The 230,686-nt window shown below is 42.1% G+C and carries 209 protein-coding genes, 1 tRNA gene, 3 pseudogenes, 5 riboswitches and 3 other annotated features (1 of these 221 only partly in view); of the genes and pseudogenes, 27 read left to right on the top strand and 186 right to left on the bottom strand.

Annotated features, from left to right (window positions below):
* From leuS to BRLA_RS06565, 19 genes are all read right to left on the bottom strand, one after another.
* Positions 1 to 267, bottom strand: the start of a protein-coding gene (gene leuS, locus BRLA_RS06655; RefSeq protein ID WP_187349317.1) for a leucine--tRNA ligase. The gene continues 2,199 nt to the left of window position 1, outside the view; the window shows 267 of its 2,466 coding nt (coding positions 1–267); its start codon is at positions 265 to 267; its stop codon lies off the left edge, out of view.
* A gap of 157 nt (positions 268 to 424) precedes the next feature.
* Positions 425 to 683: a binding site (T-box leader), on the bottom strand.
* Positions 684 to 722: 39 nt separating this feature from the next.
* The gene (locus BRLA_RS06650) at positions 723 to 1,466 is read right to left on the bottom strand and encodes a class I SAM-dependent DNA methyltransferase (RefSeq protein WP_003338263.1); all 744 of its coding nucleotides are present in this window, start codon (positions 1,464 to 1,466) and stop codon (positions 723 to 725) included.
* A 9-nt stretch (positions 1,467 to 1,475) separates the two neighbouring features.
* Positions 1,476 to 1,826: a ribosome silencing factor gene (gene rsfS / locus BRLA_RS06645; RefSeq protein WP_003338264.1), complete on the bottom strand. Its 351-nt coding sequence runs from the start codon at positions 1,824 to 1,826 to the stop codon at positions 1,476 to 1,478.
* Between the two features lie 11 nt (positions 1,827 to 1,837).
* The gene (gene yqeK, locus BRLA_RS06640; protein ID WP_003338265.1) at positions 1,838 to 2,407 is read right to left on the bottom strand and encodes a bis(5'-nucleosyl)-tetraphosphatase (symmetrical) YqeK; all 570 of its coding nucleotides are present in this window, start codon (positions 2,405 to 2,407) and stop codon (positions 1,838 to 1,840) included.
* Entirely contained in the window at positions 2,388 to 2,978 is a 591-nt protein-coding gene (locus BRLA_RS06635; RefSeq protein WP_003338266.1) for a nicotinate-nucleotide adenylyltransferase, read from the bottom strand. Before BRLA_RS06635 ends, yqeK begins: the two co-directional genes overlap by 20 nt.
* 16 nt (positions 2,979 to 2,994) lie before the next feature.
* A complete protein-coding gene (gene yhbY / locus BRLA_RS06630; RefSeq protein WP_003338267.1) occupies positions 2,995 to 3,285 on the bottom strand; it encodes a ribosome assembly RNA-binding protein YhbY in 291 nt (96 codons plus the stop codon).
* The gene (locus BRLA_RS06625; protein WP_041751987.1) at positions 3,286 to 4,140 is read right to left on the bottom strand and encodes a shikimate dehydrogenase; all 855 of its coding nucleotides are present in this window, start codon (positions 4,138 to 4,140) and stop codon (positions 3,286 to 3,288) included. It abuts the gene before it with no gap.
* An 86-nt stretch (positions 4,141 to 4,226) separates the two neighbouring features.
* Positions 4,227 to 5,366, bottom strand: a complete 1,140-nt coding sequence (gene yqeH, locus BRLA_RS06620) for a ribosome biogenesis GTPase YqeH (RefSeq protein ID WP_003338269.1) — start codon at positions 5,364 to 5,366, stop codon at positions 4,227 to 4,229.
* On the bottom strand, positions 5,345 to 5,872 hold the full coding sequence (locus BRLA_RS06615; protein WP_003338270.1) for a YqeG family HAD IIIA-type phosphatase: 528 nt from the start codon (positions 5,870 to 5,872) through the stop codon (positions 5,345 to 5,347). The genes yqeH and BRLA_RS06615 overlap by 22 nt, the downstream gene beginning before the upstream one ends.
* 311 nt (positions 5,873 to 6,183) lie before the next feature.
* Positions 6,184 to 6,537: a thiol-disulfide oxidoreductase DCC family protein gene (locus tag BRLA_RS06610; RefSeq protein WP_003338272.1), complete on the bottom strand. Its 354-nt coding sequence runs from the start codon at positions 6,535 to 6,537 to the stop codon at positions 6,184 to 6,186.
* A 1-nt stretch (position 6,538) separates the two neighbouring features.
* Complete coding sequence (gene dinB, locus BRLA_RS06605; RefSeq protein ID WP_031309531.1) at positions 6,539 to 7,606, bottom strand: DNA polymerase IV; 1,068 nt, start codon at positions 7,604 to 7,606, stop codon at positions 6,539 to 6,541.
* Between the two features lie 73 nt (positions 7,607 to 7,679).
* Complete coding sequence (locus BRLA_RS06600) at positions 7,680 to 9,038, bottom strand: MATE family efflux transporter (RefSeq protein ID WP_041752506.1); 1,359 nt, start codon at positions 9,036 to 9,038, stop codon at positions 7,680 to 7,682.
* Between the two features lie 218 nt (positions 9,039 to 9,256).
* The gene (locus BRLA_RS06595; RefSeq protein ID WP_003338276.1) at positions 9,257 to 9,856 is read right to left on the bottom strand and encodes a nitroreductase family protein; all 600 of its coding nucleotides are present in this window, start codon (positions 9,854 to 9,856) and stop codon (positions 9,257 to 9,259) included.
* A gap of 65 nt (positions 9,857 to 9,921) precedes the next feature.
* A complete protein-coding gene (locus tag BRLA_RS06590; protein WP_003338277.1) occupies positions 9,922 to 10,557 on the bottom strand; it encodes an NAD(P)-dependent oxidoreductase in 636 nt (211 codons plus the stop codon).
* A 271-nt stretch (positions 10,558 to 10,828) separates the two neighbouring features.
* Positions 10,829 to 11,557 (bottom strand): gamma-glutamyl-gamma-aminobutyrate hydrolase family protein, encoded by a 729-nt coding sequence (locus tag BRLA_RS06585; protein ID WP_003338278.1) that lies wholly within the window; start codon positions 11,555 to 11,557, stop codon positions 10,829 to 10,831.
* Between the two features lie 16 nt (positions 11,558 to 11,573).
* Positions 11,574 to 13,199, bottom strand: coding sequence for a peptide ABC transporter substrate-binding protein (locus tag BRLA_RS06580; RefSeq protein ID WP_003338279.1), 1,626 nt, complete (start codon positions 13,197 to 13,199; stop codon positions 11,574 to 11,576).
* Between the two features lie 613 nt (positions 13,200 to 13,812).
* On the bottom strand, positions 13,813 to 14,238 hold the full coding sequence (locus tag BRLA_RS06575; RefSeq protein ID WP_119912780.1) for a peroxiredoxin family protein: 426 nt from the start codon (positions 14,236 to 14,238) through the stop codon (positions 13,813 to 13,815).
* Between the two features lie 14 nt (positions 14,239 to 14,252).
* On the bottom strand, positions 14,253 to 15,386 hold the full coding sequence (locus tag BRLA_RS06570; RefSeq protein WP_003338281.1) for a conserved virulence factor C family protein: 1,134 nt from the start codon (positions 15,384 to 15,386) through the stop codon (positions 14,253 to 14,255).
* A 213-nt stretch (positions 15,387 to 15,599) separates the two neighbouring features.
* On the bottom strand, positions 15,600 to 16,250 hold the full coding sequence (locus BRLA_RS06565; protein WP_003338283.1) for a hypothetical protein: 651 nt from the start codon (positions 16,248 to 16,250) through the stop codon (positions 15,600 to 15,602).
* 356 nt (positions 16,251 to 16,606) lie between these two features.
* Here BRLA_RS06565 and BRLA_RS24200 point away from each other — a divergent pair, with 356 nt between their 5' ends.
* Positions 16,607 to 16,777 carry a hypothetical protein gene (locus BRLA_RS24200; protein ID WP_003343153.1) on the top strand — a complete coding sequence of 57 codons (171 nt, stop codon included), beginning with the start codon at positions 16,607 to 16,609 and terminating at the stop codon, positions 16,775 to 16,777.
* Positions 16,778 to 17,302: 525 nt separating this feature from the next.
* On the opposite strand, the gene BRLA_RS06560 is transcribed toward BRLA_RS24200, so the two are convergent.
* Positions 17,303 to 18,727, bottom strand: a complete 1,425-nt coding sequence (locus BRLA_RS06560; RefSeq protein WP_003336034.1) for an IS1182 family transposase — start codon at positions 18,725 to 18,727, stop codon at positions 17,303 to 17,305.
* Between the two features lie 124 nt (positions 18,728 to 18,851).
* Positions 18,852 to 18,940: transfer RNA gene (locus BRLA_RS06555), tRNA-Ser, on the bottom strand.
* A gap of 276 nt (positions 18,941 to 19,216) precedes the next feature.
* Here BRLA_RS06555 and BRLA_RS06550 point away from each other — a divergent pair.
* Positions 19,217 to 20,464 carry a CynX/NimT family MFS transporter gene (locus tag BRLA_RS06550; protein WP_003338285.1) on the top strand — a complete coding sequence of 416 codons (1,248 nt, stop codon included), beginning with the start codon at positions 19,217 to 19,219 and terminating at the stop codon, positions 20,462 to 20,464.
* Between the two features lie 197 nt (positions 20,465 to 20,661).
* Positions 20,662 to 21,021: a L,D-transpeptidase gene (locus BRLA_RS06545; protein ID WP_003338287.1), complete on the top strand. Its 360-nt coding sequence runs from the start codon at positions 20,662 to 20,664 to the stop codon at positions 21,019 to 21,021.
* Positions 21,022 to 21,578: 557 nt separating this feature from the next.
* On the opposite strand, the gene BRLA_RS06535 is transcribed toward BRLA_RS06545, so the two are convergent.
* The 3 genes and pseudogenes from BRLA_RS06535 to BRLA_RS06525 form a co-directional block, all read right to left on the bottom strand.
* Positions 21,579 to 22,022, bottom strand: coding sequence for an OsmC family protein (locus tag BRLA_RS06535; protein WP_003338288.1), 444 nt, complete (start codon positions 22,020 to 22,022; stop codon positions 21,579 to 21,581).
* 216 nt (positions 22,023 to 22,238) lie between these two features.
* Positions 22,239 to 22,685, bottom strand: a complete 447-nt coding sequence (locus BRLA_RS06530) for a GNAT family N-acetyltransferase (protein ID WP_003338289.1) — start codon at positions 22,683 to 22,685, stop codon at positions 22,239 to 22,241.
* A 182-nt stretch (positions 22,686 to 22,867) separates the two neighbouring features.
* A pseudogene (locus BRLA_RS06525) lies at positions 22,868 to 23,161 on the bottom strand (sigma-70 family RNA polymerase sigma factor); the annotation flags it as partial.
* A 230-nt stretch (positions 23,162 to 23,391) separates the two neighbouring features.
* Here BRLA_RS06525 and BRLA_RS06520 point away from each other — a divergent pair.
* Complete coding sequence (locus BRLA_RS06520; protein ID WP_003338291.1) at positions 23,392 to 24,489, top strand: NTTRR-F1 domain; 1,098 nt, start codon at positions 23,392 to 23,394, stop codon at positions 24,487 to 24,489.
* A gap of 770 nt (positions 24,490 to 25,259) precedes the next feature.
* Complete coding sequence (locus tag BRLA_RS06515; RefSeq protein ID WP_003338292.1) at positions 25,260 to 25,664, top strand: DUF3221 domain-containing protein; 405 nt, start codon at positions 25,260 to 25,262, stop codon at positions 25,662 to 25,664.
* 270 nt (positions 25,665 to 25,934) lie between these two features.
* On the opposite strand, the gene BRLA_RS24535 is transcribed toward BRLA_RS06515, so the two are convergent.
* Both BRLA_RS24535 and BRLA_RS24195 read right to left on the bottom strand, forming a co-directional pair.
* On the bottom strand, positions 25,935 to 26,705 hold the full coding sequence (locus BRLA_RS24535) for a LolA family protein (RefSeq protein ID WP_003338293.1): 771 nt from the start codon (positions 26,703 to 26,705) through the stop codon (positions 25,935 to 25,937).
* A 500-nt stretch (positions 26,706 to 27,205) separates the two neighbouring features.
* A complete protein-coding gene (locus BRLA_RS24195) occupies positions 27,206 to 27,364 on the bottom strand; it encodes a hypothetical protein (RefSeq protein ID WP_003338294.1) in 159 nt (52 codons plus the stop codon).
* A 177-nt stretch (positions 27,365 to 27,541) separates the two neighbouring features.
* On the opposite strand from BRLA_RS24195, the gene BRLA_RS06505 reads away from it, so the two are divergent.
* Positions 27,542 to 29,089: a recombinase family protein gene (locus tag BRLA_RS06505; RefSeq protein ID WP_003338296.1), complete on the top strand. Its 1,548-nt coding sequence runs from the start codon at positions 27,542 to 27,544 to the stop codon at positions 29,087 to 29,089.
* A 154-nt stretch (positions 29,090 to 29,243) separates the two neighbouring features.
* Here BRLA_RS06505 and BRLA_RS06500 read toward each other — a convergent pair whose 3' ends face one another.
* Positions 29,244 to 30,752: a recombinase family protein gene (locus BRLA_RS06500; RefSeq protein WP_003338298.1), complete on the bottom strand. Its 1,509-nt coding sequence runs from the start codon at positions 30,750 to 30,752 to the stop codon at positions 29,244 to 29,246.
* Between the two features lie 929 nt (positions 30,753 to 31,681).
* Here BRLA_RS06500 and BRLA_RS06495 point away from each other — a divergent pair.
* A complete protein-coding gene (locus BRLA_RS06495) occupies positions 31,682 to 32,023 on the top strand; it encodes a zinc ribbon domain-containing protein YjdM (RefSeq protein ID WP_003338300.1) in 342 nt (113 codons plus the stop codon).
* Between the two features lie 229 nt (positions 32,024 to 32,252).
* Here the strand turns inward: BRLA_RS06495 and BRLA_RS06490 are convergent.
* From BRLA_RS06490 to BRLA_RS06480, 3 genes and pseudogenes are all read right to left on the bottom strand, one after another.
* A pseudogene (locus BRLA_RS06490) lies at positions 32,253 to 32,606 on the bottom strand (sigma-70 family RNA polymerase sigma factor); the annotation flags it as partial.
* A gap of 209 nt (positions 32,607 to 32,815) precedes the next feature.
* Entirely contained in the window at positions 32,816 to 34,168 is a 1,353-nt protein-coding gene (locus BRLA_RS06485; RefSeq protein WP_003338302.1) for a sodium-dependent transporter, read from the bottom strand.
* Between the two features lie 316 nt (positions 34,169 to 34,484).
* The gene (locus BRLA_RS06480) at positions 34,485 to 36,239 is read right to left on the bottom strand and encodes a methyl-accepting chemotaxis protein (protein WP_003338303.1); all 1,755 of its coding nucleotides are present in this window, start codon (positions 36,237 to 36,239) and stop codon (positions 34,485 to 34,487) included.
* Positions 36,240 to 36,513: 274 nt separating this feature from the next.
* On the opposite strand from BRLA_RS06480, the gene BRLA_RS06475 reads away from it, so the two are divergent.
* The gene (locus tag BRLA_RS06475; protein ID WP_003338305.1) at positions 36,514 to 36,987 is read left to right on the top strand and encodes a Mov34/MPN/PAD-1 family protein; all 474 of its coding nucleotides are present in this window, start codon (positions 36,514 to 36,516) and stop codon (positions 36,985 to 36,987) included.
* Here BRLA_RS06475 and BRLA_RS06470 read toward each other — a convergent pair.
* From BRLA_RS06470 to cymR, 18 genes are all read right to left on the bottom strand, one after another.
* The gene (locus tag BRLA_RS06470; protein WP_003338306.1) at positions 36,950 to 38,749 is read right to left on the bottom strand and encodes a peptidoglycan D,D-transpeptidase FtsI family protein; all 1,800 of its coding nucleotides are present in this window, start codon (positions 38,747 to 38,749) and stop codon (positions 36,950 to 36,952) included. The two genes, BRLA_RS06475 and BRLA_RS06470, sit on opposite strands and share 38 nt — an antisense overlap.
* A gap of 122 nt (positions 38,750 to 38,871) precedes the next feature.
* Positions 38,872 to 39,513, bottom strand: a complete 642-nt coding sequence (udk, locus tag BRLA_RS06465) for a uridine kinase (protein WP_003338307.1) — start codon at positions 39,511 to 39,513, stop codon at positions 38,872 to 38,874.
* Between the two features lies 1 nt (position 39,514).
* Entirely contained in the window at positions 39,515 to 40,795 is a 1,281-nt protein-coding gene (locus BRLA_RS06460) for a peptidase U32 family protein (protein ID WP_003338308.1), read from the bottom strand.
* Between the two features lie 46 nt (positions 40,796 to 40,841).
* Positions 40,842 to 41,783, bottom strand: a complete 942-nt coding sequence (locus tag BRLA_RS06455) for a peptidase U32 family protein (RefSeq protein ID WP_003338309.1) — start codon at positions 41,781 to 41,783, stop codon at positions 40,842 to 40,844.
* Complete coding sequence (locus tag BRLA_RS06450) at positions 41,780 to 42,433, bottom strand: O-methyltransferase (RefSeq protein ID WP_003338310.1); 654 nt, start codon at positions 42,431 to 42,433, stop codon at positions 41,780 to 41,782. The genes BRLA_RS06455 and BRLA_RS06450 overlap by 4 nt, the downstream gene beginning before the upstream one ends.
* 121 nt (positions 42,434 to 42,554) lie before the next feature.
* Positions 42,555 to 43,661, bottom strand: a complete 1,107-nt coding sequence (gene mltG, locus BRLA_RS06445) for an endolytic transglycosylase MltG (RefSeq protein WP_003338312.1) — start codon at positions 43,659 to 43,661, stop codon at positions 42,555 to 42,557.
* An 86-nt stretch (positions 43,662 to 43,747) separates the two neighbouring features.
* Positions 43,748 to 44,161, bottom strand: a complete 414-nt coding sequence (locus BRLA_RS06440; RefSeq protein ID WP_003338313.1) for an NUDIX hydrolase — start codon at positions 44,159 to 44,161, stop codon at positions 43,748 to 43,750.
* A 117-nt stretch (positions 44,162 to 44,278) separates the two neighbouring features.
* Complete coding sequence (locus BRLA_RS06435) at positions 44,279 to 44,575, bottom strand: DUF1292 domain-containing protein (protein WP_003338314.1); 297 nt, start codon at positions 44,573 to 44,575, stop codon at positions 44,279 to 44,281.
* 5 nt (positions 44,576 to 44,580) lie between these two features.
* Positions 44,581 to 44,994, bottom strand: a complete 414-nt coding sequence (gene ruvX / locus BRLA_RS06430) for a Holliday junction resolvase RuvX (protein WP_003338315.1) — start codon at positions 44,992 to 44,994, stop codon at positions 44,581 to 44,583.
* A gap of 17 nt (positions 44,995 to 45,011) precedes the next feature.
* Positions 45,012 to 45,272 (bottom strand): IreB family regulatory phosphoprotein, encoded by a 261-nt coding sequence (locus tag BRLA_RS06425; RefSeq protein ID WP_003338316.1) that lies wholly within the window; start codon positions 45,270 to 45,272, stop codon positions 45,012 to 45,014.
* 149 nt (positions 45,273 to 45,421) lie between these two features.
* Positions 45,422 to 48,073, bottom strand: a complete 2,652-nt coding sequence (alaS, locus tag BRLA_RS06420) for an alanine--tRNA ligase (RefSeq protein ID WP_003338318.1) — start codon at positions 48,071 to 48,073, stop codon at positions 45,422 to 45,424.
* Between the two features lie 432 nt (positions 48,074 to 48,505).
* Complete coding sequence (locus BRLA_RS06415; protein WP_003338319.1) at positions 48,506 to 49,594, bottom strand: AI-2E family transporter; 1,089 nt, start codon at positions 49,592 to 49,594, stop codon at positions 48,506 to 48,508.
* Positions 49,595 to 49,795: 201 nt separating this feature from the next.
* Positions 49,796 to 49,969, bottom strand: coding sequence for a hypothetical protein (locus tag BRLA_RS24190; RefSeq protein WP_162988319.1), 174 nt, complete (start codon positions 49,967 to 49,969; stop codon positions 49,796 to 49,798).
* 42 nt (positions 49,970 to 50,011) lie between these two features.
* Positions 50,012 to 50,209: a hypothetical protein gene (locus tag BRLA_RS06410; protein ID WP_003345362.1), complete on the bottom strand. Its 198-nt coding sequence runs from the start codon at positions 50,207 to 50,209 to the stop codon at positions 50,012 to 50,014.
* A gap of 20 nt (positions 50,210 to 50,229) precedes the next feature.
* A complete protein-coding gene (locus BRLA_RS06405; RefSeq protein WP_003338323.1) occupies positions 50,230 to 50,730 on the bottom strand; it encodes a PRC-barrel domain-containing protein in 501 nt (166 codons plus the stop codon).
* Positions 50,731 to 50,815: 85 nt separating this feature from the next.
* Positions 50,816 to 53,080 carry an SF1B family DNA helicase RecD2 gene (gene recD2, locus BRLA_RS06400; protein WP_003338324.1) on the bottom strand — a complete coding sequence of 755 codons (2,265 nt, stop codon included), beginning with the start codon at positions 53,078 to 53,080 and terminating at the stop codon, positions 50,816 to 50,818.
* Between the two features lie 257 nt (positions 53,081 to 53,337).
* The gene (locus BRLA_RS06395) at positions 53,338 to 54,480 is read right to left on the bottom strand and encodes a cysteine desulfurase family protein (protein WP_003338325.1); all 1,143 of its coding nucleotides are present in this window, start codon (positions 54,478 to 54,480) and stop codon (positions 53,338 to 53,340) included.
* 31 nt (positions 54,481 to 54,511) lie between these two features.
* Positions 54,512 to 54,931: a cysteine metabolism transcriptional regulator CymR gene (gene cymR / locus BRLA_RS06390; protein ID WP_003338326.1), complete on the bottom strand. Its 420-nt coding sequence runs from the start codon at positions 54,929 to 54,931 to the stop codon at positions 54,512 to 54,514.
* A gap of 112 nt (positions 54,932 to 55,043) precedes the next feature.
* Here cymR and BRLA_RS24185 point away from each other — a divergent pair, with 112 nt between their 5' ends.
* Positions 55,044 to 55,217, top strand: a complete 174-nt coding sequence (locus tag BRLA_RS24185; RefSeq protein WP_003338327.1) for a hypothetical protein — start codon at positions 55,044 to 55,046, stop codon at positions 55,215 to 55,217.
* 306 nt (positions 55,218 to 55,523) lie between these two features.
* Here BRLA_RS24185 and BRLA_RS06385 read toward each other — a convergent pair whose 3' ends face one another.
* From BRLA_RS06385 to BRLA_RS24180, 6 genes are all read right to left on the bottom strand, one after another.
* Positions 55,524 to 56,840 (bottom strand): AAA family ATPase, encoded by a 1,317-nt coding sequence (locus BRLA_RS06385; RefSeq protein WP_003338328.1) that lies wholly within the window; start codon positions 56,838 to 56,840, stop codon positions 55,524 to 55,526.
* A gap of 348 nt (positions 56,841 to 57,188) precedes the next feature.
* The gene (locus BRLA_RS06380) at positions 57,189 to 57,944 is read right to left on the bottom strand and encodes a tRNA threonylcarbamoyladenosine dehydratase (protein WP_003338330.1); all 756 of its coding nucleotides are present in this window, start codon (positions 57,942 to 57,944) and stop codon (positions 57,189 to 57,191) included.
* A 330-nt stretch (positions 57,945 to 58,274) separates the two neighbouring features.
* Positions 58,275 to 60,071 carry an aspartate--tRNA ligase gene (aspS, locus tag BRLA_RS06375; protein ID WP_003338331.1) on the bottom strand — a complete coding sequence of 599 codons (1,797 nt, stop codon included), beginning with the start codon at positions 60,069 to 60,071 and terminating at the stop codon, positions 58,275 to 58,277.
* Between the two features lie 47 nt (positions 60,072 to 60,118).
* Complete coding sequence (gene hisS / locus BRLA_RS06370; protein WP_003338332.1) at positions 60,119 to 61,384, bottom strand: histidine--tRNA ligase; 1,266 nt, start codon at positions 61,382 to 61,384, stop codon at positions 60,119 to 60,121.
* Between the two features lie 430 nt (positions 61,385 to 61,814).
* Positions 61,815 to 63,317 carry a coproporphyrinogen III oxidase gene (locus tag BRLA_RS06365; RefSeq protein ID WP_003338333.1) on the bottom strand — a complete coding sequence of 501 codons (1,503 nt, stop codon included), beginning with the start codon at positions 63,315 to 63,317 and terminating at the stop codon, positions 61,815 to 61,817.
* A 268-nt stretch (positions 63,318 to 63,585) separates the two neighbouring features.
* Positions 63,586 to 63,759, bottom strand: coding sequence for a hypothetical protein (locus BRLA_RS24180; RefSeq protein ID WP_003338334.1), 174 nt, complete (start codon positions 63,757 to 63,759; stop codon positions 63,586 to 63,588).
* A gap of 171 nt (positions 63,760 to 63,930) precedes the next feature.
* Between BRLA_RS24180 and BRLA_RS06360 the strand changes: the two genes are divergently transcribed.
* On the top strand, positions 63,931 to 65,814 hold the full coding sequence (locus BRLA_RS06360) for an N-acetylmuramoyl-L-alanine amidase family protein (RefSeq protein ID WP_003338335.1): 1,884 nt from the start codon (positions 63,931 to 63,933) through the stop codon (positions 65,812 to 65,814).
* Between the two features lie 100 nt (positions 65,815 to 65,914).
* Here the strand turns inward: BRLA_RS06360 and dtd are convergent, their stop codons facing one another.
* The 8 genes from dtd to BRLA_RS06320 form a co-directional block, all read right to left on the bottom strand.
* On the bottom strand, positions 65,915 to 66,352 hold the full coding sequence (gene dtd, locus BRLA_RS06355; protein ID WP_003338336.1) for a D-aminoacyl-tRNA deacylase: 438 nt from the start codon (positions 66,350 to 66,352) through the stop codon (positions 65,915 to 65,917).
* Positions 66,353 to 66,463: 111 nt separating this feature from the next.
* Positions 66,464 to 68,647, bottom strand: a complete 2,184-nt coding sequence (locus BRLA_RS06350; protein ID WP_003338337.1) for a RelA/SpoT family protein — start codon at positions 68,645 to 68,647, stop codon at positions 66,464 to 66,466.
* 222 nt (positions 68,648 to 68,869) lie between these two features.
* Entirely contained in the window at positions 68,870 to 69,382 is a 513-nt protein-coding gene (locus BRLA_RS06345; protein WP_003338338.1) for an adenine phosphoribosyltransferase, read from the bottom strand.
* A 54-nt stretch (positions 69,383 to 69,436) separates the two neighbouring features.
* Complete coding sequence (gene recJ / locus BRLA_RS06340; protein WP_003338340.1) at positions 69,437 to 71,794, bottom strand: single-stranded-DNA-specific exonuclease RecJ; 2,358 nt, start codon at positions 71,792 to 71,794, stop codon at positions 69,437 to 69,439.
* A 142-nt stretch (positions 71,795 to 71,936) separates the two neighbouring features.
* Positions 71,937 to 72,866: a cation diffusion facilitator family transporter gene (locus BRLA_RS06335; RefSeq protein WP_003338341.1), complete on the bottom strand. Its 930-nt coding sequence runs from the start codon at positions 72,864 to 72,866 to the stop codon at positions 71,937 to 71,939.
* A gap of 126 nt (positions 72,867 to 72,992) precedes the next feature.
* Complete coding sequence (gene secF / locus BRLA_RS06330) at positions 72,993 to 73,928, bottom strand: protein translocase subunit SecF (RefSeq protein WP_003338342.1); 936 nt, start codon at positions 73,926 to 73,928, stop codon at positions 72,993 to 72,995.
* Positions 73,918 to 75,153: a protein translocase subunit SecD gene (secD, locus tag BRLA_RS06325; protein WP_003338343.1), complete on the bottom strand. Its 1,236-nt coding sequence runs from the start codon at positions 75,151 to 75,153 to the stop codon at positions 73,918 to 73,920. Before secD ends, secF begins: the two co-directional genes overlap by 11 nt.
* 102 nt (positions 75,154 to 75,255) lie before the next feature.
* Positions 75,256 to 75,525, bottom strand: coding sequence for a post-transcriptional regulator (locus BRLA_RS06320; protein ID WP_003338344.1), 270 nt, complete (start codon positions 75,523 to 75,525; stop codon positions 75,256 to 75,258).
* A 146-nt stretch (positions 75,526 to 75,671) separates the two neighbouring features.
* Between BRLA_RS06320 and spoVB the strand changes: the two genes are divergently transcribed.
* On the top strand, positions 75,672 to 77,255 hold the full coding sequence (gene spoVB / locus BRLA_RS06315; RefSeq protein ID WP_003338345.1) for a stage V sporulation protein B: 1,584 nt from the start codon (positions 75,672 to 75,674) through the stop codon (positions 77,253 to 77,255).
* Here the strand turns inward: spoVB and BRLA_RS06310 are convergent, their stop codons facing one another.
* Both BRLA_RS06310 and corA read right to left on the bottom strand, forming a co-directional pair.
* On the bottom strand, positions 77,256 to 77,972 hold the full coding sequence (locus BRLA_RS06310; RefSeq protein ID WP_003338346.1) for a DUF421 domain-containing protein: 717 nt from the start codon (positions 77,970 to 77,972) through the stop codon (positions 77,256 to 77,258).
* Between the two features lie 89 nt (positions 77,973 to 78,061).
* Complete coding sequence (gene corA, locus BRLA_RS06305; RefSeq protein WP_003338347.1) at positions 78,062 to 79,039, bottom strand: magnesium/cobalt transporter CorA; 978 nt, start codon at positions 79,037 to 79,039, stop codon at positions 78,062 to 78,064.
* Positions 79,040 to 79,183: 144 nt separating this feature from the next.
* Here corA and BRLA_RS06300 point away from each other — a divergent pair, with 144 nt between their 5' ends.
* Positions 79,184 to 79,561: a TIGR04086 family membrane protein gene (locus tag BRLA_RS06300; protein WP_003338348.1), complete on the top strand. Its 378-nt coding sequence runs from the start codon at positions 79,184 to 79,186 to the stop codon at positions 79,559 to 79,561.
* An 81-nt stretch (positions 79,562 to 79,642) separates the two neighbouring features.
* On the opposite strand, the gene yajC is transcribed toward BRLA_RS06300, so the two are convergent.
* The 7 genes from yajC to BRLA_RS06265 form a co-directional block, all read right to left on the bottom strand.
* On the bottom strand, positions 79,643 to 79,969 hold the full coding sequence (gene yajC / locus BRLA_RS06295; RefSeq protein WP_003338350.1) for a preprotein translocase subunit YajC: 327 nt from the start codon (positions 79,967 to 79,969) through the stop codon (positions 79,643 to 79,645).
* Between the two features lie 19 nt (positions 79,970 to 79,988).
* Positions 79,989 to 81,119: a tRNA guanosine(34) transglycosylase Tgt gene (gene tgt / locus BRLA_RS06290; protein WP_003338351.1), complete on the bottom strand. Its 1,131-nt coding sequence runs from the start codon at positions 81,117 to 81,119 to the stop codon at positions 79,989 to 79,991.
* A 122-nt stretch (positions 81,120 to 81,241) separates the two neighbouring features.
* Positions 81,242 to 82,270: a tRNA preQ1(34) S-adenosylmethionine ribosyltransferase-isomerase QueA gene (queA, locus tag BRLA_RS06285; RefSeq protein ID WP_003338352.1), complete on the bottom strand. Its 1,029-nt coding sequence runs from the start codon at positions 82,268 to 82,270 to the stop codon at positions 81,242 to 81,244.
* 49 nt (positions 82,271 to 82,319) lie between these two features.
* On the bottom strand, positions 82,320 to 83,327 hold the full coding sequence (gene ruvB / locus BRLA_RS06280) for a Holliday junction branch migration DNA helicase RuvB (RefSeq protein WP_003338353.1): 1,008 nt from the start codon (positions 83,325 to 83,327) through the stop codon (positions 82,320 to 82,322).
* Positions 83,328 to 83,333: 6 nt separating this feature from the next.
* Positions 83,334 to 83,954, bottom strand: coding sequence for a Holliday junction branch migration protein RuvA (gene ruvA / locus BRLA_RS06275; protein ID WP_003338354.1), 621 nt, complete (start codon positions 83,952 to 83,954; stop codon positions 83,334 to 83,336).
* Positions 83,951 to 84,451, bottom strand: a complete 501-nt coding sequence (ruvC, locus tag BRLA_RS06270; RefSeq protein WP_003338355.1) for a crossover junction endodeoxyribonuclease RuvC — start codon at positions 84,449 to 84,451, stop codon at positions 83,951 to 83,953. The genes ruvA and ruvC overlap by 4 nt, the downstream gene beginning before the upstream one ends.
* A gap of 237 nt (positions 84,452 to 84,688) precedes the next feature.
* Positions 84,689 to 84,880, bottom strand: a complete 192-nt coding sequence (locus BRLA_RS06265; protein ID WP_003345319.1) for a hypothetical protein — start codon at positions 84,878 to 84,880, stop codon at positions 84,689 to 84,691.
* Between the two features lie 185 nt (positions 84,881 to 85,065).
* Here BRLA_RS06265 and BRLA_RS06260 point away from each other — a divergent pair, with 185 nt between their 5' ends.
* Positions 85,066 to 86,229: a hypothetical protein gene (locus BRLA_RS06260; protein ID WP_003338357.1), complete on the top strand. Its 1,164-nt coding sequence runs from the start codon at positions 85,066 to 85,068 to the stop codon at positions 86,227 to 86,229.
* A gap of 86 nt (positions 86,230 to 86,315) precedes the next feature.
* Here BRLA_RS06260 and BRLA_RS06255 read toward each other — a convergent pair whose 3' ends face one another.
* From BRLA_RS06255 to BRLA_RS06245, 3 genes are all read right to left on the bottom strand, one after another.
* Positions 86,316 to 87,629 (bottom strand): nucleobase:cation symporter-2 family protein, encoded by a 1,314-nt coding sequence (locus BRLA_RS06255; RefSeq protein WP_003338358.1) that lies wholly within the window; start codon positions 87,627 to 87,629, stop codon positions 86,316 to 86,318.
* Between the two features lie 25 nt (positions 87,630 to 87,654).
* On the bottom strand, positions 87,655 to 88,251 hold the full coding sequence (locus BRLA_RS06250; RefSeq protein WP_003345316.1) for a xanthine phosphoribosyltransferase: 597 nt from the start codon (positions 88,249 to 88,251) through the stop codon (positions 87,655 to 87,657).
* 204 nt (positions 88,252 to 88,455) lie between these two features.
* Positions 88,456 to 88,560, bottom strand: a riboswitch (purine riboswitch).
* 238 nt (positions 88,561 to 88,798) lie between these two features.
* Positions 88,799 to 89,404 carry a BofC C-terminal domain-containing protein gene (locus BRLA_RS06245; RefSeq protein WP_003338360.1) on the bottom strand — a complete coding sequence of 202 codons (606 nt, stop codon included), beginning with the start codon at positions 89,402 to 89,404 and terminating at the stop codon, positions 88,799 to 88,801.
* 297 nt (positions 89,405 to 89,701) lie between these two features.
* Here BRLA_RS06245 and BRLA_RS06240 point away from each other — a divergent pair, with 297 nt between their 5' ends.
* Positions 89,702 to 92,197 carry a bifunctional 2',3'-cyclic-nucleotide 2'-phosphodiesterase/3'-nucleotidase gene (locus tag BRLA_RS06240; protein WP_003338362.1) on the top strand — a complete coding sequence of 832 codons (2,496 nt, stop codon included), beginning with the start codon at positions 89,702 to 89,704 and terminating at the stop codon, positions 92,195 to 92,197.
* Positions 92,198 to 92,263: 66 nt separating this feature from the next.
* Here the strand turns inward: BRLA_RS06240 and BRLA_RS06235 are convergent, their stop codons facing one another.
* The 3 genes from BRLA_RS06235 to BRLA_RS24530 all read right to left on the bottom strand — a co-directional run bounded on the left by BRLA_RS06235 (position 92,264) and on the right by BRLA_RS24530 (position 95,737).
* The gene (locus tag BRLA_RS06235) at positions 92,264 to 94,078 is read right to left on the bottom strand and encodes a glycerophosphodiester phosphodiesterase (protein ID WP_003338363.1); all 1,815 of its coding nucleotides are present in this window, start codon (positions 94,076 to 94,078) and stop codon (positions 92,264 to 92,266) included.
* 261 nt (positions 94,079 to 94,339) lie between these two features.
* Positions 94,340 to 95,332, bottom strand: a complete 993-nt coding sequence (locus BRLA_RS06230) for a phosphotransferase (protein WP_003338364.1) — start codon at positions 95,330 to 95,332, stop codon at positions 94,340 to 94,342.
* A 15-nt stretch (positions 95,333 to 95,347) separates the two neighbouring features.
* On the bottom strand, positions 95,348 to 95,737 hold the full coding sequence (locus tag BRLA_RS24530; protein ID WP_236867764.1) for a hypothetical protein: 390 nt from the start codon (positions 95,735 to 95,737) through the stop codon (positions 95,348 to 95,350).
* A 136-nt stretch (positions 95,738 to 95,873) separates the two neighbouring features.
* On the opposite strand from BRLA_RS24530, the gene BRLA_RS24525 reads away from it, so the two are divergent.
* Entirely contained in the window at positions 95,874 to 96,467 is a 594-nt protein-coding gene (locus BRLA_RS24525) for a hypothetical protein (protein ID WP_051876107.1), read from the top strand.
* An 83-nt stretch (positions 96,468 to 96,550) separates the two neighbouring features.
* On the opposite strand, the pseudogene safA reads toward BRLA_RS24525, so the two are convergent.
* The 7 genes and pseudogenes from safA to BRLA_RS06195 form a co-directional block, all read right to left on the bottom strand.
* Positions 96,551 to 96,706 (bottom strand): annotated as a pseudogene (gene safA, locus BRLA_RS24945) (SafA/ExsA family spore coat assembly protein); the annotation flags it as partial.
* 123 nt (positions 96,707 to 96,829) lie between these two features.
* The gene (gene ilvE, locus BRLA_RS06220) at positions 96,830 to 97,711 is read right to left on the bottom strand and encodes a branched-chain-amino-acid transaminase (protein ID WP_003338366.1); all 882 of its coding nucleotides are present in this window, start codon (positions 97,709 to 97,711) and stop codon (positions 96,830 to 96,832) included.
* Between the two features lie 59 nt (positions 97,712 to 97,770).
* Positions 97,771 to 98,643, bottom strand: a complete 873-nt coding sequence (gene pheA / locus BRLA_RS06215; protein ID WP_003338367.1) for a prephenate dehydratase — start codon at positions 98,641 to 98,643, stop codon at positions 97,771 to 97,773.
* A 36-nt stretch (positions 98,644 to 98,679) separates the two neighbouring features.
* Positions 98,680 to 99,618 (bottom strand): homoserine kinase, encoded by a 939-nt coding sequence (gene thrB / locus BRLA_RS06210; protein WP_003338368.1) that lies wholly within the window; start codon positions 99,616 to 99,618, stop codon positions 98,680 to 98,682.
* Positions 99,619 to 99,631: 13 nt separating this feature from the next.
* A complete protein-coding gene (thrC, locus tag BRLA_RS06205) occupies positions 99,632 to 100,690 on the bottom strand; it encodes a threonine synthase (RefSeq protein WP_003338369.1) in 1,059 nt (352 codons plus the stop codon).
* A complete protein-coding gene (locus BRLA_RS06200; RefSeq protein ID WP_003346145.1) occupies positions 100,683 to 102,008 on the bottom strand; it encodes a homoserine dehydrogenase in 1,326 nt (441 codons plus the stop codon). The genes thrC and BRLA_RS06200 overlap by 8 nt, the downstream gene beginning before the upstream one ends.
* A gap of 28 nt (positions 102,009 to 102,036) precedes the next feature.
* Positions 102,037 to 102,483 (bottom strand): ACT domain-containing protein, encoded by a 447-nt coding sequence (locus tag BRLA_RS06195; RefSeq protein ID WP_003338373.1) that lies wholly within the window; start codon positions 102,481 to 102,483, stop codon positions 102,037 to 102,039.
* Positions 102,484 to 102,692: 209 nt separating this feature from the next.
* Between BRLA_RS06195 and BRLA_RS24175 the strand changes: the two genes are divergently transcribed.
* The gene (locus BRLA_RS24175; RefSeq protein ID WP_003338374.1) at positions 102,693 to 102,845 is read left to right on the top strand and encodes a hypothetical protein; all 153 of its coding nucleotides are present in this window, start codon (positions 102,693 to 102,695) and stop codon (positions 102,843 to 102,845) included.
* Between the two features lie 65 nt (positions 102,846 to 102,910).
* Here the strand turns inward: BRLA_RS24175 and BRLA_RS06190 are convergent, their stop codons facing one another.
* The 26 genes from BRLA_RS06190 to BRLA_RS06065 form a co-directional block, all read right to left on the bottom strand.
* The gene (locus BRLA_RS06190; protein WP_003346149.1) at positions 102,911 to 103,675 is read right to left on the bottom strand and encodes a PilZ domain-containing protein; all 765 of its coding nucleotides are present in this window, start codon (positions 103,673 to 103,675) and stop codon (positions 102,911 to 102,913) included.
* 27 nt (positions 103,676 to 103,702) lie between these two features.
* On the bottom strand, positions 103,703 to 104,980 hold the full coding sequence (obgE, locus tag BRLA_RS06185) for a GTPase ObgE (protein ID WP_003338376.1): 1,278 nt from the start codon (positions 104,978 to 104,980) through the stop codon (positions 103,703 to 103,705).
* A 15-nt stretch (positions 104,981 to 104,995) separates the two neighbouring features.
* The gene (locus BRLA_RS06180) at positions 104,996 to 105,580 is read right to left on the bottom strand and encodes a Spo0B domain-containing protein (protein WP_003338377.1); all 585 of its coding nucleotides are present in this window, start codon (positions 105,578 to 105,580) and stop codon (positions 104,996 to 104,998) included.
* A gap of 122 nt (positions 105,581 to 105,702) precedes the next feature.
* Positions 105,703 to 105,996, bottom strand: coding sequence for a 50S ribosomal protein L27 (gene rpmA, locus BRLA_RS06175; protein WP_026315215.1), 294 nt, complete (start codon positions 105,994 to 105,996; stop codon positions 105,703 to 105,705).
* 5 nt (positions 105,997 to 106,001) lie between these two features.
* A complete protein-coding gene (locus BRLA_RS06170; RefSeq protein ID WP_003338380.1) occupies positions 106,002 to 106,358 on the bottom strand; it encodes a ribosomal-processing cysteine protease Prp in 357 nt (118 codons plus the stop codon).
* Positions 106,358 to 106,669: a 50S ribosomal protein L21 gene (rplU, locus tag BRLA_RS06165; RefSeq protein ID WP_003338381.1), complete on the bottom strand. Its 312-nt coding sequence runs from the start codon at positions 106,667 to 106,669 to the stop codon at positions 106,358 to 106,360. The genes BRLA_RS06170 and rplU overlap by 1 nt, the downstream gene beginning before the upstream one ends.
* Positions 106,670 to 106,680: 11 nt before the next feature.
* Positions 106,681 to 106,762, bottom strand: a sequence feature (ribosomal protein L21 leader region).
* 56 nt (positions 106,763 to 106,818) lie between these two features.
* On the bottom strand, positions 106,819 to 108,330 hold the full coding sequence (locus tag BRLA_RS06160; protein WP_003338382.1) for an Rne/Rng family ribonuclease: 1,512 nt from the start codon (positions 108,328 to 108,330) through the stop codon (positions 106,819 to 106,821).
* A gap of 111 nt (positions 108,331 to 108,441) precedes the next feature.
* Complete coding sequence (locus BRLA_RS06155) at positions 108,442 to 109,284, bottom strand: M50 family metallopeptidase (protein WP_041751982.1); 843 nt, start codon at positions 109,282 to 109,284, stop codon at positions 108,442 to 108,444.
* Positions 109,277 to 110,080 (bottom strand): M23 family metallopeptidase, encoded by an 804-nt coding sequence (locus BRLA_RS06150; protein ID WP_003338385.1) that lies wholly within the window; start codon positions 110,078 to 110,080, stop codon positions 109,277 to 109,279. Before BRLA_RS06150 ends, BRLA_RS06155 begins: the two co-directional genes overlap by 8 nt.
* A 153-nt stretch (positions 110,081 to 110,233) precedes the next feature.
* Entirely contained in the window at positions 110,234 to 110,434 is a 201-nt protein-coding gene (locus BRLA_RS06145) for a cold-shock protein (protein WP_003338386.1), read from the bottom strand.
* A 232-nt stretch (positions 110,435 to 110,666) separates the two neighbouring features.
* On the bottom strand, positions 110,667 to 111,800 hold the full coding sequence (rodA, locus tag BRLA_RS06140; protein ID WP_003338387.1) for a rod shape-determining protein RodA: 1,134 nt from the start codon (positions 111,798 to 111,800) through the stop codon (positions 110,667 to 110,669).
* A gap of 197 nt (positions 111,801 to 111,997) precedes the next feature.
* A complete protein-coding gene (gene minD / locus BRLA_RS06135; RefSeq protein ID WP_003338388.1) occupies positions 111,998 to 112,792 on the bottom strand; it encodes a septum site-determining protein MinD in 795 nt (264 codons plus the stop codon).
* A gap of 29 nt (positions 112,793 to 112,821) precedes the next feature.
* Positions 112,822 to 113,493 (bottom strand): septum site-determining protein MinC, encoded by a 672-nt coding sequence (gene minC / locus BRLA_RS06130; RefSeq protein ID WP_003338390.1) that lies wholly within the window; start codon positions 113,491 to 113,493, stop codon positions 112,822 to 112,824.
* Between the two features lie 93 nt (positions 113,494 to 113,586).
* Positions 113,587 to 115,989 carry a penicillin-binding transpeptidase domain-containing protein gene (locus BRLA_RS06125; RefSeq protein ID WP_003338391.1) on the bottom strand — a complete coding sequence of 801 codons (2,403 nt, stop codon included), beginning with the start codon at positions 115,987 to 115,989 and terminating at the stop codon, positions 113,587 to 113,589.
* 27 nt (positions 115,990 to 116,016) lie between these two features.
* Entirely contained in the window at positions 116,017 to 116,544 is a 528-nt protein-coding gene (mreD, locus tag BRLA_RS06120) for a rod shape-determining protein MreD (protein WP_003338392.1), read from the bottom strand.
* Position 116,545: 1 nt separating this feature from the next.
* On the bottom strand, positions 116,546 to 117,604 hold the full coding sequence (mreC, locus tag BRLA_RS06115) for a rod shape-determining protein MreC (RefSeq protein ID WP_003338393.1): 1,059 nt from the start codon (positions 117,602 to 117,604) through the stop codon (positions 116,546 to 116,548).
* Between the two features lie 15 nt (positions 117,605 to 117,619).
* Positions 117,620 to 118,660: a rod shape-determining protein gene (locus BRLA_RS06110; RefSeq protein ID WP_003338394.1), complete on the bottom strand. Its 1,041-nt coding sequence runs from the start codon at positions 118,658 to 118,660 to the stop codon at positions 117,620 to 117,622.
* 94 nt (positions 118,661 to 118,754) lie between these two features.
* Positions 118,755 to 119,444 (bottom strand): RadC family protein, encoded by a 690-nt coding sequence (gene radC / locus BRLA_RS06105; RefSeq protein ID WP_003338395.1) that lies wholly within the window; start codon positions 119,442 to 119,444, stop codon positions 118,755 to 118,757.
* 71 nt (positions 119,445 to 119,515) lie between these two features.
* The gene (locus BRLA_RS06100; protein WP_003338396.1) at positions 119,516 to 120,106 is read right to left on the bottom strand and encodes a Maf family protein; all 591 of its coding nucleotides are present in this window, start codon (positions 120,104 to 120,106) and stop codon (positions 119,516 to 119,518) included.
* Positions 120,107 to 120,117: 11 nt separating this feature from the next.
* On the bottom strand, positions 120,118 to 120,360 hold the full coding sequence (locus BRLA_RS06095; protein ID WP_003338397.1) for a DUF4321 domain-containing protein: 243 nt from the start codon (positions 120,358 to 120,360) through the stop codon (positions 120,118 to 120,120).
* Between the two features lie 185 nt (positions 120,361 to 120,545).
* Positions 120,546 to 122,066 (bottom strand): hypothetical protein, encoded by a 1,521-nt coding sequence (locus BRLA_RS06090; RefSeq protein WP_003338399.1) that lies wholly within the window; start codon positions 122,064 to 122,066, stop codon positions 120,546 to 120,548.
* Between the two features lie 70 nt (positions 122,067 to 122,136).
* Entirely contained in the window at positions 122,137 to 122,655 is a 519-nt protein-coding gene (locus tag BRLA_RS06085; protein WP_041751980.1) for a prepilin peptidase, read from the bottom strand.
* Positions 122,656 to 122,793: 138 nt separating this feature from the next.
* On the bottom strand, positions 122,794 to 124,200 hold the full coding sequence (murC, locus tag BRLA_RS06080; RefSeq protein WP_003338401.1) for a UDP-N-acetylmuramate--L-alanine ligase: 1,407 nt from the start codon (positions 124,198 to 124,200) through the stop codon (positions 122,794 to 122,796).
* A gap of 1 nt (position 124,201) precedes the next feature.
* Positions 124,202 to 125,572 carry a bifunctional folylpolyglutamate synthase/dihydrofolate synthase gene (locus BRLA_RS06075; RefSeq protein WP_003338402.1) on the bottom strand — a complete coding sequence of 457 codons (1,371 nt, stop codon included), beginning with the start codon at positions 125,570 to 125,572 and terminating at the stop codon, positions 124,202 to 124,204.
* A gap of 51 nt (positions 125,573 to 125,623) precedes the next feature.
* A complete protein-coding gene (locus BRLA_RS06070; protein WP_003338403.1) occupies positions 125,624 to 128,290 on the bottom strand; it encodes a valine--tRNA ligase in 2,667 nt (888 codons plus the stop codon).
* A 61-nt stretch (positions 128,291 to 128,351) separates the two neighbouring features.
* Positions 128,352 to 128,631 (bottom strand) — a binding site (T-box leader).
* Positions 128,632 to 128,765: 134 nt separating this feature from the next.
* Positions 128,766 to 129,629 carry a YitT family protein gene (locus tag BRLA_RS06065; protein WP_003338405.1) on the bottom strand — a complete coding sequence of 288 codons (864 nt, stop codon included), beginning with the start codon at positions 129,627 to 129,629 and terminating at the stop codon, positions 128,766 to 128,768.
* A 137-nt stretch (positions 129,630 to 129,766) separates the two neighbouring features.
* Here BRLA_RS06065 and BRLA_RS06060 point away from each other — a divergent pair, with 137 nt between their 5' ends.
* Entirely contained in the window at positions 129,767 to 129,952 is a 186-nt protein-coding gene (locus BRLA_RS06060) for a hypothetical protein (RefSeq protein ID WP_003346010.1), read from the top strand.
* Positions 129,953 to 130,019: 67 nt separating this feature from the next.
* On the opposite strand, the gene BRLA_RS06055 is transcribed toward BRLA_RS06060, so the two are convergent.
* From BRLA_RS06055 to hemA, 13 genes are all read right to left on the bottom strand, one after another.
* The gene (locus BRLA_RS06055) at positions 130,020 to 131,015 is read right to left on the bottom strand and encodes a protein kinase family protein (protein ID WP_003338407.1); all 996 of its coding nucleotides are present in this window, start codon (positions 131,013 to 131,015) and stop codon (positions 130,020 to 130,022) included.
* A complete protein-coding gene (locus tag BRLA_RS06050; protein WP_003338408.1) occupies positions 131,012 to 131,995 on the bottom strand; it encodes an aminoglycoside phosphotransferase/kinase family protein in 984 nt (327 codons plus the stop codon). The genes BRLA_RS06055 and BRLA_RS06050 overlap by 4 nt, the downstream gene beginning before the upstream one ends.
* Before the next feature lie 14 nt (positions 131,996 to 132,009).
* On the bottom strand, positions 132,010 to 135,759 hold the full coding sequence (locus tag BRLA_RS06045; RefSeq protein ID WP_041751976.1) for a LysM peptidoglycan-binding domain-containing protein: 3,750 nt from the start codon (positions 135,757 to 135,759) through the stop codon (positions 132,010 to 132,012).
* A gap of 200 nt (positions 135,760 to 135,959) precedes the next feature.
* Positions 135,960 to 136,874 (bottom strand): NAD-dependent epimerase/dehydratase family protein, encoded by a 915-nt coding sequence (locus BRLA_RS06040; RefSeq protein WP_003338852.1) that lies wholly within the window; start codon positions 136,872 to 136,874, stop codon positions 135,960 to 135,962.
* A 1-nt stretch (position 136,875) separates the two neighbouring features.
* Positions 136,876 to 137,331, bottom strand: coding sequence for an NUDIX hydrolase (locus BRLA_RS06035; RefSeq protein WP_003334878.1), 456 nt, complete (start codon positions 137,329 to 137,331; stop codon positions 136,876 to 136,878).
* Between the two features lie 180 nt (positions 137,332 to 137,511).
* Positions 137,512 to 138,804, bottom strand: a complete 1,293-nt coding sequence (hemL, locus tag BRLA_RS06030) for a glutamate-1-semialdehyde 2,1-aminomutase (protein ID WP_003334879.1) — start codon at positions 138,802 to 138,804, stop codon at positions 137,512 to 137,514.
* 149 nt (positions 138,805 to 138,953) lie between these two features.
* Complete coding sequence (locus tag BRLA_RS06025) at positions 138,954 to 140,015, bottom strand: siroheme decarboxylase subunit alpha (protein ID WP_003334880.1); 1,062 nt, start codon at positions 140,013 to 140,015, stop codon at positions 138,954 to 138,956.
* A 1-nt stretch (position 140,016) separates the two neighbouring features.
* Complete coding sequence (gene hemB / locus BRLA_RS06020) at positions 140,017 to 140,997, bottom strand: porphobilinogen synthase (protein ID WP_003334881.1); 981 nt, start codon at positions 140,995 to 140,997, stop codon at positions 140,017 to 140,019.
* A gap of 15 nt (positions 140,998 to 141,012) precedes the next feature.
* Positions 141,013 to 142,521, bottom strand: coding sequence for a uroporphyrinogen-III C-methyltransferase (cobA, locus tag BRLA_RS06015; RefSeq protein ID WP_003334882.1), 1,509 nt, complete (start codon positions 142,519 to 142,521; stop codon positions 141,013 to 141,015).
* Complete coding sequence (gene hemC, locus BRLA_RS06010) at positions 142,518 to 143,459, bottom strand: hydroxymethylbilane synthase (RefSeq protein WP_003334883.1); 942 nt, start codon at positions 143,457 to 143,459, stop codon at positions 142,518 to 142,520. The genes cobA and hemC overlap by 4 nt, the downstream gene beginning before the upstream one ends.
* Positions 143,460 to 143,469: 10 nt before the next feature.
* Positions 143,470 to 144,111: a precorrin-2 dehydrogenase/sirohydrochlorin ferrochelatase family protein gene (locus BRLA_RS06005; RefSeq protein WP_003334884.1), complete on the bottom strand. Its 642-nt coding sequence runs from the start codon at positions 144,109 to 144,111 to the stop codon at positions 143,470 to 143,472.
* A 13-nt stretch (positions 144,112 to 144,124) separates the two neighbouring features.
* Positions 144,125 to 144,943 (bottom strand): cytochrome C assembly family protein, encoded by an 819-nt coding sequence (locus BRLA_RS06000; protein ID WP_003334885.1) that lies wholly within the window; start codon positions 144,941 to 144,943, stop codon positions 144,125 to 144,127.
* Between the two features lie 100 nt (positions 144,944 to 145,043).
* A complete protein-coding gene (gene hemA, locus BRLA_RS05995; RefSeq protein WP_003334886.1) occupies positions 145,044 to 146,411 on the bottom strand; it encodes a glutamyl-tRNA reductase in 1,368 nt (455 codons plus the stop codon).
* 360 nt (positions 146,412 to 146,771) lie between these two features.
* On the opposite strand from hemA, the gene BRLA_RS05990 reads away from it, so the two are divergent.
* Positions 146,772 to 147,689 (top strand): DMT family transporter, encoded by a 918-nt coding sequence (locus BRLA_RS05990; protein ID WP_336603405.1) that lies wholly within the window; start codon positions 146,772 to 146,774, stop codon positions 147,687 to 147,689.
* 107 nt (positions 147,690 to 147,796) lie between these two features.
* Here the strand turns inward: BRLA_RS05990 and BRLA_RS05985 are convergent, their stop codons facing one another.
* The 14 genes from BRLA_RS05985 to racE all read right to left on the bottom strand — a co-directional run bounded on the left by BRLA_RS05985 (position 147,797) and on the right by racE (position 164,193).
* Positions 147,797 to 149,167, bottom strand: coding sequence for a protein O-GlcNAcase (locus BRLA_RS05985; RefSeq protein WP_003334888.1), 1,371 nt, complete (start codon positions 149,165 to 149,167; stop codon positions 147,797 to 147,799).
* Positions 149,168 to 149,237: 70 nt separating this feature from the next.
* A complete protein-coding gene (yihA, locus tag BRLA_RS05980; RefSeq protein WP_003334889.1) occupies positions 149,238 to 149,873 on the bottom strand; it encodes a ribosome biogenesis GTP-binding protein YihA/YsxC in 636 nt (211 codons plus the stop codon).
* Positions 149,870 to 152,209, bottom strand: coding sequence for an endopeptidase La (gene lon, locus BRLA_RS05975; protein WP_003334890.1), 2,340 nt, complete (start codon positions 152,207 to 152,209; stop codon positions 149,870 to 149,872). Before lon ends, yihA begins: the two co-directional genes overlap by 4 nt.
* 322 nt (positions 152,210 to 152,531) lie before the next feature.
* Positions 152,532 to 154,259 (bottom strand): ATP-dependent protease LonB, encoded by a 1,728-nt coding sequence (gene lonB / locus BRLA_RS05970; RefSeq protein ID WP_003334891.1) that lies wholly within the window; start codon positions 154,257 to 154,259, stop codon positions 152,532 to 152,534.
* Positions 154,260 to 154,572: 313 nt separating this feature from the next.
* Positions 154,573 to 155,832: an ATP-dependent protease ATP-binding subunit ClpX gene (gene clpX, locus BRLA_RS05965; protein WP_003334892.1), complete on the bottom strand. Its 1,260-nt coding sequence runs from the start codon at positions 155,830 to 155,832 to the stop codon at positions 154,573 to 154,575.
* A gap of 50 nt (positions 155,833 to 155,882) precedes the next feature.
* Positions 155,883 to 156,461: an ATP-dependent Clp endopeptidase proteolytic subunit ClpP gene (gene clpP, locus BRLA_RS05960; RefSeq protein WP_003334893.1), complete on the bottom strand. Its 579-nt coding sequence runs from the start codon at positions 156,459 to 156,461 to the stop codon at positions 155,883 to 155,885.
* Between the two features lie 99 nt (positions 156,462 to 156,560).
* Positions 156,561 to 157,844 carry a trigger factor gene (gene tig / locus BRLA_RS05955; protein ID WP_003334895.1) on the bottom strand — a complete coding sequence of 428 codons (1,284 nt, stop codon included), beginning with the start codon at positions 157,842 to 157,844 and terminating at the stop codon, positions 156,561 to 156,563.
* A gap of 134 nt (positions 157,845 to 157,978) precedes the next feature.
* The gene (locus BRLA_RS05950; protein ID WP_003334896.1) at positions 157,979 to 158,500 is read right to left on the bottom strand and encodes a metallophosphoesterase family protein; all 522 of its coding nucleotides are present in this window, start codon (positions 158,498 to 158,500) and stop codon (positions 157,979 to 157,981) included.
* A gap of 2 nt (positions 158,501 to 158,502) precedes the next feature.
* Entirely contained in the window at positions 158,503 to 159,111 is a 609-nt protein-coding gene (locus tag BRLA_RS05945; protein ID WP_003334897.1) for an XTP/dITP diphosphatase, read from the bottom strand.
* Between the two features lie 265 nt (positions 159,112 to 159,376).
* Positions 159,377 to 160,114 (bottom strand): ribonuclease PH, encoded by a 738-nt coding sequence (rph, locus tag BRLA_RS05940; RefSeq protein ID WP_003334898.1) that lies wholly within the window; start codon positions 160,112 to 160,114, stop codon positions 159,377 to 159,379.
* Positions 160,115 to 160,384: 270 nt separating this feature from the next.
* Positions 160,385 to 161,443, bottom strand: coding sequence for a GerMN domain-containing protein (locus tag BRLA_RS05935; RefSeq protein ID WP_003334899.1), 1,059 nt, complete (start codon positions 161,441 to 161,443; stop codon positions 160,385 to 160,387).
* A 95-nt stretch (positions 161,444 to 161,538) separates the two neighbouring features.
* Positions 161,539 to 162,696, bottom strand: a complete 1,158-nt coding sequence (locus BRLA_RS05930) for an MFS transporter (protein WP_003334900.1) — start codon at positions 162,694 to 162,696, stop codon at positions 161,539 to 161,541.
* Between the two features lie 78 nt (positions 162,697 to 162,774).
* On the bottom strand, positions 162,775 to 163,182 hold the full coding sequence (locus BRLA_RS05925; RefSeq protein WP_003334901.1) for a MerR family transcriptional regulator: 408 nt from the start codon (positions 163,180 to 163,182) through the stop codon (positions 162,775 to 162,777).
* A gap of 186 nt (positions 163,183 to 163,368) precedes the next feature.
* The gene (gene racE, locus BRLA_RS05920) at positions 163,369 to 164,193 is read right to left on the bottom strand and encodes a glutamate racemase (protein WP_003334902.1); all 825 of its coding nucleotides are present in this window, start codon (positions 164,191 to 164,193) and stop codon (positions 163,369 to 163,371) included.
* 157 nt (positions 164,194 to 164,350) lie between these two features.
* Between racE and BRLA_RS05915 the strand changes: the two genes are divergently transcribed.
* The gene (locus BRLA_RS05915; RefSeq protein ID WP_003334903.1) at positions 164,351 to 165,376 is read left to right on the top strand and encodes a superoxide dismutase; all 1,026 of its coding nucleotides are present in this window, start codon (positions 164,351 to 164,353) and stop codon (positions 165,374 to 165,376) included.
* A 485-nt stretch (positions 165,377 to 165,861) separates the two neighbouring features.
* A complete protein-coding gene (locus tag BRLA_RS05910) occupies positions 165,862 to 166,134 on the top strand; it encodes an HU family DNA-binding protein (RefSeq protein ID WP_003338869.1) in 273 nt (90 codons plus the stop codon).
* Positions 166,135 to 166,279: 145 nt separating this feature from the next.
* On the opposite strand, the gene BRLA_RS05905 is transcribed toward BRLA_RS05910, so the two are convergent.
* From BRLA_RS05905 to cobJ, 16 genes are all read right to left on the bottom strand, one after another.
* Positions 166,280 to 167,164: an energy-coupling factor ABC transporter ATP-binding protein gene (locus tag BRLA_RS05905; RefSeq protein ID WP_003334906.1), complete on the bottom strand. Its 885-nt coding sequence runs from the start codon at positions 167,162 to 167,164 to the stop codon at positions 166,280 to 166,282.
* Between the two features lie 75 nt (positions 167,165 to 167,239).
* A complete protein-coding gene (cbiQ, locus tag BRLA_RS05900; RefSeq protein ID WP_003334907.1) occupies positions 167,240 to 168,040 on the bottom strand; it encodes a cobalt ECF transporter T component CbiQ in 801 nt (266 codons plus the stop codon).
* A complete protein-coding gene (locus BRLA_RS05895) occupies positions 168,037 to 168,345 on the bottom strand; it encodes an energy-coupling factor ABC transporter substrate-binding protein (RefSeq protein ID WP_003334908.1) in 309 nt (102 codons plus the stop codon). Before BRLA_RS05895 ends, cbiQ begins: the two co-directional genes overlap by 4 nt.
* Positions 168,345 to 169,112, bottom strand: coding sequence for an energy-coupling factor ABC transporter permease (locus tag BRLA_RS05890; RefSeq protein ID WP_003334909.1), 768 nt, complete (start codon positions 169,110 to 169,112; stop codon positions 168,345 to 168,347). The genes BRLA_RS05895 and BRLA_RS05890 overlap by 1 nt, the downstream gene beginning before the upstream one ends.
* A gap of 19 nt (positions 169,113 to 169,131) precedes the next feature.
* On the bottom strand, positions 169,132 to 170,730 hold the full coding sequence (locus BRLA_RS05885; RefSeq protein ID WP_003334910.1) for a cobyric acid synthase: 1,599 nt from the start codon (positions 170,728 to 170,730) through the stop codon (positions 169,132 to 169,134).
* Positions 170,731 to 170,745: 15 nt separating this feature from the next.
* Positions 170,746 to 171,411: a cob(I)yrinic acid a,c-diamide adenosyltransferase gene (locus tag BRLA_RS05880; protein WP_003334911.1), complete on the bottom strand. Its 666-nt coding sequence runs from the start codon at positions 171,409 to 171,411 to the stop codon at positions 170,746 to 170,748.
* A 76-nt stretch (positions 171,412 to 171,487) separates the two neighbouring features.
* On the bottom strand, positions 171,488 to 172,924 hold the full coding sequence (locus tag BRLA_RS05875) for a cobyrinic acid a,c-diamide synthase CobB (protein ID WP_003334912.1): 1,437 nt from the start codon (positions 172,922 to 172,924) through the stop codon (positions 171,488 to 171,490).
* Positions 172,914 to 174,119: a cobalt-precorrin 5A hydrolase gene (locus BRLA_RS05870; RefSeq protein ID WP_003334913.1), complete on the bottom strand. Its 1,206-nt coding sequence runs from the start codon at positions 174,117 to 174,119 to the stop codon at positions 172,914 to 172,916. The genes BRLA_RS05875 and BRLA_RS05870 overlap by 11 nt, the downstream gene beginning before the upstream one ends.
* Positions 174,116 to 174,937, bottom strand: coding sequence for a precorrin-4 C(11)-methyltransferase (gene cobM, locus BRLA_RS05865; protein WP_003334914.1), 822 nt, complete (start codon positions 174,935 to 174,937; stop codon positions 174,116 to 174,118). The genes BRLA_RS05870 and cobM overlap by 4 nt, the downstream gene beginning before the upstream one ends.
* Before the next feature lie 5 nt (positions 174,938 to 174,942).
* Positions 174,943 to 175,659 (bottom strand): precorrin-2 C(20)-methyltransferase, encoded by a 717-nt coding sequence (gene cobI, locus BRLA_RS05860; RefSeq protein ID WP_003338876.1) that lies wholly within the window; start codon positions 175,657 to 175,659, stop codon positions 174,943 to 174,945.
* A gap of 43 nt (positions 175,660 to 175,702) precedes the next feature.
* Positions 175,703 to 176,956 carry a bifunctional cobalt-precorrin-7 (C(5))-methyltransferase/cobalt-precorrin-6B (C(15))-methyltransferase gene (locus BRLA_RS05855; protein WP_003334917.1) on the bottom strand — a complete coding sequence of 418 codons (1,254 nt, stop codon included), beginning with the start codon at positions 176,954 to 176,956 and terminating at the stop codon, positions 175,703 to 175,705.
* Positions 176,922 to 178,064: a cobalt-precorrin-5B (C(1))-methyltransferase gene (locus tag BRLA_RS05850; protein ID WP_003334918.1), complete on the bottom strand. Its 1,143-nt coding sequence runs from the start codon at positions 178,062 to 178,064 to the stop codon at positions 176,922 to 176,924. Before BRLA_RS05850 ends, BRLA_RS05855 begins: the two co-directional genes overlap by 35 nt.
* Positions 178,061 to 178,726: a precorrin-8X methylmutase gene (locus BRLA_RS05845; RefSeq protein ID WP_003334919.1), complete on the bottom strand. Its 666-nt coding sequence runs from the start codon at positions 178,724 to 178,726 to the stop codon at positions 178,061 to 178,063. Before BRLA_RS05845 ends, BRLA_RS05850 begins: the two co-directional genes overlap by 4 nt.
* A 32-nt stretch (positions 178,727 to 178,758) precedes the next feature.
* A complete protein-coding gene (gene cobK, locus BRLA_RS05840) occupies positions 178,759 to 179,529 on the bottom strand; it encodes a precorrin-6A reductase (protein WP_003334920.1) in 771 nt (256 codons plus the stop codon).
* Complete coding sequence (locus BRLA_RS05835; RefSeq protein WP_003334921.1) at positions 179,526 to 180,578, bottom strand: sirohydrochlorin chelatase; 1,053 nt, start codon at positions 180,576 to 180,578, stop codon at positions 179,526 to 179,528. The genes cobK and BRLA_RS05835 overlap by 4 nt, the downstream gene beginning before the upstream one ends.
* A 13-nt stretch (positions 180,579 to 180,591) precedes the next feature.
* On the bottom strand, positions 180,592 to 182,394 hold the full coding sequence (gene cobJ, locus BRLA_RS05830) for a precorrin-3B C(17)-methyltransferase (protein ID WP_003334922.1): 1,803 nt from the start codon (positions 182,392 to 182,394) through the stop codon (positions 180,592 to 180,594).
* Positions 182,395 to 182,581: 187 nt separating this feature from the next.
* Positions 182,582 to 182,773: riboswitch (cobalamin riboswitch) on the bottom strand.
* Positions 182,774 to 182,967: 194 nt separating this feature from the next.
* On the opposite strand from cobJ, the gene BRLA_RS05825 reads away from it, so the two are divergent.
* Together BRLA_RS05825 and BRLA_RS05820 are read left to right on the top strand one after the other, a co-directional pair.
* Positions 182,968 to 183,531, top strand: coding sequence for a nitroreductase family protein (locus BRLA_RS05825; protein ID WP_003334923.1), 564 nt, complete (start codon positions 182,968 to 182,970; stop codon positions 183,529 to 183,531).
* A 107-nt stretch (positions 183,532 to 183,638) separates the two neighbouring features.
* Positions 183,639 to 184,157: a hypothetical protein gene (locus tag BRLA_RS05820; protein ID WP_022584152.1), complete on the top strand. Its 519-nt coding sequence runs from the start codon at positions 183,639 to 183,641 to the stop codon at positions 184,155 to 184,157.
* Positions 184,158 to 184,334: 177 nt separating this feature from the next.
* Here the strand turns inward: BRLA_RS05820 and BRLA_RS05815 are convergent, their stop codons facing one another.
* Both BRLA_RS05815 and thiT read right to left on the bottom strand, forming a co-directional pair.
* Positions 184,335 to 184,907, bottom strand: a complete 573-nt coding sequence (locus BRLA_RS05815) for a bifunctional transcriptional activator/DNA repair enzyme AdaA (RefSeq protein ID WP_003334925.1) — start codon at positions 184,905 to 184,907, stop codon at positions 184,335 to 184,337.
* Positions 184,908 to 185,167: 260 nt separating this feature from the next.
* Complete coding sequence (gene thiT / locus BRLA_RS05810) at positions 185,168 to 185,734, bottom strand: energy-coupled thiamine transporter ThiT (RefSeq protein ID WP_003334927.1); 567 nt, start codon at positions 185,732 to 185,734, stop codon at positions 185,168 to 185,170.
* A 226-nt stretch (positions 185,735 to 185,960) separates the two neighbouring features.
* Positions 185,961 to 186,072: riboswitch (TPP riboswitch) on the bottom strand.
* A 373-nt stretch (positions 186,073 to 186,445) separates the two neighbouring features.
* Between thiT and BRLA_RS05805 the strand changes: the two genes are divergently transcribed.
* Positions 186,446 to 186,667: a helix-turn-helix domain-containing protein gene (locus BRLA_RS05805; protein ID WP_003334928.1), complete on the top strand. Its 222-nt coding sequence runs from the start codon at positions 186,446 to 186,448 to the stop codon at positions 186,665 to 186,667.
* Positions 186,668 to 186,978: 311 nt separating this feature from the next.
* On the opposite strand, the gene BRLA_RS05800 is transcribed toward BRLA_RS05805, so the two are convergent.
* The 11 genes from BRLA_RS05800 to BRLA_RS05750 all read right to left on the bottom strand — a co-directional run bounded on the left by BRLA_RS05800 (position 186,979) and on the right by BRLA_RS05750 (position 203,477).
* Positions 186,979 to 188,394 carry an aryl-phospho-beta-d-glucosidase gene (locus BRLA_RS05800; protein ID WP_003334929.1) on the bottom strand — a complete coding sequence of 472 codons (1,416 nt, stop codon included), beginning with the start codon at positions 188,392 to 188,394 and terminating at the stop codon, positions 186,979 to 186,981.
* A gap of 83 nt (positions 188,395 to 188,477) precedes the next feature.
* Positions 188,478 to 190,364: a beta-glucoside-specific PTS transporter subunit IIABC gene (locus BRLA_RS05795; RefSeq protein ID WP_041751974.1), complete on the bottom strand. Its 1,887-nt coding sequence runs from the start codon at positions 190,362 to 190,364 to the stop codon at positions 188,478 to 188,480.
* 345 nt (positions 190,365 to 190,709) lie between these two features.
* The gene (gene licT, locus BRLA_RS05790) at positions 190,710 to 191,543 is read right to left on the bottom strand and encodes a BglG family transcription antiterminator LicT (protein WP_003334931.1); all 834 of its coding nucleotides are present in this window, start codon (positions 191,541 to 191,543) and stop codon (positions 190,710 to 190,712) included.
* A gap of 160 nt (positions 191,544 to 191,703) precedes the next feature.
* Positions 191,704 to 193,467: an FTR1 family iron permease gene (locus BRLA_RS05785; protein ID WP_003334932.1), complete on the bottom strand. Its 1,764-nt coding sequence runs from the start codon at positions 193,465 to 193,467 to the stop codon at positions 191,704 to 191,706.
* Between the two features lie 37 nt (positions 193,468 to 193,504).
* Positions 193,505 to 194,821, bottom strand: coding sequence for an iron uptake transporter deferrochelatase/peroxidase subunit (gene efeB, locus BRLA_RS05780; RefSeq protein WP_003334933.1), 1,317 nt, complete (start codon positions 194,819 to 194,821; stop codon positions 193,505 to 193,507).
* 6 nt (positions 194,822 to 194,827) lie between these two features.
* The gene (gene efeO / locus BRLA_RS05775) at positions 194,828 to 195,703 is read right to left on the bottom strand and encodes an iron uptake system protein EfeO (protein WP_003334935.1); all 876 of its coding nucleotides are present in this window, start codon (positions 195,701 to 195,703) and stop codon (positions 194,828 to 194,830) included.
* 149 nt (positions 195,704 to 195,852) lie between these two features.
* Positions 195,853 to 196,227, bottom strand: coding sequence for a hypothetical protein (locus tag BRLA_RS05770; protein WP_003334936.1), 375 nt, complete (start codon positions 196,225 to 196,227; stop codon positions 195,853 to 195,855).
* 81 nt (positions 196,228 to 196,308) lie between these two features.
* Entirely contained in the window at positions 196,309 to 200,133 is a 3,825-nt protein-coding gene (locus BRLA_RS05765; RefSeq protein ID WP_003334937.1) for a S8 family serine peptidase, read from the bottom strand.
* Positions 200,134 to 200,331: 198 nt separating this feature from the next.
* Positions 200,332 to 201,081: a succinate dehydrogenase iron-sulfur subunit gene (gene sdhB / locus BRLA_RS05760; protein WP_003334938.1), complete on the bottom strand. Its 750-nt coding sequence runs from the start codon at positions 201,079 to 201,081 to the stop codon at positions 200,332 to 200,334.
* Positions 201,082 to 201,083: 2 nt separating this feature from the next.
* The gene (sdhA, locus tag BRLA_RS05755; RefSeq protein ID WP_003334940.1) at positions 201,084 to 202,847 is read right to left on the bottom strand and encodes a succinate dehydrogenase flavoprotein subunit; all 1,764 of its coding nucleotides are present in this window, start codon (positions 202,845 to 202,847) and stop codon (positions 201,084 to 201,086) included.
* 18 nt (positions 202,848 to 202,865) lie between these two features.
* Entirely contained in the window at positions 202,866 to 203,477 is a 612-nt protein-coding gene (locus BRLA_RS05750; RefSeq protein ID WP_003334941.1) for a succinate dehydrogenase cytochrome b558 subunit, read from the bottom strand.
* 517 nt (positions 203,478 to 203,994) lie between these two features.
* Between BRLA_RS05750 and BRLA_RS05745 the strand changes: the two genes are divergently transcribed.
* On the top strand, positions 203,995 to 204,474 hold the full coding sequence (locus BRLA_RS05745; protein WP_022584144.1) for a DUF2507 domain-containing protein: 480 nt from the start codon (positions 203,995 to 203,997) through the stop codon (positions 204,472 to 204,474).
* A gap of 106 nt (positions 204,475 to 204,580) precedes the next feature.
* Here BRLA_RS05745 and metX read toward each other — a convergent pair whose 3' ends face one another.
* From metX to BRLA_RS05730, 3 genes are all read right to left on the bottom strand, one after another.
* The gene (gene metX / locus BRLA_RS05740) at positions 204,581 to 205,681 is read right to left on the bottom strand and encodes a homoserine O-acetyltransferase MetX (protein ID WP_051876106.1); all 1,101 of its coding nucleotides are present in this window, start codon (positions 205,679 to 205,681) and stop codon (positions 204,581 to 204,583) included.
* Positions 205,682 to 205,785: 104 nt separating this feature from the next.
* Positions 205,786 to 205,896: riboswitch (SAM riboswitch) on the bottom strand.
* A gap of 51 nt (positions 205,897 to 205,947) precedes the next feature.
* Positions 205,948 to 206,769, bottom strand: a complete 822-nt coding sequence (locus BRLA_RS05735; protein WP_003334945.1) for a GNAT family N-acetyltransferase — start codon at positions 206,767 to 206,769, stop codon at positions 205,948 to 205,950.
* A gap of 180 nt (positions 206,770 to 206,949) precedes the next feature.
* Positions 206,950 to 208,188 (bottom strand): aspartate kinase, encoded by a 1,239-nt coding sequence (locus BRLA_RS05730; protein WP_003334946.1) that lies wholly within the window; start codon positions 208,186 to 208,188, stop codon positions 206,950 to 206,952.
* Between the two features lie 205 nt (positions 208,189 to 208,393).
* Positions 208,394 to 208,584, bottom strand: a riboswitch (Lysine riboswitch).
* Between the two features lie 160 nt (positions 208,585 to 208,744).
* Between BRLA_RS05730 and BRLA_RS05725 the strand changes: the two genes are divergently transcribed.
* Positions 208,745 to 209,680 carry an SDR family oxidoreductase gene (locus BRLA_RS05725; RefSeq protein WP_003334948.1) on the top strand — a complete coding sequence of 312 codons (936 nt, stop codon included), beginning with the start codon at positions 208,745 to 208,747 and terminating at the stop codon, positions 209,678 to 209,680.
* 2 nt (positions 209,681 to 209,682) lie between these two features.
* Here BRLA_RS05725 and uvrC read toward each other — a convergent pair whose 3' ends face one another.
* From uvrC to BRLA_RS05670, 11 genes are all read right to left on the bottom strand, one after another.
* Complete coding sequence (gene uvrC, locus BRLA_RS05720) at positions 209,683 to 211,410, bottom strand: excinuclease ABC subunit UvrC (protein WP_051876144.1); 1,728 nt, start codon at positions 211,408 to 211,410, stop codon at positions 209,683 to 209,685.
* A 276-nt stretch (positions 211,411 to 211,686) separates the two neighbouring features.
* On the bottom strand, positions 211,687 to 212,001 hold the full coding sequence (trxA, locus tag BRLA_RS05715) for a thioredoxin (protein ID WP_003334951.1): 315 nt from the start codon (positions 211,999 to 212,001) through the stop codon (positions 211,687 to 211,689).
* Positions 212,002 to 212,341: 340 nt separating this feature from the next.
* Complete coding sequence (locus tag BRLA_RS25215) at positions 212,342 to 212,632, bottom strand: MBL fold metallo-hydrolase (RefSeq protein ID WP_236867760.1); 291 nt, start codon at positions 212,630 to 212,632, stop codon at positions 212,342 to 212,344.
* 171 nt (positions 212,633 to 212,803) lie between these two features.
* Positions 212,804 to 213,766, bottom strand: a complete 963-nt coding sequence (locus BRLA_RS05705; protein WP_003334954.1) for an electron transfer flavoprotein subunit alpha/FixB family protein — start codon at positions 213,764 to 213,766, stop codon at positions 212,804 to 212,806.
* A gap of 14 nt (positions 213,767 to 213,780) precedes the next feature.
* On the bottom strand, positions 213,781 to 214,548 hold the full coding sequence (locus BRLA_RS05700; protein ID WP_003334955.1) for an electron transfer flavoprotein subunit beta/FixA family protein: 768 nt from the start codon (positions 214,546 to 214,548) through the stop codon (positions 213,781 to 213,783).
* Positions 214,549 to 214,560: 12 nt separating this feature from the next.
* Positions 214,561 to 215,337, bottom strand: a complete 777-nt coding sequence (locus BRLA_RS05695; protein ID WP_003334956.1) for an enoyl-CoA hydratase — start codon at positions 215,335 to 215,337, stop codon at positions 214,561 to 214,563.
* A 186-nt stretch (positions 215,338 to 215,523) separates the two neighbouring features.
* Positions 215,524 to 216,111 (bottom strand): fatty acid metabolism transcriptional regulator FadR, encoded by a 588-nt coding sequence (locus tag BRLA_RS05690; protein WP_003334957.1) that lies wholly within the window; start codon positions 216,109 to 216,111, stop codon positions 215,524 to 215,526.
* 258 nt (positions 216,112 to 216,369) lie between these two features.
* A complete protein-coding gene (locus BRLA_RS05685; RefSeq protein WP_003334958.1) occupies positions 216,370 to 218,079 on the bottom strand; it encodes a long-chain-fatty-acid--CoA ligase in 1,710 nt (569 codons plus the stop codon).
* Positions 218,080 to 218,309: 230 nt separating this feature from the next.
* Positions 218,310 to 219,356, bottom strand: coding sequence for an LCP family protein (locus BRLA_RS05680; protein WP_003334959.1), 1,047 nt, complete (start codon positions 219,354 to 219,356; stop codon positions 218,310 to 218,312).
* Between the two features lie 149 nt (positions 219,357 to 219,505).
* Positions 219,506 to 220,681, bottom strand: coding sequence for a thiolase family protein (locus BRLA_RS05675; RefSeq protein WP_003334960.1), 1,176 nt, complete (start codon positions 220,679 to 220,681; stop codon positions 219,506 to 219,508).
* Between the two features lie 23 nt (positions 220,682 to 220,704).
* On the bottom strand, positions 220,705 to 221,640 hold the full coding sequence (locus tag BRLA_RS05670) for a 50S ribosomal protein L11 methyltransferase (RefSeq protein ID WP_003334961.1): 936 nt from the start codon (positions 221,638 to 221,640) through the stop codon (positions 220,705 to 220,707).
* Between the two features lie 353 nt (positions 221,641 to 221,993).
* Here BRLA_RS05670 and csaB point away from each other — a divergent pair, with 353 nt between their 5' ends.
* Positions 221,994 to 223,097, top strand: coding sequence for a polysaccharide pyruvyl transferase CsaB (csaB, locus tag BRLA_RS05660; protein ID WP_003334963.1), 1,104 nt, complete (start codon positions 221,994 to 221,996; stop codon positions 223,095 to 223,097).
* A gap of 31 nt (positions 223,098 to 223,128) precedes the next feature.
* A complete protein-coding gene (locus BRLA_RS05655) occupies positions 223,129 to 223,977 on the top strand; it encodes a class I SAM-dependent methyltransferase (RefSeq protein ID WP_003334965.1) in 849 nt (282 codons plus the stop codon).
* A gap of 55 nt (positions 223,978 to 224,032) precedes the next feature.
* On the opposite strand, the gene BRLA_RS05650 is transcribed toward BRLA_RS05655, so the two are convergent.
* The 6 genes from BRLA_RS05650 to BRLA_RS05625 form a co-directional block, all read right to left on the bottom strand.
* Positions 224,033 to 224,944, bottom strand: a complete 912-nt coding sequence (locus tag BRLA_RS05650; protein WP_003334966.1) for an ABC transporter ATP-binding protein — start codon at positions 224,942 to 224,944, stop codon at positions 224,033 to 224,035.
* Positions 224,945 to 224,950: 6 nt separating this feature from the next.
* Positions 224,951 to 226,021 carry a FecCD family ABC transporter permease gene (locus BRLA_RS05645; protein WP_003334967.1) on the bottom strand — a complete coding sequence of 357 codons (1,071 nt, stop codon included), beginning with the start codon at positions 226,019 to 226,021 and terminating at the stop codon, positions 224,951 to 224,953.
* Between the two features lie 18 nt (positions 226,022 to 226,039).
* Positions 226,040 to 227,044, bottom strand: coding sequence for an ABC transporter substrate-binding protein (locus BRLA_RS05640; RefSeq protein WP_003334968.1), 1,005 nt, complete (start codon positions 227,042 to 227,044; stop codon positions 226,040 to 226,042).
* Between the two features lie 225 nt (positions 227,045 to 227,269).
* A complete protein-coding gene (locus BRLA_RS05635; RefSeq protein ID WP_003334970.1) occupies positions 227,270 to 228,847 on the bottom strand; it encodes a PepSY domain-containing protein in 1,578 nt (525 codons plus the stop codon).
* The gene (locus BRLA_RS05630; protein WP_003334971.1) at positions 228,828 to 229,373 is read right to left on the bottom strand and encodes an RNA polymerase sigma factor; all 546 of its coding nucleotides are present in this window, start codon (positions 229,371 to 229,373) and stop codon (positions 228,828 to 228,830) included. Before BRLA_RS05630 ends, BRLA_RS05635 begins: the two co-directional genes overlap by 20 nt.
* Before the next feature lie 59 nt (positions 229,374 to 229,432).
* On the bottom strand, positions 229,433 to 230,620 hold the full coding sequence (locus tag BRLA_RS05625; protein WP_003334972.1) for a hypothetical protein: 1,188 nt from the start codon (positions 230,618 to 230,620) through the stop codon (positions 229,433 to 229,435).
* Positions 230,621 to 230,686 lie beyond the last annotated feature (66 nt).

Genomic DNA, 230,686 nt, shown 5'->3' with positions numbered 1-230,686 from the left:
AACTGCAGCATTCTCAGCCGGCAAACCAAATGCATCCCAGCCCATTGGGTGCAATACTTGAAAACCGCTCATACGCTTCAAACGAGCAATAACATCCCCGATTGAATATACACGCATATGGCCCATGTGCAAACGCCCAGATGGATACGGAAATTGCTCAAGGCAGTAAAATTTTGGCTTAGAGGAATCCTCCACCGTTTTGTTTGTTTTTTGTTCGTTCCATTTTTTCTGCCATTTGACTTCCAGCTCTTGTGGATTATACGGCATAGACATTTGCTACATCCTCCTTCTACTCTTTCACAAATCCTTCTTACATTGGTAACATGTTTAAAAGGTTACCCGCGTCTCATGATTAGCAGACAAAAAACCGTCTAGCCCCTAAGACACACAAAAAAACCTCACATCTCTAACAGCCGAAAAAGCTGCTAGGGACGAGAGGTTGTTTTTCTTCTCGCGGTACCACCCTAGTTAGCAAAGCAACTGTTTAACATGATGAAATGTTACCCAGTGCCCTACTCCCTTCCTTTTCCGTAACGTGGACAGACGCTTTTGCCTACACAACGAAAGTCTTCAGCAAAAAAGCAATGAGGGGAGTTCCAAAAAGAATCGGGTTGACTCGCACCTACCGTCAACTCTCTTATGCCGGATCTAGCTTTTGTACTAGGCCTCATTTTCGCTTTGTTCATATATGAATCGATTATAGTCGTTTTTACCGGAACATGTCAATCATGAGGACGTTTGGCTGAAAAAAATAGCCGTTCGCTTTCAGCAACAGGAGGAAGATTCACAAAATCAGCAGTTAGCTTAATTTCTTCAAAGCCAGCCTCTCGTAGCCACAAAATAATCTCTGTTGGCTGATAAGCTCTTTGGTATTGTGTTTCTTCTCGTTTTTGATAGCATCCATTTTCTACCCGAATAAAGAAAGTAAGATCATGCTCTACTTCCATTCGCTCTTCATCCGTATAGCATTGCCAGATGTAATTGATCTCTTCATCTACATGCGTAAATGTGTTATTTCCAAAAAAGGTGAGAATTTTATAAGGACTATGTACATCAAAAAGGAAAGTTCCACCTGGTTTTAGATGCTGGTACACACGCTGAAACGTAGCTTGCACAGCTTCCTTTTCCGTAATATAGCTAAGGCAATCACAGAAGGAAATAACCGAATCAACCGGGCTGACAGAGAGCTCTGTCATATCTTGTTCAACCCAATTAATATCAACATGTGCTGTTTTCATTTTTTCGTAGGCAATTGCAAGCATCTCTGGCGATAAGTCAACACCGGTTACCTGATAGCCTTTTTGGGCCAGAGGAATGGCAATACTGCCTGTACCACATCCCAAGTCAAGAATTGTCTGTGGCTTACCGTGTAGCTGCCAATAATCCTCTGCCCAAACCAGCCAATCCTGATAAGGAGTATCCGCCATCAACGCATCGTAGACTGTAGCTAAATGCGTATATGACATAGCCTTTTCCTACACTTCTACAGTGACGCGAGGTGCATCAGACCATAGTTTTTCAAGATTATAGAAGTCGCGTTCTTCTTTATGGAAAACGTGAACAACTACATCTCCACAGTCAACCAATACCCAACGACCTTGTTCTTCCCCTTCAATACCACGAATATTATACCCATTTTTATGCACCTGATCACGAATTTCACGAACAATCGCCTGTACTTGACGCTCATTGTTACCGTGACAAATGATAAAACGGTCTGCCATAACTGAGATGGTGTGGATGTCAAGCACCACAATATTTTCTGCTTTTTTATCTTCACACGCTTTATATGCTAGTTGAAGTAATTGATTGTCTAATTGTACCATGAAAGGCCTCCTCATTCTATTACAAGATCATTATAAGCAAGCAAAGTGAGCGGATATACCCGCTGTTTTTTTTCAATTAAAAAACGTATTGTTCCTCCGAGCGCAAGTGCTAACGCCTGATTCAAGTCTTGCTCTGCTAGGCACCTAATGTCCTCTACACCAGGATAATTGCGATTGGGTTCAATGTAATCAGCCAGACAAACAACCTTCTCCAGCAAGGACATATTCTCACGGCCTGTCGTATGATAACGAATCGCTTGCAGTATCTCAGCATCCTGTATCTGTAGCTCCTGTTGTACCACAATCGCTCCTACAAAAGAATGCCATAATTCTTTATCCCCTGAAAGCAGATCCTGAGGTAAATCATAACGAAGAAGATAATCTCGTAGCCGCGAAATCTCCCAGCATTTGCAGTAATCATGTAGCAGTCCCGCTAACTCAGCTTTGATCGGATCTGCTCCGTAGCGAATGGCCAGCTTTTTGGCTGATTCTGCGACACCTAAGGTATGCTGGTAACGCTTTTCATGCATTTGAGCTCTAACCTGCTTAAGCAAGGCTTCTCTATGTTGGATCTGCTCCATATAACCCGCTCTCCTTTATATAGCATTCCACCGCTGAAGGAACAAGATAGCGAATACTTTTTCCAATCTGGATCTGTTCGCGGACATACGTAGAAGAAAGGTCCCAAAGCGGAATCTCGATAAAATCCACATAGGGTGTCCATCTTGAAGGTTGTGGTGCGAAGTGAGGACGATGAAATCCAATAAAACGTACCAGCTTTACCAACTCTTCTATGGCATGCCACTGTGGTAGCATCTCTACCATGTCCCCTCCAATAATAAATGAGAACTCGTAAGTAGGATGTAATGTAACTACTTGTTGCATCGTGTCAACAGTGTAAGAAGGACCTTCTCGATCCAGCTCTACCGTCGTAATTCGAAACTGCGGATGATTACGTATTGCTAATCGTACCATTTCTGCTCGGTGAATAGCGTTTGCTACACTTTTTTTCTGTTGTTTATGGGGCGGAACATGAGCAGGCATAAACCAAACCTCATCAAGTTTTGCCTGCTCTCTCGCCTGCTCGGCAATTAATAAATGTGCATTATGAATTGGATCAAATGTGCCACCCATTATCCCAATACGTTTCATATGCTTTCTTTAATCCCTATGGTAGCACGATCGTTTTATTTTCTTTTGACTCTTTGTACAAAACAACGGTATGACCGATTAATTGTACCATTTCCGCACCTGCTCCAGTTGCCAAATCTTCTGCCACTGCATGCTTGTCATCCATATTATTTTGCAAAATGGAGACTTTAATAAGCTCGCGTACCTCTAGAGCCTCTTGAATCTGCTTTACCATATTTTCATTTACTCCGCCCTTCCCTACTTGAAAAATAGGCGTAAGGTGGTGAGCCATAGAGCGCAAATAACGTTTTTGTTTACCAGTTAGCATTTAATTTCCTCCTTGTTGCAAATGCTGCAACACAATTTCTCTCATTTTGTCAGTAGGCGCCGCTTCACCTGTCCACAGTTCGTAAGCCAGCGCCCCTTGATTTATAAACATGCCAAGACCTGAGTGATGGGTTGCTCCGATTTCTTTGGCACACTGTAACAATTGTGTTTCTAATGGGTTATAGATTAAATCGCTTACGATTAAATCAGGCCGTAAGCATTTTCTATCTACAGGCATTTCATGAATATGAGGGTACATTCCAATAGAAGTCGTATTGATTAAAAGGGTGCTGTCTTGAATCGCTAGCTCCGCTTGAGCAAATGAATATACACGTATAGGGATTTGAGACCCTAGAGCCATTGCCAATAATTCTGCACGCTCAAGTGAGCGATTCACAATCCGAATTTCTTTTACTCCACGTTCTACCAATGTACACGCAACTGCGCGAGCGGCACCACCAGCACCTAATAGCGTAACAGTCTGCTCTGTTAAATCAATCCCTGTTTCTTCTAATAACGAGCGAACATACCCTGTTCCATCAGTATTATATCCAATCAGGGTGCCATCTTCATTTACAATAGTATTAACGGCTCCAATCCGTTCTGCCAAGGGATCAATTTTATCCAAATACGGAATAACGGCTACCTTATGCGGTATGGTGACGTTAGCGCCTCGCATGCCTAAAGCACGAATAGCCTCGACCGCTTCTTTAATCTGATCATCATTAACTTCGAAAGCTGCATAAGCAAATGGTAATTGTTTTTGTTCAAAAGCCGTATTATGCATCACTGGAGATAAGGAATGTCCTACAGGACGTCCAAACAGCCCAACCATTGTCGTTTTACTATGTAACAGGAAGACCCCTCCCCCAAGTAAAGTTAGAAAAGCCCCTCCGCAAAGAAGGGGCTTGCTTGTTGTTCAAGTGATCGACACAGACTTGATTAAATTAAGCCTTTTCGTAATCCGACACTTACACCCTTTGGCACATGTACTTCTACGACCCCTTTTACTTTTCCCTGAAGCGCAATCCAGCCAAGCCCAGCAATAACAATATCAGTTGGTCCATTTGTATCAATTTTTAGCGTATAGCGGGTAAATGGCAATAACGCTTTAGCCGCTTCTCCTGAAGGTGGGGCAAGCATCTCCCCATGATGCTTCTCCAGCACTTCTTCCGCATTATCTAATTTTGTACGGTGAATGTACAAGTCATTAGCCAAATAGCAAGCAAATGGCTGACGTTCTCCTCTTACATAGTCAACGCGAGCCAATCCACCGAAGAACAACGTCTGTTTATCGTTTAATTGGAAGACGCGCGGATTAATCCGTGATTTCGGAGTAAGTTTGCGTAAATCCTCAGGTGACACAAGATGACCAATCTGATCACGATTAATAATACCAGGTGTATCAAAAATAGAACGTCCATCCTCTAGAGGAATCTCGATCTTATCTAAGGTAGTTCCTGGGAAGGGCGATGTGGTGATTTCCATGTCCGCTGCACCGTAATCGTGTAAAATCCGATTAATCAGCGTGGATTTACCAACATTAGTTACCCCTACAATATAAACATCGCGTCCTTTGCGGAATTCACCAATCCGAGCAAGTAGCTCATCAATCCCTATTCCTTTTTCCGCACTCACGAGAACCACTTCATTCGGCTTTAAACCACGTTCTTTCGCTTCATGCTGAATCCAGTTTTTCACACGATTAAGATTAATATTGCGCGGTAATAAATCTACTTTATTTCCGACCAACAAGATTGGATTTTGTCCAACAAATCGCGGCAATCCCCGTAGCCAGGAACCTTGGAAATCAAATAAATCAACTACCATAACCACTAAACATTTTGTGGAACCAATTCCATTTAAAATACGGAGAAAATCATCATCATGCATTTCTACAGGCGCTACTTCATTATAGTGTTTAATGCGAAAACAACGCTGACAAATCACTACTTCACGCTTCAATGCAGAAGCTGGTGCATAGCCTGGCTTCGCTTTATTTTCTGTCTGTATTTCAACTCCACAGCCCGCACAGCTAACTGGGCCCTCGAAGTCCTGATTTACTTCTTGTTGTTGTACCACGAAATCATTCCTTTCTTGCTCATCCAGTGCAGGGCAAGTCGTTCCATTTTCCGGTTAAATCGCGTAAAAAAACCATCCGAATTTTTAACTGGAACAACCAAAATGGTATGAAACCCTAAAAGGTTGCCGCCCAGCACATCTGTAAACAATTGATCTCCAATAACGACTGTCTCCTCAATGCGAACATTCATAATTTCAATCGCACGTTTAAACGCCTGATTGGTAGGCTTTCGCGCAGCTGGAATATAGTGGCATTGTAAGGGTTCACAAAAGTGTAAAACCCTTGCCTTATTATTATTGGATACAACCGTCACTTGAATTCCTGCTTCATCCAAACGCTTAAACCAATTCATTACTTCTGGAGTAGCATCAGGTGTATCCCATCCAACTAACGTGTTATCCAAATCAGTGATTACCGCTTTGATGTTACGTTTTCGGAGTTCATCTATATTAATGGAAAAGATGGATTCCACATACTCATTTGGGGTTAACTTCTGTAAAAGCAAATGCCCGTACCTCCCGCTCACCGTTCACTGGTCTTGTACGCACCACGAACGAGATATCGGGACTAACTATACCATATTTGGAAGGCTTGTTGCAAAACAAAATCAAATCTGCTATAAAGAAAGGTTCTCTTTTTCAATTAATTTGCAAACCCGCTCTGTTGGCCGCCAACAATCAAAACGATAAGAAGGCTTCGTCTCATACCCGAGCCTCCCACAGGAGTACGTGGTTTTATCACCCTGACCGCCCTTGTGCACACAAAAATGCTGACATGTCGCACAGCAATGAAACCGATTCGTATCAGCCATCTCGTTTATTCCTCTGTTCTTCCAAACCAATGATATCGATTTCGGGCAACCCAAGCATATGCTTTTTCACCAAAATAAGCAGCACCGGGCAAATAAAAGAACGGGGATAACCAGCAAAAATAAGTAAGGGCAAGCAATTTTCTCACTGCATAAAATGCTCTTAGACGTTCTCCTGAGGGAAGAAGGACCTCCATTGCTTCTCCGCATGCTTTATCCTGTAAATCACAAGCAGGCGCTTCCTCGTAATGACGCCACTCTATCTGATGCTTTTTCCCGGGTAACAATAAACTAGTTAACCGTTCACGAATAAAGCAGCACATCTTGCAATGCTCATCATAATAAACGATAGTCTTACTCATGTTACATTCCTTCTTTCCAAGCGGGGAGTGAAAAAATACTAAGCTGTTCAAATCTTTCCTTCTGTTCCTCTTCCCGCAGAAAATTAGAAAAGCCGACACCAATCAATCTAACACCGCTTGAGAAATCAAATTCGTCCAATAAAAATTCTAACCATTCCTCCCAGGATGTTCCTGACATTACTTTACGCTGTTTGCTTTTTGTTGTGAAGTCAGTAAATCTTACTTTCAGCGTGAGGGTTTGAGGATGTACCCCCTCCTGCTCCGCTTCTTCTTTTATATGAGCAAGTAATTCACGGGCAATTTCAGCGATTCGGTCACGCTCCTGTAAATCGTACACTAGGGTGGTTTCGCGGCTAATGGATTTAACAGGGCGATCCATTTCAATTTCTCGTTGATCAATTCCGCGTGAACGCCCGTATAGCGCATGTCCCCACTTGCCAAATAGTTGAACCATTTCCTCTACAGACAGCTCCCACAAATCTCGAACTGTCTCAATCCCCTTTTTAGATAAAACCTCCTGCGATTTTTTACCTACACCATGTAAAACACTAATTGGTAACGGAGCCAGAACATCCAAAGCATTTTCCGCACGGATAATGACAAAAGCATCTGGTTTTTTCAAATCACTGGCGATTTTGGCTAGAGACATATTGTAGGATAAACCGATACTACAGGTAAGGCCCGTTTCTTGTTTAATACGTCTTTTCAACTCTTTGGCAATGGGAACTGCGTTTTCGTAATGGGACACATCTAAGTAAGCTTCATCTAGTCCGATGGGCTGATACAATTCCGCATACTCGGTATAAATCCGTCTAATTTCCTCGGATTTTTCATGATAACGAGCGAAGCGACATGGAACAAAAATACCCTGTGGACATTTTTTTCGTGCAAGAGCAACTGGCATAGCAGAACGCACACCAAACGAACGGGCCTCGTAGCTGCAGGTAGCTACTACGCCCCGATTGCCGGTGCCTCCCACAATGACAGGCTGATTCCGCCATTCTGGATGATCCAGTTGTTCTACGCTAGCATAAAATGCATCGATGTCCACATGAATAAATTTTTTCATAGCCGCTTCACCCAAACATATATTCTCATCCGATTCTATTGTTATTATAGAACACTGGGTGTAACGATTCAATTCACTTCGTTGGCCTATTTGCATTTTGAGTAGTATCCCAGGGTTTGTTTACCCATCTACGCATGGCAAAGCACCCGCGGAACCATTCATCCATTCCTTGTGCAATCCATACTCCAAGCAAACCAAGTCCAAAATAGATACCAAGCGTATAACTAAAGACTACCGCAATCCCCCACATCGCAAAAATGCCGATGATTACTGGGAATCGCACATCACCAGCGGACTTTAACGAACCCATTAAAACAATGTTCATTGCTCTACCTGTTTCGGTAAGGACCATAATCCACAAAACAGGGAGGGCTACAGCAATAATAGCTGGGTCAGTCGTAAACATTTGTAAGATCGGCGAGCCTAACAATGCGATAATCAGTGTCGTGACAAACGAGGCACACATTGAAATTTTTAAGGTGCGCATCCCTCGATGTAATGCCTTATCGTATTGTTTCCCGCCAATATAACGGGCCACCAGCAACTGTGTACCTTGTGCAATCGCTAATGTAAATAGATAGCAGATCATAGAAATATTCAATACATAGACACGTGCTGCCAGCGATGCAGTTCCCATCATCGCAATAAATCCTGTAATGATTACTTGTGATAGCTGGTAGGACAAATTTTCACCAGCCGAAGGAATCCCAATCGATAAAAGTCCTTGGATGTCCTTTTTTCTTACAATAAAGATATCTTTAAATCGAATACGTAAAGCAAGCTGACGAAAAACCAAATAGATCAAAGCACCCACTGCAAAGGCACGTGCGACCACCATTGCCCAAGCTACGCCAGTCACTCCCGTAATAGGCAATCCAAAAATACCGGTAATCGCGATAACATTACCACCTACACTAATCATGTCCATCAACAGGGTAACCATCAAGGAGTCCTTCGTATATCCATGACTGCGAAGTACAGCACTTAAAGCTAAGGCAATTGATTCTAGAAACAAGGACGCCCCACAAATTTGTACAAACAAAAGTCCATAGGAAAGAACATCTCCTTCAAGCTCAAAAAGACCAAGGAATTGTTTACCAAATATTACTACAATTGTAGCAACAACCATTCCAAACCAAAAATTTAAGCCAAAAGCAGATCGTGCCAGCTGTCTTGCCTGATCTAATTGATTAGCTCCTAGTCTTTGACCAATCAAAATAGTCGCACCAATTGACGTCACGTTAAAAATTAAAATAAAAATATTTAAGAGCTGATTTGCCACGCCTACACCTGTAGCTGCGTCATCGGAATAATGACTCAGCATCAGAGTTGCAATAATCCCCATCCCCATATGTAGCACTAATTCAAAAAAGATCGGCCACGTAATTTGAAATAGAGTTTGACGCTGATATTTGTTTGTTTCTGTGTTCACATTCACCCTTCTTTACTCCATTGACATCGATTCATGCTCAAAGATTTGTTCATTATAACGCGATGTTAGGTGGATGGGAATAGAGATAAACATGCAGACAAAAAAATGAGCTACCCACAAGGTTAGGTAGCTCCCATTTATCTTTTTTTAGGTTTTCTCCACTACACTGTTCATTACGATCAAGGAAATCTTACATGTCTTATATGTTACTGTGTTGCTTATTTAAATGTTTTAAAACGCTCATCTAGTGGTTTGAATTCTTTTTCGTTAGGAGCCATTGTTGGTTGACCAAATGGCATTTGAGCAATTAGTTTCCAATGAGCTGGAGTATTCCACTCTTTTCTCACGTCTTCATCAATTAATGGATTGTAATGTTGCAAGGTAGCTCCTAAGCCTTCCATTTCAAGAGCAGTCCAGATAACAAATTGATGCATACCAGAAGATTGTTGAGACCAAATAGGGAAGTTATCTTTATAAAGCGCAAAATCCTTTTGCAATTGCTCTACAACTTGTTGGTCTTCAAAGAAAAGCACTGTTCCGTAACCATTACGGAAAGATTTCATTTTTTCTTCAGTTGGAGCAAAGTTATTATCCCCTACTACCTTACGCAATGCTGCTTCTGTCAAATTCCACAATTTATCATGTTGTTCTCCTAATAGAAGAACAATGCGAGCTGTTTGGGAATTAAATGAAGATGGCGTATGCTTTAGGGCAAATTCGATGATTTCTTTGATTTTATCATCTGAGATGCTTACTTCTTTGCTGATACCATAAATAGAACGTCTTCCTTCAACTGCTGTATAGAAATCTTTTGCCATGGTAGATGCCTCCCTGTTGTTAGAAAAAATAATGCTACTCAAAACATTGCCCTAATGGCGTCAAGTTATACAGACGCAACAGTGAAACGTTTGTTTACAAATTGTGGATTTTCAAGCTCGTCTAGTACTGCAATCGCATAATCCTCCATGCTGATAGAGCTTTCACCTTTTGCATTTACCAATAAATTGTCTTCCCCTTTTTGATAACGCCCTGTGCGCTCACCTGGTTCAAACATGGCTGATGGGCTCAAGAAAGTCCATTGAGGTAGATTGGATTGCTTTAGAATCTCTAGATTTTTGCCTTGATTTGTCGCTGTAGCCAAATATTCTTTAGGGAATTCTGGTGTTTCAAATAGACGAACCGTTTTCGCTTCATCTACAAACAAGCTTCCCGCTCCTCCAACTACAAATAACTTTGTTTGTGGAGCATTTTTTAGCGCTTCAATCAAAACATTTCCTGCTTCCACATGTAAATGTTCTTCGCCTGGCTTTGCACCAAAGGAATTAACAACAACATCAAATTTATTTACATCCTGAGTAGTTAGGTCAAATATGTCTTTTTGTAGTACAGCTACCTTTTGGTTTTGATCAAGCTTGGATGCATCGCGTACAATAGCTGTCACTTCATGACCTCTTTGCAATGCCTCTTGCATGATCAATTTTCCTGCTCTTCCTGTTGCTCCAATAATAGCGATTTTCATCGTATAGGCCTCCTTATTTAGGAATCAAACATCAAACACGGTGCTCATTTGAATAAATCAGATCAGATCAAGTCATTGGACAACCGCTCTTCTTGTAACTATTTTAGTTACAACTAAACCTTTTGTCAAATGTTTTTTTTAGATTGCCCAAAATTAGTCGATTTGTGCATAGAACCTAACAAACTTTTCTCTTATGTTACGCTTTATATCTAGCAAAAAAGCGCGTAAACAAAGGAATCCCTCGTTCCTTGTTCACGCGCTTTCGTTTTCCTTATGCTTCTGTTTGCTGGTTCACTAGCTGTACAAACGCCTTACAAATCCCAAGCATTTGTTCGTCATGCATCCACATACGTTCAGGATGCCATTGGACTGCAATTGTGCGACCATCTTCGCTTTCAAAGCCTTCAATGACCCCATCAGGAGCCACAGCCGTCACACGGTAACCTGTAGGCAATGTTTTAACAGCCTGATGGTGAGAGCTATTGACTAAAACGGTTTCAGATCGTAAAGCCCTCTTTAAAAAGCCATCTGACACCTGAATGTAGTGAGAGCCGTACTGCTTTGAACCAATTTGCTGATGTTGCAACGCGTTTGGATATGCACTCTCGATATCCTGAATCAGGCTACCCCCGACTGTTACAGCTATCATTTGTGCCCCTCTGCATATTCCAAGCATTGGCTTACGTGCACGTAATATAGCACGGATTAGTCGGAGCTCGGCTTGATCACGTTCGTAGTCCACTTCACCAAGCCGTTGATGAGGAGCTTCTCCGTAGAGATGAGGGGCAGGATCAACGCCACCAGTCAAAAGCACAGCGTCCACAGCCCCCAGCATCTCAGCAATTGGATAGAATTCCTCGTGTATTAACGGCAAAAGAAGCGGTATTCCTCCGCTTCTGATAATGCCTTCCACGTAACAATGACTCGTGTAGAAAAAATGATCCACACGATTGTCTGAAACATACATTTTGGAACTAGCGATCCCGATAACCGGACGCAAGCCTCTCGCTCCCTTTCTACTCGCGACGGGCGTATTTATAATCGACGAAGCCTAGTGCGTCGATGACTACGCCTTTCACATCATCCTTTTGTAACCATTTATATGTGTAATAGTAGATCGGAGTGACTGGCATTTCATTCATGAGCATCGTATCAGCTTGTTTTAATAGCTCCCTACGTTTCTCCTGATTACCTTCCGCTGAAGACTTGGCTAAAAGCTCGGTATATGTTGGATTAGACCATCCAGATTTGTTGCTACCACCTTCTGCTTTAAATACCTCCAAAAAATTAATTGGATCATTAAAATCACCAATCCAACTAGCACGTGCAATTTGGAAGGAGCCTTCCTTCATCGCTTCACGCACTACTTTTAACTCCATGTTTTTCAGTTTCACTTCTACGTTCAAGGTTTTGCGCCATTGATCCTGTATAGCTTGCGCAAGCTTTGCATGTAACTCATCCGTATTATACAAAAGCTCGATTTCTGGTAATTTTGTCAGCTTCTCTTCTTTTAAGCCTTCTGCTAACAGTTGTTTCGCTTTCGGAATATTATTATCTGTAAAATAACCACTAGGGTTTAATGACATGGATGGAGGTAGGATTCCAAGTGCCGCTGTTCCCCCCGTTTGCACAATGTTATCAATCAGTGCCTGACGATTGATCGCATAGGCAAATGCTTGACGTATTTTTTTATTGTTGAATGGGGCTTTTTTGGTGTTAAATACATACCAGTACGTTCCCGCTGTCGCTTGAGTATGTAATTTATCTTTTAATGCACCAATCGCATCTGACGGAATATCTCCTAGGGGAGAACCAGACCAATCTAGCTCGTTGTTATCATACATGCTCAATTCTGTTGTAGAATCCTCAATCATGTTAAACTCTAACTTTTCCAATTTTACATTCGCTTTATCCCAATACGTAGGATTCTTCTCAAATGTAATCTTAGATTTATGCTGCCATTCTTTCATAATGAATGGGCCGTTTCCAACTAGTGTGGACGCATTATTTGCCCATTTCTCATTAGCCTCTACCACCTTTTGGTTCACTGGATAGTAGGTCACGGAGGACAGTAACTCCAGGAAGAAAGGAGTTGGATTTTCTAGCTGTACCTCCAGTGTTTTATCATCAAGCGCTTTTACACCTACTTGATCTAATGTTACCTCTTTGGCATTGGCCTTTTGACCATTCTTAATATAATAAAGCTGGTAGGCATACTCAGAGCCTGTTTTCGGATCTAAGACACGTTTCCAAGCATATTCAAAATCCTTTGCGGTAACCGCATCACCATTTGACCATGTAGAGTTGCGCAATTTGAATGTATAGGTTTTCAAATCGTCTGAAATCGTATAGCTCTCTGCTACTGATTCATGCAGCTTGCCATCCTCGCCCAAACGGAACAAACCATCAAAGGCGGAGCGGGCAACAGCCATGGAAATAGCGTCCTGTGCTAAACCTGGGTCAGCAGTTGGCGGTTCGGTTTTAATATTGAGGCGTAATTTCTGTTCCTTCGTTCCAGCATTTGCTGTCTTTTCAGGTTTAGAAGTTGAATCGGAACTGTTTGTACTAACTACACCACACCCCGCTAGCACGGAAGACAGAAGCAGGATAGTACAGAGGGAACGGATGGGAAATCGCTTCATCGGTTTACACTCCTCATTTTTCAAATAGCAAAAAATCATTTCGATCTTTCTTCACGAGGTTCTCAAGGAAAAGCACTTTACCATTAGAGTAAGAAATCGAATTTTTGCATAATCATTCATACCATCAACGGTATATTTTCTTGTCCTAATGCGCTTTTCGGCTCATGCCTTCAGTGAAAACTTTTTATTATTATAGTGGATTCGTTTATTCATGTATATACAAATGTAATCAAACGATGGTGATATTTTCATGATAAGACCACTTGGAGCACAGATGCTGGAAATGACGGAAAAGGCTGGTGGCCAATGAGGAATCTATATAGAGTATCTTTCTACGGGTGAATATTTTATGCATAAAGAAAACAATCTTTTCTATTCAGCTAGTCTTGAATCAATCAAAGACCATTTTACCTAGCTTACCAATAGTTTGTTTAGCGATGTACTTCTCTAATCCATGTTGTAAAAGAAATAATCTGATTTCAACACAAAAAGACGCCCGTAACAACACGAACGCCTTTTACTACTACCGTTTTTTCTACTTATGCTTAGGGCTTGCTATGGCTCCGCTATGAGTCTTTGCACTTCCTCTAGCAATTCCTCTACGCCTGGTCTGTCAAACTGAGGAACTGCCGATATAGGCATAGCGGATAACCTGTTCCTTGTCCAATAAATACGCGCTCGGAACAGCAATCCGAAAAGAATCCCATTTGATAGGAGTAAACACCTCATACGCTTTTATTACTTCACGAGTTGAATCTGAGAGCATGGGAAATGGCAGCTTGGTGCTATCGGCATACTGCATGAGATTTTGTAATTTTTGACCCGCAATAATAACAATAGGTACACCTAGCTTGTCAAAACGGGTACAGGCAGTCTGTAAGGCTTCCAACTGTTTACGACAATTCGGACACCAGGTTCCCCGAATAAATAAAAGAAGCAAAGGCTTACCCGCATATTGATCTAGCCTGATCGTTCCTTTGGTGGATTCCAGTGCAAAATCTGGAGCTTTATGCCCGATTGCTAAACCTTTTTTCCCCATATGATCTCCCCCCTCTACTCTCTTGAGCGGTTCGTCATTTGTTGCCACACTGTCCCGCTTGCTTCTTCTCCACCCTCGATTCGCTCAATAGCTAATTTAATTTGCAAGCTAATTTCAAACTCCCTATCCTCTTCAGCTTGGTGTAGAGCTGGCAAGGCTGATTCATCGCCTACTTCATATAGAAAACGAGCAGCACGCCAACGAACCAATTTATTGGAATCACGCAAAGCTTCGATCATCGCTGGGATCGCTTTAGGATTTCCTAAGTCAGATAAGGTGTCACCTGCTGTTCTTCTAACGGAAGGCGAAGCATCCCGTAAGGCTAGATACAACAAAGGAAGAACTTCTTCTGTCCCAATCATCCCCAAATAAACAACAGCCAAGCGACGTATAGACGCTTTCTCATCCTCCAATGCTTTTTTCATCAGTGAAAGGTCTTCTTCCGTTGGCTCCATTCGCTCTAATACAGCATAGCGTTTACGCCAATCAGGATCGGTAAACATTTCTATCGTCACCTTTAGCGGTGGTTGTGGTTTTGGCAGCTCCTGTTGTCCCCCTTGAGCTAATGCTACTTGCAGTAACGCTTGTAAACGCGCCTCGTCATAAGCAGCATCTAATTCCTGCGCTACTTCCTCACCGACTTCCTTTGCATTTCCATAACGTGCGCCTTGCTCAACCCACTGACGCTCTGTAATTAAGTTCGGGGAACTAACTCCAGCCTGCATGGCCATTTTTGCAAACCGTTCTGGAAGTCCCGTACGGGTTTCTTCTCCATTTGCAATAACCTTTACCTGCATAGGAATATCTCTAAACATTTGTACATATACTTGTAATTCGCCAAAGGCAGGTGCTTCTTCCTGATTATGAGCCCAATCATTGCTACTCATTTCTTCAGCACCCAATATCTCTTTCGCTTCCGCTAGTATTGGTTGCCAAGCTGCATTTGACAATCGTTCTAATGCAATAAAGTCTACAACCTGAAAAACCCCTTTCACTCCTTCAATACCTAACAGCTTTTGGATATACTGCGGGGCCTGTCCTTTTGTTTTTTGGGTAAAATTATGTTGAACACCATTCGGAAGCTGTTCATCTAACGTCAGCTTCATGGTATTAGGACTTGGTGTTGGTTCAATGGAGCGAATTTTCATTAGCTCAACTCCCCCTTTTTTTCATGATAAGTGATTGTCTCAAGTAAGCGATATCTCCAGCGTTACGCATGCTTTTCGCTAGTATAGCATAGGATAATCCAGCCAATAAAACTTCACTGACAGTTTGGAGCATCTTTCGTTGCTTTTGATTGTTCATTTATGTAAGACAAAAATGGGTCACTTTCTCACCCATTTTTACTGTTGTTATTCTCCTTATTGAACTAGCAATTCGTATGTTACCTCTGTCACATATGGGTCTGGCATATCAGGAAGCTTCATTTTACCACGTATCTGTAATTGATGAACTCCAATGCTTAATGGTTTTAGCATGAGCCAAAAACCATCGGTAGCTGCATTCGCCTTTTTACATGTACCAACAGGAACCTCTATGTCAAGAAGATTATCATAAGGTAGCTGAATGGGGAAAATTGGAGAAGAAACACGATACACTTCCGTTTTTATTGGATATCCATCCAAAATAACGTTTGCTTCTACAATATGGTCTGCTAGATATTTTGCACCACCGGATAAATCTAGGGGCATTCCTGTTATTTTCGGTAAAAGAAGGTCATTACTGACTGCACTACATACGGGGAAAAAGATCGGCTTTGTATGTGGAATCGTACATGTACGATTCGCTGGGCGTCCACTGTAACTTCCAGCCAAAAACCAAACGGGTCTTTCGTGTTGTTTCATTTGATACACTTCTGAGTAGTCGCCAGTTAGGTCCAATAATGGATGAATAGCCTTTGGAATGGAAAAAGCCCATTGCCACCATTCTATCGCCCAATCACTATAACTTTTATAAGACGGTTGCGAAGTCGGAGGAAAGACCCGCGGGTCAACAATAAGTTCGTGACTCATTGATTTCACCTCCTACCTTATCTTATTTCAATGTACATGAAGCGAAACGGCAGATGGTGAGGTTCGATTGTCTTTTTTGCCTTTTTAAAAAAAACAGGGCGTAAATGGTATCTTTTTTCTTTTTTTGGAATAGAATAGTTCGTGCTGTTTTTAGTATCACACTAGCTATCTCCCTTTTACCAATCATGATATTTTTTCTAAATGTTCAAAAATAATTAACAATTACCTCCTATCTTTTTCCTTATTTTGGATCATAATAGGAAGTAGAAAGCCTCTTGTATTACCAAACTTTTTGAAACTTATTTGTTTCTGCATCGTATAAACAAGTAAGAATATAAATAGGAGTTGAAAGAGTGATGAGGACGTACACATTTTTGTTCGAAACAAAAACGAACAGATGGGAAGAACGTGTAGAAGCGAACAGCATGTTGGACGCCGCTCGCAAAGCAAAGGTATTGGCTATTGAAAAATCAAAAGCCCTAGCGACCAAAATTATGTTCTCCTTTTACCACGTTCGAGCAGTATAAGAAGCTATCTTCTTTGCAATAGATATGGCAGGTGATCCACAACATGTTATCAGCAGCATATGTCCAATGAAACGCTCCCTTTTATTTAGCAAGGGAGCGTTTTGCTATATACAAAGCTGGTATTATCCTCAATTTTTCTATTTCGCCTTCAGATGATAGCAGATCCAATCAGACGCTACATTCTTGATCCGTGTCAGGAAACATATACCAAGGTAAAGGGTACTGATCAAAAACTTTAGCTATGCCTTTTTCTTGTCTTTATGCTCATCATGCTATGTAGATGGGCGAGTATTTGTTTTAGGAGGCATTTCTGATATCGTAAGTAGCTTTTTACCCTCCTTTCTTCAAATCTAAGCGCTCTAGTAATTCTAGTAGGAACGGTCGTCATCATCTATTTGTTATCTTATCTTCCTATCGACAGATCAAGCTTTGATGCCTCCCACTAACATGACAGACGCCTATCTTATAAAACACAAAAAAACCGATGAATTATCTTCATCGGCTCAGACTGTGGACAAACTCTTCTTATGCTACTGATATAAGGAGAGTTTGTTTTATTTTTTGTTGGTAAAAAGTCAGTAATTGAAGAAGCTTACGCTTCTCCTTTTCAGGATTCCAGAGCCAAGTAGCGAGCTTTTTTAAATTCATAGAAGCAAAAACAAGCATCACCTGCATGGTCACTTTTTTAATCCCTCGTAAAGTGGTCCATCTCAAGCCATGCTTTTCCTTTAAATCTGCAAATACTCGTTCAATCGTTTCTTTTCTTCTTGAATAGATTTCTTTATTTTTTGGCGTATGTCTAAGATGATCAGCTTCTTCTATGTATTCCGTCCATATATGACGACTAATTTTTTTCACTGAATCCTTGCTATTTGTACATTGGTTCCGAAAGGAACAATCTTTGCAGATTGATGGATTCGATCTGTACATTCGATACCCCTCACGGGTTGTTGTCTCATAAGATAATATTTCATTTGCAGGACAAATATAGCAATCATAATATTCATCATAAGTATATTCGTATCTCTTAAAGAATCCATCCTTTGTACGTGGTCGCGTATACGGCATTACAGGACGTATACCAGACGTAATGAGGGTTTTAGCAATATAAGGAGTTTTATAGCCTGCATCTACTGCTACTGCATACGGTTTTCCTACTTGATGAATAGCTTGACTTAAAACATCTTGGAACATTTGGCTGTCGTGAACATTAGCAGCTGTTACTTTTGCACTTAAGATGAATCCGTTCTTATCGCTTGCGGCATGGAAAGAATATGCAAATAATCTTTCTTTTTCATCCTTAATAAACCAACCACTATCAGGATCAGTAGTGCTCAACTTCACTTCCTTTTTTATATACTCAGACTTTTTTGGCAAGGGCTTCTTTCCGTGATCGATCCTATCCTGATTTAATTCGTCTGTTAAATAAGATAGATATTTTTTAGGCTCTTGTTCAACTATAGTCTTTATGTATTTCTTCTTATTAGCATTAGCCTTTACATGAGTAGAATCAATAAACATAACAGAAGGATCAACAAATCGATGCTTAAGAGCTTGTCCAAGAATATGTGCGAAAATGGTTTCAAAGAGGTCTGTATCTTGAAAACGACGAGCATAATTTTTACCGAAGGTAGAGAAATGAGGAATTGGTTGAGTGAAGTCATAACCGATAAACCACCGATAAGCTACATTCGTTTCCAGTTCTTTGATTGTCTGACGCATAGATTTTATTCCAAATAAATATTGAATAAATACGATCTTGATTAATACAACAGGGTCGACACTCGGTCTCCCATTATCTTGCGAGTATTTGTCTTTTACAAGGTCGTATATAAAAGTAAAATCAATTGCTTTCTCAATTTTACGAACTAAATGATTAGAAGGGACAAGCTCATCTAATGAAACAACAGACAGTTGGTAACGGGCTTCTGCATCTTGTCTTTTTAACAAGAAACTCACTCCTTTCCACTATATTCATACATTCAACAAAAAAGCGTGCAGACCTTCATACCTTTCGGTATTTTGTCTACACGCTGAACCGATGAATTATCTTCATCGGCTTTTCTATAAAGTATGGCGGAGGGAGAGGGATTCGAACCCCCGTGACGTTGCCGCCTAACGGTTTTCAAGACCGCCCCGTTATGACCACTTCGGTATCCCTCCGTGTAGTAAATGTTGGTAACAACCTCTCAACAAAATCTATTATAACTGATGTAAATTTATTTAGCAAGAGTGAAATAAAATTTTTTTATATTTTTTTGAAGTACTAAAAAAATCACTTACACATGTAAGAACCTTTCTCTTTGAGTCAATATCCATTATATGGTACCATCTACATTATATTATCATCCAAGATGCAGACACCATGGAGGCAATCGCCTGCTCATCTATAACTAGACCACAGCAGATCCTATATGCTTGGGAAGGAGACAGGATTAAATGAATACGCAGCCATATAAGTCGAATCGTATCCATGCACATCAGTCAAAAATCCGGACAATCCTTACCGTTGTCGGAATTATTTTAATTGCCGCCAATCTCCGTGCTGCCATAACAGCAGTTGGACCTCTGATTGGTGATATTCTTCATACAACAGGTCTATCTGGCACTACTGCTGGAATGTTAACTACCCTGCCTTTAATTGCTTTTGCAATCCTATCTCCCATTACCCCAAAACTAGCCCGTCAATTTGGTATGGAAAAAACTTTATTTATTGGGCTACTTGTACTTAGCCTAGGTATTCTCTTACGCTACTTTCCTTCAACTATTTTTCTATTTGTTGGTACCGCTTTGATTGGGTCAGCAATCGCAGTCGGAAACGTCTTGTTACCTAGCCTAATCAAACGTGATTTTGCCCATAACATTGGAATTATGACGGGCGCTTATTCTCTATCAATGGGGATCTTTGCCGCACTAGCATCTGGACTTAGTGTACCGATTGCACACGGATTACAGGTTGGGTGGAGAGGCTCGCTATTCAGTGTGGTCTTTCTGAGCATTGTGGCTACATTGATATGGATTCCTCAGCTTCACTCTCTACATATTCCGCAAAAGTCATCAATAGATAAGGTGTCTGGAAAAAGCATTTGGCGTTGTCCTCTTGCTTGGCAGGTCACACTCTTTATGGGCTTGCAGTCATTAGCTTTTTACGTAAGTATTTCATGGTTACCGGCTATCTTAATCGATCGTGGCTATAGTGCCGAATCAGCAGGATGGATTTTGTCTCTCATGCAATTTGTCAGTTTACCAGTTAGTTTTATTGTTCCAATGATAGCTGGTCGCAGTAGGAATCAGAGTGGACTAGCCGCTCTCGTTTCGCTGCTTGGCATGATTGGCTTTACAGGGCTTCTTTTAGGTAATGACGCTTTGTTGTTTCTATGGATTATGTTTATTGGATTAGGGCAGGGTGGAAGTATCAGTCTGGCTCTCACTATGTTTGCCCTGCGCGCTCCCAACGTTATGGTATCAGCAGAGTTATCTGGTATGGCCCAGTCAATAGGGTATACACTAGCAGCTTGTGGTCCTATTTTGTTTGGATTTTTACACGATGTCACGAATGATTGGAATCCTTCTCTGCTTGGGATTATTGTGGTTATTTTCCTACAGCTACTCGTGGGTCTAGGTGCAGGTAAAGATGCTTATGTAACACAGCTAGATACATCGGAAAAAACTAGTCATTCCTCATAAATAGAGTCTGAAATAGGGTAAGCTCCCATAAGCTTACCCTATTTCTTGTTCATATTACGAATCTAAATCAATCCTGGTAGGGAGTTTTTCGATCTTTTCTTTGTTCAAGCTATCCTTAGAATCATACACAAGGATTTGTTACCCTTTCACTTCTTACGCATAAAATGTATAACGCTAAAGGAAGGGGGTGATGTCTTTTGTCTTATCACATCCATGTTTCCATATCTAAGCGAAAATTATATTTATTCAATGGAAACAAGCTCGTTCGATCATACCCAGTAGCTTTAGGTAAAATCGCTACATCAACACCGTACGGGAATTTTACCATTATTAGCAAAGTCCCTTATCCATATTCTTACCCAGGCGGTCCCTTAAGTGCGTTTGGTACATATTGGATGGGTCTGAGCAAACCTCACTACGGAATCCACGGTACCAACAATCCAGCCTCCATCGGAAAATATGTATCACACGGCTGTATTCGTATGTATAATCGTGACGTAGAGACCCTTGCCAAACTAGTGCCAATCGGAACACCTGTTTATATACGTAGAGAGTGATCATAAAATCATTGAGTCGTTCAGAATCTCTTCTTTCTCAACATACGATTCTGTTATCGAATGTTTTTTTCTTTGCGGATATTTTGCTCTCTTTCCATAAATGTGTACGTTTTCCTTCGATATGAACATGCTCCGTGAACCTTGTCCCACAACTTAGTCAGACAATTCGGACATCTGTATCTTTGGCGTTTTACCTCTATTTTTCTTGGCTCTCCGTCTACAAGATCGTCGAATACCTGAATGCGGCTTTCGGTTTTGTGAAGCTTTTGGTTCTTACAAACTGGGCATCTTTTAGGAGGTTCGGTGTAGACATTCATTAGTAACCACACTCCTCATCGAAGTATTTAATTGAAAGAAGTTATATCTTATTTTATTTTAATCTACTACCAAAAGTAAACCTAATTGTAATTTCTTTTGTTACATGGAAGATCTTCTTACTATCAGGAGACTAGTCGATTCCTGTATAGCTATCATCTTAACGTTATATTTATAAAAATGAAAAAGCACCTGTAAGAGGTGCCTTTACAACCGCTAGTATCATTTACGTATTTTATAGATCAGGCTTCAATAATAATTCCGTTTAATTTTAGGTTCACCGGATTAGCAATTGTGTCTCCAACTGGACAAGTTCGCTCTAAAAATTCTACAAATGATTCTACTCGTTCTTTTGGAGCATCAGTTTTGACATGAAAGGTGTATCTGATCTCAGAATATCCACGACGAACATCAGATTTATTCATGAAACCATCTGTATCGAGATCACCTTCTACCTCTACCCAAAAATCATCAAGATGAATGTCAAATTTTTTGGCATATACTCTAGCAACGATAGATTGGCAGGCACCTAATGCGGAAAGCACCACTTCTACAGGATTCATTCCAGTATCAGTCCCACCTAAGCTTTTTGGTTCATCAATCGTCAACTCAAAATTTCTGGAGCGGGCTTTAACGACCATTCCATCTTGCAAATGTGAAGTTGCTTTGAATGTTTGAACAGGCATTCTGAACACTTCCTTATCATTGAATAAATGACTGAATAATCAAATTATATCACTTTTTCTCTGATCATCCTAATGTAAATTTAATGGCCTTTAACACCTTTATCTACACATCACAATTACAAGATTTCCAGACTGACCAAGACTAGCATACATGTAATATTTTGGATTCCTCTCGAACGAGATTTCATTCGTTCATCATGAACCATACTTATTTGTCTATTTTTCTAATAATGTAATAAAAACATTAGGTGCAACTTCAATGTCTTGCACTGCTATAAATCCAAACATCGAATAGAGCTTTTTCGCCGGAATATTCTTTGCACCAGTACTAACTGTTGTTTTCTTTCCTTTGGCCACATTCTCTATTACATAACCCACCAAGCTTCTGGCTATGCCTTTTCGAAAATGGTTGGGATGAACCACTAATCGACAGATTTCCAAATGATTTTGATCCACTGTATAAGAAATAACCCCTGCTAATTCTTCCTCTAACAGATAGCCTAAAAAATTTTCATTGCATGTACGAATGGTTTCAACTGTGTCTTTTAACTGAGGAATTCCGTAAAAATGAATGATCTCTGCCTCTATTTTATATGCAGGAATTTGTACGTTAAGAATTTTTTTAGCTATTTCTTCGTCGCTTACATGAAGATTCGTAATCATATGCCACATCCCTTATGTTCTTTTCCTTAAACGTTAAGTAAACCATCAATAAAAAAAGTTTCAATACTTGAACTTTTCTATGTATTGGTTCTAAGCATGTAAATAACAAAGGTACGGATCAATGGTGAAATTTTTGGGGGAGTGTTCGATTGACGTTTCTCTTGTACTCCCCCACGATCAAATCATCTCCCGCCCTGCGTCTGTTTCGTTCGATAAAACTCGTGAAACAGCTTCATCAATGCTCTTTTTTCAATACGAGATACATATGAGCGAGAAATCCCCAATTCACGCGCTATTTCCCGCTGTGTTTTTTCCTTGTCTTGATCTAGGCCAAAACGACCGATGATGACCTCTTTCTCACGTTCATCTAAAATATGAATATGCTGATAAATCTTATTGCTTTCCAGCTTTAGCTGGACCGCATCTACTACCTCATCTGTTTCTGTGCCCAGAACATCTATCAAGGTAATTTCATTCACCCCTTGAGGTTATCTATATGATCAGCCCCTCTTTGTAATAAGCAGAGCATCGCGTGACATGTTTACTTTTATCGAATTTCCTTATTCATTCGATTTTTATTTTCGGGTAGCTGTACACATTTTCAAATTTGTATTTTTATCTAGTGGTACTAGCCCTTTCTTAAATAGGAGAGTCAACATATAATGCTTCAGTACCAATAAACCTTATGATGGAAGTGGTGATTTATTTGCCCTTTAGTAACATAGTTGAAAATGGTAATTTTGAATCAGGAACTCTGTTGCCATGGAGTTTTACAAATGCGGCGATTACAGATTTACAGAGTCACAGTGGTTTTTTTAGTGCATTATTATTTGGAGGTACAGCTAATAGCTTATTGTTTCAAACAGTACCTGTAACACCTGGAGATAGTTTTGAATTGTTTTTATCTATTGCAAAATCAGGGAATTTAATAAGCCCGCAGGTAAATATTGTACTTATTTATTTAGATGCAGCAAACATTCCTGTTGGTATTGGACTTAATCTGACAATTCCCGTAGGCCACCTTCCAGATAATACAGCTAATATATGGACTACAATATATGAAACAACCGCTGTTGTACCAGCTACAGCTATTGAAGCATTACTTATTATTAGTAAGGTTCCTGCACTATCTACAGCAGATGTGATTCTTGATGACATCGAATTGTTACAGACTAGTGGGGGGATTACTGGGGCTACCGGACCGACTGGCGATACCGGGCCGACTGGCGATACTGGACCGACTGGCGATACTGGATCAACTGGGGCTACCGGGCCGACTGGGGCTACCGGGCCGACTGGGGCTATCGGGCCGACTGGGGCTATCGGGCCGACCGGCTCTACTGGACCGACTGGGGCTACTGGACCAACTGGGGCTACTGGACCAACTGGCTCTACTGGACCGACTGGGGCTACTGGAAGCTTTTCAAATTTCCAAGTTTCAGAGAATAATCCCAATACTAGTGGTAGCTCATCCATTGCATTAACTAGCACCCCAACCACATTAAAAACAATCACTATCACAGGAAGTTCCGCATTAAATCGCATCTGGCTAAATGGAGCAATAGGTTGGCAAAACGGAGCTAGTAATCCAATCATCCAATTTCGAATAATGCGTGGTACAACAGTCATCTATAGCACTGATGATCAAAGAACAGGAGCAAATTCGTTGGGTACCACAAGTATAAGTCATGTTGATTTAACCCCTGGAACCGGTAATGTTACGTACTCGATTACCGCCCATATTGTTGGTGGCGGTTCGGCAACAGTAATCGGGGGGATCACCTTTACGGGAGCTTTATTATAGTCATAAGCATTTTCAAGCAGCCACTCAATCCTGAGCGGCTGTTTTATTCCTTTTTATTCTCCATAAAAATGTAAGGTCTATATACCACTCAGGTTTAATGAAAATCTGATTTATTCATCCTAGAGTAATTTCACGCTATATTCTATACAAGTATGTAAGCTTTTACTTATATTGAGGATATCTTCACACAGCTTTACTATCAGGCTCATACGAGCAAAAATCGCCGGTTTTACTACATCACATGTAGAACCGGCCTTCCTTATAAAGGATGCTAAAAAGGATAATTTTCAATGAGATAGGCTTATTTTACAGAGATTGATTGACGGATAATAAGGTTTGTGCAGATGGAGCTATTAGTAAAAGAATAAAGAGTTAATAGAATTATCCATAAAGATTAAACCAAATGTACTGAATGTATTTTTATACCACAATAAGGGGTGTCTAAAGGAATAATCCAACAAACAACAAACAGGAGTTTCTTAAATTGAATACTTGAAGAAAACCTCCTGTTGCTTACCTTACAATTGGCACTATCCTAACCCAAAAACGAATAATTTTCTTACCTTATACATCAGCACCCATTTCCGAATGCTCAATAATTTTGAATGATTTTCTATTTATACATGGCAATCTAATTTAGAATTTTCCTGATATCCCTTACCATCCATAAATTTGACTAATTTGTTAAATATTTGAATATATAAAGGTTTTGCGACACAGGAATAGAACCCCTACTATGTACGGATAAAATTTAAGGAGGATATTTGATTATGAAAATTTCAAAAAACAAATTAGTAACGGTAGTAACCACTCTTGCATTAGGCTTTGGATTCACAATGGGGGTAACACCTGCTTTTGCGGATTCAAATCAATCCTCTTTACAGCATTCCTCTATTTCTGCTGTTGAGCAAGAGGAACAACAACCGTTCACTGGCTACGTTATTTCGATTGATGACATATACATGGTTGTAGCCAATACTTCTACAAAAGAAGAAGCACTTTCTTATCAAGATAATTGGTGGGAATTAGCTTCTCAAAACAAAATTTTAAGAGTCCCTGTATCTGCTGGTGACCATTATGTTCTGGGTGAAAAGTTGAATGTATTTGCTAAAGCGTGGACTTTGTCAATTCCTCCAATCGCAATTGCACCTACGATTGAAAGAGTAGCCGATTAATACCATACTGTTGTCTTGTCATTTTTGTATGTTAGAAAAAAATCCGACCTAAAATTTTCTGGTACGATGTACTATTAGCAAGTCAAAATCCCCTAACAGCAACCAGCAAGGGAGTAAGTCATGAGCTCACTCCCTTGCTGATGGGTATATAAATCTATGTAATTTCGAATAGCCTATTTATCATGTATTAGGTATTCGTCTATCTAAGAAGTATGTACCCTTTGATAGAAAAAGTAATAAGCATCCACCTTGGGTGCTTATTTTTCATTCTTATTTCTTTTTCAATCTTTCCTCGTTTACTAACGTTACCCCTACTGGTAATTCAAATATAAAATCTTTTTCACTAAATGTAGGCTTAAAATTAACTTTAGTTACTGTATACTCATGGGTTTGTCTGTTATTATTCCAGTTTCCAGTAGACTTTAATTGAAAGCCCGTTTCTTTATCAATCCACCAGTCTTGATAGGATACATTGGATTTCCCGTTTCTTACTATTTCCGTTTTTAAAGAAATATGATACACCGGTCGATTAAGTAATGACTCTTCTACAACCTGAACGGTCTTTTTCGTATCAGGAGAAGTATACTTTTTATTAATAATTCGGAAGTCCAAATCTTTTTTTACTTTATTGATTACATTATTTTCAGTATTTAGTCCCTTTTGATAAAGGCTCGCTTCCTTATCCCCTGTTATATACTTTGTTGTCTCGCCTGCTTTGCTGACAGAATACTTTATCTGTCTATTCTCTCTTATTTCGATGCGCTCTTCGCCCTTTATTGTATTATCCCAATGTTTTGTGTATCTGGTAAATTTCTCTGTCTTCCCGTTTTGACGCTCATGAGTAATGTCTGTTGCTTCAAAGTAAACAGACATTGGCTTCTTTTGATTTATTTCTGCGATCACCTGATCAATATGTAAGGTTTGTTTTTCCTTACTGGCCTTATTATTCACGGCTTCTGCTAATACTGGACAATATGGGGCTGTGGTTGATAGCATGACAGCCATCATACATACTGCTGCTAATGCTTGCTTCTTTTTCATCGAAAATGCCATCCTCTCTTTTTTCATTTTTCTGTCTATTCATTTGATCCAGCACCAGAGATTTTGTGACAACAATTCTTTTAGAATAGCAACACATATTTGTTCCTGATGAAAGTGGTGACATAATGAAAAAGTTTGTGACTATTGCATTTGCTGCATTTTTAGTGTTCTCTATTTCTACTAGTTCATATGCAGCAGCTAAACCTATGTGTGGATACCCCCAAGGTTGTGAATTAATATTTTAATGATCCTCAGACCTTTCATTAGAGAGGTCTTTTATTTTAGCGAGTGAAACGAAGCTGTACGCTTGGCAATCTCCAAACATACCTCCAGCTTAAGAAACATATTTTAGATTATATAAAAGAGAAAGGACGATATGAAATAACAATAGGAAATATCCACCTTTTACGATCAGTTCTACATCTGACGGATTAATCAATACTGTGTGTGTAAAGGAAGGAAATTTTTATAAGCTTGTACATCACGCCCAGATTGGGCGATCATACCGAAGCATCTTTGGCATAAAGGGATTTGATAATGGCCCAGCCAGCGTTGTGATAATCACGGAGAACCTTTTGCTTTTCCTCCTCTGTCATAGGGGGAGGAGCTACGATATTCACAATGGTTTGACCATCTTGAATGGACATATCGTACTTCATGTAATGATCCCTCCTCACTTTATCTATATGAGGTGATGGCAATGGGACAATCCTGATTTTGTTGCTACATTCGAACACATCAATATAGGATTTTTTACAAATTATTTCTACTCATTTTGCTTAAGTCAATGGATTTCATTTATCATAAGCATGATCTTGCTTTTTGGGAGGTATCGTATGAAACGCATCGCTATTTATTTACGCAAATCCCGAGCAGACCTCGAAGCAGAATCCCGTGGTGAAGGGGAAACCCTTGCAAAACATAAAAAAGCCTTGCTGAAGGTGGCAAAGCAATTACAACTAAATATCGTCAGAATTCGTGAGGAAATCGTCTCTGGAGAAAGTCTCCTCTATCGCCCAGAAATGCAAGAGCTTTTAAAAGAAGTTCAAGCACATGAATATGATGCTGTACTGGTAATGGATATGGATCGCCTAGGACGGGGTAATATGCAGGAGCAAGGCCTGATTCTTGAAACATTCCGCCAATCTAAAACCAAAATCATTACCCCCCGAAAAATCTATGACCTAGAGGATGAGTGGGACGAAGAATACAGCGAATTCGAAGCATTTATGGCTCGTAAAGAGCTAAAAATCATTAATCGTCGGCTACAGGGCGGACGCATTCGTTCCATTGAAGATGGCAATTACATAGGCACTCGCCCACCATATGGATATTTAATTGAAAAGAAGGGAAAAGAACGATACCTCATTCCCCATCCCGAACAAGCACCTGTTGTGAAAATGATCTTCGAATGGTATGCACATGATGACTACCAAAAACGACTTGGAACAAGTCATATCGCTAATCAACTAAACAAGCTTGGGTATAGAACTTATACAGAAAAAACATGGACCGCCCCATCCGTCCTAGTCATATTAAAAAACGCTGTCTACATCGGGCGTGTACAGTGGAAAAAAACAAGCTACAAGAAATCCACAGATGTAACAAAAAAGAGCGAAAAAAAACTTCGACCTCCTGAAAAGTGGATTGATGCAAAGGGAAAGCATGCACCTTTAGTTTCGGAAGCGTTATTTTATAAAGCGCAAGAAATCTTACAGAAGAAATACCATGTTCCTTATCAATTGGTAAATGGCATTACGAACCCATTCGCTGGTGTTATCAAATGTGATCTATGCGGATCATCTATGGTTTACCGCCCATATGGTAATAATGCACCACATTTGAAATGCTATAACCAGCGTTGCAAAAATAAAAGTAGCCGCTTTGATTATGTAGAAAACGCCATCATAAAAAATTTGAAGAAATGGTTAAATCAATATAAAGCCAATTGGGATGCATATAAAGAGCCTGAATCAAGTACCAGCTCTATCAAACTGAAGGAATTTGCTGTAAAAAGTCTCACACGTGAAAGAAAGGAATTAGAAAATCAAAAGTCTAAATTATATGACCTTTTGGAACGCGGAATTTATGACGAAAAAACATATGTAGACAGATCACACCGCATAACATCACGCATGGACGCTACAAAAGCAGCTATTATCCAAACACAAGAAGAATTGCGTCTAGAACTACAAAAAGAAAAAGCGCAGCATGACATGATTCCTAGGGTTGAAACAGTAATAGATTTATATGAAAAAACAGATGACCCTGCTAAAAAGAATCATCTGATAAAATCAGTCCTCGATAAAGTGATCTATCGAAAGGAAAAGCATCAACGAAACGACCAGTTTGAGATAACCCTGTATCCTAAATTACCTCAATAAAAAATTGACACTCAGATGGATAACATCTAAGTGTCAATTCATTTCCTTCTTTATCCATTCCAATCGGATCATGCAAAGATACATCCTTTTTGGTTTTTTTCAAACTACGTAGGTGCATCAGAATTTCCATTTTACAGTCAATAGTGATGCATGGTTAGAATGTGTAAATTTCTACACTGTCCTCAAAAACTCTTACTTCACGGACGATGTGACGAATCATTTTCTGTTTCTCTTCAAAGGTAAGCTCCTCTCGTCCTTTATTTAGGTAATATTCGACAGCCTCCAGAAGCTGGCTCTTACTATACCTGTTCCTTTCCTGATGCAAAACTGAAGCTGTAAGAGCAGTTAATTCCTTTGTTAATTCTGCTTCTCTTTCTTTAAGCTCACGAATAGATTGTTGAATCTCTTCTTGGGTTATATCAAGTCCTTGAGAAAATAACATAAGTAGCCGTTTCCTACCCGACTTCGCCTTTACGATCTCTTTTTCCAATCGAGATATCTCAGCTTCCTCCAAAGAAGAATTTTGATCAAGCTGCGCTATCTCACTTGCTGCCGCAATTTCGTTCGGTTGATTCAGCCAGGTCCTAATTGTTCTCCATACCTCATTCTCCAGCTCCTTCGCTTTTATTTTCCTACCGCAACCAAAATGTTTCGCACCAGAGAAATTTTTTACATCCGTATATTCAAGTATGGGCTTTCCCCAGTTACTTGATTTTCTACCTGTCATCGTATTCTCGCAATTTCCACAGCGTACCAGCCCACTTAAAAGATATCTGTGGTTGCTCTCCTTCGCCCATCTACGCCGTGACTCGTCCATCAACTGTTGTGCGTGTTCATACGTTTCTTTCCTGATAATGGCTGGGCACTGTACTTGTATCCACTCCTCTTTCGGACGTTGTCTCATTGGGATACGTTCCTCTGGAGCCCTATGCTTATTGCCTAGCATCCCCTCCGTGTTCCAACGATTTTGATAAAATTCACCGATGTATGCACGATTTAGAAGGATCTGTCGAACTACTTGACGATGCCAGACATTTGCTCCGCGTTTTGTCGGTATATTTTTTTTTGTAAGATAATGAGCAATTCCATTAATCCCCTTTACGAGATTGTTCGGTTTTGTAAATAAATCGAATATAAGTCTCACAATTTCCGCTTCGTTTTCATTGACAATCATTCGGTCATGCTCTTTATCGAAGTTGTATCCGTAGACTTGAAAATCTCGTAGAACTTTACCCTGCCGTGCTTTTTGTCTGCGCCCTCTGCTCATACGTTCTGTAATTTTTGCTTTCTCGAATTCGGCAATCGCACCGCGCATACTGTAAAACAGATTACCCTCTGGAGTCTTCGCATATTCGCCATTAACAAAGACCAATTCAACACCGCGCTTATCTAGCTCATCTGTAATAATAAGCTGATTCATCAGTTTACGCGAAAGTCGATCCGGGTCTAAACATATGATCTTTTTGATAAGTCCGTCCCGAGCATCCTGACGCATTTTTGTTAATGCAGGCCGATCTAGAAATTCCCCTGAAATTCCTTCATCCACATATTCTAAAACATTATCCGTTTTGGCCTTTCTTCGGCATTCGGCTATCTGGTCTTTCAGGCTGAACCCCTTCCTGGCTTGCTCCTCGGTGCTTACCCTCGCATATACCCCGACCATCTAACCTCTCCCTTCTGTACTTTTCTTCCAGATAAGCATAGCAGGATAGACGTATCTCGCTAGTAGAATCACCTTCGATCACTTTGATATGCATCTAAGCATCCCCCCCATAAAGGTTATGCGGGTTGTGCTTGTCTGCTTTCGAAAAAGCTTCTTTATTTATCAGCCAACAGTTTCGTTTTATAGTAAGTGACGTTTCTGGACCTCTCATGGCTATAAACATTTTGATGAGAGAACCTCCCAGGATAAAGTGTTTTATAGCTTGGAAAAAAATTTGGGCTAGCCATTATTTTCACATGACTGATGCTGAGTTGATCATAGAGAGCGGCAGATGATTTGACATACTGCCTCTTATCTTTTTACCTGCCCGTCCATACTTTCCAGCACCTACTGTTTTTGTAATCCTATACTTGCTCAAATAGCTATCCAAATAAACAAACGCATTTCCCTGAAGGTTCGTCCAATCATTTGTCACTGTTTCTGCTTATTATAAAGTATTAAACGATAAGGAGGTGGCGTACATGTCTTGTTGCTTCCGCAGACGCCGTCGTTGCTGTTTCAGAAGACGTCGTCGTTGCTGCTGTCGTCGTCGCTTCTTCTGTTAAATCTTCCTCCGATACCGTCCCCCTGATAAACGGGCGGTATCCTTTCTTATCTTGCCTCAGGGGTACATGTACATAGGAAAATAGTTATATCCCATTCACATGGAAAACAAGCGATATTGTATCAGGTATTACCTGCTTTTTTATGAGGATCATAAAGGGAAAGGTTGTCAATAAGAGAAGACTATGGCAGTATATAAGGATATAAGAAACTACCTATATTTTTGTGAATTTCGAGTTCGTTGCTTTTTTTCGAAGTTGTAAAACAGAAATTGAAAATTATTCTTATATATTCATTAGCATGAAACGAATGGAGGAAATGAAAGAATGGTAGATTTGCCAAATTGCCCAAAGTGTAATTCAGCATACACGTATCAGGATGGAAGTCTGTTTATTTGCCCTGAATGTGCTCACGAGTGGACTTTAGCAGCAGAAGCTGAACATAGTGAGGATAAAAGAATTATTAAGGATGCAAATGGAAATGTCTTAAACGATGGGGATACTGTAACAGTAATCAAAGACCTTAAAGTAACTGGAAGCTCTTCCGTCATTAAGATCGGTACAAAAGTAAAAAATATCCGCTTAATTGATGGAGATCATGATATTGATTGCAAAATTGATGGTTTTGGGGCTATGAAATTAAAATCTCAATTTGTTAAAAAGGCCTAATTATTGCTTCATGCCACCAAACTGCAATAGCTAACTTTATACACGAAACACCCGTGGGTGCTTTCCAAACTATACATAGTCTCTCCCACACTGGAGAGTCCACCTTTGAAGAAGAAGTAACCGTAGGAGCTGATATCTTGCTCAGCGCGGTTGCTTCTTTTTTTGACAACAATAGTAGCACAATTCACACACAAACACGTTTAGCCTGATCAAAAAGGAAACGCATGACTAATGACATTAGAATATCATTTTCAATACATCTTGCTGCATAGGTAGCAAGCTTCGTTCCTTTATTCACCTGGTAACTCTCAATGGCTTTAATCAGTCCGATGGTACCAATAGAGATTAAATCCTCGCTGTCCTCGCCGGTGTTTTCGAATTTTTTGACGATGTGCGCCACCAATCGCAAATTATGCTCAATTAATTTATTTCGAGCGATGGGGTCTCCCGTTGCCATTAATTTAAGATATTTCTCTTCTTCTACCTCGGGCAGCGGTTGCGGAAACGCATTGTTTTTTACATACGCAACAAACATAACCAATTCCTTAAACAGTAGCGAAAGCGCCACGAAGACACTTGACAAATCTGCCACCTCCCCTTCAGTCTGCTCCTCTCCCTATCCATATGTAGGCAATTGCCTATACGTGCCTGTACAGGAACAAAACGAATAAAATCTCGAAATAAAATAAATAACCTAAAATAGTATTATCTATCAATAAAATGAACATATAAGCTTGCTACTATCAAAAAAAGCCAGCTAATTAGCTGGCGAATACGAATGTAATCTAGATTTTAGGAAAACGTAACAATTCCCAACGTATTTAAGAACACAAGAATAATGAGAACAGGTAACACATATCTGACTAGTAGAAACCAAATCCCAAAGAATCTTGTTGCCAGTTTGGAACCGCGTACGAATTCGGCCTGTAGTAGCTCTCGTTTCATTTTTGTAGAAACAAACAGGGCAATAAGCAAGGCTCCTAATGGTAGCAACAGGTTACTAACTAGATAATCTGCTGCTTCGAAAATACTTTTGCCAAAAATAAGTTTATCTGACCAAATTCCAAAAGACAAACAGGATGGTATTCCTAGTACAAATACCCCCATTCCAGCTATCCAAGAATAACGTCGACGTTTGCTTGGATCTTTTCGCGTCAGGGAAGCTACCGTTATCTCTAAAAGGGAGAAAGCAGATGTAATCGTGGCAAAAAAGAAAAGGGCCAGGAAACAAGCTAAAAAGAGTCCCCCAAATGGTATCTGACTAAATACAGCGGGTAACACGTGAAAGAGTAGTCCCGGTCCTTGTGTAGGTGTAAATCCAAGTGCAAATACGGCTGGAAAAATCGCTAACCCTGCGAGCAAGGATATGAGTAAATTTAGACTTACAATGGAAACGGCTGATCGAGTTAAGCTTACTGATTTATCCAAATAGGATGTATAAGTAGCCATCGCAGATGCCCCAAGACTTAGTGCAAAAAATGATTGTCCCATCGCAGCTAAAATCGTGGAAGATTCGATTTTGCTCACATCAGGCTTTAAGAAGAAAACGATTCCTTCCCATGCGCCAGGTAACGTTAAGGCTCGTCCCATAAGCACAATAAACAAAATAAATAAAGCAGGAAACATATACTTATTGGCCTTTTCTATGCCATTTTGAACGCCGCGCGAAATGATGATAATTGTTAGCACGATAAAAATAAATTGAGCAAATAACGCTAGATAAGGCTCGGAAATGACTTGCCCAAATAATTGCTCGTAATTCATATTGGGATGGCTTAAATTCCCTGTGACTGCCATGCCCAAGTATAGTAAAATCCAGCCTCCTACTACACTATAAAAGGAGAATAGTAAAAAGCACGTGATGACTCCCATGATACCCAAGAAGTACCATTTCGTTCCGGGAGCTAATTCTCGGTAGGCAGACACCGCTTCCTTTCCTGTACTACGGCCAATAACAAATTCACATAGTAACAGTGGCAACCCAATCAGTAGAGTAAAGAATAGAAATAATAGAAAGAAGATTCCTCCCCCACTGGTTCCCGCTACATATGGAAATTTCCAAATGGCGCCTAATCCAATTGCTGATCCGGCTGCTGCCAAAATAAATCCAATTCGTGAAGTCCATTGTTCTGACTGATGACTCATACTATACTCCGCTCCTGACTTTTCTCTGCTACTTTCATTGGCCCCCTCTAAAGGCCCCTAACCTTTATATTATACCTGATTTTTGTCCAATTCCAAAGTGCTTTACGACGAAACCTTCTTTTCTAACAAAGAGAATATATGTATCCGTTCTAAAAAAGACGACAGGATGCTTGCTTCCCTGCCGTCTTTCCACATGATTTCGAACCTACATGTATCTATCTGCCTACAATGATTCGTTCCCTACAATTCTCTAGTCTGTTCCTGTGTAGGTATCTTCCTTATTTAAAAAAGTATCAGGCTGTACTTGTGAATTTTACTATTCTTTTCTCACTGTAAAATGTTCAACCGCAGTCTGTAACGCTTTTGCCGTTCGATTCACTTCACTTGCGGAAGCAGCAACTTCTTCAATGGCGACTAACTGCTGCTGAGAGGAGGAGGCTACGTTTTGTGTATATTGTGTAGCACCTTGAGCAATTTGTGATAATTGCTCTATCGTCGCCGTGACCTCCTCTGAACTAGCTGACATCTGTTCGGAGGAAGCGGACACCTCTTCAATTTGTCCGGTAATATTTTGAATGGACGAAACAATTTTCTCAAAAGCCTGTCCAGCCTGCTCGACAGCTTCTACCGTTTCTACTACCTCTTTTTCTCCTCTTGTCATGGAGTCCATTGCTTGTTGCGTGCCCTCCTGAATGCCTTGTACCAGCAATCGGATTTGATCTGATGATTCTTTCGATTGTTCAGCTAGTTTACGCACTTCATTAGCTACAACAGCAAAGCCTTTTCCTTCATCACCTGCACGTGCCGCTTCAATCGCTGCATTTAATGCAAGTAGATTGGTTTGATTAGAGATTGTAGTAATGGCTCCAGTAATATGTCCGATTTCAGTAGAAACCTCATTTAAGATATTAATAACCATTACAGCTTCATTCACAGTTTGACTTAATGCTTTCATTTGTTCAATCGTATTTTGGACCACTATATTTCCTTGCTCGGCTTCTTTTGTTGCTTCAACAGCTACTTCTGCTACTTGAGAAGCAGACTGGGCAATACGCTGAATTCCTGTAGCCATTTCTTCCATGGAACGTACACTTTCCATAGCCCCTTGCATCTGGGTTTCCGAACCGGCTGCTACCTGTTGAATATCGGCGGAAATTTGTGTCGTGGCTTGTGTTGTCTGTTCAGCGTGAACAAAGAGATTTTCTGAAGAGTCGACCATACTTGCTGTTGTTCGATCAATCCCCTTCACCACCTCTTCAATGCTACATAACATCGCATTAAAGTTCTCTGCTAGTACCCCTATCTCATCCTTAGAAGTAACTGGCACACGAACAGTAAGATCTCCTTGTGCAGTCTGTAAAGATAGGTCAGATATATCTTTGATACGCTTTAACGTATGACGAATGGCAAAGATACTGCCACCAAGTAAAAGACCACCCATGCATAAACTTATTAATACAGGTATTTGTAAGCTTTGCAAAAGATCTTTTTGCATTAAATCATAATCAAAGTGAATAGCGAGTACAGCCGAGACCTGATCAGAACGGTTCTTAATCGTGGTAAATACCGTTAAAATCTCTCTGTCTTCCATAAAAAAGGGTTTTGAAATACTTTCTCCCTTTTCCAATGCTGTTTGATAAGCGGTAAGCTGTGACGGATTAAGCTCGACCACAGTATTAGGCTTAACTCCCGCCTCGACAAGCTTATCACTTGCTAAAATAACCTTAAGCTGGTTCTTTTGATCTGTTTCAATAAGGTCTGGAGCAAATAGATAACCATCTGTTATATATTCCGCTTTTAAAGAATTATCCAACTTATTGGACAGACTTATAAACACGTTGGTGTACCCCGAATAGGTGCTTGAATCGTCAGCGAGTAGACGCTTCACGGCATCTATTTCTGAAGATAAGGTTTCAAGCTGGGTATCGACTGTTTTTGAAATTGCTGAAATTACTTGAATAAACATCTGTTTCTGACGATCGTACGATAAAACAATAGAAACCGAGGCAAATAATAAAATGATGACTGAGATGAAAGCTATCGCACGAAACGAAAGGCTTTTGTGATTCAAATGGTATCGCCCCCCACATTTTTCAGTGATTTGAACAGACCTATGCATTATCTATATCGTCAATATACATCAAAAAATTTAGGCCTAATTACATACTATTTGTAAAAAATTCGAGATTATAGCTTTTTACACAAAAGAACAGGGTATTTTGTCCTGTTATTCTTCTTTTTTTGTTTTTGGTTATTACCACTTGACCAATACACGTCCTCCCAGCCTCTCACATATACTGGCAAGATAGTTAGCAGTTCCGTCATTTTGGAAAGGAGGTCTTGGAATGACAACCTTATACCTTACAGAAACCGCATGGTCACAGATACGAAGGGCGGTTGGACATTATCCAGAATTAGAAACAGGTGGGATTCTTTTAGGCTATAAACAAGATGCCAATAGTTGGATTATTACATTTGCTAGTGAACCTGGTCCTAATGCACTACGCATGCAGCATTCCATTTTATTTGATGATAATTATCTTCACCGTATCATTAAGCGTAAAACACGACCAAATAGTAAAATACAGTACATTGGTGACTGGCACAGTCATACTATGCCGCGTCTTACGCCCAGTCGAACCGACAAAAATACGTTTGTTCAAAAAAGTAATCAAAATGAATATCGATCAAATTCACCTATCATGTTGATTGTCGGATATAACCGACAGAAACAGCTAATGGCTCGTGGATACTTCCTAGAAAAAGGGATTCGTTCTTTTTCTAAGATCGAAGTTCAAACGTCGCAAGCCGCTCAATAGCTAATTTAAATGCTTGAGTCGCTTTATTCGCCCCAGATATCTGCTGGTTTTTCGCTACCACTACAATAGCGTATCGAGGACTATTAGCAGGAGCAAATCCAGCAAACCACTGATGCACCTTAGGCTCTCCTTTATATAAGACCTGTGCGGTTCCGCTTTTACCAGCAACAGATAACGGCAGGTCTTTCAAGGAGCTGCCCGTACCTTGCCGGACAACCTCCTGTAGAAAACGCGAGAGCTTTTGAGAAGTAACCTTATCCACTCCTACTCCAGTTACATCCTTCTGTGAAAACTCATAAAAACGACTTCCATTTCGATATTCAATATCCGAGACAAGGCGAGCTTCTTTTGCTGTACCGCCTCTGGCAATCATCGCCATCATATTTGCTGCTTGCAAAGGAGATATTTGTACATCTCGCTGACCAATTGCTGTCTGAATGAGAACACCCTCATCATTTGGTGAAACCTCTTTAGCAAACACTTGTCCACTTTCTTCACCATCTAGCTGTGTAAAGTTCTCCATTTTATACAACTGGTCAATCTGCCAGCCAATCTGCTTAGTCAGTCCCATTTTTTCTGCTTGCTTCAGGATCCGTTCTCCGCCTAAACGCTTGGCGATTTCTGCAAAAGTAATATTACATGACTCTGCAAAGGCCTCCAGCATCGTTAAGTGTCCGTGACCTTCTTTTTTCCAGCAGGAGAATCCGTATTTTCCATAGCTGCCTTCACAGGTAAAGGTTTCACTAGGGGATACAACCCCATCTTCCAGTGCAGCAGCAGCTACGACTGTTTTGTAAACCGACCCTGGAGAAATCTGAATCATTGCTTGGTTTTTCCAATTTCCTTCTTCCACATTCACCTTTGTTGGATCAAACTTGGGACGAGAAGCCATTGCCAGGATATCACTATTTTTCACATCGAGCACTACGATCGCCCCAGCTTCTATTCCTGCCATATCCATTGCTTGTTCCATAAATGCTTGAATTTGGCGATCCATTGTTGTTTTAACTGTCAACGGATAAAAGGCATTATCCTCTATCGAAAATCTGGTATCCAATCCACTCAATGGATTTCCTTGACCATCTACATAATAAGAGAGGATGGAAGGCTGCATTCCTTGTAAAAATCGATCGAACGTTCTCTCTAGTCCTGAAGAACCAATTGGGGTATCTGGCATCATTTTTCCATTCTGCAAATCATCTGGATATAATTGTGCAATTCGCTCAGGATTTTGACTTACATACCCGATCACCTGTTTAGCGATACCGTTTGGAGCATAGCGTTCCGTCATTGCTACGGATAAAATGCCTGGAATTTTTAAATCATTAATTTGCTTCCTCTGTTTTTCATTTAACTCAATTATATTTCCAGCGAAGTCACGCAAAGGAGCCGGATTTTTTCCTTTCTGAATCATTTTCATGATTTCAGACTCCCTGCTTTGCACAATCTCTGCTACCTTTCTAATCTTCTCATTTACCTCCGCATTTCCACGAGCCAACGGAAAAATAATGAGCGCATTCTTTTCTACGCCTGTAAGCGGTTCTCCATGACGATCTGTGATTTCGCCTCGACCACTGTTTAATGTAATAGCTTGCTGTCTTTGCCTGACCGCCGCTTTAACCAAATCAATTTTATGAGGGGAAAACGAATTAGTTGCTGCTACCTGAATCCACCAAAGCCTAAGCAATAAGCCCCCGAACAACAAACTAATGATTAATAGGATGAGAAAGCTTCTGCGTTTATTTAGCACTTGCAGGTCCATTTTCTATCTAACCTCCTCTCTTTTTTCTCACCAGTATCTCCCTCTAGGCGCTTTTTCAAACCAAAAAGACTCACACCATATAAGATGGCATGAGTCTTTTTCCATTCATGTAATAGCTATGCTTATTCAAAAAAACATTGGTTCTTATCATGCAGGATGTTGTGAATCTTTGTGGAGAGCAGATCAAGTGCTACCTTGTTATAGCCACCCTCTGGAATAATGATATTTGCATAGCGCTTAGTAGGTTCGATAAATTGCAAATGCATAGGACGAACAACATTTAAATATTGTTGGACAACACTGTCTAAACTACGTCCGCGCTCCTCAATATCGCGCTGAATACGCCTCACGATGCGGACATCGGCATCTGTATCAACAAATACCTTAATATCCATCATATCGCGAATACGTTGGTCTTCTAAGATTAACATACCTTCAAGGATAATAACATCGGCTGGCTGGACATGGACTGTCGTTGCCGCTCTGGTATGCTCCTTAAAATCATATTGCGGTTTTTCGATTGCTCGATAGTTGAGTAGCTCATGGAGGTGTGTTAGCAACAGGTCATTATCAAAAGCAAACGGATGGTCGTAATTTGTTTTTACACGCTCATCCATTGTCATATAGCTTTGATCCTTGTAATAAGAATCCTGCTCAATCATCAAGACGCTCTCGTCTTTAAACTGGCGGTATAACTCTCTTGCAACGGTGGTTTTACCGGACCCGCTTCCCCCGGCTACCCCAATCAGTACGGGGCGACCCATTCTATAGCTCCTTCCTCATCATGTCATAAGGCTTCACCGGTTGGTTAACCTTCATTTTGACCAATGACATTGGATGACGTGCTGTATCTAATGCTTCATCGGTGACATGGTGCCAAATTTGTTCTACCTGTTGTGCAAAGAATGTATCTGGTCCAAAGAATTCTACCTTCGAGCCCACTTTAAAGTGGTTGCGCACTTGAACAGTTGCAATGCTTGTAGCCGGATCGTAATCCATAACCAATCCCGCAAAATCGTAAGGGATCGGATGATCTGGTTCACCAAAGATTTGTTCTTGTGTACTTGGGCTTCCGTAAAAGAATCCAGTAGACAGCGTACGCGGCGCAGCCTTATACACTTCGTCGATCCACTCTTGTTTGATCTTGAAGTCTTTCGGATTTTCAAAGTAAGAGTCAATTGCCATGCGATATGCACGAGAAACGGTCGCTACATAATGGATAGACTTCATTCGGCCTTCCACTTTTAAGGAATCAACACCGGCTTCAATCATATCAGCAATATATGGTAGCATGCTTAAATCCTTCGGAGACATCGTATATTGCTCGTCTCCTTCAGCAAACAATGTCTTGGCACCGTTTTTCTCTGCCTCTTCAAAGTTAAATCCGTCTTCGAATAGATCATATTTCCAACGACAGGATTGTGCGCAGCCGCCTCGGTTAGAGTCACGCATCGCCATATGATTAGACAATACGCATCGACCGGAATAAGCAATACACATCGCGCCGTGAATAAACGCTTCGATTTCTACATCAACATGAGATTTTATATCATAAATTTCTTTCATGGATACTTCACGTGCTAGCACGACACGGGAAATTCCTTCATCTTTCCAAAATTGAACAGAGCGCCAGTTCGTTGTGGAGGCCTGAGTGCTCAAATGAACTTCAATTTTAGGTGCCGCCTTCTTACATGCCTGAATCAAAGCAGGGTCAGCTACGATAACCGCATCAATCCCAATATTTTGCAGTTCCTGGTAATACTCGGCCATACCGCCTAAATCTTCGTTGTGGGCAATAATATTGGTCGCTACAAATACTTTAGCTCCGTGAGCATGGGCAAATTTAACCCCTTCACGCATTTCATCATAGGAGAAGTTATCAGCATTCGCACGCAAGCTGTATACTTGACCACCAATATAAACGGCGTCTGCTCCATAGCGAATCGCAAACTGTAATTTTTCTAGGTTACCTGCTGGAGCCAGTAGCTCAGGCTTAGCAATCACCGGTTTCAATCCGGCTTGGTTTGGAGTTATAATCGTGCTCAAGATGATTCACCTCTCAAGTTCAATTTACGCAAGTCTTCTTTCCCATTTAAGCATGGTAAGGAATCGGTGGTTTATAATAAAATCCAGTGTTTAAAGGTCGATTTTTTGGTTGCAGAGCTTCCATTTTTTGCAGAAACTCAGCCGCTTTATCACGATATTCTTCTACATCAGATACGCACAAATCTAATGCTTCACGATATAGCTTCGTCACTGCGATTACATACTCAGATGTATGCAGCAATCCTTCAATTTTCAAACTGTCCAATTCACCATTCACAAAGTCCTCAAGACCATCAACCATACAAATATCTTCTGCACTGATAATATGAGTTCCATGGGCATCTTCATACACAGGATAGCTAATATTGCGGCGTTTTTCTTCCTTCACATACATCCCGCGATCCATGCTGGTACCTTCCTGCTCCATATCGCGTCCTTGATGACCAAAATAAGCCGAAACAAGATCACGTTTGGATTGGAAAATGCAGGTTGGTCCATGTACTTGTGCTTGAATTTCACATTTTGCTTCCTGCTGATTTTCGATCGTCTCATCTATGGTTAATTCACGTGCCAATACAGCACGGCTTGCCCCTTTTTCTGCCCAATAATTAATGGTATCGTAGCTTGTGGATAGCATTTCCATGCTCCAGTGTAGCTTTAGCTTCGGAGCCACTTGTTTAGCAGCAACCAGCACAGCAGGGTCACCGAACACCACCGCATCTGCTCCTACTGTTTCCAAATGAATGAGATAATCGTCTAATCCATCTAATTCTTCATTGTGTAATAACGAATTTATATTGATGTACACCTTAGCACCCTTGCTATGTGCCAAGCGAATCGCTTCGTCTATTTCTTCAACGGTAAAGTCTCCTGCATTGCGTAGTCCGTAGCGTGCTTCTCCAATGCTTAGAGCATCCGCACCGGCCTCAATTAGCGGCAGGACATCAGCTAATTTTTTTACCGTAACCAATAGTTCAGGCTTTTTCACGCATTGCCCTCTCCTCTCGTCTGCTTTACACTAACCGCGATCCCATCCCCTATAGGTACAATTGACGTTTCTAGTTGGGGGTGTCCCATGAGATGCTTATTAAATCTATCAATCTTCTCAACCATTTTCTTTTGCCGTTTTCCCGCCGCTTGCGGATCGGTAACAAGACCACGGTATAAAACATTGTCCGTAATTACTAATCCTCCTTCTTTTAACAGAGGAAGGTATAATTGTAAAAAGGTGAGGTATTGCCCTTTAGCAGCATCAATAAACAGACAATCAAACTCATATGACCCAGACAAACCCTTTGTCGCGTCGCCCTCAATTAGTTCAATTCGATCTTCTAGGCTAGCTTCCTTAAAGGAAGCGCGCGCGCGGGTGATTCTCTCTTCATCAAGTTCCATTGTTACTATTTTTGCCGTAGGAGCAGCCTCAGCAAGCCAGATTGTTGAATAACCAATGGCTGTACCTACTTCCAAGATGCTTTTGGGTCTTTTGATTAACAGTAAGGTACGTAAAAATTGAGCCCCGGTCAATTGAATGATAGGGACATTCTCTTCATGTGCCTCCTGCTCTAGTCGCGTTAATAGCGGGGAGCGCTGTGGAATGAGATTTTGTAAATAATGATCTATAGCAGGGTTCGTAATCATGTGGAAGGTCCCCCGTTCTCTTTCAACCAGATAATATACATTTTGGTATAGAATCTGTCATAAACTAATTCACAACCGTTCTATTATAACACATTTCGCCAAAACAGCCACTATCGTTTTGTTACCAGCTTCCTTGACTTTTCGCATTTTTGGAAGCATGCTCTGCAAATGTTTTAGAGAAATAATGCTCCTGCGTCCCGTCCTTTTTTGTCACAAAGAAGAAGTATTCGTTTTTTTGCGGATTTACGACTGACTCAAGCGACGCTCTACCAGGACTCGCAATGGGCCCAGGTGGCAGGCCCTCATGAAGATACGTGTTATATGGACTTGCTATCTTTAAATCATCAAATGTAATGCGGTCACGTTGCTTGCCTAAAACAAATTGTACAGTGGCGCATGATTGTAATTTCCAGCCATCACGTATGCGATTATAAAAAATTCCTGCTACAACTGGTCTTTCATCGTCTACTACCACTTCACGCTCGACAATCGCCGCCAAATTAACTGCTTCATCCATTGTTAACTTGTGCTTCTGTATTTGTTCGTTCCATTCTGGCTTCCATTCTTTTTCGAACTGCCCCAGCATTTTGGCGATAATCTCATGCTCAGTTGCTCCCTTACGAACCTCATAGGTTTCTGGGAACAAATATCCCTCTAGCCGATATTTTCGCCCTTCTTTCTTCGGAATAGACGAGACAAATGGAAATTCTGGGAAATCACCTTCATTTATTTCCTGTATAAAAATTTCTTTCTCAATTAGTCCTTTTTTAGCAAGCGCATCTGCAATCTGGCCTACATTCCACCCCTCTGGTATGGTAAAGCGCGCCACTTCTGCTTGAGTTCCCTCGCTCAGCATTTTAATCAATTGATCGATGGTTACTTGCTGATCAAACTGATAGGTTCCTGCTTTTAGATCACCAGCTACTCCCTGATAGCGCACATAATACGAGAATAGAGTGGCATTTTTAATAATGCCATTCTGCTCTAGCAAGGCAGCTATCTGCTTAACACTAGAACCTGAAGGGATATCTATTTCGGCTGTAGCTGTGATTGGACTTGGTTGTAGCTGTTGATATACATAATAGGTTCCCACTCCGCCCACAACTAGGACAAGCAATGTAAACCAAAGCAATCCTTTTACGATAAACCCACCGCTTCGTTTTTTCTGCGATCGGGATTGATTCCTCAATAATTCCTGTCTCTCTTCACTACCTTTTGCCAAGCTCACACACTCCTCCTCACATTACATCGCCATTCATTATACAAAAAGATCAAATATCTTGCACGTTTTGATAGAGTCTTACCGTTTATCTATCAATTTTTACCCGTATTTTTTATATCTGCAAAAACTCTTCTCAGCAAATGAGCCTGATAAAGAGAATCATCATCCAACTGCTCAATCTCTGTGAAACGAAACCATTTTGCTTCCCTAATTTTTGTTCTATCTATCTGAATGGTGCCTTCGTTCACCGTCGCTGTAAAAACATTGCACACCACTGAGTCTTTCGTTTCATCAACAAATTGATAAATACCTGAAAGGCTGGTTAACTCTACTTGTAGACCCGTTTTCTCAGCTACTCTTTTCACAGCAGCATCCATAATTTTTTCCCCTGCTTGTACAATTCCTGATGGGATGTTCCATACGCTTCCAAGTTCTTCCCTATCTTCTCGAATCAGTAAACATTGATCTTCGTGTGCAATTACCGTTTTTACCATTTTTGTCGCCATAAGCTCCCTCTTTCATCTTTGATTAAAAAAAGCATGAGCTACTGAAGAAAAGTCATCATCCCTGTGACGTCCTTTTCTCCAGTGGACCCATGCTAGTTTTTACTACGCGATCAAATCCTAGTTCTCTTCGCTTTCCAATTCGTCGATCAATGTTTCAAAGGTAGCTTCTACAGCATCCCATTCAGCATCATCTTCAATCGGCTCAAGAATGTCGCTTCCATCATAGCGCAAGAAATGAACTTCATATTCCTCGTCATCTTCCTGATCAACCGGAACTAAAACTAAATAATTACGGTCTTCCACTTCTAGGATGTACATAATGCGGAAATCACGGGTAGCTGAATCGTCTTCTCCTTCCTCCACCAATGCGATCACGTCGCCTACTTCATAGTCATTTTGCATGTCTTCACTCATTGTTTTCACCTCGAATTAGCATCCAAATACCCCTGAAGGATGAGTACGGCTGCCATTTTATCAATCACTTTCTTGCGCTTTTGACGACTCACATCAGCCGATATTAACATTTTCTCCGCTGCCATCGTCGTCAATCGCTCATCCCAGAGATGAACGGGCAACCCTGTCCGCTCCTTCAGTTGCTCAGCAAAAGCTTGACAGTATTCACCCTTAGGGCCAATCGTGCCATTCATATTCTTCGGCAGACCGACCACAAATGCTTGTACTTGGTACGTCGCAATCCATTCTTCGATACGCCCAAAATCATTTTCTTTGGACGAGCGTCTAATCGTTTCGATTCCTTGAGCGGTCCAACCTAGCTCATCGCTTATTGCGACGCCTATGGTCTTTTCACCCACATCCAATCCAAGTATTCGCATAATTATCTCCTATGATGTTATGAACCTTTTGGTGACAAGTAAGCTTTCACCATTTCTTCAATTAGCTTGTCGCGTTCAATTTTACCAATCAAACTGCGAGCATTGTTATGGCGAGGAATAAATGCAGGATCTCCTGATAATAGGTATCCTACAATCTGTGTAATCGGATTATAGCCTTTTTCTTGTAGAGCGCTATATACTTCTTCCAAAGTGGCACGTACTTCAGCTTCACTTGCTTCCTTTGGAGCGCTAAACTTCATGGTATTGTCCATAGACATAGCCTAACACCTCGCTTTATTTAAAAATGAGCCTATTATAAGTATATAATGAGTAACTCACTTTTCGTGTTTCTCGGAAAGGCAAAGGATTCACCCGCAAAGCGAATGAATCCAGTTCACCTTGTTACTTTATATTGTAGACGTTTTACCTATTGGTTTGCAACCGCCTGTCCTTCGACTACACTTGCAACAATAGAAAGTGCTTCGCCTAACTTAGCAGGTTCCTTACCACCCGCTTGTGCCATATCAGGGCGACCGCCACCGCCACCGCCGCAACGTGTAGCAACTTCCTTGACGATTTTACCAGCATGGAATCCTTGACTCATCAAGTCTTTGGTCACACCAGCTACTATGTTTACCTTATCGCCTTCAACCGAACCAAGGACAATTACAGCAGAGCCTAGTTTATTTTTAAGCTCATCGACCATACCGCGAAGGTTGTCCATATCCGTTGCAGATACTTGAGTAGCCAAAAGCTTTACGCCCTTAATTTCTTGTACCTGCTCTGTGAGAGTTCCTGCTTCAATATTGCCCAATTTTGTACGTAGTGACTCAGCTTCGCGCTGTGATTCCTTCAATTGAGCTAATACGCCTTCTACGCGAGCAGGAGTTTCATGCAACTGTGGTGACTTAACCGCTTGTGCCACTTCTTTTAGTGTGGTTAGCTGTTGATTTAAATATTGATAAGCACCGCGACCTGTCACTGCTTCAATACGGCGTGTGCCAGCCCCAATGCCGCTCTCGCTTAAAATTTTAAAGAGACCGATCTCTGCTGTATTTCCTACATGGCAACCACCGCACAGCTCAATGCTGAAGCCCTCAACATTAACTACACGCACAATGTCTCCATACTTTTCGCCAAAGAGCGCCATCGCACCCAATTCTTTGGCCTCAGCAATCTTCATGTTCGAAATGCTTACAGCTAAGTTACTCCAAATTTGCTCATTCACGATTTGTTCGATACGCTCCAGCTCTTCCGCTGTAATGGAGCTGATATGTGTAAAGTCAAAGCGAAGTCGCTCAGGAGATACCAAAGAACCTGCTTGATTGACATGTGTTCCTAGAACATCTTTTAGAGCTTGGTGCAACAAATGCGTTGCTGTATGGTTTTTAATCGTAGCGTTGCGTCCTTGTTGGTCTACCTCAGCCGCAACCTGATCTCCTACATGTAATGTACCAGCTTCAATTAGTACCTGATGAACGTTTTGACCATGAGGCCCTTTTTGTACGTCAATCACGCGTGCTTTAACCGTATCTGCTGTCAAAGTTCCCTCATCATTAATCTGCCCGCCGCTCTCTGCGTAGAAAGGTGTACGATCGAGTACCACTTGGCAGGTAACACCCTCTTGTGCTTCTTTTACAAGCTGATTGTCAATAATAATTGCCTCAACTTTAGCGTCAGTAGACAATGTTGTATACCCGATAAATTCACTTGCTACTGTTAATTCCGACAATGCCCCGCCCTGCGTCTGCATGCTGTCTACATCCTGACGAGCTGCACGAGCGCGTTCACGTTGCTCTTCCATTGCCTGTTCGAAGCCATCGCGATCTACAGAAAGACCATGCTCCATTGCGAAATCCTCTGTCAAGTCAACCGGGAAGCCGTATGTGTCGTACAATTTAAAGGTATCCTGACCGCTTAGCTGGTTGCCACCAGAAGCCTTTGTAGCTGTTACCATACCCTCTAAAATGGACAAGCCTTCCTCCAATGTTTCATGGAAGCGTTCTTCCTCAGCACGAATTACACGTTCGATAAAGTCACGTTTTTGAACCACTTCTGGGTAAAATTCTCCCATCATATCGCCAACTGTTTTGGTCAATGTGTACAAGAATGGCTTCTGAATTCCAAGCATTTTACCCATGCGAACAGCACGGCGAAGCAAGCGACGAAGCACGTAACCGCGGCCTTCATTCGAAGGCAAAGCCCCATCTCCAATAGCAAACGTAACTGTACGCACGTGATCTGCAATTACTTTTAGTGCTACATCCAGCTCATCATTGGTTTTGTAAGATACACCTGAAATTTGGCTCGTCTGTTCAATTAACGGAAATAACAGGTCTGTTTCATAGTTGTTATCAACATTTTGGATAATAGAAACCATACGCTCCAAGCCCATACCTGTATCAATATTTTTCTTAGGCAATGGAGTATACGTACCATCAGGATTATGGTTAAATTGGGAGAATACTAGATTCCATACTTCTAAATAACGTTCATTCTCCCCACCAGGATATAATTCTGGATCGCTTGGGTCATTCCCAAATGCTTCACCGCGATCATAGAAAATCTCCGTGTTCGGACCGCTCGGACCTTCTCCGATATCCCAGAAGTTACCCTCTAGACGAATAATTCTCTCTTCTGGTATGCCAATTTCCTTATTCCAAATTTCAAATGCTTCATCATCTTCAGGATGTATGGTAACCGACAATTTTTCTGGGTCAAAACCAATCCATTCAGGACTTGTCAAGAACTCCCATGCCCAATGAATGGATTCCACTTTAAAATAGTCCCCGATAGAGAAGTTACCCAGCATCTCAAAGAAGGTATGATGACGCGCTGTACGTCCTACGTTTTCAATGTCATTTGTACGAATGGATTTTTGGGCATTCGTAATGCGTGGATTCTCAGGGATAATTCGTCCATCAAAATATTTCTTTAACGTAGCTACCCCACTATTAATCCACAACAAAGATGGGTCATCCACCGGTACTAAAGATGCGCTTGGTTCAATTCGATGTCCTTTGCTCACAAAGAAATCTAAATACATTTGACGAACCTGATTACCTGTCAACTTCTTCATGCTGTTTTCCTCCTTTATTTTTCAACACGAGGGAATGACCAACTTCTTTTTCATTCGGTCCACCATCGTCTTTGTATACATTTGCTTACCTTTAGAAGACAAATAAAAAAAGCCCTCATCCCCTCAGGGACGAGAGCTATTGTCTCGCGGTACCACCCTGCTTACAGAACTCTCATTCTCCAACACTGAAACAGCGCTTTTCTTATGAGAGAATCTGTCGCTTTCATGACCATAACGGGGTCCTGCCGCCGGTTTTTTCCGGTCTTCGGAGTAGCCTTCGGTTGTCCTTCTTTTGGATGCTCTTTCAGCCAGGGAGCGTCCTCTCTTGGAAAAGGGTGCAACCTACTCGTTCCATCAACGATCTAGTCGCTATATAATTGGTTTTAGTGAATAACGTTTCAACGTCATTATAGTGTTTTTTTCTAAGTCATGTCAACTTTGAGTTCGAATCAAAATAACGCGTTGAATGATCACTTTTAGTACAGCGAGTACGGGTACAGCCAAGATCATCCCGACCACTCCTGCGATCGCTTCCCCTGCAAGCAAAGCAAAAATAATCGTAAGCGGATGAAGATGAAGTGTTTTTCCCACAATATTGGGCGAAATGATATTCCCCTCAATGATTTGTATGACTAAGTTTATGCCTATAACAAATAAGGCTTGTTTAGTAGAAATCGTAAGGGCAATCAGCAACGCAGGCACAGCACCAATCAAGGGCCCAATAAAGGGAATAATGTTGGTTAAAGCCACAAAGCAAGCTAAGACAAATGGATAGGGCATCTTAATTGCCCAGTATCCAATAAAAACCAGCACTCCTACTATGAGAGACACAACCATTTGTCCATGAATATATTTTCCCAGTGAATCGTTAATATCTCGTAAGGCTACTTGGGTTTGTTGACGGAACCTCCGCGGGACCCATAAGATCAGACTCCGATGAATTTCTTTCATATCTTTTAATAGATAAAATGCAATAAAGGGAACAACTGCATACCCCAGCACCTTTCCCAGCGTTTTTTTAGCGCCATCCACAAACGAAGAGATATCCCGCGACATTTTTTCCTGCGATTGAATGATAGCCCGATCGACACCATGCTGGATACTATCCGGCAAGAAATATTTATGTGCCTCCCACTCCTGTATCCATGTCTCATACCAGCTCGTTAAACGGGGCAGATCGTCTGATAGTTCTATCATTTGTTTCGTAAAAACCGGAATTGCATTCATCACAGTAATGACTACTAGCAGTACGAACCCCAAATAAATCAAAAGAAGAGCCGCTAAGCGCGGTACCTTCCTTTTTTCTAAACTCGCAACGACAGGATGCAGCAAATAAGCTATAATAAGCCCCACAAAAAATGGAAGAGTTACCTCTTCAATCAAAAAATACAGAGGCTTCAATGCAGGGCGCAGCAACACAAAAAGATTAGCTATAATGAGCAATAAGATAATTGACACAGCGATATGATAAAAACGATAGCGTTTTTGTTGCGGTGTTGGTTGTTTTGTCAGTTGTTCCATGGCATATCCCCCATATCCTCGCTAAAAACTCCTTTTGGTAGGATGTGCGAAATAGAGAGGAAAAATGCGGGAGTGCTGTTATTTGAATCCAAAAATAAAGCAACCTGCTCCATCTAAGGAAACAGGTTGCTTTTCATCCCTTTTTTCTATGGGTAAAAATCTACTGCCACACATTGCATGCATTCCAGTTTGAATAGAGGATTAACGTGCAAACGAACGCTTCACAAAACGACCTAGTCTCTGAATATCTCGCTGGGAAAACTTCATTTTTCCCCATCCGCTAAAGAATTTTTGACTCCGCTTAGACCTCATCAAATATCCAATAGCAGCTACGATCCCACTCATGATCAAAGTTCGAAAAATTCCGCGTCTCATTTAGCAGCCTCCTTCAGATTCTCATGGGGTAAGATTGAGGTGTTACGCTTGCGCTCTTAGCTCTTGGTCATCTAAGAACAAGTCATTTAACGATTCTAATGAACCGTCTTCTTCTACCTGATAAATAGAAGAAATCTGGTCTCCAGACATACTCATCTCAACATAACAATTCCAGCAGTAGTACTGATTCGTTCCAATTTTACCAATATCTTTTGATGAACAATTGGGGCACGTCATCATGCAAATTAACCTCCTAAACGCTAATGCGCCTTAAATCCGGTGTGCATAGGGATAATAAGGTGTTCGTTTCCGATTGATACAGGCGATGCCGCATTAATTCGCTTGCGTCCTTCGGTAATATCGGCAATCCAACCGTCCGATAACTCGTACCCTACCATCCTTTCCCAGTCAACAGAAAAATAAACATCTTCCACTTTTCCTAGCCAAGCACCGGTCTCTGTTACAGCTTGTTTTCCTTTTAGTGCATGCTCACCTGTAAATAGGCAGAACATTTGATTCGTATCTAGATGGCGCATTGAGGTCACAACGTTCTTGTCCTCTACAGTGATGAAATCGTCCCCGATTGTACCGATATGGTTGGAATGAATATAGCGTCCCTGCTGGAACCAGCCTGCTTCTTGTAAAACCAGACCAATGACTTGCAAGTGAAGATCACAGAGGATATCTCGGACAATCCCAATTTCTTCGCCGGTGTTCATGGCCAAAACTGGCAAGCCTACTACGTCCAATGCTCTCTTCATGGGCATCTCCTCCCGTTATGTTAGTATTGCGGTTGAGATGCCCTTATATCCTGCCAAAACTGTTCCACCTAAACCAAACCTTCCTTTATCCGTACAAACGTAGCCGATCTTGCAAGTAGCTATAACGAATTCCTTCCTCATCATTTTGCACCGCAATGCGAAAAGCATCTGGATCGCCACACATTAGCAAAAATGACTTGCTACGTGTTACACCCGTGTAAATTAATTTTCTGCGTAACATACGATAATAGTTACGCACTAAAGGTAAAATAACAATTGGAAATTCACTGCCTTGTGATTTGTGCACCGAGCAACAGTAAGCCAGAGTAAGCTGGTGATACTGTGATCGACGATATACAACCTCTCGTCCTTCAAAGGACACCACTAGCTGCTCTTCATTTTCCTCATTTTCTGTAGGACGAAATATAGCAACAACTTCACCCATGTCTCCGTTGAATACCTGCTCGTCCGCATTATTTACCAATTGAAGTACCTTGTCTTTTACCCGAAAAACCGTTTCACCAAAGGTTACCTCCCGCTTCTGATCCGAAGGCGGGTTGAATAGAAGCTGTAGCTCTTCATTGATGTGATTTACACCAGCTACCCCTTTGTAGACGGGGGCAAGAACCTGTATATCTTTTGCTGTATATCCTTTATTTACGGAACTGGAGCAGATTTGTTTCACAACTTCAACAACATTTTGTGGCGAAGTTGTGAAAAATCTCCGATCCTGGGTTGGAGCAAGTAAATCTTGTGGTACTTTTCCCGCCCGAATGTCATGAGCTAATCGAATAATGGAGGATTCCTCTGCCTGCCGATAAATCTCCGTCAATTGGACAACCGGAATCACATTGGACTCCAGCATATCAAACAAAACATTTCCTGGACCCACAGAAGGCAATTGATCAGGGTCTCCTACCATCACAACATTTATATCCTTCGGGAGACAGCGGAATAACTGATTGGCTAGCCAAACGTCTACCATCGACATTTCATCAATAATAATCATTTTGCCGCGAACCGGGTTATCTTGATCGTGCTCAAAGCTCTCACCTTTCCATCCAAGAAGACGATGAATCGTCATCGCTGGCAATCCTGTTGTCTCAGACATACGCTTTGCTGCCCTACCAGTAGGAGCTACCAGTAAAATAGGAAAAGGATTATCTTGTGTGTCATATTTCTTCATGTCTAAACTAATTCCCTGCAAATTTGCAAAAACATGGCAAATTCCCCTAATGACTGTTGTTTTACCCGTACCAGGTCCTCCAGTCAGTAGCATTAGTCCCGAATCCATTGCTTTTTCTACTGCTTCTCTCTGTTTAGATGCATAGCTAATCCCCAATTCTTCCTCTACTTTTCCGATCGCTTGGTAAAACTCAGAGGCCGGATAGCTATCAGGATTTTCTCTTGAGGCAAAATAATGAAGTCGTTTGGCCAGACCAATCTCTGCAAAAAACAAGGACGGAAGATAAACACGCTCTTCCTCCCAGTGTACTTTGTTATCCATTACTAATTGTTCAATCGCGCCCTTTACATCCTCTGCCTCGAAAACGTGTCCGCCGCATTCCGTTAATAGCGAAATCGCCCGCGCGATTAATTCTTCATGGGGGAAATATACATGCCCCTCACTATAACCGGCTTCTTGTAAAACATACAGGCATGCTGCCATCACTCGTTCCTGGGACGAGGCCGCAATTCCTGTGGATAGGGCAATCTCGTCTGCACGTTTAAACCCGATGCCTTGCACATCCTCAATCAGCTTATATGGAGTTTCTGTCAATACAGTCATGGTATTATGTTTATAGGCTTGATAAATACGTAAAGCTAAATGAACGCCAATTCCAAATTCGTATAAGAAAACCATGGTACGTTCTAAAGATTGATGCTCTAGGACGGATTCATAGATTTGCTTAGCGCGTTTAGGAGAGATTCCTGGAATAGCGGCTAAATCGTCAGGATTTTCAGCAATGATGGTAAGTGCATCGACTCCTAAATGTTCCACGATCCGCTTTGCTAGCTTTTTACCAATCCCACTAAAAAGTCCACTTGCTAAATACTTTTCAACACCCGATTTGGTTTTTGGTGTTTCACGCTCGTAGCGTTCAGCCACATACTGCTTTCCGTATTTAGGATGATCTTTCCACTCACCATAAAAGGTATACGTCTCATCCTCGTGAGGACGCGGAAAATGCCCTACAACAATGACTTCTTTATCTTTAATCGGTTCCGTTGTCTCTTCCACTTTAAAACGAATGATGGCATACCAGTTCTCTTCGTTATAAAAAATTTCGTGTTTTACTTGTCCTCGGATATAGGTCTCACGAAACAACGGGAGCGCCTGTTGTTGCACGGTAGTACGCCTCCTTTTTTCTATAAAGCCTTGCTTTGGAAGACTTCTGGAGCCCAGCAAAGCCTTGAGCTGAACTGCTTTATTAAGCTTTTTATTAGTAAAGATCCATCGTAAAAAAAATTCCACTATCCGATGTGATAGTGGATGTGTGCTACTTTATTGTACTTTGCTGAAAAGGGTTTTGACAACTTGATTCGAACAAGCGTTCCAAACCTTTCACAACTAATTAAGCTGATAACAAACCGTATATTTATTCTTTATTTTACTAAGCGCTTTACGATCTGTACAATTTTTTGAGCTGCTGTTATTACTTCTTCTGTTGTGTTGGTCATGCCAAAACTAAAGCGAATTGCTGTATTTGAGCGCTCCTTGGGCAAATTCATAGCTGTAAGCACATGAGATATCTCCAACGAGCCTGATGTACACGCAGAACCACTGGCTGCTGCAATACCAACCAAATCTAGATTAAACAGCATTGTCTCCGTATTTACCCCTAAAAAACTAACATTTAAAATGTGGGGCAAAAATTGTTCCTCATGACCATTTACCTCAAAAGCAATACCTGCTTCCCTAAAAACCTGTAGCATAGCTTCACGCATATCTAAATATTTTTGTCGACGCTCTTCCCGATCGGAACGCATTAGCTCGATTGCTTGAGCAAACCCTACAATACCAGCGAGATTTTCAGTCCCCGCCCGTCGCTTACGTTCCTGTGCTCCCCCGTGTAAATACGGAGTAATTGTCGTTTTACGTCCCATGCACAACGCACCAACACCTTTTGGTCCATTGATTTTATGGGCAGATAACGAAATTAAATCGACAGGTAGCTCATTTGCTTTAATGCGCAATAAACCAAAGGCTTGTACACAATCTGAATGAAATAGAATACCTTGCTCCTGTAAAAAGCTCCCGATTTCTTGAATGGGTTGAATTGTCCCAACCTCATTGTTTCCATACATAATAGAAGCCAAAATGGTATCGGGACGAATCGCTGTTTTAACATCGTCTAGGCTAACCATTCCCGTTTTATCCACTGGTAAATACGTTACTTCAAATCCCATTCGCTCTAAATGCTCACAAGCATGCAATACCGCGTGATGCTCGATCTGAGTTGTAATAATATGCTTACCTTTTTGTTCATTAGCAAGCGCTCCACCGATCAATGCCATATTATCAGCTTCTGTTCCGCCACTAGTAAAAATGATTTGACTGGGATCAGCCCCGAGAAAGTCTGCGATTGTTTCCCGTGCTTTTTCCAATGCCTTACGTGCTTCACGGCCAAACCCATGAATACTGGATGGATTTCCATATACCTCAGAGAAATATGGCTGCATGGCCGTTATCACTTGCGGATGAACAGGAGTCGTTGCTGCATTATCCAAATAAATGTGTGAGTTCATGTTCTAATCCCCTACTTTGTAATCTAACAACCTAAATGTAGAACATATAATTATCAGTGCGTCCATCATCTTGATAATTGATGAGGTCCCGCAATGTAGTGGAGTCAATTACAGACGTTATACTATCTCGAATGCGCAACCATAGATAACGTTTTGCCGGGTCCTCTTCCTCCGCAAACTCCACAGGACTAATTGGACCTTCTAGCACTCGTAAAATATCTCCCGATGTAATATCATCAGGCGATTTGGAGAGCACGTAGCCACCATAAGCCCCTCGGATGCTTTTTACTAACCCTGCATTTCGCAGGGGAGCGATTAATTGCTCTAAATAATGCTCAGATAATTCATGCCTCTGAGCAATGCTTTTCAATGAAATAGGGCCGTCCCCATGGCGGGTGGCTAGCTCCATCATAATCGTTAAGCCGTAGCGTCCCTTAGTCGAAATTTTCAACGTTAACAACTCTCCTCTATGTTTCACTGTACGTCTCTGACAAACTTCCCTGAATTTGTAGCACATGAGTTGCTTGCTTTCGGTCAAAATATGGTCAGGGAGGTGAGCTTATATGGCAACCAATAAGCGTTCCGAACGTGGACGAAACCATCCATCTGACGTTCTTTATGAAGTACCAGCCGGAACCATTGCTCACAAAGCAAGATTTGGTGCAAGCAAAATCAGCAAGCAACCAAATGAGAACGGAGATTTACCGAATAAACCGGGCGGAAATGTACGGACGTAAAAACAATAAGAATGAATTGGCCTTCTTTTGCCTTACTAAAGCTTTGTACTTTCCCGACAGATTCCTTTATCATTATTTTTTTGGAAAAATATTCGTTCCTACATGTAATGTAGTATTTTAACGCCCATAGTCATGTACTATGTAAGAAACCCTTCTCGCATGCTATTACTTCGATTTCTCTTGCTCAGAGGGTCGAAGTTCTTCTTTTTCTTCAAAACAAAGAATGATCAGTACGCTCTAGTTGTTTTTATTACGATAAATATAAACTTTTCCCAAAAGAATGTAAAGGCATCGGAATAATAGGGGTTAGTTCCGAGATGCTTGACGCTTTTGAATTTCTGCCTCATATCCTATCGGCTTAGGCTCATAAAATTTCTCTTCTACACCCTCAGGCAAATAGCGCTGTTTCACATAGCCTTCGGGATAATTATGCGGATATAGATACCCTTCCCCGTGCCCTAACCTAGCAGCCCCTTTATAATGACGATCCCGTAAGTGAACAGGTACGGGCTTATGCCCCTCTTTTTGGACATGCATAAGCGCTTGGTTAATGCCCATGTAAGCTGCATTACTTTTCGGAGCAGTTGCAAGATAGGTAGTGGCTTGTCCCAAGGCAATGCGCCCCTCTGGCATACCAATTAATTCAAGAGCTTGAAAGCAAGATACGGCAACGGATAATGCTTGAGGATCAGCATTACCGATATCCTCTGATGCAGAGATTATTAAGCGGCGCGCTATAAAGCGCGGATCTTCCCCTGCATCAATCATCCTCGCTAACCAGTACAAAGCGCCATCTGGATCGGACCCTCTAATAGACTTAATAAAGGCAGAAACGGTATCGTAATGATTATCTCCGCTTTTATCGTAGCGGACAGCTCTACGCTGGATTGATTCTACGGCCACATCCAACGTAATGACAATCTCTCCTGCTTCATTTAATGGTGTAGTCGTTGCTGCTAATTCCAATGCATTTAATAAGCGACGAGCGTCTCCTTCTGCATAGTGCATAAGATGTTCCTTGGCTTCTGGTGTCATTTTAACCCGTAATTCTCCAAGCCCTTCAAGCTCATCCGTTAAAGCTCTATCAATAACTTGCCCCAAATCCTCGTCTGTTAGGGATTGTAAGGAAAAAATTTGTGAACGAGAGAGCAACGCTGCATTGACTTCGAAAAAAGGATTTTCTGTTGTTGCTCCAATCAAAATGACTGTTCCCTCCTCTACATAAGGCAACAGCGCATCCTGTTGAGATTTATTAAAACGGTGAATCTCATCAATAAATAACGTAGTACGCTGGTTATTCATTACTAAGCGATCCTTCGCTTCCTCTACGATACGGCGAATGTCTGCTACTCCTGCAGTAACCGCATTTAATTCACTGAAGTGCGATTTAGTTGTACGCGCTATGACTTTTGCTAAAGTTGTTTTTCCTGTGCCTGGGGGCCCGTAGAAAATTAAAGAAGAGATTTGATCTGCTTCAATAGCTCTTCGAAGCAGTGATCCTTTAGCTAAAATATGTTGTTGGCCAACTACTTCATCTAGGTTTTTTGGTCTCATTCGTGCCGCAAGCGGCTTGGTGCGCCCTTTGGAATCTTCCTGTTCATGGGCGAAAGAAAATAAATCCATCCTTCTCAACCCCAATCTGGTTTCTTCAAACGATTTGCAACTATAATCTGTCTTTTGTTACCATAACCTTAAACTATCATCCTGTTCATTTTACTTAGAAAACCAAGCTACGCCAAGTTTTGAAAAGGGAAGTAACAAGGCAAGCTGATTGCTTACTACCTTCAATCAAATCATTATCTTACCCTTTAAATAGCATGTATAGATCACAATTGCTTCAAAACTTAAACGAGAGCTTTCCTTCGGGTAAAGAAAGTAGCGCAGAAATCCCGAAGGCCTCTGCGCTATCCATTTCAACATTGTGAATCACTTATTTGTAAAAGGCGTACTACATCTGGGCACTCTTTTTTGCTACCCTTTTTTCGGTACCCAGCCAACTATATCTTGAACAACCACACTAGCTAAAATCAAGCCTGCCACAGATGGCACAAATGCATTACTTGCCGGCGGTTGTTTTACTTTACGAATAGGGGAATCCGGATTTTGAACAATCTGTTCCCGTACATCCGTACGAATTGTTACAGGGATTTCCTTAGAATATACCACTTTAACACCCTTATAAATGCGTGCCTTTTTAAGCTCACGACGAATTACCTTGGCAATAGGGTCATAGCTGGTTTTAGAGATGTCCTCCACTTCAAAACGCGTTGGGTCCATCTTATTAGCTGCCCCCATACTGGAGATGATTGGGATATTACGTTTTTTTGCTTCCAGGATAACATGAATTTTTGCAGACACGGTATCCATAGCATCAACAATATAATCTAGCTTATGCTCGAATAGACGAGGAGCTGTTTCATCGTCATAGAACATCTGAAGCGTCACTACCTCGCACTCTGGATTAATGGAGTGGATACGCTCTTTCATTAGCTCTGTTTTTTGTTGACCAATCGTGTGTAAAGTAGCATGAATTTGTCTATTAATGTTTGTGATGTCAACGTCATCTTTATCAATTAGGATCAGTTTTCCTACGCCAGTACGTGCTAAAGCTTCTACTGTGAAGGACCCTACTCCACCGACACCAAGCACGGCAACGGTACTGTTCCTCATTTTCTCCAAGCCCTCTGGACCAAATGCCAGTTCACAACGCGAGAATTGATGTAACATGTTCACTAACAACCTTTCCTACATTCATCTATTTTGCAAGTAGCATTCCATCTATAATTACAGTTTCATGTCATCCATATATGACCTAGTAATCTTCTCAGATTTATACTTTTTATACAATCATAAAAATAGTGACATTCCGATTATACCTAGCAATAGGCTGATATTCAATTCCTATTATTTCACTAGGACTCTAAGTGGTTGTCGAATCAGACATATGCTAGCACATTGAATTCTACAAAGCAAACAAAAAACAGGTCCAACCAAAAGACTCCTTGCCTTGGTTGGTCCCATTTGCCCAAGTAAATTTACTTGTTTGTTACTTGTTTGTTATTTGTTTGTTACTTCTTCTTTTTTCTCTTCTTCAATAGTCGCAATAAACAACTGTTTCAATTGACTTTCGTCTACTTGACTTGGAGCGTTAACCATTAGGTCACTAGCGCTTGCTGTTTTCGGGAAAGCAATTACTTCGCGTAAGTTCGTACGTCCAGCAAGCAACATTACCAAACGGTCTAAGCCTAGTGCGATACCACCATGTGGAGGTGTACCATATTCAAACGCATCCATTAAGAAGCCAAATTGCTCTCTTGCTTCTTCTGGACTGAATCCAAGCGCAGTAAACATTTTCTCTTGTACGTCACGTTTGTAGATACGCATGGAGCCGCCGCCCAATTCATAACCATTTAGAACTAAGTCGTAGGCTTGTGCGCGAATCGCACCTGGGTCTGTTTCAAACAGATGTAAATCTTCGTCTTTTGGACGAGTGAATGGATGGTGCAGAGCTACATAACGTTTAGCCTCCTCATCCCACTCTACCAATGGGAAATCTACTACCCATAGGAAAGCAAACTTACTGTGGTCAATTAAGCCTAGTTCAGCACCTAGCTTGCTGCGTAGAGCACCTAGAGAATCTGCTACTACTTTCGGTTTATCAGCTACGAACAACAATAGATCGCCTTCTTCTACTAGCAAGCGCTCTTTAATTGCTGTAACTTCTTCTTCAGAGAAGAATTTAGCGATTGGCCCTTTTACTTCGCCATCTTTAAATGCAATCCATGCTAAACCTTTTGCTCCGTAACGTGAAGCGAATTTGCCTAGATCATCAACATCTTTACGTGAATAATGCCCGCAACCTTTTGCATTAATCGCTTTTACTTGTCCGCCGGCCTCTACTGTGCTTGCAAATACTTTAAAACCGCTATCCTTCACAAGATCGGATACGTTGGTCAACTCCATGCCAAAACGAATATCTGGCTTGTCAGAGCCAAAGCGATCCATCGCTTCTGCATACGTTAAGCGAGGGAATGATGTCCCTACATCTGTACCAACAGTTTCTTTAAATACATGTTGAACCATTTCCTCCATCATTGGCAATAGCTGTTCCATTGGCAAGAAGGATGTTTCAATATCGATTTGAGTAAATTCTGGCTGACGGTCAGCGCGCAAGTCCTCGTCACGGAAACAACGGACAATTTGATAGTAGCGCTCGAATCCGGAAACCATCAATAATTGTTTAAAAATCTGAGGAGACTGTGGCAATGCATAGAATTCACCTGGGTGTACACGAGATGGAACTAGGTAATCACGAGCTCCCTCTGGAGTGCTCTTCGTAAGCATTGGCGTTTCAATATCTAAGAAGCCCTTTTGATCCAAGAAATCACGGAACGCTTTTGTAGCTTTTGAACGTAAGTAGAATGCTTTTTGCATTTCAGGACGACGAAGGTCCAAATAGCGATATTTTAGGCGAACCTGTTCATCTACATCAATCTCATCTTCAATTAAGAACGGAGGGGTTTTTGCATCGTTTAAAATGGTAATCTCCGTTGCTAGCAATTCGAATTCGCCAGTTTTAATTTTCGGGTTCACTGCTTCCGGTTCACGATTGATCAGCTTACCTTTTACAGATAAGACATACTCGCTACGCACACGATCTGCTTTTTCCCATGCTTCTTTATTTACTTCTGGGTTAAACACCACTTGACAAATTCCTGAGCGATCGCGCAGATCAATAAAGATAACACCACCAAGGTCACGGCGCTTTTGAACCCAACCATTTAAAATTATCTCTTGTCCTACATGTTCTTTGGTTACTTCGCCACAATAGATAGTACGTACATCAAATTTCATCGTTGGTCCCTCCAATAGGTCAATATTTCGTTCTTTTTTCTATATCCTTAACGTTTAGCCAATAGCCAATCGCTTACTTCTGCAAAACTTACTTCCTGCTGTTCGCCGGTCGCTAGTTCTTTTAGCATGACTACGCCTTTTTGCAGTTCTGATTCGCCAATGATAGCAGCATACTTTGCTTCTACACGATCTGCTGCTTTTAACTGTGCCTTCATTTTACGGCCTAAATAGTCCATCTCTGCCTTAACACCCTTAGCACGCAAAGAATCTAACAACTGGAATGCCTTCGTTTTTGCTGTTTCAGATTGTAAAACGATGTAAGCATCTAGCCCTGTTTCAATTGGTAATTGAATATTTTGCGATTCTAAGGCCATTAACAAGCGTTCAATACTCATCGCAAAACCAATACCCGGCATATCTTCGCCGCCAATTTGTTCAACCAACCCATTATAACGACCGCCACCGCATAACGTTTCAACTGCACCGATCTCTGCCATTTTAATTTCAAAAGCAGTCAGTGTGTAGTAATCAAGACCACGCACCAGACGCGGGTTAATGTGGAACGGAATGTTGATTGCAGTAAGATATGCCTGTACCTCTTCAAAATGCTTTTTAGATTCATCACTTAGATAATCTAAAATAGAAGGTGCATCTTTTGTAAGGGTCTGACATTTTTTATTTTTGCAATCCAAAACTCGCAAAGGATTCCGATCAATACGTGATTGGCAATCTTCACAAAGCTCGTCTCGTACACTATTTAATACTTCAAGCAATGCTCCACGGTGACGGGCGCGATCTTCCAGAGTTCCTACACTGTTTAACTCTACGGACAATCCTGTAAGCCCTAATTCCTGATAGATTCGCATAGCCACAGCAATTACTTCGGCATCAATTGCAGGATCAGCCGAACCGATTGCTTCCACTCCAAATTGAACGAACTGGCGGAATCGACCTGCCTGCGGACGCTCATGTCGGAACATTGGCCCTAAGTAATACAGTTTCGTAGGTTGATTGGGAACACCATACAATTTTTTCTCCACATAAGAGCGCACAACCCCCGCTGTGCCTTCAGGACGTAAGGTGAAATCCCCTTCTCCACGCGATTCAACGCTGTACATCTCTTTTTCCACTACATCCGTAGTCTCACCTACGCCTCGTCTAAACAGTTCTGTCTGCTCAAAAATGGGCGTCCGGATCTCTTGGTAATTGTAGCGTGTGCAAAGATCTCGCATCTTTTTTTCGATGTGCTGCCAAAGCTCCACTGTGCCAGGCATAATGTCTTGTGTACCACGTGGAATTTGGATTTTCGCCATGTGAGTCTCTCCTTTTTTGTTTTTTACGTGCTATATAAAAAGAATCCGTACAGGGCAAGTCAGGAAAAATAATTGTTAGAAAACACAAAAAATCTCCCGTCCTTGACATGCCCAACTTACGTACATGTCAGGGACGAGAGATTGTATTCTTCTCCCGTGGTGCCACCCTGCTTGGATATATATGTAATCATATCCCACTTCATTTTCATCGTAACGCCGATGCCGCGCCTTACAGTTACTCGTAGCAATGCTATCTTTCACTGGGGTCTTCAGGGAGGTCATTCGCCTAAACGTAATAGAGAAGCACTCTCAGCCACGATGCTTCCTCTCTAGCTATCCGTCTAAAGGTTACTTGGTCCCGTCATCAGATCAAAATATATTACAGATCATAGCAAAATCGCGAGTGAGCGTCAACTATACAATCACCCGATTATTTATCAGAGTAAAGCGCATCTAAATCCTGCAACTTTTTCTCAATCAACTGCTTATACGTATCATTATAGGTTTTCGGATCTTTCGGATTCGGCCAACGTGATAATACACCGCTACCAGGCCGCATCAATTTGGAGACAGCCCCACAGCCTAAGCCAAGAACCGTTTGCACTTCCTCCATCATAACGATGTTATAGATAGAGTCTTGATCTTGTAGCGCATAGCCAACATTTTCAAGATTGCCCAAAATGTTTTTTTGTCGATACAGATAGTATGGAACATATCCTTGTTTCTTGGCCCACTCTTCAGTCTCTTGCATCATGCTTAGTATCTCTTCACGGCTAGCCACCTGATATCTCTCTTTATTTTGGGTCATTTCCGAAGCACGTTTAAATGAAAGTGTATGGACTGTGAGAGAAGTAGGCATTAGCTTTTCAACCTCCTGAAGAGAATGCTTCATTTCCTGCATCCCTTCATTTGGCAGCCCTATGATCAAATCCATATTAATGTTCGTTAAACCCATCTCCATGGCCAATTTATATTTATCCACGGTTTCTTCAACCGTATGGTGTCGACCGATCGCTTGAAGGGTTTCTTGTGTAAACGACTGCGGATTGATGCTGATACGGTCAACCTTCCATTTTTTCATGATTTCAATTTTATCAGGAGTAATGGTATCAGGCCTTCCAGCTTCCACTGTTAGTTCACGCACTTTATCCATATGAGGAAAATGCTTATAAAGTGTAACAAAAAGCTCGTCTAACTCGTCAGCAGTAATACTGGTAGGTGTACCTCCGCCAAAGTAAATGGAGGTGATTACCAAGTCTTGGCGGGTCAACCAATCACCTATTGAGCGAATCTCTTCATGTAAACCTGCCAAAAATGGATTTACATTCCGGCGATGCACACCAATCGCATAAGCTGGAAACGTACAATACGCACATTTTGTTGGGCAGAATGGGATTCCAATGTAGACAGAGACTTCCCGATCTATTTGATATAAATCAGGAACAACATGTAGCTGACGATCCACTATCTCTTGTAAGAGCTGTAGTTTGTGGGGGCGAACCATATAGTCTTCGCGTAATTGGCGATGAGCCTCCTCGCGACTCAACCCAGATTGTAGCATCTTGTGAAGCAATTTAGTCGGTCGAATACCGGTCAAAATGCCCCATCCCTGCTCCACTCCAGTATGACGCTCCAGCAATGTTAATAGCGTATAGCTAATGGCTTGCTTAGCTGTTTTGCGCATATCTTTTTCGGAAAGCTCCTTATAGGGACGATCATACTCAAATGTATGCTTTTGATCGGCAAACAATAGATGCCCAGTAGCATGGACGCCATCGGCTTGTGACTCACAGCACAGCTCTATCTTAATATCTTGATGGGAGCAATTCTCCCAATCTTGTACATAATGAATCGCGGGATCTTCGTAGAACAGTGCGGCAATAAAGCCGATTTCACGTTCGAACTGATGACCCACGCATTTTATTTGCAACATGTTCTTCACCTGCTTCTTTCGCAATCCTTCTCATCTTACCTTACCAGCATAAGGTGGTCAATTTCAGAGAAGACACCAACTGTTCCCTTCAAAAATGGACGGATTTAGAAAGCCGTTCGTTTCATCAGAACGATTTGGCACAATCATTGCGAAAAAGAAGTACATGAGATTCCCTACTGGATCATTAATTTTCGCTACATGAAGCTACGCCCCTATCAAACGTAACTAGCTTGATTCCTGCACACGTTAACAGCTTTTCGCTACTTTGCTATTGTTTAGCACGCCGACGTAGTTCTTGTACCTCGCGGATGCTGATATGAAACTCCTGAGACATTTCTACATCGTTTAAAATGGCTTCTTTTTGCAAGAAATCATGAAAATCGACAGAAAAAATACGACGGTTTAATTCTTGAGCGAAACGTTCTTTATTGGATTGGCGCATGCTTAATCCCTCCTTACCCTATTGTTTCCGCATGGGAAGATTTGCATGCATCTCGAAAAAAATGTCGAAAATTGCAGGAAAATCCAAGGTCTATGAAGAAGATTATTGTTTTGTGGAAAATTTGATATTCCGCTCGTAGGAATTATGAAAAACAGAAAGGATGGGACAAACGTGTTTTCTCGCAAGAAGATGATTATCGGACTTGCAACGTGTCTCACTAGCTTGGTCGCCCCCTTCCAAATGGTCTGGGCAGCCAGCCAGGTGCAGGTAACTGCCGATAATTTAAACATTCGCTCTGGTCCAGGAACCAACTATCAACTCGTAAGTTCCGTGCCTAAGTCGACAAAACTAACCGTTATATCAAAAAAAGATAAATGGATACAGGTAAAATTACCGAATGGCAAACAAGGCTGGGGATTGAATACATACCTTCAGGAGATTAAAGCAGCTCCTCAACCACCAAAGGTGATTTATTTACAAAGTACGGTGGATATGTTAAACATTCGGACTGCACCAAAGACTGATGCTCAAATCATTCAGGTAATGGATAAGACAAAAAGCTATAAAATGATTAAAAAGGAAGGCATCTGGGCACAAATTCAAGTGTCTGACAAGGTAACAGGCTGGATTAATGCTAAATTTGTAAAACATGCTACGCCGCCTACTACATCAGCACCTGTATCAGGAGCAACATCACCGGGTCAGAGTAATCAACCTGCTGTTGTATTGCCACCTGTAGAACCAACTGTACAGCCACCATCTACCAGTAGTATTAAAATCTCTGCAGTAACCAACGTGTATGCAGAGCCTAATGTCTCAGCCATGATTATCGGGCAGTTAAGCGCAGGGGATCAGGTAAGCAAATATTCGGAGTCAAATGGATGGGATCAAATCCTGTACAACGGAACAACAGCTTGGATTGCTAATCCAGCAGCTCCTAAAACCGGACAAGCAACACCTCCCCCGACACAGCAAAACCCTGCTACATCAGGCTCTACGGTGAAGGTAACGGCAAATAATGTAAACATCCGAAGTCAGGCTAATACAACAAGCCAAGTTCTCACCCAAGTAAATAACGGAGTAGTTCTACCGGTACTGTCTCAAAGCAACAATTGGTTTCAGGTAAAAACTCCGGATGGGAAAACAGGTTGGATTGCCAGTTGGTTAGTTACGAAATCAACAGAAGCTCCTCCTACACTCGGAGTAGTTGATCCAAATGAACATAAGAACCAAAACTCTCTTCAGCCCTCGGTGCCAAGCAATAATCAATCAGAAATGAAAATCAAGGTGATAAACGAAGGCACAAATATTCGTTCTGGCCCTGGCACCCAATATGAACCGGTAGGTACTGTACAGGCAGGAGAAAGCTATTCGGTAATCAAAACAGAGGGCGATTGGTATCAAATTCGCCTAACAGATAACTCAACAGCCTACATCGCTAGCTGGGTCGTTCAAAAGGAATCAACGGATATAGCCAATCTGCCTCCTTTAACCGGTAATGAAGCAGGAGGCAAATTGATTGTAATTGATCCTGGACACGGCGGAACAGATAGTGGCGCTGTAGGGACGACGTACAAGACGTTTGAAAAAGAGATTAACCTACAGGTTGCTCTGAAGCTAAAACAACGCCTAGAAGCTTCTGGAGCACGTGTAATTATGACTCGTGCCGATGATACGACTCTTACGTTAAATCAGCGTGTTCAGGTTGCTGTACAAAACAATGCGGATATGTTTGTAAGTGTCCATCACAATACACATCCTAACGCAGCTACCAATGGTACCATCATTTTTTACTATCACAAAGGAAAATCGATGGAATTAGCTCAAATGACTCAAAAAGAGATCATCGCGACAACTCAATATAAGGATTTAACATCCAGATTTGGGGATTTTCATGTTATTCGCGAGAATCCAAAACCAGCTATTCTTGCTGAAATCGGTTTTATAACCAATCCACAGGAAGAAGCTAACTTACGTGATGACCAGCATCAGCAAAATGCGGCGGAAGGGTTATTCCGAGGCATACTACGTTACTTCCAGGTCTATCCAAGCTAGTTTTTACACCAAAAAGCAGCTAGTCAAAAAAATAGACTAGCTGCTTTCTTTCTAGGTATCGAGCTTACGCAAATTAACTAGCCCTTTTTTTCACCTGACATTAACTTTCAACGATTAATGTCACCGGTCCATGATTATGTATCTGCACATCCATCATTGCGCCAAACCGCCCTGTTTCTACATGAAGCCCTTTACTCCGCAGCATCTCATTAAACTGCTCATATAATGGTTCAGCGGCTTCTGGACGAGCGGCTGCCATGAAATTAGGGCGACGACCTTTTCGACAATCTCCATATAACGTAAATTGGGAAATAGATAAAATTTGCCCCTTTGTGTCTTGAACAGAGTAATTCATCTTTCCCTCCTCGTCTTCAAAAATCCGTAAATTGGCTACCTTATCTGCTACAAACTCTACATCTTTTATCGTATCCTCATGGGTAATACCGACTAATAAAACCAGCCCTCGCTCAATTTTACCGACTACCTCACCATTTACGGATACACTGGATGCTTTTGCTTTTTGGACAACGACTCGCACTACTTATCACTCCAGTTCTGTTGTTTTGAATTTATGCCAGCATTTATGGTTATGTAAAGAAAAGACAGTGTCCCCAAGGAACCACTGTCTGCCACATACAATAAAGATATGCTAGGTATTTAGAATTCGACGAACGGAATAAATATCTTTGATACGCTTGATCCGTTCTACCACACGATGCAAATGATCTATATTGTTAATACAGATTGTCATGTTGATCGTAGCTACCCGATTGCGATCCGCTTTTCCACTCACAGCCGCTATATTGGTTTTCGTTTCCCCAACTACATGTAGCACATCGTTTAATAAGCCTGTGCGATCATGGCCAGTGATTTCTATATCTACATTGTAGTTTTGTTTCTGGTCCCCTTCCCATTGTACAGGTATGAGTCGATCACTCTCTTCTACCGTCACATTCGGGCAATCCTTGCGATGAATGGAGACCCCTCGTCCCCTTGTAATAAAACCAATAATGTCATCCCCTGGGACCGGCGAACAACATCGAGAAATACGAGTCAACAAATTGTCTACGCCTTCTACGCGGATGCCTGTGTCGCTTCGCGTCTGCTTCTGGGTAGGTGCATGAGATTTAAATTCCTGAATGGTTTGCTGTTGTTGCTGTTGCTGTTCTTCTCGATCTCTACGTATTTTTTCCGTCAATCGATTGGCTACTTGTGCTGAAGTAAGCCCGCCATATCCGACAGCAGAAAACATATCTTCGTCAGATTGGAAATTAAACTTAGCTGCTGCTTCTTTTAAATTCTCGGCAGTCATGGTCTCTTTTAAATCAAAGCCGCGCGCTTTTACCTCAGCTTCAATCATCGATAGCCCTTTAGCAACATTTTCTTCGCGCTTTTCTTTCTTAAACCATTGCTTGATCTTATTGCGGGCATGGGCAGACTTTGCTATTTTGAGCCAATCTTGACTTGGACCATATGAATGCTTGGAAGTCAAGATTTCCATAATGTCACCCGTACGCAACGCAAAATCTAGCGGAACGATCTTGCCGTTCACTTTAGCACCAATGGTTCGATTGCCGACAGCCGAATGTATGCGATATGCAAAGTCTAAAGGAACCGAGCCTTTTGGAAGCTCCACCACATCGCCTTTTGGCGTAAAGACAAATACCGTATCAGAAAACAAATCCTGCTTGAGGGATTCCATGAATTCCTGGGCATTTGGTGTCTCTTCTTGTCCACCTTGAATAATCTCACGGAGATTACCAATTTTCTCTTCAAAGGAGCCCTGCACTTCTCCTTTTCCTTCTTTATAGGCCCAGTGAGCAGCGATACCAATCTCTGCTGTTCGATGCATATCCCATGTACGAATTTGTACTTCTAACGGTTCACCCTTTGGCCCTATTACAGTGGTATGCAGGGATTGATACATGTTAGCCTTTGGCATAGCAATATAATCTTTAAATCGTCCTGGCATAGGCTTCCATAACGTGTGCACAATTCCAAGGACAGCATAGCAATCACGAATATCATTCACAATGATACGTAAAGCCAGCAGGTCGTAGATTTCGTTAAACTGCTTATTTTGTGACACCATCTTTTTATAGATGCTATAGATATGCTTAGGTCTGCCAGCAATTTCCGCTTCAATATGCAACTCATGTAATTTATCAGTAATCATTGCTTTTGCTTCTGAAATGTACTCCTCGCGCTCCGTCCGTTTCTTCTGCATGAGGTTTACAATCCGATAATATTGCTGCGGATTCAAATAGCGTAGAGCTGTATCCTCTAGCTCCCACTTTACAAACGCAATCCCCAAACGATGAGCCAGTGGCGCAAAGATTTCTAGCGTTTCATCCGAAATTTCACGTTGTTTTTCCTCGGACATATGGCGTAACGTACGCATATTATGCAATCGGTCCGCCAATTTAATTAAAATGACTCGAATATCTTGTGCCATGGCTACAAGCATTTTACGATGATTTTCCGCTAACTGCTCTTCTTTGGATTTGTATTTAATTTTTTCTAGCTTTGTGACCCCGTCTACCAGATGTGCTACCTCTGATCCGAATTCCTTACGTAAATCATCCAACGTAATATCGGTATCTTCCACAACATCATGGAGAAAACCGGCAGCAACAGTTACTGCATCCATGTGCATATCCGTCAAAATGCCTGCAACCGCAATCGGATGCATAATGTAAGGCACCCCAGATTTACGCACTTGGCCCTCGTGAGCTTTGCGTGCTAAATCATAGGCACGCTCCAGCATAGTAACGTCCTCGCTTGACATATAGCTATTCGCTTTGCTTAAAATTTCCTCGATGCCCGTAGTCATATTTCCCTTCCTTAATCTTCACTCTGAAGATGAAAACCGTCTATCTTTCCCTTAAACGTATTACCTTTTATTATCTGGTATGAAGGGGAGAATGTAAAGGTAATAATCTTCCATTCTCTACTTAAAACACACAAAATAGACACTTTCAGCTTACGTTTCTCAGGTAAATCCACAAAAAAACCTCCGCAAGCGAAGGGCTCACAGAGGTTTTTATCCAACAGATTAGTATGTGATTAAAGAAGAAACCGGGATGTCACCTAGTTTTTCACGACCATCGAGATAGCTTAATTCAATCAGGAATACAGCCCCTACTACAATTCCACCCAATTGTTCAACAAGGTTGATAGATGTCTCGATCGTACCGCCTGTTGCAAGTAGGTCATCTGCAATCAATACACGATCACCAGGCTTGATTGCATCTTCATGCATTGCTAATGCATCGCTGCCATACTCTAAGCTATAATCAGCTTGAATAGCTTTGTAAGGTAGTTTGTTTGCCTTGCGAATCGGAATAAATCCAACGTTCATCGCATATGACAATGGTGCCCCTACAACAAAACCACGCGCTTCCGGTCCTGCGATTACATCCACGTTTAGGGTATCAGCAAATGTTTTCAGTTCATTGATTGCCGCTTTATATACAGGGCCATCTTTTAATAGGGTAGTAATATCTTTGAAACGAATCCCCGGTTGTGGGTAATCTGGAATCACGCGAATATAATCTTTAAAGTTCATTAAGGAATGCCTCCTACAAAAGAATAAAAACAAAGTAAGTTGGATGCCCTTCTTCTAAGACTGATGAAGTATATCCAAATATTTTCCTAGTCCATCATGATTAGAAAGGAGCAGTTCGGCGTGTAGCTCGGCTTCCTCGCGCCAGTCTACGTATCGTGAAGATGTATCCAAGGGCGCTTTAGCCGGTTCTGGATGCAATAGGTATGCTTGCTCGCTATCTTCAATAAAACGAAGCTCTATAAAAATAGTAAGCATTCGCTCCACAATGGAACGTTTTAGCTTCAATTTTTTAGCCAATGCATCGAGATGAGCCTTGTTGATTTTACCATATTGTCGAAAAATTTGATACAGCGCTTTAAAATCTTCTCGGCTCGGTACATGTAGCAATTCAAAGGCCTCGTCCGCTTCGCCAAATAAGCAGTAAATGGAGTCCATTTCATGTAACGCAGTCATCGCTTGTCCCAATGCTTTTTTGGAGGAAGGAAGGTCATATAAGATGATCGAGCGACATTCTTCCTTCCAATCTCCTTGCATTTCTCCCGCATTCGTTACATACAGGAGCGACCTTTGGGTAAGCTGCTGACTTGCAAGTAAAGAGTGCAACCGATGATGGTTAGCTGCTTGGAATGTGATGGTAATCAACTCTTCCGCAACGATTTTATCCAACCATTTTTTCTCTTTATCGCGCGTGCCTCGCCAGTCGAAAATCTGCTTATGCTTGACCGCTACATCACGAAGCAAGAATTGAGGCTTTCGCAACCCATTCCATTCATTAATCTGCAATTCACCAAGCACGGAAAGCTTTGATGTTGGAGCTACCTGTTCCATAATGGGGGCAAAACCAAATCCGATAGCATCAAGTTGCGATTTCTCATGTGACAATACACATTTTAGATGTGTCTCATCCTTCCCAATTTTACGCATACCCTGATGACCGACTTTTTCACAGACAAGCATTGGAGTAGGGTTACCCATGCCGAATGGAGCTAAAGCTTCCAACTCTATAGCAAGATCTAGATTCATTTCATCAAACGCCACTTCAAGATCTACTCTTGTTTTGGGGATGAAGTCTTCTGGTTGCAACCATTCCTGTGAAATACGATGCAACGCCTTGCGTAGCGGATCTACATTCTCTATGGGCAATGTCATACCCGCTGCCATTGTGTGACCACCATAGTGTGGTAGAAGCTCCTTGCACGCCGTCAATGCCTCATACATGTCGAAGCCAGCAATGCTTCGAGCCGAGCCTTTTGCTGCGCCTTTTTCAGGATCGATTCCAAGCACAATAGCAGGTCGATAGAATTTTTCCACTAAACGTGAAGCAACAATACCAACAACGCCAACGTTCCATCCCTCTTTGGCTACAACAATTACTCCACTCTGATCAGCCGGATATAGCTGTTCAACCATTTCAATGGCTTCTTCCGCCATCGCTTGAACTAACTCTTGGCGCTCCCGGTTCAACTCATCAAGTACTTCCGCTTGTTCCTTCGCTTCCTGTACATCCTCTGACACGAGCAATTTAACCGCTGCTTCCGCTGTTTCTAAACGACCGCCCGCATTAATCCGTGGTCCAATGGCAAAGCCCACATGTCCCGCAGTAATTTCTTTCTCCTGAAGCCCGCACACATCAAGTAAAGCTTGGATGCCTACATTGTGTGTTCGATTCAATCGTTGCAATCCTAAACTAGCTAATACCCTGTTTTCATCCACTAAAGGAACAAGGTCAGCAATCGTTCCTATTGCGGCCAAATCGATGAAATCCATCGGAGGCTCCTTTAACAGAGCTTGGGCCAGCTTAAAAGCAACGCCTACACCGGCCAGCATGTCAAACGGATAGGAACAGCCAGGTTTTTTAGGATTCATTACCGCAAACGCATCAGGTAGAAGCTCAGGTGGTTCATGGTGATCCGTCACGATGATATCAAGCCCCAACTGATTTCCATGCGCTACCTGCTCTACCGCGCTTATGCCAGTATCCACAGTCACGACAAGCCGAAAACCGCTGTCATAAATGTATGACAACGCTGTTTGGTTTAACCCGTATCCTTCTTTAAAACGATTCGGTATATAATAATCAAATGTGGCTCCCAATTTTCGTAACAAATGCACCATTAAAGCAGTGGAGCTAACTCCATCCGCATCATAGTCTCCATATATGCAAATCGGTTCATGGCGCTCAATCGCCTGTTGGATTCGATGCACGCTTTTGTCCATTCCATCCAATAAAAATGGATCATGTAGCTGTTCTGGACTCACATGCAAAAAGTCACGTGCCTTTTGTGACGTATCCATCCCTCTTTGAACGAGCAAACGTGCAAGCAAAGGCGATATCCCACACGCTTGGACAATCTCTGCACTTATTGCTTCGTCATATGGAGTGAGTTGCCATCGCGATTTCGCTTGTAGCATGAGGCAGCCCTCCAATCCTCATCCATTATATAAAGAAATAGAGGGCATGCCAAGCTTTCTTATTAAACGCAAAAAGCGTATGTTTTACGAACATCATGTCATAAATTAGCTTGAATTGTGAAAAAGTCCAATCATAACTGCATTATTCATGCGTCTTAGCAGGTTCCTCATCCCATGACTTTCCTTTTTCATCATATGGATTAATGTGAACAAACACATTTCGAATATCCTGATGCTTCTCCATTAAATTGCGTTTAACCTGTTTTCCGATTCGATGTCCATCCTCTACCGTTATATTCGGATCAACAGAAACCTTAATATCCACGATTTGATAGTGACCAGTTTCCCTGGCCCACAGCTCATCAATTCGCAAGACTCCCTCTACCTCCATAACTGTTTTACGCAAAGACAAGGTATCTTCCTCGTGCAATACATGATCCATCGTGGAATGAATGGATTCCTTTAAAATATGGTAGGCTGTTTTTAATACAAGGAAGGATACAAAAATCCCTGCAATGGGATCAAGATATACGGTCCACCTTACCCCTAGCTTCTCCCCAAGAATTGCCCCGCCAACACCAATTAACGCGGCGAAGGAAGAATATACATCAGAACGATGCTCCCAGGCATTCGCAATTAATGATTGGCTATTTAATTTTTTCCCAAGATGATACTTATATCGAAACATCCATTCTTTTATAATCATGGAGCCTAACGCCGCCCATACAGCTAACATGCCAGGAGGCTCAAGGGGCTCATAGAGTGATTTATACGAGGAATACGCAATTTCAAAGCCCACAATAGCAAGTAGGATAGATACGATAATAGCTGAAATTGACTCTGCTTTTCCGTGCCCATACGGATGGTCTTGATCTGGGGGTGCCTCCGCTGCGCGAAGCCCTATCAAAACAGCTACTGACCCGATTACATCAGATGCAGAATGAACAGCATCAGCTACCATCGCTCGCGAATCAGCTACCCAGCCCACAAGTAATTTGACAAGCGCAAGCAACAGATTACCAACAATACCGACCCATGCAGCAAACTGAGCCTTTGCCAAACGATTTTCCACCTAGTTTCCTCCTCCTTGTATCAGTTGGATGAACCTATTGTATCATTTGCCCATCCACTACTTATTGTATTTTCTTGAGCATAAAAAAACCGTAGGGGATATCCCCCACGGTTTATTCTATCCAATTTAGTTCTCATTAGGAGTAGCTTTTAATCCTTTTTTCTTCATTTCACGTTCTTTCATAGATACCCAAATCTGTGCAGCGATAAAGATGGAAGAATACGTACCACTGATCAGACCAAAGATAAGAGCCAAGGAGAAGTTACGAATGCCTTCGCTACCAAAAATAGCAATCGCAGCAGCTGTAATGAACACGGTCAAAACTGTAAAGATAGAGCGGCGCATACTTTGCCATAAGCTCACGTTGACCATATGCTCTAAATCTTCAATGGTTTTTGTTTTCATTGTCCGCATATTCTCACGGATACGGTCAAAGATAACAATCGTATCATTGATAGAATAACCAACGATCGTTAAAATCGCTGCAATAAACGTTAAGTCAACTTCCAAACGGAACAAGGAGAACAAAGCAATCGGGATAAAAGCATCATGTAAGATGGAGATTACGCAAGCAATCCCGAATAAGAATTGGAATCGAATCGCAATATAGACAACAATCCCTGCAGAAGCAACTAAAACAGCGATAATGGCTTTATTCACTAGCTCATTAGCAATCACGGGGTCAACCGTAGATTCCTGTTTCGTTACCTGATCTCCATATTTTGCTTTAACAGCAGCCTCAATCTCTTTCAGCTTTTCTGGAGTGATCGTTTCTGTAAACGTTGTTGTTGCGAATTCCTTATTATTACCATATTTAGTTACATCTTTAAAGTGAACATCAGGCATTACTTTTGCAATAATTTGTTGAACATCTGCTTCATTAAACTGTTTGTTAATAAATAAATCCAAACGAGTACCTGCTGTAAAGTCAACGCCTTTATTTAGTCCAAACATTAGCATCGAGGCTAAACCTAGAACTAGTAGGATACCTGAAAGCCAATAGAATTTGTGTCGGTTTTTAACAATATCAAATTTAACAATATCTTTTTCTTTAGAGTTCACCGATTTCACTCTCCTTTACACCAAACCAGCGCGGCTTCTTAAACGCATTGGAACGAAGAAGCAACCATAGCAAAAAGCGAGAGCCAAACACGTTGGTAATCAAGCTGACAATAAGAGTCATTGCTAGGATAATCGCGAAACCTTGAATGGAGCTCGTCCCAAAGTAGAAGAGCACGACGCACGCAATCAAAGTAGTAACATGTGAATCAATGATTGTAATCAACGAGCGACGTTCACCCGCACGGAAAGAAGACAGAATGGTCTTACCTGTCATGATTTCTTCTCGAATACGTTCATAGGTAATAATGTTAGCATCTACCGCCATACCTACAGCCAAAATAAAGCCGGCAATACCCGGTAGCGTAAGCGTAGCATGCATCCATTGCAACACTACTAAACATACATAAATAAACGCTGTTAACGTGATATTTGCAATTATACCAGGAACACGGTATACAAAAAGCATAAAGAGGAAAATTAGTGCTCCGCCGATATACCCTGCATAAATAGTCTTTTTCAAAGCAAGATCACCAAGGCTTGCTCCTACTGCCGTTACTTGCTTTTCAATTAATTTAGCTGGCAATGAACCTGCATTTAACGTTTCTGCTAATTCACGTGCCTCATCTTTTGTGTATTTACCTGTTATTTGTGCGCTACCACCTGTAATAACACTTTGAATCGTAGGATTTGTTAACAAGTTTTCATCTAAAAAGATAGCAACTGGTTTTCCTAAATTTTTACGTGTTACTTCTGCAAACTTTTCTGCATCGGCAAACTTCAGAGTAACAAGTGGCTCATTTAGCTCACCATAACCAATAGCAGCTCCACCAGGCGCTAGGTCTGTTCCACGCATAACGACTTCACCTGTCATGTCACGGAACGTCAATACGGCTGGTTTCCCGATCAACGTACGCAGCTTCTCAGGATCAGTAACCCCTGCCAATTTAACGCGTACGCGGTTAGGATTTTCAATGGTTACCTCTGGCTCAGAAACTCCCCCGATATTAACACGTTTCTCAATCATCTGAGCTGTTGCTGCAAGTAGTTCAGTGTTTGTTTTGTGCTTTGCATCAAGTGGTTCTACTTCATACAAAATCTCAAATCCGCCTCTTAAGTCAAGACCAAGTACGATATTGCCCGCTACTTTTGTGGTAGTAGTGGCCATGAGCGTACCTAAGAGTCCGATCACCAGTAGGAAGAGAACAAATCTACTCCACTTTATCATCTAACATAATGCCCCTTTCCCAATGGATACCAAGCGTTCATACGCAAATATCCCAATTCAAAGAATCAATATGCCCATTATAGACTTGTAGAAAAATGCATGTCAAATTACGCCGTTATTTTTATACATATTAATCATCACATAGTTCATATATTTGCTAATTTTTAAGGAGAGGATATCGTTAACAAGACGATGTAGAGTGGGGCGTTCTTCTCCTTTATAGGCTGATATCACACACTCCCATATCTCTTCAGGAGTAATGTTATCGTAACCTAAAATCAAAAATTCCTCTGCCTTACTTTTGCATAAAACTAACATTTCCTGATATTTGTCAACCTCGATAAAGCTCATCATATTCTCTTTATTCTCCATTTTCTACACCTCTTTACGTGACCTTTGTTGTTATAAAATGTTTCTCCCACACATAAAATCTAGTCATGCCCTAGGTGGCACGTCCATATGGTAATAGTGTAGTAAATAAAGCTTAAGGTAAATGTTAAAGAGAAGGGGCTATCCCTATGAAAAAATCCTTTTTTTACGGTACCATGGTACTCATTGTAGCAGGCGCCATTACTAAGGTTTTTGGTTTCGCCCATCGTATTATTCTTTCCCGCTTAATTGGTTCAGAAGGTATGGGACTGTACCAAATGATCGTCCCACTTCTCTACTTTCTGATTACCATTACTACATTTGGTTTGCCTGTTGCCATCGCTAAACAGGTTGCAGAAGCGGAAGCAGCCAAAGATCGCCAGCAAACAAGAAGATTCCTCTATTTGGCCCTAGCTATTACAACTGGACTGAGTACCCTAGTCTCCTTATTGTTAGCTGTTGGTGCTCGTTTTTTTACGGAATTGTTCTTTACGGACTCCCGCACCCATCTGTTATTGCTGACAGCTTTACCTATTCTACCAATCGCTAGTGTCTCGGCTGTCTTGCGCGGTTATTTTCAGGGAAAACAAAATATGGTGCCTACAGCCCTCTCTCAATTGATTGAGCAAATAGTCCGTATTTTGATAGTAATAGGTATGACCTTGACACTCGCCCCCTACGGAATTTTCATTGCTACCATTGGTGCAGTCTGTAGCATTTTATTAGGTGAGCTAGCCGGCCTATTATACATGATATGGAATTATAAAAAGAACAAACGCGAACTAGGCGATCTGTTTAAACGACCCGGCTCACGTCGGGAATTGTTTCAAAAAAGCTCCCCGGCTATCATGCAGCTCTTACATGTATCGCTGCCTGTCACGATGAGCCGCGTAGTAGGTTCTATTGCTTATGTAATGGAACCAATGCTTGTCCCCTATGCGCTTATATTAGCAGGATATAAAACCATTCAGGCGACCTCCTTATATGGTCAATTTTCTGGAATGGCTGTCCCTCTGTTACTTTTCCCTACTTTTCTTACCTATTCGTTATCCATTTCAATGGTTCCTGCTGTTGCAGAAGCCGCTTTTGAGAAGAACAGCAGGATGGTTCATCGCCGCATTTATCAAGCCATGCGTATTACGCTGGTCATCGGGGCTCCCTGTGCTGTTTTATTATATGTATTTGCAGAGCCTCTCTGTCAACTATTATACAAGCAGGCTGAGGTCGGCCTATTATTAAAGCAATTGGCACCATTCTCTGTATTTTTGTTTTTCCAGGCTCCATTAGCCGCTGCTCTACAGGGTTTGGATCAAGCACATGTTGTATTCCGTAACACCCTGATTGGCACAATCGTCAAGATCGCATCCATGTTTATACTGACATCTCGCCCTGAATTTGGAATTAACGGGGCGATCATTGCGCTGAATTTAAACATTACGTTGGTAACAATGCTCCATTTTGCTAGCCTCGTCAAAGGGATTGGGTTTACTATTCAGGTTGGCGAATTTGTAAAAATTGGTTTTGCTATGCTGGCTATCGGCTATTGTAGCACGTATATGTCTGAACACTGGTTCAAAGATACTAGCTTACTCCATATGCTAACAATATGCTCTTCTGCTTCTATGCTTCTCTACTTAGTATTACTTGTTAGTATGAAGGTACTGGGAAAACAGGATGTAGCCCGCATTCCTTGGATTGGTCAGCAATTGAGCATGTTTTTCCCCCGCAGATGATTATTTGCGGGGGTATTGTGTTTTATTTACAAACAGCTTCCCTTGCTCATCAATGCTACAAAACATAATCTCGTTCGTATGACGATAACCTTGTTTTTTTAATTCCTGCTTAAGCCAAAATATATTTTTACCGATTTTTTCTACAGCATCCGTCTGTACTTCCCCATCCATAATTAAGGGAATGGGAAAACTCACAGTAACACCTGTTAAGGATTTTTTAGGCTTCTTTTCTTGTAAACCTAAATCTTGCAGGGTAACAGGTGATTTTTCCGGTTTCGTAAATACGCTGACTTTGCCTGTCGTTTCCAATATAGCAAATTCAACATCAGCTAGGTTTTTTACATTTTCTTGTCGTAGGTGAATCAATAGGTCATCTAGGTTAAGTCGATTTTTTTTCAACGCTTCTTCCCTTATCTCACCATTTGCAATCAAAACATCTGCTTCTCCGTTAACGAAGTTCCTGATCTTTTTACTTTTCATAAACAAATAGGCCATTCCTATTTCCAACAGCATGATAAGGATCATGGGCGAAAACATGTGCAGAAGTGGTTTCTCCACCTGATCAATGGCAAGCACCGCCATTTCTGCAAGCATGATCGAAATGACTACATCAAACAAAGACATTTGACCCAGTTCTCTTTTGCCCATCAGCCTCATGATGAGTAGGAGGAAAAAATAACTAAAGAGGGTACGCATAAGTATGGTTAGTAGCTCCACGGTATAAGACCTCCCACATGTTCATCTACCTTATTTAGTAGTGTCCACGGGTCAATCCTACCTTATGCGTCCCTCTCTTTTCCTTTCTGTTATAGCCATTTTTTCTTTTTAAAGACATAGAGCATCCACGATGTCAATAAAATCATTGAACCGAATGCGATGACAAACATGACAGGCTCTGCTTTATCCCCCATCCATTCAAAGGTGTTCATTCCAAAGATCCCTGTGATAAAGGTTAGTGGCAGAATAACAGTAGAGATAATAGTCAGGATACGTACTGTTTCATTACTTCTGCCCGTAATAATCGTGTAATAAGTATCTAGTGCACCGTTTACTAAATCCCGAAATGTTTCTGTTGAGTCTACGATTCGCTCCAAGTGATCCGTTAAGTCCACATAGAAAGGAACATTTTCCTCTGAGATATCAAACGAATAGCGACCGTTCACATTGGCAAAAATCCGCTTTTGTGGCAAAATCACGCGGCGTATTAAAATCAAAGTACGCTTTAACGCTAAGAATTCCTCTGTAATTTCTTCAGTTTGATGCTCGTAGATCTCATCCTCTAAATCATCAATACGGACACTTAAGCGATCCATAATTGGAAAGTACTCATCGGTAATCCCGTCAACAATGGCATACAACAAATAATCCGGACCACGATTTAAGAAGGAATTACTGCGATGACATTGAGCTGCAATGCGCCCAATCGTATTCATTGGTGATTTATGAATAGTAACAATGTAGTTCGGACCAAGGAAAACATTAAGCTCTACTGTAGTAATCTCGTTATCGCTTTCCTCATTATAACGCAGCGCGTGAAAAACGAAGAAATAGTAGTCATCATATTTATCCACTTTTGCACGCGGGCTGACGTGCAAACAGTCCTCAATGGCCAATGGGTGAAACTCAAAAATTTTCGCAATGTAATGCAGTTCCTGATTACCTACATCATACAGATCAATCCATAATAAATCCTCAGGAGATTTCAGCCATTGATCCTTGGTGGTTAAATCTACATCGTGGATCATCTTCTGTTCGGAATGATTATAAAAATAGGTTTTTATCATCGGTATCCTCACCCCCGTTTTTTTCCCTTATCCATCATACGAAAATTCGCGGCGATGTTCAATCAAGAGATGAATAAGCCTGTCAAGCCTCTCATATAGATGGTAATAAGAAAATGAATCATAAAGAGAGGATGGGATCGTGTTATGCGCAGTCATTCCGCCTCGGTGATGACGGGATTATTTCTAACGCTTGGACTTGTCTTGCTAGGTTCTATTTTTGCTGCATTACTTCTTTCCTTTACCAGTGTCAAGGAAAGCTCTCTACCTTACTTTAGCTATGTCATTAACATTTGCAGCTTGTTGATTGGCGGCTTTGTAACGGGGCGCAAATGCGGCGCACGCGGCTGGTATTATGGAGGTTTAACCGGTTTAGGCTATTTCTTTCTCGTCTTACTGATCGGTTTCCTAGGCTTTAATGCTCCGCTTAATTTTTCAACCCTATTGTACACTCTCTTTGCCTTTCTTATCGCAGGGATTGGCGGTGTTTTCGGTGTAAATACAACCAATCGGCGAAAATATTAGGCTTATAGATCAAAGGGCATGATCTGTTGACAAGGAAAAAAGCTGTTAGCATATCGCTAACAGCTTTCTTGTGTTTATGATTTATTTCGTATCTTCAGCAGGTGCTTCCAGTTCCTCTTTTTTCGTTTCCGCTACTTCTTTAGTAGGGCTAGAAACTGAAACAGCATTTACTGCACCGCGGTCGAACGTCATGTGTACATTGTGAGAAACCTTTAAAATAAGTGTATCGTCAGTAATGTCTTGGATAGTGCCATGCAGTCCTCCAATTGTTACAACGCGATCCCCTTTTTTCATAGCTGCCAACATTGAATTGCGTTCTTTATTACGTTTTTGTTGAGGGCGAATCAACAAAAAGTAAAAGATCACAAACATAATAATAATCGGCAACAATCCACCTAAACCTTGCATGGTTCATCCTCCTTAGTTCTTAGAAAGATCTATTTTCACCCAATCCATATTGGGCAAAAAACTGGTCTCTGAAATCTTTCAAACGATCTTCTCGGATCGCTTGGCGCACTTTCTCCATCAATTTAATGAGGAAGTGCAGATTGTGATGCGTAGTTAAACGAATGCCAAAGGTCTCTTCAGCTTTGATCAAATGACGAATGTAAGCACGCGTATAATTCTTGCACGTGTAGCAGTCGCAATTAGGGTCAAGTGGAGTAAAATCGCGCGCAAACTTTGCATTGCGTACGACTAACCTTCCTTGGCTCGTCATGCATGTCCCATTTCGAGCTATACGAGTTGGCAACACACAGTCAAACATATCAATTCCACGAAGCGCCCCTTCTATGAGGGCATCTGGAGAACCTACACCCATTAAATAACGAGGTTTGTTATCCGGAAGCAATGGAACTGTGTAATCTAGCACTTCATACATTAACGGGAATGGCTCACCTACGCTAAGTCCGCCGATGGCATACCCCGGGAAGTCCATCTGTACAAGGTCACGCGCACTTTGTTCCCGTAAATCCTGATACATACCGCCTTGTACAATCCCGAATAAAGCTTGATCTTCCTTGCGCTCGTGCGCGCGTAAGCAACGCTCTGCCCAACGGGTTGTCCGCTCCATCGATTTTTTTACATAATCGTACTCGGCTGGATACGGGGCACATTCATCAAAAGCCATCATAATATCGGCACCAAGTGCATTTTGAATCTGCATCGCTTCCTCAGGTCCAATAAACAGCTTTTCCCCATTTAAGTGAGAGCGAAAAGATACACCCTCTTCTGTAATCTTACGTAAATTGCTTAAACTAAATACCTGAAATCCACCACTATCTGTTAAAATAGCTCCGTTCCAGTTCATAAATTTATGCAAGCCACCTGCTTCTTTAACGATCTGGTGACCCGGACGCAAGAATAGATGGTACGTATTACTTAAAATAATGTTAGCGCCCATCCCGCTGATTTCTTCAGGGGACATGGTTTTAACTGTGGCTTGAGTCCCAACCGGCATGAATGCTGGGGTTTCAAAAGTACCATGCGGGGTATGAACTCGTCCCAGTCGTGCGCCAGTTTGTTTGCACGTTTTAATTAATTCGTAGCGTACTGCCAAAGTCTCTGCACTCCTCAATAACCAGATGTGAACACCATCTGTTTTATTAGCATGTTTTTCCTACGTCTTATCTATTATAAAAGGTATGATCACGAATCACAAGAAAACGCATAAAAATTCTTTTATTTAATTAACATCGCATCTCCAAAACTAAAGAAACGATATTTGCGGGCAATCGCATCCTGATAAGCACGAAGAACATTTTCACGTCCAGCCAAAGCACTAATTAGCATGACCAGCGTTGATTTAGGTAAATGGAAGTTTGTTAAAAGCCCGTCAATAATCGCAAATTCATAGCCAGGATACATAAAAATATCCGTCCAGCCAGATTGAGCAACTAGCTTGCCCCCATGTTCTTTTGCAATAGTCTCCAGCGTTCTACAAGATGTAGTGCCGACAGCAATGACACGCTTACCTGCCTCTTTTGCACCATTGATCAGATCAGCCATTTCCTGTGTCAATTGATAATGCTCAGCATGCATAACATGCTCTTCAATTACATCTGCTTCCACCGGACGGAAGGTTCCCAATCCCACATGCAAAGTAACATAGGCTAGTTTAATCCCTTTTTGCTGGAGCTTATCCAAATATTCTTGTGTAAAATGCAAACCTGCTGTCGGGGCCGCTGCAGAGCCTACTTCCTTAGAGTAAACAGTCTGATAGCGTTCGCGATCATCTAGTTGTTCATGAATATAAGGCGGTAGGGGCATTGAGCCTAATCGATCTAAAATCTCATAGAAAATTCCCTCGTAGGAGAATCGAACAATTCGCCCTCCTGTTGGTGTAATCTCTTCGCAAACACAGCGAAGCATACCATCACCAAACTCTATCTCAGTTCCTACTTTAAATCGTTTCCCTGGACGTGCTAAGGTTTCCCAACGGTCATCCCCAAGCGACTTAAGTAACAGAATCTCAATTTTAGCCCCTGTCTCGCTTTTTAAGCCAATCAAACGGGCGGGCAACACGCGACTGTCATTAACAACCAGCACGTCCCCCGCTTCTAAATACGTAAGTAAGTCCGTAAACTGCTGATGAGTTACTTCACCTGTTTGTTTATCAAGAACAAGCAAGCGAGACCCTGTGCGATCCTCAAGTGGATGCTGGGCAATCAACTCTTCAGGCAGGTCAAAATCAAATAAAGTTACATCCACGTCTCTCTAATCTCCTTTTTTGCAATTCATTGCTGTTGGACAAATCCTTCTAAGACTCAGAAGGCATTGGGAGTTGAAAATGCGTGTAGCATGCTGGTGTCGCAATACGTCCACGCGGTGTTCGTTGAATGAACCCAATTTGTAGCAAATAAGGCTCACAAACATCTTCAATCGTTTGTGATTCTTCCCCAATGGTAGCTGCAATCGTATCTAGTCCTACTGGTCCGCCTGCAAATTTTTCAATGATGGCAAGAAGTAATTTATGATCAATATGATCAAGTCCGCAAGCATCCACCTGAAGTCTGACTAAAGCTTCATGGGCAATTTCTTGGGTAATAATTCCTTCGCCCTGAACCTGAGCGAAATCTCGGACACGTTTTAATAAGCGATTGGCAATACGCGGTGTCCCTCGGGAGCGCCTGGCAATTTCTAGAGCCCCACCTTCTTGCATCCCAATTTGCAGGATGTCTGCTGCACGCGACACAATGAAAGCTAATTCTTCAATTGTATAAAATTCCAAACGATTAACGACCCCAAATCGATCACGCAACGGAGACGAAAGTAAGCCCGCACGCGTCGTAGCCCCTATTAAGGTAAAGGGCGGCAGGTCAAGTCGGACATTGCGAGCACTCGGCCCTTTTCCGATGATGATGTCTAAAGCAAAATCCTCCATTGCTGGATACAAGACTTCTTCTACACTGCGATTTAGTCTATGTATCTCGTCAATAAACAGCACATCCCCCTCTTGAAGATTCGTAAGGATGGCAGCTAAATCACCTGGTCGTTCAATCGCGGGTCCAGAGGTTGTTTTTAGGTTCACACCTAGTTCATTAGCTATAATCTGGGATAAAGTTGTCTTTCCTAAACCTGGAGGTCCATATAATAATACATGGTCCAACGCCTCTTTTCGCATTTTAGCAGCTTCGATAAAGACCTTTAAATTCTCTTTTACCTGCTTTTGCCCGATGTATTCGGATAAGAAGCGAGGACGCAAACTAAATTCATTAGCATCTTCTTCCCACTGCATATGGGTGGTAATAATCCGATTATCGTCCATCTTCTTTTATCCCCTCATAAAGAGCGCAAGCCCCTGTTTAATCAATTGTTCTACACTAGCCCCCGATTTAGCTGATTCCAGCAATGTAGGACGAATCCCTTGTGTTTCGTTGTCTGAATAGCCTAAAGCCATCAACGCCTGCATAGCTTCCTCTAAAGCAGCCATATCGGAATTTCCCTTCACCAATAAAGATTCTGGTGCAGTTGTAACCAGCATTGACGGTGTAAAGCCCTTCAACTTATCTTTCAAGTCTAAGATCATGCGCTGGGCCGTCTTCTTCCCAATCCCAGGAAACTTTGTTAAATAAGTCACATTCTCTTGTTGAACAGCAGAAACAATTTGGTCAGGTGTAGCCCCAGCCAAGATAGCTAATGCGCCTTTTGGTCCGATGCCATTCACATCAAGCAGTCGGCGATATAAATCACGTTCATCTCTGGTTGCAAATCCATATAAATGAATCGCATCTTCACGTACATGGTGATGCGTAAATAATCGGCAAGACTTCCCTTCATCTTTCACAAAATAATAAGGATTAGGACAAAAAATGCGGTAACCAAGCCCACCTGCTTGTACCACAACGTATTCCGTATCTATATATGAGACAATTCCTTCTACAAAATCAATCATTTCTTTGCACCTTCCGATTTATCATAATACGTGCGGCTTTGAGCATGTGTAATCGCTACACCTAATGCGTCTGCTACGTCGTCTGGTTTTGGCACTTCTTTTAACTTCAATAACATCCGTACCATTTCTTGAATTTGCTTTTTCTCAGCTCCACCGTAACCAGTCACTGCCTGCTTGATTTGCATTGGTGTGTATTCAAAAACCGGGATACCTTTTTGCTCCGCAGCCAAAATAATAACACCCCGAGCCTGTCCTACAGTAAAAGCCGTGGTCACATTTCGGTTAAAAAACAATTTTTCTATGCCCATTTCATCAGGCTTATATGTTTCCAAAAGCTCAATGGTAGCATCATACACTTGACGCAGTCGTAACGGCACAGGTGTATGAGCTTCTGTCTGTATGCTACCATACTGTACAGGCTTTAAGGAACTTCCTTCTTTATCGATAAAACCAAACCCGACAATTGCAATCCCCGGGTCAATTCCGACTATCCGCATTCCATTCTCTCCGCTTCTTCCTGTCTTCCTTTAACTGTAACACAAACCAGACAGATTGCGAACATGCATTTCCGTTGAAAGTTTGATAACCCCATTATAAGCAATCGAGCCCTAGCTTTTTCTATCGTTCCACCCCTAAGCCCATTTCATTGATTCATGACAGAGCACGCAGAAAAAGCCTGCTGAGATATTCTCAACAGACTCCTTCTGCCTCGTATCATAACGTGGGACGGCCAATTAGTGTTTGTTCATACCAAGCTCATCAGCTAAGTCATGCTGCATATGGGCGTAATCGTCTACTTCGTGCTGCATCTGATTCTCGATACTATTTATTTTTCGATAGTCCAATTTGTTATGACCTTGGTTGAGCTGAACATACAAGCGTTGATGGAACTGGTCTTTGTAGCTTCCTCTAGGCATTGAAGACATACAAGAACTCCTCCTTCACATGGCCGTCCCCTACAGTATGCGATGTTGATGATTGCGGTATGTATCCCGATTTTACCTATTGGCTTTCGATCAGTAATGGATAACAAGCTTAGAATGAAATGGATTTCTGGAAGCATCCTATAACTAAAGTCGATTTCATTTGTCATTTTAAAGGGGGACATGTTATGAAAAAGAAATCCTTTTCTAGTCTCTATTTTCTGCTAATCTGCTTTTGTTTACTATTTTCCCCCACCACTGTTTTCGGAAAACATCATGTGTACGTAAACGAAACAAATAAACTCGTGCCATTTTCCCCAGGTTCTCTACCTCAAGGGGGCATTACCATCATTGTAAAAACCTCTGTACATGCTGCTTTTCAATCGAAGCTGACAATATCAGGTCAGGAAAAATGGGGACAGCTAATTGAAGCTAGCCCACGTATTTCAAGCTCTGAACCAGAATTTATTCGGGCTATCATCTATACGGAAAAAAATCGTTATCTATATAGTGATGAGCAGCGGTTATTTGAACAAGACTCCTATCGGGAAGTACTCGTAACAAATTCATTGCGTACACATCTTGAAAAATGGGTTTCTTTAACAGAACAAAAGCATTACGGTTTATTATCGCCGTGGAGCGAGGTACAACAAAACTTTAAACGTATGGCTTACGGAACTGTCACAGATATTGAATCAGGTGAACAATTCCGTGTACAGCGTCGAGCTGGTAGTGATCATGCTGACGTACAACCTTTAACCAAGCAGGATACTCTCATTATGAAAAGGATATATCAGGGGAAATGGAGCTGGAAAAGGCGCGCCATATTACTGACCATAAACGGAAAACATTATGCGGCTTCCATGCACGGTATGCCTCACGGTGGTGATGGAATTCCTGGAAATCAATTTAATGGGCATTTTTGTATTCACTTTTTAGGCAGCTCGACTCATAAGCGTCATGAGCCGGATGCTGGCCACCAATTTATGATTCAAAAAGCGGCTGGAACACTCTATTCAGCTCTGCGGGAGGCTAGCCCGCTTCAAATTATTGATTATTATCTCACCTGTCTGCGGGAAGAAGAGCCTCTTGCTTCCTTTTTGGTTGCGGGATCACCAAGCTCTCTGACATCCATGAATGATCCCGTGTATGTTCGTGAACGGTTGCACCCGCTTTTAGATAAGATGACAGCGGAGGAAGAAACTAGCGATATGTTTTCAGTCACCATCCCTGTCAAACTCTCCTATGCTAAGAAAGGGAAAACCTATCAAAGAATCTGTTATTTTACCTTAGTAAGAGGATCACAATGGGATCGTTGGCGAATCGCCGAAATGGAGCTTGTTGGTGAATAACAAAAAACGGTGATGTAAAAAGGATGTTCCCTAAGCAATCTTGCTGTTCGGAACATCCTTTCTTACCTTTTAACCTGAAATTGTCGTTATACAGAGACCGTTTCTGAGGCCGTCTGAGAAGCGTTTTTAACCGCCTTATCTTTTCGAGCCAAACAAATATTTAATACAATCGCGGTTAACGAGCCTGTAACGATCCCATTTTGCATAATCATCTTCGCCATACCTGGTAGCTGATCAAACATTTGTGGAACCACTGCGGAGCCCAAGCCTACTGCAATACTGCAAGCTGCAATTAAAAGATTTTCATTTTTGGATAAATCGACACTCGATAAAATATTAATACCTGATGCAACTACCATCCCAAACATAGCAATCATAGCCCCGCCTAGTACAGCATCGGGAATAACGGTTGTAAGTGCAGCCAATTTTGGCAGCATTCCCAATGTAACAAGAATTACGCCCGCTCCCATAATGGCTTCTCGACCTTTGATCCCCGTCAATGAAAGAAGCCCTACATTTTGTGAGAAAGCTGTATAGGGGAACGCGTTAAAGACACCACCCATTGTAATAGCAAGGCCTTCTGCACGTAAGCCTTTTACTACTGTTTTGGAATCAATCTTGGTGTCCGTTACTTTTCCAACAGCAAAATAAACACCGGTAGATTCCACCATACTGATTATATTGACGATTATCATCGTTAGAATTGCCATTATATCAAAGCGCGGCGTACCGAAATAGAATGGTTGTACAATGCTGATCCAGGAGGCAGTCCATACATGTGAGAAGTCAACCATGCCTAAGAAAAAGGCGATCATGGTACCCGTCACAAGTCCAATCAATACAGCAACCGATCGAATAAATCCAGTAAAAAAACGATTAAACAACAGGATTAAAAGCAAGGTTAAAAAAGCTAGAAGTAAATTAGTAGGAGAGCCAAAAGATGCACTGCCTTCCCCACCAGCCGCATTCTTCATCGCAACAGGAATTAAGGATAAACCAATGATGGTAACGACTGAGCCTGTAACCACTGTTGGAAAAAAGCGTAGTAATTTACCAAACAAAGGTGCAAATAAAAATACAAAGATACCAGATACGATAATAGCACCATATGCAGTTGTTAAGCTGTTTCCTGCTGAAAGGGACACGGCAATGATGGGCCCTACTGCTGTAAAAGTACATCCGAGCATTACGGGAAGTCCCGATCCAATGTACCTTCCGCCATAGACTTGAAGCAAGGTCGCAAGCCCGCTGGTGAAGAGGTCCGCCGCGATTAGATATGCCATCTGTTGTGGTGTTAATCCCAATTCTTTACCGATAATAAGCGGAACGATAACAGCCCCTGCATACATCGCTAGAACCTGTTGAAAGCCCAAGGTAAATATCTTTTGCTTGCTTAACATTGCGCTCTACCTCTCCCTTTTTGCCTTACGATTTGCAGGCACCGATTTCCTCGATAAACTCAATACCTGTTTCTGGGGACATCGATTTAATTCGAGCTAACGAATGAATAGCAATCCCTCTTTCCTCAAGCAAGCCTCGGCCTTCCTGAAAGCTTTTTTCGATAACAGCACCTACGCCAACCAATTCGGCACCAGCTTCTTTCACAATGTCGCACAATCCTACTAATGCAGCTCCAGTAGCTAGGAAATCATCTACGATTAGTACGCGCTCACCCGGCTTTAAATAGGCTTTAGCCACACTAATCTGGTATGTTTCTTTACGTGTGAAAGAATGCACAGATGCCGTATATACATCATCCGATTGCGTAATTGCTTTTTTCTTTTTTGCATAAACAAAAGGGACTTGTAGCGCAAAGCCTGTTGCCATTGCAAATTGAATTCCACTCGCCTCGATTGTTAAAACCTTCGTAATGTTTTCTTTAGCAAATCGCTTCGCAAATTCTTCCCCGATCAGCATGGCTAGCTTGGAGTCCACCTGATGATTTAAAAAAGCATCTACCTTTAAAACCGTATCGGACAATACGTTTCCGTCCTGACAAATTCTTTCCTGTAATACCTTCATGAGTAGCCAAAAGCCCCTTTCCACATTTGCAACAAAGTATTTTAAAAAAACAAAAAAACCCAAAAGGACAAGGCACTTGAATAACAATGTTCAAGTGAAACCTGTCCTTCTGGGTTTTTATCCCTTAGGTGTACTTTGTATATAACAAAGCTTGCATCGCTTGGACCAGCCCTCTTGTCAACAAACGGATGACAAAAGCGGAACCCTAGATGCACTTTCACTCGTAGTCAGATAAGATGATCGGTCATCTGGTAGAAACTTATGGGCCATATCCCCAAGAATTATACGAGTCATTTGAAATTGAATAGGTACACTGTAACATACCCACTATTTTTCGACAAGAAGGAAACACATCCCGCTCCCAAACAATATTTTCCCATTATAAATAGGAAGCGATTACATAGTAGAGAATATTTGATCTACCCTTTCTTCTCCTAAGATTCAAACAAATCCGTCCAACAAAAAACAACCAGCTTTTCTCATCAATCGAAATGCAATAGAGAAGCTAATTGTTTTTTTATTACTCAATAAATGAGTGGACTTTTGATTACTGAGATTCAATCTGTCGTTGAAATTCGCTAAAAGTAGATAAAATACTGTTATATTCAGCGAGATCATGTACACGGATACCTTTATACAAATGTCCAAGCTCTTCTTTAGAAAGGCTCGCTTTCATACTATCCGTGTTAATTCGATAAAAGGTTTGAATCACTTTCTGATAATCTGGCAACCCTTCAAAGAAGGTTAAAAAACCATCAGGTGATAAACCAAAGTAACCCTTCTCTTTACAAATAGGAGCAAGGTCATTCTCTTCTTTATGTAGCACAATATAATCTGGATGAACCGAAACCAGCTCCCAGCCAGCATACGGTTTCAATATTTGCTCTAAGGTTTGTTCTCTTACTTCTTTTTTCTCCTCATCCGTTACACCGCATACGTATGTACGGGTTAAGACGACCTGTCTTGGCATGGAGAATACAGGGACACTCTCATTCCCTTCCATTTGCGATAACATCCTATTTTTATCTACTTGATTCGTCAGCTTCATTTCAAGACGAGAAACCCAGAATCCCAATACTAAGCCTATTGTTAACACAAGAAACAACATTAGCCATTTCCACTTCAGTTTTGCTGGGCGCAATGATTTGAGCATAGCAGAAAAACCCCTTTAGATGGCGTTTTTCTCCTATTATTCTCCATCTGCAACGAGTTTTATACAATAGTAGATCACCGGATAAATCACGAACGTTTTTAATATGAGTTATATTATATTTCGTTATTATTGTTAGTGTAAGCGTTTTTCATGTCAGTCATTTCCCGTTTTACTCGTAAAATCTTCGTAAATTTTGTGTTGCTCCTCCTGATTTATCTGTCGAAAATGAAAAACTTGTGATATGATCGAACTTGTCCAATTCTCATCATTTTATAATATTTTAAGGGGGCTTTTCACTTGAAGAAGACACATCTACACAGTGTGCTAGCTACCTCCATGGTGCTAAGTATGTTTGCTCTTCCTACAGCTCATGTAGGTGCAGAGGGAGAAAGCATTATTAAATTACGTTTAATGGAAACAACTGATATCCATACAAACGTAGTGAACTATGACTACTATAAGGATGCTCCGACTGACCAATTTGGTCTAGCTAAAACAGCTACCTTGATCAAGAAAGCACGTGCAGAGGTTACAAACAGCGTTTTGTTTGACAATGGTGACTTGATTCAAGGAAATCCGCTTGGTGATTTCATTCATGAAAAAGGATTGAAAGATGGAGATGTTCATCCAATTTACAAAGCGATGAATCTACTTGACTATGAAGTAGGCAACATCGGTAACCATGAATTCAACTTTGGCCTTGATTATCTTCAAGCTTCTCTTAAAGGTGCAAAATTTCCATACGTAAACGCTAACATCTATATCGACGACAAGGATAACAATCCTGACAACGATAAAAACTACTTCACACCTTACCACATCTTTGAAAAGAAAGTAAAAGATGAAACCGGAAAAGAAGTAACAATTAAAATCGGTGCAATCGGATTTGCTCCTCCACAAGTAACTGCTTGGGACAAAGGTCACTTAGAAGGGAAAGTAATCTCTAAGGATATCATTGAAACGGCGAATAAATTCGTTCCTCAAATGAAAAAAGAAGGGGCAGACATCATCGTAGCAATTCCTCATTCTGGATTTGAAAAAGCTCCAGCAAAAGGAAATGACGAAAATGCCGTTTACTATCTAAGTAAAGTAGAAGGCATTGATGCTATCCTGTTTGGTCATGCGCACAAGCTATTCCCAAGCAAAGATTTTGATGGAATTGAAGGCGTTGACACAGCAAAAGGTACGATCAATGGTATTCCATCTGTTATGCCAGGCTTCTGGGGCGATCATCTAGGTGTTATCGACCTAACTCTTAAACAAGTAGATGGAAAATGGCAAGTGGTTGATTCCACAACGGAAGCTCGTCCAGTTTATGATGCTGCTACCAAAAAAGCTCTTGTAGAAGCTGATAAGGATATTCTTAATGCTGTAAAAGAAGACCATGAAAACACTTTAGGCTATGTTCGTGGACCAGTTGGCGAAACAAAAGCCCCAATCAACAGTTTCTTTGCATTAGTTAATGACGATCCATCTGTTCAAATCGTTTCAAACGCACAAAGATGGTGGGCAGAAAAAGCAACACAAGGAACAGAATATGAAGGTACTCCAATCTTGTCTGCAGCCGCACCATTTAAAGCAGGTGGACGTAACGGTGCTGAATACTATACAGACATTAAGGCTGGAACAATTGCTGTTAAAAACGTTTCAGATCTATATATCTACCCAAATACAATTAAAGCTGTATTAATCGACGGTAGCCAAGTAAAAGAATGGTTAGAGCGTTCCGCTGGACAGTTTAACCAAATCGATCCAACCAAAAAAGAAGAGCAAGCATTAGTTAATGATGCCTTCCCAACTTATAACTTTGATACATTGGATGGTGTAGAGTATCAATTCGATCTGACTCAGCCTTCTCGTTATGATATCAAGGGTACTTTGGTTAATGAAAAAGCAAATCGTGTAATTAACCTGCAATATAACGGTAAACCTGTCGATCCTAAGCAAAAATTCATCGTGGTAACAAATAACTATCGTGCTTTCGGTGGCGGTAACTTCCCTGGTATTGATGGTTCTAATGTCATCATCGATTCTCCAGACGAAAACCGCGAAGTGTTAATTAACTACATTAAAGAGCAAAAATCCTTCAATCCAACCGCTGATGGAAACTGGGGTTTTGCACCAATCAAAGGTGACATGAAAGTAACACTAACCTCTTCTCCTAAAGCAAAAGAGGTTGCTGAAAAGCTCGGATACATCAAGTATATTGGTGAGGGAGAAAACGGTTTTGCTAAATATAGCATTGACCTTTCTACTACAACTCAAAAAGTAGCTGAATCTGCTGACGCTTCTAAAGAAGACGTGAAAAAAGAAGAACCTAAGAAAGACGACGCTTCTAAAGAAGACGTGAAAAAAGAAGAACCTAAGAAAGACGACGCTTCTAAAGAAGACGTGAAAAAAGAGGAACCTAAGAAAGACGACGCTTCTAAAGAAGACGTGAAAAAAGAGGAACCTAAGAAAGACGACGCTTCTAAAGAAGACGTGAAAAAAGAGGAACCTAAGAAAGACGACGCTTCTAAAGAAGACGTGAAAAAAGAGGAACCTAAGAAAGACTTGAATAAACTAGTTGCTGTTCGTACAACGGCTGAGGGCTTAGGTATTCAAGTAGCCTACGACAATAAAACAAGAAGCGTTACTTTGACTAAAGGAGATGCAAAACTTGTTTATGTCCTTGGGGCTTCTGAAGTAATCGCTAATGGTAAAACCTTAGAAACAAATTCCGACATTGTGAAAAACCGTCTATTCCTACCGGTTGGTCTTTTGGAGGAAACATTCGGAGTAACAATTAAATAATTCCATGCAATGAAAAAAAGAGAAAGGAAATTCCTTTCTCTTTTTTTACTAAACCAAAACCGTCCCCTACTCTATACGAATAATTTTATCAAACATAGACTCCATCGCCTCAGTTGCCACTCGGAATGGCCCGTATTGTTTATGCTCCTGAGTAATCTGCCAAATTGCTTCATGAACATATTCGGGATAATCTGTAATTACCCCATCTACCCCCATTTTTAAGAAGGTATAAATGGCATCATAGCTATTGGCAGTCCAGACATAAACAGCTTTATTTAACGATTTTGCTTCCTTCAATACAGACTTGTTCAGCATGTATTCCTCCATTACGAAAAAATCACCTGGCAAGTCTTTTAAGCCTGTTCGATTAGCAAATAATACAAACCCTACCTGTAAATTTGGATTTGCTTTCTTGACGTTGTACACTACTGTATCATGCAAGGACTGGATAACGCATTCCGTTTCAAAGCTATTTTCTTTTATGATACGCAGCAGGTCCGTGATAACCTCCTGTTCCTGCTCGTGTCCATGTAGTTTTACCTCAATATTTAATTTGATTTTGTTTTTCGCATATTTGATGACTTCATCTAATGTACTAATCTTTCCAGTATCTCTTCCTTGACGCAGTGTGACCTCTCTTAACTCCGCTAACGTCATGTCATAAACATGTTTATCTACACCTGCAAGCCGAGCTAAATTAATATCATGTATAACGACAAGCTGCTTGTCTTTCGTCTGTAGAATATCAATCTCAGCATAGTCAGCATGTGCATCAATAGCTCCTTGTATGGCTTCCAGAGTATTTTCTACCCCTTTTTCCGTTGCTCCCCGATGTGCCATCGTTATTGGTTTATGTTCGAAAGCTGGAAACACATACAAAAAGTTAACAACAGCTATAATAATCACACTAATGATAGCCATGTAGCTAATAAGTAATTTGTACTTATGTCTTTTTACAAATGTAGGATGTTTATCTGGACAGACATGAGGATCATCCATTACGTGGATCTCTTCCTCACCAGCTTTACGAATATAAAACCAAGTCATAATAGACAGCATTAATGGTGTTAAAAAGATGGCAAAAATATAAATAAGATGCGTATATACTATCGCCCCTAAAGCAGCCAGATAGCCGTTGCCTGTTGATGTAGAAAGTCGGTACAATAGTTCAGAAACCCCATCTACAGATAAAAACAATAAGAACAGCCCTGCAATGGTAAAAAGAGCTACAACCACAATACGCCCTAGATTTTTTTTTACAATTTCCCCACTTTTTTTAGCCGCTCTCCAAAAGCTTTTCTCCTCAAGAACTATAATTGGTAAAGCAAACATCCAACGAATGTTAATACAAAATACTACGAAAAGTACACCGATGTACAAATAAACGCCATATTCCATTTTAAATAATTCGCCTGTAATAAAATTAGGGATAGCTAATGTCGGAAGTAAGGTGCTACTGACCCCCAGCTTCATCAGAGGTCGCAGTAACAATAGATAGAGGGCAAAAACGGGCAACGAAAAAGTAAACAGGGCCTGTAATGGTGATAACGCTTTACGTAGCACAAAGCGTAAATGCACTTTCTGTTCCTTACCTGCGTAATAGATCAATAGGATTAACACGGCAAACTCATAAAATATAATCAGAACAGAAAATATCATCAGCAACACACTGGCTAGAATTCCATACTCCGTGAGAAAAAAGTATAAGAGATCCTTATTTGCTGCATAGGTATAGCCACTCTGTTGGATTAAGTTTTTCAACACTACTGATAAGAATGGAATCACAATTATGATCGTAAATAGACGATACATAATCTCAAATAATAAGATATTCCAGAAAGAATACTTTAACGTTTTCCACACATATTTGAATAAATTCATCCCGTTTTCTCCTTATAACTCACCATCTTTATCTTTTATGATAAACCCTGTTGATTAGTCGATTCGTTATGAAATCATGTTTATAATTATAGGATAACATTTATTTCTAAGTAAAGTTTTACTAGAAATCACAACTGCTTTCATGAAAACTACACGATTTTCTTCCTGTGAAAGCTGTCTGCACACATATAGAGCTTGTTTTCATAAATGTAGCGATGGGTTTTTTTGAACAAAAAAGAGCGACCTGTTGTCGCTCCTTTATTAATAATAGCCTTCTTTAAAGAACCTTCTACGTTCACGTTTTAATTTGCGTTCCAGTTGCAATAAATGTGTGACACTTTTTATTCGGTAGCCTGGTAGCTTATTATAGATACCTGTAATTTCACGTAAGGGATTATCTGGGTAACGGAGTAAATGATAAATCATTTGAATTTCATCATCAGATAAATGCTTAATCTTGTGATAAGATTCGATTGCCTGATGATAAATACGCTTATCGTAATTATGCAAAAATAGCATACGACTTGCTATCTGAACCAGATCTACAATTTGCATATCAGGAGCTACAGTATCTAAATCAATTAAATAACAACTACCCGATTCCTTAATTAAAAAATTGTGACTAGCTACATCTCGATGAGCTAAGGTGCCGTAATAATGAGCCTGCTCCATTTGCTGATTAATTGGCATTTGATTAACAACCTGTAAGACTTCCTGCCCATCTCTTTTAATCTCTTTCGCCATGCCTTGAATCATTAACTCAAATCGATTTTGCGGACCGCGCGTAGCAATTCTTTTGGAGATTCGCTGAAATTGTTCCAGTCTCCTCTCCCATTTTTCTAAAATAGGCGGTTTGCTGAATTCCATTTCTGACAAAAAAGGGTAAGTGGGAAAACCCTCTGCAGCTAGGTGAAATCTAGCCAATGCAGTCACTGATTTTTTAATGTCCCCTACATTTGTATAAGTAGCATCTCTACCATTTATTTCTTTCATGACAGTGTAGAATCGGTCTCCAATCGGTTGCACTTTATGACCATAGGAGTTCGCTACGTATTTCACGGTATGATAAAAACCTTGTTCTCGTAGTACGTCAGCTAAATGCGTAACCCATAAGGCCTTCTCTTCTTCCGCATACCCTTTGACAATCCATGCCCCTCGATCGGTGCGAACAGAAAAAACGCTTCGTTGGGGTTTCATCCCTACTATCTTACAGCTAAACGCTTTTTCTAACGCTTTTATAAAGTTGGCATCCATTTAGACTGTTTACCTTCAGAAAGGTGTAAACGAGGATTCTTCATGACCTTTATCCCATTTTGGCCACATCTCTGGACGAGGTACATTAGGATTGGTAGGCATGTGTTGTACGTGATGTCCATACATATCTGAAGATGAATGTGGGTAGGGTTGGACATGCGGGCAATGTTTGGACTGCGGATACTGCTTCATATGCGGATAGGGCTGTGGCATTGAAGGTGCCGGGCAAACAGGTGGATAAGGATTGATCGGTTGATGGAACCCTGACTCTGAGTAAGGATAAGCGGTTTTATGTTCTGGAGTACAATCATCCTCCACCCATTTATGAGTATTGGAAATACTACTTTCCTGACATGAACTATCTACTTCTCTAGGTCGATGATGTGGCTGTGGACTCTGCTCCATGCAACTGCTTGTGCTAGAAGGACTCATACATGTTGTGTGATCTGGAGTACATGAACTAGAAGTAGTAGATGAATACTCCGAACATTCTGGTTTACAATCAGGCGGGCGAGGTGCTACGGCTGGCGGATACATTGGAATGACTATTGGCGGTGGACATATCGGCGGTGGACATGGTGGACATGGTGGCGGCGGACACATAAGTGGATATGGCATGGGTACTGGAAACGGTCTTATCATTGGTGGCTGTGGCCGCATTGGTGGACATGGTGGACATGGCGGACATGGCGAACATGTTGGACATGGCGGACATGGCGGACATGTTCGACTTGGTGGACATGGTGGACATGTTGGGCATGGTGGACATGGCACCGGTTTGGGCATTTCTTTCTTGGGTGGCAGTGGTTTAGGTTGTGGTACTGGTCTTGGTGCTGGTATAGGCATTTCTTTCTTGGGCGGCAATGGTTTAGGTTGCGGTTGCGGTACCGGTCTTGGTGCTGGTCTTGGTACAGGTACTGGTATAGGTATTGGGATTGGAACACGTCGTTTGGGCATTTCTTTCAAAGGTGGAATCTCCCTTTTTGGCATTTCCTTAGGCGGTGCTGGCATGACTGGTGGTGGAGATGGTACAGGCGGTACAGGCGCAACAGGTGGCGGCATCATTTCCGGTGACTCCATCATCTCCGGTGATTCATATGCTGGAGGTATTGGCATCTCCTTGCTCGGCATCTGAGGCACAGGTCTTTCTTTCATCGGTCTTTCCATGTGCGGTCGGTGTTCCATTCCCGGTCTTCTAGGTTTACCTGTTGGTATTTTTACTCTCATTCCAGGCATAATTTTATCCGGATTTTTTATTGTTGATTTGTTTAGATTCAATAGTTCTTGAAAGTCGACACCATATTTCTTAGCAATCTTCCACATGGTGTCCCCTTTTTGTACGATATGGATTTTCACTACTGCCTCTCCTCTCATACTTGAGTCCCTACCATGTTATGCGCCTCTAGGCGTTTTGCTCCTGTTCAATTTATCGCATAAAAAAACAGAGCCATAAATATTTACCGGCTCTGTTCTCCGTTACTTTTAGATTTATTTCCTTTATTTGTATACTTTTACACCATCTACTTGGACATAACGGCGGAATTCTTCAAGCAATTGTTTTGTCACAGGACCTGGTTTTCCGTCACGAATTACTCGTGCATCTACTTCTGATACTGAGATTACCTCTGCTGCTGTCCCGGTCAGGAATACTTCATCAGCAATATAGACATCATGACGAGTGAAAGGTTCCTCTTTAACCACATAACCTAGTTCTCTAGCGATATCCATAATTGCTTGACGTGTAATGCCATCCAGCGCACCTAAGTATGTAGGAGGCGTATAAATGACACCTTTTTTTACAAGGAAAATATTATCGCCTGATCCTTCAGTTACATAGCCCTCGCTATTTAGCATTAACGCTTCACTAACACCAGCCATGCTAGCTTCCATACGCACCATAACGTTGTTTAAATAATTTAGAGATTTGATCTTTGGATTCAATGCATCTGGTTTGTTGCGACGTGTTGGAACTGTCACAATTTTTAATCCTGTCTCATATAGTTCTTGCGGAAATAGTCGAAGCTGTTCAACAATAATAACAATATTCGCCCGTTTACAGCTACGAGGATCAAGACCTAAATCCCCATCGCCACGCGAGATTACAAGTCGTATATAGGCATCACGCAGTTCATTTTTTCTAACGGTTTCGACTACTGCATCCATCATTTCTTCTATTTTCATTGGAATAACGAGCATGATGGATAGTGCGGATTCATATAAACGTTCGATATGCTCTTGCAGGCGGAATATATTACCATTATAAACACGAATTCCTTCAAAAATTCCATCGCCATACAAGAAGCCATGATCATAGACAGAAATTTTTGCATTTTCTTTTTCTACAAATTCACCGTTTAAGTAGATCAACTGCTGCGTCATGCTACTTCACCCTTTTTTCTAACGTTTTTGAATAGTATAAATCTATATACAACATAGCGTCAATTCTTTTCACCTATACCCCTATAGGCGAACACTGGATAGCTACCCAGTAAACGAACCTGACAGCCCAATGCCTCTATCTCCGCAAAAGCGCCTGGCATTAACACTGTGTCCATGCCCTGTACGATATCCAATACAAAATAATAGCTACCCAGACCTTTTTTCGTAGGTCGTGATTCGATGCGGGACAAATTCAATTTGCGCCAAGCGAATGCTGCCAATACCTGATACAGTGCCCCTGAATAATCTTCGGGTAATGTGACCAATATGGTTGTTTTATACTTATCAGATACCGGTAAATCTAACTGACTTTTTCCCACCAGCACAAATCTCGTAAAATTGTTAGCATAGTCCTGGATGCTTTCCTGAGCGAGAAAAAGCGGGTATATTTCTGTATTTAATCTCGTTCCAATAGCCGCCCATGGTTGATCTGGTTCTTCACTTACAAGTTTAGCTGCTGACGCCGTACTGTTGGTATATTCAATCTCTACATGTGGCAAGTATTTTTGTAGGAACAAGCGACATTGGGCAATCGCATGCGAATGAGAGAAGACCTTTGTAATCTGCTGGAATAAAAGAGGCTTTGGCCTAACTGCCATTAATAGGTGCTGTGTGATTGGTAGAGCCAATTCTGCTAAAATAGGCAGTTTCTCCCCATGTATTAAGCCATCCATCGTTAAATTAACTGTTCCTTCAATTGAATTCTCAATGGGTACCACACCAAAATCGGCCTGATTCGTATTAACTGCTTCCAGCACATCAAGGATGCTTACATATGGCTGAGTTGTAAGCTCCTCTTGAATAGGCAAATGACGTACTGCCTCCTCTGTAAATGTGCCAGAAGGTCCTAAAAAAGCTAGTGTTCTCCCCATTATACTTCATGCTCCCATCTGATGTTTTTCTATGCATTATGCTGTATATACAGGGCTTGTGTCAATAATTGCCCCATTATCATCAGGAAAGAGAACCATAGTAGAATAGCTTAATTGATTTTTCTGCATTACTTGTTCAATAAATTGTAACAGTCTTTGCTCTGCTTGATCATGTTCGAAAAAGCAAAGAATGGTTGGCCCTGCTCCTGACAAGGCTGCTCCTAAGGCGCCGTAATCCTGTGCTTTTTCCACAATTTCAGATAGGCCTGGAACTAATGCTGTACGATAAGGCTGGTGTAGACGATCCTGCATAGCAGTAGCCAATAAATCTAAACGGTCTTGAGCAAACGCAGCAACCAATAGGCTTGCACGTGAAATATTATAAACCGCATCTTCACGGGAATATTGATCAGGCAATGCTTTCCTCGCTTGATGAGTAGACAATTCAAAATCAGGAATGACTACCAGTGTCTTCAATCGCTCAGGAACCGAAAATTTAGCATAAGGAACTTGCTCAGCTTCATTATCTGGTAACGCTGAAATAATTAGACCCCCAAATTGTGAAGCTCCTACATTATCTGGATGTCCCTCCCAACGGCTGGCAAACGTAAAGAGCTGTCCGTCTGTAAACGGCTTACCTGCAAGGACATTCGCTGCAATTAAAGCACCTACAACTGCCGCTGCACTACTGCCAAGCCCTCGAGTCAAGGGAACCTCAGTCTCTACCTCAATAAATAATTCAGGTATAGGAAGCGAGGCCTTCTCAAATAAGAAGGCCGCCACTTCGTAAAGTAGATTGGTTTTATCTTGAGGCAAGCTAGCAAGCTCTGGTCCCACTAATCGAATCGTAGTTTGCCGGGCAATGCTCATGGTTATGGTTGTATAAAGCTGGAAAGCAAGACCGATTGTATCAAAACCAGCACCCAGATTGGCTGTGCTAGCTGGTACTCTCACTGTTACTTTCTGTATAGACATGCTGACACCTACTTTACTTTTTGATCAGTCCCATGACATCTTCTCTTGTTGCAGGCACTTTCACGGGTTCATTGGCAATGGTCTTAATTGCGATGCTCGGATCTTTTAAGCCGTGCCCAGTCAAGACGCATACGATGCGAGCTCCTTGTGTCAACTGTCCCATCCGGTGTAATTTAATGATACCCGCAAAGGAAGCTGCAGAGGCAGGCTCACAGAAGATGCCCTCTTTTTTAGCCAAAAGCTGGTACGCTTCTAAAATCTCCTCGTCTGTGACACTTTCTATGCGACCATTTGACTGCTTCAATGCCTGTAAAGCTCCAGCTTTGCTAGCAGGATTCCCGATACGAATCGCTGTTGCAATTGTTTCAGGCTGTTCTACAGGATGCCCTAAGACAAGTGGGGCTGCTCCTGCTGCTTGAAATCCATACATTTTTGGTAGGGCGGTAATCTTACCTGCTCGATGATATTCTGTAAAGCCCTTCCAATAAGCTGTGATATTACCTGCATTTCCAACTGGAATTGCTAAAATATCAGGAGCTTCTCCTAAACGATCACATATCTCAAAGGATGCTGTTTTTTGCCCTTCAATTCTATATGGATTTACCGAATTAACTAAAGTAATGGGCTCTTCTTGTGTAATTTGTTGGACAATGCGCAAGGCTTCATCAAAATTGCCATTGATTGAAATGACTTCTGCTCCATAAGCAATTGCTTGGGCCAATTTACCCAGGGCAATGTTTCCATCTGGAATTAATACGATACAACGCAGTCCTGCACGAGCTGCATAAGCGGCAGCGGCAGCAGATGTATTACCTGTTGAAGCACACATAATGGTATTGCTTCCCTCTTCCACTGCCTTGGCAACTGCCATCACCATGCCTCGGTCCTTAAAGGAGCCTGTCGGATTTAACCCCTCATATTTAAAGTGAAGCTCTACTCCCCACTCTTCAGATAAGCGAGCTGCATGGACCAATGGAGTATTTCCCTCATGCAGGGTCAAAAGAGGCGTATTTTCTGATACGGGCAAAAATTCTTTATACTGTGCGATAATCCCTAGTCTATCCTTACTCATTATGAACAGCACCTGCTTCCTTATCTGTACCCTCCACCTGATAGTAGCTCTTAATTTCGCTAATCACATCCATGCCCTCTAGCGTTTTTAGTACGGATGCCACATTATATTTGGAGGAAGTATGTGTAACCATTACAATCTCGGATTGACCGCTATCCTGATACGGCTGTTGGATAACCTGGTCCAAACTAACATCCTTTTCTGCTAACAGGTTTGTAATTTGAGCAAGTACGCCACGCTTATCTGCAACGATCAGTCGTATGAAGTATTTCGAGAATTTTTTATCATCAGTTTTTAGCTTTTTCTCTTTGTATGGGGCCACTGTTCCACGTCCATTTACACCTAATTTCATATTTTTTACTACGCTAATCAAATCAGAAACCACTGCTGTAGCCGTTGGCATCTCACCAGCTCCAGGTCCATAAAACATCGTTTCTCCCACCGCTTCCCCATGAACATACACCGCGTTAAACACGCCATTCACAGAAGCTAACGGGTGAGACTTATGAACCATTGTAGGCTGTACGCTTACTTCAATCTCATCGTTATCGCGACGTGCAATTCCAAGCAGCTTAACTTCGTAGCCTAATTTTTTCCCGTAAGCAATATCCTCTTTATTAACCTTGCTAATACCTCTTACCTGTACATCTTCCAAATTCATCGGGACACGGAAGCCCAGTGTAGAGAGGATTGCCATCTTTCTAGCGGCATCGAAACCTTCCACATCGGCAGTCGGATCAGACTCTGCATATCCAAGGGCTTGAGCTTCAGCCAGTACTTCCCGATATTCAGCCCCTTCCTTGCTCATTTTCGTCATAATATAGTTAGTCGTACCATTTACAATCCCCATCATTTTAGTGATTCTATCCGAGGAAAAGCCTTCTACCAAAGCGCGAAGTATCGGAATTCCCCCAGCAACACTCGCTTCATAAAAAACATCGCATTTTTTTTCTTGGGCTTTATGCAATAGCTCTGCACCATGCAACGCCATTAAATCCTTATTTGCAGTGACTACATTTTTCCCTTTTGCAAGAGCCTTTAGCAGATAATCTTTTGTAGGGTGTATGCCACCAATTACCTCAACAATAACATCAATATCCGGGTCTTCTATTAAATCATCCGCGTTCGTGGTGATTTTCTCCTGATCAATTACGATACTCCGGGCTTTTTCTTTGTCCTGTACCAGAATCTTATGAATCTCAATGCTCAGGCCCGTTTGGTTAAACAGGTCCTCCTGATGAGCGTCCACAATCCGAACTACACCTGTTCCTACCGTTCCAAGTCCCATCAAGCCTACTTTTACCTGCTTTTTCTCCATGCTTACGCCTCCTTGGTTGTCCTCGTTATTAGCCTCTGCCCACGATTAATGCCTTGCGTACACCTTGTAGCTTTTCAAGCAAATCTAAAAACTCCGTCGTTGGCATATGTAGCTGTGCCATATCTACAGACATTGCTACATTGGCAATCCCTTGCAACGGAATGGTTTGATTGATTGTTAGGACATTCCCGCCTTTTTCTGCTACAAATTGCAATACCCTTGATAAAATACCTGAACGATGCTCCAACGTAAGACTCACGGTCATAATCTTTTCACTCATCATGGCATTGAAAGGGAAAATCGCATCTTTGTATTTATAGAAAGCACTACGACTCAGTCCAACCCGCTCGACCGCTTCATTCACCGTGTCAATTTCGCCTGATTCTAACAGTTTTTTTACTTCAATCGTCTTCGCGATCGATTCTGGGAGGATGTCCGCTCGAATTAAATAGAATTTTTCATCTCGTTTACTCATGTGTCCTCCTGAAAAATACAAGTGTTTTCTTATAAAGGACATTATACGCTGACTCTGATACTATGACAACCCCAAAAAGCGGATTACATGAAAGCGACTATCGACGTACACACTAGGCTGTGACAGTAAAACAGGCAAAAACCCTATACTGTCCATGTTTTCCCAATCAAAAAATGTACCATCTTACTCTAATAAAGGAGGTGTAACAAATGGGTGGACGTGGAAAATCTGATAAATCACAAAGACGTAACCACAATGGTGTTGGAAAACCGGGATCGCTGGATCAATTCGGGAAAAAATTAGATGAGAAGCGCATGGCTGTTTCTCCAAATTATCAGATAGACAATGAGCGCGGAGGCTGATTGACGCTCACAAAGCAAAATAAAAAGGCACCTCGTTATGGTAAACGAGGTGCCTTTATTAAGGTTTATGATAACATCGTCTTGTGGTAGGCGATTAGCTCAGCATGCTGAGCAGGATCAACATCTGTGATCGAGAGCGTAACAATTGTGATATTATTATCAAACCGCTTTTCAATTACTTTCGTCATAGCTACTACTTCCGTTTTCGTACGTGGAATTACAAACGAGAGATTAACAAAATCCCCCTTTGCCAAATAACCATCTGTTCCTACATGAAGCTCCTTTTCCGAAAAGCTAAGGAGTACTCCCTCTCCCAGCTCTTCATTCGGTTTAGCTCCCATTCGCTTGTAAGGAACATTAATAATAAAGTCAGGATTCACCAATTGTTGAGCCTGATTTTCTCGATTACCAGACTGGTTATTCGTGAGAGCGGATGCATCTTGCTTGCTTCCCTTTAATTTTGCTAGGATAGCTTGGCGAGTAGCATCATGAGAGCTTTCAACAGAGGAAGAGGTTTGTCCTTTCTGCTGCTTCGATCCCTCAGCTACTGATTCTGTGCGTACAGGGAGTAGCCCCATAATCACAACCGGCCATGCGATCTTCTCTGTATATACCTCGTAGGCTTGATACTCCTGACCTTCATTGAAACGCACATGAAGAATACAACCCAAAAAAGAAGGATTCGCCTGATCTAAAATACAAGAGAGTAGTAAATAATCTCCCTTCTGATACTCTATCATAGCATCCTTTAGAGCAACGGATTCATTTTCACGTGATACATGTACAATGGTTCCGCGTACAAGCTGTCTGTCTTCCCCCATAGTCCCCATCTCACCACACTCACTTTTAACGAAAGTTTACTCTTGGAACTCAAATTCAAATTTACCAATCTGAACGGTATCCCCGTCTTTCGCACCACGTTCACGAAGAGCCTGATCAATTCCCATAGTGCGCATCAAACGTGCAAAACGTTGTATGGAGTCATAGCTGTTCAAGTTAGTCATCTTCGTTAATTTTTCAAGCTTCTCACCACTCACCACAAATACGTCATTCTCTCTTGTAATGACAAATGGTATTTCTTCTGGCTCTGCTTTAAATACAACTCTTTCTTCTACTTCCACTACTTCCTCTACTTCGAAACGCTCTGGGATCGTCTCAAGTAAATCACTAATAGCATACATGAGTTCTTGTACACCCTGACGAGTGGCGCCAGAAATCGAATATATTTTCGCATCTGGACATTTTTCACGGAAAGCCTGTAAATGCACTTCTGCATCCGGCAAATCCATTTTATTAGCCACAATAATTTGTGGTCTGTCTTCCATGCGGGCATTGTAATGTTTAAGTTCTTCGTTAATTTGAAGATAGTCCTCGTATGGATCACGGCCCTCAGTCGCAGCCATATCAATCACATGTACAATCACCCTTGTGCGCTCAACATGACGTAAAAACTGATGACCAAGCCCAACGCCTTCATGAGCACCTTCAATAAGGCCTGGCAAATCAGCCATTACAAAGCTTTTTTCACCTAGGTCTACTACACCTAGATTTGGAGCGATTGTTGTGAAATGATACGCAGCAATCTTAGGCTTTGCTGCTGTAACGGAAGATAGAAGCGTTGATTTTCCTACACTTGGATAACCAACTAAGCCTACGTCCGCAATCAGCTTTAATTCCATACGAATATAGCGTTCTTGACCTGGTTCACCGTTCTCCGCAATCTCTGGAGCCGGATTAGAAGACGTGGCAAAACGAATATTACCTCGTCCGCCGCGGCCACCTTTAGCAATAATTGCACGCTGACCATGTTCAATAAGATCAGCAATCACTTCTTGCGTATCATCATCGTACACGGTAGTACCTGGAGGAACACGAACGATCATATCCTCTGCTCCAGCACCGTGCATTCCTTTCGTTCTTCCGTGTTCACCACGTTTTGCTTTAAAATGTCGTTGGTAACGGAAATCAATAAGCGTACGCAATCCTTCGTCCACGACGAAAACAACGTTCGCTCCCTTACCACCATCTCCACCCGCAGGACCTCCGAGTGCTACATACTTTTCACGACGGAATGAAACTGCTCCATTACCGCCGTCTCCACCTTTTACATATACTTTTACTTGATCAACAAACACGAAATTGCCACCTCTCTACATTTTGCAAGGAAAGCTCATTTCAGCAATCCAGCCTGTATCGGTATGTATTTGTTCACTTACGAGCTTGGCCATACCCTTGTGATCATGAATAAGCTTTTCCACTTCCCCTGCAACTAATGCAGAGACCTGACCTTCCAAGTCAAAGTTGGCAAATACTTCATTATCCGAGTGAAACAACGTCACCGCTAAGTGAGGATGCTCCACTTGTTCTTTATGCAAGTGATGTTGTAATAGACCGATGCAAGTTGAAATCAAATAAAAAAAGCTATCGCTTTGCATCTCTAGCTTGGTCACATCTACCTGTGTTTTAACCTCTACTTCTACTATTATGTCTCGATTTAACGCATTAAACGTCAAAAAGAAAGCAGACAAACGCGAACAGTTTATGCGAGCAATCATACTTTCACGGTGAGCTTCCTCGGTCACTTTTTGCAGGTAATCCTCTCCATCTTGGTAGCGTCCCAGCTTCAAATAAGCATGGAGAACCTGAAGATGATTGAGCCAATCATGACGATCCTGGTTTACAATTCTCAATAACGTGTCCGCATGATCCGTAATAAACTTTTGTTCGTCCTTCATGTTTTCCCACCTGTCACTATATGGATTCCATCTTTTATTTTAACATAAGTACGAGTAGAGTAAAGGATAGTGAGTAAAAAGAAAAACCCAGCGATTGGCTGGGTTTTAGCTTCTTGTCGTTATTACGCTTCAGCAACAACTGGTTCGATCACAACTTGCTTGCGATCGCGTCCCAGACGTTTGAAACGAACGATTCCGTCAGCTTTCGCGAACAAAGTATCGTCGCCGCCGATGCCTACGTTAGCACCTGGATAAATTTTTGTTCCGCGTTGGCGAACAAGAATGTTACCAGCTTTTACGAATTGGCCGTCGCCACGCTTTGTACCAAGGCGCTTAGCGATGGAGTCACGACCGTTCTTTGTAGAACCTACCCCTTTTTTGGATGCGAAGAATTGCAGGTCCATAGTGAATAGCATGTTCATCATGAGTGAGCACCCCCTTGCCATTTTGAATCTTGTACAGAAATATATGTTCCGTAGTTTTGGGAAATAGCCAGTAGAGCAACCACTGTGCTTTCCGCTAGTAGTTGTTGCTTCTCTTCAAGAGCCGGATCATGCAAAGATGAAAGCCGCCACTTTAAAAATCCGCCCTCTTCTGTGTTCATTTCCACATCCGGCTTCAAACCGAGCAAAAGATGTACCGCATTCAGGTTGCCTAAAATAATAGCCGATACAGCCGAACAAACAATGTCCTCTCCGTATTTGCCAGCATTGGCATGACCTGTCATAGCAATCTCTGCAATGCCCGTCTGAGATCGAATTACCTCGACCTTAACCATTACGCGTTGATCTTTTCGATAACAACTTTAGAGAATGGTTGACGGTGACCTTGCTTACGACGGTAGTTTTTCTTTGCTTTGTACTTATACACGATAACTTTCTCACCTTTACCGTGCTTTTCAACTTTAGCTGTTACAGTTGCACCAGCTACAGTTGGAGTACCCGCAGTTACTTTACCGTCTTTGCTTACGAACAATACTTGATCAAAAGTAACTGTTTCACCTTCGGAAGCAGCTAGTTTTTCGATGAAAAGAGTAGCACCCTCTTCAACTTTGTATTGTTTACCACCTGTTACGATAATTGCGTACATTCTATTGCACCTCCTATACTCAGACTCGCCTTATGCAGGTGTGGCTTTACAAACCATCTTACTAAAACCTGATTCGCGCGGTTACAGTATGCTCAAGGTACAAGCATAGCTGCATAACAATCAGAGAATATCATACCTAGTAGAAAAGGTCAAGAAAAACGTTTAGAGTCAGCCTTTTTCCCAACATGCAAAATCTGATATTCACTTGGGTGCATGGTTTCACGTGAAATAAATTGAACCAAAACGTCCCAATCCTTCGCTAATTGCTCACGTCTTCCCTCAGCTTGAACATACTCATACACATGAGGATGAAAAGCGGCTACAATAGCTTCTGCATCCTGTCCCCGGATCAATGCTTTAGCCTCTCGAATAAAACGCCCTGCTACCTCCTGCTCCGTTAAAATCCTCCCCTTACCACTGCAAGTAATGCATGGCTTGGTTAGAACAGATGCAAGGTTGTTTCTTACCTTTTTCCTTGTCATTTCCAAAAGGCCTAATTGTGTAAAGCCCATGACATAACTATTGGTCACGTCTTTGTCTAATTCCCTCTGCAAGGCTTCCTGTACAATCTGCTGGTTTTTGGCCTGCTTCATATCAATGAAATCAATTATGATAATACCGCCAATATCGCGAAGCCTTAGTTGTCTAGCAATCTCTTGGGCTGCCTCCACATTGGTTGCCGTCACGGTATCCTCTAGCTGCTGACCGCTCTTCCCCGTGAATTTCCCTGTATTAACATCGATCACAGTCATAGCCTCTGTTTGATCAATTACCAAGAAGCCGCCACTTTTGAGCCACACTTGCCTGTACAGAGCTTTTTCAATTTCTTTGTCGACACCATAGGCATCTAACACAGAGGTTTTTCCTTGATAGAATTGAATTTTAGTAAACATGGCTGGATAAATAGCCTTTGCTTGTCCCCTAAGCTCATGATACAGCTCTGCGTCATCCACTACGATTTCCAGCATCTGATCTTCCGAGCGATCTAATAAAATGCGGCTTACTGCATCATCTGCTGACAATAGAAGGGACGGCGTTTTTTTCTTTCCCGTTTCCTGATAGGCCGCCTTCCATTTTGTACGCAGGAAATTAAGCTCTGTCTGCAACTGCTCCACAGAAGCTTCCTCGGCCATCGTTCTTACAATAATCCCTTCTCCCTCAGCTAAGCTATCTGTTGCCCATGTTCTTAGTCGTTCCCGTTTGTCTACGTCTACAATTTTACGTGACAACGAGATTAGCCCTGCAAATGGCAAATAAACCAGCATGCGTCCCGGCAGACTGATTTCAGAGGTAAGTCTTGGAGATTTGCTTCCTATCGCTTCCTTGCTAATTTGGACGATTTTTTCCTCGCCTACTTGTACCAATGTCCGAATATTAGGCTTGGCCGCCCCTCGGTTCTGTACTTTCCAGCCTGGGGGCAATGCCTCGTCAATATATAAAAACGCTTCCTGCTCTTCTCCAATATCTATAAAGGCAGCTTGCATGGCTGGTAAGACTTTTTTTACTCGCCCTCTATAAATATTTCCCACCGCCGCCATTGGTTTGTTCTGTTCCATTGTCAATTCTGCAAGTCGCCCTGCTTCCATGACAGCAATACGTGTTTCTTCTATGTCACGGCTCACGATAATTTGTTGGAGAGCACGTTGTTGTTTTTTGTTCAACTAATCTTCCTCCTGGAGGTCTGTCCTATCCTCTCATTGTAGCGCATTTCTATTCGATTTGAAAAATAACAGAAGTAACTTTTCAATGATCAAGTCAAGAAGCATCACACGCTACAGTAGGCTGCTGATCCAATCTCGCTGACGCCGCTCCACTAGACAAGCATAAAGTACATTCTCCTCAGGCAGTACGCCACCTTGTTTCCCTGTAATATAAAACAAATGATATTTCCCTTTTTGTAGCTTATGGGTGGCTTCCCAAACAGAGAGAGACGAAGGTACGCGTACAGGCTCTATCGGCTCTAGTCTGGGCGCTCTCTGATATCTTTTATGTAAAAAGCGAATAAACTGATAAGGAAAGCGTTTGTATGCTTGCCCATTGGTAAGAGCCAAATAGATGGCAATAGCAGTTAGATTGGCATGAAGCAACCAAATTCCGGCTCCTAGAAGTAAAATAGCTAATCCACAGCTACTGCTAAATGATAAAATCGCCGCTTTCCGATAAGAAATGAACGATGTTAAGACTGCCTGCACAATGCGGCCACCATCTAAGGGCCACATCGGTAATAAATTAAACAAAGCAATCATCATATTGCTTTTCATAAAAAAATGAGCCCAATGCTCCGACCATATACCTACCCACCAAAATAAAAGAGAAAAAAAAATCATAACGATATTCATAAAAGGGCCTGCTAATGCTACGACAATCTCGTCTATGGCATCAGATGTTGGAGATTCCTCCATAACCGCGACTCCACCGAAGGGTAACAATTGAATTTCTTTTACTTCCCAGCCAAGTTCACGGGCGGCCGCTATGTGACCAAGCTCATGGATAAGTACAATGATAAACAACGCAATCGTTTCAATAAAATAACCAGCCATTACAGCTAGGCCTATGACCAGCCAAAATAAAAGGTGGATGCGGATACGAATACCGCCTGGCCAAAAGTCACTCAAATGAGATCACGTCCAATGGATTAGTAAATCTTCCGTTTTGTTTCATCGCCATAAAAAGGTAACGCGTGTTAACCACTTGATCGACAAAAGGCTTAGCAACCCCAACAGTGTCCTTTTTATTCACCCAGTCATTTACAGATACATTGACTTTTTCAAGGTTTCCATACCAAATCTCTCGATCATTGGTATACTGCATGACCACAGTGGTTCCATAACCAGATTTTTCCCCAACAAAAGTTACCCAGCCGGTATCCATGTTGACGACCTCTCCTTTTTCTCCTAAGTCAACAACTATTTTGGCGCTTTTCGTATCATATTCCTTCGCTATTTTCCACTCCTTCGGCAAACTCCACTTACTTAGCTGATACGCGTTGGCTGGCACACTCTCCTTCTCCTTTTTGTTAAAAAGAACCGGTAGCGCGCTTGACGAGTGACCTGTGACTTGTTCGTACCAAACCGCCACGCCTTCAAAATTAAAATCGCGAGTCATCACTTCTCTTGATAAATCTCGCCATGTATTCGGAACACCAAACGGGCTTTTTAATAGGACATAGGCCACACCAATAACCGCTAGAGAAAGATAGATCTGCCTTTTAAGCTGGAATCCCACCGGTTTGCTCGGGGGAGTCTCGTTGCTGAAATCAGTGTTTTTTACATATTGATCAGGAATAAGCACTCTTTTTATCGGATCGTGTAGTTCATCAATGTGTGGCGGCATACTGTCGCGCGATTGTAAGAGAAGCTGTTCTTTTCTTTCCTGTCTTCTCTCCTTTACCCGTTCTCTTTCATGAAACATGCATCCCACCCCTTTTCAGGCCAATCTTTACTTGGATTATATGACTTGTCTAGGTGGGATATGACACTGTAAAACAGAGCTGTAATCATTAGCATAAATGAAAAAAAACAGCCCCTCAAAAGAGAGACTGCTTCTTTTTATACGTATTTGATCTTACAGACGATTAACGTTAGCAGCTTGTGGTCCACGGCTACCTTGAACGATTTCAAACTCAACTTTTTGACCTTCTTCAAGAGTTTTGAAACCTTCAGTTTGGATAGCGCTGTAGTGTACGAATACATCTTCTCCGCCTTCAACTTGAATGAAGCCAAAACCTTTTTCTGCGTTAAACCATTTTACAGTACCTTGTTGCATGGAAAAAACCTCCTAGAAATGTTCGCCTTTTCAGACGATTAAAATATCTGTTAACCATCACTTAAAGCTTGTTTCAAGGAAAAAAGCCGTGCCCAACAGAGACTTGATCACATGGTGACGCTATCTCTGAAAAGCACGGCATATCATCCAATCCATCAAATCACTAGGTAAGTAAAATGGTTAACTTACCTTGAATATATCACACATTTATTGGTTTGTCACGATTTTTAACTTAATCGAAACTAAGTTTCTGCTTCCTCATCCCAATATTCAATACTACACCTATTGTTAAGAAATTGGTTAAAAGCGAGCTTCCACCATAACTAATAAATGGTAAAGGCAAACCAGTAATTGGCATTAGTTGAATGGTCATTCCAATATTTTCAAAAATTTGAAACGTAAGCATTCCAACTACACCTGATACCACATAGGCACCGAATGGATCATTACACTCCATCGCAATCCGAATCATTCGATATACTAACACGAAAAACAGGATCATCATAATTCCTGCTCCAATAAACCCTAAACGCTCTCCAATGACCGTAAAAATGAAATCACTCTCACCAACCGGAACCCATAGCAAGCTAGCCTGTGTGGCTGTGTGCAAGCCTTTACCTGTTAACTGCCCCGATCCAATTGCAATAAGCGATTGTAAAAGCTGAAATCCTTGCCCTACTGGATCAAGATAAGGGTTTAACCAAGATTCAATCCGAGCCCATTGATAAGGTTTGATCAATTTAAAAAAGATATCATCTTTATGGTACATATAAACATAGGAAACTAACCCTACTCCAATAGCAGCAATCCCGCTAAACGTAATCATATGCCGTACTCGAATTCCACCAACAATCAGCATGGTTGCTAATATAGCACAAAAGACTAAAGCTGTACCCAAGTCTGGTTGTTTAAAAATCATGAGAAGCGGTACCCCAACGATCAGAAATACAGGCCACCATTCATAAAGATAATAAGGCTTACCTAATTTTTCTTCACGTTTGGACATATAGTGTGCAGCAGCTATTATCGTAAAAATTTTCATAGGTTCGGATGGTTGAAACAGAACGACACCCAGATTATACCAACTAGTGGCGTTGTTAATGGCCTTCGTAAAAAATACGCCGAAAAGCAAAACTAGTCCTATAGCGTAAACTACATATGATAGCTGCCGGAACACCCGATAATCAATAATCAGTGTACAAAACAATACACCAAAACCAATAGCATACCACATAAGCTGTCGGTTCGCTGTCGCCACTCCTGGGGCAGATCCGCTTATACCGAGATAACTAAACAAGCCAAGACCTAGAAGGATCAACAGAATCAACCAATCCAACTGCTTTATATATCGCTTTTCAAAATCCATTTTTTTCCCCCGTGCATGTTAAGGTCTAGTATCTGTAAGTCTTATATTATTCGGAAATGCAAAGAAAAACTTGAAAACCAAACCTTTGGCACTAAGAACCTTCGTTGCACTTTGTAAGATAAAAATTCCATAAGTTCGGATCAGTAAAAAAGAAACAGGAGTATACCCCTGTTCTCTTGTTTCTCGACTAGCATTCCTTATTTTAAGCCAAAAAACTTACGGAACTTATGAAAAACTCCTGGTTTTTCCTGAAGTGGCAGTAAAGGCACTGATTCCCCTAACAAACGTCTTGCTACATTTCGATATGCTAAGGACGCACGGGATTCATGATTCATCACTGCCGGCTCGCCTGCATTTGCTGATTTGATGATATATTCATCATCAGGAATCACACCCAGTAAATCAATGGCAAGTAAATCCAGAATATCCTCTACATCTAACATGTCACCATTCTTAACCATATGGGACCGCACTCGATTAATTACTAATTTAGGCATTCCTACATTTTCACGTTCAAGCAGGCCAATGATACGATCTGCGTCACGTACTGCCGCCTTTTCCGGAGTCGTCACAACAATAGCCTGATCAGCCCCTGCTACAGCGTTGCGGAATCCTTGTTCAATACCTGCTGGACAATCGATAATGACGTAGTCAAAATCACGCTTCAATTGGGTGACGATATCTTCCATTTGATCTGTTGTAAGCGCTGATTTATCCTTGGTCTGCGCTGCTGGTAATAATGACAACGTCTCAAAACGCTTATCTTTAATTAAAGCCTGTTGCAAACGACAACTGCCTTCTGCTACGTCAACCAGGTCATAAATGATCCGATTTTCTAGTCCCATGACCACATCCAGATTGCGTAAGCCGATATCTGTATCTACCATACACACCTTCTGGCCATTAAGAGCCAATGCGGTTCCTATATTAGCAGATGAGGTGGTTTTCCCCACTCCGCCTTTCCCTGAAGTCACAACTATTGCAATACCCACGTATGCTCCCTCTCCTTCATTCCGTACCGTTATGCTTTCTTCTTACCCAAATCTGAGCGTAAGCGATGCAAAAAGTTCATTTTAGCGACTACCATCCGATCCTCTTCCAAATAAGCAAACTCAGTAGTACCGCTATAGTCCGACCATTCATCTCCCGGACGGCTGATTACTTCAGCAATTCTCAGTTGGGTTGGATGTAAGCAAGCGGAGGCGATTACAGCATCTTTGTCGCCATTCGTTCCCGCTTGCGCTACACCACGAAGATTACCTAACACGAAGATACTCCCCGTACTTCTTATCGTACCACCAGGATTAACATCACCCAGTAGCAAAATATCTCCGTCGTATTCTAATACCTGACCGGAACGAACCGTGTTTGTTTGTACAATCAATCCGGGAGCTTTGTCTTCTTTATATACTTCTTCTTTAAGAATCACATCCGAGTCGATCATATGAATAACCAGATTACCCTTCATGCGAATAATCTGCGTTAACTCTTCCTGTTGCTCTGGAGTGCAGTAACGCTTCCCAAGTTTTAATGTAATCCTGATGAGAGGACCACTAAAAAATTGTGGATGGCTGTGCTCAATTTTTTCACGTAAATCATCTAAAAGCTCCGAAAATGAACAGGTATCGTCCATAAAAAAGACAAGTCCATCTTTGGTTCCTTTAATGACTACTTTACTTTTGGCCGTATTCATGGAGATGTTTCACCTCGACCGTTACCATTCGCCATTTATACAACAAACTCCTGCCTCGCTAACAAAAAACTCAGCGAATTAATCTTAGAAAGCCTACTCTGTCGGCGTTACCGTACTGTTAAGTGGATACAAGGCATGATAAGCCTCCAGCAATTCACGCGCGATCCTATCTGAACCATGTCCTCCAGAATGCGGAACGACTACTACAAAGGAAATTTTAGGATTTTCGTAAGGTGCATATCCAAGGATCAAGGAGTTATCAGAAGAAGTTCCGCCTGTTTGAGCGGTACCTGTTTTAGCAGCTACACTAAACGGCAAGCCTGCCATTGCTGTCGCAGCAGTACCTCCAGGCTGAGTAACACGGCGCATCCCCTCTTGAACTACCTTGAGGTAGCTTGGATTGATATTAATTTTGTTCAAAACTTGCGGCTCTATGGTTGTAATGACATCTCCTGGCTTCTTAGGATCAATAGAGCCTTTTCGAATTTCTTTAACCATATGCGGTCGAATTCGATATCCGCCATTTGCGATTGTAGAAACGTATTGAGCCAATTGGATAGGAGTAAAGCTATCATACTGCCCAATAAGAGCATCGGCAATACGTCCCATTTCAAATGTTGGAGCTGGCCAGCCTGCCTTTTCACTTGGTAAATCAATACCAGTCTTAACTCCTAGACCGAATTGCTGATTGTAAAAATTAATGATCTTAAAGGATTCACGATAACTATTTCCTTTTCCTATCTCGCGCTCCTTTAATCTCCAGCCCATTGTGTACATGTATGTGTTATTGGATACAGCTATTGCTCGTCTTGCATCAACTTGACCATGTCCACCTAGTTTCCAGTTTCGTTTCTTTACATCCCCAAATTGGAAATAACCAGGGTCAAAAATTGACTCATTGGGTGTAGTCAACTTTTCTTGTAAGGCCATCATAACCGAAATAGGTTTCACTGTAGAAGCCGGTGGATAAACACCCCTAGTGACATTATTAAGCTGTGCTGGAGCAACTACCTTCTCATAATTCTCATTGAATAGCTTTCGATTATAGTGGAGGTTTAAATCGTAATCAGGGTAGTTAGCCATAGCCAAAACTTCACCTGTATTAGGATTCATTACGACCGCAGAGGCAGCGTTCACTGTTCCTTTCGCAGAGCGTCTCATCTCATTGACATTTCGTTTAAGAATTTCCTCCAATTTACTTTGGAAGCGATAATCTAAGGAAAGAACTAGATCATTACCAGGTATTGCTTCGCGAGTTCTTCCTTTCACGACCGTCTCTGCATCCTTGTTTACCTGCACGTCCATAATGCCATCTTTTCCACGTAAATCTTTCTCGTAATATCTTTCTAACCCCTCGACTCCAATACGATCTGTCTTGGAATATCCCATCGCAAGATACTCATTAACCTGACTTGCACTGATTGGGCTGATGTAGCCAAGAATATGTGTGGCAAAAGCGCCATCCTCATCTTGTCTAATTTGCCGTACGGGTTCAACAATTACATTAATTCCAGGTAATTCACTTAAATTTTCATTGATTTTGGCTACTTCAATTTCAGTAGCGTTTTCCTTAATTCGACGAGGAATGAATTTAGGCATACTATAATCTCGCATGCTATTTAAAATGCTAATACGATGCCACTGATACTGACGTTGCTCCGGAGTTAATGGCAATGCAACATCCAAATCAAATCTAGCAGCATATTGGAGTAATTCTGCATCTGTTTTACTGCTTAGCTCCCCAGCAGAAGGCATCTTGCTTAAAAGTGATTTTACATCCTTTTGCAAAGATTCCTTTACCTTGTCTTCAAGAGCAATTGGATACGGTACATTAGCTGAGATGACATATTTTAACAATTGACTGTCATAGGCTGTCTTCGTATCCACGTTCTTGCCGTCTACCTGAATCGTTGCTGGCAATTTTTTTTGTAAAGCTTCACGATCATTTTCATCGAAAGGGGATCTTACTGAGAGTCCCAAGGCAAAGGCTGTTTTTACTAAATCATAGTCCTTTATCCCTTTTAATTGAGCCGAATTTGGAAGAGCATTAATTTTGGGAGTTAGCTGCTGGATGAGCTTTTGAGATTGCTCTGGCTTAAAAGTGATCGGTAATGTGGTCTGCAATTCAGTCGCTTTTTTTATAAGCTCTTTATCAGTCCCAATCTTTTCATCCATTTGCAGCAAGCTCGTCAGTTTTTCGGCTACTGCTTCCTCATTAATTTCCTTTTTTTGCTCGGATGTATAAGTAACCGTAAAAACGGGCTTATTCGAAACCAAAACATTGTGGTTCACGTCTAAGATACGTCCACGCGGTGCAGGTATTGGTAATTGTCTAATACTATACTTTTCCAAATCGTGTTGATATTGTTCTCCTTCTACGATTTGCACATAGGCAAGTCGCAAAATAACAGCCGCAAAAAATATAAACACGAAAAAAAATAAAACGTTTAATCTAGTGGCAATATGGGATTTAGGTGGTTGTTGGTTCTCTCCCATGCGAGCTACTCCTCCTTCTGTCAGATCCTACTCATGAGAGCGCTCTTTGTTTTCTTTCACTTGCAAGCAAAGCTTTTTCATCGGCAAATAAACAAAAGCCGCAAACAGCATATTTAGAAGAACTGTCGGAAAAATTTCGTGAGTAAGTGTCCAACGAACATCTACAGGATTGGTCATAAATAAGCGAAACAGCGTATAAGTAAGCCACTCATGCCCAAACAAAACGAGAAGCAGCGTAGTAAACACGACGGCAAAGCTACGATGAAATAGCATCAAGACTAGTCCAGCAAAGTACCCTGCCACCATCATAGATAACGTATACACGCCGATTATATGACCGAAAACAACATCTTGTAACAGTCCAAAGACCAATCCATATAGCAATCCTTCCCGTCTCCCGATAAACAAGGAAATCAGGATAGTTCCCACCAAAGCAAAGCGGGGAATCGTCTCGTAAGACATCCCCCATGCACTCGGCACAAAAACTTGTACTACCGATCCTTCCAATATAAACAGCAATAGCAAAAAGAGGGTCAATTTCGTTCGAGATAACATACTATTTACCCCCTTTTCCCTTCGATTGCTGAGTGGTTCCTTTTTGACTGGAAGAACTCGAATCGCCAGTTGGAGTCTCCACAGACTTACGGTCAATAACCAAGACATCAGAAATTAATGTGAAATCAGCATACGGTTTTATATAGGCTGTTTGGGTTAATCCATAGTCTCCTGGCTCTGTTTTGACCACTATACCAATTGGTAGTTTACTAGGAATCATACCGCCTAACCCAGACGTAATTACCGCATCATTCACACTGATCTTTTGATCTAAAGGAATCTTGCGCATAATCAATAATTTTTCAACCGAGTCGTAATCCTCTAAAATTCCGCTTACATACTTCGTAGTAGTTGCTGGCTTCTGTTGGTTATTCGCCTGCGTGGTAGCTGTATTTGATTTATTCGAATTGGCCGCATTTGCTGTATTGCTTGTGCCATTCGTCTGTTGGCCATTACCAGTAGTTGAAGGCGGAGTTTGGATTGGCTGAGTGGCCAAAATGTATCCAGAAACATGGTTGCGGTTAGAGCTCTCTCTGCTTGTAAGCAATTCAACTGTCGCAGAGAAATTGGAAACATCCTTCACTCTCCCTATCAAACCTTTAGAGGTCATAACAGCCATGTCTTTCTTAACACCTTGTTTACTACCGCTACCGATAACCAACACATCATTCCATTGACTCGAATTCCTTGCAGCTACTTCTGAATAAATGACATTGTAATCATTTAATTTTTGTTTTGTGCCAAGACTCTCTCTCAGTTGTCCATTCTCATACTTTACAGCTTTTAACTCAGCAGACATCTGCGCGTATTGATCCAAGCTTGCTTTTAATACACGATTTTCTTCGTACACATGATAAGCATCTTGAACATTATGAACAAACTGCGAAACAGCCTGGGCAGGGCGATAAAATAGGCCCTGCACCACGCTGGTTGTATCTTTCATGAATTTTTCTGGCCATGTCAGGTTCATTCTGTCCTTGGCGGTATAACCCATCACTACCAACAGAACAACTAAGCCAATTAATACAATTATAAGTTTTCGATTACCGAAGAATGACATAGACACGTCACCCGCTTATCGTCTTTTTGCACGAGAAGATGTTATTCCATGTTTAGATTTAAAGAGATGCAAATTCTCAAGCGCTCGCCCTGTTCCAATGGCTACACAGTCAAGTGCATTCTCCGCCACATGAACAGGCATACCTGTTTCACGTGTTAATAAACGCTCAATGTGACGTAGTAATGCCCCGCCTCCAGTTAGTACAATTCCACGATCCATGATATCTGCAGCTAACTCTGGAGGACTTTTCTCCAATGTAATTTTCACAGCTTCAACAATTGACATAATCGTTTCAGCCAATGCTTCGGCAATTTCTGTACTTGTAACAGAGATCGTTTTTGGCAAACCTGTCACAAGATCTCGACCACGAATTTCTACTGTTTCTTGTTCATCCGGGGCGATAGCGGAACCAATCTCCATTTTCAACGTCTCAGCAGTACGCTCACCAATCATTAGATTGTAACGACGTTTAATATACTGAATGATGGCCTCATCCATTTCATCACCAGCTACACGAATGGAACGACTAGTAACAATTCCACCCAATGAGATGATAGCTACTTCCGTCGTACCGCCCCCAATGTCCACTACCATGCTACCTGTTGGTTCCCAAACAGGCAAATCAGCACCAATTGCAGCCGCAAATGGCTCTTCAATTGTATATGCTTCTTTTGCTCCTGCTTGCTTCGTTGCATCCTCTACCGCACGTTTTTCAACCGCTGTAATCCCAGATGGCACGCAAACCATTACACTAGGACGACGGCTAAAGAAGCCTTGATTTTTCTGAGCTTGACGAATAAAATAACGCATCATGGTTGCAGTGGTTTCAAAATCAGCAATAACTCCGTCTTTCATCGGACGAACAGCCACGATATTTCCTGGTGTACGACCAATCATGTTTTTGGCTGCATTACCTACAGCCTCAATTGTATTTGTATCAGTGCGGATCGCTACAACAGAAGGCTCGCTCACCACAATTCCTTTTCCTTTAACGTATACGAGGGTATTAGCTGTTCCCAAGTCAATCCCCATATCGCGTGTGAAACTACCAAACATATTGAAAATCTCCTTCCATTTTGTCAAAACGGTCATTTTCCTAGGATGCTTCCGCTGACAGACAGGTATTATTTGTTTTGTGAAAGGGTACGTGTTACATATATCCCTGTTCTTTTAAACTAACGTAATGACCATCTCCAATAATAAGATGATCCAAAAGAGGGATTCCTACTAAATCTCCTGCTTGGAGCAGAATTTTAGTCACATTAATATCCTCTTTGCTTGGAGCAGGATCTCCGCTTGGATGATTATGCAAACAGATTATAGAGGCACAAGAACGCTTAATTGCTTCGCGGTAAATATCCCGTGGATGAACAATAGAAGAATCTAAGCTTCCCACAAAAACTGTTTTCTTCCCTATCACCTGATTTTTCGTATTTAAAAAAAGGCATACAAAATGTTCTTGTACGAGACCAGCCATTTCCGGCATCATAAAATCTGCTACATCTTTTGGCAAACGGATACTGATACGAATATCTCGAGCTTTAATGGCAGATCTTCGTCCTAACTCCAGCGCTGCCTGTATTTCCACAGCCTTAACGGGACCAATCCCGTTGATATCTGTCAGCTCTTCATTAGTAGCTGTTGCAAGTTGTTGCAAATCACCAAACACAGCTAATAAGCGCTGCGCTACCCTATGGACTGGATCTTTTTCTGTGCCAGTCCGAAGTAAAATCGCTAAGAGTTCGACATCAGATAAAGCACCAGACCCTTGCCTTAACAAACGTTCGCGCGGACGCTCATATGTAGGGACGTTTTTTAACTTAAAATTGTTACAGTTCATCTCTTATTTTGCCCCTTCCTTCATTCCTGCCAAGCGGCTGTTATCATGGAGAAGCAATCTAAGAGGAACACCTACTTGTTTAACAGGGAAATTCCAAATTGAGTAAACATCTGGGCCAAGCGATTGAGCGGTAGTCCCACTACCGTAAAATAATCGCCCTCAATTCGTTCTACAATCGTCGATCCAAGGCCCTGTATAGCATAGGAACCTGCTTTATCCATTGGTTCTTTACTAGCGATATATCCACGTATCTCCTGATCTGTCATTGTACGCATTTTAACCCTTGTAGATGAATAATCAAGTGCTGTTTTCCCAGTCGAAACATCAATAATAGCTAGGCCGCTGAATACTTCATGCTCGCGCCCTTGTAATGAAGTGAGCATCCGAAATGCATCCTCTTCATCATGCGGTTTTCCCAATACCTGTCCGTCTAGCACAACAATTGTATCAGAGCCAATAACTAGACCAAATGACAAATTTTTGGCAACAGCATCTGCTTTTCTATGAGATAAGATTTTTACGATTTCTTCTGGCGCAATCTCTTCAGATATCGTCTCATCTACATTGCTCACCTGAACGCGAAAAGGCAAGCCCAAGCATGCCAGCAATTCTTGACGTCGCGGGGAAGAAGAAGCTAATACGATTGGCTGTTCTGGATTCATTTTATCTCCCCCTATCGAATTTTCTTATATATCCAAAAAGCGAGAACAAGCCCTCCGATACTGGCTAGGTTTAGTTTTACCTCAAAATGAAGATTGTACTTCAAAATGTCCAAATCTGCCGCAGGACTCCATGTTAACATCTTACTCTCTCGAAGAAAAGGAATCCAAGGACCTAATATTTGCCCTAATAGACTACCAAACAAGAGACCTGATAACAGGACAATCAATAAAATTACAAATTCTTTCCCCGTCATTCTCTCTACCCTCGTTTTTTCATCGTTGTTTTTTGGAAGAAAGTCGTTATAATCACACCTAAGTGTAGCAAAACTTGACATCAAGAGACAACTACCGAAGCAGTTGATTTTCAGATTTATTTTTATGATCATAACGAAAGAAAGACCTTGTTTGCAAGAAACCTTTTGCAAACAAAGCCATTTTCCTAATTCGTCTCCTTCATCCATGTAGCATAATAATGTAAATATTGCATAATTCCTTTTTGTACCTGCCAAGCATATGGCTCAGCATTGCCCGTTTTTAGTTGGGTCATCGTACTCATTGCCTGATTCATCCCCTGGACCATCCCCGCTATATAGACTTGCTCCTTTTGTGACAAGGCCTGCTGTGTTGCTCTACTATTATCTAAAAAGGCGACATGCATCCTTTTGAGCTTAGCTTCTTGCTCTGCTGTAAGCGGCTGTACTTTTTGCTTATCTGTATTAACCACTTGACTGGATAAAGTAGAAAGCTGTTGAATGATATCTATTCCCGATTTGATAAATGCATTAACAACCCCTTTATCAGAGGAAGCACCTACTTCTAAAGGGGAGGTAGGGACAATCTGAACTTGTTTCTCTGTAGCTGGTAGCTTCACTTCTTTTACATAGACTTCCATTTGCTTTTGTCTGAAATTATCTGCCAATCCCAAAATGGCATCACGACTTGGCGATACTCCCGTAAATAAATGAAGTCTTCCTTCGATTGGATAAAGAAAATGAGGTAATCCCTTTTCGTCGAGAGAGGCAATAGCGGGCTCGGCTGCTTTTGGGTCAGTAAACACCCCCATTTGAACCATGTAATAGTTTTGTTCTGGAAATTGGACGGTTGCAAGCACGGCATCTGATTTCTGACTAGTAGAGCCAAGTGGCGATCTCGCCTGCTGTGACGCTCCTTCTTTAGACAAGCCCGCTTCTCGTGCATCATTTGATTCATTAGGTTGACGCTCACCATTTACGGGAATAGCTTTTTCATTGAATGTACTCGTCCCTTCAGAAGTAGCAGCAGAATTCTGTGTGGCTTCGGTTGATTTCGGCAGTGTAGCACCCGCCTGTGAGGGATGCACTAGCTGTTCTTGTACGAAGATATTTAAAACAATAAAGCCAAATAACACTCCAAGGATAACGGCACTTATTGTCGTAAGAAATACTCGTAAAATAGGTCGCTTTGATATATGGCTTTGATTTTTTATTAGTTTTTCCCACCATGCCGGCTTCCTTGATTCTTGCTCCCAATCAGAGGGATAAACCCCCTCGTAATATGGGCTCTGATATCCCTCTTCACCCAGCCGACCTTCTACAAACGATTTATCCTGCTCTTCTTTTTCCAATAAGCGCTCAGCTTTAGACAATTCAGCTAGGAACTGTTCCTTACTCGTATGAGTGGGTAGGTTTTGTTCCTCCAGCTTCCCCAATCTACTCATTGCCTCAGCTAATTCCAGCTCTGCCTCCTTCGCTTGCTGCTCGCCATATTCTTGCCTTGTTTCTTTATTGTCATCGCCTACTAGCTCCCGTATTCCTCCACGTACTCCCTTATTATCTGCGGCCTTTTCTGGCTGTGTTTTTTTATCATTCTTCTGTTCTTTTACCTGCATATTTTGTACAGGTGTATTTGCCCCCATCTTATTTTGGGGCGGGATGACAGGTGATAGTTTTATAGATATTCGATTGGAAGGTTGTCCGCTCATAGTAGGTCCTCCTCGTTCTCTTAACTCTAGTACTACTAGTTTACGAACAGACCTAACAAGTTATGACTGCTCAGGGAAGAAAAAATATAGCATAGACATGCAGCACATCCATCCTGCCTACATACGTAAACAACCAGCCAATTGTCAAACAACAGGCAAATGGTATTCCTTCCTTTCTTATTCGCGGCTGTCGAGCTAATAGAATCGCAAGTGCGATTGTGCTAATCCCGGCTACGAGCAACAGAGAAATTATATAGGTCCTCCCTACAATTAACCCTAATAAGGCTGCTAACTTAATATCTCCTCCTCCCAGTCCTCCTTTCGTAACAATTGCTGTTACATATAAAAGCACAAAAGCCAATAACATAGCTAACATATGCGTTGTAAATGTCTCTTTTTCTAATGGATGAATCACACGTACACATAAAAATGTAAAAGTAGCGGGCAAAACAATAGAATTAGGGATCAGGCGTTTCCTTATATCCAAAAAGCAAATCACTCCTAGTAACCCCCCGCAGATCCAGCAAATTAGTCGTTCGATTCCAGCTTCTTCCCCTAATATAATGGGCCATCCCCACTGTAGCATCATAAACACCTGCCTCAGCTTGTTACTACGTTCAATTTGTATCCTAGCTCATTAGATAGAGACAAAAAAACTGCCAGACAAATCCGGCAGTTTCCTTTGTTACCACTATCTAGTTTAGTATGACAATAAATGCTTTTATGCTCAGTTTTCCTGTGCTTCTTTAACTTTTTGTTGCAATTGCTCAGCGAACCAATATGCAGATTTCCAAATGTCTCCCGCTCCCATTGTTAAGACGAGATCACCTGGCTGCAATTGCTTCACCAGTTGTTGCTGCACTTCTTCCTTAGTAGGGATGTACTGTGCACGCGGATGACTATTCACTTTAATTTTATCAACTAAAATCTCAGAGGATACCCCTTCGATTTTCTTTTCCCCTGCAGGAGAAAAAATATCCGTAATAATCACTTCGTCCGCTTCTGAAAAAGCTCGGCTAAATTCCTCCATCAAGAAAAACGTGCGAGTATAGCGCTGTGGCTGAAATATTGCGATCACCCGACGCCCACAAGCCTTCGCTCCATTTAATGTTGCCATGATTTCTGTTGGATGATGAGCATAATCATCAACCACTAAAATATCTTGTGCATCCCCAATAATTTGGAAACGACGTTTTGCACCACGGAACGTACTCAAGGCCTGTGAGATCTTTTCAAAGGGAACTCCTGCTTCTAACGCTACAATCATGGCTGCTAAGGAGTTAGCTACATTATGCTTGCCTGGGAAGTGAAGAATTACTTCGCCTAAATGAACATCCTTATGCCATGCCTGATAGGTTGTAGTCAGATCACCGCATACAATCTCCGTAGCATAAAAATCCGCTGACCCACTATATACAGGGTCAATAGAATAGGTAATTACCTTTCGATTAACTGAAGGCATTAATTCACGTACATGATGATCATCCAGACACACAATAGCTGTACCATTTGGTTTGATGTTACCTAGAAAATGAACATAAGCCCTTTTTAGGTTGGCAAAATCTCCATCAAAATGCTCTAAATGATCTGGCTCAATATTAGTTACAATCGCATATGCTGGATGGTATTCCTTAAAGGAGCCGTCACTTTCATCTGCCTCTGCCACTACATAGTCGCTTTTACCAGCTTTTGCATTCGTACCAGCGTTGACTAGTTCACCACCGATAATAAAAGTAGGATCCTCGCCACATGCTTCTAAAATGTGAGCTGTCATCGAAGTTGTAGTGGTTTTACCATGAGCACCAGCTACAGCTACACCTGTTCTTTCATTTAGAATCTTGGCAAGCATCTGTGAACGATGCAGCAGCGGAATCCCCTTTTCCAGGGCCGCTGCAACTTCAGGATTTTCTTTCGATATACTAGTGGAATAAACGACGATATCTGCCCCATCAATATGAGAAGCATCATGACCGATAATCACTTGTGCTCCTTTTTCCTGTAGCTTTCGGGCAAGATCGTTCATCGCTACATCCGATCCTGTTACTTTATATCCTAAATCAACTAATACGCGTGCAATTCCACTCATACCATAACCGCCGATTCCGACGAAGTGGACATGTTGCAATGGTTCCACTTTATTCACCTACCTGTTCTACGGGGATTAAAAAGATTGAGCGTACCAAAGAGATGAAGTAAAGTGATCCGCAAATCAGCAACGTCTCATCGCTCTTCGTCTCGTCGCTCAGCCATTCACGCAACGTGATTTCCCAATTATCAACACGTTCCAGTTGTTCTTGATTAAAGCCACCCATCAAAAAAGCATCCTCTAAGGTATCTACAGAGGCGGCTCTTGGAAAATCAAAGCTCGTGAGATACACGTTGGCAAATTCGAGCGGCGCCTCTTTAAGAACCCGAGCCATTTGAGGCAACGGTTTATCCTCAAGAGCAGAGAACATTAAATGAACTCGCTTTGTATCGCTTGCCAGCTCAGTTAAACTGTCGACTAGCATCGTGATACCTTCCGTGTTATGTGCTCCATCTATCATACATAACGGTTTTCGTGAGACAATCTCCAAGCGCCCTGGCCATGTAGCTTGCGCCAAACCCTTCTTCCTATCTTCTTCCTCCACAAAAAAAGCATAGAATTCTCTCATGAGATCTAGAACCATCAAGGCCACGCCCGCGTTTTGTACCTGATGTTTGCCTAGTAACCCCAATTGATATGTGGAAGAGTTGAGACGAAATAAACTACCATATTCGATATGCTGGGCTCCTCTTGAAGCTTCTGTAAAGAGAGGCTTGGAATAAAATTCGTTACCTAGCCTATAAAGCCTGCTGTTTTTTTGTTTGGTAATCCGAGAAATAACCTCAAGTGCCTCTTCGTGCAGATGTCCTACTACAACAGGCACTCCTGATTTGATTATGCCGGCTTTTTCCAAAGCAATCTCACCAATCGTTGAGCCTAGAACATTGGTATGATCAAGACCAACATTGGTAATGACACTTATGATGGGATGGACAACATTCGTTGAATCCAAACGTCCACCAAGCCCCGTTTCCCAAATCACAATCGCAGGTCTGACCACTCTGCCAAAATAACAGATCGCCAGTAAAGTAATAACCTCAAACTCAGTAGGACAGCCATACTCCGTTTCACGTTCACAGCGCCCCACCAACGGCTTTATTTCATCCACAAGACGAACAAGGTCGTCCTGTGGAATGAGTTGGTTATTAAATCGAATACGTTCGCGAAAATCAGTGATATATGGGGAAGTAAAGGTTCCAACACTAATTCCCGCTTCCAGCATTACGTGTGTCAAAAAAGTGCACGTAGAGCCTTTTCCATTGGTACCTGCCACATGAACAAATAACAAATTTCGTTCAGGATGCCCTAACTCCTCTAGCATCCAATTCATGCGCTCTAAACCAGGTTTAAGTCCAAAACGTAACGGGCTGTGAAGCCAATCCAATGCTTCATCATAAGTAAGAATATGATCTGCCTTCATTTACCGTATGACCCCAATCGTTTAATTATGACAAGAATGAAGCAGACAAGCTTAGGATTCTAGATCAGCTAAACGAGCGATGACCTTTTCACGCTTGTTCGCGTAGTCTGCCATTTTAGCTTTTTCTTCCTCAATAACATTTGCGGGAGCTTTTGCCATAAAGCCTGGGTTGTTCAGCTTTTTCTCGATGCGTTCTACTTCTTTATTTAGTGTATCAATTTCCTTCTCCAAACGCTTGCGCTCCTGTTCCAAGTCAAGTAACCCTGCAAGCGGTAAAAATAACTCTGCACCAGTAACAACAGCGGACATTGCTTTTTCTGGCGCTTCCAAATCAGTACCAATTACTAGTTTTTCAGGGTTGCAGAAACGTACCAAGAACTCTTCTCCACGTTGTAGACTTTGAAGAGATTGTTGATCGTTAGCCTTGATTACTAGTTCAATTTTTTTAGACATTGGCACGTTTACTTCTGCACGGATGTTACGCACGCTGCGGATAATATCCATAAGCAAGCTCATTTCAGCTTCAGCATCGTTAAAAGTTAACTCGCCTTTTGCCTGCGGCCAAGCAGCAATTGTGATGCTTTCACCCTGATGCGGTAGGGCTTGCCATATTTCTTCCGTGATGAAAGGCATGAATGGGTGTAGCAAACGCAACGTCTGATCTAGCACATATACAAGCACTGATTGAGTTGCTTTTTTCGCTTGTTCATCTGTACCGTACAATGGCAATTTAGCCATCTCAATGTACCAGTCGCACAAATCATCCCAGATGAAATTGTATAGCAGACGGCCTGCTTCTCCAAAATCAAACGCATCCATCAAACGAGTAACATCTGCGATGGTTCCTTGAAGACGGGTTAAAATCCATTTATCAGGTGCAGATAATTCTTTGGTTAAATCGATATCTTCATACGTAAAGTCTTGTAGATTCATCAAAGCAAAACGTGAAGCATTCCAGATCTTGTTTGCAAAATTGCGGTTCGCTTCTACTTTTTCCCAATAAAAACGTTGGTCATTACCCGGGGAATTACCCGTTGCCAATGTGAAACGCAAAGCATCCGCACCGTACTTCTCGATTACTTCCATCGGGTCAACCCCGTTACCAAGCGACTTAGACATCTTACGCCCTTCAGAATCGCGGATAATTCCGTGGATTAACACGTGCTCAAATGGCTTCTCACCAGTGAATTCCAAACCGCTGAAAATCATACGTGCTACCCAGAAGAAAATGATGTCGTAGCCTGTTACAAGTACGTTAGTTGGATAGAAGTATTTCATGTCTTCTGTTTCATCTGGCCAACCTAATGTGGAGAATGGCCACAACGCAGAGCTGAACCACGTATCTAAGACGTCATTATCCTGAGAAAGGTTGCTGGAGTTACATTTGCAGCATTCTGTGACATCAACTCGGGATACATGCAACTCGCCACAATCCTGGCAATACCAAGCAGGAATACGGTGGCCCCACCATAATTGTCGGGAAATGCACCAATCACGAATATTTTCGATCCAGCGCAGGTACGTGTTTTTAAAACGTTCAGGAACAAATGTAACACTGTCTTCGGAAGCAGCATTTTTTAGCGCTTCGTCTGCAAGAGGCTGCATGTTAACAAACCATTGTGTCGATAGGTATGGCTCTACTACCGCGTCACTTCGTTCACTATGTCCAACCTGATGAATATGCTCCTCGATTTTAAACATAACGCCTTGATCTTGTAAGTCTTTAATAATTTGCTTGCGACAAGCGAAACGATCAAGCCCTTTATAGGAAGCAGCATTTTCATTCATTACCCCTGATTCATCCATGACAATGATTTGTTCCAAATTATGACGTTGACCCAGCTCAAAGTCATTTGGATCGTGTGCAGGCGTGATTTTAACCGCACCAGAACCAAATTCAGGGTCTACATAATCGTCCGCAACAATCGGAATTTCGCGACCTGTAATCGGCAGAACAACCATTTTGCCAACTAAATCTTTATAACGTTCATCCTCTGGGTGAACGGCTACTGCGGTATCGCCTAGCATCGTTTCAGGACGAGTTGTAGCCACTTCAATAAAGCCGCTTCCATCAGCTAATGGATAACGCATGTGGTGCAGCGCGCCTTTTACTTCTTTATAAATAACCTCGATATCAGACAAGGCTGTACGAGCGGCTGGGTCCCAGTTAATGATGCGCTTACCGCGGTAGATCAAACCTTTGTCATAGAGGCGAACAAATACTTCACGAACGGCACGTGATAAGCCCTCGTCCATCGTAAAACGCTCGCGTGAGTAATCTAGAGCAAGTCCAAGTTTTTCCCATTGTTCACGAATATGATTAGCATAGACATGCTTCCATTCCCAAACTTTTTCTATAAATTTTTCACGGCCCAAATCATGACGGCTTAAGCCCTCTTCACGCAGGTTTGCTTCTACCTTCGTTTGAGTTGCGATACCCGCATGATCCATTCCTGGTAGAAACAGCGTACTGTATCCCTGCATACGCTTAGCACGTGTAATAATATCTTGTAGCGTTGTATCCAATGCATGACCCAAATGTAGCTTACCCGTTACATTTGGAGGTGGGATTACAATCGTATAAGGAGCTTTCTTTGGATCGCGCTCCGCTTTAAAAAATTCTTGTTCCATCCAGTAGGGATACCATTTGGCCTCCGCTGCCTTTGGATCATAGTTTTTTGGTAGTTGTGAATCAAGAGATGCTTGTTCGTTTGCCATAAACCTATTCCTCCTTATAATTGCACATCATTACATGGGCAAATAAAAAAACTCCTCATCATCAAAGGACGAAAAGGAGTTTGTTTCGCGGTACCACCTTTGTTAACGCGCGTTATCATCATTCAAATACATTTCCCACTATGTGAAAGTACGGAACTCACGCGTTCACTCTAACAAGATAACGGTTTGACGCCGATTCCAACTACTTTATTACTTCTCATTTCATTGGAATTGCTCATGGATGACTTTCCATATCCCTACTCCTTAGAGAATCTCGCAGCTAATGATTCTCCCTCTCTGATAAGGTGGGTATATGTACTCTTTCCAATCATAGCATTGCATATATAATCATATACAGCATATTATAGCGAACCCCTAATGGTACGTCAAATAGAGAAAAATGTGAATGCTTACAGACAGAAACGAAAGCTGTTTGATTTACCTTCCCTTCTAAATCAGACAGCCTTCGTTCCTTTTAATGAATCGCTTCCTTCTTAAAACGACCGCCTTTTACATCACGAATGTTTCCAATGGCTAAAAATGCAGACTGATCCCATTCTTCTACAATTGATTTTAATTTGGCCTCTTCCAATCGGGTGATAACGGTAAAGATAATTGTCTTATTATCTCTAGAATATCCACCTTCCCCGTTCAAATAAGTAACACCACGTCCTAGCCTTGCTAGCAGAGCTTCACCAATTTCTCGATGCTTGTCACTAATGATCCAGACTGACCTAGATTCGTTAAAGCCCTCAAGTGTTAATTCAATCATTTTGTAGGCGATGTAGTAAGCAAGTAAGGAATACATCGCTTGATTCCAGCCAAATACAAATCCCGCACTGCCTAAAATAAATATGTTGAAAAACATGATTACCTCTCCAACAGAAAAGGCTGTTTTCCTGTTAAACAAAATGGCTACAACCTCTGTCCCATCCAGCGACCCACCATAACGAATGACCAAGCCTACTCCTATCCCCAAAAATACGCCACCATAAACCGCAGCGAGAAACGGTTCCCTCGTAACAGCGCTGACTGGGTGCAATAAACTTGTAGCAATTGACATGGTCGTAACTCCAAACAATGTAGATAGGGCAAACGTTCTACCTATGTGCTTATAACCAATAATGAGGAAGGGAATATTTAATAAAAATAAGAAAAGACCAATTGGCCAGCCTGTCAAATGACTAAAAATAATAGAAACACCCGTAATTCCTCCATCAATGACTTGATTGGGAATCAAAAATTCTTCTAGTCCAAATGAAAAAATCATGGACCCTAGAATGATAAAAAAAGCTCTCTTGAATAGTTGAACGGTGTTAACCCTTCTATGTTCAATCAAAAGAACCACATCCTCTCTTCTTTATTTGTTTTTTTATATTTTACTGCAATTCATGTAAAGAAACGATTCATAAAGTGCTGCTGGGCTTCACCCTCTATCCGCATACTGCATACACTGTGCAGTAAGGGGTGATCATTATGAATTGGCGACGCTTTAAATACAGTTCTTTTCTACACAATGTAAAAGCTTCCTATAAGCAGTTTCTATTGCCTTTTACAGCCTTTCAGTTTATTAGAACCTTACTATTGCCCACCTCTCTCGATGTATTAATCCTCGGCTTCCTCGCCATTTCTTATGCCGCATTCTCGATGGATTGGCTGTAGTCACGTCATTATGTTTACCCACCCATCATGCAAAAAAACGCCTCCTTTTCCCAAGAAGGCGTCTAAATCAAAATGCTTGATTGGTCCATCTATTTAAGCTCACCAGCCGATCCAAATCCTTTTCCAATCGTTTAACTGCATATAGCTCCGTCCATTCGTACCGTCGATTATAGTAGGACTCCAGATTACGCATGATCCTCTCAGGATATTGCAAAAAGTATCGTAGTAGCGAAATCTCTTCTGGTCGAAGGGGAAACACTTCACTGTACTGTTCAAAAAGATCAGTTGCTGTTTTACTTTCGCCCCCAAGCTGAAAATAATTACGTAGCATTACCGCTACATCACGAATGGGGGTATCGAACACCGTTCGGTCAAAATTTAGTAAACGCACTTTGCCGCTCTCATTCATAACCGTATGACTTGGATCTGGATAACCATGAATGAGCGAGAGGCGAAATTGATTGCTTGTTTCGTGTCGTCTTCGCCAAATGCGTAAATTTTCCAAGGCTTGATTAGCATTGTCAGCAATAAAAGTATGATTTGCTAAAAACGCCACATCAAACGGAGATGCATAATCACGTTCATTAGCGAGATCACGGAACATAGCCAATTGACGAATCCAGCTTTGCCATCTATTAATTAGGGCATCAACGAGCGGCTCCACCTGCTTTGGATCTTCAATTCGGTAATTTTGCGTTAGCTGATGAAACTCCGCCAATCGAACAACTGTGCCCGAAGCCCAGCTAGACAGATTCGCTTTGGAAATTGAAACACTATCCTCCCATTGGGTTAAATAATAAACCTCTCCCCCTTGCTTTACATATGGCTCATCAATTTTGGTATATAAAAGAGGGATAGCACCATCCCAGCCTCTTTGCTCCAAATGCCTCAATACGCCACCCACATAAAGTAGGCGAGTGGCCGGTGTGGCTGTTTTTTTGCAGGAATAACACCCATTTGGAGTAATCCCTTTGAATACACGTGGAGCTTTAACCAACTCAATTGATTGTACATACATATCGTACTCGTTAAACAAGGGAAAGAGTTGATCGTACTGACTCATGACGGTTGCCGTCCTCGCTCTGCTCGCTTCGCCAAGCGTTGCAGATGATAATCCAATTCTCGCTGTCGCATGACTGATTGTTTGACATCCTCTGCAGCTTGTTTATCCTCTTTTGTGCTAGCTTGAAGAACCTTTTCCAACGTTTTCCATAATTCATGCGGATAGGCCATAAAGGAGAGTAGTAAACGAAACTCTTCATAATTCAATGGTTTTACCTCTTCATAACCATCTAGAAAGGCGTCAACCAATGCCGGATCTCCACCATCCAACGCAATTTCCTGTAAAAAGCTTGCTGTATCCTTATGCTGAACAGTGAGAGAGGTTTTATAAAAGCCTCGCAAAAACACTTGATCGTCAACCATTACCCAATTCTTCCGTGATAAGTCCTTATGAGAAGCTGCAAGCACTTCATCTGGTAAGGATACGCTCTGAATCAAGGTAGCACTGCGCTCCATCCGTTCTAAGATTGACGGAAACAAGCTTCCCCATTTATTGCGCTTCTTGGCATTACGATCTCGTTCCCACTGCTTTAAAAATTTTTTTGTCCGATCCAGCCCTTGCTGTGCATGTAATTGTTCTCGTTTCAACAATTCTCCACCAATTTGGAGGGATTGCGCTTGTTGGGCTAAATGCATTTGCGCTGTTATACGACCACATTCCAGCATGTTATCAGTGGTGTAGGCGATAGGTTCTTCTACGCGATGGTGATCCATCATGCTATAACCCTTTTTATTTGATACTATATAAGGCTTCGAATCTTTGGTACGAATAAATCGTTCTACGTTTTTAACCCCCTGACGCGCCATTTGCTCACGCCATCCGTAAGACCAACGCATATATTCTATACGAGGCCATACCCTTACCTCTTTGGTTCCCCTGTTTGTTTCTATTAAATAGTAATCCACTTTTGGTGTTATTTTGGTCGTTTTCAGTTTATATCGTTTGCAGATGGGGGAAATATCTAATTGTTCCTTTGCCATGCCCTTCTCTCCCCTTATTGCGGAATGTAAAGAATTTGCCCCTCTTCTACCCGATCTGTTGACATTCGATTTGCTTCTTTAATTTTGCTTACGGACATTTCATACCGCTGTGCAATGGAATCTAAGGTATCATTTTTTTGGATAATGCACATTTTCAATTTACTGAATTTTTCTGTGCGATCTTGAACAAATGAAGTTAGATTCCCTAATGCATCTTTACGTGAACTACTGGTATCACGTTTTGCTTTCGTTTGCTCTGAAAGCTCCTCCTCTTGTTTACTCTCCTCACGCAGATTTTTATTTTTCTCATTTCCATGTAAGTGTGAGAAAATATTGGAGAAGTTCATCATTTCATTTTGCTCTTTATGATTGTTTTTTGAGCCAATTGCAACCTTCATTTCTTTTTCCTGTTCAACTTGGGATGCTGTATTTTCCTCTGCCGATTTTGCTTCTTCCTTCTCCAATTGAGCCATGAGCACAGTTGCCTCTTCTTCTGTGCTTAATTCCGTCCTGATAGTAGGCTCTTGTTGCTCCTGATCATAATCTGCTGTATGAACTTTTACCTTATTTTCATCTAGTTCGACATGTACTTTGGCAGTTTCTGTTGCTGTTTCTGTTATTCTTTCTGTTATTCTTTCTGTTATTGCTTCTTTTTTTGCTGTTGTGGTTATATCTACCTGATCTCCTTCACTCCCCTCAACTAATTGCACTGTTGATTGAGAGTGATGATTCTCTATCCGCTCTTCATGTTGTTTCGTAACAACTTCTTTTGGTTCTGGAGTTACCTCCGGGCGTTTCGTTGCAGCTTCTTTTGGTTTTGGAGCTACTTCTTGGTGTTTGGCAACCGTCTCTTGGGTTTTTGCAACGGCTTCCTTTGGCTCTGGAGCTATTTCTTGCGGTTTTGCAACGGCTTCTTTTGGCTCCGGAACAGTTTCTTGGCGTTTTTCAGCAACTTCTTTTGGTTCGGCAACTGTCTCTTGGGTTTTTGCAACGGCCTTTTTTGGCTCCGGAACGGTTTCTTGGCGTTTTTCAGCAACTTCTTTTGGTTCAGCAACTGTCTCTTGGGTTTTTACAACGGCTTCCTTTGGCTCTGGAGCTATTTCTTGCGGTTTTGCAACGGCTTCTTTTGGCTCCGGAACGGTTTCTTGGCGCTTTTCAGCAACCTCTTTTGGTTCGGCAACTGTCTCTTGAGATTTTGCAACGGCTTCTTTTGGCTCTGGAGCTATTTCTTGCGGTTTTGCAACGGCCTCTTTTGGCTCCGGAACGGTTTCTTGGCGTTTTTTAGCAACCTCTTTTGGTTCGGCAACTGTCTCTTGCGGTTTTGCAACGGCTTCCTTTAGCTCTGGAGCTATTTCTTGCGGTTTTGCAACGGCTTCTTTTGGCTCCGGAACGGTTTCTTGGCGTTTTTCTGCAACTTCTTTTAGTTCGGCAACCGTCTCTTGGGTTTTTGCAACGGCTTCCTTTGGCTCTGGAGCTATTTCTTGCGATTTTGCAATAGCTTCTTTTGGCTCTGGAACGGTTTCTTGACGGTTTTCAGCAACTTCTTTTAGTTCGGCAACCGTCTCTTGGGATTTTGCAACGGCTTCCTTTAGCTCTGGAGCTATTTCTTGCGATTTTGCAATAGCTTCTTTTGGCTCTGGAACGGTTTCTTGGCGTTTTTCAGCAACCTCTTTTGGTTCGGCAACTGTCTCTTGGGATTTTGCAACGGCTTCTTTTAGCTCTGGAACGGTTTCTTGGTGCTTTGCAACAGCTTCCTTTGGCTCTCTCGATGTTTCCTGATGCTCTGCAATTAATTCAAATGATGCAGATTGCTCAAGGTGAGGTGACTCCTCCTTAAAAGTAACTTCTTCGTAAAAAGATTTACTCTCCTTCTCCTCTATATCTACTTCTGTTTCAACCTGCTCATGATAGGAGACTGGTTCTACATACACTCCATCAGTCATTGCCTCCTGATCTTCCACTGACTCCCTCACATATTCATTAGGATTAGGCGGCTGATACGAAGCTTGATATAGAGATTTAGCGATATGCTCAGGTTGGTACTGCATGCCAGCAACAGGTTGAGGGACTGGGCTAGGTGGAAATGGAGGTGGTTGATAAAACATTTGTTGTGGTGGTGCATATGGTGGCATCTGGGCAAACGGATATTGTGGTGGCTGCTGTTGATAAAACGGCCCTGCCATCGGCTGAAATGGATTTGGAGGTGGTGGGGCAAAAGGAATAGGGTTCGAGTCTACACCTAATCCGCGGCCCGGTCCCTGGTGTCCTGATCCCTGCTGGTAAGAATTTGTTTGATAAAACGGCGGTGTACCATACGGCGGTGCATACTGCGGGGGTTCTGGCCTAGAAATTGGGTGAAATCCATGTTCGTAAGGTGATTGCTGTCCTTTGAAATCTGATTGTAGATTTGAATATGTTTGATAAGGTCCATTTCCTGATTGCTGGATTTCATCGATTTCTTCCCGTTCTGCTTCATCAGCTGCTGTTTCATATGCCTCATATTGTGGATGCTGATAACGAAACCGTGTCGCCGAATCTTGATCCCAGTTATTTTGAGCTATATCTTCTGACTGCATCTGAAAACCCGGAAATGGTTGATATGGCTGGTATTGGTTGGTTTTCTCGAATTGATCAAACGGATTATTTTGATTAATTTGCTCATATTGCTCGTATTGTTGATATTGATCATTTTGTGCACTATGCTCGTATTGTTGATATTGATCATTTTGCGCATACTGCTCATTTTGATGATATTGATCATCTTGCGCACTTTGCTCGTATTGATGATATTGATCATTTTGCGCACTATGCTCATTTTGATGATATTGATCATCTTGCGCACTATGCTCGTATTGATGATATTGATCATTTTGCGCACTATGCTCGTATTGATGATATTGATCATTTTGCGCACTATGTTCGTATTGATGATATTGATCATTTTGCGCACTATGCTCGTATTGATGATATTGATCATTTTGCGCACTATGCTCGTATTGATGATATTGATCATTTTGCGCATTTTGCTCGTATTGATAATATTGATTATTTTGCCCATATTGCTCGTACTGTTCATTTTGCTGGTACTCTGCATGCGCAATCTCATCTATCAATTCTTGTCCGTCTTCGTTCTGATGTTCCAATTGGGACTCTACTTCTTTCTCTAGAGCGGTCAGCTTTCGTTCTAGATCATCAATAGTGACATGCTGATATTCCTGTTCTTCACTCTCATCGTCAGCTACTTGTATATATTCCCAGGTATCAGGTGATTTTTGCGATTGCTGCTCAGCACGAATCTCCTGTTCATTCTTTAGCTGGATTCCATCTATTATCAGGTCAGCGGTAATAAGTAATTGTTTAGGGCCTTTTATCTCATAATCAAAACTATCAATAATCCCATGAATATCAGAAACCTCTTTGGTTCTGGAAATAGGAACAGAGATACTTATTGGGATACGATGCATGATCTCCGCCTCTTCATCAGAGAAAAAAACGCTAGCATCTCCTTGTTCCAACTGCAACGGAGTAAATCTCATTGCCGAAACCAAGGTGTCCGTTCCGCCATTTGCATTGGCGTTCTTGGTCGGCACATACTTGCCTCGCAGTTGTAAGGACCCACATATCGTAATCTCATAATCATTTTCCCTTATCTCTAAATCGGGTAATAACTCCAGTTCCCGTAGCTCTTCAATTTCTGGTTTATCTGATGAGAGAAATATAGTCTCTTTCATTTGAAACGATAACAGTCCATCTTGTACAGACACACCTGCTCCTCCTTTCAGCTCCACAAGCATTTCCCTATATCTATATGGACAGAGCAACAAAAATAGAACATAAGAGAATGATTTGGCATAAGGTTACGTCTTAGCTAGTCGGATCAAAAAAATCCCGCTCTACCTTGATAGGTAAAACGGGACTTCTCATTAAAACGTACAACCAGCCTCTTTTAGATGATCGTACATATTTACTCATGATTACTTAAATAACTCTCTTCTTTTTCGAATGTTTTCGTGATTCTCTGAATAAGTGATGGTAGCCATTCTTGTAAAGGAACGAATAAAAAGCCTGTCTCCTTTGCCTTTTCGTTACTCATGCACCATACTGATTGGGTTATCCCGAACGGAGACATATGTTCATCTGCTGTTTCTGACATAATAATAGCTTGTTTGCCTGTACTATCTTCAATCAGACTGATAAGTCCTTTTAATGTAATACCCCCATGGGAGCAAGCGTTAAAGGTCCCTTCCAGCTCCTCTTCAGCAGCCCATAGCAAAAAGCGTGCAGCTTGGTTAGCTGGAATAAACCCAATAGTTGCATCTAGGTTCGGAATCCCGATCGTCCATTGTTTCATCACATGCTCTACGTGAAAATGCAAACGACGCGTATAATCATCATCCCCCAGAACGATCGGAAAACGAATGGCTGCTACAGGAAAAGGAGCTTCTTGAAAGAACACAGCTTCGGCCAAACGTTTGCCTTCCTTATAGGATGTTTCTTGTCGCGTCACATATTCAACAGGGTAGTGATAAGGATCAAAATCCTCTTCCGTTACAAATCTGTCTGCCTCGTCATAAACAGATAACGTAGATGTAAAAATATAACGGGACACTTTATCGGTAAAAACCTTTATAGCGATCCGAGCATCCTCTGATGAATAGCAAATATTATCAAAAATCATATCGAATTCATAATCCTCAAATGCAGACAGCATGGATTCCTCATCATAACGGTCGACAATAATTCTCTCTACCTGTTTACCAAATGGATCTTCGGTAATCCCTCGGTTTGCAAGGGTAACTTTTATGCCTTTATCCAAAAGCTCCTGAACCAACCTTTTTCCAAAAAAACGAGTTCCCCCTAAAACAAGCGCTGTTTGCACATTATCCCTCCTTATTGTCAAATCCATAGCTATTAAACCAAATGTCAGATTGACTGACCGAAAGCTCAATCGCTTTTTTTATGTACGAAATGGTATTCTGGGGAAGATCATGAATAGAAAACCATGCTAGTTCATCACATTTATGCGGCTCTGCATTATAAATCTCTCCGGACCATTCTGTTGCCGTTACAAAAAAATCGATACGCTCATCATTTGACAAGCGATGCATAATGCCCGTTATCGTTACTTGATCAGGCTTTAAGATGATGCCTGCTTCTTCACGCGCTTCACGAATCGCAGCTTCTATCACCTGCTCACCACCATCAAGGTGACCGGCTACAACACTGTAATTACCATCTTCGTATCCGGTCTGATATCGTCTTAATAGCAAAATGTTGTTATCTTTTCGCAAAAAAATATGCACGGTGACTGGTGCGGTAAATCGCTCTCCTCCCATGTCATTCCTCCCTTGGTGTCCCTATCTTTTTGTTATAAACCCCCTCGTTTATTATATCATCTTGCTAGGAAAAGTAGGTGAACTTTACTTTTTTCAGCAAGTTTTATGAATACAAAAAAACAGACAGATAAGTTCATCTGTCTGCTTCACAATCTATATTCTTCTTTGAAAACATCTCATCTAGACTAGGGTAGCCATTGCCTTATAGCTTGCTTGAATGGTCTTTTCAATATCTTCATCTGTATGCATAACGGAGACAAACATTCCTTCGAATTGGGAAGGTGGAATCATGATCCCTTCTTGCAGCAACTGTTGGAAGTAACGCGAAAATTTATCTACATCTGCAGTTTTAGCTGTCTCATAGTTGATTACTGGGGTATCTGTAAAGAATAAACATACCATCGAACCAACACGATTTACGGTATGAGGAATTCCTAATTTAGTCGCATTAGCCGCTAAGCCTTCTGCTAGTCGTGCTGAACGAGCATCAAGCTGTTCGTAGACCCCTGGCTTACCAAGCTCCATTAATGTAGCAATACCCGCTGCCATTGCTAATGGATTCCCTGATAAGGTTCCTGCTTGATACACACTTCCCGCTGGAGCTACATGCTGCATAATTTCACGTTTCCCACCGTATGCACCGACTGGCAAACCGCCACCAATGACCTTACCCATCGTGGTTAAATCAGGTGTGATACGATACAAGTCTTGCGCACCGCCGCGAGCTACACGGAAGCCTGTCATTACTTCATCAAAGATCAACACGGTACCATGTTTTTCCGTAATGCTACGCAGTTCCTCTAGAAAGCCCGGCTGAGGTGGTACTACACCCATGTTTCCGCCAATTGGTTCTACAATAACAGCAGCTAATTCTGAGCCGAATTTTTCAAAGGCAAGGCGTACACTATCGATGTCATTATATGGTACCGTAATCGTATTTACTGCAGTTGTTTCAGGCACACCAGGGCTATCCGGCAGGCCTAAGGTGGCAACACCCGAACCAGCCTTAATCAGTAAACTGTCCGCGTGGCCATGATAACAGCCTTCAAACTTCATAATTTTATCACGCTTTGTGTACCCACGCGCCAAACGAAGCGCACTCATTGTTGCTTCGGTCCCTGAATTTACCATTCTCACAACTTCTACTGAAGGAACAATGTCACACACTAGCTTTGCCATTGTGGTTTCACGTTCTGTAGGTGCCCCAAAGCTAGTACCTAGTAAAGCAGTTTCACTAATCGCCTGCAATACTTTTGGATGAGCATGCCCCAAAATCAAAGGTCCCCAGGAGCCAATATAATCAATATAAGTATGCCCATCAACATCTGTAATACGGGAACCTTCCCCTTTTTCAATATAAATAGGATTGCCCCCTACGCTTTTAAATGCACGCACAGGACTATTAACCCCACCGGGAATGTATTGTACCGCTTCTTTATGTAGTTCAATTGATTTCGTGAATTGTCGAGTCATTCCACTCACCCCATTAGAATCTGTTATCGTGAAACTGGTAGAAAAAACGCTTGTTTGAAGGTGATCAAACAAGCGTTTTCCTGTTATGACAATATGCTCCTTATCAGGAAACAGCGCATGCATTCCATGCTATCGGATATTGTGCGCGATTACTTATCCAATCCCAGTTTTGCCGCCATCTCATTTTCCCATTCATAAATCTCAGGTGTAAAATAGGATACGCGTGTTTTCTTGTATTCCTTCGTAGAGTACAATGTAATACGGTCAGTGATACCTGTTTCATCCTCAATGGCTTGTAGGATTGATTCACACTCTTCCTTATCACGACCATGTACCATCGTAAAGATGCTGTACTTCCAATCTGGATAAGTAGGACGTAAATAGCAATGGCTAACCGCTCGGAAGGAACCCATTTTCATTCCAATTTCCTCTGCTTGTTCTGCTGGTACGTTCCATACACCCATACCATTTGCACGGAATCCAGCTTTGCGGTGGTTTAGTACCGCAGAGAAACGACGCATTTGGCCACGGTCTACCAATACTTTCGCGTGGTTCAATAATTCCTCTGTTGTCATGCCAGCATTTTTTGCCCATTCATCAAATGGACGCGAAACAATTGGCAAATCCTTTTGTAGTTCGATAATCACCTTGATATCTTTATCAGTGATCCCTAGATCAATCGCTGCCTGGCGCATTTCTTCTGTGTAAGTAGGAGCAGATTTTGTATTCGCTTCTGCCTCTTTTTTCACATCTAGTTGTACTCCGATTTTAAATAGTTTTAGAGTAGGTAGAATGCGAATCGATTCCACATTAGACAATTCTCCTAAGATTTCAACCGTTTTTTCCAACCCAAAACGACTGTTCGGAGGTAGAGCAATCGTAAACCACAGGTTAAAGTCATGGTTGCGTTTATAGTTATGTGTAATACCCGGGTGGGAGTTAAAAATCTTTACAGCCATTTCATCTAATTTATCAGGAGCAATCCGAGCCGCTACCAGACTTGATTTATATCCTAATGCTTTTGTATCACAAATAGCAGAGATTTGACGGATAGAATCACCTTTCATTTTTTCCAGGCGAGCCATTAACTCTTCTTCTGTTGTCCCTAAATTTTTTGCCATAACCTTAAATGGTTCAGGAACCAATGGAATCTCTTTTTGAATGGCATCCAAAATCTCTTTATCTAACGCATCTAATAAGTCAACCGACATGTTATGAACCTCCTTGTAGCCACTTGGCAACATCTTTAGCATGGTACGTAATGATTAAATCAGCACCTGCGCGTTTGAATCCCGTCATTGTTTCCATAACAACGCCTTGCTCGTCAATCCAGCCATTTGCACTAGCTGCTTTTACCATGGAATACTCTCCACTGATATTGTAAACAACTAACGGCAAATCAAAGCTTTGACGTAAGCGTAAAACCATGTCCATGTAAGCAAGACCTGGTTTTACCATTAAGAAGTCGGCCCCTTCCATCACATCGGATTCTGCTTCGCGCAAACCTTCACGCGCATTAGCATAATCCATTTGGTAGGACTTACGGTTACCGAACTTCGGAGCGGATTGAGCTGCTTCACGGAACGGGCCGTAGTATGCAGAAGCATATTTAACCGCATAAGACATAATCGGAATATGTGTAAATCCAGCTTCATCTAAAGCTTCACGAATGGCGGTAACAAATCCATCCATCATATTAGATGGCGCAATGATGTCAGCGCCAGCTTTAGCCTGTGATACAGCAGCTTGGCTTAATAAAACAAGAGACTCATCATTTAGTAGCTCTCCACATTCATGCAAAACACCACAGTGGCCATGATCCGTATATTCGCATAGGCATGTATCTGCAATAACAAGCAACTCAGGGAAAGAGGCTTTTATGTGACGAATTGCTTGCTGTACAATCCCATTGTCTGCATAAGCTTCTGTTCCAAGCGCATCCTTATGCTCTGGAACCCCAAACAAAAGAACAGCCTGAATGCCTAGACTAACGATTTCTTCAACTTCTTCATGAAGACGATCCAAGGAAAAATGATAAACGCCAGGCATAGAGGAAATTTCATTTTTGATGTTTTCCCCTTCTACTATGAACAGCGGATAGATCAAATCTTCTACTCGCACATGGTTTTCTCGTACAAGGTTACGCATCGCTTGGCTTCGGCGCAAACGACGATGACGGTCAAATTTAATCATGATCTACTTCCCCTTTTACGTGGTAATTAGTGCATTGACTAGTCCTTCAATTGTATATTCACTTGCCATGATATCCACTTGCAAGCCTGCTTGTCTTGCCGTATCCGCTGTAATCGGTCCAATGCAAGCAATCTGTACACCCTGAAGTAATTGGGTAAGATCGTATTCCTTCAGCGCTTCCACAAAGTTTTTGACCGTAGAGGAGCTGGTAAATGTAATGATCTGTATCGCCTTTTCTTCCAATAGGGAAACCGTTTCCCCAATGTTCTGTGCATCTATAACTGTATCATAGGTATCTACTTCCGTCACTTCCATGCCGAGAGTTCTCAGCTCTCGTGGCAATGTTTCGCGCGCTATATCCGCACGTGGAAGCAAGACTTTAGAGCCTGGCTGTAACTCATCCTTAAGGGATTCAACCAAGCCCTCTGCAAGAAACTCACCAGGTAAGACATTTACCGTCAAGCCTCTTTCTTCTAGCATGGAGGCGGTTTTCGGACCAACGGCCGCAATCTTACCAGTTAGGGTACGAATGTCAATCTTTAACTCACGCAAGCGTTTAAAGAAGAATTGAACCCCATTTGGACTAGTAAACATGACCCAGTCAAAAGCTGATAGCTGTTGCAATGCGGTATCCAATTGCGGTAAAGCTTGTGGCTCAACCATCTTTATCAGCGGGAATTCATATGCCTCCCCGCCTAATTCATTGATTTGATTCGATAGTTCACTGGCTTGACTTCTAGCACGCGTAACGAGTACACGCTTCCCAAACAACGGCTTTTTCTCAAACCATTGTAATTTTTCACGAAGCGTAACCACTTCTCCAACCACAATGATAGAAGGATTTGTTAAACCTGCCTGCTCACGCTTCTCTACAATGTCCTCTAAGGTGCCGACCAAGGTTTCCTGTTCGACTAAAGTCCCCCAACGCACCAAAGCTACCGGTGTTTGTGGAGAGCGACCATTCTTCATTAATTGTTCCGTAATATAGGGGAGATTGCCTACTCCCATGTAAAAGATGATCGTGCCAACAGCCGTGGCTAATTTTTCCCAGTTAATGCTTGATTCTGTTTTCTCTGGACGCTCATGTCCTGTCACTATTGCTAACGAGGAATTAAAATCGCGATGGGTCACGGGGATGCCTGCATACGCCGGAGCAGCAATCCCTGAAGTGATCCCTGGTACAATCTCAAATAAAATATCGTGCTTAGCCAATTCTTCAGCTTCTTCTCCAACACGCCCAAAGATAGAAGGGTCCCCGCCTTTTAGACGAGTAACCACTTTCCCTTCTAATGCTTTATCGACTAATACCTGATTGATCTCTTCCTGGGTTAGGGTATGACGATCAGGTAGTTTTCCACAATAGATTAACTCTACGTCCGGTTTTGCATGAGCTAGCAATCGTGGACTTGCCAAGCGATCATACACGATGCAATCAGCCATTTGAATCGTTTCCAAACCACGCACCGTAATTAGCTTAGGGTCACCAGGCCCAGCACCTACTAAGAAAACTTTTCCTTTATTCATTGACGGTTCTCCTCCAATACTTTAGCAAGCACTTCTCGCGCCCCCTGACGGAGCAGCTCTTCTGCCAAATTTTCACCCAATGCTTGAGGATTGTCTCCAGTCAATGTTGCTTTAAACAATTGGCTTCCGTCAGGAGACCCTACCATCCCTGTAATGCTAATGGAAGGCTTTTGATTTGCATCAAGCTGTACTTCTGCATAAGCGCCAATCGGCACTTGACAGCTTCCCTCCATTTTGTGAAGAAAAGCTCGCTCCGCTTCAACCGCATAACGGGTCTCCAGATGATCAAACCGTTGTAAAAGTGACATCATTTCAGCATCATGTGTACGGCACTCAATAGCAAGCGCCCCCTGCCCCACCGCAGGGAGACTGATTTGTGGATCAAGATACTGCGTGATCGTGCCCTTCCACTCCACACGTTTAAGACCGGCAGCAGCCAGAATAATTGCATCAAAATCTTCTTCCTCTAGCTTGCGGATTCGTGTATCAATATTTCCCCGAATCGGTTTAATAATGAGATCAGGTCGGTAATGTAGCAATTGGGAGGAGCGGCGCAAACTGCTCGTTCCCACCACAGCGCCTTGTTTTAGCTCATCTAGCGTCTTACCGTCCTTGGAAATCAGCACATCCCTCGGGTCTTCCCTTTTTGGAATGGCACCGATCGTCAAACCTTCTGGTAAGACAGCAGGCATATCTTTTAAACTATGGACAGCCATATCAGTTTGTTCTTCCAACAGGGATTGTTCAATTTCTTTAACAAACAGACCTTTACCGCCCACTTTGGAAAGTGTAACATCCAGAATGCGATCTCCCTTTGTAACAATCTCTGTGATGCTAAAACTTGATGCAGGGTCTATTTCACGCAAACGAGCCAGCACCCATTTTGTTTGGGTAAGTGCCAGCATGCTTTTACGCGATCCAACTTTCCACTCTTTCATGTCTGCCTCCCTATAATTGCTCTCTTTGTTTCACCTGTTGTAGTAAAGCATCTGCCATCTGCTCTCTTTGCAGGGAAGGCGCCTCTACATATCTATCATCAAGCAACTCTTGAAAGATTTGTTTGCGCACGTTCGCATCTTTAATCTCCTGTAAAACCTTTAAACGCATCTGGGCTAAAAAGTCAACATAGCCCTCATATTCCTGACCAAACTCTCGTTCTAGCCTTCTACGCAGCTTACTTGCCAAACTAGGGCTTGCACCCGAGGTAGATACAGAAATCACTAGCCTGCCTCGCTTGACCGTAGAAGGAACGATATAATTGCATAGGTCTGGTCGGTCTGCAATATTTATAAAAGCCTTGGTTCTTTTCGCTTGTTCATATACCGAATAGTTGACATGCCGATGATTGGTCGCAGCTACGATAAAAAAATACGGACTTAAATCCTGTCCCTGATACAGCTCACGTTTCCAATTGATCTTCCCCTGCTCGGTCCATTCAGCTAACAATGGCGTTATCTCAGGAGAAATAATGGTGATAATTGCCCCACATTCCAGTAGAGAACCTACCTTACGTTGAGCTACTTCTCCACCACCAATAACTGCACAGAGCATTCCCTCCATTTTAACATGAATTGGATAATGCGGATTCATCTGCCCCACCTCTCTACGACCATTGATGAAATTGTGAGTAGGGATCAATCAGCAAAAAATTAAGCAATAAACATACAAATGCAATGATGTTTATCCATGCTGCCACTTTTCCCAACCATTGATTCCGAACCCTTTGATACAACAGCATACTATATAAAATCAGAACGACGATCGACATACACACTTTCGCGTCCATCCAAAATCCATGTGAAAAAATCAATTGTGCCCAAATACTGCCTAAAATGACTGACAACAAAAGTAGCGGCACACCAAAAATGTTTAGTTTAAAAGAAAACGCATCCAATTTCTCCAAACTTGGGAGCCGTTGCCACAGTGGTGTCCATTTTTTTTGCTTCAGCATATGTAGATTCACTAGATACATACCTGAGAATATCATGGACACGGCCAGTAATGCGTAACTAATGATAGCAATTGTCACATGAATAAAAATAAAATCAGAGATAACTCCGCTGTGTTGCGGAGTTGCTGGCTCTGAAAAGAACATGGATAAGGTGAGAACTCCAAACCCGATTACATTAGTAAAAAATAGTAAGAAATCAATGCGAGCTACAGCATGTATGATCAGAGAAAGGGTCACCAATACCCAAGAATAAAAAACTAAGGTTTCAAAAAAGGTAACAACGGGCAAATATGACTTTACGATCATTTGGTAAACAAAAAAGATGGTTTGTAACAACCAGACAATCGAGAGTAGTCCTAGCGCAATTTGCTTCATTCGCCGGTTACTCTGCAAAAAATCATTGAAGTAACAAAGTACACCCGCTGCATAGAGAAAGATGGTCAAGTCATAGAGCCACCTTGCATTTGCCATACACGCTCACCTTTCCCTACTATCTAGATCACGCCCATTTTCTCAATTGCCTGTGAAAACAGGCGGAGCAGGAAGAAATCCATTTCTTCCTCGTCTCTTGCTAGAAACGCTGTTCACGTGATTGTAATGAAACAGCTTTTTCACGTCTTAAGCTCTCACGCTTTTGTTGCTCCCATAATGCTTCCTGTTTTTTACCTTCCAATCTTTCATCCAAAGCAAAAATTGTAGAAAAGATATCGAGTACCTCTTCTCCTTTCTTTTGGACGGTCAACTCCTTGAGTTGTACGATTGGATCATGCAGCAATTGAGAAATAATTCCACGTGTATGCTTGCGGATAATATGCATTTCCTTCTCATTTAAATGAGGCAACTTGTTTTCAATTTTGCGGATTGCTTCTCCATGAATGGAAAATGCTTTTTCACGCAATGCCGCAATCAAAGGCACAACGCCCAGCGTCTGTTTCCAGTTAATGAACTCCTGCTTTTCTTCCTCAATCATAAGTTCAATACGCTCTGCTTCTTTGGAGCGTTCAGCTAGATTGCTCTGAACAATGCCCTCCAGATCATCTATGTCATACAGGAATACATTTTCTAGCCCATGAATATCAGGATCAAGATCACGCGGCACGGCGATATCAATCATAAACAATGGCTTATGAGGACGCTGCTTCATAATCGGCTTTAATTGTGCTTTTGTTAACACAAAACCGGTTGCTCCCGTCGAACTGATGACGATGTCTGCTTTAGCCAGCTTCTGGGGCAGATCCTCCATGGTACAGGCTTCACCGCGGAACTGTTCCGCTAAGGTCTGTGCACGTTCCAGAGTACGGTTTGCTACTGTCACATGCGCTACTCCGTTTGCGTGCAAATGCTTAGCTGTTAACAAGCTCATTTTACCTGCACCTAAGATCAGTACATGCTTATCAGCAAAGCTTCCAAAAATCTTTTTGCCAAGCTCAATCGCGGCATAGCTGATAGATACAGCATTTTGGCCTACAGAAGTCTCTGTATGAGCCCGTTTTGCAAGGGTTACAGCCTGTTTAAACAGTGTATTAAAAATGGTTCCAGTAGTCTCATGTTGTTGTGCTAGGAGAAAAGCGTTGCGAATTTGACCAATAATCTGTGTCTCGCCCATTACCATGGAATCGAGTCCACAGGTTACACGGTATAAGTGCTCAATCGCTTCGTCATTTTCCTTTACGTACATATAATCGAGAAGCGACTCTTTCTCTACGCCAAACCATTCTGCAAGAAAATTCCGTGTATAAAATCTACCGGTATGCAACTGATCGCAAACCACATAGATTTCAGTACGGTTACAGGTTCCTACAATGATACATTCTAGAATGCTTTTGGTATGAGATAGAATATGAAGTGCTCTCGGCGTGCTGTCGTCATTAAACGTGAATTTTTCACGAATTTCGACAGGCGCTGTCTTATAGTTTAGGCCGAGCAGTAAGATTTCCATAGCCTTCCTCCCGTGTCATTCAAATACGGATTTTAGCTTCTTTATTATAACATTATGTCCGTAAGCAAGTAGTTTAAAATGTGAAATTTTCATTAAAGTTATCCAAAAAACCTTGTCAAATGTGCTATTCACTGGTTCGACAAATTACTTTCAGGATTTCACATCTTTTTCCACAAATTAACATTCGTTCATCTTGTTAATTTTATCCAGATTTTCACTATCTTAGTTTGTCTCGTTTTTACTTATTCATGCTTCTTTCGGAACTATCAAAAAACTCCTTCCTTCCCTGTTTATCTACTCTTATAATGAGTACTATAGCTCGAAATCAGCCAACATATTTTCTAGAAACGAGGTAGTAGGGTGAAAAAAGCATTGATGGTTGACTGTTTATTGTTATGTATCGTTTTTATCTGGGGAGCAACCTTTGTGGTCGTTCAGAATGCGGTTCACATGCTTCCTCCCAATACGTTTAATGCGATCCGTTTTTTTAGCGCTTCGTTATTCTTGTCCCTTATCTACTTTATTCGAAATCCAAGGGCTTGGCAAACCTGTAACTTTTCTTTGGTACGCAGCGGTGTATTTCTAGGCTTTTGGCTGTTTGTCAGTTATGCAACTCAAACAGTAGGACTCTTGTATACCTCACCATCAAAGGCAGGATTTATTACAGGTCTGTCGGTTGTGCTTGTGCCCTTACTCTCGATTGTTGTACTTACGCATAAAGTGAAAGCCTCTACCTTTATCGGCGTCTGCATGGCCGTAATTGGACTTTACTTATTAACAATGAATGGAACTCTTTCTCTTACATTTGGCGATTTTTTAGTGCTTTGCTGTGCGATTTGCTTTGCCATGCAGATTGTGTTGACCGGTCGATATTCTCCTCGGTTTCCTACGATGCCCTTAGTAATCATTCAATTGTTCACTGTCTCTTTTTTCAGTATGTGCTACGCCCTTCTTTTAGAGGATTGGCAAGCGATATATAACCCTTTCATCATAGGACACCCTGAGGTTCTATGGGCGCTATTTATCACGGCAATTCCAGCTACTGCCCTTGCATTCTTAGTGCAAACCTCTTTTCAAAAGGACACCTCTCCAACGCATGTGGCACTGATCTTTGCCTTAGAACCAGTCTTTGCAGCCTTCACCTCCTATCTATGGATTCACGAGCTGTTGACGATGAAACAATTGATCGGCTGTGCTTTTATCCTAAGTGGTATGCTGTTTTCAGAACTGCCTATTCTATTCTGGCTACGCAATCTAAAAGCCAAAATATCTGCTTAGCCTTCTACAGTCTTATCTCTATAGAGTTAGCTTTTGTACGTAAAAAATCAAACAGACATCTTCCTTCTTGCGAATAGAAAGGTGCCTGTTTGATTTTGCTTTCAATCTTATACACGACGTTTCCAAGTTCGATAATTTCGCACTTCCAAGCTAAGCGCCTCTACCATTAACCGCATGACATTGCTACTTACCTTCTCAGGAAGCTTTTCCGCTTGCCGTAATCTTCGCCTCATTCGTAAAAAGTAGAAGATTGCCCGAAGCGTTTGTCCCTTCCGACCAGCATCAATTAAACGTGTTGCCGTTTTGCCTAATTTAGCCCAGTATGCATACTTTTTCAGCCAGCCTTTTATTTCTTTATATAACCTTTCATTTTGCATACCGTTCAATAGGTGCCTTGCAGAGCTCTCCATTTCGGAAAAGGTATGCTCTAGGATTTCCACAGCCTTCTGTTGATCGCCGTGAAAAAAGTGGTAGCGAAATTGATGTAATTTTTCCAGTAGCTGCGGCGCTTCCTCGTCACACAAAAACGATGCGCGCACATGATCGGCAAACAAAAGAAAGGCATCAAAATCTTGAGACCCCGCTATCTCTTTCACTGCACGTTGGAAGGCTTCTTCCGGATCATAGGAATCAGGATGGGTTAAATATTCGCCGATCGTCATGATAGGAATTTTGGAGCTTTCCGGATATTCCATTGCATTAGCTACATACCCCGTAGCAAAACGGAAGAGAGTAGCATCCCTATTTTGCAAAGGACCAATGTGCAGCTCACTCGACATCACCAGATCATTCACCGGATAATTATCCCAATAAAGCGGGAAGTGTCGTGTTTGTTCAAAAAAGTATTGGGAGTCTGCTTCCGTTAGATAAGGAGAACAGACAAACCTCCCCGTCCAAAACAGATCGATTTCTGTTGGTAAATGCTGTCCCAGATAGGTAATATACGCCTCATCACCTCTACCATGATAAACCGTAGGGCATACCACGAGATGGATGTCATCCTTACTAGTCTCTTTTAGCTTGTTCCAGACCAAAAGAGTAACCTGCACATGCGCCTCTGCTAAATGAATGAATGCCTCTTGATCACTTTTGTGCATTAATTCCTGTGGAATATCATCAAACAACAGAGCAAATTTCGTCACACCGCAGGCAAGGAGATTCTCGTACTTTTCTATCAATCTATCTACGTGCTTCGAGTTGGCATACTGCATGCTCATTCCCGGACTGAGACAATAATAAAAGGCACATCCCACCGAATGTGCCTCTGAAATCAGCTCCGAAATGAGACGCATTTGGGCGGGAGAATGATGCATCTGCCAATCATCTCGCAGGATCGCATCATCTTTGGGCGCATAAAAATAGGCATTAAAGCCATGCTGACTGATAAAGTGCAGCATATCAATCCGATCCTCATGCGACCACGGCTTACCGTAAAATCCTTCAATAAGTCCCCGTAATGCAAATCCTTGTGAAGACATCCTTTCTCCTCCTCGGGAAGCTGTTTGTCTATCTAAGCTGCTGGTGTCTTTCTAACGTAGCCTGATTTAGTTACTCGTTACCTTCCAGTATATGAGCAGATTCTTCGGGTGATTCCTGCTTGCCTTTTAACCTGCGTAAAATTTCTCCCCATAATTCATCTCTGCCTTGTCCCATTTCTGTAGAGAAAACAATGAGAGCATCTGTTGACTGGAAATTCAAAGTTTGACGAATAACTTTTAAATGCTGTAGCCATCTTCCGCGAGAAATCTTATCGCCTTTCGTTGCTACCACGATAGTAGGGATTCCAAGCTCCTTGCAATATTCATACATGCTAACGTCCTCTTTGGAGGGAGCATGGCGAATATCTACTAGCTGAACAACAAATCTAAGCTCTTCTCGCTTGCTCAGGTAAGCATCTATCATACCGCCCCAGGTCGACTTAATGGACTTGGAAACCTTCGCATATCCATAGCCTGGAAAATCCACAAAGTACATTTGATTATTCACTTTAAAATAGTTAAGTGTTTGCGTTTTTCCGGGACGCGAGCTTGTCCGAGCAATTGCTTTACGACTTAACATTTTATTGATTAAAGATGATTTCCCCACATTGGAACGACCCACCAGAGCAATCTCTGGCAGGCGATCCTTTGGGTATTGTTGAGGCCCTACGGCACTAATAATAAATTCTGCTGAAGTAATCTTCATTTCTTTTTCACCATTTTCCCTTGCACAAAAGCATATTTAATCACGTCATCCATCTGTTCTACCGGATGGAACGTCATATCATTTTTCACACTTTCTGGAATATCTTCTAAGTCTTTCTCGTTTTCAATTGGCAAGATAATGGTAGTTAGGCCGGCACGATGGGCAGACAGTACCTTTTCCTTCAAACCGCCAATCGGCAATACACGACCACGTAATGTAATCTCACCCGTCATACCCACTTCTTTACGCACAGGAATATTTGTCAAAGCAGATAACAAGGCCGTTGCCATTGTAATTCCTGCGGAAGGACCATCCTTTGGAATTGCTCCTTCTGGCACGTGAATATGAATATCATTTTTCTCTAGGAATTCCTGAGTAATATCCCATTGACCAGCACGAGAACGAATATAGCTGAGAGCAGCTTGAGCTGACTCCTTCATCACGTCACCTAGTTGACCAGTTAATGTGAGAGTACCTTTACCAGGATAAACACTTACTTCAACATTTAAGGTATCTCCCCCCACCTGAGTCCATGCTAATCCAGTAACAGAACCCACCTGGTCTTCTTTCTCTGCTAGACCATAGCGGAATCGCGGTTTACCTAGCAGGTTCTCCAAGGTCTTAGGTGTCACAACTACGCGTTTCTTTTCTCCACTGACAATGATTTTTGCAGCTTTACGGCACAGATTCGCTGCTTCACGGTTCAGGTTACGTACCCCTGCTTCTCGTGTATACTGACGAATCACCTTCATCATGGCTTCATCGGCCACTTGGAGCTTCTCTTTTGTGATACCATGGGACTTTATATTTTTAGGAAGGAGATAATCCTGCATAATATGGAATTTCTCTAGCTCGGTATAGCCGGAAATTTCGATCGTCTCCATCCGATCAAGCAATGGTCTTGGTATGGTATGAAGCGTATTTGCCGTTGTTAAGAAGATAACGTTGGACAAATCATAAACTTCTTCTACATAATGATCACTAAATTTTTCGTTCTGATTTGGATCAAGCACTTCTAATAAGGCTGACGCTGGATCTCCGCGGAAATCACTCGCAAGCTTATCGATCTCATCAAGCAGAATAACAGGATTAACAGTACCTGCTTGGCGCATGGATTGAATGATTCGGCCTGGCATCGCTCCTACATAGGTGCGACGATGTCCACGAATTTCTGCTTCATCACGCACACCACCAAGCGAGATACGGATAAATTTCCGGCCCATCGCTCTTGCAATAGATCTACCCAAGGAGGTTTTACCTACACCTGGAGGGCCTACAAGGCATAGAATCGGTCCTTTTAAATCACTTACTAATTTTTGTACAGCAAGATACTCTAGAATGCGCTCTTTTGGTTTTTCAAGGCCATAGTGGTCTTCATTTAAAATCGATTCTGCATGGGCAATATCTAGATTATCCTCTGTCTTTTTCGTCCATGGCAAGGAGAGTAATGTATCAATATAAGTGCGAACCACACTGCTTTCTGCAGAAGTAGCTGGCATCTTATCTAGGCGATCAAGTTCTTTCTCCAGCTTAACCTTGATACGCTCTGGGGCGTCGGATTGGAGCAATTGCTCACGTAAATCATCCATTTCCCCATTTCGCCCGTCACGATCACCTAGCTCCTTTTGTATGGCCTTCATCTGTTCGCGCAGGTAATATTCTTTTTGCGTTTTTTCCATTTGCTTTTTAACGCGCTGACCAATACGTCGTTCTAGTTCCAGTACTTCTCGTTCGTTATTTAAGATATTAAGTAAGATTTCTAGACGACGATGCACATCTACTGCTTCTAATACGTCTTGCTTATCCTTTATTTTAAGCGGTAGATGGGATGCAATGACATCCGCCATGCGCCCCGCTTCGTCAATATCACTAACTGAGCTTAGCGTCTCAGGGGATACTTTCTTAGAAATTTTGATATATTGCTCGAACTGCTGTAAAACAGTTCGCACCATAGCTTCGATTTCATTTTCATTTTCCACGGTTTCCGGTAAATATGTAATCGAAACGTAGTAATAATCATCTTTTTGCAGATATTCGTTAATAGAGGCACGCTCTAAGCCTTCCACTAGTACACGAATTGTTCCATTAGGTAGCTTTAACATCTGCTTCACTCGTGCAACTGTACCTACCGAATAAATTTGTTCTGCATCCGGTTCCTCCACCTGCACATCCTCTTGCGTTGATAGCAGAATATAATTATCATCTACCATCGCTCTTTCAAGAGCCCTTACGGATTTCTCACGTCCTACATCCAAATGCAACACCATGCTTGGGTAAACCAATAAACCACGAAGCGGAAGCAGTGGTATTTCACGGGATCCTGTATGTTCACTCATGACCAAGCACCTCCCATTCTAAGGCCACGATATCTCTCTTTTATAATGTCTGAAAGACGGTATCGTCTCATTGTATCGCAAAATGATACCCAATGTCTAATGACCACATGCATTTGCTTATATTACATGCCTTCATTTCGACATTTGTAACACACATACGATGATGAAGCCGTTTTTATTATACCCAAAAATTCCTAATCTTTCATAGAAGCTTCTGCTTCTTCGTACACTTTGATTAAAAAAATATGGGATAGAGATAGGCCCCGCCTAGCCATATAGGAACGGAGCCTATGTGTAAAACAAATGAATCTATCCTCTTATGCTATAACGGTAAAGTGCCTGGCTGAATGCCCTCCACTTGTACAGGTACACTAAACGGCGGCAAGTACGTTTCTTCGGTCTGGTCTGTTTCGTCAATTTGAGTTAAAGCACCTTGGTCTACAAATGCCATTTGGATTGCTTCCTCTACATAATGGATTGCGATTACTTCAATACCTTCTATATCCGCAAAGATCGTCTGCCAATTCTCTGCTGGAATGAAAACACGTTTAGCCCCTGCTTGACGAGCTGCTTCTACTTTAGCAACCACTCCGCCAACTGGCTTTACCTTACCATGGATACTAACCTCGCCTGTAACGGCCAATAAATTATCAATAAGTCTTTCTTTGATAGCCGAATAGATTGCGATTGCAATTGTTAAGCCTGCGGAAGGGCCATCCACAGGCACACCACCGGGAAAATTAATGTGTAAATCATAGTCATATGGCTGAATGCCTAGGCGGTGAAGAACAGTTAATACATTATCAATGGAGCCTTTCGCCATAGATTTACGGCGAATGGTTCGGCTCGGACCCCCTAACTCCTCTTCCTCCACTAAACCAGTCAGAGTAAGTTTGCCTGCACCTTTAATAGGGGCTAATGAGGCGGTTACCTCCACTTCCATCACGGTTCCCATGTTAGGACCATAAACAGCCAGCCCGTTGATGACACCAATTTGAGCTTGCTCATGTACTTGTTTTTCTTGACGAGGCGATTTTTGACTGCTATGTACCACCCATTCCACGTCCTGAGTGGTTACGATCTCACGTCCTTCTGTCATACATATTCCTGCAGCTATCTGTAATGTATTAATGGCTTCACGTCCATTGGTTGCATAACGCTCTATCACTGCAATCGCGTCATTCTCCACCTGAATTTGCATTTTTTTCATGGCCTTAGAAACAATACTTCCAATCTCATTAGGCTGTAGAGGCCGGAAAAATATCTCTAAACACCGCGAGCGCAAGGCGGGGGGAATTTCTTCTGGTGTACGTGTTGTAGCTCCGACTAAACGAAAATCAGCCGGGAGTCCATATTGAAAAATCTCATGGATATGGGCAGGTATCTGAGTGTTCTCTTCGCTGTAATAAGCGCTCTCCAGCATTACTTTTCGGTCTTCCAACACTTTTAGCAGTTTATTCATCTGTACTGTATGTAGCTCGCCTATTTCATCTAGAAATAAAATCCCTCCATGTGCCTTGGTAACGGCACCTGGCTTGGGTTGTGGGATACCAGCTTGCCCCATAGAGCCCGCTCCTTGATAAATTGGATCATGCACGGAACCAATTAGCGGATCAGCAATGCCGCGTTCATCAAACCTAGCAATAGTTGCATCAATTTCCACAAATTTAGCGTCCTGTTTAAAGGGGGAAAGCGAGCTTTTTTTGGCAGCTTCCAGCACGACACGGGCAGCAGCTGTCTTCCCTACCCCTGGGGGTCCATAAATAATAACATGCTGCGGGTTAGGCCCACATAACGCTGCTCGTAATGCTTTTAACCCGTCCTGCTGTCCAACGATATCTTCTAGCTTACTAGGTCGTGTTTTCTCAGATAATGGCTCAGTCAATGCGACCATTTTCATTTTACGTAAATGATCTACCTCTTTACGGGATTCTTTTTCCGTTGAAACCTTTGTTGTTCTTTGCATCTTTAACAGATTAAAAAAGTAGATGCCTATAATGATCCCAACGACAAGCTCAATAGCCCCTACTATGACCGTTGTATATTCCAATTCTATACCCTCCCAAGTAATGCTGGTAATACCTCCAAAACGATATAAAAGTAGTATTACCTAGTGCATGGGAGAGTAAACAGGATCATTACACAACCTTTTGGGTATCATGTAAGCTCTTATGGATCGAGCACCTCAATTTTCCATCTACATCCTTACATCCCTACATCCTTCGAAATCTGGATCACTACCAGCCCTTAGCATAGAGTACACTTATTCTTTGACACAAAAAAAGGCGCTTGTTCCAAAGAACGAAGCACCTTTTTCTTATCATTTTCACCAAACAGGTGTTAGCCTGCTTGATCGAGAGTTTTTACGCTGATTGGATGATGTCGCCTTCTTTATTCTTTAGTTGTGGCTTTACCTTTTCGGTAACCACTTCCTCCGTAATTAGGCACTTCTCCACGTCCTCACGCGAAGGAAGCTCATACATCATATCCAGCATGATTTGTTCAATAATTGCACGTAGACCACGAGCACCAGTGTTACGCTTAATTGCTTCTTTTGCAATTTGAGTCAAAGCGCCTTCTGTAAACTCAAGCTCTACTCCATCTAGACTAAGTAGCTTTTGGTATTGTTTGATCAAAGCATTTTTTGGCTCTGTCAAAATTCGTACCAATGTCTCTTCGTCTAATGGCTCAAGTGTTGCATGTACCGGCAATCGACCTACAAATTCCGGTATCAAACCGAATTTGAGCAGGTCCTCAGGCAATACGTATTTTAGGTATTCGCCTTGTTTTAAGTCGGATTTAACACCTTCCACCATTTCAGAACCAAAACCGATTACTTTTTTACCAATACGGCGCTTGATAATTTGCTCGATGCCGTCAAATGCACCACCGCAAATGAACAAGATATTGGAGGTATCGATTTGGATAAATTCCTGATGAGGATGCTTGCGTCCACCTTGAGGTGGCACACTCGCTACTGTACCCTCTAGAATTTTCAACAATGCTTGTTGTACACCCTCACCTGATACATCGCGTGTGATAGAAGGATTCTCAGATTTACGAGCAACTTTATCAATCTCGTCAATATAGATAATCCCCTTCTCCGCTTTTTCTACATCATAATCAGCAGCTTGGATAAGCTTCAGCAAGATATTTTCAACATCTTCCCCAACATATCCAGCTTCCGTTAGCGATGTAGCATCAGCGATCGCAAACGGTACATTTAGGATGCGGGCTAGCGTTTGAGCTAACAACGTTTTACCGCTACCTGTTGGTCCAATTAGTACGATATTGGATTTGGATAATTCAACATCCTCAATCTTCGCACCTGAATTGATTCGTTTGTAATGATTATATACAGCAACAGCCAAGGATTTCTTAGCTTGATTTTGTCCAATAACATAATCATCTAGGATATTACGGATTTCCAATGGTTTTGGAATTTCCTTCATATCGATATCTTCATCGGTCCCTAGTTCTTCTTGTACGATCTCATTGCAAAGCTCAATGCACTCATCACAAATGTAAACACCTGGACCAGCTACAAGCTTGCGAACCTGCTCTTGAGACTTTCCGCAGAAAGAGCACTTTAATTGACCTTTATCGTCATTAAACTTGAACATGTTTTTCACCTCACGTCGATGATTTTTTCAGCCAAGCACAGGATGGCCCCTTAACGGCGTTCGATCACACTGTCAATTAACCCGTAGTTTTTCGCTTCCTCAGCAGACATGAAGTTATCGCGATCTGTATCGCGGTCAATCACTTCATAAGGTTGACCTGTTCTTTCTGCCAAAATCTCATTTAATTGACGCTTTGTTTTGATAATCCAGTCAGCGTGAATACGAATATCCTCCGCTTGACCACGAACACCACCCAGCGGTTGATGAATCATCACTTCACTGTTTGGTAATGCAAAACGCTTACCTTTCGCGCCTGCAGCCAAAAGTACCGCACCCATGCTGGCCGCCATGCCGATGCAAATCGTGGAAACGTCCGATTTGATAAATTGCATGGTGTCATAAATCGCCATGCCTGCGGTTACAGAACCGCCTGGAGAATTTATGTATAGGCTAATGTCTTTTCCTGGTTCTTCAGATTCAAGGAATAACAATTGCGCTACTACTGCATTTGCTATTTCATCATCAATCTCACTGCCCAGAAATATGATACGGTCTTTTAACAGACGAGAATAAATATCGTACGCACGTTCTCCGCGGTTAGTTTGCTCTACGACCATAGGGATCAGCATAAGGGATGGCCTCCTTCACTAATTTCTGCTCTCTTTATCTGAGAAAACAAGGCACGAAAAAACGTTCGTGCCTTGCGCCCATATCTAAGGTTATGCAGTTTATTTGCTTTCTGCAACCAACAAATCTACAACTTTACGAGTCAAGATTTCGCGGAACAAACCAGCAAGCCCGTCTTGTGCAGCAAAGATTTTCTTAAGCTCGTCAGCAGGACGACCATACATCTTCGCATATTGCTCAAGCTCTTGATCCACATCTTCTTCTTTTGTTTCAAGGTTTTCTGTTTTCGCAATCGCTTCAAGAACCAATGCTGTGCGAACACGCAGCACTGCATCTTTACGCATTTGATCGCGAAGAGCAGATTCGTCTGTACCAGAGAATTGGTAGTACAATTCTAGGTTCATACCTTGCATTTGTAGGCGTTGCTCAAATTCTTTTACCATTTGATCAAGCTCTGACTCTACCATAACATCTGGAATATCGATCTCAGCGTTCTCCGTAGCTTTTAGAACCAATTGCTCGCGGATGTAGTTTTTCTTTTCCGCTTCAGCTTTTTCTTCTAATTTAGCTTTTAGATCAGCTTTGTATTCTTCCAAAGTGTCAAATTCGCTTACATCTTTTGCGAACTCATCATCCAACTCAGGTAGGTTTTTACGTTTTAAGCTGTTCAATTTCACTTTGAACATAGCTTCTTTACCTGCAAGGTTTGGAGAGTGGTATTCTTCAGGGAAAGTAACCGTGATTTCTTTTTCTTCCCCGATTTTCATACCTACTACTTGCTCTTCAAAACCAGCGATGAATGTACCAGTTCCAAGTTCCAAAGCGTAGTCTTCTGCTTTACCGCCTTCGAATGCAACTCCATCTTGGAATCCTTCGAAATCGATGTTTGCAGAGTCGCCGTTTTCAGCTGGGCCTTCTTCAACTGTTACCAATTCAGCGTGACGAGTTTGCATACCTTTTAGTTCTTCTGCTACTTGTTCTTCGCCTACAGTAAAATCTTTCTCTTCTACAGAAAGACCTTTGTAATCGCCTAGTTTTACTTCAGGCTTTACAGTAACAGTTGCTTTGAACACCAATTTTTGACCAGCTTCCATTTGTTCTACGTCAACTTCTGGACGATCAACAGGCTCGATACCTGTTTCACGAACAGCTTGTCCGTATGCCTGTGGAAGAATGATGTCCAATGCATCTTGGTACAAAGACTCAACGCCGAAGCGATTTTCGAACATTTTGCGAGGCACTTTACCTTTACGGAATCCAGGTACGTTTACTTTTTTTACTACCTTTTTAAATGCTTCATCCAGAGCAAGGTTTACTTGATCGGCATCAACCTCTACCGTCAAAACCCCCTGGTTATTCTCTAACTTTTCCCATTTTGCTACCACTTAAACTTCCCCTCCTAGATTAAATCCAGAAAACATTGCCTCACCCACACAGAAACAATCTATGTCATTAAGAAGCAATTTACCTGCCATTATAACCATTTCAGTATATCACATAACAAATAAATTTCAAGAAATCACCGTCGTACCAAAAATTGACCACCACGTTCAGAAATTTCTTGTCCTTGTCGATCGTAGAAGCGCACCTGTACCTTAATATGGAAATCATCAGTACCTATTTGTTCCAGAACAGCGTATGTAGGAGTTCTAAAACCGCGCGGCATCATCAAACTGCCCGGGTTAATGAACAAAATATCTCTCTCGACTTCACATACTGGAAAATGAGAATGTCCAAACAACACAACGTTCGCTCCAACTTCTTCGGCACGATAGTGCAACTTCATAAGTGAGCTTTTAACATCGTACAAATGTCCATGTGTTTGGTAAATGATTAAATCTTTCCAGCGTGTAACCCGATCTTTAGCAACTGGCTCAAAATCACAGTTTCCTTGTACGAGTTGCATTTTTGAAAATGGCGCTTGCTTCTGGTCGACACAGAAGTCTCCACAATGCAAAATGAAATCTGCTGGGTGACGATCCACTACTTCTTGTACCTCTTTGATTTGCCCATGTGTATCGCTGATGATGAGAATGCTCACGCCTATCTCCCCTTCAGTTTTTCTAGCAAATCCTTCATCGCCATGGCGCGATGACTAATCGTGTTCTTCTGTTCTGGAGATAACTCAGCCATGGTGCATAATTGACTTGGTACAAAAAAGACTGGATCATAACCAAAGCCGTTGGAACCAGATGGAGCGTGTGCGATAGCACCTTCGCAAGCCCCTGTCGCAATCACGGGCTCTTGTCCCGGTTCAACATAAGCGAGTGTACAACGGAATCGGGCTGTTCGCTCCTTCATCGGAACATCTGCCAGTTTGGTTAATAGTTTTTGATAGTTTTCTTCATCTGTAGCCTGTTCTCCTGCAAACCGTGCAGAATAAACTCCTGGAGCACCATGTAAAGCATCCACCTCTAAACCAGAGTCATCGCCGATTGCCGGTAGTCCTAACACCTCTGAGATTGTTTTTGCTTTTTTGAGTGCATTGGCTTCAAAGGTTTCTCCATCTTCTTCCACTTCGGGTGCATCTGGAAATTCAGAAACACTGACTGCCTCCAGATTCAATACCTCAAACAATTTATTGAATTCGCGAACTTTTCCTTGATTTCTAGTGGCTAATACCACTTTTTTCTTTGCTGTTTGTTCACTCATGCTTGTCCCTCGCTTTCGTGATAAAAGCTACTTTACAATCCAATTTCTGTATTGCTTATGTATTACCCCACATTATAACGCAAGCATTGTAAAAATTCACCTTTCCTATGTAACCCTGGTAAATCTTAGACGCAGTTATCCTGTTTGATGTTTCATCCATGCCGTATTTTTACGTACATATCATGATAAAACCCGAATAACAGACATGTGAAGATGTCCGCTTTCGGGTTTTACCACCTATGTAGGCCTATTGAGAGCTAGAAAGTTACGCTTTACTATGAAGCTTCACTTCTCCTAGCACTTCTTTTTGTAGTTCGATGAGGTCTTGAATCCCTTTTTGTCCCAATGCCAGTAATTGCATTAGCTCCTCCGTGCTGAAAGGAGATTCTTCCCCCGTTCCTTGCAGCTCTACATATTTACCGGCGCCTGTCATAATAACATTCATATCAACAATTGCGGAAGAATCCTCTTTATAATTCAGGTCCAATACTGGTACTCCCTCTACTACACCTACGGAAGTAGCAGCTAAGAAATCCGTGATCGGTAATTCCTTCCAAGTACCAGCCGTTACTAATGTATTCATAGCATCCACCATCGCTACGAATGCTCCCGTAATAGACGCAGTACGCGTACCTCCATCTGCTTGAATAACGTCACAATCCAACCAAATTGTGCGCTCTCCCATCGCCTCTAATTTTACAACCGAGCGTAGGGCGCGGCCAATCAGACGTTGAATCTCCATCGTACGTCCTCCGACCTTGCCTCTGGAGGATTCCCGGGCATTTCGTGTTTCTGTGGCACGCGGTAGCATAGAGTATTCAGCTGTAATCCAGCCTTTTCCACCGTTCCGCATAAACGGAGGTACTTTTTCTTCTAACGTCGCTGTACAAATTACCTTGGTATCGCCTACCTCAATCAAGCAAGAACCCTCTGCATGCTTAATGTAATTGCGGGTAATTTTAACGGGACGCAATTGATCGCTAGAACGTCCATCCAATCTCATAAAAGACCTCCTACATATTTCAAATTCGTTATTATGTCGCTGTGCTTGTTTACTATTGTCTGTGGAATGGTAACGTTTAATCACAAAGCCTTCAACTAGTATACCAAGGCACACCATGAACTGCTAGTTTTTCAACCTGATTCTTGCAAGGACGTGTTCATTTTATCAGAAAACACCGCGAATCATACTAAATAACCACCTCTGAAGGCTGTAGACCATATAGACATGTACTATAAATAAACATCCACGCCCCTAGACGTGGATGTTAGCTTACAATTCAAAGGCATTAATTTGAAGCGGTCTTGACACAGGCTGGTCAAATTTCATTGAACCTGCTTGCGTTAACGGTTTTCCCTCTACCTGAACCTGCACCTTCTTTATACCAGTATTCTCTGTTAAGGACAGCACGAGTGATTCCATCGCTTCAGGGTTTGCTTCCTTTCCCTTATCATACTTTAAAATATCGTTGCTTAAATTAACAACCACCGTATCTTTTTGTTGCTCAACGCCAAGTACCTTTGTAGTTCGCAGTAAGGAGCTAAATAATGGTGAGCCTTCTTTCGGCCCTTTTATCAGCTCTTCCACAACCGCTTTCGACATATCCTGCGTCTCTGGAATCAAGCGTGTCACCGGTACAAAATAGGTTCGTTTATCATCTAGCTGACTTTGAAAATAAATCGTTACCGCAGAAGTTCTGCCAGGATGCGCCCCTTCAACCAGTTCCGTATTAATGCCCTGTTGACGGTTTAACAATGAGATTGGTGTACCGTTTGCCGGCATCTCGCTTAACGGTTGCCCGTTTACCCAAATCGCAATGTCCTTCACCGTATCAAATTCTGTCATAGAACGAGTAATTGCATCGAGAATTTTTTGTTCGTCGACCGCTTTATAATTTTTAAACTCAGATGAGAATTCTATTGTTGCTTTTCCTTCTTTAATAGACATCCCCAGAATTTTCGTGCCTTCGGGTAACAGAGCCTCAAATCCCTGCGGCTTCAGCGTCTCCACAGGACCTCCCTTTACCATATAGCTTAGCACTTGTTTAGCGGGTCCTTCTGCTTTGGGTAAAATCAAGGAGACTGGGACGACAAAACCATTGGTATCTTGCAGATAAACAGTACGCTTTGTCGTTTGGGTAACCGCTCCCTGCGTCTCTTCTCCCGTCTGTTCTTCCGTTATCTGTAATGGATTAGGATCTGCACCTGTAATGGATGGAGTCTGTATAGGGACACTCGTTTCTTTTGATGGACCAAACAGCCCACATCCTGTCATGAGTATCGCACTTAGCCCAACAACCGCTGTCATTTTACCGATAGGTCTTTTTTTCATCCCATATCCTCCTCGTTGACACTTTGTACTACCATGTATACGAGCAGGGCTTGGGTTTATTCCTCTAGAGTAAAAGAAATCTCCAGCAAGCTGTCTTAGACTGTCCTCTCTTTAGAAGCCATGTTTATACTCATGATAATAATAGCAGCAAGTGACAGGATAACAGCCACTGCAAATGGAGCTTGTGGAGCAATCGCGTGACCAATTACTCCTGATAATAAGGGAGCTAGCGCTGCTCCTAGCCAGCGTACAAAGTTATACACGCCAGAAGTAATTGCTCGTTCATATGGAGAAATTTCCATAACATAGCTTGAATATAGAGCATTATTTAACCCAAGTACTAAGCCTGAGACGATAATCAGTATTATTTTAGCCGTACTGCTAGGAATAGCAAATAAACCGAGTAAAATAACCACTAAAGCAAGTAATCCATAGCGTATCAACACTTTATAAGGAAGTCGCGCTTCTAGCTTATGGGAAAGAACCGCCGATCCATACGCCAGCATTAATCCCCATCCAAAGAACACAAAACCTAATTGGATAGCAGTTAAGTGTAAGACGAGTGGCGAGTATGCCAAAATAACAAAGAAACAATAATAATACAACATGCCAGACAAAGCACCTTGCATAAATGGTTTGTAGGTTAAGAGACTGAGAAGTTCTTTTAGACCCGCTGTTTGGCGTTCTTGTTTTTTGGATGGTTCATGAACAAAGAAAATGACAAGAAGCAATGCACAAAAAATAAAGAAAGAAGTAGCGAAAAAAGGATAATTCCATGCAAATCCACCTAAAAGTCCACCTACTAAGGGACCTCCTGCCATACCTAGCCCAATGGCCGCTTCATACATTCCAACTGCGCCACTAACCTCATCAGATAGGGCAATCAATAACGTCATCGCTGTGGCAAAAAACATGGAGTTTCCCAATCCCCATCCTGCGCGAAACCAAGATAATCCTACAATAGATGAGGACATAGCGCATAACAATGAAAAAACAGTAACTATCGCTAGCCCGATCGTCATTAATTTTTTATCCCCTAAACGCACCGCTAAAATACCGGATGGCAGCATCATAATCGCCATGGTAAATATATAAGCAGTAAATAACATCTCTACTTGCCAATGTGTCGCATGGATTTGTTCAGCAATGACTGGAAGTATAGGATCAACTACTCCTATTCCCATAAACGCAAAAAAAGTGGCTAGCACCGTAATGATCCGTGCACGTTTTCGATTAATTGGTTTAAGCTGCATCTTTACCATACACCCCTATTTTTTTAATCCTTGTTCCTGAATTAGTTGCATATACACCTTTCGTGGAATTTATGTTATCTACTTGTCTTTCTGCCGGAGCTTCTCTATTTTGAGAAGCATGTGCTGAAGGTCTTGACGAAAAGACTCCATACGTTTCAACTTTTCCGTTAACATATCCACCTGCGCCTCTAGTAGTGTGTGGAGTCGATCAGCATGGACTGATGCTTGCACATCTTCATTTTCATACGCTCGCTCCATCTCTTCCTTTAAACTGATAAAATGTTGAAGCTCTGTTAAAGAAAAGCCGAGTACCTCACGTGCTTCCAAAATTTTTTTGATATCACGTATATCGTCAGAGGAATACAGCCGAATTTTACCTTCTGTACGAATGGGAGGTTTAATTAAACCTATTTCCTCGTAATAACGTAATGTTCGTTTCGTTACTCCAATCTGCTTGGTTACCTCATCAATTTTAAAGAACGTCATGGTATCTCCTCCCCTCAAATAGTTTGATATACAACTATATGAACAAGTAACAATTTACGTTAACGTAAGCTTTTTGTCAAGAGAGACAGAACTTTTTTAAAAAATACCGATAACATAAAAAGTCAGTTCTCTGTATTTCAAGAACTGACTCGTTACACGCACTTAATTATCGCCTATTCAGAATTTCTAAAATAATGGGGCCACATGCTCAAGCACCTGCTGCTGTACATTCAACGGGCACTCTAGCCACTCTTCGCCAATTTGCTGGAATACCTGTTTACTGCCACTTGTATAAAACAAATGATGCTTGGGCTCGATTTCTTGTTGCTCATTCAATAGCCCCTGCATAGACAGCATTGCACTGAGCTCACGCGCCGTTTCTTCTGCAGAATTAATCAAGGTAATGCTATCTCCCAGTGCCTCCTGAATGAGTGGAGCAAGCAAAGGATAATGGGTACAACCCAAAATCAATGTATCCAGTTCTTCATGACGGAAAGGCTCTAAGGTCTTGGTTACGATTTGTCGGGCTTCTTCTGTATGTAGGCGCTGTTGTTCAACTAATGGAACAAACGCCGGACATGCCATGCCCACTGTGTACAGCTCTGGATTAATACGACGCATCGCTTGTAAGTAAGCCCCTGTACGAATCGTCATTTCTGTACCAATAACTCCAATACGCCCCGTACGAGATGCCGAAATGGCAGCACGTGCTCCTGGTTCAATTACACCGATAACGGGCGAATTCATTCGTTCCTTCGCTTCATGCAACACCACCGATGCAGCCGTATTACAAGCGATTACCAGCGCCTTTAGTTGAAATTGAGAAACAAATTGAATCATTTGATTCGTATATGTGCGAATTTCTTCGGAATCGCGTGAACCATATGGACAACGGGCATTGTCACCAAAATAGACAATCTTTTCACGCGGTAATTGCCGCATTACTTCTTTTACTACGGTCAATCCACCCACTCCTGAATCTATAATCCCGATGGTTTCTTTTCCATTCATTGATGTTAGCTCCTTTGAAGTCAGAGTCCCTTTTCTACCATATGCTGTTCCCTGATCCTATGTAAAGACAAAGAGGATGAACCAGCTAAAAAATTTTGAACCTGTAGGCATTTATCATCATAAAGTATACAGCAGGAAAGTTGAAGGAGGAATTACCTTGAACCACCAAATACAGCATCTCCTAGATTGGAGCGAATGGGGTCGGCAATGGGTCGATTACCTGCGTCAAAATCCTCATTGTGCTGAGATGAAGCGGGATTTGCACAAATTCCATGTGGCCTTTAGTGAAGTAGGGCGCAAAGCCAACTATTACCAGGATAAAGAGGATCGCGAGGAACAAATTTCGAAATTAGCCTCCCAAGCTGAAGACATTCAGCGGCACTTCCATGACCTACTCCGTCTCGTCCAAAATCGAAAAACAGAGGAAGAGAACAAAGAGGAAGAAAAGCAAGCCAACTCGAACAAAAGAGGTCGTTTTCAACGGCATCCTAGAGTAGAGCAACCCTCGCCACCAGCTATCGTTCCGGTGGTGTCAGAAGCAAATTTTTCTAATACAGCCGTTCCGATTGGTGGTCATACCCTTCCACCCCTTCCCTATTCTTATGATGCCTTAGAACCATACATTGATGAAGAAACAATGCGCATTCACCATGATATACTACATCGCAATTATGTGAACAACTTAAACAAAGCTGAAAAAATGATGGCTCAAGCTCGCGAAACAGGAAATTTTGATCTGATTAAGTTCTGGGAAGGAGAGGCAGCCTTTAATGGTGCAGGGCACTACCTGCATACCATTTTTTGGTTTGTTATGCGTCCAGATGGTGGCGGTATGCCAACCGGAGAACTAGCTTCCCATATTAATAGCTATTTCGGTTCCTTTGATAAATTTAAGCAACATTTCTCACAAGCTGCTGAAAAAGTAGAAGGCGGCGGCTGGGCTATTCTTGTTTGGTCTCCGCGCTCTCACCGCTTAGAAATTTTACAAGCGGAAAAACACCAAAATTTATCGCAGTGGGATGTAGTTCCATTACTAGCCTTAGATGTATGGGAGCATGCCTACTTCCTCTCCTACCGCAGCCAAAGAGCCGATTATATCAAAGCATGGTGGAACATTGTCAACTGGGAAGAGGTAGAAAATCGCTTCCGTCAAGCAAGCCGTTTACGCTGGAAACCATTCTAAGCTGTATGGCTGTACTCTACTGTCTATGATAATACTCCCCAGTCCTTGAGAAAAACATATCAAATGCATGAGAAATATATGACATATTCAAAATAACCGGTAATATGGGGATGATTCTGCCAAGTATGCAAAAAGAGCATGCGAGTGAGGATGACCCGCTTGCTCTTTTACCATCTTTCATTTTATTCGCGTAAAATAGAGATAGATATCTGGAATCTAACATGATTCTTTGTAGAGTGGGCAAGCTCTTCCGTATTGTTTTCTATCGTTCTTTTCTCCTGAATTGGTTTTCTTTTCGTTGATTTTTAGGTTTGGAAAAAGTAAAATTTGGCAAATATAGGAGCAAACAAAAAATTTTATCCTTTGTTTTGTCCCTTTTCGAAAAAAAAGGTGATTTTTTAAGGGTTTCTCTGCTTTTTTACTGTTCTAATAAAGGATTTTTTGGTATGATGAGTAGTAGTTTTTTAAAGAAAAGAGGTAAGAAAATGAACAAGACAGAATTGATTGCAAAAGTAGCTGAAACAGCTGAATTAACAAAAAAAGATGCTGGACAAGTGGTTGACGCCGTATTCGAAGCAATCACTGGCGCACTAAAAGGTGGAGAAAAAGTTCAATTGATGGGCTTTGGTACTTTCGAAGTACGCGAACGCGCTGCTCGTAAAGGACGCAATCCTCAATCTGGCGAAGAAATCGAAATCCCAGCAAGCAAGCTACCAGCTTTCAAAGCAGGTAAAGAACTAAAAGAAGCTGTTAAGTAATCATTCTTCCTACATAAGAAGAGACAAATAAGGCTAGCAAATGACCAAAGGTTGTTTGCTAGCCTTTTTCTAATGAAATAACAATTAAATGGCTCCCTGCCGATGAAATGCCCATCTGCACGCTATCCTCTATGTTCTTTGCCCGTTAATTTTTCGTTACGAGCAGTAGTTCCTTTTCCTTGATACCTATTCGTTCTGCATAGCCACACCATTCTTGTACGGTTCTAGGCGCTGTCCACGTTGCACGCTGCTCCTCATTTAAAAGTGGCTGGATACTTTCCCAGACGCTATAGAGCAGAGGAACCCCAAGCTGCACTCGGCTTAAAAGCTCTCTTTGACAAAAAACCTCTTGAGGAGTTCCTTCTAAAAGAAGTGAACCTCTATGCATAATGAAGACCCAATCGGCCCAAGCATAAGCAAGCTCCAAATCATGTGTAGACATAACAACGGTCGTACCCTGCTGATAAATTTGTTCCAACTGCGTCAGAAATAGCTGTGTATGATAGCTATCCAGATAAGCTGTTGGCTCATCAAGCAGGAGTAATTCCGGTTGCAATACAACAACTCCAGCTAAGGTGACTAGCTTTTTTTGTCCTAAGCTTAACTGGTGTAATGGTAGATGTAACCACTCTTTTATTTGAAAAGCTTCTGCTGTGGCCAATACACGCTCACGAACCTGATCAGTAGATAGACCTTGATTACATAAGCCATAGGAGAGATCCTCTGCCACCGTAGCCGCCAATAATTGATGCTCTGGGTCTTGCATCACCAATCCTACTTTACTGCGTAGCTCTTGTAAAAATCGGCGATCATAGCGGTATGGTTCTCCCTTGTAGTACAACTTTCCTTCTGTTGGGCGGTAAATACCATTTGCCTGCAAAAACAACGTAGATTTCCCCGAGCCATTATGGCCGAGAAGTACGATCTTTTTACCTTTTGGGATACGTAAATTGATTTCCTTTAGAGCGAGGCTATTTGTCTTGTGTTCATAGGCGTAACTTACTTTTTCTAGACTGATCAAGGTTTCCACAAGAGCCACGCCCCCTTCCTGGTAGTAAAGAAACTTGGCGATTGCCAAGTCTCTCAGGTTATCGGTTCTTATCTCTTATAAAAGGGAGTGCCAAAAGATCAGTGCTGCACAGCAAGCTCCCCCCATCGCAGCTTCGATGAGATAACGCTTTATATATCTCTCTTTTTCCATGGTAACCACTTGCAGATCTCCATCGAATCCACGCGCTAGTAAACCATGGTTTAATTGCTGATACCTTTGCATACTTTTAGCAAACAACAAGCTGACTAGTCGGCCCATGTCCTTCAATTGGGCTGAAAAACTTCCATGCCCACCGCGTGCTTTTTGCGCAATCCATAAATCATGTGCCGTTTGGAAAAATACAAATAAAAATCGATACATCAACATAATAAGTTCAACAATGATGGGAGGCACTCGTAATGCGCGTAATACGTCAAGCAATTGAACTAAAGGGGTCGTTAGCAGCAAAAAAGCAAAACAAGCACTAGCACCCAATGTGCGGGTAAACAGCTTACCGATCACAAACAAATTACGTTGATCAATATAGACATACCAATCACCTATGGTAAGTAAATGCCAGCTCGATTCTAGCCCGATGCTGACTGAACCTGACAAGCGCTGTACGTCGATTAGCAGGGCAGGTGTACTGCTAATGAAAAACAAGCAGGCTACCCCGATAAAAATAAGATAGCTACGCAAGGGAACACTAGCATACCCTACAATCCAGATACTCATCCAAATAAAAATGCCAATTTGGATTTCCATATCTGCACATAAGGCAAGAACAAGCATTCCTGCCGCAAAACCAGCTTTGAAGCGAGCAGATACATCACGCAGTCGATTTTGATACGCTATTCGGTCTATCCAAAGATTCATTCTTGTACTTCGTGTGTCGTTTCATTTTTTTTGCGACCTTTAAAAAATCCAATTGCGTAACCAATCACACCCGCTCCCAAAGCTGCCTGAACTGCGAACAACAAGCTCTCTGTTTCAGAGCCTGGCACTTCCATTAACGGCTGAAACCATGGTTCATATTCTGGGGCCAGCTCCTGGATTGCTTCTTCCGCTTGGCCATCTGCTCCACCAAATTCAGAGTCCTTGATCAACATCAGTGGAATGACCGCGATCACTACCACAAGGGCAAGTAACAACAAGTTTTTCCATTTGGCTACTCTTTTCATTATTTGGCACCTCCCCGCAAGCTAAGCAACATCTGCAATTCTTGACGGTTATACGCGCTAATCCAGTTCCAAACAACTACAGTAAGTAAACCCTCACAAATAGCTAACGGAATCTGAGTGACTGCAAAAATGGTTCCAAACTTCATGAACGCAGCAGCAAAACCACCGGAGGCCGCTGGAAAAGCTAATGCTAATTGAACAGATGTCGTGATATAAGTAGCTAAATCAGCCAAAGCAGCAGCGAAGAAAATGCTGACTCCTTGCTTTACCTGCATACCGCTTAAAAGGCGATAAATCCCATAGCCTACAAACGGCCCTACAACTGCCATAGAAAAAGCATTGGCTCCGAGTGTGGTTAATCCTCCATGGGCAAGTAAAATCGCTTGAAATAAAAGGACAATACTACCTAACACACTCATAATTTGTGGTCCGAATAGCACTGCTCCAAGTCCTGTACCTGTAGGATGCGAGCTACTACCTGTAACAGACGGAATTTTAAGCGCCGACAATACAAAGCTGAACGCACCAGCTAACGCTAGTAACAGCTTCAATTGTGGTTTATCATTCGTCAAACGTATTAACGAGCGAAGTCCCCAGACAAAGAATGGTACAAACACTACCCACCAAAAGATCGCCCAGCCGAAAGGTAAAAAACCTTCTGCAATATGCATCGCGTAGGCACTTTCGGGCGAGTTCACTAGAAAATACACAGCAAACACAGGAAGTAACCATAACAAACGACTACTTGCAACCCATTTTCGATTCATTTTCATCATCCTTTGGAAATTAATTAGTATCCTTCTTTTGAAACCATGCTTCAAGATGACTAATATTTAAGTGACTTTCCACGTGATGTGCTAATTGATCATAAGCTTTTTCGCGTCTCATCTGCTCGGTGACTACCTCTTCTGTAAAGATCGGTAACCCTTTTTCCTGACGCAACAGATTAATAAGCTGTCTGGTAAGATGTCGATTGTGGAAAATACCATGCAGGTACGTTCCACTAGCTCTTCCATCTTTCGAAATGGCACCATCCTGTTTTCCATCCTGTAAGATAATGAAAGGAGAACCGGAGTGATCAGTCATACAGGTCTCTCCTAGATGGATTTCATATCCTGTTACCTCTGTCAACGAATTCTGATTGTCCTTTGTTGGTTCCATAGTGTACTCTTGCTGCTGGCCTGCTTTCTCACTCGACAATCCCAGCATTTCCTGCGCCTTTGGATGTAGCTCTCCTGTGACCTGCACAGTTCGTTTCTCCTGACAAAATGTCGTTTCAACAGGTAGAAAGCCTAGCCCAGCACGCTCTTGTACTGTTCCGTCTCCTTCTACACCGTCAGGGTCGAGTAACTTCTCGCCCAGCATTTGAAAGCCTCCACAAATGCCAAACAATCTTGTACCTGAGCGATGCAACTGGCGCAGGGCATCTACAAGCCCTTCCTGTTCAAGCCATGCCAGGTCGTCCAAGGTATTTTTTGTACCTGGAATAATAACCAGATCAGGGTTTCCTAGCTCATGTCGGTTACGTACATATCGCACGCCTGTTTCTGGTTCATCAAACAACGGATCAAAATCAGTAAAGTTCGAAATACGTGGCAAACGAAGAATTGCAATATCAATAGGGAATTCAGCTAATTGAGGTTGTTTAAAGCGAAGTGATGACAGTGCTAGCGAATCCTCCGCCTCAATTTCAACAGCCATATAGGGCAAAACAGCCAAAACAGGTATTCCCGTTCTTTTTTCCAGCCATTCCACTCCATCGTCTAACAAATCGCGTCTTCCTCTGAATTTATTAATGATAAATCCCTTAATTCTTGCCCGTTCTTCATCATCGAGTAGCTCCAGTGTCCCTATAATAGAGGCAAATACTCCACCGCGTTCAATATCTGCCACTAAAATTACATCGGCATCCGCTAAATGAGCCATCCGCATGTTAGCAATATCTCGATCTTTCAGATTTATCTCTGCTGGACTTCCCGCGCCCTCTAAAATGAGAACATCGTACTCATTTTGTAGACGTTCTAAGGCTTCCTTTACAATTGGCATGGCTTGTTCTACATAACTTTCTCGATACTCTCTTGCATCCATATCAGCGTAACGCTTTCCATGTACAATGATTTCGGCAACCATATCCTGCTTTGGTTTTAACAGAATAGGATTCATGTCTGTAGTGGCTATTGTTCGTGCTGCTTCTGCCTGTACGCCCTGAGCACGTCCGATTTCCTTCCCATCTTTTGTTACATAGGAATTAAGCGCCATATTCTGTGATTTAAACGGTGCTACCCGATATCCTCGATTGGCAAAGATACGGCACAAAGCTGTACAAATTAAACTTTTCCCTACATCTGAGGCTGTGCCGACTACCATGATGGCTTTTCCTTGCATGTAAGCACTTCCTCTCTAAAATTCCAAACCTTTTACTGCCGGAATTCCTTCATTATAATAGTGCTTAGACGGCTCAATGGTAGAGACCAAATCTGCTAGCTCGATCAGTTCCGTTTTCGCACTGCGACCTGTGATTACCAAATGCATATTGGTTGGGCGATTTTTGATCGCTTCTACTATCTCTGCTAGTGGGAGAACATCTTCAATCGGAAATGTAGAAATTGCTAACGCATTATTTAATTCATCTAATACTAATAAATCAATAGTTGGGTCGCTTAGTTTCTCTTTCGTCAATGACCATGCTTTTTTTAAAGCCTCACGATGCTCTTCTGGGGTTTTGGTCCAAGTAAATCCGATTCCTAGCTGTTGCATCTCCATTCCTAATTTACGCATGGATAATGACTCACCATAGGATCGCTGTGGGGACTTGATAAATTGTAAAAACGTCACTTTCATCCCCCGTCCCAAGGCACGCAGACTAACACCCAAAGCCGCTGTTGTTTTCCCTTTACCATCACCGGTATATATTAACAACAAACCACGTCGCTCGGCTCTTTCTTTTGGACTGTCCTTTTGTTGTAATTCATCAAGAGATTCCACTGGAACCGCTACAGTAGATCCATTTTCATTTTGCTCTTGGCTGTGTGCCTGTCCTTGATTCACGTCATTTCGATGTGACATGCTTTGCTTCCCTCCTGATGATTCACTTTTAACCTTTGTACAGTAGGCAAGTCCTTTACAATGTAATAAGACTGACTTAATGAAAAGCTTTGTTCACTGCTGATCTATGCACTGCATACTCCCTGCATGAATCTAGCCAACGCTTAATCATTCCCGGATGAGAAGCAAAATGCAAGTGTGTATAGCCGGCCAACAAGTTACCTTTGGCGTAGCCTTCCTTTTTCACGCCTCGCATTCCTTTTACCTGATAAGCATGATTCTCAGTAGTCTCCTCCGTTATTTTGGAGTAGTGGAACTCATGCCCGCGAGCAGTTTCACCTGCTAAAAGTAACAGAGAATCCCGTTCGGCTAGCGCTTCTCGATAACCCAGTGCAGCCAACTTCTGTTGCATCTCTACTTGATAAGGGATGGCGCCTACCATCTCATGCTGTTGTCCTGCACGATCTGTGATCGACTGGCATAGATACATGAACCCGCCACATTCTGCAAAAGTAGGTAATCCAGCTTCTATCATGCCATGCAAGGTTTGCCGTTCTTTCGCCCATTGCGACAAGCGTTCAGCAAATTCTTCTGGAAAGCCGCCACCAATATACAGGCCATCAGCATCCATAGGGGGAATCTCCCCATGTAACGGACTAAAATAACAGAGCTCGGCTCCATACGCTTCTAGTAGCTCTAAATTTTCCTGATAATAAAAGTTAAACGCTTCATCCTTTGCCACAGCTAATTTAACTGGGGATAGATCAGATGATGTAGGAGATGGACCAGCTAACAATTTTTCTGTAGGCTCTGCTAGAGCTGGTGCGCCATTTGCCAGTGCCAGTAATAGATCTAAATCAACTGTCGCTTCGATTTTCTCGGCTAACAGATCAAACCAAGGTTCCATCTCCCCGCGCTCAATCGCTGGAATTAGCCCGAGATGTCGTTCAGGCACCTTCAAGGACGGATCGTTAGGTAAATATCCAATAACGGGTACCTTGCACATTTGCTCAACAGCCGCTTTTACTAGCTTAAAATGATTCGCGCTACCACATCGGTTTGCAATGACACCGACGATTTTTACAGATGGTTCCAATTCTTGAAACCCTTTGACAATCGCCGCCGCACTACGAGCCATAGCTTTAACATCAAGAACAAGGATGACCGGAGCCTGTAATAATAGACTTATTTCGGCTGTACTTCCTTGATTGCTAAGTGGATCTTTACCGTCGTAAAAACCCATGACCCCTTCAATCAAGCTGATATCCGCTGACTGGCTGCCACGCAGAAACACCTCATGCATGACCTGCGGCGGCATCATCCATGTATCGAGATTACGAGATATTCTGCCAGTTGCAGCCGTATGGTACGTAGGGTCAATGTAGTCAGGACCAACCTTAAATCCTTGGGCCTGGAGCCCGCGCTTGCGCAAGGCCGCCATTAATCCGATCGATAATGTTGTTTTCCCTGCGCCGCTACTGGTTCCTCCCAATACGATTCGTGGACATTGATAAGTCTGTTCCTTACTCTCCATGTAAAATGCCTCCTCCGTTAACCAAAGCGATGGACAAGGTTACATTTCCGCTTTTTTGTTTCGCTAAGTGGGGAGCCTCTGCCTTAGCGGAGCGTAATGCGGCAGGCTCACTGACACCATAGGCACCCGTAAATTTATACACTGTTTCCGATCGTTCTGTCATTGGCATCTCGTTTAATTGCTCTGGTGTATAGGCGATTAACTCCCAGCCATATTTTTGACAAACAGCTAAAAGTCCTTCTTCGTCCTGCTTTAATGTAATGGTTGCGATATTGCGTACGCTTTTAACCGAAAGACCCTGTTGCTCTAAGGTTTGTAAAATGACTTGTTCGATTTCCTCCGCAGATGTCCCACGATTGCAACCAATGCCAAGTACAATAGTTTTTGGACGATAGACAACTCCATTTTCTAAAAAGCGGGTCTGCTCTTCTGCTGTTAATACACGTGGCGTAATGACCAAAGCTGCCTGAAAGGTATCATTCCAAGCCTCAGCCATGGAATGATACACTTGAAAATGCCCCGGCAGTGGCTTATCTGGGTAAGGCCACCAGCCGCTTTCCCCTGCTTCTTGAATAATAGCTACCTTTTCTTCATTGACCACACTAGCACTTACGGGAGTAACCTTTTCAAAGCTATCTAACTCCCAGCCAAAGCCACGTCCAAACAAATCTACAGGAATCGTTTTTTGCACATCTGATGCCGTAGTAATCACTGGATTGGCATCTAGTAATCTCGCAATCTCACGAGTTAGCTCATTCGCTCCGCCAAGGTGTCCTGATAATACGCTGATGACATTCTCTCCTCGGTCATCTACGACTACAACACCTGGATCTACTTTTTTATCCTGCAATACCGGAGCCATCATTCGGACAACAGCACCGAGCGAGATGAAAAAGATGAGACCGTTATATTTCTTAAAAAAGTCAGCAAACAATAGACGTACAGAGCCTGTAAACGTACGAATATCTCGCTCTTGCTCATCTCCTACCATGAATTTTTCCATGTAGTATAAATGTGAACCAGGTAATACCTGATGCAAGTGACGAGCTTTCTCTACCCCATGCTTGGTAATCGCAACTATGGCGTATGGTAGTTGCTCCGGATTTTGCACGATCTCGCTTGGGGTACGTCCAGCAGGTACGGGGGTATTTACCTCGACTCCTGTCTGCCTTCCTACTCCTGTACCCTCACTCATCCGTTAGTCACTCCTTTACGGAATCGATGCGTAAAGGTCTTATCATATAGCTTGGAGCGATGTTCAGAGGAATCATGAAGCATTGGATCAAGTGCCCAGCCAGCTAAAATCATGGCATGACTACGAATTCCATTAGCCGCCATATCTTTGTCCAAATGCTCAAGCGTTGTACGAACAATTTTTTGATCCGGCCATGATGCTCTTTGCACAACCGCTACAGGGGTTTGTTCGCTCCAGCCAGCTTCAACCAGCTCACGAACAACCTTTTTGGTCAGCGTAGCACTTAAATATAGTGCAATTGTACAGTGGTGACTAGCTAAATCCTTAAGTTGCTCTCGATCTGGTACAGGTGTGCGTCCCTCTGCTCGTGTTAAAATCAGTGTTTGTGTTAATTCAGGAACGGTTAGCTCTGCTTGTAGTGCTGCCGCCGCTGCAAATACAGAACTTACTCCCGGAACGATGGTAAAGGAAACCTCTGCCTTTTTCATGATCACCATTTGCTCCAAAATGGCTCCATACACTGCTGGATCACCTGTATGAACGCGAGCAACGCTTTTTCCTGCCCGAACTCGCTCAATCATGATTTCTACCATTTCATCAAGCGCAAGTCCCGCGCTTTTGATTACTTCTGCTTCGGGTTTAGCACGAGCAATTAATTCATCGTTTACTAAAGAGTCGGTATAAATTACTACATCTGCCTTTTGAAGAATATTTAAGCCTTTTACAGTGATTAGGTCTGGATCGCCTGGTCCAGCTCCTACAATATAAACCATAGGCTCAAGCCCTGTATTTGTCATTTGTTCGCTAGGTTTGTTCATGTCATTCATCCCTTCCGTACTACCATTAGTGTAAGATACTCAAGCTCTTTCCCTTTTAACTGGCGAACGTCCTTCCAGATCGTCTCTTCACCAGATGTCACCTTGGTAATTACAGACGCACAGTCTGCCATACCTAGCTCCTCTAGCAAGCCAATCATCATATCTAACACCTTAGCTACTTTCAAGAAAATGACAGTATCATGATTCTCCAAAACTCTACGCATAGATTCTCGATCTTCCGTTGCCGGTATGATACCAACCTGCTCATCTCCATCAGCCAATGGAATGTTTAATTGGGCAGCCGCTCCCAGCACTGAGGAAATACCTGGAACTGATACCACTGGCACTTCTGGATGCAATTGATTCATTAGACGAGCCATATGAATAAACGTACTATATAAATTTGGATCTCCCTCTGTTACAAATACAACATTTTTACCTTGAGAAAGCTTCTCCCAAACCTGAGCTACTGTCTGAGCCCATTGTTTCTTTAGAACGTTTTCCTCTTTCGTCATCGGGAACACTAATCCTAACAGATCTTTTGCAAGACCATCCGTATACTGCTCCACGATTGTTAGTGCATAGCTTTTGCCGCCTTTACGCTTTTTAGGATACGCGATAACATCCGCTTCCTTCATCAGACGAAACGCTTTGACTGTGATAAGCTCAGGGTCCCCAGGTCCAATTCCAATTCCATATAAAGTCCCAACAGAGGTATTCACCGGATTATTTGTCAGTGTATTTTCATGATTTTCAAGAGTTGTATTAGTCATGTTGCTCATCTTTATTCTCCTCCTTGGCTTTGTGTTTAGCAGTTATGATATAGACAGGATTTAACCCTTCAAGTCGGGTCAAATGCAAAATTGGTTTACTACGCGACACCTGCAGCATTGTGACTGACACGTCAAACCCCGCCGCTTTGCATGCCTGCATTGCATCTGCTAAATTTTCGATGGTAACAGCATTGATTACTACACGCCCACCTGGACGCAGGCGCTTAGCAAATAACTGGACTAGCTCTGTCAGCTCGCCACCGCTTCCCCCAACAAAGATCGCATCTGGATCAGGGAATTCATCCAATCCAACAGGGGCCTTCGCATTGATAAATGTGATATCCGTACGAAACTTGTGCATATTCGCGCGAGCATTTTCTAAATCTGGCTCATTCTTTTCTACAGCGTACACAGCTCCCAAAGGGGCTAGCTTCGCTGCTTCGATCGCTACCGAACCAGTCGCTGTTCCGATATCCCAGACGATGCTGTCAGGTTTTATCTGCAACTCAGCAAGGCTTGCTACTCGCACTTCTTTTTTCGTAATGAGTCCCTTATCTGGTTTACGTTGAGCAAACTCTTCATCAGGAATGCCTAAGGTCCAATTCACAGGTGAGGCATTCTCTTTTCTTTTGAGAATCATGACATTTAAAGGGTCGCACTCTGTCTCTGCCAATTCCACAAGCGTAAACCACCGACAACGTTCTTCTTTATTTCCTAACCGCTCCGCTACAAACGCTTCATATTCATCCATACCAAAACGCAGTAAATACTGAGCTACTTTTGCCGGAGTATTTTCCTTATCCGTTAATAGAGCCACCTTAGACTTGCCATTCACACGTTGTGCTAATCCAAGCATTGGACGACCGTGTACACTGTCAATATGAGCATCTTGCCAAGCTTCCTTCATTTTGCTAAAAGCAAGCTGTAAGCTACTCAAATGCGGTACCACTTGCACGACATCACGACCGAGTTTGCGGGTAAGCAAACCTCCAATCCCATAAAACAATGGGTCTCCAGAAGCAAGCACGACAACCTCTTTACCTGCTGCTACCGCTTGTTTTATTTCGCCAATTGCCGCTAGCACCCCACTTTTCAAAGCAAAGCGTTCACAGTCAAGATCTGGGAAAAAGGCTAAATGTCGCTCTCCCCCTACCAGCAATTGCGCTTGTTTGATCAGTTCAATAGCTTGGGGAAATAAACCTTGAGCACCGTCATCCCCGATCCCGATTATCGTTACCTGTGTCATCTACTACCGCCTTTCCCAACAGTTCGCCTTTCAATGTGGTGAGCACCGTTTCTATAACCATGCCTCCGCCGACGTGCTTATTGATTTGTTCGGAGCATTTGTATGCCAATAAGTTAAAAAAAGCGGAGTTTCCCGCTTGGCTCATGAGTTCGCCCACCTGCATGGCCGTGTTGGCTCTCTGTATTTCTGCAATATGTTCTTCACTTGCACCGACTTCTCTGGCTACCTCCGCCAAAAATTCAAAATCAACAGAAGATCCCTTGGAATGCACCATCATTGCTCCCTGAGCAACCTTAGACAGTTTTCCCATCATTCCAACCATGGAAATGTGGGTAAATCCTTGCTTCTTACCAATAAGGGCACTAAAGCCCACGAAATCTCCCATTTGAATAAACGATTCTTCTGGCCAATCCGGATACTGTTCCATCGCTGTTTTTTCGCTGCGCCCACCTGTTGTAATGGCAATAGACTGGCAGTTGCTTGCCTTCGCTACTTGAATAGCTTGAGCTACCGATGCTTTGTAAGCAGCCGTTGAAAATGGTACGACCGTTCCTCGGGTCCCCAAAATGGAGATACCTCCAACAATTCCTAACCGTCCATTCAGCGTTTTCTTAGCAATCTCTTCTCCATTCGGCACTGAAATGACAACGCTGACTCCACGATCTTCTATTTCATATTCTTCTAAAAGCTCTTGGACAACGCCCTTAATCATTTTTCGTGGAACAGGATTAATAGCTGCTTCACCTACCGGAATCGGCAATCCGGGCTTTGTAACTCTACCGACACCTATTCCGCCATCCAAATGAATACCGCTATCTGCATGCCAAGAAACACGTGACAAAATCAGGGCCTTATGGGTGGCATCTGGATCATCTCCACCATCCTTGATGATACCAGTCTCCACCCAATTTTCTCCTCGTTCCTGAGATACCATTTGAAACGTGACCCGATCCTTATTAGGCAAAAGAATTTCCACCTCCGAAACTTCTTCCCCGCTAAGTAAGGCTAGCAGGGAAGCTTTCGTGGCGGCGGTAGCGTTGGAACCTGTTGTATATCCGTGACGAAGTGGCTTCTCATTTTCTGCCTCCGCTACCTTTGCATTAGTCATGCACGCTCGCTCCGTTCTGTTGCTAGAATGGACAACGCATTAACCGCGGCAACAGCAACTGGGCTACCACCTTTGCGATCCAAGTTCGTGATAAATGGAATATCTAACTTCGCTAATTCCTCTTTGGATTCAGCCGCAGATACAAATCCAACTGGTACGCCAATAACCAATGAAGGGTTGGCCTTACCCTCTTTCACAAGACGAATCAATTCAAGCAGTGCAGTAGGAGCATTCCCAATCGCGTAGATACCACCTTTAATTTGGCTCGTAGCTTTGCGAATAGAGATAATAGCACGAGTTGTATTCTCGGCTTTCGCTTCTTGCATGACATCAGCATCAGAAATATAAACATGCACATCTCCACCAAACGCCTTTAGACGCGGCTTACTGATGCCTACTTGAACCATTTGAACATCTGCAATAATTGGTTCACCGGCTTGAATAGCTCGAATGCCCGCTTCTACTGCATCAGGATGAAACTTCATGCTACGCCCTAAATCAAAGTCGGCTGTTGCGTGGATGACGCGTTGCACCACACGATACTGATCATCCGTAAAAGGATGTGGACCTAGCTCCTCTGTAATCATTTCAAAACTTTTTGATTCAATTTCTTGTGGTTGAATCGTGATTGGTTTAAACTCCGTATGAAATTGCGATGACATATGATTTCTCCCCTCTTTGGTTCCGTTATTTTTTAGACCGTAGCCTGTGTTCGTAACGCTTTCAAAACGCTATCAAATGTGTGATGCGTCTCTCCATACACGAGTTTCGGTCTGTCGATCATAATGGTATAGATGCCAAGCTCTAGGGCTGCCGCCAGCTTCTCGTCTACAGCGCCTACCTTACCGCTTTCTTTTGTAATCATTGTAGTAACACCATATTGTGTATACAAAGCGGCATTCAATTCTTTAGAGAAAGGACCTTGCATGGCAATAATATTTTTTTGCTCTACGCCTAACTCTTCACATTTTTCCATATTGTCTTTACGTGGCAGCATTCGTGCAATCAAACGAATCTCGGGATCACCTAGCAAATGCTTCGTAAACGTCCCAAGCGTTTTGCTTCCTGTAGTTAGCATCACTACGCCTTTTCTTTGTTTTGCTTCCAATGCTGCTTGTTCATAATTTTCCACTATGAGCACATTAGGATGGTCAACATAATTACGGGTCTCCCTCTCATACCGGATGTAAGGAAGCTGTAATTCTTCTGCGCAAGCCATCGCATTTTTAGATGCTTCTTCTGCAAAAGGATGACTTGCATCCACAATGGTTGTAGCCTTCTGTTCCTTGGCTAAGGCAATCATATCCGCTAGTGGTAGTCTTCCTACTCGCGTCGTAATTCCCTCGTCCTCCAAGCTTTTAGCGGCAGAATCGGTAACAACCGTTGCCAGTAGATCAACACCAGTAGACTTCAAAAGGACAGCCAATTCGCGTGCATCACTTGTCCCTGCCAAAAACAGGATCATACACGTACCCCCCGTTTATCGTCAGCTTCTGTAGCCTGAGACTCCTTGCTACAGGCTGTTTGCCCTTCTTGGGTTACAGGGGTATGGCTATGTCCGTTTGCATGGTGATGATCATGGTCATGATGGTGATCATGGTCATGGTCGTGATCATGGTCATGGTGGTGGCCATGATGGTGATCATGGTCATGGTCGTGATCATGGTCGTGATCATGGTCGTGATGGTGATGGTGATCGAATACAGCAAGTTTTCTAAATTGACAAAGGTCGCAGTTGGCTAATGCCCGTCCCTGTAATGCTTCTATAGAACGATCTACTACAATTTGTTCTAGCAGTTCATGGAAGCCTAATGCCTCGCTCATCGAGGCATGTATATCAGGGAAGTCCTGATGAAACTGTTGTAAGTTTTCTTCTAGACGCTTTAACAGGATACCCGTAAATAACAAATAAGGAAGGACATAAATCTGCTTAGCTCCCTGTCTTACACAACGGACTAATCCTTCTTCCACTGTCGGATAGGTAACGCCCATGTACGCCACTTCAACGTTACCTACCCCTGTGCTCTCCCATAACAAGCGGGCTATTTTACAAAGATCGCTGTTTGCATCTGAATCACTGCTACCACGACCTACTAAAAGAATGGCACTATCCTTGTTAGCCGGTTCTAGTGGAGTATAGGCAGTTGTATTTTGTAAGCGATCCCGCAAAATTTGCACCATATCCTCATGCACACCTATGGGGCGCCCATAACGAAAATCTACATGGGGATATTTCGCCTTAGCCTCGTCTATTTCATGCGGGATGTGCAGTTTAGCGTGGGCTGCTTGAAACAGCATTAAAGGTACCATTGCTACAGTGGTAGCACCACGTTCTACTATTTTTTGCACACCCTGCATAATGGTTGGTCTGGTTAACTCCAAGAAACAAGTCTCATACAGTGTCACGTCTGTTTGTTCCTGTAACAATTCAGTAACTCGCTGTGTAAACTGTAGAAGATGCTCATTTCCCTCGGCATCTCTACTACCATGACCGATAAAAAGTATTCCGTTCAAAAAATTCCCCCCCTTAATCTCCACACGGTTCTTCGATCTGCAATGGAGCTACGAATTCCTGATAGCGGTATTCAAGTACCTGCCCTGTACGTTTAAAGAATTTATGGAATCGTTCCTCGATATGACCTTTTGTCTTATACTCATCCACAATCCGTTCTACAAGTCCAATAATCTGTTCTTCTGGAACTCCCTCAGCTATACGTTGTCCAGGATGAGCGTTACGTCCGATACGCTTGCCACCTAAAAACACATCATATGCGCCACGTCGGTATACAAGACCAATGTCCTCCATAACTGCACCATAGCAAGCCATTCCGCAGCCGTTAAAGCCAATTTTTAAATCCTTTGGCACAGCTAGACCATCTAATCGTCTACCTAATTCCTCAGCTACAGGGATCGATTCATCCTTTTCTAAATCACAAAAATCACAAGCTTTCACCTGCGCGCTAGCCCCGATCGGAAACAATTGAAAGCCAACTGCTCTTAATTGTTGCGTGACCTGCTCTGGATCTACCTGCGGTAAGCGAAGAATAATTTGATGCTCAATGCTGTACATCATTTCTCCGCCATCCTTGGTCAAATCGGCCAATAGACGCATTTGTTCCGAGGTAAAATTCTTACGAGCTACACCAGGCGAAACGCCTAGCTCTAAAATATCAACAACTCCGCTAAACGGGCGAGGTGGAGGAGTGATACCCTGATTTAACTCTAAGGCTGTCTTTTCATCAACGCACGCAAGCGCTTCCATCGCTAATTGAAAGGCCTTTATCGCTTGTTTAGGAGCTTGAAAGCTCTCTGTCTCTTCCTGAAAAGAATTCTGTTCTACTTCCCTTGAGAATTGCCTGGGATTTGAAAGGGCTTCCATCGCCGCTGATGGTGCGGAATCAGAAACCTGAGCTTCTTGTATTGTAGCCTGCGGTGAAGTCGCTACAGCCACTTCTTGCACAGAAGATGACTCAGATACCGGATTTCCACCCTGAGGCTGGCTGTGAAGCGCCCAAGGCTCTGCCTTCTCCTGCAAGCGTTCATGAGGTTTTAACGGTTGATCCATGCGATTTAACGTATATTTACGTTGATATCCGCGCGGAGTAATAATTTTTTGGTCGTAAACAAAGGTAGTCGAGTTCCCGATGATTACTGTTGTCAGCATTCCAATGTCATGTTGTAGCATGTCTGCAAGTGTTGTAATTACAACATGTTCTCGATCTCTATAGGCGCTCTTTACGATTCCTACTGGCGTTTCAGGAGAACGATATTTTAATAATATTTGTTGTGTTTCTACAATTTGTCGTGTACGGCGACCACTGCGCGGGTTATACAGCGCAATGACAAAATCAGCAGAAGCAGCTGCTTCTACACGCTTAGCAATCGTTTCCCACGGTGTAAGATGGTCACTCAAGCTGATTGTGCAAGCGTCATGCATAATGGGAGCACCCAATAAAGACGCGCAAGACTGAATGGATGAAATTCCAGGTACAACCTCTACTTTCACCCCAGTAGATTCTGTCCAGCCTTTTTCGACTAGGACTTCATAAACTAGTCCGGCCATGCCGTATACCCCAGCATCCCCACTAGAAATAACGCCAACAACTTGACCTAACTCAGCCAATCTTACCGCTTCTTGAGCACGGCTAACCTCTTCTGTCATCCCAGTACGCACGACACTTTTGTCTGAAATAAGCTCTCGAATTAAATCTACATAAGTGTTGTAGCCAATTATCACTTCGCATTCTAGGATAGCCTCTTTTGCCCGATGCGTAATGTGATCATGATGTCCTGGTCCAAAGCCAATTAGTAGAATTTTTCCTTTCTCCATCTACTCCAAGCCCCCTATCCTTATTTGCAATCAACCTTACATTTTTATACAATAAAAAAAACAGCGCTTCCCCGTCTGACTTACGTGAGAAGTGCTGTTATGATGAGCTTGTTATTTTTTGGAAAGGAATATTCCCTTCTGTAGCAAATCTGCTCTCATAACACCTCCCCATCTGCCGTAGGTCTGACGGTGTTGTTAGAATAAAGAGGGTAGCCTGACTCTTGGAATATTCTGCTCCTTTTCGTCTTCTGAAAATTTATAATATCCAGTGACAAAAACGGGCTCTCCAATTACAGTGGCGGGACCGTGTTGGATTTTCACCAACTTCCCCATGTGAATCGTTTCTCATGTAACAATTCCTTTATTCCCAAGCTTATGTGATTAGTTCTATCATAATCCAATTTGCATTTTATTGTCCATACTTTTCTGTCTAGCCCACACGGGACTGGACAAGAGGTGAAAGAAGATCGTATACTGACATACTATTAGAAATCTTCTATTTTTATGCATAGAGGAAAATATATTTGAATATACAGTATCATAATTAACATATTATAGAAAGGTTGTTAAAACATGTCCCTCTTACAAACCTTACTACAACGTCAAGCTATACGCGCCTACGATGGTCGCCCTATAGAAAAAGAAAAGATTGAGCAGCTTCTAGAAGCAGCTATATTAGCACCCAATGATCGCTTGCGAGAGCCTTGGCACTTCTATGTCATTCAAGGCGCTGCTAAGGAACGGTTTAACCAGCTAGCTCAGGATTTCTTGCTTGAACGCTTTCCTACCAAACCTCATTTAGTAGAAGAATCCATGAAGAATGTTCTGGCCACCCCTCTCATTATAGTCGCTACATCCCAAATCATAGAAGGCGACGAAGCTTCTTCGCTTGATAATGATTATGCTGTAAGCTGCGCTATTCATTCGATGTGGCTGATGGCTTCTGAGCTAGGTCTAGGTTTTGTGTGGCGTACACGTGGTGTAGGTTTAGCTAGAGATGAACGTCTCAAAGCCTTCTTGTCCCTATCTGATCAAGAAAAAGTAATTGGTTCCTTATTTATTGGCTATCCAACTGATGAAGCCACACCTCGAACTGTTCGAAAGCCTATCACTCAAAAAACAACCTGGGTCGAGTAAACTTTGGCATATTTCGAACGGTTACAAAAAGGTTACATTTTTCCCCGCTTTGTTGTAACATTTCCCTCACCTGCTACGTATTATTTTTATAGTAGGTGATGATACATATGACAAACCACATGACTTTTGCCATACTGGTGGGCTTGTGTGCGACAGCGGGACTTTTTTTATTTCGACGCGCTGTGACGAGTGGGGATCGACAGCAAGGCGGATTCTGGATTAATGGTCTAGCTATCGCTATTGCAACTTTGCTGGTTTTATTCTCAAGCGCTATCGTCGTGTTCTTATTGGTTACGATTCTCTGGACAGTCGGCACTCTATTTCCTATGTTTGTCGACAAATCTGATTTCTGGACACTCGTTTCCTTTGCAGTCGTCTCCTTTTTCATGTTAATGCTGTACGAACTAATTCTTGAACCAGTCCTTTTATACATAATGCAAAGACTACATATCTCAAGAAATTGGAAATTGATACCTGAAATTTTAGCAACGACCTTCATTTTTTATCTCGTGAATACCACATGGATTCCTGGTGTCTTGTTAACACCATTAACTCCCTTATTTGTTGGCATATTAGCTGTAACAGTCGATTATTTTTTAGAGCGCATCATGGGTGAGAGAAGGTAAAAATGTAGACACGACAAAAAGCACCTCTTAGTTTGCGAATCTCGCAACATGACAGGAGGTGCTTTTTATCTGTCTTTTCCTCGTACAAAAAGGCGTTTCTGACAGTATACAGAAACGCTTCAACTGTTCTTCCATTCTTTTTTATATGTATGTTCTCCCGTTTTACAGCAGATGCACTTAGCGTGTCGTCCCTGTTTTTCCCTGTTTCTTCTGCTGTAAGCGGTATTGAGTAGGTGTACAACCTGTTTCTTTCTGAAAAACAGCGGCAAAATAGGCACTATTACGAAAACCTACTCTGCTTGCAATCATTGAAACATTTCGATCTGTTTCTAGTAGTTGCTTCTTCGCTTCATCTATTCGGATGCGCGTTAAATATTTCCCAGGCGTTATCTTCATACAACGAGAAAAACAACGCTGCAAATAAAAAGGACTCACATAGAGACGTGACGCCATTTCACGCAGAGTTACGGGTTGGTTATAGCAATCGTGAATCATCTCTAGCAAACGGGTCGCCGCATCTTCTTCCGCTGATTTCCAGGTTGGTTCAGATGGTCTACAACGCTTGCAAGGACGAAAACCTGCAGCAATGGCATCGGACGCCGCATAATAAATCTTCACATGCTCTCTTTTGGGTGTCCTTGATTTGCATGACGGCTTGCAAAAGATACCCGTCGTGCTAAGGCCATAAAAGAATAGTTGATCATAATTTGGATCGCATTCTACTATCGCCTTCCAGAACTCCTCTTTCATCCACGATCCCTCCTAGCCTTCAATCCTCAGTATAACGTAATGTTTTTACTTCTAGTAAGCAACTGGGAATGAAAGAGCAAAATTTCGATAGTTTTTTCTTAATTTCACAATTATGTAACTTTTTCCATAACAAAAAACCGTGCCTTTTCACGTTCTTACGAATATTTTTTGGTAACAAACCGCTTTTATTTTCACTAATATTAAAAAAAGCCAAGAGAGGAAGTAGCTCCCTTCTCTTCGCTTTTTTATAAACTACTTTATTATGCACGTCGATAAGCGCCCGCATTCTGCTGAAACAATTGAGGTGCCCCATTTGCTAGTAATGTAACGACCAAAGCCGTAATCACATACTCAGGTATCAGATAAGTTGCATTATAGCTGAAGGAATAAAGTGTTGCAGGTGTTCCTTCCGGGGCATAGCTCCCAAACCAAACTGCTCCTGAAGTCGTGCGAATAGCCAAGCATAGCGCAATTCCCACTAGCAATCCTCCCCAGATGGAGGCAATTTTTGTTGCTTTGCTTTGTGTCTTACTAGCGTACAGGAACGCACCAAAGCCTAGCACGGCATAGGATAGAGGATAATCTAACACCATTTGAATCGGATGGACCATCTCGCCACCAAAAAAGAATTTAACCATGCCTACTAGCCCGCCTGTGATTACGCCTGCTACCCAACCACGGCGAAACGCCAAGAGAGCTATCGGTACCATTACCAGCGATACGCTTCCCCCTTGAGGCATGGCAAACAGCTTTACCTTACTTAAAATAACAGCTATTGCTGCCATGATAGCTATTTCCATCATGATAACCAGTCGTGTTCGTGACATTTCAATTCCTCCTCATTCTGATGCAGTATGTATGTAAGCAGCAGAAATAGAAAGGGTCCAACTCAAGTTTATATAGACTATAAATACAAATTAGAGCAAATTGTATCAGCCAGTTGATTATGAAGAGCGTTTTTCATGTTTTACACACAAAAAAACCACCCTAGACGGATGGTTCTCAACTCGGCGATACACCCCTATCTCGACGATAGAGCTACAGCTTTCGCACTTGAAGTCAGCTACCTCTCCCTCCGCTGGCATTACCCAGTTCAGGTTCTACGGTCAGTAACGCATTCTGTTACAATCTCAGCCGTATTTGCCCGGCCCCCGTTTAGTACATGCTTATTTCGTTTTCAATGTTACAAATTCAAATAATACCATAACATATTACTACTATTTTGCAAAGTACTTCTTTGAAGCGTCATTAGCGTCATTTGCTTCATTATAATTGTTTTTTCAATGGTACGTTCTATGACTTTGCATCTAACAAAAGCGAAAAATCAGTTGAAACAAGCTAGATCTTTTACAAGATATAGGGAAAAAGCAGAAATTGAGTGGGCCGAGGTACCCCCCACTTATCCTATGAATAGTATGTAAGGCAAAAGCCTAAAAAGCCTGCTACTTCGGCACCAACACACTCCCCCTGACATAGGATAAGGTGACTGTATCCCTCAACCTTGTTCCTGTAGAGCCCACAAGGAGGGGTGGCACGTTTTGAAGAGTAGCGACCAAAGTAAACCGTTATTAACTAATCGCGAAAGAGAAGTGTTTGAACTCCTGGTCCAAGACAAGACCACAAAAGAGATAGCAGGACAGCTCTTCATTAGCGAAAAAACAGTCAGAAATCACATTAGTAACGTCATGCAGAAATTGGGCGTGAAAGGGCGGTCACAAGCCGTAGTAGAATTGGTAAGGCTTGGCGAATTAAAAATTTGACCGCTCAGGTGAACTGCCTCCCTTTTCTTCAAATCCTTGAAGAGAAGGGGGGATTTTTCATTCTTTAGACATAAGGCGTTCGATTATAAGCCTCTTCATATCGCTTCTTCATGGCATTTACAATTAGAGTAAAACCTAGAACCGCAAGCATAAAAGCGGTTAGTGGCGCAAAGAAAATCCACTGCTTTGTTTGTAGAAAAGAGCGTACTGAAACTTCCAGACCACTCTTTATATTTTATTTTTATTTATGACTTTTCTATCAAAATAAGAAAAGGCGCAAAGGTTATAAAAAACCTAGCGCCTCTAGCATTTTAATCTAATACTTCTCCATTACTAGCAATGACATTTTTATACCAGTAGAAGCTTTTCTTTTTCAATCTTCGCAGAGTTCCTTTTCCTTCATTATCCTTATCTACATAAATGAATCCGTAACGCTTCTTCATCTCTGCAGTGGAGGCACTAACTAAATCAATTGGTCCCCATGTTGTGTAACCAATCAGGTCAACACCATCTGCAATTGCTTCTTTCATTTCCGCAATGTGATCCTTTAAGTATGCAATGCGGTAATCATCCACAATGACATCCCCGTCTTCTACAACATCAACTGCCCCTAATCCATTTTCCACAATAAACAGTGGCACCTGATAACGATCGTACAAGATATTAAGGGCAATACGCAAACCTTTCGGATCGATTTCCCATCCCCAATCTGTTGCTTTCAAATACGGGTTTTTTACTCCACCCATGATGAGATTGCCATTTGTCTCTCCAGCTTTTTCAGGGGTTACTGTTGCCGTTCTACTTACATAGTAGCTAAAGCCTAGATAGTCTACTTTATACGTGCGCAATAGCTCTTCGTCGCCTTCCTCTATGACGATTTGAATATCATTTTCAGCAAAATAGCGCTTCGTATAAGATGGATAGTAGCCTCTCACTTGAATATCGGTAAAGAATAAGGTCTCCCGATCCGTAGTAAATGCTTTCCATACATCTTCTGGATGACTTGTTAGTGGGTAGGTTGGCAAATAAGCCAGCATGCAACCAATCTGAGCATCAGGAATGATCTCATGGCATGCTTTTACAGCCAAAGCGCTTGCCACGAACTGATGATGAGCCGCTTGATACATCGCGTTCTTCTCGTTCTCACCTTCTGTCAATACAAGTCCACCACCCGTAAATGGCGCATGTAGCACAACGTTAATCTCATTGAACGTCATCCAGTATTTCACTTTATCCTTGTAGCGTTTAAAGAGTGTTTTGGCAAAACGCTCATAGAATTCAACTAACTTCCGATTTCTCCACCCTCCATACTGCTTCACCAGATAAAGCGGCATCTCATAATGTGAGATCGTTACTACCGGCTCAATACCGTATTTTTTAATTTCATCCAACAATTGATCATAGAAATTCAAGCCTTCTTCGTTTGGCTCAAGCTCGTCACCATTCGGAAAAATTCTTGTCCAAGCTATCGAGGTGCGGAAGCATTTAAAGCCCATTTCTGCAAACAAGGCAATATCTTCTTTATAACGATGATAAAAATCAATCGCTTCATGATAAGGGTAGTAGCCTTCCATTGATTCATTATGCGGATACATAATGCCTCTTGGTGACACATCTGCTGTTGAAAGACCTTTGCCACCCTCTTGATAAGCGCCCTCTAGCTGATTAGCTGCGACCGCTCCTCCCCATAGAAAGCCTTCTGGAAATTTCTTCACGATTTGCGTCATAACTTATTTCCTCCTTATAAGTAGAATTGCATCTATGCAAAATTTCGATATAAACAAGGTGATGGATCAACAATTCAGATTCCTTAGACTCGCAGGTTAAGCAAAAGCTCTTTTTCTTTTACTTCAGCTAGACTCGAAGGTTTGATCTCTGGATATTGGTCTGTATTCGTGATGATCACAGGTGTTATCGTTTCAAAGCCTGCCTGTCTAATCTCCTGTAGATCGAATTCAATGAGCAACTCCCCTACCTTGACCTGCTGACCTGTCTCTACATGGGCGGTAAAGTGTTTGCCCCCCAATTTAACGGTATCTATTCCAATATGAATCAATACCTCTGCTCCAGCATCACTAATTAACCCTATAGCATGCTTCGTATTAAAAATGGAGACGACAGTTCCATTCACTGGCGAAACAACACGTCCCTCTGCGGGTTCAATCGCTAATCCTTTTCCCATAATCTCTCTAGAAAAGGTGGGGTCACTGACTGCCTGTAGAGGATGAACAACACCAGCTATTGGGCTGCAAATCTGTTCATTTTGAACAAGCGTATTTTCTGTTGTTCCTTCTTTTTCTAATCCGATGAATTCTGCTGTTTCTTTCGATTCTTCCTGATCTTCATTGGTTGGTATATCAATAAAGCCTAGAATATATGTCATGACTGCTCCAACAATAAAAGCAATGATAAGACCAATAATCGCATACCAGAACGTCTCCCCAACGAGGATCGGCAACCCAGGCAATCCTGCATTTCCGCCTACAATATAAGCTTTTGTTTTAAATAAGCTGATAAAGGCTCCACTGACTGCTCCACCGATTAACGCCGCGATGAACGGTTTCTTCAATCTCATATTGACCCCATACATCGCTGGCTCCGTAATACCCATCGTTGCTGTGATACTTGTAGACATGGCAATTGATTTAAATTCCTTGTTCCGTGATTTTAAGAATACGCCAAAGGCTGCGCCTGCTTGAGCTAGGTTAGCGACGAACATAATCGGAAGAATGTAATCGTAGCCAAGCTGAGCTACGGAACCAATCATAATTGGTATCAACGCATAGTGCATGCCGGTAATGATAATAAGAGACATTGTTCCGCCAAGCAGCACTCCCGCAAACAATCCTGCATGATCAAACAACGCGATAATGCCTGATGCAAGTCCATTTCCAATAATCGTTCCAATTGGTCCAATGGCAATAAGCATGAGTGGTACTACAATAAGCAAGGTAAGCATGGGTACTAAAATCAGCTTCATTGATTTATGAATTAGGTTATCTACGAATTTTTCCACATAAGATGCCAGCCAGATCGTAATGACGATTGGGATAACCGATGAAGCATAGGTAACGGCTGTTACCGGTATCCCCATAAAGCTCGTACTTTGCCCTGTACCTAACAGGGCTGTCAATTGCGGATGGAGAACGGCGGCTGCTACAGAAACAGCAATAAAAGGATTATTTCCAAATTTATTTGCCGCACTAAAAGCCAAGATAAGCGGTAGGAAGTAGAAAGCACCGTCTCCGATCGCATTTAGTATCTGATAGGTACTGTCATCGGGCGACATCCAGCCAAACGTTGCCGCTAAAGACAAGAGACCTTTAATCATCCCTGCCCCAGCTATCGCTGGAAGAATCGGTGTAAACACCCCTGCAATGACATCAAAAATCGCACTTATCGGATTTTGCTTCTTCTGTATACCCTTCTCTTTTCCTTGTATGCTTGCAGCTATATCGCTACTCTTCATTATCTCTTTATAAACCTGCGCCACATCGTTTCCAATGATGACCTGAAACTGACCTCCACTTTTCATGGTACCCATGACACCCTTTGTCTTCTCCAGACTCTCTTTATCAGCAAGCTGATCGTCATGCAAGTTAAAGCGTAATCTGGTCATACAATGGGTAACGTGTGCAATATTTTCTTTTCCTCCAACAAGCGCTACTATTTCCTTTGCTACTTTTTCTTTATCCATAGAAAAACACATCCTTTTCCTAACATGACTGAGATAAAAGCAATGCACTTGTTCAAATGGGCCCAATTGATCAAAAGTTTCGCATCATCTCATAAAAAAACCCAAACATCTACCCACGTATCGACAAACATGTCTGTACATGAATAAACATTTAGGTTTTGCCTGCTTACCAGTAACAATCCTAGTAGTATGAAATTAAAAAAAACCTAAATCGCTGTCCATATAAATAGACAACCATTTAGGTTTTGCCTGCTTAACCAGTAACAATCCTAATCAATAAGAACTTGTCTTATTAAGTTACTTATAAAATATCATGTCCTCTTGATAATGTCAACGCTTTCATTTTTACTTTTTATTTACTACTCTATGGATGTGAATCGTTAGATAAAGCACTTCTTCATTTGTTAACTCATGATTATATTCCTTTTGAATGTATCGCTTGATTTTCTTCGTACACTCATAAGCTTCCTTATATTTGCTTTTGACCATCTCGTATAAGAAATCGTCGCTGCTCTCCATATGGGTTTCCTTGCACAAACGTTGAGCGAAAAATTTTAGATGGGTAATAAACCGGTAATAATGCAAGGATTCCTCGTCCACTTCAATATTGAAATGATATTTAACGATATTTAAAATCTCTTGCATTACCTTCGTTATTGTAACAATCGTTGGCATTTCTTCGTTTAATTCGGCATTTACAATGTGTAAAGCAATAAAACCAGCCTCATCTTCTGGCAATGTAATTCCTAATTTCTGATTGATCTGTTTGATTGCCTTTTGGCCAACAGAAAATTCATCTTGATACAACCTTTTGATCTCCCAAAGCAAGGCATTTTTAATATCTAATCCGTCCTTGTTACGCTGAATGGCAAAATAAATATGATCCGTAAGGGAGACGTAAATGCTTTCATTTAGCTTTTTGCCCAAGCTCATTTTGGCATAGTTAATGATATTCTCAGAGATTTCCATATACTCCATCGGAATTTCATAAAGCAGTGTTTTAAACTTCTCGGAGATATCCTTATTTTCTAATTTGAAAATTTTCTCGATCTTGTCTTCTTCTACCTTATCGCCTGGTCGCTTCTGAAAGGCAATTCCTCTGCCCATTATCACCAGTTCTTTATTTTGATCGTTGTATACACTGATCACATTGTTATTAATAACCTTGGCTATTTTCATGCTGACGATCCTCCCTTAGGATAAACCAAATGTTTATTACAATCGCTCCTGATCTTTTTTTTGATCGTACCTTTCTTTTCAGGAGAGGTCAAGGAAAATGGAAAGAGAGAAAAAAAGCCCGATCATCAATTTGATCGGACTCTTTTTTCTCCTATTGCTCTTATGCAGGAATTACGGGGTTTTTAGCTCGTTTGTGAGTCCAAGCAAACACCCCTAATACAACTATCAATAAAACAGCCTGTGACAGCATAGTTTCCATGGTTGGGAAAAAACCAATTCCTTCCCACAATGGTAGTTGGCTAATCGGATGAACAGGTAAGGATTTAGTGATTTGCAATGCATGCACACTGACTCCGACAATTTTGAAGGCTAGCGCATAAATAACAACTGTGGCCGTCGTAAAGAATAAGCGAATCGGCAGTTTTACACTGTAACGAATCAGCACAAATCCGACAACCAACAATATAGCTAACGCAAGGGCAATCCCTGCTAGCAATTCCTTCATCGTAATGGATGGAGCTAAACCAATATAGAAAATAACGGTTTCCGCACCTTCACGGAAGATTGCTAGAAAACTAACGGTTGCCATGGCCCATAGCCCGCCCTTAGCAACTGCCGATTCTACCTGACCTTTAAGATAAACATTCCAATTTTGAATGTTGGACTTATTGTGTAACCAATTCCCTACCAGCACCATCATGATAACAGCCGCAATTCCGAATACACCTTCTAAGTATTCACGGCTAGCACCGGCTGTTGCTTGAGAAAAGAATAGCTGGATACCAACAGCCAACAAACCACTACATATAATTCCGACAATCACACCTGCCCAAATCCATTTCTGTTGATGGGCGTGGTTGGTTTTTTTCAGAAAGGAAAGTAAGGCTGCTACGATTATTAAAGCCTCAAATCCTTCGCGTAATAAAATCACCGCTGCATCCCACATATGATAAGAGCCGCTCGATACATAGGGAGCAAGATCAATCTGTAGCTGAGTCAAGCGATCAGTAGCCTGTGAAGTCTTGGGAACCTTAGAGCTAAGTTCACTAATAGCTAATGGAATTTCATTCTCCACTTTTGCATACAAGCTAGGTGCCCTCGTCATAATTTCACCTTCGACCAGTGGCCAAATCGTTAAAAATTGGTTAAGGGTATCAATAGCAGTAGCATTATCATTGGCCCCTATTGCAGAGATTGTGGTCGAAAGCAAATCCAACAAGCTTTGAACAGAGTAAGTCCCTTCTGCCGGAGCGTCTCCACTTGTTTTTCCATCTAAAAATGCCTGGATAGATTGGTGGAGTCCGTCCATTTTTTCAGCTACTTTTTTCATATCCAGCGGTTCGGCATTTAACGCAATACGTACAAAAGCCATTTGTTTCTCAATATCACCGTATGCCATGATGCTTTTATTGCGGACAATTAATTCTGCTCTCGTCCAATTTCTATCCAAGGCTTGATAGGCCTTAAGCATCTCTGGGTGACTTTGCTGCTTGACATCCTTTTGCCATTTTTCCAGTTGGGCAAGGACATCCTTTAGTTTCTGTTGATTCTCCTCTTTTTTGGGAGGAGCTATTGTTTCTTCGTAAGTTCTCAGGGCTTTGGACAGTTGTTGTAGGCCAGCATAAATGGCCTTATCATCCTTTGTTTCTTTCTGTAACTCTGCCTGGACGTGCGCTATTGCACTGTCAACCTCTTTGGCTTGAGGGATATCGGTTCTCTCTTTCGTCCATTCCCCTGCAAACGTAGTGATCGTCGCTTCTACATGAGGCCAATCCTGCTCTTTAGTCTTCAAGAAGGCATCAGACATCGTGACAAAAAGGCGGTCTGTCGCTTCTGTAGCCCAAGCTGGCATACTTACAGCCATCAAAAAAGTAGCCATCATGAACATGGCTAACATACGCTGTTTACTCTTTAAAAACCACATGGGACTCACAACTCCTACTCCTTATAGATCTATGTTACTACTGGAACAAGCCCTCACCTATATAGCTTCCCTTTTTTACCCCTGGGAAGCAAGCAAACAACCCGCTTCCGCGATGAACAATATACTCGTTTAACTTATCATTCTTCGCCAAACGGTGTTGCATCGGAATAAATTGCTTAATCGGGTCTCGCTGGTAGCATATAAACAAGAGGCCGGCGTTAAGAGTTCCCGTTTTCCTATCCATACCATCTGCATAAGAATAGGATCTGCGTAAAATTTTGATGGAACCATCTCCATGCGCAATTCGGGCATGGGAAACATCCGGTAATTTCTTAGGCTGTAGCGGTTCGAACTCGTCTGTTCCTCCTAGGGGAGCACCACTATCTCGATGTCGGCCAAATGTCAGTTCTTGATCACTCAAATTCGTACGATCCCAAACTTCAAGACGCATCTGTATGCGGCGATAAACCATATAGGAACCGCCTGCCATCCAATCTGGCCCATCACTAGACTGTACCCAGACATGTTGATTAAGCTGTGCCGGGTCTTTCACATTAGGATTACCTGTGCCATCCTTAAAACCAAACAGGTTACGCACCGTTTCACCCTTTAGATCAGCCTGCTTGGTACGTTGGAAGCCGGCTTGATTCCAGCGCATAGTCGCGATTCCTCTCGCTCGTCTAATCAGATTGCGCAAGGCATGAAACGCTACCTGCTGGTCATCTGCACATACTTGAACAACAATATCTCCTCCCGTCCACTCGGGCTGAAGAGCATCCTGTGCAAAGTGCGGTAGCTCGATTAAAGCTTGCGGACGTTTCGCTTTAATCCCAAAACGATCAATGCCGTCCTTGACAAAAAACTGAGCGCTAACACCAAATGTAATGGTAAGCTGGGAAGCAGAAAGTCCTTCTGCTTCCCCCGTATCCACCGGCGGGAGATACTGACTTGTTTTCGTATCCTCCACTGGCTGGCCCTGTGTCATATTTTCTGTAGCTTTGGTCCAATCTTTAAAAAGCGCTATTACATCAGAGCGTTTGGTTGTCGTTAAGTCAAAAGCTGCTACATAGACAAAGTTTTGCGTTTCTGTAGTAATACCTGCTTGATATTCTCCGTAAAAAGGGACCGTATCAGCTTTCATACGACCTGATTTATCCTTTGTCTTGTCTGATTTCCCTTGTAAGTGGTTAGCTGCAGCAATGACACCGCCCATTCCACTAGCTCCGACTAAAAGTCCAAGTCCTCCAACCCCAACCATTTTAAGCATATCTCGACGCGAAACCTTTGTCTCATTTTGATCAGAAGTTGTGTTCTGTTGTTGCTCGTGATGTTTTTTTTCACGTTCTTCTTTCATAGATGCCTATCCCTCCAGCACAACACCAATTTTAGACAGTGGCTCGGCAAGTGCATCAATTGCTTGGCTAAGTTTTTTGACCTGATCTGGTTTTAATTCAGTATAAGAAGCATAATCTTCCCCTTTTTTGAAAGGTGCCAATAATCCAAATACATCATCAAAACGTTTTTTGATCTCATCTGATAACTTCTGATCCTTTGCTACCAAGGCTGGTTGCAACAGCTCATATATTTTTTGCGCTCCTTCTACGTTGGCAGCGAAGTCATACAAGTCAGTGTGAGAGTAACGCTCTTCTTCTCCTGTTACCTTAGAGGATGATACCTCATTTAACAAATCAACCGCGCCTGTTACCAGAAGCTCTGGTGTCACTTCTACTGTTTCTACCTTAGCACGCAATAGCTTCGCATCATTTAGCAACTGATCAGCCACTTTTTCAGAGCCTTTTGTTGTTTTGTTTGCCCATAGACCTTGCTCTATCTTATGGAAGCCGCCCCATTCTTCTTTTGGTACATCGCCGTCACGAGCGTCAATTTTAGGATCCAAATCTCCTAGGGATTCTGCAATTGGCTCAATGCGCTCGTAGTACATGCGTGACGGAGCATATAGTTTCTTCGCTGTTTCCATATCCCCTGTTTTTACTGCCGTTACGAATTTTTCAGTAGAAACCACAAATTGATCGATCTGATCAATAGAATAGGTTCGATATGCTTCAGTTACACCTTTTAAAGTATCTTTCGCATCTTTTTTCTCTTCTACCTTTTGTGCAGCATCTGTTTGAGCAACCTTATTATCTGCTTGTGTTGGTTGAGATTGCTGCGTGCATCCAAGAAGTGATGCACTTACTACAAATATTGTTGATAGAGTAAAAATAGACTTTTTCATGAAGTACTCCCCTTAATTGTTAGAAATAGAAATAAGTTCGTACCACATTATAATACGAATGATAATCATTATCAATAGCTTTTTTGCTCTCACTTTCAAAGTCTCTTGACAAACGATAATTCCTAGTAATAACAATCTTTTACTAAGAATTACATGATGATATAAGGGATGGATGGAAATAAATTTTTGATTGACTCGTGCTCCTGTGTAGCATAAATAGCTACTGTTTTTCGCAAATCAAGAATGGGAACCCCTATTTCATGCTTGCTTAATTGCCATGCAGGAGTGGGTAAAGATTGGAAGGAAAAAACCATATTTCCGAAGCGGCAACACTCTCGTAAGCAAATATCTTGTGAATACTCCCTGCTCTCTTCTAATAAATGAATCGGTTCAAGACCAAACTGCTCAATTAAATGCATTCTGTCGGCTAAATCCTTGCCATGCTTATAGGGAGCCGTCCGTCGGGGCGATAGGATTGGGTAATGCTCAATAACATATTTGTCATGAATGCCATGATAAAACACAAGCCTCACCTCTTCATGATGAAAGAAAGAGCGACCATTCCTTTGATGGCCACTCTTTTTTATTGGGATAAAAACGTTCACTTATTCTTGCCGATTCGGCTTTAACCGCTTTGATTGTATTTTACTGCCTGTCACTATAGCCTGGGCCTTTGTTTCTCGCCCTAATAGATCTTGTGCCACTACAGTGATCGTTTCTCTGCCTTCTTTTACCCGTGGAATTTCTAATAGAAAATCTCCCTGATCGCTTACATCACCGTACAAACGCTGATCGCCATAGTAAAAGGACAGCTCTGTATCAGCTTGTTTAATGACCCGTCCTCTCACATGAAGTGTAGAACCTGCTGTATCGTCATAGCTTGGCTTTGCAAAACCCACAGAAAGCGGCTTAGCAGGAAGTGCCTTGTACATAATACGTTTTTGGTCCTGCATAACAACCGCTGATCCTGTCGTTGCATCTGCATAGCATATAACAGATTGTGTTGTCAGGTTCTTCGCTTCGTCCATCGCCTCAACTAAAACCTTATTTTCACCATGCTTAAGAGCAATTTGATGTGAAAAGTATTTATGAACAGGCTTCTCAATCTGATCCTCTTCCCAGCTTGCAATTATTTCACCATTAACCTTCAATCTTCCTTTATAATTCATATCACGATACATCCAGCGCAGAGGGACCACGATCTTTTTGCTGGTCGCGTCAAACACAATATCCTCGTTACCATCGTTTACAAATTGCAAAATAGGTGGCGTTTTATCCACGATAATCCGTTGGGTAAATTCACGGGTGTTTCCAAACGCATCTGTCACTTGATAAGGTACATATTGTATTCCCTCTGGCAAGTCTAGTACCGTCTGGAATCGACCGTCTGGTTCCACTTTTACCGGTTGCTCTTTGATCGTAAGCTTAACCCGATCCATCATGTCTTCGCCTGTCACCTTGCCACGAATAGCAACATGATTTTGATTGCTAACCATGATTTGTTGAAAAATCTGATCAGGAAACTCGATGCCCGGCGGTGTAAAATCACTTTGTCCATTGATATGAGTATAGGAGATGTTACCCGCGTAATCATAGGCAACCAACGTCATTTTTTTGTGTGGCTGACTAACTACTGCTTGTGTAATTGTCGGGGCATAAGGTCCACCTGTTTTTTTCCCATCCACATACAGCAGATACCCTTGAATATCCTTATCTTTTGTCTGCCACTGAAGTTTATTTTTATTTAGTTGCGCTGTGATTTGCGGTGCTTGACGATCCACGCGTACAGGTAGGGTAAGCGTCTGCCACTTGGCGTTGCTCCCATCATTTTTCGCACGGATGACAAATCGATATGACCCATCAGGCGCTGGTACATAGGCCCCTTTATCTGAGGAATAGATCATTCCGTCCCAAGCCCACTCTTCTTTCTCCGTGAAGAAAAAGGAATCACCTTTTCTTGACTGGTCAAATTTATTTACCTTACCATCTTTGACGAGAGATCGAACAACCTGACCTGTTGAATCTGTAACATTAATAGAAAGCTCTCGCGCATTACGTAAGAACGTAATAGATGGCGCTGCCTTATCATAATGACCATCTCCATTTGGTGAAAAAGCAATATGGTCTGGGTTGATTAATACATGACCATTCTCATCTACACCATTCACACCCAGTGCTTCCCGGAAACGCCATTTGTCACTTTCTTTATCGTGATACCATGTTGTTTTGACACTGGTTAGCTTTTCCTGACTCTCAGCGCTCCACATCGGAGCGTCCATGATTCTTGGTTCATTCCATTCTCCATAAAAACCATAATAGGGAACTCGCAGGGCAGGTACATGAGCCTGCTTGGGGGTAAATAGTAAGTATCCTTCCACAAACCTTTGTTTAGGGGCAGTCTTTGGCACAGTTACGGTTACCTGAACTTCTTGTTTTTGACCTGGAGCTACTGTGACGCTTGGGGTTTGGAATTGAACCTTGGCCCCAGGCAATCGCGTCTCTCTCATGCTAAAGTATCCATTCTCTATCTGATCAGTTAACACACCGAATTCATCACTGAGTGTGTACGTGAGTGGCTCTTTGCCGAATTTGTTAGAAATGATGAGGCTAAACGTTCGTTTCTCACCGATTTGCCCTAAGGATACACCTGCTTTTCCCTCTTTATTAGTAATAACAACGGGAGATTTTGCAGCTTTTACCACCTGCATAATGCCTGCCCCTTGCACACGAGGCGAATAAGGAAGGGGCGGGAGCTTTTCATTCTTTGACTTAGACGTACGCGGATCAAGTACAGGCTGAGCTGTGTTCATGGCTACTGCTTTTAGAGTTTCAACCAGCTCTCGTCCTTCTAAGGAATATCCTTGTTTTTGATAATACTGCTTGAGTAAGGCCATTGCTCCTGCAACGTGCGGAGTTGCCATTGATGTACCACTTTTCACCCCATATCCGTCTTGCGAAACAGTGGACAAAATTCCACCACCAGGTGCAGAAATCTCCGGTTTAAATTGTAAATCCGGCGTAGGTCCCCATGAGGAAAAGGAGGACATGGTTCCACCTTCTGGATATGGCAATTCATTTTGTGCAAACTGTCCATCAAAGGTAATTTTTACCTTTTTACCCTTTTTCAATTTCTCTGCCATTGCTTCGCCCATTGATTTTAAAATAGATGCACTTGGTATATTTTTACTCTCATTTCCACTCATCAAAAAGGGACCTGCTTGATTGTTATAAATAAGAGCACCAGCCGCACCCGCTTCCTTAGCGAGACGCAGCTTTTCATCAAAGGTTATATCACCGCGTTCAATTAAAACGACTTTATTCTTAACACTAACATTGTAATCTTCTTTTTTTCCTTTCCCAACATACGCCATTTCATGTGACTGGGATAAATACTGCTCAGGTTGCAACGGGCTTCCACTGATTGGAATTCCCGTCAAATAGACCACACGCGGCAACTGATCGACACCCTCAAGTGCAAAACTATTGCCAGCAAACGTAGTGGCATTAACCGATGCAATGCTAAAAGCATCTGGAGCCAATCCAGGTGACCCGATCATGGCGTGATCGGGATTGGCTTGCTTGACTTTATCACTACCAAAATAAGCATCGTTCCCAGCTGCTGCGACTACGATAACACCACTGTCAACAGCATTTTTGACCGCATACTGTTCGGTATTCGTCTCATCTACATATCCAGCGGAAGACCCCAGACTAAGATTAATCACATCTGCTTTTTTAGCAATAGAATCGGTCATTGCAAATAAAATGGATTCACTAAGCCCAGAAATGCTCCCCTGATAATTGCTAAAAACTTTTTCGCTAAGCAATTGAGCTTCGGGTGCAACCCCTTTTACTTTACCATTTCCAGCTACTATTCCCGCCACATGCACACCATGCTGAGATTCCCCTACATCTTGAGTTATTTGATTGCGATCAGCCCAATTATATCCTGTAATAACCTTTTGTGATGCTCCAGACTTTTTTTGTGCTGCTTGTTTATCGTGAGGTGCTGGAAAATCAGGGTGTTTATGATTAATGCCTGTATCCACAATGGAAATCAACATCCCTTCCCCTTTTACACCCAACTCCTGCCAGGCTCTATCTGCCTCGATCATCGACAAAGTAGATTTTCCAGCCTTAGCCACAGACTCTCCTTTCATTACATGCTTCAAGGCATTCCATTCGTTTGCTTGATTCTGAAGCATGTTAAAAAGATTGCCCGGGGAATGACCGCCTGCTTTTTTTGGAAAAGAAGCACTAGTCGCCTCCCAAATATCTTTTTGAATTTGCTCACGTGAAATGATTTGCTGCGTGTTATCAATCGTCTGGTGGTTATGTAAAACAGTATCTGCTCCAACGTAATTGACCGGATAATATAGCAACGGTACAACTGCACCGGTACAAAGCACTTTGATCATTTGTTTCTTCATACGCAGCCCCCTCCTGGTGAAAATTCCTCATGTAGTATCTTCATCAGTTTGCCAAAGGAAGCTTATGGGTATACACCCGTACCATTACAAGGGAAGGAAAGCATACTACCAATTTTTTCAAAATAAAAAAAAGCCCTCTCACTATCGAGAAGGCTTTTCCTGAATTCATGTCGTATAAAAAGGGAAGAAAGTATCTTCTTACGAGAAGAAGAAGGATTTAATAGCATGCTTCGTGGTTTCTTTATTCATATGAGCAATGGAAGTAGTAAGCGGGATGCCTTTCGGGCAAGACTGTACGCAGTTTTGCGAGTTACCGCAGTAGCTAATTCCGCCCTCCTCCATCAAGGAATCTAAACGCTCATGCTTGTTCATTTTTCCTGTCGGATGCTCATTAAATAGACGCACCTGAGAAATGGCAAATGCACCAATAAATGGTGATTTATCATTTACGTTCGGACATGCTTCTAAACACACACCGCAGGTCATACATTTAGATAGTTCGTATGCCCATTGGCGATCTACTTCCGCCATTCTTGGTCCTGGTCCTAAATCATGGGTACCATCGATCGGAATCCATGCTTTCACCCGTTTTAAAGCATCGAACATGCGGCTGCGATCTACAGTTAAATCGCGTTGTACAGAGAACGTTTTCATCGGCTCGATACGCACTGGTTGTTCTAACTTATCAATGAGAGCGGAACAGGCTTGGCGTGGTTTTCCGTTAATGACCATCGAGCAAGCACCGCACACCTCTTCTAAACAGTTAGATTCCCAAATGACCGGTTTAGTCTTCTGGCCTTGCGAGTTAACCGGGTTGCGTTGAATCTCCATTAACGCTGAAATTACGTTCATATTTGGACGATATGGAATTTTAAACTCTTCTTTATAAGGCGTGGAATCAGGTGTGTCTTGTCGGGTAACGATCAGATGGATTAAACGATCAGCCATGATCATTTCCCTCCTTTTTTATCACTGGTATAGTCACGCTTACGTGGTTTGATTAAGGAAACGTCTATATCCTCATAATAGATTTCTGGCGCTGTTGTTTCCGGATTATACTTCGCCATTGTCGTTTTCATGAAGCGTTCATCATCACGCTCAGGGAATTCAGGCTTGTAGTGTGCGCCGCGACTTTCATCACGTTGTAGGGCACTAATTGTAACAGCACGAGCTAGAACAAGCATGTTCCACAAATGACGTGTAAACTGCGCTCCAGAGTTGCTCCATTGCTGTGTATCTTGAATGTTGATGTTTTTGTAGCGCTCCATGAGCTCCAAAATCTTATCATCTGTTTTTTGCAATCGATCGTTGTAGCGAACCACTGTTACGTTATCAGTCATCCACTCGCCCAACTCTTTATGGATTACGTATGCATTTTCTGTACCGTCCATTTTTAAGATGTTGTCGTATTTCTCTTGTTCTTGCTTGGAATAGCTGTCAAATAAGCTACTTGGAAGATCATCTGAGAGCTTATCCAACGAGTTGATGTAATTGATTGCATTTGGACCAGCAACCATACCACCATAAATAGCAGACAACAGCGAGTTCGCACCCAGACGATTACCGCCATGTTGAGAATAATCGCACTCACCTGCAGCAAATAGACCCGGGATATTTGTCATTTGGTTGTAATCTACCCACATACCGCCCATGGAATAGTGAACTGCTGGGAATATGCGCATTGGTACTTTTCGTGGATCTTCCCCAACAAATTTTTCATAAATTTCAATGATACCGCCTAGTTTTACATCCAATTCCTTTGGATCCTTATGAGACAGATCCAAATACACCATGTTTTCGCCGTTGATACCCAATTTCATATCTACACAGACATGGAAAATTTCACGAGTCGCAATGTCGCGTGGTACGAGGTTTCCGTATGCAGGATATTTCTCCTCTAAGAAGTACCATGGTTTCCCATCTTTATACGTCCAAATGCGGCCACCTTCTCCACGAGCTGATTCAGACATGAGGCGTAGTTTATCATCGCCAGGAATAGCAGTTGGGTGAATTTGGATAAATTCTCCGTTTGCGTAAATAACACCCTGTTGATACAACGCAGATGCGGCTGTACCTGTGTTAATAATAGAGTTAGTAGATTTACCAAAGATAATACCAGGGCCACCAGTCGCCATGATAACTGCATCCGCATGGAAGGCTTTAATTTCACCTGAACGCATGCTCTGTGCAGTTATCCCACGACAGACACCCGCATCATCAAGAACGGCACCGAGGAAATCCCAGTACTCATATTTTTTCACAAGTCCTTCCGTCTCATAACGGCGTACTTGCTCATCTAGTGCATATAGTAATTGCTGTCCTGTCGTTGCTCCAGCAAATGCAGTACGGTGATGCTTCGTTCCCCCAAAGCGACGGAAGTCTAGCAATCCTTCCGGAGTACGGTTGAACATAACTCCCATACGGTCTAGCATATAAATGATTCCAGGTGCTGCATCACACATTGCTTTTACTGGTGGTTGGTTCGCTAGGAAGTCACCGCCATAAATCGTGTCATCAAAGTGTTCCCAAGTAGAGTCGCCTTCCCCTTTGGTATTAACAGCTCCATTAATACCGCCCTGCGCACAGACTGAGTGAGAGCGCTTAACCGGAACTAGGGAAAAAAGTTCTACGGCTACCCCTTTTTCTGCTGCTTTAATTGTCGCCATTAGTCCAGCTAGGCCACCGCCGACAATAATTAATTTACCCTTCGCCATGTTTTATTCCCCCTTCTCTTACACGAATGCGAATACGGCACGCAAGCCTACGTAGGATAATGCTACGAACAGAATCATGGTGAAATAAGTTGCCATACGTTGTGAACGTGGCCCTACTGTAATGCCCCAATGCACTAAGAACGACCATACACCATTGCAAAGGTGGAACACAGCGGATAGAACACCTACAGCGTAAAACGCTATCATTACTGGGTTAGTGAAAATATCATGCATGAGGTCATAGTTAATTTCGGCAGTACCAAGTGCTTTGACAATACGTGTTTGCCATACATGCCACGCTATGAAAATCAGCGTGAAAACACCTGTAATACGCTGCCAGAGATACATTTGATTACGGAAAAACGAGTAGTTGCCATTGTTCGGTTTTGCTTGAAATGCGAGATATAGACCGTAAATGGCGTGGAACAACAGTGGGAGATAAATGAATGCAAATTCCAAAAACAATAAGAACGGTGCCTTTTCAATTAGGCCAACCGCTTCGTTAAATGCTTCCGGCCCTTTGGTTGCTTGAAAGTTCGCCGTTAAATGGAACAGTAAAAACAACCCGATCGGAAACAACCCGAGTAGAGTGTGAAGCTTGTGCAAAGCGAAGTTTTTCTTACTTGCCATGCCTTGGGTCCCCCCTTCATTGATGTGTGGAAAATGTTATCTTACAATACCTATGCCATCACCATGCAGGCTCAAGCAAGACACATGTTCCGCTCCGCTTCCACTTTGGAAGAACATCCTCTATTCACGAAAAACCAATCCCTCAATAGGGAAACACAAAATGTTTCCAGTTTGCGAAATGGTTCCAAAAGTCTGTCAATCCAACGCATAAAAAACCGCGGGCGCAAACGAGATGTGTCTAAATAAAGAATAAAGATTGGAAATTATGTGACCAAAACCAATTGTACTCCTACCTCTTAGTAGCGTCAAGCAATTGAATAGACTTAATACATTCTTAGATTAATTGTAATCTATATCATTCCTAGCTTTTCTTGTTATTTATTCTTATTATGACCACGTATCTATCAGATATACTCTGACTCATCCCTCATTAACTCCTATCATTTTCCTAGTCTTAGCATAATTGTTTTTTTCTCTCATAGAATAGAAATCATGCACAAAAGGAGGACGAGCTAGAGTGAGACAAGCTACTGATATCCTACAGCAGCTTTTACCTGAGTTTTCAGTATATGATTGTCAGCGTATGCAACAAATGAACATGCCTTTTGCCGGTCATCTCTTTTTTCGAAATGTAGTCACTCAGGAATTACTGGGAGATTGCGAAGCTCCTATTCTTTATTGGATGGGGAAAGAGATAGGCGAGACCTATCATATACATGCGGCGGAAGATCTGATATTAGCCTTCATCCAGCTCGGCTTAGGAAAGCTGGAATTAACCTTGTGTACAGCTAGACAAATTGAATATCTCCTGACTCATCCTCATCTTACCATGCAGACTACAAACCGACTAGAACGCACCCTACAGTTTGAGACAGGCTTTATTGCTGGATCGATTGGCAAATGGTTAGAGCGTGAGTCAAATGCCACACTCACTCTTCTGGGAAAGGACAAAAAAAAAGAACCAACTGCACACATTCAGGTTGTTATCTCAGGGTAACAACCTGTTTTTACGTGCAGAGCTCTTATATTCGTTACATCGTTACTAGTTGTCATTGTCATGGTTTCCTACCTGTCTGCTTTCTCTTCATCATCTGATAAGCTGGTTATCCAATCAATTGTGAGGTTTGTTGCTCTTTCACTGTTACAGGAAAATAAGGCCCTACTAGCTGAGCCATTTTATCCATTTCAACTAAAAAACCATCATGTCCAAATACAGAGTCAATTGCAAAAAAATCAACATCCTTCCCCTGTTGTTTTAACGTAGAGGATAGCCAAAGCTGATGAGGAATTGGATACAACAAATCGTTGGAAATAGCTATACAGACTACCTTGGCTTTGATACGTGACAATGCGTTTTCAATCCCATCTCTTCCCCTACCAATATCGTGTGTATCCATTGCTTTTAGGAGATAGAGATAGCTATTTGCATCAAAGCGCTGCACGAGCTTATCTCCTTGATAACGTAAATAGCTTTCCACTTCAAATGTAGTATCCACTAAGTCGGCATGCACGGTGCCTTGATGGGCCCTGCCAAATCGTTCTTCAAATAATTCGGCTGTCCGGTATGTAATCATGCCAACCATACGCGCTGTTGCCAAGCCGCGAATAGGACCTAACTGAGGATAATAATGTCCATTATTCCAATCTGGATCATTACAAATCGCTTGCCTTGCCACATCATTATAAGCAATGGCCATAGCTGATAACTGAGCGCAGGTAGCTACTGGGATCACTACATCCATCATCTGGGGATATTCAACCGCCCACTCATAAACCTGCATACCACCCATCGAACCGCCAATGACCGCATATAGATGAGAAATCCCCAGTTGCTCAATGAGCTTGTATTGGGCGCGTACCATGTCTCGGATCGTCACAACAGGAAAATGAGTTGCATATGGCTCTTTAGTCTCCGTATTCATACTTGCAGGACCTGTTGTTCCGTAACAGCCACCTAAGACGTTTGTGCAAATCACGTAATAATAATCGGTATCAATTGCTTTTCCGGGCCCAATCAGCCCATCCCACCAGCCTGGCTTTTCACCATCACCTACCGCTTGACTGTCTCCAGTTAATGCGTGGCAAACCAAAATTGCATTCGATTGCTCAGAGTTGTACGTACCGCTTGTTGTATAACCGATTTCCACTTGACGGAGCACCTCGCCACATTCCAACGCCAGGTTGTGAATCGTTGCTTTTCTCAATGCAATTCCTCCTATTTCCACTTGATGCCCTAAAGTACAGGTACCTATGTGCTAAAAAACCCCTCTTCCGGAGAAGAGGGGTTTGATCGTATCGACTAGACCCGCTCTTATCTGCCAGACTACTTTATGTGTGCCTGCTGGATTTAGCACCTCTCCGCTTCTCGCGGGGTTGCCGGGTTTCTTCGGGCCAGTCCCTCCACCACTCTTGATAAGAGATTTCTATATAATTCTGTTTATCATACTTCTTTTGAGTAAGAATTGTCAATCTATTTCAACGAAAAGGATTCTTCTCTTTTTATTTGATACATCGTCCACATTCCAATGTCCTGAAAGCCCAAACGTTTATAAATAGCTCCAGCCGCTGGGTTATCATAACACAAGCACAAGCTTCGCCCTTCCGCCAAAACATCCCTGCACAGCGCTACCATACAAGCACTAGCATATCCCCGCTTACGATGAAGGGGATGCGTACAAACACCAACAATCATGGCAGCCATCGAACACTCGGCTGTTGTTGAAACACAGGCTACCGTTTCTGTGTTCACCTCTACATAATAGGTTCTCCCTGTACCGCTTTCCAGTGTGTGTTTCAATGCTTCTTCTGCATCAGCAGATCTGCCAAACTCTTGTATCTGATCACGTAGGCTGACGATTTTTACGACATCATGAACTGTGGCTTTTTTTACCTCAAATCCCTTGATGTCATCCTGAGATAATCGAGAGTCATCTTCTAATTCTGCAAAATAGGTAGTTTTGATCTCATGCTTCGGAAGATGGCTTGCAAAAGCCTGCAAAGAATCTTGTTTTCCTGATAAAACCTCCAGCTTTTTGTCAGCAAGTATAATTTCACTGAACCCTTCGAGATCAAACCTATCCAAAGCATAAAATACGTACGAGTGATAATACCGCAGGAGTACCGCGGAGAGTTTTGTCTGGTCACTTGCTGACCATTCTCCCCATAACTCTTGAAAAGGGGTAGAGAAGCCAAAATTTTCGACATCACCAATAAGAAATAAGTTCAAGCTGCTCTCTTGTGATACCAATTCCATAAATGCTTCATAATCTGCTTCTGTTAGTTTTCGGATCATTTGACAATTCCCTCTCCAAAAGTTTTTCCCTCCATTATTTGAAAAAGTGTACTATTTGTCAATAGAATTCAGAAAAAACACATAAAGCCCGGTGGACATCTCTCCACCAGGCTCCTTGATTAATCCAATCCTATCCCTGTCCATTTGAAGCACTCTACAGTCTGTTTTATCTAAAACAAATTAAGCGTGCACGACAGCATCCACAGAAACATCCAATCCAAACGCCGTATGCAGTGTAGCTACAGCTTGCGCCACTTTTTCTGCCGGGATCACACAAGATACCTTAATATCAGAGGTAGATACCATCCGAATGAGAATATCCTGGCTGGATAAATGACTAAACATATCGGCTGCCACTCCCGGATTGGTTATCATACCAGCTCCTACAATTGAAACTTTTGCAAGGCCAGATTCATATTCCACATGCTCAAAGCCTAACTCTTCCTGATGAGCCACCAAGGTCTCCAGCGTTCTATGTAAATCGTCAGCGGAGATCGTAAAGGAAACATTATTTGCTTTGTCATGATAGGTGCTTTGAATAATGATATCTACATTAATTGAAGCGTCCGCCAATGCTTTAAATAATAAGGATAACATGCCTACTTTTACAGGCATTCCGATAACCGTTATAGAAGATACATCTTTGTCATGAGCTATTCCGCTGATTACTTTGCCTAACTCCATGTTTGTCTCCTCCTCAACCAATGTTCCCTCTTCTTCTGTAAAACTGGAACGAACCACAAGTCGAACTCGATGTTTTTTTGCACTTTCCACAGAACGTGGATGCAAGACACCAGCTCCTAGAGTTGCTAATTCTAGCATCTCATCATATGAAATGGAGCTTACCTTTTGTGCACGAGAAACAATGCGCGGATCGGCTGTAAATACCCCTGATACATCTGTATAGATTTCACAGCAGGTAGCCTGTAGACTAGCCGCAATTGTTACCGCTGTAGTATCAGACCCGCCCCGTCCCAATGTTGTAATTTCTCCGTTTTCGCTAGCTCCTTGAAACCCTGCTACGATGACAATTTTCCCCTGCTGTATTTCTTGCTCAATCCGTTGACTGTTGATCGTACTAATGCGTGCCTTTCCATGCTTCTCTTCCGTTAAAATGCCAGCTTGCCAGCCTGTCATGGACACAGCTTCGTACCCTCTGCTTTGTAGGGCCATACTAAGTAACGCAATGGAAACCTGTTCGCCTGTAGCAAGCAGCATATCCATTTCACGAGCAGGTGGGCTCTCATGTAATTCCTTTGCTAAATCGACCAGCACATCTGTTGTTTTTCCCATAGCAGATACCACAACCACCATGGCATACCCGGCATCCTTATAACGGATAATTCTCTGTGCTACCTCTTGAATACGCTCCGCAGAGCCTACGGATGTTCCTCCGTATTTTTGCACCACAATTTCCATTTCAAATCTCTCCTCTGGTATATTCTGCTAGTCTGGATCATATGCCTTCCTTGATTTATTTATAATGAAAGCTTTTTACTAATTGAAGTACAAAAAAGGCAACGACAAAGGAAATACCTAGTCGTTGCCCTAACTGGACATACACGGTCCCTCCTTCCCCTGATTCACGGAAATGCCAAAGCAAGTAATAATAGCTTTAGCAGCCCGGTGAGATAGCTCTCCATTTGCATGACGGGTAGGACATACAAATGACAGTCTTACGCTTATTCAACGTAAGCCCAGCATGCACCGCTTGGGTATCGCGTGCACACTTCGGCAAATTCCCCTTTCCCAGCTCCATCATAGATTCCCATATCTCCGGAGGGTACTCTTGGTTTTTGCGCCTCTACCTCACTCCTGTATAGGGAAGTGAGGTTGTTGCTTATGAGATTATTCAGAATTATATCACGTTACTTTATCCGTTACAATTCTTTTTAGGATATAAGAAGATACTAGCGTGATACAATGAGCATAGTTTTCGTATCTTTTTATATAGGACATGAAAGGAGGCTTTCTAATGAAAGATAATAAAACCTTACAGAACCAAACCGAGGCAACCACGGACAATAACGCACCTTCCTCCGTACAGTTGAACTCAAAATCCACCTCGTCTGTTGTTCTTATCACTGGGTGTTCAAGCGGCTTTGGAAAACAAATTAGTATCGCTCTTGCAGAAGCTGGCTATCAAGTGATCGCCACAATGCGTGATGTAACAAAAAAAGAGCCTCTTCTTCAAGAGGCTTCAGCCCGTGGCATTAAGGATCGTTTACACATGATCCCCTTAGATGTTACGAAACAAGATAGTATTACGCAGGCCATCGACCAAACGCTACAACTATTTGGCAAGATAGACATATTGATTAACAATGCTGGCTATGCGACTGGCGGTTTTACTGAAGAAATCCCTCTAGAGGACTGGCGCAGTCAGTTTGAAACCAATTTTTTTGGAGCGGTAGCCACTACTCAAGCGGTTTTAAAACCCATGCGTGAGCAAAGGAGCGGTCTCATTATCAATATGAGCAGCATTTGCGGACAATTTGGCTTCCCTATGCTCGGTCCCTACACCGCCTCCAAACATGCACTAGAAGGCTTCAGTGAATCTCTACGCTTAGAAATGCTCCCATTTGGCATCAAGGTAGTCCTAATAGAGCCTGGGCCATATCGAACTGATATATGGGAAAAAAGCATAGAAGCAGCAGCTTTCTCACCTGAGTCTCCCTATCATCCCTTTTTAGAGTATTTGCAACAGCAAGCCAAGCACAACGCCATGCACTCTGGCGATCCAGAAGAAGTAGTCCACACCGTATTACGTATTGTAAAAGCTCCTAATCCGTCTTTTCGTTGTCCGGTTGGAAAAAGTGTAAAAAGCTTACTCTTTAGTAAAAAAATATTACCCTGGAGATTCATAGAGCTACTTGTAAAAAAGCAATTACACAAAATTAGGAAGAAATAAGCTTATTTCTCATCCTTCAATCCTCTTAAGTGCGCAATAATATCTCTTGCTAATTTATCACCAATACCAAGCTGGCGGAAATCTTCCACTGTTGCTTCCCGCATCTTTTTCAACGAGCCGAAATGCTGAAACAGCTTCTTCCGCCGCTTCTCTCCTATGCCTGGTATCTCATCTAATTGGGAAGAAAGCATTGTTTTCGAACGGGCCTGACGATGAAACGTGATAGCAAAGCGGTGTACTTCATCCTGAACGCGTTGCAACAAATAAAACTCATGGCTGTCCCGTTTAAGCTCTACAGGCATAGGCGGGTCACCATAGAGTAGCATCGCTGTTTTATGCTTCTCGTCCTTAGCGAGTCCACAGACGGGGATAAACAGTCCTAATTCATTTTCTAACACATCCATCGCCGCACTAATTTGACCTTTGCCTCCATCAATTACAATTAGATTTGGCAATGGCTGATTTTCTTTTAACAGGCGAGAATATCTACGTAAAATAACCTCTCGCATGGAACCGTAATCATCAGGGCCTTCTACTGTTTTTATTTTATATTTTCGGTACTCCTTCTTGTCTGGTTTCCCATCGGTAAAGACAACCATGGCCGAGACAGGTTCCGTTCCCTGTATGTTAGAGTTGTCAAAGGCCTCAATACGATGAGGGGTTCCTATTCCCATAATGTTGCCTAAATTATGGACAGCCTGCACAGTACGGGCATCATCCTTTGCTAATAGGGCAAATTTCTCAGCTAGGGCAATGCGAGCATTTTCGTTAGCCATATCAATTAGTTCATGCTTTTTCCCGCGTTTTGGAGTCAGCACTTTTACTCCTAGCCATTCCGAGATCAGCTCCGGCTCACTTTCCTCAGGAAGTAAAATCTCTTTTGGTAGAGCTTGCTGTTTTTCAAAATAATACTGTGCTACAAACGACATGAAATCCTCTATAGCGTCTCCGTAAAAAGGAAACGAGCTTGTATCACGCTCGATTAGTTTACCTGAACGCATATAGAAGACCTGAACGCACATCCAGCCCTTATCGGTATGATAACCAAAAATATCGCGGTCAACTGTATCAGTCAATGTAATCTTTTGCTTCTCCATGACTGCTTCAATATTATGAATTTGGTCACGAAATTCCTTTGCTCGTTCAAACTCCAAATTTTCGGCAGCCAACATCATTTTCTCTGTTAGGATTTCCTTCGTCGCCTTATGGCCGCCATCTAGGAATCTAGCAATCTCATCAACAATGCGTAGATTCTCCGCCTTATCCACCTCGAACACACAGGGTGCCATACATTGATGCATGTGGTAATACAAGCATACCTGCTTCGGCATATTTTTACATTTACGCAGCGGGTATAAACGATCCAGTAGCTTCTTCACTTCTTGGGCAGCGGTCGCATTGGGATACGGTCCAAAATACTTCGCCTTATCCTTTAAAGTACGACGCGTGATCTCCAAACGCGGATGCACTTCATTGGTAATTTTAATATAGGGGTATGTCTTATCATCTTTTAATAAAATATTGTATCTAGGATCATATTTTTTGATCAGATTACATTCTAAAATAAGCGCCTCAATCGGGCTAGAGACGACAATATATTCAAAATCAGCAATTTCATTTACTAATAGCTGAGTTTTACCATCATGACTGCCAGTAAAATAGGAACGAACGCGATTTTTTAATACCTTAGCTTTTCCCACATAGATAATGTCGCCATTCGCATTTTTCATTAGATAACAGCCTGGCTTATCCGGCAATATCGCAAGCTTATCTTTGATCTGACTCACGTCGCGTTCTCCCTTCCTAGTAGTATGTACTCCATCTATTTCTTCCGAATCCAAATGGTTTTTTCGCCTATCCTTTATCCTAGCACACTTGTTCTCTTTTTCCTACTTATAAAGATTGGGATGGGAAACAAAAAAACCCGCACTCCTTTTCAGGAGCCGGGCTTTTAGAACGCATGCTGTACATTTCGACTCAGACGCACTTGTTCTTTTGCAACAATCTTACAGATGTTTGTTGATTGTTTCCATCAAAGCATCTTTTGGTTTAAATCCAACCATTTTGTCCACAGGTTGACCGTCTTTGAAAAGAATCAAAGTTGGGATGGACATAACGCCAAATTTACCAGCAGATTCTGGATTGTCGTCAACATTTACTTTCACGATTTTAAGCTTTTCGCCTACTTCTTTATCCATATCCTCAAGCACAGGAGCGATCATTTTGCAAGGTCCACACCATGGAGCCCAAAAGTCTACCAATACTGTACCTTGTTCGATATCTTGTGCAAAAGATTGATCAGTTGCATTTGTAATAGCCATAGGATAAAATCCTCCTTTACTCTTAAAAAATAACTTAAAGTCTTCTGAAAGTATATCATCTATAGCCAAAATTGACCATGACTCAAAATACTTTCATTATACTTTGAAAAAATAATTCCTATTTCTATCTTATCCTGCTACAAAATGGTTGAATCCATTCGTTACAGTTACTCAAATCCATTAATAAAAAAGCAAATCGTTTCTTCCTCATCCTCAGTTAACTCTCTTTGGAGGTGTGCCGACATCTCTCTCTTAATTTTTTCCTGATCACCCTGGAACTTTTCAGCGAGAAAAGCTGTATTTTTTAGCAGCAGAAGCTCTTCTTCAAACTCGGCTTTCGTTAAAGGGGCCTCTTGAGTTGTAGCGTTTGACTATGTGAAATGATCGGCATATCCATTTCTTTCAAACCAAATACATGATCCCAATGCCAGTGTGTGAGGACTAACCAATCACCTTTGATGTGTAATTCACCCAACTGTTCTAGAAATAGCTTCGCATGGCTGGAAGAATTGCCGGCATCAATCAAAAGTGTTTTTCTATCTCCCACTATTGCTGCTAATATGGGACGATCAGTTTCCTGATAGGGGGTAAGATATAAAATACGTTTTGACATTTGTATCAGTTGCTGCAATTTCTTCCCTCCTGACTCTCTTGTTTATTTCGTAGCGGATCGTTGCTCTGTATTTCTTCATTAATATGATTTTTTCATCTTTTCTTACTCTAAAGTAATTTCTCCACAAAAGCAAAAAACTACGGTCCTTTCTTAAGCAACCGTAGTCTAAGCAATCATATTTATTATGTTTTATCCCACTACTACCTTTTTAAATTCCTCGGTTAGCAACGGTACTACTTCAAACAAGTCACCCACGATTCCATAGTCAGCTACTTGGAAAATAGGGGCTTCTGGGTCTTTATTGATAGCCACAATCACTTTGGAGTTTGACATTCCTGCCAAGTGTTGAATAGCTCCAGAAATTCCGCAAGCGATATATAAATCAGGTGTTACCACTTTACCCGTTTGACCAATTTGCAGTGCATAGTCGCAATAATCTGCATCGCAAGCTCCACGGGAAGCACCAACTGCTGCTCCTAGAACCTCAGCTAGTTCTTCTAGCGGCTGGAAGCCTTCCTTGCTCTTCACGCCACGACCACCAGCGATAATAACCTTTGCTTCAGATAAATCTACTTTGCCAGATGTTTTGCGAACGACTTCTTTAATAACACTGCGTAGATCCTTTAGTTCTACGTCTACCGCGATCACTGTAGCAGATTGACCTGGCTTTGCTTCACCCAGCGCAATGTTGTTTGGACGGATCGTTGCGAATATTTTGTCATCGGAGAAGATGCGCTTTTGAAAAGCTTTCCCTGCATAAATAGGACGTGTAAAAACTGGACCTGCTTCCACATTAGTCACATCTGAAATCAGACCTAATCCTAATCGAGCAGCAACTCGTGGTGCGATATCACGTCCAATCGCTGTATGCCCTGCTACGATAGCGTCTGGATTCACCTCTTGAATGATCTTTACCACAGCCTGTGCATAAGCATCTGGAGCATATTGGTCCAATGTTGCATTTTTTACTGCATAAAGGCTAGTCGCTCCGTATTCCCCCAGCGCATTGGCATATGTATCTGCATCGCTACCAAATGCGGCAGCTACTACTTCGCCACCCTCTGCAATGATCTGGGCGGCAGCCAATGCCTCCAAGGAAACGTTACGCAATTGATGATCACGTGCTTCAGTTAGTACGAGTACTTTTTTCATTTGGAAGTCCTCCCTTAGATCACTTTTGCTTCGTTACGCAGTAGTTGCACTACTTCAGCCACTTGGCTTGGAATATCACCTGACAAGATACGACCTGCCTCTTTCTTTTCCGGTACATATTGATACACGATCTCGGTTTTACTTGCTACCTCTTCTGCTGTAAGCCCCAAATCATCTGCGGACAGACGATCCAATGGTTTCTTTTTCGCCTTCATAATGCCTGGTAATGATGGATAACGCGGTTCATTTAAGCCTTGCTGCGCCGTGATTAGGACCGGTAGGGAGGTTTCGACTACCTCCGTGTCCCCTTCTACATCGCGTTCTACGCGAACCGTCGTACCCTCAATGTCAATTTTCACCGCTGTTGAAACATGGTTGATAGATAGCTCTTCAGCTAAACGAGGACCACCTTGACCTGCGCCGGAATCCACAGCCATTTGTCCACCTAGGATAAGATCGAATCCTTCTTTTTTGGCAACGGCCGCTAGTACCTTTGCCGTTGTATATTCATCACCAAATAATGATTCATCATCTACTAACACTGCTCGATCGGCTCCCATAGCTAGAGCGGTGCGCAACTCTTTTTCGGCACCATCTTTGCCTACGGTCATTACAATAACCTCGCCGCCAAGATCATCTCGTAGCTTGATTGCCTCTTCAATGGCATATTCATCATAAGGATTAACAATCGTTTCCACGCCATCATCACTAATGAGTCCGTCCTGAATAATGATCTTTTCTTCGGTGTCAAAGGTCTGCTTCATCGCAACTAAGATTTTCATGGTTGAAACCTCCTATCGATTGGAAAATTGCGGTTTACGTTTTTCAAGAAAAGCAGTTACGCCTTCTTTCATATCTTCAGTAGTAAATACCTGCCCAAACAATTCAGCTTCACGTTTCATTCCAGCAGATAACCCCAGCTCAACACCGCTGTGAATGGCATCCAGTGCGTATTTGACAGAAATCGCACCCTTTTCTGAAATTTTACGAGCCAGCTTTTTACTTTCTTCCAATAACTGTTCCACTGGATAAACAGCTTCTGCCAAACCAATCGCAAGAGCTTCTTCTCCATCAATCATATCGGAAGTCAGTATGAGTTGTGTAGCTTTTCCTCGTCCAATTAGACGCGGCAAACGCTGAGTACCACCGTATCCAGGGATTAGTCCCAAATTAAGCTCAGGCAAGCCTAATTTTGCTTCCTTTGCTACATAACGGATGTGGCAAGCCATGGCAAGCTCCAATCCTCCACCTAGGCAAGCTCCATTTATTGCAGCAATAATCGGCTTAGAAAACGTCTCCATTCGCAGAAACAATTGTTGTCCTCGCTCCGCCACCTGCTGTGGACTCTGTTCAGCCAGTGCAGTAAATTCTTTAATGTCAGCACCTGCGATAAAAAAGCGCCCTTCGCCAGTAATAACAATGGCTCTTATCTGATCATTTTGCTCCAAATCATCCAAAGCCTGAGCCAAGCTGGTGAGTGTAGCTTGATTTAACGCATTCGCTGGCGGATGGTTAATCGTTACTATAGCGATAGTTCCTTCTGTTACAAGCGTAAGATTTGGATACGACATGCTTTGTCCCCCTTTTACACCGAACGAGCGAATGAGCGCCCGATCAGCTTTGTACAAAATAGAACCTAGGCAACATTGTATCAGAGGAAATCCCTATACAAAAGTGTTTTTACAAGTTTTATTGATGTGAAATAATGAAGACCTTTTGCAAAACGCTGTATGGAGATTTCCTAGGTTGAATGGGGTCTAGTTTTTGCAGAGTCCCTTTAGGAAGAGATTATGAATGGGATCCACAAGAGAGACGAGATCGTACTTACATTCTTTCATAATCCAAGAAGTTACCGTCTGATCCAACGTACCAAAAATCATTGTGCGTGCCATCCGTACATCAATATCTGAACGGAAGATACCGCAGTCCATTCCTTCCTGAACGACTGCATCAATCAGATTAAAGTATGATTTTAATACTTCTCCAATACCCTGACTTACTTCCGGATTAATCTGACGCAGCTCAATTTGTGTCACAATCGCTAAGTTATGATCCTGCGCCAATTGGCTGAGATGACTCCGAATGAGGATACGCACCTTCTCAGAAACATCTTGAGCCTGAGAACTCAACTCGCGGCAATTCTCTACAAACTGTCCCATCTTCTCGTTAAACAACGAGATAAGAACATCATCCTTGTTTTTAAAATAGAGATAAATGGTGCCGTCCGCTACCTTGGCTTCTTTCGCGATCCGAGATACCTGCGCGTTATGATAACCGTGCTTGGCAATCACCGTGACGGCTGCATTTATAATGGCTTGATACTTTTCCCCCGTTTTTTTGGCCATGTTACCCTCCATTTTACTTTCTTAGATGTCCTTATTTTTTGTTAGAAATGAATGAATATTCATTCAAGAAAAGTTTATAATACCAAACCGGCTCTGTCAAGCATTGGATAAATAAAAAACGGCTTACCCCATGTCAGGGTAAACCGTTGCTATCATTGTAACTCTATTTGAAAAGATAGGCAATTCTTCCTAGATAGAAATGTGCTGAAATCGTTTCATATGTCTAATTTTGTCGCATTTTAGACACATTTTCTTGATTTACCCCAATTTACTTGTACTTTCTATTTCAATACGCTTCTTTTCTTCTTCTTGCAAATGACGACGAAGTACCTTACCTACCATAGTTTTAGGCAATTCTTCCCTAAACTCATAGGAACGCGGTACTTTATAACTAGCTAATCGCTGACGACAGAAAGCATTCAATTCCTCCTCCGTTACCTGATAGGAATCCTTTAGGACAACGAAGGCTTTCACTGTCTCTCCCCGATATGGATCTGGTATACCGACTACCGCAGCCTCTTGAATGGCAGAATGTTCAAACAAAACTTCCTCCACCTCACGCGGATAGATATTAAATCCCCCAGCAATAATCATATCTTTTTTTCGATCAACGATGTAGAAAAACCCTTCTTCATCCATATATGCTATATCTCCCGTCAACAGCCAGCCATCCTTAAGAACCATAGCCGTGTCTTCAGGACGATTCCAGTATCCCTTCATGACCTGCGGACCACGAACAGCCAATTCACCAATTTGATTTGGAGGCATTGCTTCGTCTGTTGCTGGGTCGATAATACAAGCTTCCGTGTCTGGCCATGGAAGTCCAATACTGCTATTAACGCGTCTTTCCCACAGGTTATTTGAATGGGTAACAGGAGAGGTCTCGGTTAAACCGTAGCCCTCTACCAACTTTCCGCCTGTAATTTCTTCAAATCGCTCCTGTACCTCTAAAGGCAAGGGAGCCGAACCGCTAACACAGGCCTCAATAGAGGACAAATCGTATTGTTTAATGTCTGGATGATTAATCAGACCAATATACATGGTAGGAGCCCCTGGAAAGATTGTAGGCCGCTCCTTCTGTATTAATTGTAGAATTTGCTTAACGTCGAAACGGGGAACAAGTATGATTTCTGCGCCCATCTGAAGGCCGCAATTCATCACGGTAGTCAGCCCATAAACATGAAATAAGGGGAGAACTCCCAGAATTTTCTCTTGTCCTTGCTTCATTTTGTAAAGAACTGCCTTGCATTGAACAGCGTTTGCCACAAGATTTCGATGGGTAAGCATCACTCCCTTGGCAAGACCTGTTGTTCCACCTGTATATTGCAATAGGGCTAATTCTTCCTCCCAATTTGCTTCAATATGGATCGGATCCGTTGGCGCCTGTTTTAGAGCACGCACAAAACTCTCTACCCCGTCCTGATAGAGAATCGCTGGGACTGGCACTGCTTTTTTATCAAATTTCTGGGCAATCGGATAAAGCGCTTTCTTCATTGGAGGTAAAAAATCTCGTATGCTGGTTAGAAATACATGAAGTAATTTGGTATTTGACCTCACATTTTGCACTCGATTGTATAAGAGATCGAGGGTGACAATGGCAACTGCACCAGAATCGTTTAGCTGGTGCGTTAATTCACGTTCTGTATACAAAGGATTGGTCATAACAACCACCGCTCCAGCAAACATCGCTCCATAAAAAGCGATTATGGTTTGTGGAATATTTGGCAGCATTATAGCAATGCGATCTCCTTTTTGTACGCCTCGCGATCGTAATACATGAGCAAAACGATAGGATTGGGTGAGCAATTCTTGATAGGTTATGCGCTTTCCCATAAAAGAAAGAGCATAATTTTGTGGATAATCTTGTGCTGATTTTTCTAAAAAGTACGTCAATGGAACACGGGGGTATTCCACTGTAGCGGGGACTTCTGCTGGGTAACAAGATAACCAAGGCTTGGCAATTAACATCGCTTTCCCTCCAACCTTTGATACCTCATCTTTCCCATCTTCACATTCACAATCTCTCCTTATTTGACTATTTTATTCTAAATAGATAGACTTTTCCAGATTTTTTTACTAATCTTTCCAGCCAGGAAAGGCAAAACGAAACAGAATGGACTGCTCCAACTCATAGTTATGCCTTTCCTACCCCACATCTCTCGTTTTCACATTTTTAGCTGTATAAAAATAAGAGAGCATCATCTCTGGTTATCTTCTGCTTTCGCACTCAATACTTTTTTTATTTTTTCCTGGATTCGTTCTCTCTCACCGGAAGAAACTAAATAGTACCAGCCAAGTGTTGAATGATTCCAGATGCGTTCATCACGTCCTCTAATCGTTTCTGTCGTGATGTGATTTTTTTTAGGATCATAGTAGGTGACAAGTAACGAGGAAATTTCATTTTGTGTGAGGTCTGTCTTAATATGTTTGCCTAAGATCTCCATTAATTTAAAAGCCTTTAAAAATGCATCCATGGAGCCTCCTTTATTAGCTAAGGCTCGGATAATTTCCTGCTGACGAGCAATTCGTTCGTAGTCGCTGTCTTCGTGGCCTACATCACTTTTACGATAGCGTGCATAATCTAGCGCTTGCTTCCCGTTCAAAACCTGCTTGCCCGGATATAGATCAATATTGGTTCCATCACTAGGATCAGTATATTTCATACGTTTTTTGACAGTTACTTCTACACCGCCCAATTCATCAATAAGCTTTCGGAAGCCATCAAAATCAATCGTGGCATAACGGTCAATCTTAATGGATAAGTAGTCTTCCAAGGTTTTTTTTAACAGAGCCGGTCCGCCAAAGGCAGTAGCGTGATTTACTTTATCAAAGCCTTTACCGGGAATTTTTATATAGGTATCACGAGGAATTGAGATCAATTGTGCTTGTTGCGTTATCGGATTAATGGTAGCTATCAGTAGGGTATCGGAGCGTGCCCGCTCCCCTTTTCGACTATCCGTACCGATTAGCATCATACTAAAGGGCTGAAGGGTTTGTTCTTTGTGATAAAGCTCTTCTGCTGTAAGATTGGGGGACTGATCCAAGGGAACCCCTGGCGTCTGCAAAATGGAGGTGTTGTGTGGAAATGAAGAGCCGCTCACCTGAGGAAGCGGCTCATACCAATCTTGCGTCATCTGCTTGTATTGTTGAAAAGCAGTACCTAGATAGGCTAACAACGCTAAAAATAAGACGCAAAGGACAATGACGATCACTTTTTTGACGGTTTCCTTTTGCTTGACTTGCATCTGATCTTCCCCTTACCTCATCACAGTGTATACAAAAAAGAACCCTATACAGGGTCCTTTATACTATGGTCAAAAAATGTACGATTTATGCAATAGCTACCAAGTCGAATCTGTTCTCAGGATTATCCCCTGCCAGCCTTCGTTTCATTTTATCGTTCAACAATCATACTCATACCCAGTCCGCCACCTACACATAAAGTAGCTAACCCTCTATGCAGCTGGCGGCGTTTCATTTCATGCAGGAGGGTGACGATTAAGCGGCAGCCTGTTGAGCCGACTGGATGACCAAGCGATATCCCACTGCCATTTACGTTCGTAATGGTTCGATCCAATTCCAATAGCTTTTCTACCGCCAAATACTGAGAAGCAAATGCTTCATTAACCTCAATCAGTTGTATGTCTTGCAAACGAAGCCCTGCTTTCTTCAAGGCTTTTTGTGTGGCTGGCACTGGTCCATACCCCATTAAGTCAGGCTCGACTCCGGCCCATGCGTAAGATACAATGCGCCCTAGTACAGTAAGTCCAAGATTTTTAGCTTTACTCTCTTTCATTAATAGCACGGCAGAGGCACCATCATTTAAGCCTGAAGCATTCCCCGCTGTAACCGTTCCCTCCTCACGAAAGGTTGGCTTTAATGTAGCTAAGGCATCGAGCGTAATGTCTGGGCGAATATGCTCATCTGCGGTGAGCGTGTTCGTTTTATTTTTTTTACTCAAAACAATCGGGATGATTTCGTCCTTAAAAAGCCCCTCTTTCGTGGCATGCGCCGCTTTCTGATGACTTAAATAAGCGATCTCATCCTGCTCCTCCCGGCTGATCTTATAGCGATCCGCCAAACGTTCTGCTGTTTCACCCATTAAAATATCGTGATGCGGGTCTGTAAGCAGCTCCCATAAAGCGTCTGTCATTTCACCATGCATGAGCCTCTTGCCAAAACGGGCCTGCTTCAAGACATAAGGAGCGCGACTCATGCTCTCCACACCGCCCGCGATTACAACCTCGCTATCTCCTAAAGCTATCTGTTGCAGACCTGAAACAATTGCCTGCATACCGGAGGAACATTGTCGCTGAACAGTCAATCCTGTCACTTGCTGGGGCAGACCAGCGTCTAAAAGAGCTGTTCTTGCAATATTCGGCTCATCTGTACGTTGAATACAATTACCTAGAATAACCTCATCAATGTCTTCGGGGTCGATCCCTGTTGTATCCATGATGTCACGAATCGTTAGTTCAGCTAATTTACGTGCTGACACATCCTGAAACATACCGCCAAATGTTCCAATGGGCGTCCGTTTTGCTGCGACAATTACGATAGGCTCTGCCATGCTTCTCCTCCTTTGGGATGCAACTATTTTCCTTTATTGTCGCACAATTCCAATAAGAGTGTCACCCATTCTTCGCTCTGTTTTTGTTCCATCACATAAAATCCTGCTTGTTCATAGGCTTCTACTACCTGTGGCAAAATCCATTCTACTATTCCTGATAGGAGTAAGCGGCCAGTAGGCTTACAGGTACGTTTTACTAGCGGCAGCATTTGTATCACTTCTTCTCCGCCAATATTAATGAAGATAAAATCAAAATATTTTTCCAAGGATAACAGATGATCGTCGACGGATGCATCCCCTATCAGCACCTTCACAGATTGATCAGATAATTGATTAAGAGCCAGATTTTGCTTTAGCTGATAATCAGTCTCCGGGTTGATATCTGCGGCATAGACAGGATATGCGGCGCCATTTAACAAGCTGAAAATAGAGAGAATTCCTGAACCAGCTCCTACATCCAAAATGGTTTTGCCAGCTAATTCGCTCTCCTGTAAAAACCGTAAAATATCCTGTGTTGTTCCATGATACCCCGTTCCAAAGGCAGCACCGGGATCAATGTAGAGCACATGCTCTGCTTGCTCTAGCACCTGCGCATCTTCCCAAGAGGGAGCTATTACCCAATCCCCCACTTGTACGGAGGTAAACTCATCTTTCCACGATTCATTCTCCTCCTCTACTTGTTCAGTGGCTGTGACTTTAATTCTGCCTTCCCATTGATCAAGATATCTCTGTAGTCGAGCTGTCTGTTCCTGCTCCGTAGTGGATAATGGCTCAAACAAATAGGCGGTCATCGGTTTCTCAGTCAGTTCTGCATAATCGTATCCATTATTAGTCGTAATGACCTCTACTTGAGGTTCAATCCATCCTAATGTGTATTCGGTTTCCATAATGGTATAGGAAAATATCTCCTCTAATTCTCCCGGTAGGGAAAGCGTATATTTCATCCAATATTTTGTCATGCAACAAGTTCCTTTCTTCCAAAAATCTAGCGTATCCTAGTGTAGACATGGTAATATGAACGGTATTAGAGCGTGTTTAAGAGAGGGGTCTACACGATGTTTGATGAGTTTTTCTATCGAAGACGAAAAAACAAAGGCATCCTGTATGTAATGATCAGCTTTATCGTACTTAGTGGATTGTTAGTTGCCGCAGGAATCTACTATATTATGTAGTTCTATCTCCTTCGCTTTACTTACCTATCGCCTCTCGATTATACTTGAGGATGTGCCCAATTTAGAAAAACGGCACTTATGATTGTATACTACTTATCAGTTACGTTACCAGTACGTTTGAATAGAAAGAAGGTTCTCTCATGTCGCGAATTCTCATCTCCGGATATTACGGCTTTAATAATGCCGGGGACGATGTTGTGTTATACGGAATCATTACCTCGCTCAGACGAGAACAACCGAATATTTCCCTATCCGTGTTGTCAAATACGCCTGAGCGGACAACATCGCTATTTGGGATATCCGCCCATAATCGTTGGAAGCTCTCCACGATTGTGCGAGAATTAAAGCAAAGCGACCTGTTGGTAATGGGTGGCGGTACACTCATGCAGGACGTTACCAGCCCCCGCAGTGTACTCTATTATCTCGGGATCGTTACAATTGCCAAATTATTAGGCAAGCCCGTCGTATTTTATGCGCAAGGCTTCGGTCCTATCCTAAAATCCTTTAGCCGTTCCATGATTAAAACAGTCGTGAATCATGTAGATGTCATTACTGTACGCGATCATGAATCAGGTGAAGATTTTAAAGCTTGTGGGGTAACCAAGGCACCGTTATATGTTACAGCGGACCCTGCCCTCACTATTCATCCTGAGGACATTTCGGATGAACGCGGGGCTGAGCTGGTATCACCCATGTTCGAAGATTCATCCCGACCGCTTGTGATCTTTTCTGTTCGTGATTGGAAAACGGAAGAGCGTTTCAAACAGGTGATTGCCGATGCTGCGGATTATTATCAGGAACGTGGTTGGAACGTCTTGTTTCTACCCATGCATTTTCCAAGCGATATCGCCCCTTCTGAGGATATTCTGAAGGTGATGCAGCATAAGGGTGCGGCAATGCTCAAGGACCATGTCTCTTTTCATGACATTATGTGCATCCTGAAGCAAGCAGATTACGTGGTGGGGATGAGGCTTCACTCTTTGATCCTTGCTTGTATGCTTCACATTCCGTTTATCGGGATTTCCTATGATCCTAAAATTGATCGTTTTGTGGAACGTGCAGGCATGACCTGTGCGGGCCATATCAAGGATTTAACATCAGAGCAGTTGCTTACACTACTTGACGATCGTATGCTACATCTAGATCGGGAGCAAGCCATCATCCGTGAAAGGGCTGACTTGCTCAAAGCGGAAGCTATGAAAAGTAGTGAGCTCGTATTACAAGCGTTAGCCAGCAAGAAATAACTGTCGTTTGTTTGTAAGGAGGCAAAATACCTTGTCATTCTCTTCGTCATTACTTATCGCATTAAACAAAATGTTTCCTTTGCCGGTCCACCCGTTCAATCTAGCGAATGACGGTAAAATGAGTTATACCGAATGGCAATTTCGCAAGGGTGATCAGACCATTCAATTCTTCCTGCCATTCCATTCTCAGGAAGAAATGTTCAAAAATAAGACCGTGCTAGATATCGGCTGTGGCGGTGGTGGTAAAACCTGCTACTACGCTACATTTGGCCCAGAAAAGATTATCGGAATTGACATTGTCCCTCATTATGCAGAAGAAGGTAATGCCTTTGCTAGGGAAAAAGGCTTGGATCACATCGCTTCCTTCATGACCGGTGATGCATCCAAAATGTTATTTGAAGACGAGACGTTCGATACAATTATTATGAATGATGCGATGGAGCATGTAGATAACCCAGAGAAAACGCTGGAGGAATGCTTCCGTGTGTTAAAAAAGGGCGGTCATCTCTACATTAACTTCCCACCGTATTATCATCCATACGGCGCTCACTTGTCAGATGCAATCGGATTCCCTTGGGTTCACTCCTTCTTTTCTGAACAAACCCTGATTGATGCGTATCGTAAGCTCGTGCAGGATTTGCCAGACGGGAAAGATCGTTTAGGCTTTCGTATCAGCAAACGTCCAGATGGTTCCGAGTACTTCTCGTATATCAATCACATGACAATCAGACGTTTCCGCAACATTCAAAAAGGCGTTCACTACCCTGCTGTATATCAAAAAGAAATCCCTTTGCGCAATGTGGTAGCGAATTTAGCAAAAACATCTTTGTTCCGTGAGTATTTTGTGAAGATGGTTGTTTGCGTATATCAAAAGAAATAAGACAAAAACCCCAAGCAGATCGTCAACTTCTGCTTGGGGTTTTCTTACGATGTGCCTATTCAATTATCAGCTTTTCTACTTGCTGTTTCGGGCAAACTAGCACTTGTGGTCGCTCTGTTTGAGGATGCTTGATAATCGCTGTGTTTACTTGGAAAACGTCAGAAAGTCGTTCTGTGGTCATCATTTCCGACGGTGTTCCCTCAGCCGAAATCCTTCCATCATGTAGTACAATAATCCGATCACAGTAAAGAGCAGCTAAATTCAGATCGTGTAAAACAGACACGACCGTTACCCCGCACTCCCGCTGCCATTCCTGCACTACATCCATGAATTGCACTTGATAATGAATATCTAAATAAGTAGTAGGTTCATCTAACAAAACGATGCTAGGCGACTGAGCCATGAGCTTAGCTAACGCAGCTCTCTGTCGTTGTCCGCCGCTTAATTGATCTAGCCTTTTGTTTGCCAACCTCTTTAATTGCAATCGTTCCATGATACTATCAATAAATGGTCCGCTATCCTCTGCTTCTGTTCCCCACCAGGATTGATATGGGAAACGTCCCATTTCTACGACTTCTTGAACCGTATAATGAATCGGAGGAATTGTTTCCTGTTGGAGGACAGCCATATGCTGGGACAATTTTTTTCTCCCATATGATTTAATGTCTTTTCCATATACAAGAATTTGTCCAGCAGATGGTGTCTCTGCTCGTGACATCAAAGATAGCAGGGTAGATTTACCACTGCCGTTCGGTCCAATAATCCCTAGCCACTCACCCGCCCCAATTTCAATGCTCACCTGATGTAAAACCGCTTGATTTCCATATCGATGTGAGACATCACAGACTGAAATGACTGGTGCATTCTGATCCTTTTGCAAGGTCTGCTGGCTATTGAAGTGTCGGGAAAAGCCACGGCTTTGCTGTTGTTTATCTGCTGTTACCTGTTGTTGTCCTCTGTTCGTCATCAGCAATCATCCTCCCCTACGTTTCCGTTTATTGCGGATCAGTAGCATGGCAAAGAACGGTGCACCAATAAAGGCTGTTACTACTCCAAGCGGTATTTCTGTCGGAGCAAGCAACGTGCGGGAGATGGTATCTGCCCACAGCACATAAACAGCTCCACCTAAAGCAGACATGGGAATCAATAAACGATAATCAGCTCCTATGATCATCCGTAGCAGATGCGGAACGACCAATCCAACAAAACCGATCACACCTGATACGGATACAGCGGCTGCCGTTACAAGAGTGGCTGTCAATAGTACAATCCATTTCGTCCTTTCTACATGCAAGCCTAGGTGTCCCGCTTGTCTTTCTCCTAAGGCAAGCATATTTAAGGGACGAGCATATGCAAATAAAACAAGAAGTCCTATAGCTAGGTAAGGCAAGAGGATTCCCGTATATGACCAGCCTCGCATAGCTAAACTTCCCATCACCCAAAATAAAATTTCATTGATGGTTTGCTTGGACATTGCCACAAGAAATGAAACGATCGAGCCTAGAAATGCTTGCATGACTACCCCGGATAAAATCAGGGTTTCAATAGGAATCTTTCCGTTTTCTCTTGCCATCTGTAGCACAATCACTAATGTGCAAACTCCAGTCACAAAGGCAGTCAATGGCACTGTCCATTGCCCTAACCAAGCATATTGCAGGCCAAAATAGATAAGTATCGCCGCCCCAACTGAAGCACCCGAGGATACTCCCAACGTAAAAGGGTCTGCTAGAGGATTGCGTAAAACACCTTGAAAGGCCGCTCCCGCTATTCCAAGCGAAGCTCCGACTAACAAAGCCAGGATTACCCTCGGCAATCTTACGTTTAGCATAATCTGTGTAGAGGATTCATCCCATGTAACGGGAATAACGGAATGCATTCCAGGAATTTGGTGTAGTAAAATGCGGGTTATCTCATCCATCGGCAGCATAACCGAACCAATGGCCAAGCTAGCCACAACAGACAGCAGGAGCAGTATGATTCCCACTGCTCCTGCTACCATTCTTTTTTTCCCGTTCATCTGTCCGTAAGCGCTATTTGTACTCATCCTAGAGGTCAGCCCCACTTACTTAAATTTATCAGGATAGATTGCTTTCGCCATTTCTTTCAGACCTTGAGCAAGGCGAGGTCCCGGACGACTAATGATATTTTGGTCAAGTCCTACGACTGTGTTGTTTTTAATCGCCTCGATCCCACTCCAGCCTTTACGGGAGCGAATAATATCCTCTAAGAATTGGTTGGTTTTTGAGTCTACCACACCCTGTGTGTAAAGAATGACATCAGGATTTTGTTTTATAATGGTCTCTTCGTTAATTTGTACCCAGCCTTTCGTGTCACCAGCTACGTTTATTCCGCCAGCAAGCTCAATCATTTGGTTCAAAAATTCTCCGCTACCAACGGTCCAACCAGGAGAAAATTCAAGATACACTTTCTTTTTTTGATTGATAGGTTTAACAACAGCTAAAACCTCGTCAAGAGTCTTTTGTAGCTCGTCCACAGCTTTCTTTGCTTCAGCCTGATGATCGGTGATTTTACCATACAACTCAATATTGGCGATCACGTCATCATAGGTCTTCGGCTCTACTTTAAAGATTTTAACGCCAAGCTCTCGGAATTTCTTCACTGTTTCTTCTTTCATTGAAATTCCTGTAAAGACAATATCCGGTTTGGCAGCCAAAATAGATTCAACGTTCGGTGCCATAATGCTCCCCATTTTCGGTTTATCCTTAGTTGATGCTGGGTAATCATCGTAGTCAGAAACACCCATAATTTGTTGCTCAAGTCCAAGAGCAAATAAGGTTTCCGTTTCGGCAGGCGATACCGATACAATACGCTCCGGGGCTTTTTCGAAGATGAACTCTTCTCCCGTCACATCTTTTACCTTAAGCGGATAGATGGTTTTTAGAGAAACATCTGACGCTTGATGATCCGCAGCAGAATCAGTCGCTTGGTTTTGACTTGGGGACGGCTGTACTCCTTCCTTTGGTGTTGTTTCACCGGAACACGCAGTTAGCGAAACAGCTAAGCATACGGTTAGCAATGCTGTTAGACGATGTTTCATTTTGTTCATGGAAATATCCTCTCTTCCCTTATTTTAATCGATCATATGTACCAAAAATCCCCAATCCTTCAAACAGACGGATTAGGGATGGTGTCGCCTCTTGAACGGGAGGACTGCTTTCCTCCATCTGACATAAAGAATGCAATTATCTCGTAAAAGAAACTATCGTATTTAATTATAGGAGAAAGAAAGCGAACTTACAAGAAAACTGGTATAGAAGGTAACATCACCTTACTATCTAATTACTTCACCAGTCACCGCATCCACATATAGCCTAGGTGTGTCATGATAATATATTTGATAAACCAAGTGAGGAGTTACTTTTTGTTGCTTCTTATCCTCTAGCATGGTATAGACTAAAGATAGCGGTCGTTCTTTCAAGTAAATAGCTGCTGCTGCTTCTGGCGTCATGGCTTTCGATTTGTCTGGTAGTGTAGCAGGGCCTTGTACGCTATAGCCTAGATGAAGTCCAATTACCTTCTCTGTTATGGTATCAAGCGTTACCAAATAGCTTCGGTTAATAACGGGTATACCTTGATGCGACCTTATAAATTGATAGGTTTGAGTCAATCCTGCTTTTTTAACGTCGATTAATTGAAGCTCTTTCGTATTGGCATCCATATATCTTTCGATGATCCTCGTCGCCGTTCCAGTTAATTCCTTGTGAATCGCATTGGTAGAAGTATTCGCATCCTTCTCATCTGATGAACTAATCCTAAATCCCATTATTTGTCCATCAAGGGTCTCAACCTTAAGTATTTTTCCCTCTTCCATTTGCCAGGAATATTGTTTGTAGTTTTCCGTAGATCCAGCATCATCTGTCGCATTAGGTCCAAATACAGCGATGCCAAATTCCTGTTGAAGGATTCTCACAACCTCCTCTGGGGTATGAGCAATTAGTTTTTTACTCTGGGATACGATCGGAATAGGCTTACTAGATTGTTGACCTTGCTCCTCTTCCTTCGCTTCTCTTACTTGCCCGCTAACCGCATCTATATAGCCCGAAAAATTAAATTCATAGGTAAGACGCGGCTTTTCATCCCCTTGGTAGACTAGCCTCATATTTTTCATAAATAATTGTGTAGCAGTCGCTTTAGATATAGCTTGCTGTGGCAACGGAAATTTCAGATTCGTATCTGTGTTTTTGGTAATGGTAGATTGTTTTATTTGCCCTGATTCATCTAATTCCACTTTATAACTGTCCGCTAAAAAAGGGATTCCATTTACCATCCGGTTCATGAAAATGTATCCGCGAGCTGGAGCAGACAGTGCGGGATTTATTTGATATCCTCTTATATCCTCGCCACCGAGCTCTTGCAAATAGGTTAATGCCTTTTCCTTCGGGGGAGGATTGTTTGGTTCTTGTCTATTCTCTTTTGTTGCTGATCTTGGAGTTGTCACATCGTTTTGTTCTTTTCCTTTCGTCGTTTGTTTCTGGATAGGGGAATCCTTTAGAGAAATCGGTTGCTTAGATACGGGCTGTTGTTTTTGTTCCTGCTGTTGCTTTTGCTTATCTGATACCTCAACAGGGGGCTTCGCAATAAACTCCTGTTTCGTAGGATAGCTGGACATAGGTGGCAAAGCCTCTTTATGCATTGAAGGCGCAAATAGGTACAATAAAAGTGCGAATATGCTTGCTAATCCCAGTCCGTATTGAATTGGCCGAAATAATCGGCTTCTTTTATGCACCACAAGATTCGTCTGATACTCTAGACGGGCACGTAACGTTTCCACAAAGTCTTTACTTGGTTTGTTTTTTGTATGTAATCTTCTTAAGCGAACAAGCAATTCCTTATCTTTTTGCCAATCCATCGTACAGCTCCCCTCCTATCCGTCCTGCTAATTCCTTTTCAAGCTTCTTTAATGCTCGATGCAAGGTCACTTTCACCTGTGATTCCGAATAATCCATGATGGAGGCGGTTTCTCTGACGCTGTATCCCTGAATTCCTCTTAGTATGACAACCATTCTGTAATGCTGTGGGAGCTTCTGGATCGCTCGGATCAACTCCTGCTCCTCCTCCCAGCTTTCTACTGCTTTTTCTGGCAAACCATCTGAAGACATATGTTTTTTTAGCACATCAATGGAAAACAGACTTTTCCATCTTTTCTTGCGATGATGGTCAATAGCAATGTGCTTTGCTATCGCAAATAGCCATGTTTTGATATTTGCCCTGCTCTCATAGCGTTCCAAGGCACGGATCACACGGACAAAAACCTCCTGTGTCAAGTCCTCTGTGTCGTTTTGATTGCCAGTATAATAGAGCAGAAAATGATAGACATCCAAATAATACTGCTCATAAATGAACAGCACCTGCTGTTTTACATCTTCGCCATACAATGCAGTTCCTCCATTCAAAATCGCTTGTTGATAAGTCTCTCAGACTATATGAGTAACAACTAGCCATCAAAGCTGTATATTTTACCGTCTGCCCCCACCCCAAAGGCATAATGCTCTTTTTCAGGAGCTGGACCATCTAGGATGACTAGCGTTACTCCATTTGTTCCCGGCATGATGATATTTCCAACTGTGTAGCTTGTTACTTTGCCTCCTTGGACACGCTGTAAGAAATCAAATACCTTTTGTTTGGCCAGCTCTGGAGATGCTCCTTTCCCAGATGGGCGTTTTTTAAATTGCATATAAACAAGCTTGCCTGTTTCTTCGTCTATTTGCATTCTGACTTCTTCTTTTTTATCAGTCTTTGACCTTTTAAAAGAAATATCATAAAAAGAATTATATGTTGATAGGCTAATTTCTTTTACATGATAATCTCTTAATTCCGGGTAAAGTACGTGCATCCGATCAAACATAGCCTGTGCCGGCTTTGTCAGCTCGTCATTTGGCATGTCCCGATTTTCGAGGTCAGCCGCATACCATTTATCGAATAAAATTGGTTTTGTTGCAGCATTCAAGCTTTCAATTCTACCATTTTCACCGAAACACACCGAAACGTAAGTTGTTAGATTTTTCTTATTTGGAAGGCTGATTCGGAAATTAACGACTGGGGGCAGGGTTTTAGCTGAAATTAGCTTGCCTTCCCCTTCTTTTTTGACTTCTCTCCATATAGAAATAGGCACGGAATTCTTTGCCTTTTCTCCATACAATTTTTCTAGTAGAAGGGCTGCTTGTTGTTTAGCTGTTTCATCGGTGATTTGTTTTTCTGATCCCTTTAAGGAAGTGTAAACACTTGTCCCCTTGGGATATTCTGTTCGTTCAAAAAAGCCGAAATATAATAATTCTCCGGTTTGTCTGTCTAATTGAATATGGACGATTGGCGTATTACCCGCACCATTCTTGCTTAATTCTACGTTGATTAATTTACTCCACCTTTTTGTAAGATCAATCTTCTGATTTTTATATTCCTTGATTTCGGGAAAGGCTAGCGTTAGCTTATCTATCACACTCTTTACCTGACGATTGATATCAGCTTGTTGGGTGATCTCTCCTTGTGTAGAGGTGACTTTTTTCCCAGTAGTTTTCGTATCTATAGCCCAAACCGGTGAGATCGGTACAGAAAGTAGTGTTATAGCTGAAGCAATTGCTATATATCTGGGTACTGACATCGTTTTGTTTTTGGGGATGTTCATTTTATCTCTCCTCAATCTCTACCTTTTTTAACCTCTATTAGTCGAACCAAGCGGGAAATGGTTACA

It is taken from the genome of Brevibacillus laterosporus LMG 15441 (assembly GCF_000219535.2).
Lineage (GTDB): Bacteria > Bacillota > Bacilli > Brevibacillales > Brevibacillaceae > Brevibacillus_B > Brevibacillus_B halotolerans.
The sequence above is the reverse complement of the archived record's forward strand: the minus strand, read 5'-3'. Positions and strand labels throughout refer to the sequence as shown.

Coding starts and splice junctions, on each gene's coding strand:
- BRLA_RS05825 (WP_003334923.1), top strand. CDS start 182,968: ATGTCCCTCTTACAAACCTTACTACAACGTCAAGCTATACGCGCCTAC.
- csaB (WP_003334963.1), top strand. CDS start 221,994: ATGTCGCGAATTCTCATCTCCGGATATTACGGCTTTAATAATGCCGGG.
- sdhB (WP_003334938.1), bottom strand. CDS start 201,081: ATGGCTGATCGTTTAATCCATCTGATCGTTACCCGACAAGACACACCT.
- BRLA_RS05675 (WP_003334960.1), bottom strand. CDS start 220,681: ATGGCAGAGCCTATCGTAATTGTCGCAGCAAAACGGACGCCCATTGGA.
- BRLA_RS06235 (WP_003338363.1), bottom strand. CDS start 94,078: ATGAATTTATTCAAATATGTGTGGAAAACGTTAAAGTATTCTTTCTGG.
- BRLA_RS05650 (WP_003334966.1), bottom strand. CDS start 224,944: ATGACGAACAGAGGACAACAACAGGTAACAGCAGATAAACAACAGCAA.
- licT (WP_003334931.1), bottom strand. CDS start 191,543: ATGAAAATAGCCAAGGTTATTAATAACAATGTGATCAGTGTATACAAC.
- ruvA (WP_003338354.1), bottom strand. CDS start 83,954: ATGATTGATTTTGTAGAAGGAATTGTCTCATATATAGATACGGAATAC.
- spoVB (WP_003338345.1), top strand. CDS start 75,672: ATGAAAAAATCCTTTTTTTACGGTACCATGGTACTCATTGTAGCAGGC.
- BRLA_RS06505 (WP_003338296.1), top strand. CDS start 27,542: ATGAAACGCATCGCTATTTATTTACGCAAATCCCGAGCAGACCTCGAA.
- BRLA_RS06515 (WP_003338292.1), top strand. CDS start 25,260: ATGAAAATTTCAAAAAACAAATTAGTAACGGTAGTAACCACTCTTGCA.
- BRLA_RS05670 (WP_003334961.1), bottom strand. CDS start 221,640: ATGACAAAATATTGGATGAAATATACGCTTTCCCTACCGGGAGAATTA.
- BRLA_RS06180 (WP_003338377.1), bottom strand. CDS start 105,580: ATGAAGGACGAACAAAAGTTTATTACGGATCATGCGGACACGTTATTG.
- BRLA_RS05880 (WP_003334911.1), bottom strand. CDS start 171,411: ATGTCACATCGAAATGACGTGAATCAAGGACAGGCACACAGCCAAGAG.
- mreD (WP_003338392.1), bottom strand. CDS start 116,544: ATGTTATCTCGAACGAAATTGACCCTCTTTTTGCTATTGCTGTTTATA.
- BRLA_RS06610 (WP_003338272.1), bottom strand. CDS start 6,537: ATGAGTAAGACTATCGTTTATTATGATGAGCATTGCAAGATGTGCTGC.
- thiT (WP_003334927.1), bottom strand. CDS start 185,734: ATGTCACGAACACGACTGGTTATCATGATGGAAATAGCTATCATGGCA.
- BRLA_RS06005 (WP_003334884.1), bottom strand. CDS start 144,111: ATGAATCCGCATTATCCAATTCATGTTAAAATGGAGGGAATGCTCTGT.
- BRLA_RS06190 (WP_003346149.1), bottom strand. CDS start 103,675: ATGGGGACTATGGGGGAAGACAGACAGCTTGTACGCGGAACCATTGTA.
- BRLA_RS06500 (WP_003338298.1), bottom strand. CDS start 30,752: ATGGTCGGGGTATATGCGAGGGTAAGCACCGAGGAGCAAGCCAGGAAG.
- hisS (WP_003338332.1), bottom strand. CDS start 61,384: ATGGCGAAAATCCAAATTCCACGTGGTACACAAGACATTATGCCTGGC.
- alaS (WP_003338318.1), bottom strand. CDS start 48,073: ATGAAGAAGTTGACAGGTAATCAGGTTCGTCAAATGTATTTAGATTTC.
- BRLA_RS06580 (WP_003338279.1), bottom strand. CDS start 13,199: ATGAAGCGATTTCCCATCCGTTCCCTCTGTACTATCCTGCTTCTGTCT.
- BRLA_RS06570 (WP_003338281.1), bottom strand. CDS start 15,386: ATGAAAATTCGCTCCATTGAACCAACACCAAGTCCTAATACCATGAAG.
- BRLA_RS06000 (WP_003334885.1), bottom strand. CDS start 144,943: ATGGCAAATGCAAGGTGGCTCTATGACTTGACCATCTTTCTCTATGCA.
- BRLA_RS06050 (WP_003338408.1), bottom strand. CDS start 131,995: ATGGCAAAGGAACAATTAGATATTTCCCCCATCTGCAAACGATATAAA.
- BRLA_RS06265 (WP_003345319.1), bottom strand. CDS start 84,880: ATGTCTTCAATGCCTAGAGGAAGCTACAAAGACCAGTTCCATCAACGC.
- BRLA_RS06410 (WP_003345362.1), bottom strand. CDS start 50,209: ATGATGACGTGCCCCAATTGTTCATCAAAAGATATTGGTAAAATTGGA.
- BRLA_RS05680 (WP_003334959.1), bottom strand. CDS start 219,356: ATGCAAGTCAAGCAAAAGGAAACCGTCAAAAAAGTGATCGTCATTGTC.
- hemL (WP_003334879.1), bottom strand. CDS start 138,804: ATGACTCGACAATTCACGAAATCAATTGAACTACATAAAGAAGCGGTA.
- BRLA_RS24185 (WP_003338327.1), top strand. CDS start 55,044: ATGGCAACCAATAAGCGTTCCGAACGTGGACGAAACCATCCATCTGAC.
- BRLA_RS05875 (WP_003334912.1), bottom strand. CDS start 172,924: ATGGAGAGTAAGGAACAGACTTATCAATGTCCACGAATCGTATTGGGA.
- recJ (WP_003338340.1), bottom strand. CDS start 71,794: ATGCTACAAGCGAAATCGCGATGGCAACTCACTCCATATGACGAAGCA.
- BRLA_RS24180 (WP_003338334.1), bottom strand. CDS start 63,759: ATGCGCCAATCCAATAAAGAACGTTTCGCTCAAGAATTAAACCGTCGT.
- BRLA_RS05645 (WP_003334967.1), bottom strand. CDS start 226,021: ATGAGTACAAATAGCGCTTACGGACAGATGAACGGGAAAAAAAGAATG.
- efeO (WP_003334935.1), bottom strand. CDS start 195,703: ATGAAAAAGTCTATTTTTACTCTATCAACAATATTTGTAGTAAGTGCA.
- trxA (WP_003334951.1), bottom strand. CDS start 212,001: ATGGCTATTACAAATGCAACTGATCAATCTTTTGCACAAGATATCGAA.
- BRLA_RS06255 (WP_003338358.1), bottom strand. CDS start 87,629: ATGTTAAGCAAGCAAAAGATATTTACCTTGGGCTTTCAACAGGTTCTA.
- BRLA_RS06635 (WP_003338266.1), bottom strand. CDS start 2,978: ATGAAACGTATTGGGATAATGGGTGGCACATTTGATCCAATTCATAAT.
- BRLA_RS05800 (WP_003334929.1), bottom strand. CDS start 188,394: ATGACGCAAATCGTGAAGAAATTTCCAGAAGGCTTTCTATGGGGAGGA.
- BRLA_RS24535 (WP_003338293.1), bottom strand. CDS start 26,705: ATGAAAAAGAAGCAAGCATTAGCAGCAGTATGTATGATGGCTGTCATG.
- BRLA_RS06485 (WP_003338302.1), bottom strand. CDS start 34,168: ATGAGTCATCAGTCAGAACAATGGACTTCACGAATTGGATTTATTTTG.
- sdhA (WP_003334940.1), bottom strand. CDS start 202,847: ATGGCGAAGGGTAAATTAATTATTGTCGGCGGTGGCCTAGCTGGACTA.
- BRLA_RS05850 (WP_003334918.1), bottom strand. CDS start 178,064: ATGACTAATGCAAAGGTAGCGGAGGCAGAAAATGAGAAGCCACTTCGT.
- BRLA_RS05845 (WP_003334919.1), bottom strand. CDS start 178,726: ATGTCATCGCAATTTCATACGGAGTTTAAACCAATCACGATTCAACCA.
- BRLA_RS06495 (WP_003338300.1), top strand. CDS start 31,682: ATGGTAGATTTGCCAAATTGCCCAAAGTGTAATTCAGCATACACGTAT.
- BRLA_RS06260 (WP_003338357.1), top strand. CDS start 85,066: ATGAAAAAGAAATCCTTTTCTAGTCTCTATTTTCTGCTAATCTGCTTT.
- dinB (WP_031309531.1), bottom strand. CDS start 7,606: ATGAAAAAATTTATTCATGTGGACATCGATGCATTTTATGCTAGCGTA.
- BRLA_RS06470 (WP_003338306.1), bottom strand. CDS start 38,749: ATGGACCTGCAAGTGCTAAATAAACGCAGAAGCTTTCTCATCCTATTA.
- BRLA_RS06550 (WP_003338285.1), top strand. CDS start 19,217: ATGAATACGCAGCCATATAAGTCGAATCGTATCCATGCACATCAGTCA.
- radC (WP_003338395.1), bottom strand. CDS start 119,444: ATGAACTGTAACAATTTTAAGTTAAAAAACGTCCCTACATATGAGCGT.
- BRLA_RS06195 (WP_003338373.1), bottom strand. CDS start 102,483: ATGAGTAAACGAGATGAAAAATTCTATTTAATTCGAGCGGACATCCTC.
- BRLA_RS05695 (WP_003334956.1), bottom strand. CDS start 215,337: ATGTCGTATCCAAATCTTACGCTTGTAACAGAAGGAACTATCGCTATA.
- BRLA_RS06440 (WP_003338313.1), bottom strand. CDS start 44,161: ATGGCGACAAAAATGGTAAAAACGGTAATTGCACACGAAGATCAATGT.
- yajC (WP_003338350.1), bottom strand. CDS start 79,969: ATGCAAGGTTTAGGTGGATTGTTGCCGATTATTATTATGTTTGTGATC.
- BRLA_RS06245 (WP_003338360.1), bottom strand. CDS start 89,404: ATGCTCAAATCATTGCGCCCAGCAAAACTGAAGTGGAAATGGCTAATG.
- BRLA_RS06590 (WP_003338277.1), bottom strand. CDS start 10,557: ATGAAAATCGCTATTATTGGAGCAACAGGAAGAGCAGGAAAATTGATC.
- BRLA_RS05640 (WP_003334968.1), bottom strand. CDS start 227,044: ATGAACAAAATGAAACATCGTCTAACAGCATTGCTAACCGTATGCTTA.
- BRLA_RS06085 (WP_041751980.1), bottom strand. CDS start 122,655: ATGATGCTACAGTGGGGATGGCCCATTATATTAGGGGAAGAAGCTGGA.
- clpP (WP_003334893.1), bottom strand. CDS start 156,461: ATGCTGATCCCTATGGTCGTAGAGCAAACTAACCGCGGAGAACGTGCG.
- ruvX (WP_003338315.1), bottom strand. CDS start 44,994: ATGCGAATACTTGGATTGGATGTGGGTGAAAAGACCATAGGCGTCGCA.
- BRLA_RS06320 (WP_003338344.1), bottom strand. CDS start 75,525: ATGGAGAATAAAGAGAATATGATGAGCTTTATCGAGGTTGACAAATAT.
- BRLA_RS05685 (WP_003334958.1), bottom strand. CDS start 218,079: ATGTTAATTGCCAAGCCTTGGTTATCTTGTTACCCAGCAGAAGTCCCC.
- BRLA_RS24525 (WP_051876107.1), top strand. CDS start 95,874: ATGACTATTGGCGGTGGACATATCGGCGGTGGACATGGTGGACATGGT.
- corA (WP_003338347.1), bottom strand. CDS start 79,039: ATGATAAAAACCTATTTTTATAATCATTCCGAACAGAAGATGATCCAC.
- BRLA_RS06405 (WP_003338323.1), bottom strand. CDS start 50,730: ATGAAGAGAGCATTGGACGTAGTAGGCTTGCCAGTTTTGGCCATGAAC.
- BRLA_RS05925 (WP_003334901.1), bottom strand. CDS start 163,182: ATGACGTTCTTTAAAATTGATGAGGTAACCAAGCAGATTGGAGTAACG.
- BRLA_RS05815 (WP_003334925.1), bottom strand. CDS start 184,907: ATGAAAGAGGAGTTCTGGAAGGCGATAGTAGAATGCGATCCAAATTAT.
- BRLA_RS06070 (WP_003338403.1), bottom strand. CDS start 128,290: ATGGCAAACGAACAAGCATCTCTTGATTCACAACTACCAAAAAACTAT.
- BRLA_RS05705 (WP_003334954.1), bottom strand. CDS start 213,766: ATGAAAAAAGTACTCGTACTAACTGAAGCACGTGATCATCAATTGCGT.
- BRLA_RS05870 (WP_003334913.1), bottom strand. CDS start 174,119: ATGAGTGAGGGTACAGGAGTAGGAAGGCAGACAGGAGTCGAGGTAAAT.
- hemA (WP_003334886.1), bottom strand. CDS start 146,411: ATGGAAATCTTACTGCTCGGCCTAAACTATAAGACAGCGCCTGTCGAA.
- BRLA_RS05820 (WP_022584152.1), top strand. CDS start 183,639: ATGACAAACCACATGACTTTTGCCATACTGGTGGGCTTGTGTGCGACA.
- BRLA_RS06350 (WP_003338337.1), bottom strand. CDS start 68,647: ATGACTACGGGCATCGAGGAAATTTTAAGCAAAGCGAATAGCTATATG.
- ilvE (WP_003338366.1), bottom strand. CDS start 97,711: ATGACGCAGCAGTTGATCTACTTAAACGGTGAATTTGTAGAAAAAGAA.
- BRLA_RS05945 (WP_003334897.1), bottom strand. CDS start 159,111: ATGAGTGAACAAACAGCAAAGAAAAAAGTGGTATTAGCCACTAGAAAT.
- yihA (WP_003334889.1), bottom strand. CDS start 149,873: ATGAAGATTACTTCAGCAGAATTTATTATTAGTGCCGTAGGGCCTCAA.
- cobJ (WP_003334922.1), bottom strand. CDS start 182,394: ATGGAGAAAGGAAAAATTCTACTAATTGGCTTTGGACCAGGACATCAT.
- BRLA_RS05735 (WP_003334945.1), bottom strand. CDS start 206,769: ATGATCCGAAAACTAACAGAAGCAGATTATGAAGCATTTATGGAATTG.
- cobM (WP_003334914.1), bottom strand. CDS start 174,937: ATGAACAAACCTAGCGAACAAATGACAAATACAGGGCTTGAGCCTATG.
- BRLA_RS06110 (WP_003338394.1), bottom strand. CDS start 118,660: ATGTTTGGTAGTTTCACACGCGATATGGGGATTGACTTGGGAACAGCT.
- BRLA_RS06250 (WP_003345316.1), bottom strand. CDS start 88,251: ATGAAGGTATTACAGGAAAGAATTTGTCAGGACGGAAACGTATTGTCC.
- hemB (WP_003334881.1), bottom strand. CDS start 140,997: ATGATTAAATTTGACCGTCATCGTCGTTTGCGCCGAAGCCAAGCGATG.
- BRLA_RS06055 (WP_003338407.1), bottom strand. CDS start 131,015: ATGAGTCAGTACGATCAACTCTTTCCCTTGTTTAACGAGTACGATATG.
- minC (WP_003338390.1), bottom strand. CDS start 113,493: ATGAATACGGCCAAAAGTAAAGTAGTCATTAAAGGAACCAAAGATGGA.
- BRLA_RS05690 (WP_003334957.1), bottom strand. CDS start 216,111: ATGGCCAAAAAAACGGGGGAAAAGTATCAAGCCATTATAAATGCAGCC.
- BRLA_RS06125 (WP_003338391.1), bottom strand. CDS start 115,989: ATGGGAGAGAACCAACAACCACCTAAATCCCATATTGCCACTAGATTA.
- yqeK (WP_003338265.1), bottom strand. CDS start 2,407: ATGGAGCAGATCCAACATAGAGAAGCCTTGCTTAAGCAGGTTAGAGCT.
- BRLA_RS06150 (WP_003338385.1), bottom strand. CDS start 110,080: ATGTTTCATGAAAGAGAACGGGTAAAGGAGAGAAGACAGGAAAGAAAA.
- thrB (WP_003338368.1), bottom strand. CDS start 99,618: ATGTCTATACAGAAAGTAACAGTGAGAGTACCAGCTAGCACAGCCAAT.
- BRLA_RS05890 (WP_003334909.1), bottom strand. CDS start 169,112: ATGAATCGAAAATGGGTTGCAAGTAGTCGTTTGTTATGGTTACTTCCT.
- BRLA_RS05895 (WP_003334908.1), bottom strand. CDS start 168,345: ATGAAAAGAGTAGCCAAATGGAAAAACTTGTTGTTACTTGCCCTTGTG.
- rpmA (WP_026315215.1), bottom strand. CDS start 105,996: ATGCTATTCACTATGGACCTGCAATTCTTCGCATCCAAAAAAGGGGTA.
- BRLA_RS06575 (WP_119912780.1), bottom strand. CDS start 14,238: ATGGGGAAAAAAGGTTTAGCAATCGGGCATAAAGCTCCAGATTTTGCA.
- hemC (WP_003334883.1), bottom strand. CDS start 143,459: ATGAAAGAGTGGAAAGTTGGATCGCGTAAAAGCATGCTGGCACTTACC.
- BRLA_RS06450 (WP_003338310.1), bottom strand. CDS start 42,433: ATGATTACGAACCCTGCTATAGATCATTATTTACAAAATCTCATTCCA.
- BRLA_RS05885 (WP_003334910.1), bottom strand. CDS start 170,730: ATGCAAGGAAAAGCCATCATGGTAGTCGGCACAGCCTCAGATGTAGGG.
- BRLA_RS05700 (WP_003334955.1), bottom strand. CDS start 214,548: ATGAAAATCTTAGTTGCGATGAAGCAGACCTTTGACACCGAAGAAAAG.
- BRLA_RS06300 (WP_003338348.1), top strand. CDS start 79,184: ATGCGCAGTCATTCCGCCTCGGTGATGACGGGATTATTTCTAACGCTT.
- BRLA_RS06170 (WP_003338380.1), bottom strand. CDS start 106,358: ATGGTTAAGGTCGAGGTAATTCGATCTCAGACGGGCATTGCAGAGATT.
- BRLA_RS06090 (WP_003338399.1), bottom strand. CDS start 122,066: ATGAGCGGACAACCTTCCAATCGAATATCTATAAAACTATCACCTGTC.
- BRLA_RS06025 (WP_003334880.1), bottom strand. CDS start 140,015: ATGTCGGTTGACTTATTAGATGCGTTAGATAAAGAGATTTTGGATGCC.
- BRLA_RS05795 (WP_041751974.1), bottom strand. CDS start 190,364: ATGGATAAAGAAAAAGTAGCAAAGGAAATAGTAGCGCTTGTTGGAGGA.
- udk (WP_003338307.1), bottom strand. CDS start 39,513: ATGGGTCGCCCCGTACTGATTGGGGTAGCCGGGGGAAGCGGGTCCGGT.
- rph (WP_003334898.1), bottom strand. CDS start 160,114: ATGAGATTGGATGGACGTTCTAGCGATCAATTGCGTCCCGTTAAAATT.
- rplU (WP_003338381.1), bottom strand. CDS start 106,669: ATGTACGCAATTATCGTAACAGGTGGTAAACAATACAAAGTTGAAGAG.
- cobA (WP_003334882.1), bottom strand. CDS start 142,521: ATGAATAAAGGAAAAGTTTTCTTAGTAGGTGCTGGGCCTGGTGACCCT.
- BRLA_RS24195 (WP_003338294.1), bottom strand. CDS start 27,364: ATGAAGTACGATATGTCCATTCAAGATGGTCAAACCATTGTGAATATC.
- BRLA_RS06060 (WP_003346010.1), top strand. CDS start 129,767: ATGAATTGGCGACGCTTTAAATACAGTTCTTTTCTACACAATGTAAAA.
- yhbY (WP_003338267.1), bottom strand. CDS start 3,285: ATGCTAACTGGTAAACAAAAACGTTATTTGCGCTCTATGGCTCACCAC.
- BRLA_RS06345 (WP_003338338.1), bottom strand. CDS start 69,382: ATGAACTTTAAAGATTATATTCGCGTGATTCCAGATTACCCACAACCG.
- BRLA_RS06475 (WP_003338305.1), top strand. CDS start 36,514: ATGACAACCTTATACCTTACAGAAACCGCATGGTCACAGATACGAAGG.
- BRLA_RS24530 (WP_236867764.1), bottom strand. CDS start 95,737: ATGGAGCAGAGTCCACAGCCACATCATCGACCTAGAGAAGTAGATAGT.
- BRLA_RS05910 (WP_003338869.1), top strand. CDS start 165,862: ATGAACAAGACAGAATTGATTGCAAAAGTAGCTGAAACAGCTGAATTA.
- BRLA_RS06565 (WP_003338283.1), bottom strand. CDS start 16,250: ATGAGTCACGAACTTATTGTTGACCCGCGGGTCTTTCCTCCGACTTCG.
- clpX (WP_003334892.1), bottom strand. CDS start 155,832: ATGTTCAAGTTTAATGACGATAAAGGTCAATTAAAGTGCTCTTTCTGC.
- BRLA_RS06095 (WP_003338397.1), bottom strand. CDS start 120,360: ATGACGGGGAAAGAATTTGTAATTTTATTGATTGTCCTGTTATCAGGT.
- BRLA_RS06230 (WP_003338364.1), bottom strand. CDS start 95,332: ATGGATGCCAACTTTATAAAAGCGTTAGAAAAAGCGTTTAGCTGTAAG.
- lon (WP_003334890.1), bottom strand. CDS start 152,209: ATGAGTGAACATACAGGATCCCGTGAAATACCACTGCTTCCGCTTCGT.
- BRLA_RS05750 (WP_003334941.1), bottom strand. CDS start 203,477: ATGGCAAGTAAGAAAAACTTCGCTTTGCACAAGCTTCACACTCTACTC.
- secD (WP_003338343.1), bottom strand. CDS start 75,153: ATGATAAAGTGGAGTAGATTTGTTCTCTTCCTACTGGTGATCGGACTC.
- BRLA_RS06200 (WP_003346145.1), bottom strand. CDS start 102,008: ATGGAGAAAAAGCAGGTAAAAGTAGGCTTGATGGGACTTGGAACGGTA.
- BRLA_RS24190 (WP_162988319.1), bottom strand. CDS start 49,969: ATGAGACGCGGAATTTTTCGAACTTTGATCATGAGTGGGATCGTAGCT.
- mreC (WP_003338393.1), bottom strand. CDS start 117,604: ATGTCATTCTTCGGTAATCGAAAACTTATAATTGTATTAATTGGCTTA.
- ruvC (WP_003338355.1), bottom strand. CDS start 84,451: ATGCGGATAGTCGGAATTGACCCGGGGATTGCAATTGTCGGGTTTGGT.
- racE (WP_003334902.1), bottom strand. CDS start 164,193: ATGAATGGAAAAGAAACCATCGGGATTATAGATTCAGGAGTGGGTGGA.
- BRLA_RS06100 (WP_003338396.1), bottom strand. CDS start 120,106: ATGAATCCAGAACAGCCAATCGTATTAGCTTCTTCTTCCCCGCGACGT.
- BRLA_RS05625 (WP_003334972.1), bottom strand. CDS start 230,620: ATGAACATCCCCAAAAACAAAACGATGTCAGTACCCAGATATATAGCA.
- BRLA_RS06425 (WP_003338316.1), bottom strand. CDS start 45,272: ATGTCTATGGACAATACCATGAAGTTTAGCGCTCCAAAGGAAGCAAGT.
- BRLA_RS05725 (WP_003334948.1), top strand. CDS start 208,745: ATGAAAGATAATAAAACCTTACAGAACCAAACCGAGGCAACCACGGAC.
- BRLA_RS05930 (WP_003334900.1), bottom strand. CDS start 162,696: ATGCAGCTTAAACCAATTAATCGAAAACGTGCACGGATCATTACGGTG.
- rsfS (WP_003338264.1), bottom strand. CDS start 1,826: ATGGTACAATTAGACAATCAATTACTTCAACTAGCATATAAAGCGTGT.
- BRLA_RS05765 (WP_003334937.1), bottom strand. CDS start 200,133: ATGAAGAAACAAATGATCAAAGTGCTTTGTACCGGTGCAGTTGTACCG.
- aspS (WP_003338331.1), bottom strand. CDS start 60,071: ATGAAATTTGATGTACGTACTATCTATTGTGGCGAAGTAACCAAAGAA.
- BRLA_RS24175 (WP_003338374.1), top strand. CDS start 102,693: ATGGGTGGACGTGGAAAATCTGATAAATCACAAAGACGTAACCACAAT.
- BRLA_RS06595 (WP_003338276.1), bottom strand. CDS start 9,856: ATGGCAAAAGATTTCTATACAGCAGTTGAAGGAAGACGTTCTATTTAT.
- BRLA_RS05635 (WP_003334970.1), bottom strand. CDS start 228,847: ATGGATTGGCAAAAAGATAAGGAATTGCTTGTTCGCTTAAGAAGATTA.
- BRLA_RS05935 (WP_003334899.1), bottom strand. CDS start 161,443: ATGAAAAAAAGACCTATCGGTAAAATGACAGCGGTTGTTGGGCTAAGT.
- pheA (WP_003338367.1), bottom strand. CDS start 98,643: ATGGGGAGAACACTAGCTTTTTTAGGACCTTCTGGCACATTTACAGAG.
- BRLA_RS24200 (WP_003343153.1), top strand. CDS start 16,607: ATGAGGACGTACACATTTTTGTTCGAAACAAAAACGAACAGATGGGAA.
- BRLA_RS06075 (WP_003338402.1), bottom strand. CDS start 125,572: ATGAAGGCAGATCATATTCTTACTTATGATGAAGCATTGGATTGGCTT.
- BRLA_RS05785 (WP_003334932.1), bottom strand. CDS start 193,467: ATGTGGTTTTTAAAGAGTAAACAGCGTATGTTAGCCATGTTCATGATG.
- efeB (WP_003334933.1), bottom strand. CDS start 194,821: ATGAAAGAAGAACGTGAAAAAAAACATCACGAGCAACAACAGAACACA.
- BRLA_RS06535 (WP_003338288.1), bottom strand. CDS start 22,022: ATGCCTGTTCAAACATTCAAAGCAACTTCACATTTGCAAGATGGAATG.
- cbiQ (WP_003334907.1), bottom strand. CDS start 168,040: ATGAATCTTTGGATAGACCGAATAGCGTATCAAAATCGACTGCGTGAT.
- BRLA_RS06035 (WP_003334878.1), bottom strand. CDS start 137,331: ATGGGAGGAGAGCGATTTACCGCACCAGTCACCGTGCATATTTTTTTG.
- BRLA_RS05730 (WP_003334946.1), bottom strand. CDS start 208,188: ATGGAAATTGTGGTGCAAAAATACGGAGGAACATCCGTAGGCTCTGCG.
- BRLA_RS06365 (WP_003338333.1), bottom strand. CDS start 63,317: ATGTTGCAAATAAAATGCGTGGGTCATCAGTTCGAACGTGAAATCGGC.
- BRLA_RS05985 (WP_003334888.1), bottom strand. CDS start 149,167: ATGTCTTCACAAGGATTTGCATTACGGGGACTTATTGAAGGATTTTAC.
- rodA (WP_003338387.1), bottom strand. CDS start 111,800: ATGGATTTTGAAAAGCGATATATAAAGCAGTTGGATTGGTTGATTCTG.
- BRLA_RS06415 (WP_003338319.1), bottom strand. CDS start 49,594: ATGGAACAACTGACAAAACAACCAACACCGCAACAAAAACGCTATCGT.
- BRLA_RS06395 (WP_003338325.1), bottom strand. CDS start 54,480: ATGAACTCACACATTTATTTGGATAATGCAGCAACGACTCCTGTTCAT.
- BRLA_RS06530 (WP_003338289.1), bottom strand. CDS start 22,685: ATGATTACGAATCTTCATGTAAGCGACGAAGAAATAGCTAAAAAAATT.
- BRLA_RS06145 (WP_003338386.1), bottom strand. CDS start 110,434: ATGCAACAAGGTACTGTAAAATGGTTTAACGCAGAAAAAGGTTTTGGC.
- BRLA_RS06650 (WP_003338263.1), bottom strand. CDS start 1,466: ATGTCATATACGCATTTAGCTACAGTCTACGATGCGTTGATGGCGGAT.
- uvrC (WP_051876144.1), bottom strand. CDS start 211,410: ATGAAAAATGCGAATGGCGACATTATCTATGTGGGAAAAGCTAAGGTA.
- BRLA_RS06435 (WP_003338314.1), bottom strand. CDS start 44,575: ATGAGTGAAGACATGCAAAATGACTATGAAGTAGGCGACGTGATCGCA.
- BRLA_RS06385 (WP_003338328.1), bottom strand. CDS start 56,840: ATGGATTTATTTTCTTTCGCCCATGAACAGGAAGATTCCAAAGGGCGC.
- ruvB (WP_003338353.1), bottom strand. CDS start 83,327: ATGGACGATAATCGGATTATTACCACCCATATGCAGTGGGAAGAAGAT.
- BRLA_RS06380 (WP_003338330.1), bottom strand. CDS start 57,944: ATGTTACATCAATTCTCGCGTTGTGAACTGGCATTTGGTCCAGAGGGC.
- BRLA_RS05855 (WP_003334917.1), bottom strand. CDS start 176,956: ATGACACAGGTAACGATAATCGGGATCGGGGATGACGGTGCTCAAGGT.
- thrC (WP_003338369.1), bottom strand. CDS start 100,690: ATGAGTAAGGATAGACTAGGGATTATCGCACAGTATAAAGAATTTTTG.
- cobK (WP_003334920.1), bottom strand. CDS start 179,529: ATGATCCTGTTTTTGGCAGGGACAAGTGATGCACGCGAATTGGCTGTC.